The organism is Pantoea sp. JZ2 (assembly GCF_035191405.1).
GTDB lineage: Bacteria > Pseudomonadota > Gammaproteobacteria > Enterobacterales > Enterobacteriaceae > Pantoea > Pantoea stewartii.
The window spans coordinates 1,600,198-1,830,883 of sequence record NZ_CP045247.1 but is presented as its reverse complement, the minus strand read 5'-3'; the positions used below and the strand labels follow the sequence as shown (position 1 = coordinate 1,830,883).

Genomic DNA, 230,686 nt, shown 5'->3' with positions numbered 1-230,686 from the left:
TGTTATAGCCCGATGCCCTTTCACCCAGTGACCCCAAATGACCGGCAATCAGCGCGATAAAGCTGGAACCGCCGACAACGGAGAGCGGCAGACTGAAGAGAATGATAACCACCGGCCACCAGCGCCAGTCACGAATAAACAGGAACGGCACCAGCGTCACCACCATAACGGCGGTGTTGTGGCTCATAAAGGACAGAATAAAAAAGGTAAATGCCCACCAGTAACGCCTGAGGTAAATGGACCACAGCACACCCAGGAACAGCGCGGAGCTCAGGCCAAAGCGAATCTGGTTTATGTCTTTGTTAATAAAGATGTGCGCGGAATATAGCGCCAGCGCCAGCACCGGATAGGGTGACATCTTCTTAAAGAAGTAGGTATTTATGGAAACTGCAATGGCACAAAACACAAACAGAAAGACGCTGGCATTGTGCGAAAACAGGCTGGTCAGCCAGGCCATGGCGAAAATCAGCGGTTCGTAACGGAAAAAAGCCACGGTATTAAAAAAGCCGTTAATCTGGATGCGTCGTACGAAGTCCTCGAAGAAACTCCGGTACTGAAAGTCATCCATGCCGGTGCCCAGACCGCGAATACCGCCGAAAACAATCAAAATCATGGCAGCAATACAGAGCAGCCAGGTTAAAGCATAATTTGTGCGTTCGTCTTTTTTAACCAGGATTTCGAACAGCGAAAGCAGCAGCAAAAACCCTGATATTGACCAATATGGAGCCATGGTGTGATTCCTTAAATCCACAAGTTCACATGCCAACAGTGGCCAGCGCTGATGCCCTTCCAGGGGGCTGTCTCAGCGGGTCTGCGTGAAAGACCAGGGCATGTTGATGATGAATTCTGATGATTGACGTGAGATCGTCGCTTATTGTGCGTTCTATCCAGAATCATCTGTGCAAATCGTTGCGTGTCGTCATCGCAAGCCAGCGATCAAAAGGGGCGGTGAAACCCGCCCCTTCTCACTTAGCGCTTAGCTTTTCGTGGGTTTACCGTATTCGTAGTCGTAGTAGTCGTAGCCGTAACCATAAGAGTTAGCGGCTTTGCGTACCACGGCGTTCAGAATCACCCCTTTAATTTCGATACCGTTCTGGGCAAAGCGTTTGAAGCTGACATCCACTTCTTTCGTGGTGTTAGTTTCGAAACGCGCCACCATCAGCGACGTACCGGCCAGTTTTCCGATAATGGAGGCGTCGGTAACGGCCAGAATCGGCGGTGTATCAATCAGGACCAGATCGTAGTTTTTGCTTGCCCAGTCCAGCAGTTCACTCATACGGCGATGCATTAACAGCTCCGACGGGTTCGGCGGCACCTGACCACGTGGCAGGAAATCAAATCCGTACGCGCCCTGCTGAATCATGGCCGGGCTAAACTCCGTTTTGCCGGAGAGGACGTTTGACAGCCCGGATTTGTTATCGGCACCCAGCAGTTCGTGGGTATAACCCCGGCGCATATCACCGTCGATAAACAGCACTTTCTGACCGGCTTTAGCCACCAGCGTCGCCAGGTTGACACAGATAAAGGTTTTACCAATGCCCGGGCTGGCCCCGGTGATCATCAGGATGTTGTTTTTCGCCTCCATCATGGCGAAGTGCAGGCTGGTACGCAGGCTACGAATCGCTTCAATGGACAGATCGGTCGGGTTACCCAGCGCCAGCAGCGTGTCATGCGGATCGGTTTTCACCTTGTGGCCACGACGTGCCAGCGCTTCGGTGTCTTTCTTACGCTGCCAGTCGGAGAGCGGTACGCTGGCATAGACGTTCATGCCCAGCTCTTCCAGCTGTTCTGGATTTTCGATGCCGTGATGCAACAGGGCTTTAAGCAGAACCACGCCCACGGAAACCATCAGGCCCAGGATAAAGCTGGCGGCGATAATCAACAGCTTCTTCGGTGCTACCGGTGCGTTAGCGGTGGCCGCCTGGTCGATGATGCGAACATCACCCACGGTACTGGCCTTGCTGATGCTCAGCTCTTGCTGACGGTTAAGCAGCTGCATGTAGATTTCCTGGCCTGACTGCACATCGCGGGTCAGACGCAGAATCTCTTGCTGGGTTTTCGGCATCTGCGCAATTTTCTTGTTTAACTCAGCCTGCTCATCTTCCAGCGTTTTACGCTTCTCAAGCAGCGCACGATAGGTCGGGTGATCTTTGGTAAACAGCTGCGACACTTCGGCTTCACGGAAGGTCAGCTCGTTAAGCTGGCTCTGTACGCTGACGGAAGAATCCAGTGCCGATTTCGCTTCCAGTGAGAGGTCAACGGATTCATTCGCGCGGCGGAAGGCGTTCAGCTTATCTTCAGCCTGATCCAGTTTGGCACGGACTTCAGGCAGTTGCGTTTTCAGGAACTCCAGGCTTTTCTCCGCCTGCTCAGATTTACGCTGAACGTTCTGCAACAGGTAGTTGTTGACGATCTGGTTCAGCACCTTACTGATCTGATCCGGGTCTTCACCCACATACTGCAGGCCCAGCACGCCAGTATCTTTTCCTTTATCCGCGACGGTCAGGTTAGACAGGATGCTGTTAATCGCCTGCAACTCGTTCAGTTTGGTGACGGTAAATGTGGTGCCGGGTTCAGCATTGATATCGCTGACCAGCATGCTCACATCACCGTGTTTTTCAAACTGCCCGACTTTTCCTTTAAACAGCTCATCCCCGTCAGCCGAAACGGTGTAGCTGTCTTTTCCGGTCACTTCCAGCTTAACGCTGCGTTTGTCGATAGTGCGTGGGATCTCCAGACGGGAAACCGCGACCTCGCCCGGTTTATTGCCCATCAGGCGCGACAGACCTTTACCGATAACCGGGAAATAGTTCTGTGAGACCACAGCGTCCAGACCGAGGTCCTGAACGGTTTTGCCCAGCACCATGCGTGATTCCAGAATCTGAATCTCAGTGTCAGAAGCAGGCGTGGTCGGCATCAGCGTTTGCAGTTCATTCAGAACGGTGCTGGTGTTCTTTTGCTCGACCTGAACCATCGCATCGGCGCTGTAAATGGGTGTTGCAAACAAGGTGTAAAGGGTTGCCACCAGCATGAAAAAAGCGGTCACAGCGACGATCACCCACCGGTGATCAATCAGCTGTCCCACAAGGTGTGCCAGATCCCATCCATTCGATTCCTCGCGTGGCGCGGTCATGACTTTATTTTTACTATTCATGGATAATCCCAACTATCGGCTTAAAACGCTGACCCATTTCTGAGTGGCGTGTTCCAGTAACCCGTAAACCTCTTCAAAGGCCTCACGGCTTTTTCTGTACGGATCCGCAATTTCCTTCTGATCGAGCCAGTGCCCAAGCAGCATCGTTTTGCCACGCGCTGCCGGGTCAATGCGGTTAACCTGTTCAATGTGGCGCTTTTCCATCACCAGAATCAGGTCATATTCCCGACACAGGTTGGCCGTTAACTGTTGGGCCTCGTGCCCTTCCAGTGACAACCCGTTATCGGCCGCGACGTCAGAGGCGGTTTTATCCGCCGCGTGCCCGACGAGGGCACCCAGACCGGCTGAGGCGACAGAGAGTTGCGGCAGCGCACGTTTGAACAGGCGCTCTCCGGTAGGAGAGCGGCAGATGTTGCCTACGCAGACGACTAACACAGACTTAATCATGGCGAAACCTTAGTTCGACCAGTTGCGGATGCGTTGTGCGGCCTGCGTCGCATCGTTAACACCGGCTATGGTTGGTATCAACTGCGATATCACGCGGTTCCAACGCGTCAGCGGCGTCGAGGTCACGTAGACGATATCGTAAGGTTCGAGTTGGAATTCGGTACCCATCACCATTGATGCAGCATCTTTGGTGTTCAACTGGTAAATATTGGCGATCTTGTTGCGGTCTGTGCCGCGTGTCGGACGGATAACAAAGACACCGGTCGCATCCGACGTAGTCTGATCCATGCCCGCCGCATTGCCCAGCGCTTCCGCCAGCGTCATGCCACTGCGATCCATCTTCAGGGTGGCCTGCTGTTTCACTTCACCCATAACGAAGACTTTCAGATCGTCGTTGCGCGGCACATACAGAATGTCACCCGGATAAAGCAGATGGTTTTGGCTCAGATCGCCATTCTGCATCAACGCCTGCAATGACACGCGCTGTTCACGGCCATTATGCGTCAGAACCACGTTGCGCCAGTCGGCGTCCGCAGCAAGTCCGCCCGCGGCGTTAATTGCGTCCAGGATAGTAAGCGGAACGTTGGTAATAGGCTGTTGACCTGAGGTGGTCACCGCACCGGTTACGTAAGTTTTCTGTGACTTAAAGGAAGCAATGCTGACGTCAACCTGAGGACTTTCGATGTACTGTGCCAGGCGACGCGCGATCTCATTACGCACTTCCCCTACGGTCCGGCCTGCGACACGGACCCGACCAATATAAGGGTAGAAAATGGTGCCATCTGAATGGACCCAGTTACCGGTGTCGCTTGCACTGCGGTACTGACCAGCGGGCGTGGTGAGTTCAGGGTGATCCCATACGGTCACGGTGAGCACATCACCAATGCCGATACGGTATTCATAGTTCTGAATCTCATTTTGCAGTGACGGGTTGGCTTGTGCTACCAGTGGCTTAGGACGCATTCTTTCCACCAGGCTCGGCGTTAACGGATACACGTTAACGTACTTGTCGATGTCAAAGTTGTTGTCCTGCTGCTCAATGACATCTTTTCCCGAAGTGGATAAATTTTGCCCCGGCACGACGGTACAGCCGGCCATAAACGTGGCAGATACCAAAACAGGTATCATCTTCATTTTCATTGTAATCATTTAGATCTTCGCTATCAGTTAATGTTTGATAGAGGCAAGTACGCCGCTGTGTAAGCGCTCAAAAAAAGTAAACTATCCTGACTCAGGCACTGAACATGTCGTTCATTATTCTTAGCTCCTGTCTTTTACCGATCACGCGCTTTACCCAGAAAGAAATAAAGCAAAGCAGAACATGGCTGTTTATCAATGCCGTACCGCTTTTTTTTAGAAAAATGTACCAACCCGCTCCCCTGTCGTGTGCTGTCAGAGAGAGGCTGGCACCTTTTTCCTGCGGTTAATAAGCACCATCACGCTTAAGCACGACACCGACGGTTTTGAACAAAATGGCGATATCGTTCCACAACGACCAGTTTTTCACGTACCAGGAATCGAAATAGACGCGCGTTTCATAATCTACGTCGTTACGACCACTGACCTGCCACAGTCCGGTCATGCCGGGTTTGGCCATCAGGTAGTAATCCACGTCACCGGCGTAGCGTGCCAGCTCGTCTTCGATGACAGGACGCGGTCCTACCAGACTCATATCACCCCGAACGACGTTCCACAGTTGCGGCAGCTCATCCAGGCTGGTTTTACGAATGAAGTGGCCGACTTTGGTAATGCGTGGATCGTTTTTAAGTTTGAAATCTTTATCCCACTCAGCACGGGCGACCGGATCGGTACGCAGCACTTCCTCAAGCACTTCTTTGGAGTTGATCACCATCGAACGGAATTTCAGGCATTTGAATTTACGGCCATTCATGCCCACGCGCTCATGACCATAAATCGGTGGACCGCCATCCCGGCCGACCAGAAAACCCAGCACCAGCAGCGCGGGGAGCAGCATGACGATGATAGATAGTGCGCCAACAATATCGAATACGCGCTTCAGGAAGCGTGACGTACGCTTAGCCAGGTTATTCTGCACGCGCAGGATCATGACTTCATGGCTGAAGATGTAGGCCATATCGGTACCGTACAGCGGTACGCCGCGCAGCGTCGGAATGACAGAAACGGAGCGACAGTTGTGCATAGCCAGTGATTTCAGCCACATATCACGGTACTGGCTTTGCTCGAACTCCACCGCCACGATGAACTGGGTGTCCGCATTGGTCAGCTTCCATACGTCCTGTTCGTCGCGCAGAACAGGAACGCCCGACATGACGTCCTGAGGGCAGGTCCCGTCAACGTCGTAGAAGGCAATGACATCGAATCCCATGACTTCTTCACTTTGCAGCGCTTCCCACGCTTCCTGGGCATTTTTACTGCTGCCGATAATGATGGTCTGTTTTTTCCACAGGCCATAATTATTTAAGACGCGTTTAAAAACGGAGCGACAGACAGGAATAATCACCAGCGTGATAAGCCAGGTCAGCAGCCAGACAAAACGGGACATCTGCCACTGAGACAGTGCCGTGATTGACAGTTCAATAACGGAAAAAATAAGAATGGTACGAAAAATTTCTTTTAATTCGAACCAGAAAGGTTTGCGATAGGTGTAATGACGCAGCCTGACCCAGAACCAGCCCACGCAAATTACTGACAGGCAAATGTGGGTAGCAATTTTTAAATTTAATTCCCGGTCAGACATATCCGATAAAAGAGACGGAGATGTCAAATTAATTAGCATCATCGCGATAAATAATGCCGCGTTGAAACATATTAAATCAGAACAAGCCAATAATAATTTGGTGATAAGACTTTTAAACGTAAAATGGTTATCGCGCATATTTAACTCTTTATTTTATTTCCTTAACCCACCACGACCAGACCCTGAAGTGAACAGTACTGATGTTGAGCCTGAAGCGTTTCTGAGGGGAGCTCCTGCGGCATTTACGCCATTGTCATTGACTATGAAAACAATAATCCCGTACTCAATACCAACAGATTACTCTGACTTTACCCACACAGGACTGATTAAATATCAAACCACAGCGGCAAGTCAGGCACGCTACCGCCCTTGGCTGTCGGTGCCAATACCGCCTTGATAGCCTCGGGTTCTCCCTGCGCCACAAATGAAGGCGCACAACGCATCCCTTGCCGAATGCGTTTACATTCCGCTGCTTACCCTGACGGATGATTGCGCAAATTACAGGTTCAGACGCAGGCGTTAACTAACTCGTTGCTATACTAGTTATTACTGGCCTGTTTACAAGTGGACCCCGCCATCACCGGACTATTTTAGGAAAAAGACTACCAGTAATAAGTATTGAAGCCGCTCATTTTGGGTGCCAGGGAAGAAAAAAATCAGATTTATTCCATGTTGGCACCAGGATTAATCGCATAAGAAATTCCTCTGAATGGCGAGTGTAGTGACATTAATCTGCAACCTTTATCCCTTACAGTCCTTCCCGCATTAATCATTTCGTCCATTAATTCGCCTGTAATTAAAGTGGTCTGTGTCTAAATAAAGCGTAAAGCGCCTGTCATTCCGCTATTTGTCCCGACGCCGTCTGTCCACTATCATCAGACAAAGCTTATTTTTAGACATTCAGGTGAATAACGCATGCTGGAGGTAATGACCGATCCCTCATTATGGGCAGGTTTAGTAACGCTAATCGTTCTGGAGCTGGTGCTGGGTATTGATAACCTTGTGTTTATCGCTATCCTGGTGGAGAAACTGCCTGCGGCGTTGCGCGACCGCGCGCGCATTATTGGTCTGCTCATGGCACTGGTTTGTCGCCTGCTGCTGTTAGCCTCGCTTTCCTGGCTGGTAACGCTGACTCAACCTTTATTCACCTTCGCGCATCATGCCTTTAGTGCGCGTGATCTGTTGCTGTTGTGCGGGGGGCTGTTTTTGCTGTTCAAAGCGACCACCGAACTTAACACACGACTTGAAGGCAGCGATGCGGAGGACACTCAACAAAAGGGCGGCGCTAAATTCTGGCCCGTCGTGGCACAAATTGTCGTGCTGGATGCCATTTTTTCTCTGGATGCGGTGATTACCGCCGTCGGGATGGTCAACGATCTGCCGATCATGATGGCGGCGGTCACTATCGCCATTTTACTGATGTTGTTAGCCAGTAAACCGCTGACGCGCTTTGTTAACAACCATCCGACCATCGTAATTCTGTGTCTGAGCTTTTTGCTGATGATTGGTTTCAGTCTGGTGGCGGAAGGGTTTGGTTTTGCGATTCCCAAGGGCTATCTGTATGCCGCGATCGGTTTCTCCGTCGTCATTGAAGCCCTGAATCAGCTGGCACAGTTTAACCGCCGTAAAGTGTTGTCAGCCGGACGGCCCCTTCGCCAGCGCACAGCTGAAGCCGTGCTGCGGCTGCTACGTGGTGAAGCGGAACAGGCCGAGCTGGATACGCAAACCGCTTCTATGCTGGCTGACGGTGAGTCTGTTGCCCTGTTTAACCGGCAGGAACGTGTGATGATTGCCAGCGTGATGGGACTGGGGCAACGTCGTATCGACACAATTATGACCACGCGCCATGATGTTCAGCACATTGATTTAAGCGACGACCCCGACGTCATTATGGCCGATCTTGACCGCAATCAGCATACGCGCATCGTTATCACCGAAAACGGTAACGAACCGCTTGGTGTTGTCCATGTTAACGATCTGCTGCATCAGTCGCTACATCGGCATGCCCTGGATCTGCGTAGCCTGATCCGTCAGCCGCTGGTCTTCCATGAGCGCATAACGGTGTTACAGGCGCTGGAGCAGTTCCGCCAGGCACAGACGCATTTTGCGTTTGTGGTCGATGAGTTCGGGTCGGTAGAAGGCGTGGTGACGCTGAGCGATTTAATGGAGGCGATTGCGGGCAATCTGCCGAACGAAGCCGATTCAGAGGCGCGCCACGACATTCAGCCTGACGGCGCAGGCGGCTGGATTGCCAATGGCCATATGCCACTGGACGATTTGGCCCTTTACGTCACGCTGCCGCGAGAAAACACACAGCATTACCACACGATCGCAGGTTTGATGATGGATCGCCTGCAACATGTGCCGCAGGAAGGCGAAGAGATTCAGCTTGGCGAATACCGGCTACGGACTTTACAGGTCGACCAGCATCGGATTCAGAAGGTAGGGATTGTACCTCACGTCGACGGTGCGGCGCTGAAAGCGTAATTCAGCGCCGGCTGCCGACGGTGATTACGGGTGCGTACTGTTCTTGTCTTTTGCCTGTTGACGATCGAGCCACTGATTGAGGCGGGATTTTGCCTCATTCTGTAGCCTGTCACGCATGACATCATCTACCGGCAGCGTATATTGCGGATTAGCCCAACTGCCATAAATACGGAACGGAATCACCTGGTCGGACAGCGCGGCCACCAGGTTTTCGTCGCCGCGCCAGTCGCTCAGTGTCAGGCCCAGCGTCACATCCAGCTGTTGCTGCACCAGATTGATACGCCCCTCGCCGCGCAGCGTCAGCGCCTTCCCTCCACCGTCGAGATGACTTAACGTCAGCAGCCCATTTTTCATGGCCAGTTGTCCGCTCACCTGCTCAATGCCCTGTCCGGACGCCTGAGAATCACTGCTGACACGGTCGCTGACACGTGCCACGGCACTGCGCACCATTTGCTGTAAGTCGAGCTGGGCCAGTTTCAGATCATGCGCCTGGATATCGGCCTTGCCCTGCCAGCTGCGTTTTGCATCCGCAAGCGTCAGATTTTCACCCGACAATTCACCTTTAAGGCTCAGGGTTCCCTGCAGCGACGGCGGCAAGGCCAGCGCTTTTAATAAAGGCTGGATAGCTATCTGGTTCAGCACCGGCGTAAAAGCGACCTGCGTAACAGGCTGACGAATGTCGATACTGCCCGGTACAGAGAAGCTCCCCTGCCCCACATTGCCTGATAATGTACTGAAGGTTACCAGCCCCTGTTGATTAACCGCTTTGAGGGAGAGTTTGGTCAGGTTCAGGCCACGCCAGACCGCGCTATCGGCCTGCAGCGACAAATCAAGATCAATGTCGTTAAGCGGGGAGTCTGCATTGGTCGGTTCAGGCTGGTCCGCGATGACCGGTGCCGGGGCAATCTGACTGTTTTGTCCACTCATCTGCTGGGTCAGGGTCGAGATAAACAACAGATTGTCCATATTGAGTGCGCTGGCATGAAGATCCAGCGCCAGCTTTTGCGGCGGCGTAAGTTCGCCTTCAGCGCGCCCGCTGAGCACGCTGTCGTTAGCGGTCAGCTTAAGATTGCTCACGTCAAAACGATTTTTATCCAGGTCCCAGTTGCCCTGAAAGCTCAGCGTGCCTTTAATGCCCTCTGGCGGCAGGCTCGCTCCGGTCAGGTTATAGTCGACCTGCGCCACCTGGCCGCTCAACTGATGCGGATAGCGTGATTTGTCCAGTTGCCCTTTCAGCGTCAGGACAGCGGTGCGTTGGTTACGGGTCAGAATGGTCGTCAGGCCGATCGTGGCGATTCTGGACTGATCCTGCTCCATATCCAGATTAAGATTACGGAAGGTAAAGGCGTCCCCGCCCGGCTGCTGCCAGATAAGCAGGCTGTCGGACAGTTGCAGATTGTCGATGTCAAACGACCAGCCGGCAGACGAGGTGGGTTCGCTGTTGTGGGGCGCGCGCGGCGCGTTCTCAGGTGCCCGCGCGGCGCTGTCTGGCGTGACCCGCACGATGGCATTTTTTAACATCACCTGGCTTACGCTGAGCTGATGGGAAAGTAACGGCAGAAGATTAACATCCAGACGCATGTTATCGGCAGAAACAACCGGTTGCGCCGCTCCGGGTGCCGTCAGGCTCATCCGTCCGGCGAGAATGCTGAGTTTCGGCCACACATGCCAGCGCAGGTCGCCATCGATAGTGAGTTGATAACCGCTACGCTGTTCGACCTCTTGCACCATGTAACTACGGAAGTCGTTAGGGTTCACCAGCATGACCAACGCCGTTAATCCCGCTACGACCACCACCAGTAGAATGGCCAGCGTGGTTATCACTCTTCTCATCACATCCTCATGAATTAATCTTTGTCGATACGACTGGCATCAGCACCCTGCTGGCCACGATATTTTGCATTCTCCCGGCGATTATAGGGACGCGCTGCCGGACCGGAAAGCGGTTCAAAGCTTAGCGCACCAATCAACATGCCAGGGCGCAACGCCAGAGGCAGTTTGCCTGAATTATAAAACTCCAGCACGATACGGCCCTGCCAGCCCGGATCGATACGGTGCGCAGTGACGTGAACCATTAGCCCGAGGCGGGCAAGTGAAGAACGCCCGTCGAGCCAGCCCACCAGATCGTCGGGAATCGTGACAGATTCCAGCGTTACCGCCAGCGCCAGTTCGCCCGGATGCAGAAAGAACGCCTCACCTTCCGGCAACACGATCTCATCGCTCATGACGCGATCCAGCGCAGCACTGACCTCGTGCTTCGGGCCGCTTAAATCAATAAACGGCGCGGTATGTCCGCTGAACGTCCGGAACTGATTGCCCAAACGCACGTCCACTGTTGCACCATTGATATGTTCCACGGTTGGCCGTGGGGTAATCGCCAGTTTTCCAGTGTCGAGCCAGGCTTCAATATCGCGGTCGCATAATCTCATTACGGTAACTCCATGAAGTAAGTGTAGCGAACAGGGCGCATCTGTGCTTTTAACCTGTTCGCGTCACGCCTTTTGAGACGTAAACTACTCGAAAAACTGATTAATCTTGGCCTTCAGAATATCAATCGCGATGCGGTTTTTACCACCGCGCGGCACGATGATATCCGCGTACTGTTTTGACGGTTCAATGAACTGCAGAAACATCGGGCGTACCGTTTTCTGATACTGACTCATGACGGAATCCATTGAGCGACCGCGTTCATTGACGTCGCGCTTCATTCGGCGCATCAGACAAATATCCAGCGGCGTATCGACGAAAATTGAAAAATTCAGTTCCTGGCGTAACCGCGCATCCGTTAACAACAGAATGCCTTCAAGAATAATGACTTTTTTGGGCTTGAGATGCAGCGTCTCTTGCGTGCGGGTGTGCTCAACGTAGCTGTAAACCGGCAGTTCAATGTCCTGTCCTGCTTTGACAGCGCGCAGGTGCTGTAACAGCAAATCATGATCCATCGCGCTGGGATGGTCATAATTGGTCTTAACCCTCTCTTCCATGGTGAGGTGACTTTGATCTTTGTAATAGGCATCTTCGGGAATAACACCGATGTGTTCATCACCCACCTGATCGCGAATTTCACGATACAGGGTACTGGCGATTAAACTTTTACCGGATGCGGATGCACCTGCAATGCCAACGATCACGCACTGATGGGACTTGTCAGTCATACTTTTAAAAACCTGATACTGGAGCCAGAAACTGTACGCAAACTGCGCACCCAGTTAATGGGGCTGAACGGAGAGGGTGATTTGGCGCTAAGTATAGGGATTTCGGTCTTTTGATGCCAGAGAAATGGCATGGCCGGTTTTCAGACTTTCCCCTTTTAACTCGAATGATTTCATCGATAAACTAGCCCTCTCAGACAGCATGACGATGCACAGCACGTATCAGGTCTTACAAACCTGAACAAAAAGGGCCAGGGGCCCGAAAAAAATAAAGGAAAACTATGCTCTGGAAGACCCTCACCTATTTTGGTGACAGTATGTTGTTAATTCCCACGGCGGTGATTATTGCACTGATTTTGCCGTGGAAAAGTGATAACCGGCGCACCGTATGGTACTGGCTTTTTGCCTTTGGCCTGGCGGGGCTGGTCGTCAGCCTGTCAAAAATTCTCTTTCTGGGCTTTGGCATTGGCAGTGCCCGTTTTAACTTCACCGGATTTAGCGGCCACAGCGCCATGTCTGCCACCCTGTGGCCCGTGATGCTCTGGCTGATATCCGGACGCTGGCCGAGCCTGTGGCGCGGTTTCGCCATTGGCGTGGGCTATATGATCCCCTTAATGGTGGGGTTTTCCCGCCTCGTCATCCATGCCCATTCCCTCAGCGAAGTCCTGACCGGACTACTGTTAGGCTTTACACTGAGCACAGCTTTTTTGCTTTCACAACGCGAAACCGCATTAAAAGGGTTTAGCTGGCCGCAGATTGCCGCCGCGTTGCTGGTGCCGGTGCTGCTGCTGGGGCATGGACGCATCGCCACCACGCAGCAGTTTCTTGAGCACTTTTCAGCCCGCCTCGCGGGCCTGGAAAAACCCTATACCCGTGCCGACCTTTTTCGTTGAATAAGGCGAGACGGGCTCGCCTCACAGACGAGCCCGTCAATCGGTCAAATAACGCAATTTAATGATTTCCCCCCTTTTTTCTCCAACAAATGTGCTAGCATTCTTCAATCAGGATGGCTATCTCGTCACCTGCCATGTCAATACCTTGTACCCTGCTGGATCGATAAATGATCGTTGATGCGCTGGCTTCGTCAGATAAATCACCTAATTCGTGGCTTCATGCCTGCGGGCTTGGCCTGGTTTCGTTCGTCCTGACCTTGTTCTGCCTTGAACTGATCGTAGTGAGCGGCAAGATCTCGCCTTTATGGTTTTCCACCGCCTTAATGACCGTGGTGGTGTTTCGCTGCACATCACGTCAGTTGCCGTTGTTTCTTGCGGCCTGCCTGATTGGCACCGCCGCAGCCAATGCGTTTGTCATCGGTCCTGCGCTTTCAAATTTAAAATTTGCCCTGTTGAACCTTTTGCAGGCGGGCATCGGTGGCATGCTGCTGCGCGCGTTGCTTAACCGCGAGGCACCGCTGGTGTCGCTGCGCGACTGGCTGCGCTTTGTTTTTGCCACCGGCGTGATTTCGCCACTGATTGGTGGCGTACTGGCGCTGTGGGTTTTACAGGTTGGACAACAGGCCTCTTTCGCCTTCTTTTATACATGGGTGATTTCGGAAATTATCGGCATGCTCGCGCTTGGGCCGGTTCTGCTGCTGCTCTCCTGGCCCTTGCCTAAGGGTTACCTCAGGCGCGCCTCGCTGTTTGAAACACTTTTCAGCCTCGTTCTGACGCTGATTGCCAGCTATTTGTCGCTGCGTTTTTTGCCCTGGCCGTTTACCTTCATTTTGGTCGTGCTGTTCTGGTGCGCTGTTCGGCTGCCCAAGGTGGAGGCGTTTGTCCTGTTCTTTCTCAACGCCAGCTTTATGGCGCTGCTGCTTTCTTTAGACTGGATAATCGTCACGCCTACGACGACGAATTACGCCATGATTGTCAGTTGGCTGCCGTTTCTGATGGTCTTAATCCCCTGCCATATTATGTCGCTGGTCATGGATGCGTTCCGCCATGAAACGCGCCATATCAGTGAAAGCGAAACGCGTTTTCGTAACGCCATGGAGTATTCCGCTATTGGCATGGCGCTGGTTTCACCCGAAGGCCGCTGGCTTCAGGTGAATAAATCATTATGCGACACGCTGGGTTATCCCGAGTACGAATTAAAGAACCTGACTTTCCAGCAGATTACGCATCCTGACGACCTGGGTATTGACGATGGCAAAATGGATAAGCTGCTGGCTGGCGAGATTTTGTCGTTCACGCTGGAGAAGCGTTACTTCCGTAAGGACCATGAAATCGTCTGGGTGCGGCTGACGGTTTCGCTGGTACGGGACAGCGAACAACAACCGCTCTATTTCATTGCGCAGATTGTGAATATTTCTGAATTAAAACAGAGCGAGTTGGTCAACCAGCGGTTAATGGAACGTATCACGCTGGCCAACGAAGCGGGCGGCATTGGCGTGTGGGAATGGAACATGAACAGTGGCGAAATGCTGTGGGATAAACGCATGTACACATTATTCGGTTTGCAGTCGGATGAAGTGCCCAGCTTCGACTTGTGGATCAAACTGGTGCATCCCGACGATCGCGCATTTTGTGTGCAGACCATACAGCAGGCCATTGAAGAAAGCAGCGCGTTTCAAATGGAGTATCGCGTGATGCGCGAAGAAGGACATTACTGGATACGTTCTCAGGCGAATCGTTTACTCAGTCAGGAAGGCCGGATCGAGCGCATACTGGGCGTTGCACAGGACATTACGCCGCTGCGTAACCTGAACGAAGCCCTGTTTCAGGAAAAAGAGCGCATGATGATTACGCTCGATTCCATCGGCGAGGCCGTCATCAGTACGGATCAGGCCATGCGCGTCACTTTCATGAATCCGGTGGCTGAAAAAATGACTGGCTGGTCACAGGAAGCCGCGGTCGGCAGACCGGTAAGTGAACTGCTTCACATCACCCATGGCCGTCACGGCGCGCCCGTGGAAAATCTGATGATCAACCCCACGCATTCTGAAAAGACTGCGCCCTATCTGTCGGAAGAGTGGGTGCTTCACACCCTGAATGGTGAGCATATTGATATCCATTACACGATAACACCGCTAAAATCGGAATCGGGAACCGAACGCGGCGCGGTGATGGTCATTCAGGATGTGAGTGAATCACGTAAGGTCATGAAACGATTGAGCTACAGCGCGCTGCACGATACGTTAACCCGCCTGCCCAATCGCGCCAGTTTTGAGTTGCAACTGAAGCGACTGCTGTCCGATGCTGCTGAACATCAACATCAGCATGTACTGGTGTTTATTGACCTGGATAAATTCAAAGCGGTTAACGACAGCGCCGGGCACGCCGCCGGGGATGCACTGCTGAGCGAACTTTCCGATTTAATGCGTCACCACCTGCGCAGCACCGACTTTCTCGCCCGTCTTGGCGGGGATGAATTTGCCGTGCTCATGCCTGAATGTCTGGTGGACCAGGCCCGTGATGTGGTGCAGCGTATCGTGCGTGCAGTCAACGACTACTGTTTTGAATGGCTGGGCCGGGCCTATCAGGTTGGGGCCAGCGCAGGCATGACACAAATTTCACCAAATAATTGTCAAAGCAGTGATGTGTTGTCCCAGGCCGATATTGCCTGTTACAACGCTAAACGCAGCGGCCGCGGGCGCTACATGGTGTACGAACAGCATCCGCTGGCCCTGACCGGCAGCCACCATTCGCTGGATCAGGCAACCCTGGATGCGTTGCAGGTAGAACTCCAGGTCTGGGCTGTCGCACCGCCAGGTAAGCCGCACTCTGCCAGCGTCTGGTTGATTGAAGTGCAGTTGTTTACCCGGGAAGGACTGCTGGTGGATGAACATCTGCTGCGTAACAACCTGACTGACGCGGCGCTGAAACAGCGGCTGGAAGACAATATCGTTGAGGCTTTTTTCCGTCATCGCATTGCGGCTATGAGCCAAAAAGGCATTGCCTTAATTTTGCCCGTGGATGTTAACGCGCTTTATGATCCGGTTTTCGTTGAGAAACTTTGTGTCCGTTTTGCAGAATCCGGTCTGGCGAACAGTAACAGCGGTATCGCGCTGCATGCCGCCAGCGTGTTATCGGGCGGCGAGCAGCTTTTGGGCACACTGATGAAACTGCGCCAGGCAGGCTGTCGCATCGTGCTGCAACAGTTTGGACGTAACCTGGATGCGTTTAATCAGTTAACCGGTAAAGTGGTGGACTGTCTGATTCTGGCACCCGAGCTGGTGGCGAACCTGCATAACAATCTGATGGATGAAATGCTGATTTCCATTATTCAAAGCCAGACCAATGAACGTAATATTATATTGCTTGCGGGCCCAGTCTCCGTGCCGGCCGTTCTGACCACGCTTACCAGCCTGGATGTTGACGGAGTCTGGGGCAGTGCTGTTGCCGAGCGCCAGCCGCTCAGCAAACTGAGTGAAGATCACCTTTTTGCGATTCGCTAATTCTGCCGCTCGCCGCTTGCCTCACCTTTACAGCTGCGCTAAAGTCGCCCCCTTTTTCCTGCCTGGGGGCGAAAAATGTTCATTGGATTCGATTACGGTACGGCTAACTGCTCGATTGCGGTCAGCGAAAAAGGCACACCACGACTGTTAACGCTGGAGAACGGTCAACGCCTGCTGCCATCGATGATCTGCTCCCCGACACGTGAAGCCGTCACGGAATGGCTTCATCGCCATCATCAGGTTGCCACGCCGGACCAGGAAAGCACGGCGCTGTTGCAACGGGCGCTGCGCTATAACCGTGAAGAAGATATCGATGTTCTCTCCGATAGCGTGCAGTTCGGTCTGACCGCGCTTCAGCACTATATGGTCGATCCGGAAGATGTCTGGTTCGTGAAGTCGCCGAAGTCCTTCCTGGGCGCGAGTGGGTTAAAACCCCAGCAGATCGCCTTCTTTGAAGATTTAGTGTGCGCCATGATGCTGCATATTCGTCAGCAGGGCGAAGCACAGCTTGACCAGTCAATTGAACAGGCGGTAATTGGCCGCCCGGTGAACTTTCAGGGACTGGGCAGCGAAGAGGCCAACGCGCAGGCCCAGGGCATCTTATTGCGTGCCGCTAAACGCGCGGGCTTTCGGGAGGTGGAGTTTCAGTTTGAGCCGGTCGCGGCGGGGCTGGACTTTGAAGCCACACTCGAAAAAGAAACCCGCGTGCTGGTCGTGGACATCGGTGGGGGAACCACCGACTGTTCGATGCTGTTGATGGGGCCGCAGTGGCGTCATCTGTCAGACCGGCGGGAAAGCCTGCTGGGCCATAGTGGCTGCCGCGTGGGCGGTAATGACCTGGATATTATGCTGGCGTTTAAAGCGTTGATGCCGTTGCTGGGCGCGGGCGGGAAGACACAAAAAGGCACGGCCTTACCTGCCCTGCCCTGGTGGAATGCCGTCGCCATCAACGATGTGCCTGCACAAAGCGATTTTTACAGTACCGCCTGCGGCAAACTGTTGCGCGATCTGGTACGGGATGCCGAAAATCCTGCCGCCGTGGCACACCTGTTAAAAGTCTGGCAACAAAAGCTGAGCTATCGTCTGGTGCGTACTGCGGAAGAGAGCAAAATCGCCCTCTCCGACCGCCCTGACTTCGCTGCCGCACTGGATTTTATCAGCGCGGATTTACAGGCCGATATCAGCGTGGCAACCCTGCAGGACGCGATCAGCCAGCCGCTGGAGAAGATCCTGGAACAGGTACATCTGGCGCTGGCGACCAGCCACATTAAGCCCGAAGTGATCTATCTGACGGGCGGTAGTGCACGTTCGCCTCTGCTGCGCGCTGCGCTGCAGCAGGCCCTGCCGGGTACACCGATTGCTGGCGGAGATGACTTTGCCTCAGTGACCGCTGGTCTGGCGCGCTGGGCTGAGGTGATGTTTGCCTGACAGCGGGGGGAGTCGAATAAAGTGCAGCACTCTCGGCGGGTAAAATTGCCTGAAGGGGCATTTTGGCTTCGGCTCCCTTTCCTTCGTTTGCCTTTACCGCGAAGACGTCAGGCTGAGCTGCATTGGGATGCTAACCCATTGTTGTGATGTCGGCGGGTGAGATCGCCAGAAGGGGCACTTTGGCTTCGGCGGTCCTCGCGCCGCTCACGCGGTGCCTTCAGGTCGCTCAGCGCTGCGGAATACCTCGCAGAAAATGCCCCTTCTGGCTTTGTCAGTTTGTGCGCGGGTAAAGCGACACAGTATGTGAGCCCGTGCTTTCTTTTGCGGTGAAGGCAAAACGAATGCAGTGCCTGTCCTCAGAAAAAAGCCCTTCTGCCCTTTAATCTTGAGCGGGGTTAAAGCGGCACCATGCGTCAGCCGGTTCTGCCGCGTTAAGGATAGCGCCCGGTCCGGCAATGCACGTTACTGACGGACCCGGCGGTATCGAAGATGATGCTTATTCCTCTTCGCACCGCGTCCCCTTGCTCAGCGCTCAATGTCTCAGCAGGCATAACGTAAGGTTAAACGCTGACCTTCTTCATGCTGCGCACGGCTGCGTAAAGCGCTGGGTGATGAATGTGTCATCTTCCTGAAGGATAAGTTGTTTTTAATCCTGTATTTCCTGATCAGGCAGGATATGATCCGGCGCGCTGTGGTCAGCGTAGTCCGCCTTGTTTCACATCAAATCTGACTCTTTGCCAACGCCGTTTTTTCAAAAAACCGACATACTTACGGTGCGCTGACAGATATCCTTAATTCCTTCAAATTTTTACCCGCAGGGACGACTACAATTCGTGGTTTGCAGGCTAACGTTTACGCCCGCGTCCTGGAACGATATCGCTGGAGAGCAACAATAACAATGAACAACCGACATCCTGGAATGAAAAAAGGCCTGATTTTAGCGGTGGTTATTGCCGCTGCTGCAGGCGGTTACTACTGGTGGAAGCATCCAGCCCAACCCGCAGGCAACGAAACATCCAGCCAGTCAGAACACGGCAAAAGAGGCAACGGTGGACATAAACCGCTTGCGCCCGTGCAGGCTGCCAGCGCCGTGACAGAAAGTGTGCCGCAATACCTCAGCGGTTTGGGTACGGTGACCGCAGCCAATACCGTCACGGTACGCAGCCGGGTAGATGGTAACCTGGTGGCCATCCATTTCACGGAAGGCCAGCAGGTCAAAGCCGGCGATCTGCTGGCAGAGATCGATCCGCGTCCCTATCAGGTCGCCCTGATGCAGGCTCAAGGCCAGCTGGCGCGCGATCAGGCTACGCTTGCGAACGCCCGCCGTGATTTAGCCCGTTACCAGAAGCTGGCGAAAACCTCGCTGGTATCTCAGCAGGATCTGGATACGCAAAACGCGCTGGTCAGTGAAACCCTGGGCACGATTAAGGCCGACGAAGGCAGCGTTGCCAGCGCACAGCTGAACCTGACTTACAGCCGAATTACGTCCCCGATTGCGGGTCGCGTCGGCCTGAAGCAGGTTGATATTGGCAACTACATCACCAGCGGTGATACCAATGGTCTGGTGGTGATTACTCAGACGCATCCGGTGGATGTCGTCTTTAGCGTCGCCGAAAACAATATCAGCCAGATCATGCAGGCGCAGAAAAGTGGCGAACCGTTGCTGGTGGAAGCCTGGGACCGCAGCAATCAACATCTGATTGCGCGCGGAACACTGCTCAGCCTGGATAACCAGATCGACGTCACGACTGGCACTATTAAAATTAAAGCGCGTTTTGATAATCAGGATGACCTGCTTTTCCCTAATCAGTTCGTCAACGCCCGGCTGAAGGTGAATACGTTGCAGGATGCCGTCGTGATTCCGGTAGCCGCGTTACAGATGGGCAACGAAGGCCACTTTGTCTGGGTGATTAACAGCGAAGATAAGGTGAGTAAGAAAAGCGTGACCGCAGGTTTCCAGGACAGTCAGAAAGTGGTCATCAATGCCGGACTGAGCGCGGGCAACCGCGTGGTAACGGATGGCCTTGACCGCCTGACAGAGGGGGCAAAAGTGGAAGTGGTTGCAGCACAGAGCAGTGCAACTAAACAGAGCCGCGCCAGCTTGCCATCCAAGGGAGAGTCAGAGTAATGCAGGTTATGCCTCCTGACCACAGCGGAGGACCGTCACGCCAGTTTATTCTGCGCCCGGTCGCGACGACGTTACTGATGATTGCTATTCTGCTGGCGGGGATTCTGGGTTACCGCTTTTTGCCGGTGTCAGCGTTACCTGAAGTGGACTATCCGACCATTCAGGTTGTTACCCTGTATCCCGGTGCCAGTCCGGATGTGGTGACGTCGTCGATTACAGCGCCTCTTGAACGTCAGTTCGGTCAGATGTCCGGTCTTAAACAGATGGCCTCGCAAAGTTCTGGCGGCGCCTCGGTGGTGACGCTGCAGTTCCAGCTCTCGCTGCCGCTCGATGTCGCAGAACAGGAAGTGCAGGCGGCGATTAACTCTGCCTCTAACCTGCTGCCCAGCGATTTGCCGAATCCGCCGGTTTACAGCAAAGTTAACCCGGCGGATCCGCCCATCATGACGCTCGCCGTCACTACCACCAGCATGCCCTTAACCCAGGTACAGGACATGGTGGAAACACGCGTCGCGCAGAAAATTTCCCAGGTGACCGGCGTCGGCCTGGTCACGTTGACCGGCGGCCAGCGTCCCGCGGTGCGCGTTAAGATGAACACCCAGGCATTAGCCTCTATGGGCCTGACCAGCGAAATGGTGCGTACGGCGATCACCAACGCCAACGTAAATTCCGCGAAAGGCAGTCTTGATGGTCCGACCCGCTCGGTTACGCTGTCAGCCAACGATCAGATGAAATCGGTCGAGGATTACCGCCAGCTGATCGTCAGTTATAAAAATGGCGCGCCAGTGCGGCTGGCCGATGTGGCTACGATTGAACAGGGTGCCGAAAACAGCTGGCTGGGTGCCTGGTCTAACCGTGAACCCGCCATCGTACTGAATGTGCAGCGCCAGCCGGGTGCCAATATTATTGCAACCGCCGACAATATTCGCGCCATGCTGCCCGGGCTGATTGCCAGCCTGCCCAAATCCGTCGATGTCAAACTGGTCACCGATCGCACCACCATTATCCGCGCGTCCGTCACCGATACGCAGCATGAGCTGATGCTGGCAATGGCGCTCGTAGTGATGATCATCTACCTGTTCTTGCGTAATGTGCCCGCGACCATCATTCCGGCCGTGGCTGTTCCGCTGTCGCTTATTGGCACCTTTGCGGCAATGTATTTCCTGAGCTTTTCCATCAATAATCTGACGCTGATGGCGCTGACCATCGCCACAGGCTTTGTGGTGGACGATGCCATCGTGGTGATTGAGAATATCTCGCGCTATATCGAAAAAGGGGAAAAGCCGATGACAGCGGCCCTGAAAGGGGCAGGCGAAATTGGCTTTACCATTATTTCGTTAACGTTTTCACTGATTGCGGTATTGATTCCGCTGCTGTTCATGGGCGACGTGATTGGTCGCCTGTTTCGCGAATTTGCGGTGACGCTGGCGGTGGCAATTCTGATCTCAGCGGTGGTCTCGCTCACCCTGACGCCGATGATGTGTGCCCGCATGCTGAGCGCCGAGTCACTGCGTAAGCAGAACCGCTTTTCCCGTGCCAGCGAAGCGATGTTCGATCGCATCATTGCCGTTTATGGTCGTGGGCTGCGCCGGGTGCTGAATCACCCCTGGCTGACGCTGTCCGTGGCGCTCGGCACGTTGCTGCTGACGGTTTTGCTGTGGATGGCCATTCCTAAAGGTTTCTTTCCGCAGCAGGACAACGGCATTATCCAGGGAACGCTGGAGGCACCGCAGTCGGTATCCTATGCCAGTATGGCGGAGCGGACACGCGATGTTGCCTCTGTGATTATGAAAGATCCGGCTGTACAGAGTCTGACCTCGTTCGTGGGCGTGGATGGCACCAATCCGTCACTCAACAGCGCCCGGTTGCAGATTAACCTCAAACCGCTGGATATGCGCAGCGAGCGTATTCCGGAGATTCAGCAGCGGCTGCAAGCGCAGATCAGCAAAATTCCTGGCGTCACCTTGTGGTTGCAGGCGGTGCAGGACCTGACAATTGACACCCAGGCCAGCCGTACGCCGTATCAGTTTACCCTGCAGTCCGGTTCGCTGGATTCGCTCAGCACCTGGGTCCCTGCCCTGCTTAACGCCCTGCAGAAACACCCTGCGCTACGTGACGTCAGCAGTGACTGGCAGGACCAGGGGCTGGAAGCCTATATCAAAGTGGACCGTGACAGTGCCAGCCGGCTGGGCATCAGCATGGCGGACGTAGATAACGCGCTGTATGACGCCTTTGGTCAGCGGCTGATCTCCACGATTTATACCCAGGCGAATCAGTACCGCGTGGTGCTGGAACAGGACAACAGCACCATGCCGGGCCTGCAAAGCCTGGACGGTATTCGTCTGAACAGCACTGACGGTGGCAGCGTGCCGTTGAGCGCGATCGCCAGCATTGCCCAGCGCCATGCGCCTTTAACGATTAACCACCTGAGTCAGTTCCCCTCCGCCACCTTCTCTTTCAATGTGGCGAAGGGCTATTCGCTGGAAGATGCGACCAAAGCGATCAACCAGGCAGAGACGGAACTGGGGATGCCGTCAGAGGTAATGACGCAGTTCCAGGGCAGCACGCTGGCTTTCGAGGCTGCCCTGACCAGTACCGTCTGGCTGATTGTGGCGGCAGTCGTGGCGATGTATATCGTGCTCGGCGTGCTGTATGAGAGCTTTATCCATCCCATCACCATTCTCTCCACGTTGCCCACGGCGGGCGTCGGTGCGCTGCTGGCGCTGATGATAAGTGGGAATGAGCTGGATATTGTTGCCATCATCGGCATCATTCTGCTCATCGGTATTGTGAAAAAGAACGCCATTATGATGATCGACTTCGCGTTAGCGGCGGAACGTGAACAGGGCATGAAGCCCTATGATGCGATTTATCAGGCCTGCCTGCTGCGTTTCCGACCGATTCTGATGACGACGCTGGCCGCCCTGCTGGGTGCATTACCGCTGATGCTCAGCACTGGCGTGGGTGCAGAGCTGAGGCAGCCGCTGGGGATCGCCATGGTCGGCGGCCTGATTCTGAGCCAGATTCTGACGCTGTTTACCACGCCGGTAATCTACCTGCTGTTTGACCGCCTGGCGCATAACCTGCGTCGTCGCCTGGGTCAGACGGAGGCGCAGCCGTGAAGTTTTTTGCTTTGTTTATCCATCGTCCGGTCGCCACGACGCTACTGACGCTGGCCATTGCGCTGGCGGGCATTCTGGGCTTCCGCCTGCTGCCGGTGGCGCCGCTGCCGCAGGTGGATTTTCCGGTCATTATGGTGTCAGCGTCCCTGCCAGGAGCCTCGCCCGAAACGATGGCGTCTTCGGTCGCCACGCCGCTGGAGCGCTCGCTGGGCCGAATTGCAGGCGTCAGTGAAATGACCTCGACCAGTTCGCTGGGATCGACCCGCATTATTATGGTGTTCGATTTTAATCGTGATATTAACGGCGCGGCACGTGATGTACAGGCGGCCATTAACGCGGCGCAGAGCCTGCTCCCTACCGGCATGCCGTCGCGTCCGACCTACCGCAAAGCCAACCCGTCTGACGCGCCGATCATGATTATGACACTGACGTCAGATCTGTACACGCCAGCCCAGCTTTATGATTATGCGTCGACACAGCTGGCACAGAAGCTGTCGCAGATTAATGGCGTGGGCGATGTCACCGTGGGCGGCAGCTCGCTGCCCGCAGTGCGCGTGGCGCTCAATCCGCAGGCGTTATTTAATCAGGGCGTGTCGCTGGATGCGGTGCGTCAGACCATCGCTAACGCTAACCAGCGCCGTCCGCAGGGCGCGCTGGAAGACGGGCAACAGCGCTGGCAGTTACGGACCAACGATGCATTACAAACCGCCCGGGAATACCAGCCGCTGATCGTGCAATACAACAACGGCGCGGCAGTACGGTTGTCCGATGTCGCCACCGTTGAGGACTCCGTGCAGGATGTGCGCAACGCCGGTATGTCGCGGGGCAAACCGGCCGTTTTGCTGGTGATTCGCAAAACGGCGGATGCGAACGTGATTGAGACGGTTGATCGTATTCGCGCTGAACTGCCCGAACTGCACGAAATCATCCCGACGGCGATCGATCTGCAGATTGCCCAGGATCGCTCACCCACCATCCGCGCGTCGCTCGAAGAAGTGGAGCAGTCGCTAATTATCGCCGTTGGCCTGGTCATTCTGGTGGTGTTTGTTTTCCTGCGCTCAGGTCGCGCCACGCTGATTCCGGCGGCGGCCGTGCCGGTCTCGCTGATTGGCACCTTTGCCGCCATGTATTTGTGCGGCTTTAGCCTGAACAATCTGTCGTTGATGGCGCTGACCATCGCCACCGGCTTTGTCGTGGACGATGCCATTGTGGTGCTGGAAAACATTGCCCGTCATGTTGAATCGGGCATGAAACCGCTGGCCGCCGCGCTCAAAGGCGTGCGTGAAGTGGGCTTTACGGTGCTGTCGATGAGCCTGTCGCTGATCGCGGTCTTCCTGCCGCTGTTGATGACAGGCGGATTGATTGGCCGCTTCTTCGCGGAGTTTTCCATCACCCTGTCGGTTGCTATTCTGATCTCGCTGTTTGTGTCCATCACGCTGACGCCTATGATGTGTGCTTACCTGCTGAAACCCCATGCGCCGCGCAGTCAGCCGCGGCGACGGGGCATTGGCCGCCTGCTGCTGGCGGTACAACAGGGTTATGCGCGCTCTCTGAACGTCGTGCTGAACCATGCGCGCTGGGTCATCCTGTTGCTCGTGGGCACTGTCGCCCTGACGGTGTGGCTGTTCATCAGTATTCCTAAAACCTTTTTGCCCGAGCAGGATACCGGCCGCCTGTCCGGCTTTATCTCTGCCGACCAAAGCATTTCGTTTCAGGCGATGCGCGGTAAGTTGCAGGACTTCATGAAAATCGTGGGGGCCGATCCGGATGTCTCAAGCGTGGTGGGCTTTACCGGCGGCATGCGCACCAATATGGGCCTGATGTTTATCTCCCTGAAACCCTTGTCCGAACGCAAAGATAATGCACAGGCGGTGATTGCCCGCCTGCGTACCAAGCTGGCAAAGGAGCCCGGTGCCAACCTGTATCTTAATGCGGTGCAGGATATCCGGGTGGGCGGTCGCGAAGCCAACGCCAGCTATCAGTATTCTCTGTTAACAGACGATCTGGCTGCGCTGCGCACCTGGGAACCGAAAATTCGTCAGGCCTTTAGCGCCCTGCCGGAACTGGCCGACGTTAACTCCGATCAGCAGGATCAGGGCAGCGAAATGGCCCTGACGTATGACCGGGCCAGCATGGCGCGGCTGGGCATTAATGTTTCCGAAGCGAATGCGTTGCTCAACGATGCGTTTGGTCAGCGTCAGATTTCCACCATCTATCAGCCGCTGAACCAGTACAAGGTCGTCATGGAAGTGGATCCGCGCTATACCCAGGACATCAGTTCACTGGATCAGATGTTTGTGATTAACAGCGACGGCAAACCCATCCCGCTCTCCTGGTTCGCCAAATGGCAACCGGCCAACGCGCCGCTGTCGGTCAATCATCAGGGCTTGTCTGCCGCGTCAACCCTCTCCTTTAACCTGCCAGAAGGTGTGTCGCTTTCCCAGGCATCCGAGGCGATCGATCGCACTATGACGGCGCTTGGCGTACCGTCCAGCGTGCGCGGCAGCTTTGCCGGCACCGCACAGGCGTTCCAGCAATCGCAAAGCAGTCAACTCTGGTTGATGCTGGCTGCGGTTGCGGCAGTTTATATCGTGCTGGGGATTCTCTACGAAAGCTATGTGCACCCGTTGACCATTCTTTCGACGCTGCCGTCTGCGGGCGTCGGTGCCCTGCTGGCGCTGGAGCTGTTTGATACGCCGTTCAGCCTGATTGCCTTGATCGGGATTCTGTTGTTGATCGGGATAGTAAAAAAGAACGCCATCATGATGGTCGACTTTGCGCTTGACGCAGAACGCAACGGCAACCTGAGTGCCCGCGAGGCGATTTTCCAGGCCTGCCTGTTACGCTTCCGCCCTATCCTGATGACCACGCTGGCGGCCCTGTTTGGCGCGTTACCGCTGGTGCTGACCAGCGGAGACGGCGCCGAGCTGCGTCAGCCGTTGGGCATCACCATTGCCGGCGGCTTGATCATGAGCCAGCTCCTCACGCTGTATACCACGCCGGTGGTGTACTTAATGATGGACAAACTGCGACGTAAAACGCGCACCCAGAGGATGAATGCCACTCAGCATTAAGGGGTAAATATCATGCAGAGCGTCACGGTCCGCTGGCAGTTGTGGATTGTTGCCTTTGGTTTTTTTATGCAGACGCTGGACACCACAATCGTCAACACGGCGATCCCGTCCATGGCGCACGATCTGGGCGTGAGCCCACTGCATATGCATTCGGTGATTGTGGCCTATGTGCTCACGGTGGCGGTGACGCTGCCGCTGAGCGGCTGGCTGGCGGACCGGTTTGGCGTGAGAAATATCTTTTTTAGCGCGATTGTACTGTTCAGCGTGGGATCGCTGTTGTGCGGCCTGTCAGGCACGCTGAATCAGCTTATCATGGCGCGTGTGATTCAGGGGATTGGCGGGGCCATGATGGTGCCGGTAGGACGGCTGACGGTAATGCGCATTGTACCGCGTGACCAGTATATGTCTGCGATGACCTTTGTCACCCTGCCCGGCCAGATTGGGCCGCTGCTGGGGCCCGCACTGGGCGGTGTGCTGGTGGAATATGCCAGCTGGCACTGGATTTTCCTGATTAACATCCCGGTCGACATCATCGGTGCCGTCGCCACGTTGAAGTTACTGCCGAACTACGCGATGCCGCCGCGACGCTTTGATTTTGTCGGGTTTGTCCTGCTGGCCGCCGGAATGGCTACGTTAACGCTGGCGCTTGACGGTCAACGCAGTAGCGGCGGCTCTGCCTTGTTACTGGCCGCGATGATCCTCATCGGCACCGGCTCTCTTCTGTTTTATCTGCTGCATGCGCGCCAAAACGACAGTGCGCTTTTCAGCCTGAAGCTGTTCGACAACCGCATTTTCTCCATTGGCTTACTCGGTAGTCTGACTGGCCGCATCGGCAGCGGCATGTTGCCCTTTATGACGCCGCTGTTCTTGCAAATCGGCATGGGCTTCAGCCCGTTTCATGCAGGCTTGATGATGATTGCCATGGTGCTGGGCAATATGGGCATGAAGCGTGTGGTTGTCAGCATTGTTAACCTGTTTGGCTATCGCAACGTGCTGGTGGGTTCAACCATAGGCCTGGCGCTGGTGGTCTTGCTGTTTCCACTGGTGGCGATGCTCGGCTGGACAGTCATGCTGCCGCTGGTGCTGTTTCTGCAAGGCATGGTGAATGCGATTCGCTTCTCTTCGATGAATACGCTGACGCTCAAGGATCTACCCGATGACCTGGCCTCCAGCGGCAACAGCCTGTTATCGATGATCATGCAGCTCTCAATGAGTATTGGCGTAACCGTGGCGGGCCTGCTGCTGGGCGCGTTTGGTCATGCAACGTCCGGGGAACAGGGTTTAAGCCATCAGGCGTTTATCTGTGTTTATCTCTGTATGGCGCTGATCATTATTCTGCCTGCGCTGGTGTTCTGGCGGGTTCCGAAAGAGATGAGTAAAAGCGTCGATCTGCGACGTCGGAGAAGTGAATGAGATCGTTCCTGCATTTTGGCATCGGTGCCAAATTATTCATGGCCATATTCTCCACCTGCATGCTGGTCCTGATTACCATGCACTGGGGCGTCCGGCTCAGCTTTGAACATGGCTTTGTGGACTATATTAAACGCGGGAATGAACAGCGGCTGAATTTGCTGGGTGCGGCGCTGGCCGATCAGTATGAACAGCATGGCGACTGGGATTTTCTGCGTAATAACGACCGGCTGATCTTCTCGATGCTGCGCTCGCTGGAGCAAAACCCGGACAGCAGTAACCAGTTACCGCCTCACGGCTGGCGCACCCAGTTCTGGGTACTCGATCAGCACTACAAAGTGATGGTCGGCCCGCGCTCACAGGTTCCCCCGGAAGGGATACGTCACGATATTACGCTCAGTAACGGTAAAGTCGTGGGCTGGATCATCAGCTCGCCGCCAGAGCGCCTGACGCGCAGCACCGATATCAATTTTGATCAGCAGCAGCGACGAACCAGCTGGTATATCGTGGGCCTCTCTACTCTGCTTGCCGCCCTGGTCACCTGGCTGATGGCGCGGGGCTTGCTGGCACCGGTGAAAAGACTGGTAGACGGTACGCATCATCTGGCGGCGGGGAACTTAGCCACACGGGTTAAGGTTTACAGCCAGGACGAACTGGGCCAGCTGGCCCATGACTTTAACCTGCTGGCCAGTTCGCTGGAGAAAAATGAAAGTATGCGTCGGGCCTTTATGGCCGACATCTCGCATGAATTGCGCACGCCACTGGCGATTTTGCGCGGTGAGCTGGAAGCCATGCAGGATGGTGTACGTAAACTCACGCCAGACGCGATTACGTCTCTGCAAAGCGAAGTGGCGCTGCTGACCAAGCTGGTGGATGATCTGCACCAGCTTTCGCTCTCTGACGTCGGCGCACTGGCCTATCGCAAGCAGGCCACCGATTTGGTGCAGCTTATTGAGATCAGCGCAGGCAATTTTACCGAGCGCTACCGCAGCCATGATTTAACCCTGAAGCTCGACATGCCGGATGACGCGCCGTTTTTTGGCGATCCTGACCGGCTGATGCAGTTGTTTATTAACCTGCTGGAAAACAGCCTGCGTTACACCGATGCCGGCGGCGTAGTCCGGGTGCGGCTCTGGTATGACGTGCCCTACTGGCACGTCACCGTAGAGGACAGCGCGCCCGGCGTGGAAGGCGATCAACAGGCACAAATATTTGAGCGTTTTTTCCGCACAGAAGGTTCGCGCAATCGCGCCAGCGGCGGCTCTGGCCTGGGGCTGGCAATCTGTAAAAACATTGTTGATGCCCACGGTGGCAGCATCAGCGCCTCGCATGCGGATTTAGGTGGGCTGAAAATCGCGCTACAATTGCGTTATGTTCCTCCCGTTTAGAAGATTATGAACCAGGAAAACACTTACCCGCTAATCCTTGTGGTTGAAGATGAACCCAAGCTGGCACAACTGATGATTGATTACCTTGAGGCTTCTAACTATCGCACGCATCATCTGGCGCACGGCAACGCGGTACTGGACTACGTTAAACAGACGCCGCCCGATCTTATCCTGCTGGATTTGATGCTGCCGGGTAAAGATGGCCTGACGCTGTGCCGTGAGATTCGCCGTGATTCCGACTTGCCGATTATTATGGTGACCGCGCGCACGGAAGAAATCGATCGCCTGCTGGGCCTGGAGATTGGTGCGGATGACTATATCTGCAAGCCATTCAGCCCACGCGAAGTGGTAGCGCGGGTCAAAACCATTTTGCGCCGGGTGAAGCGATCTCCCGAAGAAGCGCCCGTCGCGTCTTTGCTGAAAGTTCATGAAAGCCGCTTTCAGGCCAGCTGGCGTGATGAGCCGCTGGATTTAACGCCCGCTGAATTTCGTCTGCTGAAAACGCTGTCCCTTGAACCGGGAAAAGTCTTCTCACGTGAACAGTTGTTAAACCATCTCTACGACGATTACCGGGTTGTCACCGACCGAACCATTGACAGCCATATCAAGAACCTGCGCAGGAAACTGGAAAGCCTGGACAGCGAACAACCCTTTATCCGCGCGGTATATGGCATGGGCTATCGCTGGGAAGCCGATGTCTGCCAGTTGATTTAGATTGACCCAGATCAATTTACTTCCGTTTTCACCCTGCCTACAATTCCGCACCTTTTGCAGGGTTTCCCCCTGCACATGTCGCCCAGGCGACATGCTGACCTGACATCAGTGAGCACATCATGAAACCCGAATTACTTTCCCCCGCCGGAACGCTGAAAAACATGCGTTACGCGTTTGCCTATGGGGCCGATGCCGTCTATGCAGGCCAGCCGCGCTACAGCCTGCGGGTACGCAATAACGAATTCAGCCATGAAAACCTGGCGAAAGGCATTAACGAAGCCCACGCGCTGGGTAAAAAGTTTTATGTGGTGGTGAACATCGCCCCGCATAACGCCAAGCTGAAAACCTTTATTCGCGATTTAACGCCGGTAATTGAGATGCAGCCCGACGCGTTAATCATGTCCGATCCTGGCCTGATCATGCTGGTGCGCGAGGCGTTTCCGGCCATGCCCATCCACTTATCTGTGCAGGCTAACGCCGTAAACTGGGCAACGGTGAAATTCTGGCAGCAAATGGGCTTAAGTCGGGTGATTTTATCCCGCGAGCTGTCGCTGGAGGAGATCGCCGATATTCGCGAGCAGGTGCCGGACATGGAGCTGGAAGTGTTTGTGCACGGCGCACTGTGTATGGCGTACTCCGGGCGCTGTCTGCTGTCGGGCTACATGAATAAACGCGATCCTAACCAGGGAACCTGCACCAACGCCTGCCGCTGGGAATATCAGTTGCAGGAAGCCAGACAAGATGACGTCGGCAACATTGTTGAAATTCATCAGCCGGTCAGCGTACAGGACGTGACGCCTACATTGGGCATTGGGCAACCCAGCGACAAGGTGTTTTTGCTGGAGGAGAAAATGAAACCCGGCGAAATGATGAGCGCCTTTGAAGATGAACACGGCACCTACATCATGAACTCGAAAGATCTGCGTGCCGTGGCGCACGTCGAGCGCCTGAGCCAGATGGGCGTTCACTCGCTGAAAATCGAAGGTCGCACCAAATCCTATTATTACTGCGCCCGCACCGCACAGGTTTATCGCAAAGCCATTGACGATGCGGCGGCAGGTAAACCGTTTGATTCTGCCCTGCTGGAAACCCTGGAAGGCCTGGCGCATCGCGGCTATACCGAAGGTTTTTTGCGTCGTCACACCCACGACAGCTACCAGAATTACCAGACCGGCTACTCTGTCTCAGAGCGCCAGCAGTTCGTCGGGGAGTTCAGCGGTGAACAGCGCGAGGGCTGGGCGGAAGTACGGGTAAAGAATAAATTTGTTCTGCATGACAGCCTGGAGATCATGACGCCGTCTGGTAACCTGATCTGCACCCTTGATGCCCTGCAAAACAGCCGTGGAGAACCGACAGAGGTGGCCCCGGGAGACGGGCATCGCGTCTGGATGAAAGTGCCGCCGGAGGTAGATTTGCGGTTTGCCTTGCTGCTGCGTAACTTTGCGCCAGACCAGAACACCCAGGATCCGCATGCCGCTCACGCCACGGCCTGACAAAATTTGACAAAAGCAAGAACAGGATCACAGACGGCTCGGTTTTACTGAACTATAGTGCTGCCTGCTACCAATGAGTAACAATTATCAGCAGCAGTAACTGGATCCACCTCATTCACCCGCCCGGCTCCCCCGTGCGGGTTTTCTTTTTTCTCCCTTTCGCCAATCATTTTTCTCTTCCGGCTATGCTATAACCACTAACTACGCTTTCGATCTCCAAGGAACAGATAATGGACAAACAATCGCTTACGCTGCTAATCCTGAATGGTAAAGGCGCAGGTAATGACGATCTCCGTGAAGCGATCACGAAGCTGCGCGCCGAGGGCTTTAACATAGCCGTGCGCGTGACGTATGAAAAAGGAGACGGTGAGCGTTACGTGGAAGAAGCCCTTGAACTGCAGGCGGAAACCGTAGTGGCGGGCGGCGGTGACGGCACCGTCAACGAAATCGCTACCGCACTGGCGTCGGTCAACGCGGATGAGCGCCCGGTTCTGGGGATTCTGCCGCTGGGCACAGCGAACGATTTTGCCACCAGCGTCGGCATTCCTGAAGAGATTGAGCACGCCTTGCGCCTGGCTATCCAGGGTAAAGCCTGTGATATCGACCTCGCCCGCGTTAACCAGCATCACTATTTTATTAATATGGCGACCGGAGGATTTGGCACGCGCATTACGACCGAGACGCCGGAAAAACTCAAATCCGCGCTGGGCGGCGTGTCCTATTTTATTCATGGGTTGATGCGCATGGACACGCTAAAACCGGACAGTTGTGAAATTACCGGGCCCGGTTTTAACTGGCAGGGCGATGCGCTGGTCATCGGCATCGGCAACGGTCGTCAGGCCGGAGGCGGTCAGCGTTTATGCCCGTCGGCGTTGATTAACGATGGCCTGCTGGACGTCAGCATTGTCACCGCGCAGGAGTTGCTGCCTACCCTGCTGCATTCCCTGACCGGCGATGAAGAGAATCCCGGCATTGTTTCTACGCGCTTATCGTCCCTGACGATTCGCTCACCGCATGAAATGACCTTTAACCTGGATGGCGAACCGCTGACAGGCCAGTCATTTACCATCGATATCATGCCGGGCGCGTTAAGCTGCCGCCTGCCGCCGCAGTGTGCCCTGCTGAGTTAATTCTCACGGGAGCCCTGGCTCCCGGCCTTAATGTAAACAGTTCGTGATTACATTCACAATTCCGCTACTTCAACTTGTATGGTAGTAGCGGGACGCGTAATTTTTCATCCTTAATGCCAGCATGGCCTGCCGTCCGTCTGCCACAAGGATGCTTTATGCTACACATCGATCACCTTCCTGCGGATGTTCATCTGCCCGCCTATGACCGTCGCCAGCTTAAAACCCGTATAGTGCATATCGGCTTTGGTGCCTTTCATCGCGCCCATCAGGCCTTGTGCACGGATAAACTGGCCGAACAGGGTAGCGACTGGGGAATCTGCGAGGTTAACCTTAACAGCGGCGAGCTGATTCAGGCACTCCGCCAGCAGGACTTTCTCTATACGTTGACCGAAAAAAGTGACGACGCCGTGAAAACCCGGGTCATTGGGGTGGTTACCGCGGCACTGCACGGCAAAACGGACGGCATTGATGCCGTGATTACGGCCCTGTGCCAGCCGGACGTGGCGATTGTGTCGATGACCGTGACGGAAAAAGGCTATTGTCACCTGCCCGCCAGCGGCAATCTCGATCTGCAACATGCGGATATCGTGCATGACCTGGCGCACCCCGCACAGCCCCGCTCGCTGCCCGGATTGATTGTCGCCGCCATCCGCCGTCGACGCGATCTGAGTTTAGCGCCTTTCAGCGTGATGTCCTGCGATAACATGCCTGAAAATGGCCACGTCACACGGAATGTGGTGACGCAGCTCGCCCGGCAGCATGATCCGTCGCTGGCGGACTATATTCAGCACAACATCACCTTTCCCTCCACCATGGTAGATCGCATTGTTCCGGCGATGAATGAGGCCGCCTTTGACGCGTTACGTGCCCGTATTGGTTCGTCCGATCCAGTGGCCGTTGAGGCTGAACCCTTCTTTCAGTGGGTGATTGAAGACCACTTTGTCAGCGGCCGACCTGACTGGGACAAGGCAGGTGCCGAACTGGTGGAGGATGTGCTGCCGTTTGAGCAAATGAAGTTGCGCATGCTCAATGGCAGCCACTCCTTTCTGGCGTACCTTGGTTACCTTGCGGGTTATGAACATATCAGCGATTGTATGGCTGACGACGCGTTCCGGGCGGCCGCACGTGCGCTGATGGTTAACGAACAGGCGCCGACGTTAACCACGCAGGGCGTGGATTTACCGGCTTACGCCGACGCCTTAATCGCTCGCTTTGCCAACCGCGCTATCAGACACCGCACCTACCAGATTGCGACCGATGGCACCCAGAAACTGCCACAACGCTTTCTCGACAGCGTGCGCTGGCATCTCGCTAACGGCACACCCTGCCCGCTGCTGTTGCTGGGCATTGCCGCCTGGATGCGCTATGTCGCTGCGGTCGATGAAAAAGGCGAACCTATAGCGATCCGCGACCCACTTAAAGCCCAGCTGGCCACCTGTGTGGCAGAAAGCGCGGAAGGTCAGGAGCGGGTGCGGGCCTTACTGGGCCTGAAAACCGTTTTCGGCGAGGATCTGGCGGATAATACAGCCTTTGTTGACGCGCTCTCCGCCTGCTATATACAGTTAACGAAAGTGGGGGCACGGGCGGCCGTGCAACAGGCCATCGCACAGGGCTAAGGCGTTTTAACGCGCTGGCGAAATCGGGTTAATGTTAACAGGGACAGAACATGACGCTTTCCTACACCATCACGACAAGTGAACCGGTCAATCAGCAGATTTACCGTTATCTACGCAAAGATATCGTCACCTGCGTCATTCAGCCGGGCGCTTTGCTGTCGGAAAAAGAGGTTTCCGCCCGTTTTCATCTCTCTCGCCAGCCGGTACGTGAGGCGTTCATTAAGCTGGCAGAAGCCGGTCTGGTACAAATCCTTCCACAGCGCGGCACCTTTGTGCGTAAGATTTCAGCGAAGCAGGTCGAAGATGGACGCTTTATCCGGGAAGCGGTAGAACTGGCCGTGATACGCCGCGCAGCGCGGGAAACAAGCCAGCGCGGACTGATGGCGCTGGAGCATAATCTGCAGCTCCAGCGCATCACTGCCGCCCGGGGCGACAGCCAGATGTTTCTCAGCCTGGACGATGAATTCCATCGTCTGATTGCGGAGAGTATCGACTGTATGCTGGCATGGGAAACCATTGAAAACATCAAGGCGACGATGGACCGGGTGCGCTATCTCACCCTGAATCAGGTCGCGCCCGCTGAAACGCTGATCGAACAACATGAAGCCGTTTTTGCCGCCCTGAAAGCGCGCGATGCGGACCAGGCAGAAACCGCCCTGCGTCACCATCTGCAGGCAATGATGTTTTCGCTCGCGCCCGTGATCAGGCAAAACCGTGACTGGTTCGAGGCTGAGTAGCGCGCCGTACAATCGCTGAGCGAAGCCGTTACCACCACTGATGAAAATGATGCACAGGTCCAGTCCCGTGGCCCACCTCCAGCGAATCGGCTGTCAGCAGGGCCTGTTGTAGCCAGGTTTTGGCTTCATTAACCGTCTCCGCCCAGTCACTGTGCCGTGGGCGCAGGGCCGCCAGCGCAGCAGACAGCGTACAACCGGTACCGTGCGTATGGCGCGTCTTCACCCGAGGCGTGCTGAACCGTTGCCGCCCCGCTGGCGTGATCAGCCAGTCAGGACTTTCGCCATGATCCAGATGTCCGCCCTTCATCAGCACGGCCTGACAACCCAGCGCCAGAAGGGCATCGCCCTGCGTCAGCATCTCGTTCTCATTGCTGGCCATACGGCATTCGAGCAGCGCGGCGGCTTCGGGCAGATTAGGTGTGATCAGTGACACCTGTGGCAACAGGCGCTCGCGGACACAGGCAATGGCATCAGGACTCAGTAAGGCATCGCCGCTCTTGGCCACCATCACCGTGTCCAGCACCACAAACGGGATTGCCCGGCGCTGCAAGCCAACCGCCACCCGCTCCACGATCGCCGCGTCGGACAGCATGCCAATTTTTGCACTGTCGATGCGCACGTCATCAAGAACGGAATCCAGCTGTGCGCTGACAAAATCAGGATCAATACGGTACACCGACTGTACGCCACAGGTATTTTGCGCCACCAGGGCCGTAATCACGCTGGTGCCGTAAGCGCCCAGTGCGGAGAAGGTTTTCAGGTCGGCCTGAATCCCGGCACCGCCGCTGGGATCGGTACCGGCAATCGTTAAAGCATTGATGCGTTTCACAGGGCGGCCTCCAGTGTCCAGAGCGCGTCCAGAAACGCCGGTGCAAAGCTGCCCGGCCCGGTTGATGCCTGTGCGGCTTTCTCTCCGGCCAGTGCCATCACCCGACAGGCGCTGGCGATATTGATCAGTCTGTCACCCGGCAGGGTGGCAAAGGCGGCGACGACCGCAGACAGCGCACAGCCGGTGCCGACCACCCGCGTCATTAAGGGCGATCCGCCGACGATCGACAGGGTACGCATCCCGTCGGTGGCATAATCCACCTCGCCAGTGACCACCACACAGGTCTGATACTCCCGCGCCAGTTGTTGGGCGGCCAGCAGGGCGCTTTCGGCGGCGTGCAGACTGTCCACGCCACGTCCGCCGTCAGCCTGCTGGGCCAGCGCCAGAATCTCGGAAGCATTGCCGCGAATCACGGCAGGCGACTGCATCAGCACCTGCTGGCAAAACCGGGTACGCAACGTCAGTGCGCCCACCGCTACCGGGTCCAGCGTCCAGGGCGTGCCTGCCAGATTAGCCGCCTCGATTGCCGCGGCCATGGCCTGCTGGCGTTCGTGCGTTAATGTGCCGACATTGATTAACAGTGCATCCGCGATACCGCTGAACTGCGGCGCTTCCTCGCGATCGATGACCATGGCAGGTGACGCGTTCAGAGCAAGCAGGACATTAGCCGTGAGCATTTGCACCACATCATTGGTCATGCAGTGCACGAGCGGTGACTGACGGCGAAACTGTTGCAGGATGGGCGCGCATTGCGCATCAGAAAGATGGTGCGGTTGATGTGTCATCAGAACTCCCAACCGGCGGACAAGAAGGCGAATGCGGTCAGGCATCAGACTTCCCTACGCTGGCATTATCCAGATCAGGTAATACGGGTTTTTCTCAGCCTTCACAAAGAAGGGCACCCCGAGTCGTGTTACGCAGAGAAGAATAAGTAAGCCCCTAAATTTAAGCAAGGTGCTTATTCTTTTTTCAACCTGGCGGGCGAGACTTTTACATGATCCGGATCAACTCCCCACCGCACGAAAAAAGGCTTAATGCTGCGGGCTTAAAATTTGCACGTCAGAGCAGTAAAGGTATTTACGCAAGTAAATTATATCCTTCACCATTATCAGAATGCCCAGCAATAACAAACACCTGCCTACAACATCGCAACAATAAATCTTCATATCACGTAGTTAAAAATTACCAGAACACTTCATACTTGACAGGAAGCATGATGCGATTTTTAGCGCTTATCCCTCATCGTCACCGATGGACTGACATCACCATTACCCGTCAGGGTGCCCTTTCTCCTTCTGGCCGACACTATTATTCCACTTATCTTTCTGCCCGTTGTCAGCGTTGCGATGCGGTTATCCATCGGGTGTATTATCGCGATATCAGTGATGACCAGGCGCGCCGCTGGCTGGGGTAAATTCGCGGGTCGGGTACACGTTTTGCCAGGTTACGCGGCCGACGCAATTTGGTAGTCTTGCCCTTACTGAGTCACTGGACTGCTTACGCTTATGCCCTTCCTGCTGGATACATTAGGACACCAGATTTACCTGTCAGCCCCGCTGTTTATTCTTATTTTCCTGGGTTATTGCCTGACGAAATGGGGCAAATGGCCGCTGAGCATCAGCGAAGGCATGAACCGGTTTGTCTTTAACGTTGCCCTGCCCTGCATGCTGTTTCGCATCATGAGTGACTTTTACAACAGTCCCGCGGTCGATGTGCGCCTGCTTCTGGCATTCTTTGGCAGTTGTCTGCTGGTGTTTATCGTGGGCCGAATCCTTGCCTCGCGTCTGTTTCATCTGGATGGCGTGGCCGGCTCGGTCTTTGCCCTGGGCGGGGTCTTTTCAAATAACGTTATGCTGGGCATTCCGGTCGCTACCGTCCTGCTGGGCCCCGGTGCCTTGCCATCGGTTGCGCTGGTGCTGGTGTTTAACAGTCTGATCCTCTGGACATTACTCACCGTCTCGGTGGAATGGTCGAAACAGGGCAGTTTTTCCCTTCAGGGCTTTAAGCGCACCTTGATTAGCGTGCTCAGGAATCCGTTAATTATTGGCATCTTATCAGGCACCGCCTGGAGCCTGTTGCAGCGGCCGCTTCCCGCCATCGCCGCTGAACCGCTGCGCATGCTGGCGTCCATCGCCGCACCCTTATCGTTGGTCACTCTCGGCATGAGCCTGGCGCACTACCGGGTGCGGGAAGGCTTGAAAGAGAGTTACACGATTTGTGCGTTGAAACTGATTCTGCAGCCGCTGTGTGTCTGGGCGATCGCCTGGCTGACGGGTCTGCCTGCGCTGGAAAGTAAAGTGGTAGTGCTGCTGGGGTCGATGGCGGTCGGTGTGAATGTTTACCTGATGTCGCAGAAATTTAACGTGATTACCGGCCCCACGGCCGCCAGTATGCTGCTTTCCACCCTTTTTGCCGCGATAACCACGCCGTTGTGGATGATGTTAATGACGCTGGCCGGATACTAAAAAGCCCTGTAACACAGGTTACAGGGCTGGCTTTTGCACCGAAAAACTTAGTGTGCAGGTTGGGTGCGAATCAGGTAATCAAAAGCGCTCAGCGAGGCTTTTGCCCCTTCACCGCTGGCAATGATGATTTGCTTGTAAGGCACCGTGGTGCAGTCGCCTGCTGCGAAAACGCCTTTCAGGCTGGTTTCGCATTTTGCATCGATGATGATTTCACCCATCTTGTTGCGCTCAACCGCCCCTTCCAGCCAGGTGGTGTTAGGGAGCAGGCCAATCTGAACAAAAATGCCTGACAGCGCCAGTTCATGGGTTGTCTGGTTGGTGCGATCCAGATATTGCAGGCCGGTAACTTTGCTGCCGTCGCCTTTCACTTCGGTGGTTTGTGCATTCAGGATCACATCCACGTTTTTCAGGCTGCGCAGTTTGTCCTGCAGCACTTTGTCTGCGCGCATTTCACTGGCAAATTCCAGCAATGTGACGTGTTCAACGATACCAGCCAGATCGATAGCCGCTTCCACGCCGGAGTTACCGCCACCGATGACGGCAGTGCGTTTACCTTTGAACAGCGGACCGTCACAGTGCGGGCAATAGGTCACACCTTTAGTACGGTACTGCTCTTCCCCCGGTACGCCCATGTTGCGCCAGCGCGCGCCGGTCGCCAGGATGATGCTACGGGATTTCAGTACGGCACCTGACGCCGTTTCAATGGCATGCAGGCCGCCTTTCGCCGCAGACGGAATCAGTTTAATCGCGCTCTGACTGTCAATCACATCAACACTGTAATCGTCAACGTGGGCACGCAGTGCGCCAGCCAGTTTGGCCCCTTCCGTTTTCTGCACGGAAATATAGTTTTCGATATCAACGGTATCCAGTACCTGTCCGCCGAAACGCTCACCCATCAGGGCGGTGCGGATGCCTTTACGGGCAGAATAGATGGCGGCCGCTGCGCCAGCGGGACCGCTGCCAATAATCAGCACATCATAGGCTTCGCGTTTATTCAGCGCTTCTGCTGCGCGCTTGTCAGCATTGGTGTCGACTTTACTGACGATCTCCGCCAGGCTCATGCGGCCCTGACCAAACTCTTTGCCGTTCAGGAAAACCGCCGGCACGCCCATGACATTCCGTTCCTGAATTTCGTTCTGGAACAAGCCACCGTCAATCGCGGTGTGGCTGATGCGCGGGTTCAGGACCGCCATCAGATTCAGAGCCTGTACCACATCCGGACAGTTGTGGCAGGACAGCGAATAATAGGTTTCGAAATGGAAATCTCCATCCAGCGCCGCAATCTGATCAAGCAGATTTTGTGCTTCTTTGGACGGGTGCCCACCGGTCTGTAACAGCGCCAGCACCAGTGAGGTAAATTCATGACCCAGCGGCGAACCCGCAAAACGTGGGCCGTGATCCGCACCAGGGTTAGTGATTAAAAATGAGGGTTTACGCACCTGACGATCGTTCTCTTCACGAAAGCTGACCTTGTCAGACAGGCTCGCGATATCGACCAACAGATTGCGAATCTCGGTTGATTTTGCGCCATCATCCAGCGTTGCAATCAACTCCACAGGCTTGGTGAGTTTCTCAAGATAAGCTTTGAGCTGCGTTTTTAAATTGGTATCAAGCATAGTGAGTTCCTGGTCAAAAAATCGGGTGCCGAAGCACCCGATGAGAAAATGATCGACGTTGCGATGCGGAAATTAGATTTTGCCAACCAGGTCCAGCGAAGGCGCCAGAGTCGCATCACCTTCTTTCCATTTGGCCGGGCACACTTCACCAGGGTGAGAAGCCACGTACTGCGCCGCTTTCACTTTGCGCAGCAGGTCAGACGCATCACGGCCAATACCTTCAGCGGTGATTTCTACAGCCTGGATAACACCCTGTGGGTCAACGATGAATGTACCACGGTCAGCCAGACCTTCGTCTTCGCGCATGATGTCGAAGTTGCGGGTCAGCGCGCCAGTTGGGTCACCGATCATCGCATATTTGATTTTTGCGATGGTGTCAGAAGAGCCGTGCCAGGCTTTGTGGGTAAAGTGGGTATCAGTAGACACTGAGTAGATGTCCACGCCCAGTTTCTGGAACTCTTCATAGTGATCCGCGACGTCGCCCAGTTCGGTTGGGCAAACAAAGGTGAAGTCAGCCGGATAAAAGAAGAAAACACTCCATTTACCTTCAACGTCTTTCTCGGTTACTTCGATAAACTGGCCGTCTTTAAATGCACTGTTTTTGAACGGCTTAATTTTGGTGTTGATAATGGACATGTGATGGCCTCCTTTAAAATATGTGATGCAGCTTACAAATTTTCCGGGCCAACATCTAATAAGCCCTCGTTATCAATAAAATAAACGAAAGCTATCAAACGCCGATCGCGTTGATCGTTAAGGGAAAAAACCGCTTTTCTTACCTTCATTTACCCGCAAAAAGATATATTGCGTGCTTCCAGGCAATAACCCCTGTGCGTTAACTGAAGGCCGTTTGCTGTTTTCCCATAAGGCACCGTCGGGCAGTGTACAAGGAAAGTGATGACATTTGTTCTGCTTTTACTTTTTTGAGAATCCCTGCCAGGGTTGTTAAAAGATGTTTAACGGAGCTTGATGTGCATATTCGATTATTTACAGAGGCTGACCGTCCTTTCCTGCGGACGTTGTTTCTGGCGGCCCGTCGGCATAACTGGGACTGGATCGCCAACGATGACTGGCAACTGGAAGACTTCGATCAGGTGATACTCGGCGAAACCGTTTTAGTGGCTGAGCTGGACGGGCATCGGGCAGGATTCGCGGGTCTGATGGAAAACGATAATTTCTTACACAGCCTGTATGTGGATCCTGATTATCAGGGGCGCGGTGTGGGCAGTGCACTGCTTGAGGCCGTCCAGTCACGCTTTACATCAACCGGCGCGCTGAAGTGTCTGCAAATGAACAAGGCCGCCCAGACGTTTTACCTGCAACATGGCTGGAAAGTGATTTCCCAGGGTGAAAGCGATCAAGGCGGCTATCTGTTAATGCATTATCCCCCGGCGTCGCACTATGAGAGCGACGCGCAGAAGGGTTAAAGCGCGCGGAAGGCGATATCGCCGGGAATCACCTCGCCCTGCCAGTAAAGCTGGGCGGCCACACGTCCGGCGAGCTGACGGTACAGCATCGTAAATTCACTGTCCGGCCGACGAATAACCGTTGGCTCGCCATCATCCAGATCTTCACGCAAATGAATATGCAGGGGAAGCTGTGCCAGCAGCCGCGTGCCATAGTCGTCCACCAGCCGTTGCGCTCCGCCGGTACCAAAAATCGGCTCATGGTGACCGCACTGGCTGCAGACGTGGATACTCATGTTCTCCACCACGCCCAGCACCGGGACGTTAACCTTTTCGAACATGACCATGCCTTTGCGTGCATCGATGAGCGCGATGTCCTGTGGCGTAGTGACCACCAGCGCACCGGTGACGGGCACACTCTGCGCGAGCGTTAACTGGATATCTCCGGTTCCTGGCGGCATATCCAGCACCAGATAATCCAGGTCGGGCCACTGGGTTTCGGTAAGTAACTGCATCAGCGCTTTGCTGGCCATAGGGCCGCGCCACACCATCGCGTTATCGTCGGTCACCAGATAGCCGATGGAATTGGTTGCCAGACCATGGGACATGATCGGCGCCATATGGGTGCCGTCAGGCGAGGTCGGGCGCTCTTTTTCACAGCCCAGCATGTTGGGCACGGACGGGCCATAAATATCGGCATCCAGAATGCCCACACGTGCGCCTTCAGCCAGTAACGCCAGCGCCATATTAACTGCGGTACTCGATTTGCCCACGCCGCCTTTACCGGAGCTGACCGCGATAATGTTCTTCACGCCGTTAACACCAGGGTGATTTTTCACGCGTTTCAACGTAGCAATCTCGTGACTTAACCGCCAGTCGATGGCCTGCGCGCCGCTCAGACGCAGTAGCTCAGCGCTGGTGTCTGCTTTTAAGGTCTCAAACGCGCTGTGCCAGGCAAAAGGCATCCGCAGTTCAATATGCAACGTCCCATCCAGCAGCGCCACATGATGCAGCGCCTTCAGGGTAATAAGGTTACGTTGCAGCGTCGGATGCTCAAAGCTGTTCAGAACGCCGGCCACAACGGCGCGTAAGGCTTCTGGTGTATGTGGTTCCCGGGATTGCGCTGTCATCCCCACTCCTTTTCTGCTGTGCTTATGCTGTTTTTCAACGATGTAGTAACAATACTATCAGATGCCGATCGTTTCACGGGCCGCGCGGCGGGAAATCCCTTATGTTTACGCGGCTGTGCCCATCGGTTACCATCTAAGCCCGTTTTTTTACTTAACTGAAAGCTACGCAAACTATGACTCAAGTCGCAAAAAAAATTCTGGTAACCTGCGCCCTGCCTTACGCTAACGGCTCAATTCATCTCGGCCACATGCTCGAGCATATCCAGGCGGACATTTGGGTGCGTTATCAGCGAATGCGTGGCAATCAGGTTTACTTCATCTGCGCCGATGACGCCCACGGCACGCCGATCATGCTGAAGGCTCAGCAGTTGGGCATTGCGCCGGAACAGATGATTGCTGAAATGAAACACGAGCACGAAACAGATTTTGCCGGTTTTAACATCAGCTATGATAACTATCACTCAACGCACGGCGACGAGAACCGTGAGCTGGCCGGGCTCATCTATGGTCGCCTGAAAGAGAACGGTTTCATTAAGAACCGCACGATTTCTCAGCTGTACGATCCGGAAAAAGGCATGTTCCTGCCTGACCGTTTCGTGAAAGGCACCTGCCCGAAATGTAAAGCGCCTGACCAGTACGGCGACAATTGCGAGGTGTGCAGCGCGACCTACAGCCCGACCGAACTGATCGATCCGAAATCTGTGGTGTCCGGTGCAACCCCTGTGCTGCGTGATTCCGAGCACTTCTTCTTTGACCTGCCGTCGTTCAGCGAAATGCTGCGCGCCTGGACGCGTTCTGGCGCACTGCAGGAGCAGGTCGCCAATAAAATGCAGGAGTGGTTCGAATCCGGTCTGCAACAGTGGGATATTTCCCGTGATGCGCCGTACTTTGGCTTCGAAATTCCTGGCGCGCCGGGCAAATACTTCTACGTCTGGCTGGATGCGCCGATCGGCTATATGGGCGCGTTTAAAAACCTGTGTGACAAACGCGGCGACATCAGTTTTGACGAATTCTGGCAGCAGGATTCCACCACAGAGCTGTACCACTTCATTGGTAAAGACATCGTCTACTTCCACAGCCTGTTCTGGCCTGCCATGCTGGAAGGCAGCGGCTTCCGCAAACCCAACAACCTGTTTGTGCATGGCTATGTGACCGTAAATGGCGCAAAAATGTCGAAATCGCGCGGAACCTTTATTAAAGCCAGTACCTGGTTACAGCATCTGGATGCCGACAGCCTGCGCTATTACTATGCGGCCAAGCTTTCTTCGCGTATTGATGACATCGACCTGAATCTGGAAGATTTTGTTCAGCGCGTCAACGCCGACATTGTGAACAAAGTGGTCAACCTGGCGTCACGTAATGCCGGTTTTATCACCAAACGCTTTGGCGGCAAGCTGTCCGCAGAACTGGCCGACCCGGCGCTTTATCAAACATTCCTGGACGCATCCGAAAAGATTGGCGAGGCCTGGGCAAGCCGTGAATTTGGCCGGGCGATTCGTGAAATTATGGCGCTGGCCGATCTGGCCAACCGTTATGTTGACGAGCAGGCACCGTGGGTGGTGGCGAAGCAGGAAGGCCGTGATGCCGATCTGCAGGCTATTTGCTCCATGGGCATTAACCTGTTCCGTGTGCTGATGACCTGGCTGAAGCCTGTGCTGCCGTCGCTGAGCGAGCGAGCCGAAGCTTTCCTGAACAGCGAACTCAGCTGGGACGCCATTCAGCAGCCGCTGCTCGACCATCAGGTTGCGCCGTTTAAAGCCCTGTATGGTCGCATTGAGATGGCGAAAGTCGAGGGCCTGATTGAAGCGTCGAAAGCCGACGCGGCTGAAGCCAGTAAACCGACGGTCAGCGGCCCACTGGCGGATGCGCCGATTGGCGATACCATCACGATTGATGACTTTGCCAAAGTTGATATGCGCGTGGCACTGATTGAGAAAGCGGAACTGGTGGACGGCTCAGACAAACTGCTGCGTCTGGAGTTGGATCTGGGCGGCGAGAAGCGCCAGATTTTCTCTGGTATCCGTGCAGCCTATCCTGACCCGGCCGTACTCGTTGGCAAAATGACCATTATCGTGGCGAACCTGGCACCACGTAAAATGCGCTTTGGCGTCTCGGAAGGCATGGTGCTGTCTGCGGGGCCGGGCGGCAAAGACCTGTTCGTGTTGTCTGTCGACAGTGGCGCAGTGCCGGGTATGCCCGTTAAATAAGGCGTTCGCCCTTCCTGCATCTGATGGCAGGAAGGGCCGTTCTGCCTTACGCTGACAGCTGGCACGCCAGATCGTCAGTGCGTAGGATTACGCTCGTTGGAAACAGGAGCCTGTCATGCACACCGTGCTAGCGATAAGTTGGCGTTATCTGCGCGCTTTTACCCTTCTCTATCTCTGTTTATATGCCGGAAACGGCGTAGCAAGGTTGCTGCCCATTACGCTGCCCGGCAGCATTATTGGCATGCTGATTTTGTTTACCCTGCTCGCGTCTCAAATCGTGCCGGTCCACTGGGTTAAGCCCGGTTGTCATCTTATCATTCGCTATATGGCGCTGCTGTTCGTTCCCATCAGTGTGGGCGTCATGAATTACACCGATCTGCTGACCGCGCAGTTTGGCCCTATCGTGGTCTCGTGTCTTGTCAGTACCTTCGCTGTCCTGAGCATCGTGGGGTTAAGCGCCCACAAGCTGCATTCGCGCGTGCCGACGAAAGAGGTGAAGGATGAGTGATATCTGGTGGTCATTGCCCCTGACGCTGGGCGCATTTTTCCTGGCGCGCAGACTGGCTGCCGCGCTGAAGATTGCCCTGCTGAACCCCTTGCTGGTTTCGATGGCGATCATCATTCCCATCCTGCTGTTACTGCAACTGCCCTATACACGTTACTTTGCCGGAAGCCAGGTGCTTAATGCCCTGCTACAGCCCGCCGTGGTCGCACTGGCGCTGCCGCTGTATGAGCAGATGCATCAGATTCGCGCCCGCTGGAAATCCATTATCGGCGTATGCCTGATCGGCAGCCTGACGGCAATGACCTCCGGCACAGCGATCGCCCTGTGGATGGGGGCAACGCCGGAAATCGCCGCCACGATTTTACCTAAATCCGTCACCACACCGATCGCGATGGCGGTATCCGGCTCTCTGCACGGCATTCCCGCTATCAGTGCGATTTGTGTGCTGATAGCCGGTGTGCTCGGTGCGGTATTTGGCCATATGGTGCTGAATCTGTTGGGCGTGAAAAGTAAAGCGGCACGCGGTCTGGCGATTGGTAATGCGTCCCATGCGCTGGGAACCGCCCGGGCGGCGGAACTGGACTTCCAGGAAGGGGCATTTAGTTCGCTGGCACTGGTGATCTGCGGCATCGTAACGTCGTTACTGGCACCCTTTGTTTTTCCGCTGCTACTGCACTGGTTTGGCTAAAACTTTGGGAGAGATCTCGCAAAGTTGAAAACTCTAAGACACGTTGCATTGTCAGAGCGACAGAGATCACATATAAACCGATGTCTGGCACATTGCCTGAAGATTGAATGAGGCTTCCATGCATCCACGTTTCCACTCTGCCTTTGAATTACTGCCGGCTCCCCTGCAAACCGCGCTTCGTCCGGTGCTGAGTGAGCCGGGATTTGACGCGATGCTGCGGGCCGATCAGGTCACCCTCCTGCAACAGCAAACCCAACTGGATGCGGACGCTCTCGCCCTGGCGCTGCTTCCGGTCGCGGCGGCCTGCGCGGTCGCCTCGCTGTCCCGTTTCAACGTCGGTGCCATTGCACGCGGGATAAGCGGTAACTGGTATTTCGGTGCCAATATGGAGTTTGCCGGTGCCACCATGCAGCAAACCGTGCATGCAGAACAAAGCGCTGTTACGCACGCCTGGCTGCGCGGCGAAGCGCGCCTGGAGACCATCACCGTCAACTACACGCCGTGCGGGCATTGCCGCCAGTTCATGAATGAACTTAACAGCGGCACGGCGATTCGTATCAGCCTGCCCCAGCGCCCGGTGCAGACGTTAGCGTACTATCTGCCTGACGCTTTCGGCCCTGGCGACCTGCACATCACCGAACGGCTGATGGATAAGGTGGATCATGGCTTTGTTGTCACGGGCGATGCGCTGTCGCAGGCGGCCATTGACGCGGCCAACCAGAGTCATGCCCCTTACAGCCGCGCGTTCAGTGGCGTTGCAGTGCAAACCGCCTCAGGCCGTATTTTTAGCGGTCGCTATGCGGAAAATGCGGCCTTTAATCCCAGCCTGCCTCCGCTTCAGGCCGCACTGATTTTGCTGAACATGGCCGGCGAATCCTGCGAGGCGATTCAGGCAGCAGCGCTGGCCCAGCCCCGACAGCCTGCGTTAGATCAGTATTCAGCGACGCAGGCAACACTGCGCGCGCTGGGCTGCGACAACCTTAACGTTATCGAGCTGGCGTAAAGCGTAATGCGGGGCACGGTTTTAAACAGTTTCTAAATCTTTTATTTACAAAAGCTGTACATCCGCGAGAAATTTCATAGGATCTGACGCCAGGCCTTCTTTATCAAAATAAACTGGCGTCCTCTACCCTCTTATTGCGCCAGGAACACTCGCAACCGGAGCATTACTGCATGGAACTCGAATACGAAAGTAAACGCCCGCTCTATATTCCCTACGCTGGCCCTATTCTGCTGGAATTTCCCCTGCTGAATAAGGGCAGCGCCTTCAGCATCGAAGAGCGTAACGAATTCAATCTCAACGGCTTACTGCCCGAAGCGGTCGAAACCATTGAAGAGCAGGCGAAACGCGCATGGCGTCAGTTTCAGGACTTCAAAAATAATAACGACAAGCACGTCTACCTGCGCAATATTCAGGACACCAACGAAACCCTGTTCTACCGTCTGCTGGACAATCATCTTGAAGAGATGATGCCAATTATTTATACGCCAACCGTCGGCGCAGCCTGCGAACACTTCTCTGAAATTTATCGCCGCGCCCGTGGTGTGTTCATCTCATATCCCAACCGTGAACACATCGAAGACATGCTGCAAAACGCCACCAAACAGAACGTTAAAGTCATCGTGGTGACCGACGGTGAGCGTATTCTGGGCCTGGGTGACCAGGGCATCGGCGGCATGGGTATTCCGATTGGTAAACTGTCGCTGTATACCGCGTGCGGCGGCATCAGTCCGGCTTACACCTTACCGGTGGTACTGGATGTCGGTACCAATAACCAGCAACTGCTGAACGATCCGCTTTATATGGGCTGGCGTCACCCACGTATTACCGGTGAAGAGTACGATGAATTCGTTAATGAATTTATCCAGGCCGTGAAACGCCGCTGGCCGAAAGTGCTGCTGCAGTTTGAAGACTTTGCGCAGAAAAACGCAATGCCGCTGCTGGAGCGCTATCGCGATGAAGTGTGCTGCTTCAACGATGATATTCAGGGCACCGCTGCTGTCACCGTGGGCACTCTGATTGCCGCCAGTCGTGCTGCCGGAAGCCGTTTGTGCGAACAAAAAGTGGTGTTCCTGGGGGCAGGTTCAGCCGGCTGCGGTATCGCAGAGCAAATCATTGCGCAGATGAAGTCGGAAGGTCTGAGCGATGAAGAGGCGCGTAGCCGCGTAATGATGGTCGACCGCTTTGGCCTGCTCACTGATAAGTTGCCTAACCTGCTCGATTTCCAGAGCAAGCTGGTGCAGAAAAGCGATAACCTCAAAGACTGGGATACGGCCAGTGATGCGATTTCGCTGCTGGACGTAGTGCGCAACGCCAAACCCGATATTCTGATTGGGGTTTCAGGCCAGCCCGGACTGTTCACCGAAGAGATCATCCGCGAGATGCACAAGCACTGCAAACGTCCTATTGTGATGCCGCTCTCTAACCCCACCTCGCGCGTTGAAGCCACGCCAGCGGATATTATCGCCTGGACCGATGGTGCTGCACTGGTCGCGACCGGGAGCCCGTTCTCACCGGTTTCATGGAACGGTAAAACCTATCCGATCGCGCAGTGTAACAACTCCTATATCTTCCCGGGCATCGGTTTAGGGGTGATTGCCTCGGGTGCATCACGCGTAACCGATACCATGCTGATGACCGCCAGCCGCGCACTGGCAGACTGCTCGCCGCTGGTCAACGATGGTGAAGGGCCGGTACTGCCTGAAATCAAAGATATTCAGGGCGTGTCGAAAGTGATCGCAATGGAAGTGGGCAAAGCCGCGCAACTGGCGGGCGTTGCCGTGGTGACCTCGGAAGACGTGCTGTCACAGTCTATTTCGAATAACTTCTGGCTGCCGCAATACCGTCATTACCGCCGTACCTCGATCTAAAAAGGTCTGCGCTGGATCATCCTCCGATCCAGCGCTGCTTAAAATAGCACCACCCAGACGGGGTAAACTTGCTTCGCGAGGGTTGCTCAAGTAGCCTTGTCCCACCAAAACCTCTCATCTCGAGTGCTCAGGCGCATGTTGAAACGCGTTTTCATTGCTCTGCTTTTCATCATCTTAACGATGGTGGCGACGGCGCTTGGCCTGGATCGCTGGATAAGCTGGAAAACCGCCCCCTATATTTACGACAATCTGGCCTCACTGCCCCATCGTCAGGTCGGTGTTGTGCTGGGCACGGCAAAATATTACCGCACCGGGGTGATTAATCAGTACTACCTGTACCGGATGCAGGGCGCGCTTAACGCCTATAACAGCGGCAAGATTAACTATTTACTGCTGAGCGGAGACAATGCGCAGCAGAGCTATAACGAACCCATGACCATGCGGCGCGATTTAATCAAAGGTGGCGTTGATCCGGCGGATATCGTACTGGATTACGCGGGCTTTCGGACGCTGGATTCCATTGTCCGCACGCGCAAGGTATTCGATACCAACGATTTTATTATCATCACCCAGCGCTTCCACTGTGAGCGGGCACTGTTTATCGCCCTGCACCTTGGCATTCAGGCTCAGTGCTACGCTGTGCCCTCGCCGAAAAATATGCTGACGGTGCGCATGCGTGAGGTCGGTGCACGTCTTGGCGCGCTGGTAGATTTGTACCTCCTCAAGCGTGAACCGCGCTTCCTCGGGCCTCTGGTGCCCATTCCCGCCGTACATGATGTGCCGGAGGATGCGCAAAGCTATCCTGCTGTCACCCCTGAGCAACTGCTGGAACTGGAACAAAAGCGCCATCAGTAAGCCGCCTTTGTCTGGCTGACAGCCCGCTGACCCTGGCGTGAAGATAGACTGTGAGAACGGATGATAACGCCGGCGCGGCAGGCTCCGCCTTTCTGACAGGAGTGCATCGCCGACGCGTAGCATCCTTGCTATGGCGAAACAAGGCTTAGCGCGGGACTTTGCGATGGCGACAGGGCTTATCACGCATCGTTACCAAGGATGACGGTCAGTCCAGCGCGGCGGATTTGCTGCTTCTTTACCTTACTGACCTGCTGACCTGCTGACCTGCTGACCTGCTGACCTGCTGACCTGCTGACCTGCTGACCTGCTGACTCAGGATTTTGCGTCCACAGGACAGCTTTCTGTTCCTGATTAAAGTCAATTCGAACGCGCACTCTCATAGCGGGCATCCTGCTGGCTCGCCGTGAATCCGCGTTCTTTCCTGCTTCCGGGCGCAGGCTGGCGGCTTCCGTGCCATAAAAAAAGCGGCCCGCAGGCCGCTTAGCTTACATGATGACTTCTGCCGTTATTTTTTACGTGCGTACTTCAGCGAGTCGAGCGCCACAGCAAAAATAATGATGCCGCCCTTGATTATGTACTGCCAGTAAGGGTTAATGCCGATATAGGTCAAGCCGTAGTTGATGACGGTGAAGATCAACACACCGGTCACGACACCGGCCACCGTCCCCACACCACCGGCAAAAGACACACCACCGACGACGCAGGCCGCGATAGCATCCAGCTCGTACATAAAGCCAAGGTTGTTCGTTGCCGAGCCGATACGGCCCGCTTCCAGCATACCGCCGAAAGCATAGAACACGCCTGAAAGGGCATAAATCAGAATCAGGTTCAGGTTGACGTTTACGCCGGAGACTTTTGCCGCTTCCGGGTTACCGCCGATGGCAAAAATGTTTTTACCGAAACGCGTTTTGTTCCACAGAATCCAGACGAACACGATCGCAATCACCGCATAGAAGGTGATGTAGGACAGCTTAAAATCCCCGAAACGCAGGAAGCCTTGCGTAAAGGTTGAGAAGCCGTCATAGAAGCCTGCAATCGGTGATGCGCCTACGAAGTCGTAATACAGCGAGTTGATACCGTAAACGATAATCATGGTACCCAACGTAGTGATAAACGGCGTCACTTTCAGGTAAGCAATAATCACGCCGTTCACCAGGCCAATAACGGCACCAATCGCACAAACAATCAGGATCACCACAGGAATCGGTACGGTTTCCAGATGTGGGAACACTTTGTTTGGGTTATCCATAGCCTGCAGCAGCGAAGCGGCCACGATAGCGGCGAGGCCAACCTGACGACCGGCTGACAGGTCTGTCCCCTGAGTCACAATCAGTCCCGCAACGCCCAGCGCAATGATAATACGCACCGAGGATTGGGTCAGAATGTTACTCAGATTCATTAAACTTAAGAACGTCGGATCCTGGAAAATAATAATCGCCAGCAGTACCAGTAGCACGACATAAATGCCACCCTCTTTCAGCCAGGTTAGCGCATTCTTTTTTGTAGTCGCTTTCATGTTAACAGCCCTTACTTCATTAAAGGTGTAATGACGCTAAACGCAATATTTCGTTCTGCGTAGTCGTTTTTGTATCAACAATGCCAGCGACCAGACCGTTACTCATGACCAGAATACGATCGGTGATGCCTAACAGCTCTGGCATTTCGGAAGAGATAATAATGATGCCCTTTTCTTTTTTTGCCAGCTCAGCCATCAGCTGGTAAATCTCGAATTTGGCCCCCACATCAATACCGCGAGTGGGTTCATCAAGCATCAATATTTCGGGCTGCGTCAGCAACCAGCGTCCAATAATCACCTTCTGTTGGTTACCACCTGAAAGCGAACCAATTTGGGTGTGGTGGCCTGGCGTTTTTACCCGCATGGAGTCGATAACCCATTGGGTATCACTCTTCATACGCTTATTATCCAGCAGACCAATGTTGTTCTTATATTTTTTGATATTGGAGATGAGAGAATTAAAACCAATATCCAGAAACGCATAAATACCGGTAGAGCGACGTTCTTCCGTCACAAGAGCAAAGCCATGATTGATGGCTTCGTTCGCCGTGTGATTATTAATCGTTTTACCGTGCAGTTTAATTGTGCCGCCCGATTTTTCGCGAATGCCAAACAGCGTTTCGACGATATCCGTACGTTTTGCACCGACCAACCCGGCAATACCGAGTATCTCCCCTTTACGCAAATCAAACGAAATATCACGAATAGAGGGCTGACGCAGAGAGGTTAAATTGCGCACCTCAAGAATGGTCTCGCCCGGCACATTTACGCGATCCGGGAAGCGCTGGCTTAATGAACGCCCCACCATCATGGCGATGATCTTATCCATGTCCAGCCCTTCGAGCGGCTGGGTTGCAATCCACTGACCGTCACGCAGAACCGTAATTTCATCACACAACTGGAAGATCTCTTCCATTTTGTGTGAAATATAAACAATGCCGCAGCCGCGATCTTTCAGCTTACGGATAATCGTGAACAGATGATTCACTTCTTTTTCCGTCAACGAGGATGTCGGTTCATCCATGATCACGATTTTGGCGTCATAAGAAAACGCTTTGGCAATCTCAATCATCTGCATTTGCGAGACGGAGAGATGCGCGACTTTGTCACGGGGATCGATGTTAATATCCAGCTCGTCAAAAATCGCTTTGGTATCACGGTACATTTTTTCCTGATCGACAAAGAAGCCTTTGCGTGGATAACGCCCAAGCCACATGTTGTCCATCACGGTACGCTGTAATACCAGGTTTAATTCCTGGTGAACCATTGACACGCCATTTTCCAGCGCCTCTTTGGAGCTTTTAAAATCTATTTCCTGCCCTTGAAAAAGAATACTTCCGGTATCTTTTTTGTAGATACCAAATAAACATTTTAACAACGTTGATTTACCAGCGCCGTTTTCACCCATCAGTGCATGAACGGAGTGAGGCCGCACTTTTAAATTTACGTTGTCGAGAGCTTTAACGCCGGGAAATGATTTACTGACGTTGGTCATTTCCAGCAGATATTCGCGCTGCGCGGTCGTATTATCACTGGCCATAATTTACCTGGCTAAAAAACGGTGATGACATAAAAAAGGCGCAGCAGCCGCCGCGCCCGTTTGCACATAATTATTTCTGGAACTGAGACAGGTTTTCCTGATCAACCGGTACATAGGGTACGCGTACGATCTTATCGACCATCTTGAAGTTGGTGCCTTCGGTGGCCGGTTTACCATCGGCAAGGTTCTTCGCCATATCGATGGTGGCTTTCGCCTGGTTTTCCGCATCGTTCAGCACCGTACCGGCCATCGCGCCAGATTTAACCAGCGCCAGCGCCTCAGGTAAGGCATCCACACCAAATACCGGTATAGAAGACATGTTGTGTGCCTTCAGCGCTTCAACAGCCCCCATCGCCATCGCATCGTTGTTCGCGATTACCACTTCGATTTTCTTGGCGTTAGGGCCTGACAGCCAGGCGTCCATTTTGTCTTTAGCCTGTGCGGTATCCCACATCGCCGTATCCATCGCTAACTGCTGGGTTTTCACACCATCTTTGTTCAGCGTATCGATAACATATTTGGTACGCGCTTCAGCATCAGGATGGCCTGGTTCGCCTTTCAGCAGCACATACTGGATCACACCGTCTTTGTTCAGATCCCAGGCCGGGGTCGCTTTCCAGTGTTTCTCAATCAGTTTGCCCTGAATCACGCCAGACTCTTTCGAATCGGTACCGACGTAGTAGGCTTTATCGTAGCTGGCCAGCACTTTGGCGTTAGGTTCTTTGTTGAAGAACACAACCGGGATATCGTTCGCACGGGCTTTCTGTACCACGACAGCCGCTGCAGCCGGGTCGACCAGGTTGATGGCTAACGCTTTCACGCCTTTTGCCATCAGCACGTCAATTTGATCGTTTTGTTTTGACTGATCGTTCTGTGAGTCATTCATCAGCAGTTGGATGCCGCCCAGCGTTTTGGCTTCTTTCTCGATGTCTTTACGTACCATCGACATAAAGTTGTCGTCGTACTTATAAATAGTCACGCCGATACGGGTATCAGCGGCGTGGGCTACTGCACCAAACATCATGCTGGCAACCAGTGCTGTGAGCGTGAAAACCTTCTTATTCATGGTATCTCCGGTTTTTCTGTAGGGTCTTTTTATGTTCTGCTGCGTCAAGCCGCGGAAGAACATCGGGTAAGAATTATCCGGCGAGGCAAGATGCGCTCTAAATCAGACTGAGCCACTGCTGTGCCGTGCCAAACTCGACTTCCATGTAGGTCAATGCGTCCGTAAAGCGTGTGTTATAAGCCTGAACCAACGATGCTGTCGGTGCCCTCAACGGGAGAGTGGCGTTACATAATGTTTCAGTACTGTAAGACGTTGCCATCATAGTGATAGCAATGTTAATTAACTGTGAATACAATCACAGATTGAAAACGGTTACATCGCGGAATCGCCTGAATTAGTGACGGACTCCACACTTTGCTTTTGCGCGACGGAATGGCGGCGAACGAGGGTGGGCATAAAGATATGTTTCGCCGTAGTGTCAAGACAGCCTGCCGCGCCCTGCAGGGCCAGTTCAGTGGCAAGTTTTGCCATAGAAACAATAGGATAACGGACTGTGGTAAGTTGAGGATCGGTGTACCGCGAAACCGGAATATCATCGAAGCCGACGACAGAAAAATGGTGCGGTACCTGAATGCCATTGTCTTTCAGAGCGGTAAGGGCACCGGCCGCCATCCCATCGTTATAGGCGAAAATGGCGCTGAGATTCAGATTGCGTCCCAGCAGTTCCACCATTGCGGCTTCGCCCCCTTGCATATCCGGCTCTGCGCTGGCTATCCAGCTTTCCTGTGGGCGAATTCCCTGCTCTGCCAGCGCCTGTAACCAGCCTTCACGCCGTTGATCCACATCTTCAATGGGATGACTGGAACAGAGATAGCCGATGCGGGAATGCCCCTGTTGCAGCAACATGCGTGAGGCCATTAAGGCCCCGGTCACATTATCCAGACTGACGCAACGGGCCTCATAACCCGGTATGCTGCGGTTGATAACCACCATACCTGGCACCTGACTCATAAAGCCCGCCAGCTCTGCGTCTGAAAGCGTTTTCGCATGGACCACCAGCGCATTGCACCGTTGCCGTATCAACACTTCGATAGCGTGACGCTCTTTTTCTTCCTGATGCCAGGAGTTGCTGATCAGTACATGTTTCTGGACGCGCTGTGCCACGGTATCCACCGCTTTAACCAGCGCGCCAAAAAAGGGATCGGAGACATCCATGACGACGACGCCGATTGTATCGCTCACCTGGGTTGCCAGCGCCTGAGCATTGGCATTTGGGCGATAGCCCAGAGCGTCAACCGCCTGTAACACGACGTCACGTGTCTCAGCGGTGACCGCGCTGCTGTTATTTAGTACGCGCGAGACAGTCGCTACGGACACGCCCGCCTGACGCGCAACATCTCGAATGGTTATCATGCAGCACTTCCAGAGAGAAAAGGCATTACGCCGGTTATGGCACCGGCGCTATTCTGTCAGGGAAGTGCACGGGACAGCGTGAATTGCGTCACACCAATGAAAACGGTTACATACAATTCTGCAACCTTTGTGATGACCGTCATTATCTTTCTGAGGATGACGTGGGGTGGGGCGTGGCAAGAAAGCGTGTCAGACGACGCCAGATCCATTCCACCGGCCCCTGCGGGAAATAGCGTAGCCACAGCACGGAAAACAGCAGGTTAATACACCATATGCCTGGCACCATCATGACCAGTTGCCCGCGCGTAAAGTGCATAAAAAGCCCGAAGCGGTAGAACAGCGTAGTGCCGATCAGGGACTGCAGCAGATAGTTACTGAGCGCCATACGGCCCACGCACTGGATAGCATAACTCATCCGCCAGCGCTGAATGGCTGGCCAAAATCCAAAGCAGAGTGCGGCATAGCCGATACTGATTAACGGGCTGGCAAGATCACGCGGCAGTTGTAAATAGAACGCACTCCAGCGTGCATCCCAGTCCACAAACCATTGCGCGGCCACACCTGCCGTCGCTATCCCCAGCCCAATCGGCAGTAACATCCGCGCAACGCGCCGGTAATGGGACACGGGAAACGTTCCTTTCAGCCAGCCGCTACGTAACAAGGCCGCGCCCAGCAGCATCAGTCCGGCCAGTTGCCAGCCATACTGCGCCACCAGTGCCATTAAACTGGAGGAGAGGTTATCCAGGCGGATGCGTACCGCCGCCAGCCCGCCGTTGACCTTCCAGAACTGTTCATACTGAATCTCTGCGGCGCCGGGCAACCACGAGCGTGAGGGCTCGGCGCTGCTAATCAGGGCAAAGATCAGCAACAGCGCACAGCCCACCAGATAAAGTAAAACCCCGGTATTGATTAGCCCACGCGTGGACGGTGCATCGCGCAGCATCCGCCAGACGATCAGGCCGATAATGCCGTAATCCAGCAGGATATCGCCTTCCCAGATAAAAATGCTGTGAAGAAACCCCAGCAGCACCAGTAATGACAGACGGGCGGAAAGCCAGCGACTTCCGCGCGGCAGCTGCAGTTGCAACCCCGCGCCAAACAGCAGCGCAAAGAGCGTCAGAAATTTAAGCTGCGCGAAGATATCGGACAGCGCCCATGTCCAGGCATCAGACAAGGTGACGCTGCCCTGCCACGCAGGATTGAGATAGGCCGCAGAAGGTAAGCCAAAACCAATAATATTCAGCAACAGGATGCCGAGAATGGCACAGCCGCGAATAAAATCCAGCGCAAGGTAGCGTTGCATAGCGGCTCCTGACGGACCCGGCAGGCGCATCTGCGCCCACCTGTCGATATTAACTGTGGCGCACCGCGCGCAGAAATTCCTGACGGGTATTCTGGCTGGATTTAAACAGACCGCCCAGGGAAGTGGTCGTGGTGGCACTGGTGGCATCCTTCACACCGCGTGCTTTTACACAGTAGTGGACGGCATCAATGGAAACAGCAACGTTATTGGTGCCTAACAATGTTTGCAGCGCCAGCAGCACCTGCTGAGTCAGACGCTCCTGCACCTGAGGTCGCTGGGCAAAAAACTGCACGATGCGGTTAATTTTGGACAAACCAATCACTTTGTCTTTGGGAATATAGGCGACGGTGGCTTTGCCATCGATAATCACAAAGTGATGTTCACAGGTGCTGGTCAGCGTAATGTCGCGTACCGTGACCATCTCGTCCACCTTCATCTTGTTTTCGATAAGGGTGATTTTGGGGAAATTGGCGTAATCGAGACCGGAAAAGACCTCATCGACATACATTTTGGCAATGCGGTGCGGGGTTTCCATCAGGCTGTCATCTTCAAGATCCAGATTCAGCAGCTGCATGATTTCCGTCATATGGCCTGCAATCAGGCTTTTGCGCGTTTCATCGTCCATTTCACGCGTGGGTGCACGCAGCGGCGTTTCCAGCCCACGCGCCAGCAGCGCTTCGTGAACCAGTGCAGCTTCCTGACTTAAGGTACTCATCTTACTCTTCTCCGGCAGGTGTTGCGCCCGCAGTCTGTTACCTGCGGGTCATATTACTGAGCGCGTATTGTGAGACTTTCTGTGCAGGGAATCCAGCAATCAATCTGATTGGAGATGAAAGCTTTTCACGCGACCCGCCGCCACACTAACAGGCCCGCCCAGACCAGACTGGCGCCTGCTACCCATAACGCAGGCTCAAGGTGGTGCAGAAACAGGGTTGAAAGCGAGGAAAGTAAGGGGCCAGCCAGTTGCCCAATCGCATAGCCGGTGGTCAGTAAGCCCGCCATATAGCGCGTATGCTGCGGAGCCAGTTCACGCGCGCAAAGCAGCGACAACTGCACGACACTCAAAAAGCCCCCGCCCACCAGCAGCGCACCGAGTAACAAACCACCGAACCCCGGCAACAAGGCGGCCGCCAGCACGCCCAGCGCCTGGGCCCAGAGCGTGATGGCCAGGCGGGCATGCGCCTGCCCCATTCGACGCGTCACAATACCGATGACGATGCCCAGCATCGCCGCCCCGCCAAATACCGGCCAGACCAGCTGCGCCAGCGCACTGCCCGGAAAACGGGCTGCCGCCATTTGCGACAAAAAGGTGGCAGGCAAAATATAGCCAAACCCCGCCAGGCTGTAGCTCAGGACCAGCCGCCGCAGGTTGGGCGTCAGCGTCAGCGGCGCTGGTACCTGCCCTGCCCGGTGCAGCGCCCCCGTACGCGGCAGGTTGCGGCAGATAGCCGCCACCAGCACGGCGGCCAGCACAGCGTAAATGCCCCACGCCAGCGTCACAGAGACCTGTAAACTGTGTAAGATGACCGCCAGCAGGCCGCTGATGAAAATGCCAGCGCCGGGACCGGCAAAGACCGCCGCCGACAGACCAGTACGACCGTGATGATGCAGTTGCTCATTGCTCCACGCGGCCACCAGCACCATGGCCCAGCCGCTGGCCCAGCCAATCACAAAGCGAATGATCCCGTGCAGCCAGGGGCCACCGGCATAGGCTGACAACGCGGTTAACACCACCGCGCCCCAAACCCCCAGATGCAGCCGCCACTCCACACGCTGCTGCGCGCGCATCGCGTCAAAGGAACCGCACAGGTAACCCAGATAGTTTAATGCTGCGACCACACTGGCACTGGTCAGGGTTAACTGATCAGCCTGAATCAGTAAAGGCACCTGGGGCGTAAACGCAAAACGGCCGATGCCCATGACGACAAACAAAGTCAAAAACGCACTTATCGCGACGCGAAATGCCATTGGGCACCTCAGTTTTTTTAAATTGAAACTTGCGTACAGCATGAACGATGCTTAGAATCACGAAAAGTGAATAATATTAACCAACTTGTTTACAGGAAGAGAACACATGGATTTAGTCCAGCTACGTATGTTCTGTTCCGTGGCAGAGAGCGGTTCTCTTGCCCGTGCTGCGGAACAACTGCATCGGGTGCCTTCTAACCTCACCACGCGCCTGCGCCAGTTGGAAGAGGAACTGGGTGCCGATCTGTTCATTCGGGAAAAACAGCGCATTCGCTTATCCCCGATGGGCCATAATTTTCTTAACTATGCGCAGCGCATTCTGGCCCTGAGCGATGAAGCCTTAAGTATGGCGCGCACCGGTAAGCCTGGCGGGAATTTTGCGCTGGGCTCGATGGAAAGTACGGCGGCAACGCGCCTGCCTGGCCTGCTGGCTGCCTATCATCAGCGTTTTCCGGCGGTCGCCTTATCGCTGATCACTGGCACCTCCGGTGAAATTATCGATCGGGTTCGCGAAGGAACACTGGCCGCGGCGTTGGTAGACGGGCCGGTTCAGCACGACGATCTGAATGGCTGTATTGCGTTCCGTGAAGAGATGGTGCTCATCACTGACCTTGACCACATCCCGGTGACGAGCGCACGCGATACTCAGGAAGATACGTTGTTTGCGTTCCGCAACAGCTGCTCTTACCGGGTGAAACTGGAAGCCTGGTATCGCGACAGCCAGGCCGCGCCAAACAGCGTCATGGAGATTCAGTCTTATCATGCCATGCTGGCCTGTGTCGCAGGCGGTGCAGGCGTGGCGATGATTCCGGCGTCGGTCCTGAAACAGATGCCAGAGCGCGCACGGGTTCAGGTACACAGCCTGCCGGCGAAGTATCGTGATACTGCGACCTGGCTGATGTGGCGACGGGACGCCTTTACGCCCAATGTTGAGGCACTCAAGTACCTCATTATCGAACAATTTCACGATCGTCCGCTCAACGATGAGCTGATGCATCCTTTACAGGCGGCGGAATAAGATTTCCGCGCTATTTTTAATGAATCACGACCATCCAGACGCCATAACGCGTCACAATCTGACTGGAAGAGGGATTGCATGAACATGATCAAAACCCGTGCCGCTGTCGCCTGGGCCGCTGGCGAACCACTGAAAATTGAAGAAGTGGATTTAATGCCGCCGCAAAAAGGGGAAGTGCTGGTCCGTATCGTTGCCACTGGCGTTTGTCATACGGATGCTTATACGCTGTCAGGTAGCGATCCGGAAGGCGTGTTCCCGGCGATTCTGGGTCACGAAGGCGGCGGTATCGTTGAAGCGGTCGGCGAAGGCGTCACCAGCGTGGAAGTGGGCGATCATGTTATCCCGCTTTACACGCCGGAATGTGGTAAATGTAAGTTCTGTCTGTCAGGCAAAACCAATCTGTGCCAGGCCATCCGCACTACGCAAGGTAAAGGCCTGATGCCTGACGGCACGACGCGTTTCTTTAAAGACGGTAAACCCATTTTTCACTATATGGGCACGTCAACCTTCTCCGAATATACCGTCGTCCCGGAAATCTCTCTGGCTAAAATCAGTAAAGAAGCGCCACTGGAAGAAGTGTGCCTGCTGGGCTGCGGCGTAACCACCGGTATGGGCGCAGTGATGAACACCGCTAAAGTTAAAGAAGGCGATACCGTTGCCATCTTTGGTCTGGGCGGCATTGGTTTGTCAGCGATTATCGGCGCGAAAATGGCGAAGGCCGGCCGCATCATTGGTATTGATATCAATACCAGCAAATTCGACCTGGCCCGTAAACTTGGTGCGACCAATCTGATCAACCCTAAGGATTACGATAAACCTATCCAGGACGTGATTGTTGAACTCACCGACGGCGGCGTGGATTTCTCCTTTGAATGTATCGGTAACGTCAACGTGATGCGTTCTGCCCTGGAGTGCTGCCATAAAGGCTGGGGCGAGTCGGTGATCATCGGCGTCGCCGGTGCAGGCCAGGAAATCTCTACGCGTCCGTTCCAGTTAGTCACAGGGCGCGTCTGGCGTGGCTCTGCGTTTGGTGGCGTAAAAGGTCGCTCGCAGCTGCCTGGGATTGTGCAGGATTACCTCGATGGTAAATTTGCGTTGAACGACTTCATCACGCATACCATGCCGCTGGAAGAGATAAATGACGCCTTTGATTTGATGCACGAAGGGAAGTCGATCCGCTCCGTCGTTCACTTCAATAAGTAATCGGGGGCGCTATGACATCTTCTCTTGAGTTACTGGAAGAACACCGTATTTTTGGCGGCTGGCAGCAGCGCTGGCGTCATCCCTCTCAGGTGCTGAACTGCCCGATGACGTTCAGCATCTATTTGCCCCGTCCGCGCGGGGATTCGCCCCCGCCGGTGGTGTGGTTTCTGGCAGGCCTGACCTGCAATGACGAAAACTTTACCACCAAAGCGGGTGCGCAGCGCGTCGCCGCTGAACTGGGGCTGGTGCTGATCATGCCCGATACCAGCCCGCGCGGTGAGGCAGTGGCCAATGACGAGGGCTATGATCTGGGCCAGGGCGCGGGCTTTTATCTCAATGCGACGCAGCAGCCCTGGGCGAGCCACTATCGGATGTTCGACTACCTTAGTGAGGAGCTGCCTGCGCTGATTGCCGATAACTTTAAGGTCAGTGAACGTCAGTCGATCATGGGGCACTCTATGGGCGGACACGGCGCGCTGATGCTGGCGTTACGCCTGGCAAACCGCTTTGCCTCCGCCTCCGCCTTTGCGCCGATTGTGAATCCCGCCGATGTGCCCTGGGGACAAAAGGCGTTCACCGCTTATCTGGGAGAGGATCGCCAGGCCTGGCGGGCATACGACAGCTGTCAGCTGATGCGCGAGGTTCAGCATCGCCTGCCGTTATTGATCGATCAGGGCGACAGCGATCAGTTTTTGGCGGATCAGCTTCAGCCGGAGCGATTAGAGACAGTGGCGCAGGAGATGGATTTCCCGTTAACTCTGCGTATTCAGCCAGGCTACGATCACAGTTACTTCTTTATCGCCAGCTTCGTGGAAGATCATCTGCGCTTTCATGCGCAGCACTTGTTGGTGGGATAACACAACCGGGGATGGCGTGCGCCATCCCCGTTTTTTTACATCAGCCCTTCCCGGACTAATCCGTCAATCATGACCTGCGGCATTCCGCGGGAACAGTGCTCAATGCGGCCCTGCACGCCATAAACCTGCGCCAGCGTATTGGGTGTGATCACGCTATCCGGTGCGCCTTCTGCGATTAACCGTCCCGCTTTGAGCATCAGCGCATGCTGCGCGTGACGTAAAGCGATATTGATATCGTGGACCACGACCACCGTCACCATATTGCGCAGCGCCGTCTCACGCCGCACTAAATCCATAACGTGGAACTGGTAGTTTAAATCCAGCGCACTCAGCGGTTCATCCAGCAGTAACAGCGCAGGCCGACGAATCAACGACTGGGCCAGACCAACAAGCTGCTTTTGTCCACCCGAGAGCTGATCCAGATACCGCATTGCCAGATGGGCAATGCCCAGTTGATCCAGCAGTCTCATGACATCGGCTTCACTGGCGGGACTGTGCATGCCCGATGACGCACGCTGCGCGACGATAATGGACTCCAGCACATGCAGATGCACCCCCGCAGGCAACGATTGCGGCAGGTACACAACCTGTCTGGCCCGGCGGGCAAAGGGCTGAGTCATCAGATCTTCGCCGTTTAACCACAGTTCGCCCTGCCCTTTATTCAGCCCGGCCAGCGCACGCAGTAAGGTGGATTTACCGCAGCCGTTCGGTCCCAGCAGGACCGTGATTTCGCCACGCGGTAACGGCTCGACGTGAAGGTTATCAATGACCTGACGTTTAGGATAACCGGTGGTGAAGCCGCGCAGGCGTAATCCCTGTTCCATTACACATGCCCTCGGTGACGCAAAATGATACTCAGGAAAAACGGCACCCCAATGAGCGAGGTCACAATCCCCACCGGGATGATGGCTCCGGGAATCAGGTTTTTGGAAGCCACTGAGGCCAGCGACAGTACAAGGGCACCGGTCAGCGCACTGGCCGGTAGATAGAAGCGATGATCTTCGCCGAACATCATGCGGGCGATATGCGGTGCGACCAGGCCAATAAAACCAATCGGGCCGACAAAGGCGACCGCTAAGGCGGATAGCACACTAATACGCAGCAAAGTCGCCAGGCGCAGACGGCGCACGTCGATACCAAAACTCACGGCCCGGTCTTCCCCCAGGCGCAGTGCGGTCAGTTTCCAGCTACTGAGCAGGGAAAACGGCACCAACAGCACAAAAGCCGCGCTCAGTACGCCCAGTTTTTCCCAGGACGCACGCGCCAGGCTGCCCATGGTCCAGAACACCAGCCCCTGTAACGTATCTTCACTGGCGATAAACTGCATCATCGACACCAGCGCATTAAAGGTAAACACCAGGGCAATACCAAATAATACCACGCCAGATGACGAGACCTGCGTCCAGCGCGTAATGCCGTCCAGCATTAAGGCGGCCAGCAGAGCAAAGATAAACGCATTGGCTGAGATAAACCACTGACCGGAGATCCCCGGAATCCCCACGCCTAAAATAATGGCCAGTGCGGCACCGAACGCCGCCGCCGAGGAAACGCCCAGCGTAAACGGACTGGCAAGCGGGTTATTAAGGATGGTTTGCATTTCTGCGCCGGCAAGGCCCAGTGCAAGGCCGACCACGATGGCCATGAGCGCATAAGGCAGGCGGATATCCCAGACAATGACGCGCGTGCCTGCATCAACGCTCTCGGGTGAGAGCAGCGTGTGCCACAACGTCGATAGCGAAAGTCCGGCCGGGCCGAGCGTAAAGTCCAGAACCAGTGACGCAAGGATCGCCACCAGCAACGCCCCTATCCAGAACAGGCGGCGGCGCAAAACCTGATGATAATTTTTCAGTATGGGCTGATGGCCTGCTTCAGCACCAATCAACGATGATTCCGTTGTCATGGTTCAATCCAGTAATGGCTCCAAAATTAAAAACGCAGCCACAATAGTGCAGGTGATAATAATTATCAATTCATGGAATGTTAATAGTGATGACGTAACGTAAAAGCGCACGGCGTTTACCGTGCGCTTTTAACCCGTTATGAGCGGGGAAATTCCATCTCACTGTATTTCACAATGCGTCCGCCCCGCACCAGCCTGTAACCCAGCCAGATCAGCAGGAACAAGGGCAGGCCAATATAGGTCGCTGCAACGCTGTACCAGTCAATGGTGTCCTGCAGGAAGGCCTGGTAATTCTGACCGAGCGTAATAATCAGACAGAGTACAAAGGCAAAAATGGGCCCCAGTGGGAAGAAGCCTGAGCGGTACGGCAAGTCGCTCAGATCGCGCCCCTGAGCCACATAACCGCGACGGAAACGATAGTAACTGATGGCAATCCCTAACCAGGCGATAAAGCCTGTCATCCCGGAGGTATTCAGCAGCCAGAGATAGACTTCCTGATTACCAAATTTTGAGGTTAAAAAGCACAAACCCGCGACGACGGTGGTGGCCCATAACGCATTACGCGGTACGCCGCCTTTTGACAGCCGGGCAAAAATGCGCGGCGCTTTACCTTCACACGCCAGGTTATACAACATGCGCGTTGAGGCATACATCCCGGAGTTACCCGCCGACAGTACCGCCGTTAAAATCACCGCGTTCATGACCGCCGCCGCAGACAGCAGGCCGGCATTCTGGAACACCAGGGTAAACGGACTCACGCTGATATCTTTAATATCATTGTGCAGCAGTTGCGGATCGGTATAGGGCAGAATCAGACTGATAATCAGAATGGCCAGCACATAAAACAGCAGGATGCGCCAGAACACCTGACGCACGGCGCGCGGAATGTTTTTCGCCGGATCTTCAGATTCACCCGCCGCTATGCCGATGAGTTCAGTCCCCTGGAAAGAAAAGCCGACAATCATTGCAACACCGATCATCGCCGCGAAGCCTCCGGCAAACGGCGCATCGCCTACCTGCCAGTTATGCCAGCCTGCATTTTCCGCGCCACGCATAATGCCCACAATCATCAACACGCCCACCACGATAAAGATCACGACGGTGGCGACTTTGATCAAGGAGAACCAGTATTCGGTCTCGCCAAAGCCTTTGACTGAAATGTAATTGATCAGGAACATCAGGCTCAGGAACAGTGCGCTCCAGATCCAGCCCGGCGTGTCGGGAAACCAGTAATTCATAACCAGTTGCGATGCCACCAGGTCGACAGCAATGGTGACCGCCCAGTTGTACCAGTAATTCCAGCCCAGGGCGAAACCAAAGCCCTCTTCCACGTATTTGGCACCGTAGGTGGCGAAGGAGCCGGAAACCGGCATAAACGCGGCCAGTTCGCCGAGGCTGGTCATCAGGAAATAGACCATTAAGCCAATTAAGGCATATGAGAGTAATGCCCCGCCGGGGCCAGCTTGAGAGATGGTGGCACCGGATGCCACAAACAGACCTGTACCGATTGATCCGCCAATGGCGATCATGGTGAGATGGCGTGCTTTTAGATCGCGTCGTAACGCAGGTTGTTGTGTTGTATTTGTGTCATTATGCATGTGTAAACATTACGCTGGGTAAAAATAAGGCGCGATTGTAGCAGCAAAGGCCACGCTGTATAGCGAATGCTACGCTGTTATTAGTTACCTTCATGATTGGCGCGAAATTATTAGCGGCGCCGCCTGTTTCCCTGAAATTCAAGGGGTTGAACCGCTGATTAAACCACCATTCATCGGGCGTTTACGTTTCCCGGCAGTACGATAAAAACCGCGACAGGGCCTTTGAGATGTGTTTTCGTCGATGGTGGATGCGATAAAGCGTGCGCGTCAGATTCGGCAAAGGCGTTTTCAGCTCAATCAGCGTCCCGGCGCTCAACTGCTCGGCAATCACACGACGTGATAAGCAACTGATGCCCATACCGTGCCGCACGGCATGCTTTATCGCTTCGGAGTTACCCAGCTCCATGCCCAACTGAAATGTCGGCAAATGGGACAACAGCAGATAATCGACAATCTCGCGCGTACCTGAGCCGCGCTCGCGGAGAATCCAGGTGGCCTCAGCCAGCGAGGTCAGCGTGACGGGCTGCTGCAAAATGGCGGCGTCCGGTGCGGCAAAGACCACCAGTTCATCTTCCAGCCAGGGCTCGCTGACCAGTTCTGTCATATGGCACGGCCCCTCAATTAATCCCACATCGACGCGAAAATCGGAAACGGCTGTGATCACGTCCTGACTGTTTCCCACGCTCAGCTCTAAAGGCAACGTGGGGAAATCACGGCGGTAACCGGCAATCATCCCCGGCAGCAGATAATTCCCGATGGTGCTGCTGGCATAAATACGAATAGCCCCGTTATCTTCTTTGAATAACTGTTCGATTTCTGTGGCCTGTTCGAGCAGGCCAACGGCACGGGGATAAAGTAACCGGCCATGTTCGTTGAGCACTAGCCGCTTTCCTACCCGATCGAAAAGCTGCACACCTAACTGGTTTTCCAGATCAGCCAGGGCGGCACTGACAGCAGACTGGGAGAGCGCCAGCACCTGAGAAGCCTGGGTGGTAGAGCCACTTTTAAGCACCTCGGTAAACACTTCAATTTGTCGCAGGGTAATATGCATGAAAACTCCGGAATCACTTAGCGCGCGACAAGGTAAACGATCAGGGCGATCCACAGCAGAAAAATCACACCCAGTACACCCAATACTTTTTTACCGCGTGCACGCTGTTGCTGCGCACGCGCGACGCTGCGGGCCCGAACCTCGCGCGGCAGCATTTTCAGCAGTAACATGACACCGGCAGGGATAATGACGGCATCGTCTACTAGTCCCACAACCGGGATAACATCCGGAATCAAATCGATCGGACTTATGCCGTACGCCAGCAACCCGGCGGCCAGGCCTTTACACCACAGCGGTGTTTGAGGATCGCGACAGGCAAAGGCGAGCGTCAGCACATCGCGTTTGATGAGCGTGATTAAGCGTTTCAGTCGTGCAAACAGCATAGTTCCTGCCTTATCACTTATATCGGTAGATTATAAATATATAATCAATTTCACTTTTAACAAGCCCCGCATGATGATGAGCGCTCAACCAGGAGCGTAATCATGGCAGACATCACCCTCTCAAAAAATCCTTTCGTTCAGCAGTGGCTACCCGGCCTGTTGTTATGCGGCCTGATCGCCAGCGTGACTGCCGCTGTGGCCCAGGTGCCAGGCATCGCTCGTCTGGGTCTGGGATCATTAACTCTGGCGATTATGCTGGGCATCATCGTCGGTAACAGCGTTTATTCTCCTCTTGCCGGCCAGTGTGACGCGGGCGTACAGCTGGCAAAACAAAAACTGCTCAGGCTCGGTGTGATTCTGTTTGGCTTTCGCATCACCTTGCAGCAAATCACCGACGTGGGATTAAGCGGCCTGCTGATTGATGTGCTGACCCTGAGCAGTACGTTCTTTGTGACCTGCCTGCTGGGCCGACGTCTGCTGAAGCTTGACCGCGAAACTGTATGGTTAATTGGTGCAGGCAGCAGCATCTGTGGCGCCGCGGCGGTGCTGGCCACGGAACCGGTGGTCAAAGCGGCGCCGTCAAAAGTGGCCGTTGCCGTCGCTACGGTGGTGCTGTTTGGTACCCTGGCGATTTTTATTTATCCCGTTTTGTGGCCCCTGGTGCATGACTTTTTTCCCCGTGTCACGCTGACGCAGTTTGGCATTTTTACCGGTTCAACCATTCATGAGGTGGCGCAGGTCGTTGCTGCCGGCCACAGCATTGCGCCCGAAACCGAAAACAGCGCCGTTATCGCGAAAATGCTGCGCGTCATGCTGCTGGCACCGTTTTTACTGTTGCTGAGCGGCGTCCTGCGACGTGAGCAGGCAGAACAGCAGAGCGCAAAGCCGGTGACGTTTCCATGGTTTGCCCTGATGTTTGTCGTTGTCGCCTTGTTCAACTCGCTGCACTGGCTGCCGGCCGGATGGGTGAATATGTTCAACACGCTGGGAGGAATATTGCTGACCATGGCAATGGCGGCACTGGGTCTGACTACCCGTTTCACTGCCCTGCGTGCAGCGGGCTATAAACCTGTCCTGTTGGGGGCACTGGTCTTTGGCTGGCTGGTGCTGGGCGGCGGCACGATTAACCTGCTGGTTCAGCGTTTTATCGCGTAAGGCACGTTCATGTCTTTATTAAACCGGCCGCATGCAGGCCGGTTAGCCCGTTTGCTCGCGTGCTGAAGGTGTTCATCTCATCCAGCGTTGCGAGAAGCGTCGTAAATTAAGTCATTGTTATTAGGTAAGATCCCCCCGTAGCTCTATTGTAGACCGGTGATTTTTACGAGCCGGAACTGATGAAGAGAACGTCCCCAACACCGACACCTTACGACGCGCTGTTCCGACAGTTTCTGACCGAGCCGGACGTGGCGCGGGATTTTATGGCGATCCACCTGCCACAAGCGTTGCGCGCCCTGTGCGATCTGACCACGCTTAAGCTGGAATCGGGTTCTTTTATCGAGGACGACCTGCGGCAGTACTATAGCGATGTGCTGTACAGCGTGAAAACCGCGTCCGGCGAAGGCTATATCCACGTCCTTATTGAACACCAGTCTGGTCCGGATAAACACATGGCCTTCAGGTTAATGCGCTATGCGGTGGCCGCCATGCATCGCCATCTGCAAGCCGGACATCAAACGCTGCCGTTAGTCATTCCCGTCTTGTTCTATACCGGTAAACGTAGCCCCTATCCCTATTCTCTCTGCTGGCTGGATGGCTTTGCGTTACCGGATCAGGCGGGCAAACTTTACACGGCGGCTTTCCCTTTGGTTGACGTAACGCGTATCCCTGACGACGAGATCCTGCACCACCGCCGTATGGCCGCCTTAACGTTACTTCAGAAGCACATCCATCAGCGTAATCTGACCGTGATGCTTGACAGGCTGGTGGCTATTCTCACAAATGAATATCTCTCTTCATCACAGGTTATCTCGCTGGTAAACTACATGGTGCAGGCGGGCGAGGTGTCGGATGCGCACGCCTTAATCCATAAGCTGGCACAGCGGGTGCCGCAACACGGAGACGCACTGATGACCATTGCAGAACAGCTGGAACAAAAAGGGATTGAGAAAGGCAGAAAGGAAGAAGCGCTGAAGATTGCCCGGGTCATGTTAACTAACGGCTTTGACCGCCCTACCGTCATCAAAATGACCGGCCTGAGCGAAAAAGATATCGCGCAACTCCGCCACTGACAGGTTTGCCCAACCTTTTTAGTCCCCGCATCATTCTGTTGCAGACGCTCGCCAGCTCGCCATGCTGGCAGCCTGTCCTTTCTGACGCCGCTCTGTTCTGCGGGGCAGCAGATATTATCCTGTCGCGCTGCTGTTTGCCTGCCTAATCCGGGTGTAAAAATTTCCGCCGCGCTGCGTTTTGCCCCAGTGTCATCGTGTATCATGCCGTTCAGACTGAGTTGAACCCTTCAGGAGAACGGCATGAAGTATATTGGCGCGCACGTCAGCGCATCGGGTGGTGTGGATCAGGCAGTGATCCGCGCGCATGAACTGGAAGCCACGGCGTTTGCGCTGTTCACCAAAAATCAGCGCCAGTGGAAAGCCGCCCCGCTCTCGGATGAGACTATTGCTGCCTTTCGCGCTGCCTGCGAGAAATACCACTTTTCATCAGATCAGATTCTGCCTCATGACAGCTATCTGATTAATCTGGGGCATCCGGTTATGGAAGCCCTGCAGAAATCCCGCGATGCCTTCGTGGATGAAATGCAGCGTGCAGAGCAACTGGGCCTGACACTGTTAAATTTTCATCCGGGTAGCCATTTACAGCAGATTGACGAGCTGACCTGTTTAAAACGTATCGCTGAGTCCATCAATATCGCACTGGATCAGACCCGCAACGTCACCGCCGTGATTGAAAACACCGCCGGACAGGGCAGTAATCTGGGCTTTCGCTTTGAGCATCTCGCGACCATTATCGAACACGTTGAAGATAAATCTCGCGTAGGTGTTTGTATTGATACCTGCCATGCTTTCGCCGGCGGATATGACCTGTGCAGCGAAGCAGCCTGTACTGAAACCTTTGCCGAGTTTGATCGCATAGTCGGATTTAATTATCTGCGTGGCATGCACCTGAATGATGCCAAAAGTACGCTGGGCAGCCGGGTTGACCGTCACCACAGCCTGGGAGAAGGCAATATCGGTAAAACCGTATTTAGCTGGATAATGAAGGATTCGCGCTTCGATGGTATTCCGCTGATTCTGGAGACCATCAATCCGGATATCTGGAAAGATGAAATAGCCTGGCTCAAATCAGAGCAACGTTAAAAAAAGGAGCCTGGCGGCTCCTTTTTCCTTTTAAGATCAGGCTTTCGCCAGTTCTTCTTCCGGGCGTTTCAGCACCGCATACCCTAATCCGGCAATGGCTGTGCCGATAACAATCGACAGCAGGTAACCCAGTACCGGGGTAATTGCACCTGGAATCAACAGCACGAACAGGCCGCCGTGCGGTGCCATCAGTTTGGCACCAATCGCCATAGAAGTGGCACCGGTCACCGCACCGCCGACGATACAGCATGGCAGGACGCGCATGGGGTCACGAGCGGCAAACGGAATCGCACCTTCTGAGATAAAGCACAGGCCCAGAACCAGCGCGGCTTTACCTCCTTCCTGCTGACCTTTATTGAATTTACGACGGGCAACCAGCGTCGCCAGCCCCATTGCCAGCGGTGGCACCATACCCGCAGCCATAATGGCGGCCATCGGTGCATAGGTTTGTGAACTCAGCAGACCGACACCGAAAGCGTAGGCAACTTTGTTAACAGGACCACCCATGTCGGTACACATCATACCGCCGAGAATAGCACCCAGCAGGATAGCGTTAGCCGTTCCCATGTGAGCCAGCCAGCTGGTCAAACCGCTCATGATGCCCGCGACGGGTTTACCGACCACATAGATCATCAGCAAGCCGGTGATCAGGCTGGCAAACAGCGGAATAATCAGGATAGGTTTTAACGCTTCCATACTTTGTGGCAGCTTCACTTTGCCGCTAATGAGTTTGGCTGCATACCCCGCAATAAAGCCCGCGATGATGCCGCCAAGGAAGCCCGCGTTGATGCTGGTGGCGATCATCCCGCCAATCAGGCCCGGCGTCAGGCCCGGACGGTCCGCGATAGAGAACGCGATAAAACCCGCCAGTACCGGCACCATCAGGGCAAACGCGCTACCGCCACCGATTTGCATCAGCGCAGCCGCCAGCGTACCCGGCTCTTTAAACGCCGTAATACCAAACGCAAACGACAGCGCGATACTCAGACCACCAGCCACCACCATCGGCAGCATGTAAGACACGCCTGTTAACAGATGACGGTAAGCGCCTGCACCGCCCTCTTTTTTCTCTTCCTGATTGCTGTTTTGCGCGCCGGACGGTTTAAACGGCTTCGCTTCAGCAACGGCTTTATCCAGTTCCTGAGCGGTCTTCTTCAGCGCCAGGCCGGTTGAGGTACGGTACATCGGCTTACCCGCAAACTTCGCCAGGTCCACTTCGATATCCGCCGCCACGATCACCAGATCGGCCGCCGCCACTTCTTCTGGCGTAATCGCGTTACCTGCACCAACAGAGCCACGGGTTTCTACTTTTACCCACCAGCCGCGTTTGGTCGCTTCAGCCTGAATAGCTTCAGCCGCCATAAACGTATGTGCTACGCCCGTTGGACAGGCCGTTACGGCAACCACGCGTTTTGGTCCGTTAGCTGACGCTGTTGCAGGGGTTGCAGCCGGAGCGGCTGCGCGGGCCTGCCAGGGTTTCGCTTCGGCTTTCGCACGGTTCAGGAACTGTTCTGGCTCACTGACCGCCTGTTGAACATCGCCCAGCCAGACGGATTTTCCGTTCAGCGCAGCATCGTCAGGCACATGTTGACCGGTGACAATCACCAGTTCGGCTTCCGCCGGGTTTTCTGTTAGCGTCAAACCCGCCTGCGCAGCCGCAGCAGCCAGACGTTGTTTTGCCATGTAGGCAGAGGCCAGTCCTGTTGAAGGATCTTTTATCAGCAGCGTTTTCACTATCGCTCTCCTGCTGTTAGTTAACGGGTTGTAAGTCGACGCGCGCCATCATTGCGGCCAACTGGGTACGATCGGTAACGCCAACGTTGCTCTGGCTCACGGCCATCGCGGCTACCGCAGTAGCCAGACGTAACGTATGTTCACTGGATTCACGCATTAACAGGCCATAAATCAGGCCACCTACCATGGAGTCACCTGCCCCAACGGTGCTGACAACCTCGCACACCGGCGGTTTAGCAATCCATTCACCTGAGGCATTGACCCAAAGTGCGCCTTCTGCACCCAGAGAAATCACCACATGTGCAATGCCCTGCTCACGCAACTCGTGCGCTGCGTTAATCACATCCTGCAACGTAGGGAGTTTACGTCCCGCCCAGATTTCCAGCTCGCGACGGTTGGGTTTGACCAGCCATGGTGCGGCCTTCAGGCCTGCGACCAGCGCTTCACGGCTGCTGTCGAAGATAATGCAAGGGCAATGGGTGCGCAGTTCAGTCATCCAGCGGGTAAAGGCGTCAGGATCGACACCTTCCGGCAGGCTGCCGCTAACGCAAACCATGTCGAACTGACCCAGCCAGGTTAATGAATCGCTGGTAAAACGATCCCAGTCCTGCGCGGTCACCCTGAAGCCGGAAAAGTTGAGATCGGTGACGTCCCCGTTTTGCTCGGTGAGCTTGACGTTGATGCGGGTACGGCCATTGACCACCTGAAAGCGGTTAGCAATCCCCAATTCACTGAACAGCTGTTGGAAACCATCCTGGTTATCTTTCCCCAGAAAGCCCCCTACGGTGACATCAATCCCCAGATCTTTCAGCACCTTGGCAACATTGATGCCTTTACCGGCAGCATGCAATCCGGTGGTCTTCACCAGGTTCACTTCACCGCGCTCAATTTCAGGCGTATAGCCGACCAGGTCGTACGCAGGATTCAACGTGATAGTTGCCACACGTCTGGTCATGCTGCCCCCTCACCTAATCCGCTGTTGATCGCTTCTTCGATGGCATCTAATGCCTGCTGTGCATCATCACCACTGGCAGTGAAACGCAGGCGATGGCCTTTTTTCACGCCCAGCGCGACCACTTTCATCAGGCTGCGTCCGTTCGCCGGTTTGCCGCTGCCGTCGAGGTTCGTAATCGTGATCTCACTGTTAAACTGCTTGATAACGCTCACCAGTGCCGTACCCGGACGCGCATGTAAGCCATGCTCGTTGCGGATCGTGAATTCTGCAGTCAGTTGGTCCGCCTGCTCGTCGACTTCGCTGGTTAGCAGGGCATAAACACCTGCCGCATCCGCTTTTAATAAACGATCGGCCTTATTACTCTGCAGCAGAGCGCTGAGGTAGCCCAGCACGTCCAGAGGACGCTCATCAACGGCTGCCACGCTTATCAGCATGTTGACCGGTTCGCCCTTGTGCTCAAACGCGCTCGCTGCGCGGCTGACGGCTACGCCGCTTTGCAGATTGCCTTTACCGCTGTCACTGAGCCAGATGCCCTGTCCCAGACTCAGAGGATGGCGGGACACCACATCCGCGACATAGCTGGCATCAACCACGCCCGCCGCCTGTAAACGCCCGGCATTTAAGGCCTGCAACGTCATCAAATCACGTGCATTGACGTCGAGGGTAATCAGGGAGGTGTCAAAGCTGAACGCCGCGGGCTGCTTCTCACCCATCAGCAGCGCACGCAGATCTTCCGCTGAGGCCGTTTTAAGCTGTTCGGCAACAGAGTCATCACTCAGCACATGCGTAAGCTGACGTAACAAGGCCAGGTGTTCATCGGATTTGGCCGCAATACCAATCGCGACATAGGCGGTCTGATCGTCGCCCCAGGCAATGCCCTGCGGAAACTGAAAGACCTGCACGCCGGTTTTCAGCACCAGATCGCGCGTGTCGGTGGTGCCGTGAGGAATGGCAATACCATTACCCAAAAAGGTAGAGGTCTGCTGCTCACGTGCCAGTATACCGTTGACATAACCTTCCGCCACGTTACCTGCAGCAGTAAGTGCCGCCGCAACCTGACGAATCGCATCTTCTTTATTTTGGGCGCTGGCTCCGGTATGGATGGCCTGCAATTCGAGCTGGAACATAATTCTCCTCGCTTGCTGATTGAATCGTTTCAGCTTACTGGTGTCGAATCTTGCTGTTCGTGCCACTAAAGGCCGCTACAGCAACGCTGAAACGTTTCAAGAATTGTGCTGAACATGCGTGTCACTGGCAAGAAAATGCGTCAACGACGTAGCAGATCTTTGACGTTACGCACAATTCAGTGAGATCAGAGGATAATCTTAAAAAGCGTGCTGAAGTCTGGGTGACATGAGGTCGATTAACAGGAGGGGAATTTCAGCAACGTCAGCTCCTTGCCATTAATCGCATGCCTCGGCTCTGCTTCAGCGTCAGCAAACACTTTCACAAAGATACGAACAAATTCAGGACGCCATGCAGGCAGGGAGCGATTAACATGCACCAGAGGATAAATTATGCCGTCGACAATACAGCCAGAAATGCGGCGTTTTTAAACAGTGATGATGTCTCAAAAGACAACAAACGCAGCGAAGACGGGAACCTGCACCGGGGAAATCAGGGGGCGGTACTTTGCTCAAGGTGAATCAGATAATCCATCGCATAATGACGGTTACTACCGCACATCTCAACCGATGGCTGTAGTCCGGCGCACACTTTCGGACGCAGAGGCGATCCAAAAATTTTACAGAGGTTATTATCCGCAAGCTGAACGCACCGGGTATTAGCGGGTTTGCCCTGTGGCATTCCCGGAATGGGCGAGGAAATGCTCGGGGCAATACAACATGCGCCACAGTCTGTACGACATTCCATCTTTTACCTCCCCGAACCGCTAAAGCGCGCACGATAACAGAACGTGCCTTACCCTGACATCACCTTTACAGAGAAACAGGCCAGGCGCCGATCGCCGGTCATGCTGTGATGTCGCCTTTGCAACGCCAATGACGTCATGATCCATGATGTATACTGAGGTGGCTTTATCCTGTTAGTCGCCATCAGGCACAAAATTTTTCGCGCTGTCTTGCCTGTTCACGTCCGCGCGAGTAACGTTGCGCGCACAATCACTTTGACAGCGAGAACCGCAATGCCAAAAGCGAACGAAATCAAAAAAGGAATGGCCGTCACCCATAACGGCAAACTGCTGCTGGTGAAAGACATTGATGTCCAGAGCCCAAGCGCCCGGGGCGCGGCAACGCTTTATAAAATGCGCTTTACCGATGTGCGCACCGGCATGAAAGTAGAAGAACGCTTCAAAGGCGATGAAATTATTGATGCCATTTCGCTGAGCCGCCGCAGCGTCACCTTCTCTTATATTGATGGTGATGAATACGTCTTCATGGACGATGAAGATTACACGCCTTACGCCTTCAAAAAAGAGCAAATAGAAGAAGAACTGCTGTTTATCCCTGAAGGGGGCATTCCCGGTATCCAGGTGCTCACCATGGACGGACAGGTGCTGGCGCTTGAACTGCCTCAGACGGTTGACATGGAAATTGTGGACACCTCGCCCGGAATTAAAGGCGCGTCGGCCAGCGCACGCACTAAGCCTGCCGGGATGAGTACAGGCCTGGTCGTGCAGGTGCCCGAATATCTCAGTAACGGTGAGCGCATTCGCATCCATGTGGCAGAGCGCCGCTATATGGGACGCGCCGACTGATCAAGACTGGCGCGTGCGGCAGGCTAATATTGTTATACTATAACAATATTCGCATAATGCTTTGCAGGAGCCTCAGGCATGACACGTGTTAACCTCCTTACCGGATTTTTAGGCAGCGGAAAGACCACTACGTTGCTTCACCTGTTAGCGCATAAGCCCGCCGGGGAAAACTGGGCTGTACTGGTCAATGAATTCGGTGAGATAGGTATTGATGGCGCATTACTTGCCAACCGCGGCGCCACGCTAAAAGAGATTCCCGGCGGCTGTATGTGTTGCGTTAACGGACTGCCCATGCAGATTGGGTTGAACAGGCTGTTAAAGCAGACTAAACCCGACCGTTTATTAATCGAACCCACTGGACTCGGCCATCCCCGCCAGCTCCTGACCATGCTGACCTCGCCTGCCTATGAGCCCTGGCTCACGCTTCAGGCGACGCTGACGCTGCTGGATGCGCGCCAGCTTGCCGACCCACGTATCCTCAATAATGAAAACTTTCGCGATCAACTCCTCGCCGCCGACATCATCATTGGCAATAAACGCGATCGCTGGAGTGACCATGATAAGCAGCGCCTGGCACAATGGCGGACAGCGCATCAGGCCGATCGCCCGTTTGTGGCCACGGAATTTGGCCGTATCCCTCCGGCCTTACTGGACAAACCGCGAGGTGCGCCGCGTGACATTCCGCATCCTGCACATCACTCTCATTCAACGCCCCCGGGCAGTGGTATTGCGGCAATGCGTCTTGACGGGCAGAGCGCGTGGCGTCGGGCGCTCAATCAGGGCCAGGGTTATGTCGCCTGCGGCTGGCTTTTTGACAATGAAACGGTGTTTGACGCTCAGCCTCTGCTTGAATGGGCGAGGCTTGCCCCTGTAGATCGGGTCAAAGGCTTCCTGCGAATAAAGGAAGGCGCAGTCAGTATCAATCGTCAGGGGGAGGATTTTCATTATGCATTGCTGGACACAACGTCGCCAGACAGCCGTGTTGAGATGATTCATTCCGCACCTGCCGACTGGAATAGTTTACAATCCGCCTTGTTGAAGATTCGTTTAAGCTGACATGGTTATGGTCGGCGGTTATTTTTTTACTGGGGCAGATTTATGCACGCAACACGTCTTGTCACCATCCTCCTGCTTAATGCACTGGGGATGATGCTGTTTTTTTCTTGGTACTTACCGCCTCATCACGGGTTTTGGTTTGAAATTGATAAAGGGATTTTTTTCGCCTTCAATAATGAGATGGTTGCTCACCCGGCGTTTGCCCTGCTGGTTGCCATCACTAATTTTCGCGGCTTTGATGCCGTGTCCTTGCTGGCAATGGGCTTGCTCTATCTGTGGCTGTGGTACCGCGAAACGCCCACCGGTCGACGTCGTATGCTGGCCATTGGCATTACCATGCTTGTGACTGCGGTCGTTCTGAATCAGGCCGGCCATCTGTTGCCGGTCAAACACGCCAGCCCGACGCTGTTTTTTGACGGCGTGCATCGTGTCAGTGAGCTGACCGGCATTCCCGCTAAAGATGCGTCAAAGGACAGTTTTCCCGGCGATCATGGCATGATGCTGATGATCTTTGCGGCATTTATGTGGCGTTATTTTGGCTTTCGCCCGTTTTTAGTCGGCGTGGTTATTGTCGTTTTATTCGCTTTGCCGCGCGTGATGGCTGGCGCACACTGGTTTACGGATATTACGGTAGGTTCGCTTTCTGTGGTTCTGGTGGGATTGAGCTGGTGGTTATTAACACCGGCAAGTGATTATCTGGTTAATTGGTTTTATCACAAATTACCGGGCAAAAATAAACCCCAAGGGTAATTAATTAGCGAGGGCGGGTTAATGATTAAATTTTAAACCGCCCTTACTTATAAAAAACTTAAAGTAACAATTAGCACGCTAACAAAAAATCACGCTGAAGCCGATGATATTACTGGATTTATCCTGTCTGATGAAAGCCAGCCGCGCCGCCGCCCTCCCCGTAACCCGCACTATGCCTGGAATTAGCGTCTGTTTTCCCCTTTCATCCTGTTATTACACTTGCATTCCTGTTGATAAAGTGAACAAGTCATTTAAGTTTGATAAGTATCAAAAAAACCTATCAGAATTTGATTAAAAGCACTCGCCACGGCCTCGGGAATCGGTTAATCTCGGTCGCAGTGAGAAAGAAGTCGCGGTATTAAGCATTCTTTAACAGATAAATTGTGGTGATTTACACATTTTTATAATTAAAGCGTTGTCTTGTTCTGGCTGGCTTATTAATCTCATTCCGTTTTGTCATCTGGCTGGCGACAATCTTGTCGTAAGGACTTCGAAGGAAAACCCGAATAATGGTCAAGTCTCAACCAATACTGAGATATATCTGGCGGATAGCGCCCGCTCTGGCGCTGGCAACACTCCTCTCAGCTTGTAGCAGTACCCATAACGCAAAAATCGAGAATCATGAAGTTAACAACCAGAATGGTTTTTTACTTCAAGCGTCTCAGGATGAGTTCGAAGAGATGGTGCGTAATGTCGATGTTAAGACACGCATCATGGATCAATACGCGAGCTGGAAAGGTGTACGTTACCGTCTTGGCGGTGATACTAAACGCGGCATTGATTGTTCCGCTTTCGTACAGCGTACTTTTCGTGAACAATTTGGATTAGATCTTCCTCGTTCGACCTCCGAACAGCAGGGAACAGGGAAAGAAATCGCACGCAGCAGACTGCGCCCGGGTGACTTAGTCCTCTTCCGTGCAGGTTCCACCGGCCGTCATGTTGGTATCTATCTTGGCAACGACAACTTTGTTCATGCCTCGACCAGCAACGGCGTGATGATCTCCAGCCTTAATGAAGATTACTGGAAAAAACGTTATCGCGAAGCACGTCGGGTATTAAGTCGAAATCCGAGCTAGTGTAGAACGAACGTCCTCTCAGCCAGAGAAAAAAGAACGCTGCCTATGCAGCGTTTTTTTTTCTGAATCCAGCGAATCAACGTAAAAAAATACTTGTTTATCAAAATAATAACGAGACATTACTAACTGACTCGTTATATTCTCAAACGCGAAAATGTGTGCGATTGTGCATCATTTAGTTTTGTATTTTGATCAGGGGAAGCACTTCATGCCATTGTCGCGGGCGCTGATACGCCAGGCAACTTATCCTCGTCGCATCGCGTGGAAGAGCGCGATTGTTGGTAGTTTGTTTTTCTTGTTGTTAACGTCTGTTTTGCTTATTCAGACCCAGCACCATCGCAAGCAACAACACAAGCAGTTGCTCATCGACAGCAGCACCGATTTTCAGCACAGCGTGAACGCCCTTATTTCAGATACCCTCATTCCGCTGCTTCCCTTAGTTAAGTCTGAATGCTACATCGTTAATCACGAATTAACCGCGCGTGCAGCCTTTGCGGGTGACATACGCGCCATTATCCTGGTTAAAGACGGTAATGCCTTTTGCTCCTCGGCGACGGGCAGTTTCTTTCAGCCGCTCAGCGCGCTCTCACCGCGCACCGATCCTACACGTGAACGGGATATTCGTTTACTGCCCGGAACGCCAATGCAGCCAACAAAACCGGCGCTGGCGATCTGGATCAAACAACCTGGCACCCAGCAGTCAGGCCTGTTTGTCACGCTGAATGTCAGCCTGTCACCTTATCAACTCAAAGCGTCATCTCACCCCGAAATTACCGGTATCGCGTTACTTGCGCATAATACTGCCCTGACAAGCTGGCAGCCCACGCTGGTGCGAAATCACCTAATCCCCTCACCCCTTATGCAGACGCCAATGGACGGATTGCCGTTTCAGTTTGCACTTTATGGTTCAACCTTATCGGCGAGCGACTACCAAACGATCATGCTGATTAGCCTGTTGTTTGCGTTAATTGTCAGCGGGATGAGCTGGGTGTTACTGTCCCGGGTGCGCCGTCCCGGTAAAGAAATCACGATGGGCATTCGACGTGGCGAGTTTCATGTTGAATATCAGCCCATCATCACAGCAGCAGACAGGCAATCGTACGGCATTGAGGCGCTGCTTCGCTGGACGCACCCTTCAGGCGAAGCAATCTCACCCGACATTTTTATCAGTTATGCCGAAGCGCAAAACCAAATCATTCCCCTGACCCGGCACCTTTTTGAGCTGGTTGCACGTGATGCACATCTACTGCGCCACACGCTGCCGAAAGGAACCTGCATCAGTCTGAATATTTCGCCGCTGCATCTGGGTGCCTGTAGCTTTCGCGATGATGTGCTGTACTGGCAAGACAGCATGCCGCACGATCACTTTCAATACGTTTTTGAGATTACTGAACGTGCTGTGGTGGAAAACAGTAACGCGGCCGCACTGTTTAACTGGCTTCATCAGCGCGGAATTAAAATTGCGGTAGATGATTTCGGTACCGGGCACAGTGCATTAATCTATCTTGAAAAGTATGCGTTTGATTATCTGAAGATTGACCGTGGGTTTGTTCAAAGTATTGGCACCGAAACGATTACCTCGCCCGTACTGGATACAGTCTTACAGCTGTCAAAGAAACTGAATCTGATGAGCGTGGCGGAAGGCGTTGAGACGGATGAGCAGGCAAGCTGGCTGATCAACCGTGGCGTGACACATTTGCAGGGCTATCTGTTTAGCCGCCCGCTACCGCCCGAACAGGTCAAGGCGTTCTTTCTGCGCCAGACCAGCCAGTCCATCAGCCTGTAACACCGCTGCGGTGTCAAAACGTTCAGGAGACCGCCCTCTTTATGCCGTTCAGCTATGTTGTTTTGCTGCTGTGCTGCTGGTTGACCAGCCCGCTGCACGCCAGCCCGGTGCAGGTCAGTTACACGTTTGCTCAGTTGGGCACGCCGAAGTATGCCGTGGACTTTCATCATTACGACTATGTGAACCCTGACGCGCCGAAGGGCGGCAAAATTGTTCAGGCTGTGCCCGGCACCTACGACAATTTCAACCGCTACGCATCGCGCGGCAATCCGGCGGCGGGCACCGGCACACTGTATGACAGCTTATTTACCACGTCGGATGATGAACCCGGCAGTTACTATCCGCTGATTGCCGAATCCGCCCGTCATCCCGCTGATTTTCGCTGGATGGAGATCACCCTTAACCCGCGTGCGCGATTTCACGATGGCTCTGCCATTACCGCTGAGGATGTCGCGTTTACGTTTCACACATTCATGACCGAAGGCGTGCCCCAGTTTCGTCTCTATTATCGCGGCGTGACGATGGAGGCGGTTAATCGTCTGACGGTGCGTATTACGTTACCGGCACCCGACAAAGATTTGATGCTGAGCTTACTATCGCTGCCGGTGATATCGCATACCTTCTGGCAGAATAAAAAGTTTAACGAACCGCTCAGTCAGCCTCCTCTGTCGAGCGGACCTTACCGCATCAGCCGCTGGAAGCTGGGCCAGTTTATTGAGTACAGTCGCGTGAAGGACTACTGGGCAGCTGATTTGCCGGTCAACCGCGGTCGCTTTAATTTTGACGTCATGCGTTACGACTATTACCTGGATGACAACGTGGCGTTTGAGGCGTTTAAGGCCGGCGCTTTCGACCTGCGAGAAGAGACGTCCGCGAAAAAATGGGCAACGCAGTACCGTGGCCGTCACTTTGACGATCAGCAGATTGTGAAAGAATCTATGCCCAATACCGCGTCAATTGATACGCGCTGGCTGGCGCTCAATAATCAAAAACCCCTGTTTCAGGATCGACGGGTACGCCAGGCGATGGCGCTGGCCTTTGATTTTGAATGGATGAATAAAACGCTGTTCTATCATGCCTTTAAACGTACCAGCAGCTATTTCCAGAATACAAAATATGCTGCACAGGGCCAACCTGATGCCGCACAGCAACGGCTACTCACCCCTTTCCGTGCGCAGTTACCGCCGGACATCTTTACCGACGCCTGGGCACCCCCGACAACCCATGGCAGCGGTTACGATCGCACGAACCTGCTTAAAGCCATGTCCCTGCTGAACCAGGCTGGCTGGCATGTTAAAAACCAACGCCTGGTGAACGATAAGAACGGAAAACCCTTTACGGCAGAGCTGCTGTTGCCCGGTGGCACCAACAGCGAATGGGCCCTTCCCTACCAGCATAACCTTTCCCGCCTGGGGATCACCTTAACGCTGCGTCAGATTGACAGCTCTCAGTATCTGCGTCGCCTGCGCAGCGGCGACTATGATATGGTCAGCACGGTGTATCTCGCGATGCCAACGCCCTCACGTAACCTGCAGGCTAGCTGGCAGTCGGACTATATTCAGTCCTCGTGGAACCACGCCAGGGTTCAGGATCCCGTCGTTGATCACTTCGTTAAAGCGATTGTCGACCATCAGGGTGACGCCGACGCCTTGCTGCCACTGGGGCAGGCGCTGGACCGCATTTTGCTGTGGAATGCGTACATGATCCCGATGTGGTACAGCGCCGACCAGCGCCTTGCCTTTTGGAATAAATTTTCCCATCCTGCGAGGAAACCTGATTACAGTACGGGACTGGATAACTGGTGGTATGACGTCAGTAAAGCCGGCCGCCTGCCCGCTAACCGACGCTAAGGACATCCTGTGGCAATGTACTTTTTTCGCAGACTGTTACTGATCATTCCGACCTTGTGGGCCATTATCACACTCAACTTTTTCATTGTGCAGATCGCGCCCGGCGGCCCGGTTGATCAGGCGCTGGCGAACATTCAGTTTGGCCAGACCAGCGGCATGCCCGGCGCAGGCGGCGCTGACAGCAGCGGAACGCGGTCCAGCCTGAATCGCTCAACGCCTGGCGATAATCAGTATCGCGGCGCACGTGGTCTGGACCCGGAAGTGATCGCCGAAATTGAAAAGCGTTATGGTTTCGACAAACCCATCGGGCAGCGCTATCTTTCGATGCTGTGGAACTACCTGCGCTTTGACTTTGGTGACAGCCTGTTTCGCAGTGCGTCTGTGTTGCAACTGATTAAAGAGAGTTTACCGGTATCCATCAGCCTCGGCCTGTGGAGCACACTGATTATCTATCTGGTGTCGATTCCGTTAGGGATAAAAAAGGCCGTGCGGAATGGTAGCCCGTTTGATATCTGGAGCAGCACGTTCATCATCATTGGCTACTCGGTGCCTGCTTTTCTGTTCGGTATTATGCTGATAGTCCTGTTTGCCGGCGGCAGCTATTTCGACTGGTTTCCCCTGCGCGGGCTGACCTCGCCGCAGTTTGCCACCCTGCCCTGGTACGGCAAGGTGGAGGATTATCTCTGGCATATTGCGCTTCCGGTGCTGGCTACGGTCATTGGCGGTTTTGCTACTTTAACCATGCTGACCAAAAATGCGTTTCTTGATGAGATTCGCAAACATTACGTCGTCACCGCCCGGGCTAAGGGGGTTTCCGAGCGCCGTATCCTGTACCACCACGTGTTCCGCAATGCGATGCTGCTGGTGATAGCCAGCTTCCCCGCCACCTTTATCAGTATGTTTTTTACCAGCTCGGTCCTGATTGAGGTGATGTTCTCGCTGAATGGTTTAGGTCTGCTGGGATTTGATGCCACCGTCCAGCGGGATTATCCGGTGATGTTTGGTACCCTGTATATTTTCACCCTGATTGGGTTGCTGATGAATATCCTGAGTGATTTGACCTACACGCTGGTTGATCCTCGTATCGATTTTGAGAGGCGATAATGCAGATTTCGCGTTTAAACCAGCAACGCTGGCAGCGCTTCCGGCATCATCGACGCGGCTACTGGTCGCTGTGGATTTTTCTGTTTATCTTCGTTCTTTCCCTGTGTGCCGAGCTGGTTGCCAACGACAAGCCGCTGCTGGTGCACTATCAGCACCGCTGGTACGCGCCTCTGTTTTTTAACTACAGCGAAACTGACTTCGGCGGCGACTTTGCGACGGCAGCCGATTATCAGGATCCCTGGCTGCAACAGCGGCTGGAAAAAGCGGGTTGGGCGCTCTGGGCACCCATTCGCTTTGGAGCAAATACCCTCAATTTTGCGTCACAGGTGCCTTTCCCTTCACCTCCCTCGCGACAAAACTGGCTGGGTACTGACGCCAACGGTGGCGACGTGCTGGCGCGGTTGCTGTACGGTCTGCGTATTTCGCTTCTGTTCGGTCTGCTGCTTACGCTGTTTTCCAGCGTCATCGGTATCGTCATTGGCGCAATACAGGGCTACTTTGGCGGCAAAACAGATCTGATAGGACAACGACTTACAGAAGTCTGGTCCGGTATGCCTTCGCTGTTTTTACTGATTCTGCTGTCCAGCGTGGTTCAGCCCAGCTTCTGGTGGCTGCTACTGGTGACCGTGCTGTTTGGCTGGATGAGCCTGGTCAGCGTGGTCCGTGCCGAATTTTTGCGTACCCGCAACTTTGACTATATTCGCGCGGCGCAGGCGCTGGGCGTCAACGACGCACGCATCATGCTGCGGCATATGCTGCCGAATGCGATGGTCGCTACGCTGACCTTTCTGCCTTTTATTCTGTGCGGTTCGATTACCACGCTGACGTCCCTCGATTTTCTAGGTTTTGGCTTGCCCATCGGTTCGCCTTCGCTGGGTGAACTGCTGCTGCAGGGAAAAAATAATTTGCAGGCACCGTGGCTGGGTTTATCTGGCTTTTTTACGCTGGCGATACTGCTGTCGCTGCTGATTTTCATTGGTGAAGCCGTACGCGACGCCTTCGATCCCAGTAAAGGAGTCTGAATGGACGCGCCACTGCTTGCCGTTAATCACCTTTCCATCGCCTTTCGTCAGGGCAAACAGCTGCATCAGGTCGTGAAGGATGTTTCACTGTGCGTTGAGGCGGGAGAAACGCTGGCGCTGGTAGGCGAATCCGGCTCAGGGAAAAGCGTCACGGCCCTGTCAGTCATGCGGCTCCTGCATGAGGCCGCCGTCGTCTATCCGCAGGGAGAGATTCTGTTCGCCGGTGAGAACCTGTTAACGGCATCAGAGCAGCGCCTTCGCGGACTGCGTGGCAATCAAATGGCGATGATTTTTCAGGAACCCATGGTTTCTCTCAATCCGCTGCACAGCATCGAAAAACAGCTGTACGAAGTTCTGTCTTTGCATCGCGGGCTGCGGCGGGAAGCGGCACGGGCAGAGATTATTCGCTGTCTGGATCGCGTCGGTATTCGCCAGCCCGCCTCGCGACTCAATGATTTTCCGCACCAGCTCTCCGGCGGTGAACGCCAGCGCGTCATGATCGCCATGGCGCTGCTCACCCAACCGAAGCTGTTGATTGCCGATGAACCGACGACCGCACTGGATGTCACGGTACAGGCGCAAATCCTTACCCTGCTGCGTGAACTGCAACAGGAACTGAATATGGGGATGCTGTTTATTACGCATAACCTGAACATCGTTCGTCAGCTGGCGGATAACGTGAGCGTCATGCGCGCCGGTCAGGTGGTGGAGCACAACCGCAGCGCGGTTCTGCTTCGTCAGCCGGAGCACGCTTACACTCAGCAACTCCTTGCGGCCAACCCGGAAGGCCGCGCCGTGCCGCTCGCGGCCGAATCTCCTGTGATGCTGAACGTGGCGCATTTGCGCGTCACTTTCCCCCTGCATCAGGGGCTGTTTAAGCGTAAAACGGGCGAAAAGATTGCCGTCAACTCGATCAGTTTTCGCCTTAAACGCGGGGAAAGCCTGGGGCTGGTGGGCGAATCCGGTTCGGGGAAAAGCACCACCGGGCTGGCCCTGCTGCGACTGATAGCCGCTCAGGGCGAAGTCTGGTTTGATCATCAACCGCTGCATCAACTGTCACGTAAACAGCTGTTGCCGCTTCGCCGCCGTATTCAGGTAGTGTTTCAGGATCCTGACTCTGCGCTTAATCCGCGCATGACCGTCCTGCAAATTATCGCCGAAGGGCTGGCGGTGCATTTTCCGCAGTTGAGTGCGGCACAGCAGGAAGAGCGGGTTATCGCGGTGATGGCAGAAGTCGGGCTGGACACGGAGAGCCGCCATCGTTATCCGGCAGAGTTTTCGGGCGGACAGCGGCAGCGAATCGCTATTGCACGCGCACTGATTCTGGAGCCTGAACTGCTGTTGCTGGATGAACCCACATCATCGCTGGATCGCTCGGTCCAAAAACAGATTCTGGATCTGCTGCGTGGGCTGCAACAGCAACGTCAGCTCAGCTATGTGTTTATCAGCCACGATCTGGAAGTGGTTCGCTCGCTCTGCCATCAGCTGATCGTCCTGCGACAGGGAGAGGTGGTGGAACAAGGTGACTGTGAAACGTTATTCGCCGCCCCACAGCAAGCCTATACTCGCGAGCTGCTCAGGTCAGTGGCGCTCAGCGACCAATAAAGGTCTCCGCAATCGCAACGCCCTGGTTTTTCAGACAGCAGTTAGTGGCGCTTTCATCACAACGGCGGATAAAAAGACAGGGTTGCCCTTCGCACTCGGCAATTTTGCCATCGACCTGAATGGCGGTCAGCATGTCTTTCAGTTCATGCAAAATCTCCCAGGCAGGCACGCCATCGTGGCTTATCAGACGAAGCGCGATAACATCGTGCTCTTCTGAATCCGTATCGTCAGTCTCAATCACGCTATGACGATCGCTCAACCAGCGAAACCGCTGGGGTAAACGATGCACCACCGAAAGTTGCAACATAGTGATCAGTATCTCCAGAGAATGCAGCCAATTCACCACCAACGGTATCAGCATCGCGCGCCGAACCTGTCATGCGCGTTATCAGCCAAATTGCGAGTTGAATCTCATTTTGGGCTATATGTACCGCGTTTAATGATAACTAACAATCATTTTAGACCCAATGTGATTACTTTATTTGCTATTTTTTTTCACAAATAAGAAACATTATTGTCTTTGCAGGTCAGGACAGGCGAAAGCGAAGGCTGCCGCCTGCTTAGCGGGCGGCAGAATGCGGACGTGACGCGTAGAGAAAGAGCGCAACGGAGAGCGTTGCACAGAGCGCAATGGTGCCCACCATAGGCCAGGCACTGTTAAAGCTGAACAGGGAGAGCAGCGCACCGGCCAGTGCGCCTACGCCGAAACGTAGCGTGCCCGCCAGTGAAGACGCCGTACCGGCCATGTGCGGAAATTCATCCAGAATTACCGCCATGGCATTTGATGACACCATGGACACACAGCCGATAAACATGGCGATACCGAAGACCAGCGGCAAGAACCCCAGATCAAACGCGCTGACCACCAGCAACCAGATGCCCATCGCAAACTGCACCAGTAACCCAAAACGGAACAGGGTGACAGGGCCAAAACGGCGCACCGCGCGGCTGTTAATCAGGGTCATGATGAACAAAAACACGATATTCAGGCCAAAATAATAGCCAAAGCTTTGCGGCGAAATATGATTGAGCTCGATGTAAACAAACGGGCCCGCATTGAGAAAGGTAAACAGTCCCGCAAAGGAGAACCCGCTCGACAGCATATAGCTGAACGCCCGTTTATGGCGAAATAAAGCCACAAAATTCCCTAGCGTCGTGCGCAGATGAAAACGCTGGCGCTGCGCAGGCTTCAGCGTCTCCCGAATCTGGGTCGCGACCAGAACGGTGGTAATCAGCGCGGCTATCGAGAGTGTCCAGAAAATGGCGTGCCAGCTCCAGAGCAACAGCAGCCAGCCACCGATAATGGGGGCCAGCAGCGGCGCAATGGTGGTGATTAACATCACGAAGGACATCATGCGCGAAAACTCCTCTTTCGAGTAGCTGTCGCGCATCAGGGCATTTATCACGACACTGGCAGCCGCAGCGGACAAGCCGTGCAAAAAACGCATCGCGATAAGCTGTTCTATTGACTGAGAAAGCGCGCAGGCTGCCGCCGCACAGGCAAATATCAGGGTGCCCAGCGTTATCACCGGTTTGCGACCATAGCTGTCGGCCAGCGGACCGTAGATCAACTGCCCAATGGCGAACCCCAGAATATAAAGATTGAGCGTCATCTGTACGCTACCTGCGGATACCGCAAACTGACGCGCAATTTGTGGCATGGCAGGCAGATACATATCTATCGACAATGGCATCAACATCGCTAACAGGCCGAGAATGATCACCAACCCCATTGGCGAATTTTTTTCCTTGCGCACCGGCTTTCTCGCTATTTCTGTTTCAGTTCGTCAGGCAAGCCAATGCTGGCTATCTCTTCTTCTGTTAACGGGCGGTATTCTCCCGGTTCCAGGTCCTCGTCCAGGACGATGGCGCCAATGCGCTCACGGTGTAACTCCACCACCCGATTCCCCACGGCGGCGAACATGCGTTTGACCTGATGATAGCGCCCTTCGCTGATCGTCAGCAGGACTTCCGTCGGTGTGATGATCTCAAGCTGTGCGGGTTTGGTCAGGCTCTTTTCGTTATGCAGTTGTACGCCTGCACTGAACTGCGCAGCGGTATCGTCGCTTACCGGCGCTTCAAGCGTCACACGGTAGGTTTTCTCACAATGGTGACGCGGTGAAGTGATACGGTGCGACCACTGTCCGTCGTCCGTCAGCAGCACTAATCCGGTCGTATCAATATCCAACCGGCCTGCGGCGTGCAGTTTGAATGCCATCGGTTCTTCGATGAAATAGACGATGGTAGGATGATCGGGATCGTCCGTGGAGCAGACATAGCCCTGCGGTTTATTCAGCATGAAATAGCGCGGCCCGGTCTGCATCTGAAGCACGTTGCCGTCATACTCGACCTCGTGATCGGGCTGGAGTTTGAACGCGGTATCGCGTACCACCTCACCATTAACGGTGACACGTTGACCACGGATTTCGCGTCCGGCGATAGCACGGCTGATTTCCAGTTGCTGAGAAATGAATTTGTCGAGTCGCATGAATGTGTTTTGCCTGTTACTGCGGAGGGAAACTAAAACGGCGTTATTAACCGTTGAAAAAGTCTGGGAAGTATAGCCTGAACGGCGTCTCTCTGACAGCGCGTTTATAGACGATTCGTGGCATAATTGCAGCAGGTTTTCCAAAAGTGAGCAGCATGTCTTTTACTTTACGTCCCTATCAACAGGAAGCGGTAGATGCCACCGTCGCCCACTTCCGGCGTCATCATGAACCTGCCGTGATAGTGCTGCCCACCGGGGCCGGAAAAAGCCTGGTGATCGCGGAACTGGCACGCCTGGCCCGCGGCCGGGTGCTGGTGCTGGCGCATGTCAAAGAGCTGGTGGCGCAAAATCACAGCAAATATCAGGCTTACGGCCTGGAGGCTGATATCTTTGCGGCAGGCTTACAGCGTAAAGAGAGTCAGCGAAAAGTCGTGTTTGGCAGCGTGCAGTCCGTTGCGCGAAACCTCAGCCTGTTTGACAGCGCCTTTTCGCTGGTGATCGTGGATGAGTGTCACCGCATTGGTGACGACAAAGAGAGCCAGTATCAACAGATTTTTACGCATCTGCGTCAGCACAATCCCAACCTGCGTTTACTGGGCTTAACGGCCACACCATTCCGTCTGGGCAAGGGCTGGATCTACCGTTTTCATTATCACGGAATGGTGCGTGGCGACGAAAAAGCCCTGTTCCGCGACTGCATCTATGAACTGCCCCTGCGCTATATGATTAAGCACCAGTTTCTGGTGCCCCCTGAACGGCTGGATATGCCGGTCGTGCAGTATGATTTCAGCCGCCTGACCGCGCAGGCGAATGGCCTGTTTAGCGAAGCCGATCTGAACCGGGAACTCAAACAGCAGCAGCGTATTACCCCACAGATCATTCGTCAGGTTGTGGAATTTGCCGACGATCGCCAGGGCGTGATGATTTTTGCTTCCACGGTCGAACACGCACGGGAAATTCTGAGCCTGCTGCCGGAAAACAGCGCGCTGGTCTCGGCGGAAACCCATGCCAAAGACCGCGATGCCCTGATCGCCGCCTTTAAAGCCCAGCAGCTTAAATTTCTGGTGAACGTCGCCGTGTTAACGACCGGCTTCGATGCGCCGCATGTGGACCTGATTGCCATCCTGCGTCCCACGGAATCGGTCAGCCTGTATCAACAGATTGTCGGGCGTGGTCTGCGCTTGTCTCCCGGCAAGAAGGACTGCCTGATTCTGGACTATGCCGGTAATCCCCACGATTTGTTTACGCCCGAAGTGGGGACGCCAAAAGGGAAAAGCGACAATCAGCCCGTGCAGGTGTTTTGCCCTGCCTGCGGTTTCGCCAACACCTTCTGGGGCAAAGCCACAAGCGATGGCATGGTGATTGAGCACTTCGGCCGGCGATGCCAGGGCGTTTTAGAGGACGACGAGGGCGAGCGTGAACAGTGCGACTACCGTTTCCGCTTTAAAAACTGCCCGGAGTGCAACGCAGAGAACGACATTGCTGCGCGTCGCTGCCGCGAATGCGACAAGATTCTGGTCGATCCTGACGATATGCTCAAAGCTGCCCTGAAACTGAAAGATGCCCGGGTTCTGCGCTGCGGTGGCATGACCCTGGAACAGGGCCGCGATGAAAAAGGCGAATGGCTCAACGCCACCTACTTTGATGAAGACGGCACCAGCGTCAGCGAGCGCTTTCGCCTGCAAACCCCTGCACAGCGCAAGGCCTTCGAACAGCTCTTTATGCGCCCGCACCAGCGCGCACCCGGCGTGCCGCTGGGCTGGCAAACCGCCGCCGATGTGCTGGCCTTACAGCCGCTGCTGCGTCATCCCGATTTTGTTGTGGCGCGCGCCAAAGGCCGCTTCTGGCAGATTCGCGAGAAGCTGTTTGACTATCAGGGCCGTTTCCGCCGGGCCAATGAACTCCGCTAGGTCGTATTAGCGTTTGCCCCGGTGGGGGATTACGGCTATAATGCCGCCCGCTTTTGCATGTGCATCAGCGGTGTTGAATAACCCTTCTGTTACTGGGTCGCCTGTAGCAGAAATTATAAAGAGACGTATTAATGTTCACTATCAATGCAGTAGAACGTAAAGAGCAGGGTAAGGGTGCGAGCCGCCGCCTGCGCGCAGCAAACCGTTTCCCGGCCATCATCTATGGTGGTTCAGAAGCGGCTGTTTCTATCGACCTTGACCACGACCAGGTAATGAACCTGCAAGCGAAGCCAGGCTTCTACGAAGAAGTTCTGACGCTGGTTGTTGATGGTAAAGAAACCAAAGTTAAAGTGCAGGCTGTTCAGCGTCACCCGTTCAAGCCAAAACTGCACCACATCGACTTCGTTCGCGCTTAATCGCCGGGTGAGTTGAAAGTAGAAGGGCCGGTTGCGAAACCGGCCCTTTTATTTTGTCTGCGGTCAGCCGGAACGTCATGTCCGGCTCGCCATTACTTACTGCTGGTACGGCGCTGTAGCTGTTCGCGCAGGTTGGGCGGCGTGCCCTTGATGGTCAGGGTATCCGTCACCGGGTCCCAGAAAATGCGCTCGCCAAGCAGCATGGCATCAAAATTTAGCGTCAGCCCCCCGCCGCTCCCGGCAAATTTGGTTAACTGACGTAAGGTGCTGCGGTCGGCCGGGAAATGTTCTTCCAGTTCATAGCCCTGCTCCTGGGTAAAGGCTTCAAACGTTTTATCCCCCAGCGGTGGCAGTTCGCCAGACAGCGCCTTCAGCGCAATCTCTTCGCCTGCCTGAAGTTGCTCATTACAGTAGCTGTAAACCTGCTGGCGATAATTTTGCCGCTCATTTTTATCCAGATTCGACTCGTCACAGTAATCATCTACCGCCTGTAACAGGCCACGGTTTTGTGCTTTGGTATCCAGGCCGACTTCCGCGCCCAGGAAATCCATAAAGAAATCGGCCACTTTGCGCCCGACCCGGCCGCGCAAAAAAGTCAGGTAACGGGTGGATTCCGGATTGGTTTCCCATTCGGTGAGATCGATACGTGCCACGATATCCGCATGATTGATATCCAGATAGTGTGTGCTACTGATATCCATTTGTTCGTTGACGCGCATACTGGACTGGCTGTTCAATACCGCCACCAGTAAATACTCTACCGCCAGGTAACGATACTGAATAAACAGCACCACGCCGCCTTCTGCAAAGGGATACTTTGCCAGTTCATCACGCAGGCGTCCGGTCGCCGCCCGGCTAAAGGCGAGGAAATCATCATGTCCTTTGCGGCAGTTACGCAGCGCCTCGGCCAGTTCGCTTTCCGCATTAAACAGCCCGTAAGCTTTACTCTTCGCACTGTAAACACGGTGCAACTCTTCCGCCATTGCTTCGACCGTGCTGGTGGCCGGCAGTAACGAATCACGCAACACCAGCTCTAGCTGATTTTCATCACGTTTAATTAACTGATGCAAGGCAATCTGGTCGATATCCAGACTCATGGTAAACTCCTCCTGGTAGCACAGGCGCGTATTCAAACACCGCCAGCAGCAGCTTTCAACTCTCTGCATAACGCAGACCGGATGCTTTCGATAAATTTGCGGAAAAAAGTGCGTTGTTCCGGTACTATATCGCCTTTTGAGACGAGATAAGTTTTCGCTATGCCACAATCATCCCGTTACAGCGACCAACGCGTTGAACAACTCCTCGCGGAAATGGCGCAGGTTTTGCAAAAAGACCAGGCTCCCACCGATCTCTCCCTGATGGTTCTGGGGAACATGGTAACCAACCTGATTAACAGCGATGTTGCGCCTGCGCAACGTCGCGCTCTGGCTCGTTCTTTTGCTGATGCGCTACAGGCGTCGGTAGACGACAGTACTCATTAATTTGCCGGTCTGACGTAAAACTATGGTAACCAACCGACAGCGCTACCGCGAAAAAGTCTCCCAGATGATTAGCTGGGGACACTGGTTTGCTCTGTTTAATATCTTTTTCGCGCTCATTTTGGGTAGCCGCTATTTGTTGGTTGCCGACTGGCCTGCCTCCCTGGCGGGACGTATCTATGCGTACAGCAGTTGGATTGGCCACTTCAGCTTTATTGTCTTTGCCGCCTATTTACTGATTATTTTTCCGCTAACGTTCGTCGTTATGTCGCAACGTCTGATGCGGGTCCTGTCGTCGGTGGTGGCCACGGCAGGACTGACACTGCTGATGGTCGACAGCGCGGTATTTAACCGTTTCCATCTTCACCTTAATCCGGTGGTATGGGAACTGGTGATCAATCCTGATCAAAGTGAGATGGCGCGCGACTGGCAGTTGATGTTTATCGGCGTGCCGCTGATTTTTCTGGTGGAGATTTTGTTTGCCACCTGGAGCTGGCAGAAGCTACGTAGCCTGAACCGCCGCTCTTTTGGCAAACCGCTGGCGGCCCTGTTTATCTGCGCCTTCTTTGCCAGCCACCTGATGTATATCTGGGCGGACGCCAACTTCTACCGCCCTATTACTATGCAACGCGCCAATCTGCCGCTCTCCTACCCGATGACCGCGCGACGTTTCCTGGAGCGCCACGGCTTACTGGATGCGCAGGAATATCAACGCCGCCTGGTACAGCAAGGCGATCCCGAAGCGGCGGCCGTGCAGTATCCGCTGAGCGATATCACCTTTGCGGATAAAGGTACGCGCGATAACCTGTTAGTGATCACGGTGGATGGCCTGAACAGCGCCAACACCGACACGGCGCTGCCCGCGCTAGGCGCGTTTGCCCGTCAGAACGTGCGTTTCACGCAGCACTTCAGCGCAGGCGATAACGCTGAAAGAGGGCTGTTTGGCCTGTTCTACGGTATTTCACCCAGCTATATGAACGGCGTGCTGGCGCAACGTACGCCTTCTGCCCTGCTGACGGCGCTGAGTACGCAGGGCTATCAGTTTGGTTTGTTCTCTTCTGACGGCTTCAACCAGCCGTTGTACCGTCAGGCGCTGTTGTCAGATTACTCGCTGCCTGCCAGCGGCGATCAGCCCAATGCCAGCACCGTATCGCAATGGCAAAACTGGCTGAGCACGCAAAAAGTTGACGGCACGCCATGGTTCTCCTGGCTGGCCCTGAACGGACCGGATATCAGCGGCAACAATGACAAAACCCGCCAGCGCAGCTATCTGCGCCAGGCACCGGCACTAAATGAACAGATTCAGGCGATCCTCACCACGCTACAGCAGCGTGATTTGCTGAAAAACACTGTGGTCGTGATTACTGCACAGCACGGTATTGCGCTGGAGGGCGATCCGGATAACGAGGGAAATCGCCAAAACCTGCAGGTGCCGCTGGTGATTCACTGGCCGGACACGCCCGCACAGACGGTGACGCGCCTTTCCGATCATCAGGACGTGATGGTGACGCTGATGCAGCGCTTGCTGCATGTGCGAACGAATCCGGTGAATTATGCGCAGGGTGAAGATCTGTTTGCGGCACAGCGCCGTCATGACTGGGTGACCAGTAGCGAAGACAATAAGCTGGTCATCACCACGCCGAAAGTCACGCTGGTGCTCAACAATAACGGTAGCTATCGCGCCTACGACGCAGACGGCAATACGTTGAAGGATCATAAACCCGAGCTGGCGCTGTTGTTGCAGGTGCTTACAGAAGAGAAGCGTTTTATCGCTAACTGATTAATAATAAGGCAGTTAGGCGTTGGAACGCTTGCATTCGTGCTGATAATCAGTAGACTAGCTCTCCAAAGTTCGGCACGTAGCGCAGCCTGGTAGCGCACTGTCATGGGGTGTCAGGGGTCGGAGGTTCAAATCCTCTCGTGCCGACCAAATTATCCCGAAAAAACCAACCTTTACGGTTGGTTTTTTTATGTCTGTCTCTGGGCCCGCCAACCTGGCCGGCCCGACCTGTATTCAACCCCGCAGATCAATCAGCACCCGGTTCCAGCTCAGCGGCGGCAACGTCACCTGCATCTGACGACGTTCAGCCTCAGTGAGCGTGCGTGACGTTGGCACCACGTTGTCGGGCTGAGCAAAAGTGTTTTTTGCGTCCAGCGCATAACCTGCCAGTATGCTGTGTTCGGCTATCGTCCCTTCACCAAAGCCATCGAGCATAAAGGCCACATCCGCTGCATCATGCTCGTGCATAATGAGCGCGAAGAAGGCAATTTGCTGTTTCTCTTCGTTGTACACCGCCGCGCTCTGTATCTGCCGGGTTTCGCCGTGCACCGTATTCAGGGTGGGAACATTGGCAAAATAGCGTAAGGCATGCCCTCGCCCGCAATGGCTCACCATCTGGAAAGGCCAGTAGATCGTCTGGCGAATGGCCTCGCCTCCCGGACGGGTAAAGATGGGGGCAATCACATTAACTAACTGGGCCAGAGAAGCCATTTTTACGCGGTCACAGTGATTGAGTAACGAGCACATCAGCCCGCCAAACGTCAGCGCGTCAAGGAAGGTGTAAGACTGTTCAAGTAACGGCGGTGCTTCCTGATAGCGATTATCGGGATCGGTAAAGTAATCCTGCCAGGGCTCGCCTTCAATGGACCAGATATTCCATTCATCAAATGACAGCATCATTTTTTTATCGCTACGCAGTTTGGCTTTCACATAGTCGGCTGTGGCCGTGATGGTATGAATAAAATCATCCATTCGCTGGAAAGACGCCAGGAAGTCCTGCGGATTGCCGGTGCTGTTTTCAAAATAGTGGTGGCAGGAAAGGTAATCGATCTGATGATAAAGCCCTTCCAGAACGATGCGATCCCATTCCGGATAACTGGCCTGTAACGAGTTTGAACTGCCACAGGCGACCAGCCTGATATCCTGATCGACCCAGCGCATGATTTTTGCCGTTTCACGGGCTTTTTTCACGTAATCTTCTGCACTCAGTTGCCCGGTTTGCCAGTCACCGTCCATCTCGTTACCCAGGCACCAGAGTTTGAAATTGTACGGCGCTGCCCGACCATGCTGGATACGCAAGTCGCTCAGCGCGGTACCCGATGCCACATTACAGTACTCAATAAAGTAACCGGCCTCCTGCGGCGTGCCGGTGCCAAGATTTACGGCAATCATGGGCGTCAGCCCATAGCTTTCACACCAGGTCGCGAACTCATCAATGCCAAACTGATTGCTCTCTTTGGTAAGCCATGCGTAATCCAGCCGCACCGGACGCTCAGCTTGCGGCCCAATACCGTCTCGCCAGTTGTAACCAGAGACAAAGTTGCCGCCAGGATAGCGTACGGTGTTAATCCCCAGATCCTGCACCAGGGCCCCCACATCCTGACGAAAACCGTGCCGATCCGCCGTGACATGACCGGGTTCATAAATACCGCTGTAGACCGCACGTCCAAGATGTTCCACAAAAGAACCGTACAGCGCGTCATTGACCTGGCCGATGTAGTTTTGTTTTTGAAAAAAGTACTTAATCATTTTCTCCCCTTCTGTCTTCTCTGTGGCCAACGCGCAGAGGCTCACTCAGGATGCGTCGATAACAGGTCGTCTTCGATGGTTTTCATTTTGGCCGTGGTCAGTATGTAGCGCGTGCGGACCAGCCACACAGAAAGCAGATAACCCACGACCGGAATCCAGACCATCAGCGTATAAATGCCCGCAATCGCGCTAGCTTTTTGAATGGCGACATTGGCCTGATAACCGGTAACCGACAGCACGGCCCCCACCATCGCGCCACTGACGGCCAGCGCAATTTTGAGTGAAAACAGGTTACCGGAGGCACAGATGCCGGACAGACGTTTACCCGTTTTCCAGTCGCCATAGTCATCCACATCGCCAATAAACGACCACAGAATGGGCGCGCCAATCTGATGAATCACTGACAGAACAAAGAACCAGACAAAGACCACCAGCACATTCTGCGCGGGCAGAAAAAAGAACCCGACAGACATCATCAGCGCGATAGCTTTGCATGCCTGGTAAACGGTGACTTTGCACCAGCGGTTGGTGAAATACGGTGTGATATAGGAACCCAGAATCCCGGCGACAATCCCGGTGCTCAGAAATAGCGTGGCATAATAATCGTTTAGCCCCATCACGTATTTGGCAAAATAAATACACGCGGCCCCGCGCACAAACGACGGAATACAATCCAGGAACATGGCAAAGACACAGACGACCCACTGATCGTTTTTCATGATTTGCCGGATAATGTTAAAGATGGAATCCCCGGCGTTGCTTTTGGGGATCACGCGCTCCCGTGTCGTAGCCACGCAAAAGACAAACAGGAACAGGGAAATCACGGCAAAAATCGTAATGACCCAAAAGAAGCCCATTTGCCGGTTGCCATTACCGAAGAAAGCCACCATCGGCAACAATGTCAGAGTACAGAATAAGCTGGCAAAGCCAGCGCCCATAAAACGAAACTGCTGACAGGACACCCGCTCCTGCGCATTGGTGGTGATAACACCGCCTAGCGAGCAGTACGGAATATTCACACCGGAATACAGCAGTGACAAAATCAGATAGGTAATAAACGCATACAGGATCTTTGCATTGCCCTGCAAATCGGGCGTGTAAAACATCACCATACAACTCATCGCAAACGGTACGGCGAAGCCAATGATCCACGGACGAAAGCGTCCCCAGCGTGTGGTGGTTTTATCAATCCAGGCGCCATAAAAAGGATCAAAAATCGCATCTGCAAAACGGACAACAAGAAAGATGGTCGCCACCACGCCCGGTGCCAGACCAAATATATCCGTATAAAAAAATGACAGGAACAGGGTTATCGGGTTGAACAGCATATTACAGGCTGCATCACCGGCCCCAAATCCGGCCTTCTCAATAAAGCCTACACGACCCGAGCGGTCTGACTGAACAGTGTAATCGGCATGAATGGTTGACGTTATGTGCGTTTTCATTTTCCACCTTCCTGAAAAGAGGTGGCGATAAGCATATGTTTTAGAGGTGTTTTTAACCTACGATAACGCTCTCATAAGCAAAATAATAACCATATATTCCATGTATTCAGCGTATATGGGCATATATTCAGCCATCATCTCGCCTGGGATAAAACCGACAGCAGCCTGGTTAATACGCGTCAGTCACCATCAAAAATTTAATTTTCTGCAAGTATAAAACCCGACGCTAATCACCTTTCCTGTGCAAAGGAGAAAAACGCCGACGATATTATTCCTTCTCTGATTCGCCTCTCCCCTGCCTTAATCTGCAATGCGGTTTGTTGCGATGGAGACCTCCGCGCGTTACCCGCACTCACCTTTATGAGACAATGCGATGCATCGACAAAACATCGCGGTTAACGACCCACGCTGAAACAGATAGCCGCGCACGTCAACAACAGCAGGGTCATCACCTCCTGGCTGTCGCCGCGCGGCTTAGGTTCAGGCACAAACAACAATTTATTTAACCGCGGTCGCGCGAAGAGCAGGCGCACGCTACGCTTATCGCCATCAACAGGTTTGTGGTTGAATACCAGCAACATTTCCAGGCTTACGATTAACATGAATTATTTTAACGACATACAACACTTTATCGAGAATAAACCCGCCCTTTCTATTGCTGTTAACCTCCTGGTGTTGATTGTCGCGGGCCTGGTAGCCCATCTGATATGCAAATTTTTTGTGGTCAGAGTGGTGCGTAAAGTGTTCTTCAGCAGTCACAAGAATCAGGTGCCGCTGGATAAAGATGTCAGATTGTCTGAAAAACTATCCAATTTTATTCCGGTCATCACGGTCTACTTCCTGTTACAGTTTATGCCGGACCTGCCCAAGCACCTGTTAATCGCCATAAAAACCATTTGCGGCATTTTATTTATGGTTTATCTGTCGCTGTTTTTTAATGAAGTACTGGAGATTGTGAACATCTCCTATGTCAAAAAATCAAAACGTAAAAATCATTCAATCAAGGGCTATATTCAGGTCGGTAAGATTCTGGTCCACATTATCTCTGCGATAATGATCCTGGCCATTATGTCGAATAAGTCTCCAGCCATTATCATCTCCAGTCTGGGTGCCGTGGCAGCGGTTCTGATGCTGGTCTTTCAGCACACCTTGTTATCACTGGTGGCGAATATTCAGCTCTCATCGAATGACGTGCTACAGCTTGGCGACTGGATTGAGCTGCCCGCGAATAATATCAGTGGCGAGGTCATTGATATCGCGCTGCACACCATCACCATTCGTAACTGGGACAATACACTTTCGCGTGTGCCCACAAAAACCTTTCTGACCGAAACGTACACCAACTGGCAGGCAATGTTTTCCTCCGGGGCACGACGCATTATGCGGAGTTTCTACCTTGATCAAACGTCAATACGCTTTTTAGATCATGCCATGCTGGAGCCGATGGTTCAGGTCCGCGGCATCAGCGAACAACTGTCAAAGCTGATGGATGGTCGGGAACTGAGCGCGGTCGGTGACCGTTGGTTTGTTGAAAACGGCATGACTAACCTGATGGTCTTTCGTCACTATCTTACTGCCTGGCTGACACAGCGGGAGGATATCCACAAAGACATGTATATCGTGGTGAGATCGCTGAAACCGTCAGCCGAAGGGTTACCGATTGAGATCTACTGCTTTACCTCCTCCGTACTCTGGGTGGACTATGAAAATACGCAGTCGGCAATCTTTGAATATATCTATGCCATCGCTAACGTTTTTTCATTACGTATTTATCAGCGCCCGTCCGGCAGCGATCTCAGTTTTCTGTCGCAGGGGCCTGTCCGGCAAGCAGCAGAAAGTGAACCCCAACCGTGAAAGCGGAAAACGCAGAACAGATAGCATGGCAGTGAGCGGATAGTGAGTCGGGCAATGCTGAGGCGGTTTCCCTCTGGCTTGCCAGAAAAAGGCCTGAAAGGGAGATTCAGGAAAAAAGTCATTGGGTTAACGTGACATGCAAAGTGTTTGTGGCTTCACAAAACGGGCAAATATGACAGCCATTCATGAAATTGAAACAATTTTGTAATAAAAATAACTTATTCTGTTTCCTCCTGAAATCGAGGATACAGATATGGTCATCAAAGCTAAGAACCTGAAGGATGCAGAAGACTTACTGCATTCAGGCATCAGTAAGGTGGAGCTGGCATACGACATCGGTTGTGACGATTTCTTCCGTCTGGCAAGTCAGTGGTGCGATCGCGGTGCGCGCATCAGTAAAGGCCAACACCACTTTGTCGTGTCCCTGAAAAACTTTGCCATCCCACCCAATGATTGATTATCTCAAGCGACCAACCCACCGTTGTTGGCTCTGGCACTGTCAGGCCTGAGTGGAAGCTGAAAACGCCAACCCAACATTGAAAAGCCGCTGATTTGAGCGGCTTTATCTTTTGTCTTATTTCCGTTAATCGTCGATGCGCCGGCAACGGCTGCCACGCGTCTACAAGCCGGTATCGGTAAGCTTTATCGCATCCTGCGTGGCCCGCTCGCGCTCACTGTCGGTTAACTCATACAGCCTGCCATCGCGCATCTCCAGCAGACGATCGGCATGAATGAAGTAGTGATCATCATGGCTGATTGCAAAGACGGTTTTGCCCGCCGCCTGCAACGCAGGCAGCAGTTCGCGGTAAAACACCCGGCGGAAATGCGGGTCCTGATCGGCGGCCCACTCATCCAGCAGCAAGACGTCGCGTTGTTCCGCCACCGCCAACAGTAACGCCAGTCTTTTGCTCTGCCCCTTCGACAGTTGCAGATTAAGTATCTTATTCCCCTCAATCTTCAGCTTGTCCTGCATTTTTAGCTTTTCAAGCCATAGCTGGACACGGGCAGGCGAAGCCGGTTCGCCCTGACTGTCAATCAGGCGATCAAACAGGTGCACATCGGTAAAGACGGCTGAAAAATGCTGCCGCCAGGCATCCCGGTCGCCAGCATCGACCGGCTGACCGTCGATCACCAGACAACCGGACTGGGGCTGATACAGACCTGTCAGCAGCATCGCCAGCGTCGACTTACCGCTGCCGTTACCGCCAATCAAAAACACCAGTTCGCCACGACGAAGCGTCAGGTTGACCGGACCCACCCGAAACCCGTTTTCACCGTAATGAAAGGTGACGTCGCGCAACTCAAGCGTTTGCCACGGAGTTGTTGCTGCGGGGACAGGAAAATCAGGTTGATAAGGTGCAAGTTCAAACAGCGCGAGTTTGCGAAAGGCCACCTGCGCGCTGAGCAATGTCGGCAAGGCCCCTACCGCCGACAGCAGCGGCGTGCGCAGAAACAGCAGCGTCAGGGAAAACGTTGCTGCGACAGCCGTATTCGCCCAGCCCAGACTGTTTGCCATGAAAAAGACCATGCCGATAGCACCCAGCGTCATGATATTGGACCAGTTGACGGCACTGAGGTGGAAAGTATCGGCGCGCACAATGTGGTGCCGGTAAGCGCGGGCATCCTGCTGATAAACCGTGTCATAAATCAGTCGGGCACGCGCGCGGTTAAGCTGCAGCTCTTTACGTCCTTCAATCACCGTCTGGTAGTCACGGTAAAGGTTGTCTTCAACTTCACGCAGTTTCGCCATGTGCTGATAAACCCGGGAAACCAGCATCCAGCCGCCCACCAACGTCACAGCCAGCCAGCCGCTGGTTACCAGCAACATTTTCGGCGACAGCCAGGCAAGATAGAGCGCTGAACCCAGCGTGATAATGATGCCCTGAATCAGCTCCGGCAGACGCACAAACGCAAGGGTAATGGCCCGGATATCGCTGGTTAATCCTGCCAGCAGTTGCGCACTGCCTGTTTGCTCGATGCGCTCCACGCGCGTATCCAGAATACGTTTGATAAATTCGCCGCGCAGCCGCCAGACAAACTGATGCCCCAGCCAGGTCAGCGACAGCTGTGAGGCCAGGGTCACCGCCATCAGCAGCGCGACCTGAGCCAGAAAAGCCGGCAACACGCTTAGCGAGGTATTCACCGCAACAATCATCTGGCCGTTAATAAACGCAATCATGCCTAATCCCAATGCCGCACTCAGCAGGGTGAGCAAAATCACACCAATAAACGGCCAGCGATACTGATTAAAAACAACCTGTAACAACGCCATAAAACCTTACCCGGCAATCCAGTGAGCCTGCAGTGTAAAGTGATGGCAAATGATAGCAATAGTTATTCGCACTAACTTGCGCACGTTAAAACGCCCGGCGAAATGTCAGGTTATAGCGGAACGCGCCAGTCAGCGGATGAATACCGGCTTTCAGCGGCAATATTCCATGGTAACGCAGGCGAGACGGGCCGCCCCAGACCACCACATCGCCGTGTTCAAGTAGCACCCGCTGCGCCTGATCGCTGCGTTCAAAACCACCAAACTGAAATACAGCAGGCAACCCCAGCGACACAGAAACGATCGGCTGACGCAGATCTTTCTCGTCTTTATCCTGATGCAAAGTCAGTTTTGCCCCAGGTTCATAGCGGTTGATGAGGCAGGCATCCGGGTTAAACGCCGGAAAGCCCGCCTCTTCTGCCGCCTGACGGGCCAGTAGCCGGAACGTCTCCGGCATCGCAGGCCACTGGCGTTGATGTGTGCTGTCCTGCTCACTGTAACGGTAGCCGCGCGCATCCGTGGACCAGCCAAAATCACCACAGTTGGTCATGGCGACGGACATGCGGTGTCCTCCCGGCGTAATACGGTGTTCAAACGGATTGCTCGCCGCAATCGTCATGATCGCCTCATACAGTGCGTCGGCCTGATCGCGGGCACGTCGCCGCAATATCACGGCGCCGTCCGCCAACGGTTCCTGCCAGGGTGAAGCGTCACTAAACAGATCCAGCATGCGTTTCTCTCTGTCAGTCAGATGGAATAATGAAAGCGGTAAATTGTGGCGACATCCAGCTCACAAATTTGTCCCCTTCCTTCGTAATCAGGTACACCGCCAGCTTCTCTTTCAGAGCCAGCGCTTTGGCTTTTTCTGTGCCTAGCACCATAAGCCCGGTATCCCAGCCGTCGGCTTCCATCGCGGTCGTGGCAATCACGGTTGCCGAAACCAGCTTGTGATCGACAGGCCGGCCTGTGGCCGGATCAATAATGTGGGAGAGGCGTTTACCGTCCAGTTCATAATAGTTGCGATAGCTCCCCGACGTACTGATCCCATGGCCCTGCAGATCGACTCTGGCCTGAACCGCATTTTCTCTGTCAGTCGGTTTTTGAATCGCAACCCGCCACGGCTGGTTCTGTGCATTCATTCCACGGGATAAGACGGCTCCCCCGACCGACACCAGATAGTTATTGATGCCTTCCTGCTCCATCAGGCGAGCCAGATGATCGGTGGCAAATCCTTCGCCCATAGTGGAGAGGTCGACATACAAGCCTGGCAGATCTTTCTGCAGCCATTGTCCGTTGCTGCCCTGTATGACGCGCAAATGCTGTAAGCCGGTCAACGCTCTGGCCGCAGCAATCTGTTGATCATCGGGAATATGCACGGGCTGTTTATCCGGCCCAAACCCCCATAAATTCACCAGCGGTCCCACCGTAATATCCATGGCACCTGCTGTTTTTTTACCGATACGTAAAGCCATCGTCACAATATCAGCCATGTTTTCACTCACCGGCTGCGGCGTGGTGGCGCGGCTCTGATTAAAGCGAGAGAGCACGGAGGTAGCCTTCCAGGTTGAAAGTTCGGCATCGTCGGCATCCAGTTGTTGCTGAATGCGCTGCTGCAGATCGGCTTTACGCGTTTCATCCACGCCCGCCAGGCTCACCCGCCACACCGTTCCCATCGTTTTCCCTTCCAGCACCATTCCGTCTTTGGTTTTTGATGCGGGATGATCACATCCTGCTACCAGCAGGACCGCCGCCACTAACAGCAGATTAATCTTACTTCTCATCATTATTCATCCATAACGGGCGTTTTATGCCTTTTTCAAAGCATAAACATTAAGTAAATTAAATTAAAACTGGTTGATAAAGCTGAGTGAGTCGCACAGACTGGATCGTTCTCCTCAATACTGAGGGCGTAAGCATAAGGAGCAACAGATGATTTATATAATCCTTGCCGTTGCGCTGGGCCTGTTCGTTATTGGCAGTTATAAAACCTGGCAACAACGCCGTCACCGCCACATGGTTACGACTTATCTGCGCCGTCGTTGATCACGTCTGCACCATCAAAGGTCATTCTCTTCCCCTGAATCGCCGGCCATTGTAGCAAAACGGGCGAGATGTCCGTGGCTATGAGAGCGGTCGGACTGGCATGAATCCTGCACGTGTAATGCTATCTGCGTTGCCGGGAGAGAGAGGATGGAAAAGCCAGAAATCGGAATGACGGCGTTACAACGCTGGTTGAGTTACGCCGCGTTTACCTTGTCAGGTGTGGCGTTTGAAGGGGCGAGATACGGCAACGTTCTTGTGCCGTCAGACGAAAACCATCCGCCAGCCTCGGTGGGTGAGGAATAACGCAGGGAGCGCATAGCGCTCCCTGCTCCTATCAGAACTGGTAAACCAGTCCTACGCCCACCACATCGTCGGTATTGATACCGGCCGCTTTGGTAAAGTCATTATCGTCCAGCAGGTTGATTTTATAATCAACATAGGTCGACATGTTTTTGTTGAAGTAGTAAGTCGCCCCTACGTCGACGTATTTCTTCAGATTTTGTTTGCCCCAGTTCTGGACATCAGTACCACGTGAGTTGATGTACGCCAGAGACGGACGCAGACCGAAATCAAACTGGTACTGCGCCACCAGTTCCCAGTTGTCGGCTTTATCGGCGTATCCGTAAGCGGTGTTCGCCTGGTTGCCGCTGGTGCTGTCGCCAAAGCTGATGGCGTTATAGGCGCGCGTGTACATCGCGGCCAGGTAAATATTGTTGGCGTCGTATTTCAGGCCACCGGTATAGGCTGCAGCTTTATCACCGCGTCCCAGAATGCCTGGCGCATTACCATTTTGGTTATTAGTACGATCGGACTGGAAGGTCGCGGCACCGATGCCGAAGCCCGATCCCAGATCGTACGTGGTGCTCAGGCCCCAGCCGTCGCCGTTCTCACCCAACACATCACGACCGCCTGACGTTTCAGTGGGGTTATCGTTCTTGCCTTGATACTGAACCGCAAAGTTCCAGCCATCGACCAGTCCGAAGAAGCCGTTGTTACGGTAGGTTGCCATGCCGTTACCGCGTTGGAACATAAAGTTATCCGCGCCATAGGTATCGCCACCGAATTCAGGCAGCACGTCTGTCCACGCGCCAATGTCGTAAGCGACACCGTAGTTACGGCCATAGTCGAATGAGCCCGCATCGCCGAATTTTAACCCGGCAAAGCCAACACGGGTATAGCTGTCAGCTGTTCCCTGGGCTTCTGAATTGTTGAGCGCGGCCTGGTATTCCCACTGGCCGTAGCCGCTCAGTTGATCGGTAACCTGGGTTTCACCCTTGAAGCCAAAACGCACATACGACTGATCGCCATTGCTACTGTCGTTGTCCGAGAAATAGTGCAGGCCGTCTACCTTGCCAAATAAATCTAATTTATTGCCGTCTTTATTATAGATTTCAGCCGCATTTGCCGATCCTGCCGCTGCGAGTAAAGCAGGGATCGCCAGGGAGAGAATGTGACGCTTCATTTTATTACCCTCTGTTATGTGCCTTTTATATTTGCCACTGCTGACCGATGATAAATCGGTTGAAGGCCCATTGTTATTTCAACAAGCGTAATAATCCATCGCTAAAATGATACGAAATTTCAGAAAGTGTTTCTTTAACTGTAAAATTTATTTCAGGATATGAATATTACGGAACTAATTAGCCGCACAGAGTGATAAAAAATAAAGCACAAATTGATAATCCCTTACTTAATAATAGTTATTCCTATGATTTTAGTGGGAATATTCCTAAGCACTCAATGATAAAACATCTTTCCCATAATCCCTATAATTACACCCGCTATCATCATTTATTTCTTATCTTCATTCACCCCCGAATGATTTCTTAAATGCTAATTAAGCGCCGGGCATATTGCCCGGCTTTTTTTTGCCTGCTGTTCAGTGTCTGGTCAGCTGTGCGGAAAATAGCACCGCTAAGTGCTGAATTATTCGTCACTTATGCCGCTTCGCCCTCGCCAAATTAACCCTCACCTCTTACGAAGTTTCCCCTGTATTTTATCACGGACCGAAACCAGCTAGGTTACCGGTCCGGTTCCACGCCTTATTAACGTTCACGCATCGATTCTTTGACCTTATTCAACGGCTTAAGCAAATAATCCATGACAGATTTCTGCCCTGTCTTGATCTCTACATTCGCCACCATGCCCGGCACAATGGGAAAGCGTCGTCCGGCCCGGTTTGTCAGCTCCGCTTTTTGTGTGCGGACATAAACACGGTAATAAAACTGATCGCGCTTAACCTCATCCTGCAAGGTATCTGGCGAGACCGTTTCCACCACGCCCGGCAGGTCACCGTAGATGGAAGAGTCATAGGCGGTCACTTTCACCACGGCTGGCAGGCCGGGCCGAATATAGGCGATATCACGAGGATTGATACGGGTTTCGATTAGCAGTTGATCTTCCAGCGGCACGATTTCCATCATCTTACCGCCCGGTTCGAGCACACCACCGACCGTGGTGACCTGGATATCCTTCACGATACCCCGAACGGGTGAAGTGAGCGTGGCACGCGTCAGCAGGTCTTCTTTGCCTGCGGCAACCTGCAGTTGGGCATCCAGTTCCGCATTGTTTTTTACCTGCTCTTCATGGGCACGGACCAGATAATCGTTACGTGCCTCATCAATTTTACCGCGCAGATCGCTGACCTGACGGCGCAGGCGAATGACTTCCACCTGCCCTGCGGCGCCCTTCGCCACCAGCGGTTCCGTTAAACGCAGCTCATCCTGAACCAGCCGTAAAGACTGTTGCAGGTTGCTGATCGTCTCTGTCAGGTTACGGCGACGTGATTCGTACAACTGCTTCTCTCGCGCCACCAGTTGCGGCTCTTTTAGCGTCTCTGCGCTGAAGGTGAGTGGTGTACCAGACAGCTCTGCGCTCAGTCGCTCAGACGAAGCGCGCAGCGTCCTCACCCGTGCCTGCACTTCACCAAAGTTAGACTGAAAACGGGTGGGATCCAGAGTGGCCAGAATCTGGCCTTTTTCGACGATATCGCCCTCATGCACGTTAAGCTGCTTCACGATGCCGCCGTCCAGACTGTCAATTACCTGCGCACGGGTTGACGGCGTCACTTTTCCGGTGCCGACCGTGACTTCATCAAGAATGGCGAAATGCGCCCAGATCAGAAAAAGCACCAGCGCGGCGGTGCACAACCAGATGATGGTGGATGTGCGTCGCTCATGTTTGGCCAAATCTTTGTCTAACATGACGATGCTCATGCTGCACCTCCCTGACCGGCATCCACGGTCGCGCGCCGCAGGATCTGCTCTTTTGTCCCATCCGCAATGATGCGGCCGTTTTCCATCACCACGATACGATCAACCATCTTCAACAGTGCGGGACGGTGCGTGACCAGGATTAACGTTCGTCCACTGATCCAGCTCTGCATCTGGCGGATCACATGATCTTCAAGTTGCTCATCCATCGAGGCGGTGGGTTCATCCAGCAGCACAACCTGTGGCTGGCGCAGAATCATCCGACTGAGCATAATCATCTGGCGCTGTCCGCCCGACAGCCCACGGCCACCTTCATTAATAATGCGATCCAGACTGGCCGCATCCTGCTGAACCAGCGACAACGCACCGCTGATACGCAGCGCCTGCAGCATCTCCTGTTCACTGGCGTGTGGATTCCCCAGCAGCAGATTCTGACGTAACGTGCCGAAGAACAGTCGCGAATCATGAGAAAGCCAGCCGAGCTGACGGCGGAGATCCCTGGGGTCGATTTGCGCCATATCCACGCCATCGACCAGCACTTTCCCCTGCGTGGCCTGTGCCTGACCGGCCAGAATTTTCAGCAGGGTGGATTTACCTGCACCGACCTTGCCCAGAATGGCGATTTTTTCACCGGGCCTGATGGTTAACTGCTGCACATTGAGTACGTTCTTTTCGTTCTCTTCATCATAGGTGTAATGCACGTTGCGCAATTCATAGTGCCCGGTCAGCGTCGGACAGTGGGCCAATGTCGCGGTCTCAGGTTTATCGAGTGGTTTTTTCAGTAGCTCATCCAGCCCTTTCATTGCGGTTTTCGCATGCTGCCAGCGGGAAAAGACCATGGTGAGTTGCATCAGTGGCGCGATGGTGCGCGAGGAAAGCAGGCTACAGGCGACCAGCGTCCCGGTCGTGATTTGTGCGTCCAGCACCAGATAGACCCCAAAGACCAGCATGCCCGCATAGGTCAGCTGCTGTACGGTCGATGCCCAGCCCGTGAGTCTGGCCCCCCACAGGCGTTGCTGATTACCGATTGACGCACTGACCTCATGCGTTTGCTCCCACTGGCGTTGAAAATACGGCTCTGCCTGTAATGCCTTGATGTCTTCAATGCCTTCGATGGTCTCGACCAGCACCGCATTACGCAGTGCCCCTTCACGTAAGCCGGCTTTCGCCAGCCGGGCCATAGGAAACTGTACCAGCAGGCCTGGGATAATAATGAGGGGAATGGCGGCCAGCGGAATCAGGACCAGCCAGCCGCCAATAAACGACATAATAAACAGGAAGAGAATGACAAAAGGTAAATCTGCCGCCGCGCCGACGGTCGTGGAGGTCAGTAACTCGCGCACCTGATCGATCTCGCGCAGTTGCGAGATAAAAGAGCCGGTTGATTTAGGTCGGGATTCGTTACGAATATTCATCGCCCGGGCAAACAGCATGGCAGAGACTTTCAGGTCAATGCGTTTCCCCATCAGATCGGATACCTGCGTGCGCATCAGACGAATCAAATATTCAATGGCGGCGGCAATCAGCACGCCCACAAACAGCACCCACAACGTAGCTTCGGACTGCGCAGGAATGACCCTGTCGTAGACCTGCATGGAAAACAGAATCCCGGCCAGCGCCAGAACATTACTGATGATCGATGCCAGGGAAATCTCAGCAATACGGCGGCCCATGCCCCGAAAGTTTTTCCAGAACCAGTGCGGCTCATAGGGCTGAACAAACTCATCAATGCGGGCATCCCGCCCACGAGCGGCAACGCCAATAACGCCCACATCCCCTTGTGTACGCGAAAGCAGGCCCGCCAGCTCACCTTCGCGAATCACGTCACCGCCTTCGCTGAGCCAGTAACGTGCGCTTCCCTCCCCATCAATGCCTTCCAGCACCGCCACGCTATGGTTTTCCATAACCAGCACGACAGGCGTGATGTCCTGGCGCCAGCGCAGTATGTTGGGGGACACCATGGTCAGGTGCAGGCCGAGCAAACCGCAAAGCCGTTCAAGTTGCTGTTCAGCAGGGAGATGTTCGAACCAGCGCATCTGCTGACGCAGCGTTTTTCCATCGGCAGGCTTGCCGAAACGCGCCGCCACACGCAACATCGCGGCAATCCAGTTTTCCGTCTTCAGGTTTTGTACACTCATTATTCACGCCTTTTAGTGCAGACTGGCTATTGCAGCGAAGGAAGAAGATCGCCACTGTTTTTCTGGCGGTCGATGCCCATGATATCGAGCAGGTTGTCAACGGCGGCCGCATAGCGGACGGTGGCATCCCAGCCGTCGTAGAGGGCGATGATGCGGGAACTGTCGGCCTGAAAGACATCCTGCTCAACGCTGAGCAGATCGTTCAGGCTACGTTTGCTGAGCCGGTATTCGTCGGCGTAAACATTGCGCGTGTGCTCCGCGCTGGCCAGTTGCACTTCCCCCGCCTGCTGGCGTTGCTGGGCGCCAATCATATCGGCGTAAGCCGTGGAGGCGCTTTGATTAATGGCCAGCTTGGCTTGCTGCACCGCCGCCTGTGCGGCCAGACGCTCACCCTCGGCGGCCTGCGTTTTGGCATTGACCAGCCCGCCCTGATAGAGCGGCGCCTCAACCTGGAGCTGCACTTCGTCGTCCCAGTATGAGCGTTGATCGTTTTCATAACGCGTCCGGCCCGCCTGCACTTTGATACTGGGCCAGTGGCCAGACTGGGCCTGCCTTACCCGCTCACGCGCGGCTTCCTGCTTAGACTGCGCGCTGCGCACCGAGGCGCTGTTTTCATAGGCAATACGATCAAGAGTGACCTGCTGCCTGAGCAGCGCCTGAGGAAGTTCAGGCAACGTCGCCGGTACCACGCCGGTCAAGACCGTAAGCTGGGCTTTGGCCGAGCGAAGCTGTGCCAGATACTGTTCACGAGTCGCCTGCATCGCAGCAATGCGGGTTTCCGCCTGCAATACATCGGACTGAGAATTGAGACCGGCATCCGCCCGCATTTTGGCAATTTCGCGAACGTGCTCAAGCGACGCGATGTTTGTCTGGGCCGTTATGGCAAGTGACTGATAGCGTTTGACCTCAAGATAGGCCTGTAACGTATCTTTCGCGGCCTGCGTCATGGCATCGAACAGGCCAAAGCGATATGCCTCTGAAAGGGCATGCTGTTCATCGATGGCACCGTTCGTGCGGCCAAAATCGTACAGGAGCTGACTGAGCATAATGCCGCCAGAGCCGTTGTTGTTCAGACTGCCGGAGGAATCCGTTTGATGTGAGCGCCCCGCTGCGCCCTGAAGCGATATCTGGGGATACCAGGCGCTCTGGGCCGCACTGAGATCCCCTTCCCCTACGTAAATCTGAGCGGCCGCTTCCGAAATCTTCGGATTGCGGGCAAACGCGCGCAGAATCGCCTCACGCAGGGTTAAGGTTGCCACCTGTTCTTCACTGGGCGCGGCACGCCAGTTAAATTCGGCTTCGGGTAAAGGCGCAGCAAGGGCTGCAGGGAGTACCATGCCATTTAAGGCACAACAGATCAGGACCAGACGCGCGTTCTTCATTCTTCATACCAACAGGGCTGTTTATCATCGTTAGAGGATTACCTGGTGATTTGGGGCGTAAAAAACAGCAATGCGACAGCAGAACACGCACTTTATTGTTAATTTAATTTATTTTTTTGAAAGCCTACCGCTAAGCGCGCGTTAATATTAATAGTATAAATTGGCGAGAGGTTCATGATAAAAATCGCCATTTATCAAACATCTCGTCTGAAAGCTGTTTTTTTAGCCAAATTCAATCCCAAAAAGTCATTAGCATAAGTAAACAACCTGCCAGTTAATAAAGTTAAGGAATTACTCTATCCTTTGATGGACGAGGCGTCAGGACAGGGCGTGACGTTATATACCGCTTTATCCCGTGCCAGTCCTCCGCCTGGGGGATGGATGACCGACACGCACTATCGAATGCGGCGCATTAACTGCGGTACGGTCAGTTAAAACGGATTAAAAAAGCGGGTGCTTGCGCACCCGCTGTGTTCTGCGTGTAACCATCAAACTGCACCGTTTAGACGATGGCGACCTGCAGGTTATGCTGGACCAGCACATCACCCAGCGTGTTGTCATTGGCAAGCGCCGAATTATGGTAGACCTCATAGGCCTGGCCATTCAGCATACGCTCACCACTGATTTCCCAAACGCCACCATCGCTATTGACCAGCGTGACCTGACTGCCGTCTGCGCCTTTAATCATCAAATCATCGCTCTGGTTGTCTGTAAGCGTAAGCGCCTCATTCAGATCAAGTTTGACCGAATTGGTGCCACTTTTACCCAGATCGAGAATTTCAATGTTTTCGACTTTCAGGCCAAGCGCAGTCAGATCCAGCGTGATGTGATCACCGCCCAGCACCAGGGTATCGGTACCGGCACCGCCATCAATATGGCTGAAATTCAGATCGTTGACGGTCACGGTATCGGCACCACTGCTGCCGCTTACCGTCGCCCCTTCAATCTGTCTGCCATCTTCCAGCGTAATCACCACCCCACCAATACTGTAAGCCTCCTCCGTTATGGGGGTTTCAGGCACGACAACGGCTTGCTCCGCGACATTCACCGACTCGGTACTGCTGGTCGGCACCACCGTATCGGCTTCCGTGGTCAGTGTAGAGAAGGCATGAAGCGCCGGTGCTGTTTCCTCGCCAGACTGACTGTGATGCTGCGTTTCCAGACTGGCCACCGTAACACTTTCGTCCGACACCGCGAAGGTGGCAAACGACTCCGCCGACAGCGTGGTCGTGGCAGGCAACAATGACCCCAGCAACAGCGTGTTTGTGGTGGTAAAGCTGTTACCGGCTACATCCGTAATGGTCACTTTCGCCAGCGTATTCACTGACAGCAAGAGTCCCCCTACAGAAAGCAGTGACGAGGCAAAATTAGCCGAGTAACGTCCCAGAGCATCGGTAGTCGTATTGATGGTTGGCCCGTTACTGCCGTTCGCCAGCAGCAGCGTCACGCTGACTCTGGAACCCTGGGCTGCGTTCAGCGATCCGCCCTGCACCGTCAAACCCGTCAACAGTGCGGTCACGACGCTGAGCACCGGATCCACCCCGACGACAGGCTGGTTGTGCGACAACGCGGTAAAGGCACTGGTCGTCGTGGTGCTGTTACCGCCGATATCCGTGACGGTGACCGCGACCGAATGGCTGCCGTCCGATATGCCTTTCAGTGTGGCTGACGGTACGCTAACGCTCCAGGTGCCATTTGCGCCTACAGTAGTGGTCAGAATATTACCTGCCACGTTAACGGTCACGCGCCCGCCGACAGCATTACTGCTGGTGCCGCTGATGGTTTCAGCAATATTGGATTCAGAGATGTTCAGATAACCATCACCGCCAAAGTAGCTGTTCACCCCAACGGTCGGCGTACTGCGGCTGGCGACGCCCAGCGAAGCAGACGCGCTGCCGCTGTTGCCGATACCATTGGTGACGCTGGCGGTAACGGTATAGAGTCCGTCCGCAATCGCCGCCAGGTTTGTTGCGGAGATCGGCAGGCTCCAGGTCCCGTTACTGTTTACCGACGTAGTAAAGGTCTGGGTACCGATGGTGATCTGCACCAGCGATCCTTCCGCGTTAGTGGCCGTCCCGCTAATCGTCTGCGTGGTTTTCACATCTGCGACGCTCAGCGCGTTGTCACCAAACAGGGAGGTAATGGTTAACGCCGGCGCACTGTTACTGATGACGCTCAGGTTGCCCGAACCGGACACGGTATTACCGTTAAGGTCGGTCCCTGTCACGGCAACAGTTTTCGCACCATCGCTGATGCTCAGCAGATCGGCCTTCGGTACACTGATCGTCCACCCACCGCCGCTCACCACTTTGGTGGAGTAGGTCACGCCGTTTAACGTGGCGCTGACGGTTGCGCCCGCTGACAGTGACGACGACCCACTGATGGTCTGATTAGTTGAAAGGTCTGCGGCGCTCAGGACACCGTCGCCAAACACCGTATTGACCGTCAGAGTTGGCTGCGTCACGGCCAGCTGCACGCCTGCGCTGGTGGAGGTGGTGTTACCGACCGCATCCGTTACCGATGCACTGACCGTAAAGTTGCCGCCAAGCAATGTCGAAAGAACCGCCGGGCTTAACGAAGCAGAGAACGTGCCATCCGCATTCACCACCGCCGTCGCCGTGGTGTTGCCAATCGCCAGGCGCACGGTGCTGCCCGCCGCCACGCCGGTTGCGGTCCCCGTAATGGTCTGCGTCACGAGCGACTCGGCAATATTAAGCACACCGTCGCCAAACAGCGGGTTCAGCGTCACTTTCGGCAGATTGTTAATGCCTACGGTCGCCGTGGCCGAGCTGCTGCTGGTATTGCCTGCGGCATCGGTGACGCTGACGCCTACAGTGAGCGTGCCGTCGGACAAGCCTTTCAGCAAAGTCGGCGTTAAGCCGAGGCTGAAGTTGCCGCTGGCATCGGTGACGGTCACGAGTTGCTGCCCCGCAATCGTCACAACCACGCGAGATCCGGCTTCCGCCCCGGTTACCGCGCCGCTAATCGTCTGCCCCGCCAGGGCATCAGCTACGTTCAGCAACGTATCCCCAAACAGCGGATTGAGGGTGATGGTTGGTACCACGGTATCGACGCGAATGCCCGCGCTGGTCGAGGCCGTATTCCCGGCAGCATCGGTAACCGTTGCCCCGATGGTGAGGTTGCCCTGCGCCAGCGTGCCGAGGATATCTGGCGTCACCGTTGCGGAGAAGGTGCCGTTCGCTCCCACCACTGCGTTAATCTGCGAGGCGCCTACCGTAAGCGTGACTGTCGAACCTGCTGCGACGTTGTTGACCACGCCGCTGAGCGTCTGACTGGTCGCAATGTCGGCCAGGTTAAGCACACCATCACCGAACAGTGAGGTCAGACTGATAGTCGGCGTCTGGGTGAAAATGCCAATGGTGGTACTGTTGCTGGCCACGTTGCCGACAGCATCAATCACGCTGACGCCCAGTGTCTGGTTACCCGCCGTCAGCGCCGTCAGGTCGGCAGCAGGCAGCGTCAGACTCCAGCTTCCATTGGTGTCCACTGCGGTGGTGTAGGTGCGGGTGCCTAACGTCACCGTCACCTGCGATCCCGCCGCCGCATTTTCGATCGTACCGCCAATCTGTTGGTTGACGGCCGCTTCGGCAATATTCAGCAAGTTGTCGCCACCAAACAGGCCGGTCAGGGTTCCCACAACGGGTACGGCATCGACAATGGCCGTCACGGTTTCCCCCACGGTACGGACGTTGCCCGCAGCATCTGTCAGGGTGACGTCCAGCGCCAGCTGACCATCACTGATCAAACCCAGTACATTCGGTGGAACCACAATGGCCCATTTGCCATCCTGTCCGACCGCGCTGGTCAGCGTTGTGCCACCAATCGTGACCGCGACGGTCGCGCCCACGCCGGCCGATGTGGCCGTGCCGGTAATGGTCTGTGCAATCGTGGTATCGATCGCACTGAGTGTGCCGTCACCAAACACAGAGTCGACCACCAGATTTAACGCCGCGTTCACCACCTTGTTGACGGTGATCGTCGCATCGGTTTGGTTGCCTGCAACATCGCTGACACGAAGACCAAAGACCAGCGGACCATCGTTAAGGCTGGCCAGCACGTCAGGCGTTAAGTCAATGCTCCAGGCGCCGTCAGCACCGATAACCGCCGTAGCGATCGGCGCACCATCACCCACGAACAGGGAAATGGTTTGGCCCTCTTCTGCGCCCGTTGTGCGACCGGTCAGGACCTGACTGGTTGTGATATCGGCTGCATTAATCAGGTTGTCGCCCAGGAAGGCGTCAGTCTGAATCAATGGTGCGGTCGTATCTACAGTCACGGTGCGGTCGACGGAAGTCACGTTGCCCGCAGCATCGCTGAGCTGGGCATTGATGACCGTTTGACCCTCGGCGAGCGCCTGCATATCACTGGCCGGTACGCTGGTTGACCAGGTGCCGTCAGTCTGCACGACGGCGGTGTAGGTTTTGCCGTTGAGCGTCACCGTTACTGCGCGGCCCGCCTCACTGGTGTCCGAGGTACCGCTAATGGTCTGGCGTACCTGAGTTTCGCCGTCGTTAATGACATTGTCACCCGCAAAGTCATTGATAGTGAGTGACGGCGGTGTCAGATCCAACTGCACGGTGCCAGTGGCCGTGACGGTTTCCGAACCATTGGTCGCGTTGACCGTAATGGTGACCGGCCCGTCGGTGGTGCCGAAATCGGCGACGGACAGCGCTCCCGTCGTCCAGTTGCCGTTCGCATCCAGCGTGGTGGCGTAAGGGGTCCCGTTGATGACAATGCTGACCTCGCCGGTAGCACCCAGGTTTTGCGATGTTCCGCTCAGCACGACACCATTTGCCTGATCGACCGTACTGATGATGTTGTCACCCGATACGGTGCCCAGCGTGACCAGCGGTCCCGGCGGTGGCGTCAGATCAACCGGAACTGACAGTTCCTGCGTCACCGGGTTACCGGCCTGATCGCTGACGGTCAGCGTCAGTGTGGTAGTCGGCTGCGTAAAGTCACGCATTTGTTCAGGCGTCAGTGTGAGGCTCCAGCTTCCGTCTGCCCCAACGATGCCCGTGCCCAGCACCGTACCCGCAAGGGAAACGGTCAACGAAGTCCCGATTTCAGCCCCTGTTACTACGCCACTCAGCACCTGCGGCTGAACACTTTCGGCGTAATCCAGTCCGTCATCCCCTGCAAAGGCCACCGTGGTGATCACAGGTGCGGTAGTATCAATGGTCAGCGTCTCTGTAAGGGTGGCACTGTTGCCAGCCGCATCCGTCGCGACCACAGAAAGACTGTAATTTCCGTCGGTATAAGCTTGCAGATCGGCTGTGCTCAGGGCTAATGTCCAGCTGCCATCTGCCTGTACCACCGCATCGAAGCTTGTCCCTCCTAAGGTGACCACAACCGTCTGCCCTTCACCGGGTTCCCCTGTGCTACCGGTCAGGGTGACGCCATTCGCGACATCCGCTGAATTAATAAAACCGTCACTTGCGAGCGGGGCCACGGTTGGCACCGGTGTCGTCAGATCGGCCGTGAAGTTAAACTGGGCAGTACCCGGGTTGCCGGTAGCATCAACGACGTTAACGGTGACGGTATACGGACCGCTCCCTAACGAATTTAACGCATTCGGCGGAATCGTCACGCTCCAGTTGCCATCGTTATCGACCGTACCGGGATAGCTGATGCCGTCCAGATTCACGATAATGCTGACGGCCTGATTTGCGCCGCTGCTGCCCGTCGTTCCCGTCAGCGTGACGCCAGCGGCGGCCTCACTGATGCTCAGCACATTGTCGCCACCAAACTGCGTGGCCGCAAAAGTCGGCACGGGCGCCGTCACCGCGGTCACCACGTTTAATGTGGTGTTGTCAGTGTTCCCCGCACTATCGGCTGCACTCACCGTAATGACATGGCTGCCGTTAGGAATTTGCGCCATCTGATCCGGGGTCAGCGTGAGCGACCAGCTTCCGTCATTCTGCACGACCGCATTCAGCGGTTCGTCATTGTTGAAGCCGCTGATCACCACCGTGACGGTTTGCCCCGCGCCACTGATGCCGGTGGTACCGGTCAGGGTCTGGTCCTGTGTCGCCTCAGTGGCATTCAGCGCACCATCGCCAAACGGCAGATTGAGACTCACATTCGGCAGCGTTTGCACAGCGACAATGATGTTGTCAACGGTGCTGGCCGTATTGCCATTCACGTCGGTGACGGTGATCGTCACCGGCCAGGTCCCATCCGGCAGCGTTTGCAGGACGCTCGCGGGCAGATCCAGTGACCAGGTGCCGTCGCCGTTAATGGCAGCCGCATAGAGCGTCCCGTTGACCGTAACGGTCACGGCGGCGGCGTTATCATTATTCAGATCGCCACTCAGGCTACCGCCAGCCTGCGCCTCGGCCGCGTTAATGCGTCCATCGCCAAACGGCGTATCAAGCGTAGGCGCGACAATCGGTGCGGTTGCCGTCGTGAAATCCTGTGTGGTCGTCACCGAGGTATTGCCTGCCCGATCGGTCGTCACGATACTCAGGGTATGGCTGCCATCGGCCAGCCCCGCCATGACTTCCGGCGTCAGGCTGGCTGTCCAGTTACCCTGGGCGTCAACGGATACCGTCAGCGGTGTGCCGTCCACAGTCACGTTCACGGTTTGCCCGTCGCTCAGTGGTGTGGTGCCGTTAATCAGCTGTACTGACGCAGCTTCACTGGCATTGATGACGTTGTCGCCAAACAGCGTTTCCGCAACCGTTGGCGTCGCTGGTGGCGTCAGTAAGATCTCAACGCCGACGGATGCTTCTGCCGGATTGCCCGCCACATCACTGGCCGTCACCTGCACCTGCGTCACGCCATCGGGTAAACCGCTGAGCGCGTCCGGTGCCAGATTGAGCGTCCAGATACCGTTGGCAGCGACCGTCGTGGTAAAGGCTTGATCCCCAATTGTGACGGTGATTTCGCTGCCTTCGGCCAGATTGGTGGCTGTGCCCGTCAGCGTCAACGCACCCGCAGCCTCTGCCTGACTCAGCAGGCCATCGCCAAACGGGACGTCCAGCGTCAGGACAGGTACGTTTCTGATCGCCACATCCAGCGTCGTGCTGCTGTCGGTCGCGACGTTACCGCTGGGGTCCGTTGCCGTCACAGTGACAGTCTGAACACCATCAGTCAGCGCTTGCAGATCCGCTGCCGGGATGGCCAGCGTCCAGGCACCGTTTCCGTCGGCCAGGGCGGTGTAACTGATTTGATTTAGCGTCACGCTAATCTGTGCGCCAGGCGCACTGTTACCGGTGACCGTCAGATCCTGGAGCGATTCGGCCTGATTCAGCGACGTGCCTGCGCTCAGGGTAATATCGACCAGCGATGGCAGGGTCGTTTCGATGGCGACATTATGGCTGGCCTCCGCAGGATTGCCCGCAGCATCATTCGCCGTCACCACAAAGGCCTGTTCTGTCCCGGACGGCAGATCAGCAAGGGCATCGGCGGGCAAGGTTACGCGCCAGTTGCCGTTGGCATCAATGGTGGTCGGGTACGCAATACCATTAACGGTCAGCGTAACAGGCGTCCCTTCTGCCAGTAGCCTGCTGCTGCCCGTCACCTCCAGCGCCGTTCCGGCTTCGGTTGCGTTGATGATGTCGTCCGCTGCCACTACATCTACGCTAAGCGTTGGCTGCGCCGCCTCGCTGGCGATGACAGTGAGGCTGGCAGTGCTGCTGGCAGGATTGCCCGCCGTATCGCTCGCCACCACCACCACAGACAACGCACCATCTGGCAGCGCGCCAGCATCACCCGCAGGAACGGTCACGTTCCAACTGCCGTCTGCCTGAACGGCACCGGTGTAGCTCTGACCGTTCAGGGTGACAGTCACAACCTGCCCCGCCGTCAGGTTCGTGCTGCCACCGCTGATGGTGAAATCCGCAGCGGCTTCTGCCCGGTTCAGTAAGTTATCGCCGCTGACGGTATCGACTGTCAGCACGGGCAATGACGCGCTGTCGGCGACGCGGGTCAGATTTTGCGTCAGCGTGGTCTGGTTACCCGCCGCATCTGTCAGGGTAATATCCAACGCATACGTGCCATCCGGTAAGCCCTGCATGACGCTGGCAGGAATATTGACCTGCCAGCTTCCATCCTGAAGCACCAGCGTCTGATAAGTCTGGCCTTGTAAGGTCACGGTAACCGTTTGCCCTTCATCAGCCAGCGATGCCGTGCCGGAAACCGGAATGGTCTGCAGCACCTCCACTGCATTGATTTGATTATCTCCGGTAACCGGCGTCAGAGTCAGTTCAGGCGGTGTGAAATCCACGGTGATGTTACTGTCCAGGCTGCCCGTGTTACCCGCCGCGTCAGTCACATTGACGACAATGGGATTGACGCCTTCTGTCAGTGCCTGAAGGACATCACTACCCAGAGTCAGAGACCAGTTACCCTGTGCATCCACTGTCGCGCTGTAATCATTTCCCCCCACGGTCACCGTGACGGTCTGACCTGCGCCAGAAGCGCCGGTGGTGCCGCTGAGTGTCTGGTCAGTCGTGGACTCGATCTGGTTCAGATAGCCGTCTGTGAAAGGTGTAACGATACTGATCGGCAGACTGTTCGTTGATACGGTAATCTCGCGGGTTTCTGTCACGCTGTTTCCGGCCAGATCGCTGACGGTCACGGCCAGTGCATAGCTGCCTGCGGGAATACCTTCCAGTGCGCCAGCGGGCAATGTAAAGCTCCAGTTGCCTTCGGCGTCAACTGCCGTGGTCCATACCTGATTGTTTAAGGCGATCGTTACCACCTGACCTTCCCCGGCATCACTGCTGCCGCTGAGCACAATCGGTCCGGTGCTCTCGGTCGGGTCGACAACATCATCACCTGTCACCGGATCCAGCGTCAGGCCTGGCGGGGTGAGATCCACCTCGACAGTGCCCGCAACGGAACGGCTGTTACCGGCCGCATCCGTGACCGTCACCGTATAGCCGGTGCTGCCCTCAGTCAGAGCGGTAAGCGCATCAGCAGGCAGCGTAACGCGCCAGTTGCCGTTTGCGTCCACGGTTCCGCTGTAGATATTACCGTTAAAGGTGACGTTAACGGTTTGCCCAACGCCACTCACGCCAGTTGTGCCGTTCAGCGCCTGCGCACTGGTGACATCGTCTGCATTAATCACGCCGCCATCAAAAGCATTAATAACGACAGGGTTGGGTACATTGTTAATGGCCACGTTCAGCGTGCCTGAGCTGCTGAGTACGGCCCCCGTGGTATCCGTAGCCGATACGGTCAACGTGGTCGGCCCATCCGTCAGGCTTGCCAGATCGGCAGGTGGGATCACAATGTTCCAGGTTCCGGTGGCTGAAACCGTGCCGGTATACGTGACACCATTGAACACCAGCGTAACCGTGCTGTCGGGCGCGACATTGACCGTGGTTCCGCTAACAATCAGCGGGTCGGTTGCCTCACCGGCATTCAGATAGTTATCGTCGCTCAGGGGAGCCAGCGCGATGCCCGAAGCATTGCTGTTGAGCGTCAGATCCAGACTGCCAGTGGCGGTATTGCCTGCGGCATCACTGACGGCCACGGTGTAACTGGCGCTGCCGTCAGCCAGCGAAGCGAGGACCTCTGCCGGAACAGTCAGTTGCCAGGTGCCATCCCCCAATACTGTGCCGCTGAAAACATCGCTGCCTACAGTGAGGGTGACGGTCTGACCCTGCTCGACATTCGTGGTGGTGCCGGACAGCACCTGACTGACCTGACGCTCTGCGCCATCGACGACATTATCGCCTGCGAAGGGATTCAGGGTTAACGTTGGCAGCGAAGCCGCATCCGCTTTTACCGTCAGGTTACTGGTATTGGTAGAGACGTTACCGGCACTGTCTGTCGCCGTCACCGTTAAGGTATAGCTACCGTCAGACAATCCACTCAACGCAGCATCCGGTACATTCAGCGTCCAGGTGCCATCTGTATTAGCCGTTGTTGTGACGGTTGTACCATTAAACGAGGCGACGATGGTCGCACCGTTTTCACTGGTGCCGGTCAGCACAAGAGGCTGCTGAATTTCCGTGGCGTTGAGTACGCCATCGCCAGAAGGCGTGGCAACCTGCAGCACCGGCGGCACGGTATCCACCTTGACGGAGCCAGAGGCCGTACTGGTGTTGCCGGCAATATCGGTGAGCGTGACGGTATAAGGTACCGTTCCCTGATCCAGCGCAGCGAGGATGCCTGACGGAATGCTCACCTGCCAGTTACCTGCACCATCTACCGTGCCGTTATAGTCAACCCCATTGAAGTTGACGACGACGCCTTGCCCGGCTCCGGTCACACCGCTGTTGCCCGTAATCGTGCCGTTGGCCGTGGCTTCAGCGCCATTCAGCACGCCATCACCAAAGGCGACGCCAGCCGTTGCGATCGGCAGATCGGTAGCAAAGACGTTAATATTCGTTGTATTGGTGGCAAGCGTGTTACCACCGGCATCGGTGATAGTGGTAATGACCGGCAGAGCACCGTTTGGCAGTTCAGCCAGTGAACCGGCAGGCAGCGTCACCGTCCAGTTGCCCTGCGCATCGACCGTGCCGGTATAGCTGGTGCCATTAACACTAACGGTCACCTGACTGCCCGCAGGAATGTTGATTGTGGTGCCACTCAACACGACATCGCTGGCCACATCCTCAACATTGAGGTAGTTATTTGTCCCTACAGGCGACAGCGCAACGCTGCTGCCCGTATTGTCGACCGTAAAGGTCAGCTCCGCACTGCTGGTGTTCCCGACGGCGTTTACGACCTCAACGGTCAGCGACTGCGCACCATTCGGCAAGCCGGACAATGCGGTGGACGGCAGCGTGATTTGCCAGTTACCGTTGGGCTCTACTGTCCCCGTGTAGGTCACGCCATTCAGGGTAACGCTAACCTGTTGTCCCGCCTCAACATTGGTTGTGGTGCCGGTAAGGGTTTGTGGCTGCTGCTGTTCGGCACCATCCAGAATGCCATCGCCAGCAAAACTACCCGAATTAACCGTAATGGTAGGCTGGACTTCTGGTGCCGTCGCGACATTCAGATCGCTGGTGAACGTCGTCTGGCTGCCATTGGCATTCGTCACCGTGACCGTAAACGGATTGCTGCCTGACGGTAATGCAGCGAGATCAGACTGGTCAACTCTCAAAGACCAGCGGCCATTGGAGGCCACCAGCGTCCGGTAAAATCTGCCGTTGAGCGAGAGTGTGACCTGATCGCCATTCTGGCCGGTACCATTCAGGATCAGTGGCTGTGTCAGATCGCTGACGCTTAGCGTGTTATCGCCGCCCACGGGATCAACGCCCAGCACAGGTGACTGAGTATCCACCGTGAGGTTATTTGTCTGGGTAACCACGTTGCCAGCCTGATCAACCACACTGACAACCAGTGGGTTATTCCCCTGCGGTAAGGCAGACAGATCGGTGGCAGGAATCGTCGTACTCCAGCTGCCGTCCGTATTAACCGGAACGTTGTAGGTGTTGCCGCCGAGTTGAATCTGTACCTGTTGTCCGTCACCGGTAATGCCGGTATTCCCGCTCAGTACCTGATCGCTGGCGGCGTCCAGATTATTAAGGACACCATCGCTGATCGCGCCGCTGTCGAGGTTAACAGCAGGCAATGTTGTGGCCTGCAGGATCACGTCAGCTGTGCCGGTCACGAGGTTACCGTTAGCATCCACGGTGCTGACGGTAATCGATTTCAGCCCGTCTGCCACGCCGTCAAAAGCGGCTGCAGGCATCGTGACCGACCATAATCCGTCACCATCTACGGTACCGTTGTAATTGACACCGTTAAAGTTAACCGCAATCTGCTGACCCGGTGTCCCACCAAGGAACGCACCCTTAACGATAACGCCCTGGCTGGCCTCCAGCGCATTAATAAAACCATCTCCGCCCAGCGGTTGGGTAATCGTCAGCGATCCCGGTGTCCCCGCTGCGGGTTCAACGATAATGTCCTGGTTGCCCGTCGCGATGTCTCCGGCATTGTTAGCCACGCTGACGGCAATTGTCGTCGTGCCCGCCGCTAATGCGCCCAGCGCTGCCGACGGCACCGTCACGCTCCAGCTGCCGTCCTGGCCCACCGTGGTGGTATAGGTCTGCCCGCCCAGGGTCACGGTCACGGTCTGGCCCGGCTCCACGTTGACGGTGGTGCCGGACAGAATCTGATCCGTTGCTTTTTCTGCATTATCCAGCACGTTGTCCCCGGCAAAAGGATCGACGGTCACCGTCGGATCGCCGGGCTGTGTTGCCGGTGCCTCCACGGTGATGGTTTCGGCAGTCGTGGCCGCGGTGCCCGCCGCGTTGCTCACCGTCGCCTCAATGGTCGTTGTGCCCGCCGCCAGCGCCTGCAGCGCCGCCGCCGGCACCGTCACGCTCCAGCTGCCGTCCTGACCCACCGTGGCGGTGTAGGTCTGCCCGCCCAGCGTCACGGCCACGGTCTGGCCCGGCTCCACGTTGCTGGTAACGCCTGAAATGAGCTGATCCGACGTTTTTTCGTCGTTATCCAGTACGTTGTCCCCGGCAAAGGGCGCAAGAGCCACCGTCGGATCGCCGGGCTGTGTTGCCGGTGCCTCCACAGTGATGGTTTCGGCAGTCGTGGCCGCGGTGCCCGCCGCGTTGCTCACCGTCGCCTCAATGGTCGTTGTGCCTGCCGCCAGCGCCTGCAGCGCCGCCGCCGGCACCGTCACGCTCCAGCTGCCGTCCTGGCCCACCGTGGCGGTGTAGGTCTGCCCGCCCAGCGTCACGGTCACGGTCTGGCCCGGCTCCACGTTGCTGGTAACGCCTGAAATGAGCTGATCCGACGTTTTTTCGTCGTTATCCAGTACGTTGTCCCCGGCAAAGGGCGCAAGAGCCACCGTCGGATCGCCGGGCTGTGTTGCCGGTGCCTCCACGGTGATGGCCTGGGTCTGGGTGACTGCGGTGCCCGCCGCGTTGCTCACCGTCGCCTCAATGGTCGTTGTGCCCGCCGCCAGCGCCTGCAGCGCCGCCGCCGGCACCGTCACGCTCCAGCTGCCGTCTGTTCCTACCGTGGCGGTGTAGGTCTGTCCGCCCAGGGTCACGGTCACGGTCTGGCCCGGCTCCACGTTGGCGGTGATGCCCGAAACGGTCTGATCCGTGGCCTTCTCCGCGTTGTCCAGAATGTTGTCCCCGGCAAAGGGCGCGAGGGTCACCGTCGGATCGCCCGGCGAGGTCACCGGCGCTTCCACGGTGATGGCCTGGGTCTGGGTGGTCGCGGTGCCCGCCGCGTTGCTCACCGTCGCCTCGATGGTCGCCGTGCCCGCCGCCAGCGCCTGCAGCGCCGCCGCCGGCACCGTCACGCTCCAGCTGCCGTCCTGGCCCACCGTGGCGGTGTAGGTCTGTCCGCCCAGGGTCACGGTCACGGTCTGGCCCGGCTCCACGTTGGCGGTGATGCCCGAAACGGTCTGATCCGTGGCCTTCTCCGCGTTGTCCAGAATGTTGTCCCCGGCAAAGGGCGCGAGGGTCACCGTCGGATCGCCCGGCGAGGTCACCGGCGCCTCCACGGTGATGGTTTCGGTAGTCGTGGCTGCGGTGCCCGCCGCGTTGCTCACCGTCGCCTCGATGGTCGCCGTGCCCGCCGCCAGCGCCTGCAGCGCCGCCGCCGGCACCGTCACGCTCCAGCTGCCGTCCTGGCCCACCGTGGCGGTGTAGGTCTGTCCGCCCAGGGTCACGGTCACGGTCTGGCCCGGCTCCACGTTGGCGGTGATGCCCGAGACGGTCTGATCCGTGGCCTTCTCCGCGTTGTCCAGAATGTTGTCCCCGGCAAAGGGCGCAAGGGTCACCGTCGGATCGCCCGGCGAGGTCACCGGCGCTTCCACGGTGATGGCCTGGGTCTGGGTGGTCGCGGTGCCCGCCGCGTTGCTCACCGTCGCCTCAATGGTCGCCGTGCCCGCCGCCAGCGCCTGCAGCGCCGCCGCCGGCACCGTCACGCTCCAGCTGCCGTCCTGGCCCACCGTGGCGGTGTAGGTCTGTCCGCCCAGGGTCACGGTCACGGTCTGGCCCGGCTCCACGTTGGCGGTGATGCCCGAGACGGTCTGATCCGTGGCCTTCTCCGCGTTGTCCAGAATGTTGTCCCCGGCAAAGGGCGCGAGGGTCACCGTCGGATCGCCCGGCGAGGTCACCGGCGCCTCCACGGTGATGGTTTCGGTAGTCGTGGCTGCGGTGCCCGCCGCGTTGCTCACCGTGACCGCGATGGTCGCCGTGCCCGCCGCCAGCGCCTGCAGCGCCGCCGCCGGCACCGTCACGCTCCAGCTGCCGTCTGTTCCTACCGTGGCGGTGTAGGTCTGTCCGCCTAGGGTCACGGTCACGGTCTGGCCCGGCTCGACGTTGGCGGTGATGCCCGAGACGGTCTGATCCGTGGCCTTCTCCGCGTTGTCCAGAATGTTGTCCCCGGCAAAGGGCGCGAGGGTCACCGTCGGATCGCCCGGCGAGGTCACCGGCGCTTCCACGGTGATGGCCTGGGTCTGGGTGGCTGCGGTGCCCGCCGCGTTGCTCACCGTCGCCTCAATGGTCGTTGTGCCTGCCGCCAGCGCCTGCAGCGCCGCCGCCGGCACCGTCACGCTCCAGCTGCCGTCCTGGCCCACCGTGGCGGTGTAGGTCTGCCCGCCCAGCGTCACGGTCACGGTCTGGCCCGGCTCCACGTTGGCGGTGATGCCCGAGACGGTCTGATCCGTGGCCTTCTCCGCGTTGTCCAGAATGTTGTCCCCGGCAAAGGGCGCAAGGGTCACCGTCGGATCGCCCGGCGAGGTCACCGGCGCCTCCACGGTGATGGTTTCGGTAGTCGTGGCTGCGGTGCCCGCCGCGTTGCTCACCGTGACCGCGATGGTCGCCGTGCCCGCCGCCAGCGCCTGCAGCGCCGCGGACGGCACCGTCACGCTCCAGCTACCGTCTGTTCCTACCGTGGTGGTGTAGGTCTGTCCGCCCAGCGTCACGGTGACGGTCTGGCCTGCCTCCACATTGGTTGTGGTGCCCGAAAGCGTTTGATCTGACGCCTTCTCAGTGTTGTCCAGCACGTTATCCCCGGCGAAAGGGTTGACGGTGAGCGTTGGCGCACCGGGCGTTCCCGGTGCGGCCGGGTTGTCACCACCACCACCTCCTCCGCCCCGACTGGTACCCAGTGCAACGCCCGCCAGACCAAGCAGGCCCACACCGCTGGCGGTCATTAGTCCGGTAGAAATATTGCTGTTATCAGCCAGGAGAAGGGGATCGACACTGTCGAGAGATTCATAGGTGGGCGTCATGGTTGTGGCGGCGTAATCTGTTGCGTCAACCGCCGTGGGGAAAAGCGCATGCTCTGGGGGATTCACACCATCGTCAAACACCAGTTCACTGTGATCGCCGGCAGCATCATCCAGAAAGAAGTTTTTATAGCGAACCGTGCTGCCGTCACGCATCTGAACGATAAGGTCATCACCCTGCCGTTGAAATTGCGTCACCACTTCACGTGTGCCGTTAATACGGACAACGCTGGGTTCACTGAGGGTAATCGTTTGTGCTGAGACGCCATCGACCTGTGAAATGAGCGTACCATTTGCACGGGAAATGATATCCACCCGAGTTTGAGTGATTTCTGCCATCTTGACCTTACTCCACCAGAGAAGCTAATTAACTGAAATGAAACCCATAAAAATAATTTATGGGTAACTTTTCCACGTTTTACTTGCTGCGAATCTGAAAACGTTTCAACCCGGTGCGACAATAGGTAAAAAAATCAAGAACGATGACAAAAAATCTAAGCGAAGCGTAATAATTGTTTAAATTTTAATTAACCCGAACTTACTTTTGGCAACATCATGAAAATAATATTCATCACAGTCAGGGTAAAAATCAATCGTAATATGCAGTTTTATTTATGATTTAACCAAGATAACATTAGCCAAATTTTGGTTTTGTCAGTAAAAAAGTGGCAAAAATGTGCCGCGCATCGCTTTCAGATGTTGCTAAATATTTCTAAAAATGCGCAAAGTTACGGATTAACCTGTTTTTTTTAGGCCTTGACAGGCTGAAGGCATACTCAAATTTAACTAAGCAATACACATAGCGAAAATGTGACCACGGTCATACAACGTCGCGGCAGGAGGGAAAGTAAGCCAGGAAAGTTCTGGAAAAATCATTGGCACCGCTAAAAGTCGGTACACTGGCGCTGCGCGAAAATCATCTACGTAAAATGATGAACTGTTAAGCCTGTGTTCTCACAGCGTTTTGCAGCAATTTGATGCTACACTTTTTTGCTTCGATACAGATGAAATAAGAGCCATGACAGCACTGGATGCCGCAAAATCAACCTGTTCTGAACGCCGCCTTAGCGCCGGTACGCGTACCATTTTTTTAATTAATGGACTGGGCATGTCAGCCTGGGCACCACTGGTACCTTATGCGCGCGATCGCTTGCAGTTAGAAGGGGCATCCCTCGGTGCCCTGCTGCTCTGCCTGGGGATTGGTTCACTGCTTGCGATGCCCGTCACAGGCACGCTGGTCGCCCGCTTTGGCTGCCGGCGGGTGATGATGAGTTCGACGCTGCTGGTCCTGTTGATGCTACCCGTGCTGGCAACCGCGCCTTCCCATCTGGTGATGGCCGCAGCACTCATGCTGTTTGGTGCCGGGTTGGGGATGCTGGACGTTGCAATGAATTATCAGGCGGTGGAAGTAGAAAAAGCCGCAGGACGCCCCATGATGTCAGGCTTTCACGCGTTTTTCAGCCTGGGAGGCATTTTAGGTGCCGGTGCGGTAAGTCTGCTGTTAGGTCTGACATTGACCCCTCTCTTATCGGTTCTGATCGTTATGGCGGTGATGGTCGCATTGCTGCTGTGGCGGCTGTCCGGCTATATGAACCAGCGCTTACATCAGCCTGATCAGCCCTGGCTGGTGATTCCGCGCGGGCGTGTCGCCTTTCTGGGCGTACTGTGCTTTATCCTGTTTCTGGCAGAAGGCGCAGTACTGGACTGGGGTGCCCTGTTGCTGCTGCAAAATCCGTCAATGTCGACGGCACATGCGGGCCTGGGCTATGCCGTATTCTCTGTAGCGATGACGGCAGGACGCTTTACTGGCGATAAGATTATTCAACGTTTTGGCCGCTATCCAGTGATGGTCATGGGCGCGCTGGCCGCGGCGTCGGGCCTGGCGCTCGCCGTCCTGCTGCCCTGGCCGGAAGCGTCATTACTGGCTTTCTTACTGGTGGGATTTGGTTTATCCAATACCGTGCCTATGTTATTTAACGCGGCGGGTAATCAGCATGCAATGCCCGCTAACCTGGCGATTTCAGCCATGACAACGTTGGGATATGCAGGTATTCTTTCTGGTCCGGCGTTGATCGGGTTCATCTCTCAATGGATTAGCCTTAGCGGTGCATTTTTACTGATTGCACTGCTCTTGTTGGCTGTGGCTGTCAGTGCGCGCAACGTTGCGCGATAAATCAGGTATCTGAGACGCTATGTTGTATAAGTTTCCTCTGACATCCAGCAATGTCACCCGCTTTTTTATCGTATTTAACCTGGTACTGTTACTGGCGCTGGGTTGTATGGTGCAAAATTCAATTAATGCCTGGCTAACCGATAAACGCTATGCCATGGCCGATATGGCGCACGACGTACAAAAACGTATTGATACCTATCGTTTCGTGACCTGGCAAATTTATGAAAACCTCTCGGCCAGTGCGGCAGGTTCCGTCCCTGCCAGCAATTTACAAGAGACGCGTCTGCGTCCTGATGTCTATTACCTCGAAAAAACCCGACGTAAAACCGAAGCGCTGATCTTTGGTTCGCATGACAGCAGCACGCTGGATATGACGATGCGGATGTCCAGTTATCTTGATACGCTGTGGGGTGCCGAATCGCCGACCTGGTCGATGTATTTCTTAAATGGTCAGGACAACAGCCTGATTATGATATCGACCCTGCCGCTGAAAGATTTGGCCACTCGCTATAAAGAGAATGCGTTAAGTTCATTAGTGGATGCGCGCCGTGCTGAAATGCTGCAGCAGGCGAATGCGCTGGATGAACGCGAAAGCTTTTCGCCTCTGCGTCACCTTGCTTTCCAGAACGATCACTACTTTACCCTGCGTACGACGTTTAATCAGCCCGGCCATCTGGCTACTGTCGTCGCGTTTGATTTGCCTGTGAATGACTTAATCCCGCTTAATATGCCGGTAGAGAACTTCCAGTTGCGTCAGGATGCCAGCTTTACCAATAACACCAGTACAAACCAGGAAGGCCTTGAGACAACCCAGGTTTCGCTGGTCAGCCACGACATTGAGATAGCCGCAGCCCTGCCCAGCACCTCGCTGCAGCTGGTTTACCGGGTCCCCCTTGTTCGCCTGCTGCTCGACAGTGCGCATAACCTGATGTGGCCACTACTGATTAACCTGGTGCTGTTTTTACTTTCACTGAGTGGCGTATTGTTGCTCCGCAAACAATCGCTTCGTCCCAGTGAAAACCAGAGTGCTGAACTGGACTCCCTTCGCGTACTTAATCAGGAGATTGTGGCCAGCTTACCTGTGGGCCTGTTGGTGTACGACTTTGCGAGTAACCGTACCTTGTTAAGTAATAAGATCGCCGAGCATCTTTTGCCTCACCTGAACCTGCAAAAGATCATCAATATGTCCGATCAGCATCAGGGTGTATTACAGGCTACGATCAACAACGAAGTGTATGAAATACGCCATGCGCGTAGCGTTTTATCGCCGCATACACAGCTGTTTATGATGCGCGATCAGGATCGGGAATTACTGGTCAACAAGAAACTGCAAAAAGCACAGCAGGTGCTGGATCGCAACCACCAGATGCGTCAGCAGTTGCTGCATCACCTTGGCCATGCGTTAAACCAGCCGCTGGAAAAAATCGTCTCGCAGTTGGTGCAGTTGAGTCAGCGTGATAATGACGAAAGCGTGCTGGATATTCTGGATGAGAGCCAGTCACTGGCTCGTCTGGTGGACGATATCGTGCTGCTGAATCGTCTTGAAGCGCATGACTGGTCACCTGATGCGTCGGTATTTAACCTGCAAGAGTTACTGGACGAAATTACGCTGGAGAGCCTGCCGCTGCTGCGCCGCAAAGGCCTGTCCCTGGTGGTGAATAATCATCTGGCAAATGACGAGATGCGCTTTGGCGATCGACGTGCATTGCGCAAAATCCTCACCACGCTGATGCATTATGCGCTGATTACCACCCGCTGGGGCAAGATTACCCTGGCGGTGAAGACGGCAGAGAACCAGCCTGACCGGGTCTATATTGAACTGGTGGATACCGGTGCCGGACTGACCGTGGATGAACTGGCCAACGTGGACTTCCCGTTCCTGGGCGATACCAGTCAGGATCGTTATGGTCAGGCGTCCGGCATGGCGTTTTTCCTGTGCAAGCAGTTGTGTAAACAAATGGGCGGTAGCCTGGAGATTGTGGCGAAAGCCGATATCGGCACACGCTATAACATTCAACTGCCCCTCACGCTTGAGGAACAGCGTGATGAGGAGGAAGAGAAAATCCTGGAAGGCGTAACCGCGCTGGTGGAGATCGCCGTTGAAGATGTCCACAAAATTGTTTGTCGCCATCTGGAAAACTGGGGCGCGCGCTGCCTGACGCCTGATGAACGTATTTCGGGTCAGGATCACGACGTACAGATCACCGACGATCCGGGCAAACTGAGTGGCTGGGCATTGTTACTGGCAGAAGACGAACCGGGCCATCATGCGCTGAACGATCAACAGTATCGCGTCAATTTCAATCTCAGTAATGCACTACTGGATGCATTACTGGCACTGATTGAGAAGCAATTGTCCCACGATGTAATGGAGGATAACACTGAAGAAGATGACGCCAGCACGCCACTGCTAAGTGGAGGCTATTTCCAGCTGTTTACTGAGACAGTACCGGATGATGTAAAGAGATTGTATACTGAGTCAGCGATAAACGATTATGCCTCGCTTGCTCAGACTGCCCATCGCCTTAAAGGCGTGTTTGCTATGCTTAATTTGACACCGGGCAAACAGCTTTGTGAAGAATTAGAACACCACATCAAAGTGTGTGACGATTCAAACATTAAAAATACCACCAGTAATATTGACGCTTATGTCAATCAACTGCTGCAGCAAGGTAACCAATAAGATGAATAACCTGAATGTAATTATTGCCGATGATCACCCAATTGTTCTTTTCGGTATCCGAAAATCTCTGGAACAAATTGAGTGGGTTAACGTTGTGGGTGAGTTTGAAGACTCAACAGCACTGATTAACAACCTGTCTAAGCTTGATGCCAATGTGCTGATCACCGACCTCTCTATGCCGGGTGAAAAGTATGGTGACGGTATTACGCTGATCAAATATATCAAACGCCATTATCCTGATCTGTCGATCATTGTTCTGACCATGAACAACAACCCGGCCATCCTCAGCTCCGTGCTGGATCTGGATATCGAAGGTATCGTTCTGAAGCAAGGTGCGCCAACCGATCTGCCTAAAGCGCTGGCTGCGCTGCAGAAAGGCAAGAAATATACGCCGGAAAGCGTGGCGAAACTGCTGGAGAAAATCAGTGCCGGCGGTTATGGCGATAAGCGTCTGTCGCCTAAAGAGAGCGAAGTATTACGTCTCTTCGCTGAAGGCTTCCTGGTAACGGAAATTGCGAAGAAGCTGAACCGCAGTATTAAGACCATCAGTAGCCAGAAAAAATCGGCCATGATGAAGTTGGGTGTGGATAACGATATTGCCCTGCTCAACTATCTGTCATCGGTCAGCGCGACCCAGATCGACAAAGAGTAAGTTTTCAGGCGGTGCACTCGCACCGCCTCCTTCCGCTTCTCTTTTACCCCTGCCGGGCTTTACGTACCCGCTCCGCATAGAGACCCAGCGTTGATTTCAGCACATCCAGCGTCACGGGCTTCGACAAGCAGTTGTCCATCCCTGCGTCCATACAACGCTGCTTTTCTTCGGCCAGCGCGTTCGCCGTGACGCCTATCACCGGGAACACATGCCCTAACTGACGCAGGCGCTGAGTCAGACGATAACCGTCCATATTGGGCATGTTCACGTCGGTCAGCACAATATCAATTGTATTACGGCTTAAGACATTTAAGGCGTCAACACCATCCTGGGCGGTTTTCACCTGATAACCCAGCGTGCCAAGCTGCTCTGACAGCAGCATGCGATTGATAGGATGATCGTCAACGATCAGCACCATAATGTCGTCATTATGGATTTTCTCTTCGACCGGCCCGCTCAGAGAAAGCGCGTCCGTGCTCTCGGTTTCCACGGCAATGCGGTAAATACGCGCCAGTAAAGTCGGCAGTTCATGCAGGGTTGCCGTGCTGTGGATCCAGCGCCCTGCCTGCGGCTCACGCGGCATATCCACATGCGCGCCGTCAAACGTGATAACCGCACGCACCTGGGGGAATGTCTCCATTGCATAGTCGGTTAACACCACATCATCACTGCCAGGGTTTGCCAGCATATCGGCGACCTGGAAGCCATGTTGCTTCAACAGCCTGTCCAGATACTGGGCCAGGTACTCATTGCGCATTGCCAGCCAGATTTTCTTATCCTGAAGCCCGTCAAGCAGTGGAATGGACGGCTGCTTACCATTGTAGATGGGAATACGCACGATAAACTGGCTTCCCATTCCCGGCTCTGACTCCACCTCAATATCACCGTCCATCATGTTGATCAGCTTTTCACAAATCGCCAGGCCCAGCCCGGTGCCCTGGAAATTGCGCTGGACGCCATTTCCGACCTGGAAGAACGGATCGAATAACCGGGTGAGCTCTTTTGCCGGAATCCCGACGCCGGTATCACGCATACGAAAGGCCAGATAGCCCTGGGTGACGTATGCATGCAGGATAATGCAGCCGGTATGCGTAAATTTGATCGCATTATTGAGCAGGTTAGAAATCACCTGTTGCAGACGCAGGGGATCGCCATCGAGGAACTGCGGAACATCGTGTTCAATATAGCAGTACAGTGTCAGGCGTTTTTTCACCACCAGCGACAGATAGTTACCGACAATATGGGTAATCACTTCACGCGGGGAGAAAGGACGCGGTTCAATCTTCAACTGTTCCGACTCGATTTTCGAGAAATCGAGAATATCGCTGATGATTTTTAACAGCAGACTGGAGGAGTTGTTCATGGCGGTGACCAGCGAGTCGATACCGCTGGGCAACTGTCGTGTCTGTAATAAATCCAGATTACCAATAATGCCGTATAACGGCGTGCGCAGTTCATGGCTGACCGTGGCCAGAAACATCGATTTCGACTGGCTGGCCTGTTCAGCGGCATGCGCCATCTCCTGCAATGACTGCTCCATACGAACGCGCGCGGACACATCAACCAGCACGCAGATGGCGACGTTTTCATTGCGATATCGGGAATGCACAAAGCTGATTTGCAGATTGGTGTTGCTGCCCGTCAGGACATCCACAAAGTTGACCTGTTGGCCGCCGATAATTTCATTTAACCGCTTGCGGTCTTCCTGCGTCAGCAACGTAAGATAGTTATGCGCCAGCTCATTACTCAGAATGTTGGTGCCATCGCTGGTGCGCAGAATACAGATCCCGACCGGTGCTGACGCCACGATCTTACGGTTAAACTGCTCATGCTCTTCCAGCCTGTGTGCATTCTCTTCCGCAGGCAAAAACATGCGCCGCTCAAATAACCAGGCCAGCGTAAACAGCAGTACCGCACTCATGATATTGAGCAGCACCGCGTTAATCATCATGAGCCTGAGCTGATCGACCAGGACATCCGTTGACACCGACCAGATCACATTGAGTTCTGATGGCGGTAAGGGTTTCTTGAGCACCAGCTGGCGATAACCGTCCAGATAACCAAACCAGGTTTTATCGTCGGGTAATTCGTTTAGCGAGAAACCTACGCCTCCCCGGCGTGACGTCAGCAACGGCGTATAATTTTCGTCGGTTATGGTCGCGGTCACCGGCAGGCTGCCGGGCTGGATAAATTCATCAAGGCGGATATTTTGCTCTACGCCCAGCAAAGCCTGCAGTTTATCGGCCACATAGACCGGCATCACCACAGAGAAGCTGCCTACACCAGGCTGAGCGGAGCTGCTCACCCAGTAGGCCGGATTACGCTGGTCCTCTTCCGGGCTGTTACGGTAACGCTGCAGGTTTTCCCGCAGAAGCTTCAGACTGCGATCGCGACTGACATTATTATTGTTATTGCTGACGGTAAAATCAGCCAGGCACCTGTTATCGCCGCCAATCAGGAAGACCCGGTTCAGCTCGTAGGAGGAGGCGAAATTGCTTTTCCAGTAGTTAATGTAGTTGCCTAAGGAATCAAGCGAGTTGCGCCAGGTGGTGCTCATGGAGGCACAGTCGTCACCGGAATATAACGGCATAAACTGCGGCTGAATCAGATTGTCCGCCTGGGACTGACCGATGGGTGCAGGTCTGGCGAGCCGGTTTTCAGCAATATATTTGAGTTCACGCATCATGCCCGCAGAATGACGGACGTACCAGTCAATGGTGCCGTAGTTACTGGCAAACTCCTGACGTACCTTATTCTCTTTGTCATGCAGGACGCTGATAATATAGAACGTCGTCAAAACAGCGCCCAGCAACCAGATGAGCAGTGCCAGCGCGCGAAACAGATAGCGCGAAATGCGCAGCGTCGTGCGGAAAGAAACTAGATATTTCAAAGGTGACTCGCAGGTGGCAAGGTTAGTCGCATTGTTGGATTTTTGATGTTCATACACTAGCTTTATCGCAGCGAAAAAGCCAGTCGACTCCGGGCTCAGGGCGCAGTTTGAGAATGTTTGACCTGCCGCCCACCTCTCCTCTCGCTGTCTTCACAGCCAAAAAAAACGGCAGGCCGGGTTACCCCTGACCTGCCGTTGCGGTTTAACGTACGACGGGTAACTTACTCGTCGTCGTCCACTGCCGGTTCATCATCGTCGTCATTGTCGACTTCAGGTACGATATCATCGTCCCCTTCCGCCACGCTGCCATCGATAGCATCCAGCTCTTCTTCTTCCACCGGTTCCGCTACGCGCTGCAGACCGACAACATTCTCGTCTTCGGCTGTACGAATCAGGATCACACCCTGGGTATTACGGCCCACGATGCTGACTTCGGAGACACGGGTTCTTACCAGTGTGCCGGCATCGGTGATCATCATGATCTGATCGCTGTCGACAACCTGTACCGCACCAATAACCGGGCCATTACGCTCAGTTACTTTGATGGAAATCACGCCCTGCGTTGCACGGGATTTGGTCGGGTACTCACTGTTCGCGGTACGCTTACCGTAGCCGTTCTGCGTAACCGTAAGAATAGCGCCCTCTTCACGCGGCACGATCAGCGAAACTACGCGATCGTTTTGCGCCAGCTTAATGCCCCGTACGCCCGAAGCCGTTCGGCCCATGGCACGTACCGCGGATTCTGCAAAGCGCACCACCTTACCGGCCGCAGAGAACAACATCGCCTCATCGTTGCCGTTCGTCAGCGCCACACCGATCAGCTCATCGTCATCACGCAGGTTAATCGCGATAATGCCTGCGCTACGTGGGCGGCTAAACTCCTGCAGACCCGTTTTCTTCACGGTCCCGCTGGCGGTAGCCATGAAGATATTAAAGCCTTCGGTGTATTCACGTACCGGCAGAATCGCCGTAATACGTTCGTTGGCTTCCAGCGGCAACAGGTTAACGATAGGACGCCCACGTGCACCACGGCTGGCTTCAGGCAACTGGTAGACTTTCATCCAGTAGAGCCGGCCACGGCTGGAGAAGCACAGGATCGTGTCGTGGGTATTCGCCACCAGCAGACGATCGATAAAGTCTTCTTCTTTGATTCGGGCGGCAGACTTGCCTTTACCGCCACGGCGCTGGGCTTCATAGTCGCTCAGCGGCTGATATTTCACATAGCCCTGATGCGACAATGTCACCACAACATCTTCCTGATTGATCAGGTCTTCGATGTTGATGTCGGCGCTGTTAGCCGTAATTTCAGTGCGGCGGTCGTCGCCGAACTGATCGCGCATCAGCTCAAGCTCTTCGCGAATGACTTCCATCAGACGTTCTGAGCTGGACAGGATGTGCAGTAATTCTGCAATCTGATCCAGCAGCTGTTTGTACTCGTCCAGCAGCTTCTCATGCTCAAGGCCGGTCAGCTTCTGCAGACGTAAGTCCAGAATGGCCTGCGCCTGTTGTTCTGTCAGGTAATACTGGCCATCACGGATACCGAACTGCGCTTCCAGCCACTCTGGACGGGCCGCATCGTCGCCTGCACGTTCCAGCATCGCGGCCACATTGCCCAGCGCCCACGATTGCGAGATCAGACCCGCTTTTGCTTCCGCTGGCGTTGGTGCGCGGCGAATCAGTTCGATAATCGGATCGATGTTAGCCAGCGCAATCGCCAGACCTTCAAGGATATGTGCCCGATCGCGCGCCTTGCGCAGTTCGAAAATAGTACGGCGTGTCACCACTTCACGGCGATGGCGAACGAAGGCTTCGAGAATCTCCTTCAGCGCCATAATCTTCGGCTGGCCCTGATGGAGAGCGACCATGTTGATACCGAAAGAGGTCTGCAACTGAGTCAGGGAATAGAGGTTATTGAGAACCACTTCACCAACGGCGTCACGCTTGATTTCAATGACGATACGCATGCCGTCTTTATCAGACTCATCGCGCAGCGCACTGATTCCTTCGACGCGCTTTTCTTTCACCAGCTCGGCAATCTTTTCTATCAGGCGCGCTTTGTTCACCTGATAGGGCAGTTCGTGAATGACGATGGTTTCACGTCCGGTTTTGGCATCCACTTCCACTTCACCACGGGCACGGATGTAAACTTTACCGCGACCGGTGCGATAGGCTTCTTCAATGCCGCGACGCCCGTTGATAATGGCCGCCGTCGGGAAATCAGGCCCCGGAATGTGTTCCATCAGCCCTTCAACGCTGATGTTTTCATCTTCAATATAAGCCAGGCAGCCGTTAATCACTTCGCGCAGGTTATGCGGCGGAATGTTGGTGGCCATACCGACGGCAATACCGGACGATCCGTTGACCAGCAGGTTAGGGATTTTGGTGGGCAGAACTTCAGGGATCTGCTCGGTACCGTCGTAGTTCGGTACGAAGTCAACGGTCTCTTTTTCCAGATCAGCTAACAGGTCGTGGGCGATTTTAGACATGCGCACTTCGGTATAACGCATCGCCGCAGCGGAGTCGCCGTCGATGGATCCGAAGTTGCCTTGACCGTCCACCAGCATGTAACGCAGGGAGAAAGGCTGGGCCATACGTACGATGGTGTCGTAAACGGCAGAATCACCATGCGGGTGATATTTACCGATAACGTCACCGACGACGCGGGCAGATTTTTTATAGGGTTTGTTCCAGTCATTACCCAGTTCGCTCATCGCGTAGAGTACGCGGCGATGTACTGGCTTCAGGCCATCACGCACATCGGGTAAAGCTCGGCCAACAATGACCGACATGGCGTAATCGAGGTAAGAATTTTTTAACTCTTCTTCGATATTAACCGGTGTAATTTCTCTCGCAAGGTCGCTCATGGAGCCGCTATCCCTCTACTAATCCCGGATTTTAAAGGTGCGAAAGTATATCACACCGCAATTCACTGGTGAACGTTAACCACCTTATTAAGGTGCTTTTACTCATGTTGATAAGATGCGCCATGATAAGTTAAGCGTTTATACTGATGTCACATTTTGTCAGGAGTCACGATTCAATGAATGCACAACCACAGAACCCTCAGCACAATGTCGATGCACAGGAAATTGCCAAGTTCGAGGCCGTTGCCTCGCGCTGGTGGGATCTGGAGGGCGAATTTAAACCGCTGCACCGTATTAATCCCCTGCGGCTGGGCTACATTGCGCAACACAGTCACGGGCTGTTCGGTAAAAAAGTGCTCGATGTCGGCTGTGGTGGCGGTATCCTGGCGGAAAGCATGGCCCGGGAAGGTGCAATCGTCACCGGGCTGGATATGGGCGCGGAGCCACTTGAGGTGGCACGACTGCATGCGCTGGAGAGCGGCGTGACGCTCGACTATGTGCAACAAACGGTCGAGGAGCATGCCAGCCAGCATGCAGGCCAGTACGATGTGGTGACCTGCATGGAGATGCTTGAGCACGTGCCGGATCCACGTTCGGTGGTGCACGCTTGCGCGCAGCTGGTTAAACCCGGTGGCGAGGTGTTCTTCTCGACCATTAACCGTAATCCCAAAGCCTGGCTGATGGCGATTTTCGGTGCGGAATATGTCCTGCGCATGGTGCCGCGTGGGACGCATGATGTGAAGAAATTTATCCGTCCCTCTGAGCTGCTGGGTTGGATGGATGAAACCCCACTGCGTGAACGCAACATGACAGGCCTGCACTACAACCCGCTTACCGATCGGTTCCGTCTGGGCAAAGGTGTGGACGTGAACTACATGATTCACACGCATCACGGCGAGGCGTAATTCCTGTGCAGCGTACGGCTTTGCCCACGCTGCTGTCATCCCACTGTCATCACAAAACGCTATCCTTCCTAGCGCTACGCGTTAAGCGCTCTGGCACGACGGCTATGACTCAAAACAGGCTTTCGTATAGTCCAATGCTGGAAAAAGTCGCGCAATGTTTGAAAAATCAGCGGTCGATCATAAATCGCAATATTTTCTCAGACTGGTTGACAAGACCTGCGGCCTTACGAGACGCGGCCTAAGAAAACCCGCAGAAAATACAACCCCCGCAGACATCATTTTTTCCTCTTGTTAAGCGCCAGCAAAATACTAGAATAAGCCTCCATATTGTTATACTTATCTTCGATAACCCCAAGATGTAGTGTTTATCCACAACATTATTCACAATGAATATGCTGTGTATAAATCGGGATTTCTTTTAATTATTGGATACTCACGCAAAGGTAAAAACGCGACATGAACCAAAGTCTGCTCGTTACTAAACGCGATGGCCGCCAGGAGCGCATTGATCTCGACAAAATTCACCGTGTCCTCGACTGGGCAGCTGAAGGGCTGAACAATGTGTCGGTTTCACAGGTAGAGCTGCGTTCCCACATTCAGTTTTATGATGGCATCAAAACCTCTGACATCCATGAAACGATCATCAAGGCCGCTGCAGACCTTATTTCTCGCGATGCCCCTGACTATCAGTACCTTGCCGCCCGTCTGGCGATCTTCCACCTGCGTAAAAAAGCGTACGGCCAGTTTGAGCCGCCCGCGCTGTACGATCAGGTCATTAAGATGGTTGACCTGGGTAAATACGATCGCCATCTGCTGGAAGACTACAGCCGTGAAGAGTTCGAGCAGATGGACGGCTTCATCGACCACTGGCGCGACATGAATTTCTCCTACGCGGCCGTGAAACAGCTGGAAGGCAAATATCTGGTTCAGAACCGCGTCTCCGGTGAGATCTACGAAAGCGCCCAGTTCCTGTACATTCTGGTGGCGGCCTGCCTGTTCTCAGGCTATCCGCGTGCGACCCGGATGGATTACATCAAGCGTTTCTACGATGCGATTTCCACGTTTAAGATCTCCCTGCCGACGCCAATCATGTCGGGAGTGCGTACGCCAACCCGTCAGTTCAGCTCCTGTGTACTGATTGAATGTGGCGACAGCCTGGATTCCATCAACGCGACCTCCAGCGCTATTGTGAAATACGTTTCACAACGCGCAGGTATTGGTATTAACGCGGGTCGTATCCGCGCGCTGGGCAGCCCGATTCGCGGCGGTGAAGCTTTCCATACCGGTTGTATCCCGTTCTACAAGCACTTCCAGACAGCGGTGAAATCCTGTTCGCAGGGCGGCGTCCGTGGCGGCGCAGCGACGCTGTTCTATCCGATGTGGCATCTGGAAGTAGAAAGCCTGTTAGTCCTGAAAAACAACCGTGGTGTGGAAGGTAACCGCGTACGTCACATGGACTACGGTGTGCAGCTCAACAAAATGATGTACCAGCGCCTGCTGAAGGGCGAGGACATCACGCTGTTTAGCCCGTCAGACGTACCTGGCCTGTACGATGCGTTCTTTGCCGATCAGGACGAATTTGAACGTCTTTACACCAAATACGAACAAGACAGCAGCATTCGTAAGCAGCGTGTGAAAGCGGTGGATCTGTTCTCGCTGATGATGCAGGAACGCGCCTCTACCGGCCGTATCTACATCCAGAACGTTGACCACTGCAACACACACAGCCCGTTTGACGCCAGTATTGCGCCAGTGCGCCAGTCGAACCTGTGTCTGGAAATTGCGCTGCCAACTAAACCGCTCAATGACGTCAACGACGAAAACGGTGAGATTGCGCTCTGTACGCTGTCAGCATTTAACCTTGGTGCGATTGACAGCCTGGACGATCTGGAAGAGCTGGCCACGCTGGCTGTACGCGCGCTGGATGCACTGCTGGATTATCAGGATTACCCGATTCCGGCCGCGCAGCGGGGTGCGATGGGTCGTCGTACGCTGGGCATTGGCGTCATTAACTTTGCTTACTACCTGGCGAAGCACGGCGTGCGCTACTCCGACGGCAGCGCGAATGGCCTGACGCACAAAACCTTTGAAGCCATTCAGTACTACCTGCTGAAAGCCTCAAATGAGCTGGCTAAAGAGCAAGGCGCCTGCCCGTGGTTCAATGAAACCACCTATGCACAGGGCGTGCTGCCAATTGATACCTACAAGAAAGATCTGGATGCGATTTGCAACGAGCCGCTGCACCTGGACTGGGAAACCCTGCGCGAGCAGATTAAAACCCACGGCCTGCGCAACTCGACGCTTTCTGCCCTGATGCCGTCTGAAACCTCGTCGCAGATTTCAAACGCCACCAACGGTATCGAACCGCCGCGCGGCCATATCAGTATTAAAGCGTCTAAAGACGGTATTCTGCGTCAGGTGGTGCCGGAGTATGAGCGTCTTAAAGATCAGTACGAACTGCTGTGGGATATGCCGTCCAACGATGGCTACCTGCAACTGGTTGGCGTAATGCAGAAATTCATCGATCAGGCGATTTCGTCAAATACCAACTACGATCCGTCGCGCTTCCCGAATGGCAAAGTGCCGATGAAGCAACTGCTGAAAGATCTGCTGACCGCCTACAAGTTTGGCGTGAAAACGCTCTACTACCAAAACACCCGTGATGGTGCGGAAGATGCGCAGGACGATCTGGCACCTTCTATTCAGGATGATGGCTGCGAAAGCGGCGCCTGTAAGATCTGACGGTCGGGCGGGAGCCTTTCCCGCCCACATTTTTCCGCGAGGCCGGTGCTGAGCCTCGTCTACCATGGACAGTTTTTTATGGCTTACTCCACTTTTTCACAAAACAAAAATGACCAGCTGAAAGAGCCTATGTTTTTCGGTCAGTCCGTTAACGTGGCGCGCTTTGACCAGCAGAAATACGATATCTTTGAAAAACTGATCGAAAAGCAGCTTTCGTTCTTCTGGCGTCCTGAAGAAGTCGATGTCTCGCGCGATCGCATCGACTACCAGGCCCTGCCCGATCATGAAAAGCATATCTTCATCAGCAACCTGAAATACCAGACGTTACTGGACTCGATTCAGGGACGCAGCCCGAACGTGGCACTGCTGCCGCTGATCTCGATTCCGGAACTGGAAACCTGGATCGAAACCTGGGCGTTCTCCGAAACGATCCACTCTCGCTCGTACACCCACATCATTCGCAACATCGTGAACGATCCGTCTGTAGTGTTTGACGATATCGTCACCAACCAGCAGATTCTGGCGCGTGCGCAGGACATCTCTAAATACTACGATGACCTGATTGAGATGACTAACTACTGGCATTTGCTGGGTGAAGGTACGCATCAGGTCAATGGTAAGTCCATTACGGTTAACGTGCGCGCGCTGAAAAAGCAGCTGTATATTTGCCTGATGAGCGTCAATGCGCTGGAAGCGATCCGCTTCTACGTCAGCTTTGCCTGCTCTTTTGCGTTTGCTGAGCGAGAACTGATGGAAGGCAACGCCAAAATCATCAAGCTGATTGCACGCGACGAAGCTCTGCACCTGACCGGCACCCAGCACATGCTGAATCTGCTGCGCACCGGTGAAGACGATCCTGAAATGAAAGAAATTGCCGCCGAATGCCGTGAAGAGTGCTTCGAGCTGTTTAAGAAAGCGGCCTTACAGGAGAAAGAGTGGGCAGATTACCTGTTCAGCGGCGGCTCCATGATCGGTCTGAACAAAGATATCCTGTGCCAGTATATCGAATACATCACCAACATTCGTATGCAGGCGGTTGGCCTCGATCTGCCGTTTGAAACGCGCTCGAACCCGATTCCCTGGATCAACGCCTGGCTGGTGTCCGATAACGTTCAGGTTGCCCCGCAGGAAGTGGAAGTCAGTTCTTACCTGGTGGGTCAGATTGATTCAGAAGTGGGCGAAAACGACTTCGACGACTTCCAGTTATAACGATGAGCCGTTCTGTTGTTATTCTGCGCAGTTCCGGCACCCGACTGGAGTGCGCAGACGATCATCCTAATCTGTTGACCATGCTGGAAGCCAACAACCTGTGCGTGGAGTTTCAGTGCCGGGAAGGTTACTGCGGCTCCTGCCGTATGCGGTTACTGCGCGGCGAGGTCGACTACGCGGAAACCCCGCTGGCCTTTATTGAACAGGGGGAGATCCTGCCCTGCTGCTGTAAGGCGAAAGGTGAAATCGAGCTTGAACTCTAGTGGTTGAGCCAAAGCGTTTAAAAAACCGTCATCCCAACCGAATGACGGTTTTTTTTCGCCGGGTGCTGACTCAGGGGATACGGGCAATGACTTTGATTTCAAAATCGAATCCTGCCAGCCAGTTAACGCCGACCGCCGTCCAGTTAGGATAAGGTGGCTGCGGAAATATCGCTTTTTTCACTTCCATAATGGTAGCGAACTGCGTTTCAGGGTCGGTATGAAACGTGGTGACATCAATAAGATCATCGAACGAACAGCCTGCCGCCGCCAGTGTCTGGCGCAGATTCTCAAAGGCCAGTTGCACCTGAGCAGCAAAATCCGGTTCAGGCGATCCGTCCGTGCGACTGCCAACCTGACCCGAGACGAACAGCAGGTCGCCCGAGCGGATCGCAGCGGAATAGCCATGCCTTTCATACAGCGCATGACGACCCGCCGGGAAAACTGCTTCACGATTGCTCATTGTTTTACCCTCTGGTGAGTTGTTATCAGGAAATCATGCGCCTCATGACGACATGATTTAATCTACTTCCCGTATGTGAAATAAAACACACATACGCCCCGTATGTCAATTTCAGATACGCGACGTATACGAAAAGGAGAGAACCATGGCAGGACGACCTCGTGCGGTCACAATGGAAGAAAATCGCCTTAAACTGATTGCCGCCGCACGTAAAGCCTTTGCCGAAAAGGGGTTTGCTGCCGCGTCCATGGATGAGCTGACGGCGAGCGTTGGTTTAACGCGCGGTGCGCTTTATCACAATTTTGGCGATAAACGTGGCCTTCTCGCCGCTGTGGTCGCGGAAGTCGACAGTGAAATCGCCCAGCGTGCAAAAGCGCGCGCGGCCAGAGCGGGCGACAGCTGGAACCAGTTGCTGGCGGGAGGTATCGCCTATATCGAGATGGCGCTGGACCCCGAAGTGCAGCGTATTGTATTACTGGATGGCCCGGCCTTTCTTGGCGATCCCTCGCTGTGGCCCAGCCAGAACGCCTGCCTGACCGCAACCCAGCATGCACTGGAGGAGATGGTCACGAGCGGCGTGCTGAAGCCCGTGGATGTTGAAGCCGCTGCCCGCTTGCTGAATGGTGCGGCGTTTACTGCCGCCTTGTGGGTGGCCGCCAGCGCCGAGCCCCAGGCCACGCTGGCTAAAGTCACGGCGACCTTTACCGTGCTGGCGACGGGGCTACGGCGTTAAACAGCGTGTTAGTTGAGGAAAAGCGGGGAGCAGAAAAAGAAGGCGGTCGGTGCCGTTTGGCACCGGTCCGTATTTTTAATGCTTGATAGTTTCAAGCACATCAATCCAGCCGTGCCCTGTGCTGACCTCGCTGCCGTGTAACCAGCGCCGCAGCATGTTCATTGCCATCATCGCCACCACTTTCTGACGGGTTTCCAGGTTGTGACGACCACTATTGAATTTAACACGTTGTCCCCAGGTCGCTTCCGGTGTATGGAGCGCCACAGAGATCGCGTCTTCGCTCAGGCTGCCGACGGACAGGGCAAGCTGAGTCTGCAAGCGCGTCGCCAGCGCCTGGGTACGCATGACCTGAACATCCAGACTCTCGTCCTGCTGCGGCAGAATTTCGCTGGCGCTAAGGGGCACGTCAGCCGAAGCCAGTTGCCAGTGAAGTAACCCTGCGGTGTACTGTTCGCTGATCGCCAGCCGCCAGTGACGTTGATGCAGTTCCCGCGCCAGCAGTGCAGGCAGCCCCTCAGTGCCTTCAAATATCGTACACTCGGCCAGCAACAAACGTACCTGCTGCCAGACCTGCTCCATCGCGACGCGCTGTTCGGCTGGCCCCGTAAGTTTGATTTCGATAATCGGCATGGAAGAACGGTAGCCCATCAGCACGTTCTCCGGCAGCGGCAAGGGTTCCAGTTCATTCGCAATGTCGCTTTCTCCCCGGCCAAAGGTGGTCAGCCGCAGGCAAACGGGCGGTTCAGGCAGGTCGAACTTCGCTTTCAGACGGGGAATGATTTGTTGTTCGACCATTACCTTGAATTCAGAGGGAACGCCTGGCGTAAAGAACATCCAGCAGCGATTGAGTTGCAGTGCAAAGCCACAGGCGGTACCGACCGGGTTATCCAGCATTTCGGCGTTAGCGGGAATTTCTGCCTGTTTACGGTTGCTCTCAGCCATAACCCGTCCGCGGCTGGCGAACCAGGCTTCCATCGTTTCCAGCCAGGCTTCCTGCATCACCAGCCCTACCCCGCTCGCTTTGGCCGCGGCCTGGGCGCTAAGGTCGTCAGTGGTTGGCCCCAGTCCACCATTCACGATGAGCACGTCCGCCTCAAGACTGCGGGCCTTTAGCGTTTCCACCAGCGACGACATTGCGTCACCCACCGTAGTCCGGCTGGTCATCGGCAGCCCGTGTTGAAATAACACATCAGCCAGCCAGGCGGCGTTGGTATCGACGATTTGTCCATGTAACACTTCATCGCCCGTGGACAGCATTTCAACTCTTATCACATTCATTCTCCTTGTGCCTGTCGCTTTACTTTAGAAAGCCCCTGAACAAAACACAATCTGCGGGCAGGAATTAACCGGGTAACGGCATTTTCAGGCAGGTGACAGAAGTGCGGAAGAACCAGAAAGGGAGAACGGACAGGACAGCGCCTGCCCGTTTTAGGCGATTGAGATTAGCGACGCGCCAGCAGCAGGCCTAATACCAGCCCTGCAGTAGCACCGATGCCAATGCCCTGCCACGGTTTTTCATGGACGTAATCATCAGCACGGTACGCGGCCTGTTTGGCACGGTAGTAATAGCTATCTGAGGCCTGGCTGACACGTGATTTAACATCTTCCAGCGCGCGTTCAGCTTTGGTTTTCAGTTCGATATATTTCTGATCGGCCGGATCACCTGATGACTTCAGCACTTCTTCCAGCGTTTCAGTCAGCAGTGCGATATCGTCGTCATAGCCCGTGTCGAAAGATTCAGTCTGTTTTACCATCATTTCCTCCATGTGAATTGCAATGCACCTGGTTAACTATAGCCATAAATGAGGGCTTTGCGCGGCCCCTTACCAGGAATCACCTGAAAATCGGCGCAAGGAAAGCGCACGCGCGTCAACTTATGGCAGGCTGTGATTACGCAAAGAAGTGTAAGAGATGACTTGCTTAAAGCAATTTCGCTTCGTTTATTTGATTTATCTGATAAATTTTCAGCGAACTGAATTTTTCTCTAAGCCGACTGTCGTACCCTGCTGTTGCCTGTAATAATCAGGCTCTGTGCTTCGACACGACAGTCACAACAAACTCGAAAAGCTAAGGAATGATCTCCGGCATGAATCGAAGAATGTTTATGAAAGCGTCAATGGCCTTCTCCGCGGTGAGCGGTATGACAGGCTTATCAACGCTATTCGCGCAATCCGCCTGGGCAGATGATGGCATTGCTGACGGAATCGCAGTGCGCTTCGATTTCGACGAGTTAAAAAAGAACGCGGCCGCACTGGCCAAGAAGCCGTGGGGTGGTCCACCGGGCCCGCTGCCGCAAACGCTGGCTAACCTGACGCCGCAGGCTTACAACGATATTCAGTACGATGCTAATCACTCGCTGTGGAACAACATTCCGAATCGCGAGCTTGATGTGCAGTTTTTCCACGTCGGCATGGGCTTTAAACGCCGCATCCGCATGTTTTCCGTCGACAGTGCCAGCCGTGAGGCACGCGAAATCCACTTCCGCACCGAGCTGTTTAACTACAACGATGCGAAAGTCGACACTAAACAGCTGGAAGGCAAAACCGATCTGGGGTTTGCGGGCTTCCGTGCCTTTAAAAAACCCGAACTGGCCCGCCGCGATATCGTCTCCTTTCTCGGTGCCAGCTACTTCCGTGCTGTCGATGATACTTACCAGTACGGGCTGTCCGCGCGTGGCGTCGCCATTAACACCTTCAGTAATGGCCAGGAAGAGTTTCCGGACTTTACGGCGTTCTGGTTTGAAACGCCGAAAGCCGAAGACACGACCTTCACCTGCTATGCCTTACTGGATGGGGCCAGCATCACCGGCGCATACAAGTTTGTGATTCACTGCGAAGCCGAACGCGTGGTGATGGACATTGAGAATCATCTCTTTGCCCGCAAGGATATTCGTCAGTTAGGCATTTCGCCGATGACCAGTATGTTCAGCTGCGGCACCAACGAGCGTCGGATGTGTAACACCTACCATCCCCAGATTCACGACTCCGATCGTCTGGCAATGTGGAGCGGGAAAGGGGAATGGATTGCCCGTCCGCTGAATAACCCTCAGCGCCTGCAGTTCAACGCCTACGAAGATGAAAACCCGCGTGGTTTTGGTCTGCTTCAGCTTGATCATGACTTTGAGAATTATCAGGACGTGATTGGCTGGTATAACAAACGGCCAAGCCTGTGGGTGGAACCAGTTGGTAAGTGGGGTAAAGGCGCCATCAACCTGATGGAAATCCCCACGACCGGTGAAACGCTCGATAACATCGTCTGCTTCTGGCAGCCCGCCGAACCGATCAAAGCGGGCAACGCGTTCAGTTTTTCGTACAAACTCTACTGGAGCGCACTGCCGCCCGTACAGAGCCAACTGGCGCGCGTGGATGCAACCCGCACCGGCATCGGCGGCTTCCCCGAAGGCTGGGCGCCAGGCGAGCACTTCCCGGATGTGTGGTGCCGTCGTTTTGCTGTCGACTTTATCGGCGGCGATTTGCAGGCCGCCGCACCAAAGGGCATTGAACCGGTGATTACCGTGTCCTCCGGCACCTTTAAGCAGGTTGAGATTCTGTATGTTGAGCCGATCAAAGGGTACCGTATCCTCTTTGACTGGTATCCTGACAGCGACAGCGTACAACCCGTTGAGATGCGTCTGTTCCTGCGAACCAAAGACGAAACGCTGAGCGAAACGTGGCTCTATCAGTATGTGCCGCCCCCGCCAGACCAGCGTAAATACGTTGACGATCGCCAGATGACCGTCAGCTAACACGGTCATCTCACGGCATAATGCATCTCAGGCCTGGCGCCGGGATGCATTTTTTTTGCGTACGTGAAAAGAACACGCGACAGGCTGAGGGAGGAATAAAACCGTCAGGCCGTTAGCGCGGTTTATTTCCCCCCTGCTCTGCGCATATCAATATGGGGAATACCGTCCTCAAGGTAGCTTTCGCTGACCGCGACAAAACCGTGACGCTGATAAAACCCCGCAAGATGCGCCTGGGCAGAAAGAAACTGTGCATGCCCTGGCCAGTGCTGTTCACAGCTGGCTATCGCCTGCACCATCAACTGGTTACCTAAATTCAGGCCACGGGCTTTGCTGGAGATGATGACGCGCCCAATTTTTACCTCTGTCTCGGCGCGCCGGGGCGACAGGATGCGCGCATAGGCCAGCAGGTCATCCTGCGCCATGCCGAGGAGGTGACGATTCTCGCCCTGCAAATCCTGACCATCCACATCCAGATAGGCGCACAGCTGCTCCACGACGAAGACTTCACAGCGCAACGCCAGTACTGCATAAAGCTGCGGGACGCTTAATGCCTGCTGGTGCAGATCCAGCCAACTGATATGCATGTCTCATCCTCATTCAATAACCGACCCCTCACTGTAGCCTGCTAGCGGCTTTGCAGCCAGTGTTGATAACGCGCAGGCCAGGCCATGGTGGGTGTGCCGGGTTTCCCCATACCAAAACCGTGCCCGCCGGTTGGGTAGCGGATCATCTCCACATTTACGTGATGTTGCTGACAGGCTCGCGCCATGATCAGCGTGTTGTGGGGATCGGATATCGGGTCATCTTCGGCCTGCACCAGAAAAAAAGGCGGTGATGCTGCTGTCACCGTATTCTGCACCGACCAGGCGGCTTCTTCTGCCGCCGTAGGATGCGCCCCCAGCAAAACGCGGTGAGTGGATGTGTGCGTATAAGGCCCTTCCAGCGTAATGACGGGATAAATCAGCGCGGCACCGTCAACCTGAACAGGTGCGCTGTCCTGTGCCTCTGTCACCGCCCCCATGCGCGCGCCCATCGGGCTGATGGCCATCCCGAGCAAATGCGCACCGGCCGAAAACCCCAGCACCGTTAACCCTGTTGCCTGCGCTTTGACCAGTTGCAGGGCACGCAGCGCATCCTGCAGGGCAACCCGGTTACCATCGCCCCAGTGTTCGGACGGCAGACGATAACGCAATATCGCCGCAGTGTAGCCGCGCGCCGTTAACCAGCGAGCCGCGGGCCAGGCTTCTTTTGCTATTTCTATCCGTTTATAGCCGCCACCGCCGGCGATCAGGACAACATGACCGTTCCCCATGCCCGGCCGTAAGACGGTTAAGGTGGGTACGGCGATATGACGCTCTGCGCCTGAAGGCGATGTCTCAACCGGCCCCTCTGGCCCGCCACCGCCGGGTGGCGTGCCGGGCCAAAGGGGAATAACGGTTTGGGCGACAGCGGCCCGCGCGGCGAATGACAGTGTGCTTTTTGCCGTCAGCAGCGTTGCGGTACACCCCAGCAGAAAATGTCGGCGATCCATAAGCAATGCTCCCCCTTATCTGTTCGCCCCATTTCAGCACGAAACTGTGGAAACAGAATGAAGATGCAGAATGAAAACGAAGAGAAAAGCGGACGCGACGTGATATTGCGAAGGCTATGCAAAAATCACCTGTGTCGATTTTCAGACAAAAAAAATCAGGCCCGAAGGCCTGATTGATCGCAACAGCGTGACATTACATCAGCGGCTGGGCCATCTGCACCAGTCTGATTAATGGCTGCGGATAAACGCCCAGCACCAACACCAGAATCGCGGAGATCAAGACAACCACGCCACCGGCGGTGAAGGCCCAGTTGGCTGGCGTATCGCGGCTCAGCAATTCAGGCGGGCTGAGATAAAGACTGACGGTAACGCGCAGATAGTAGTAAAGACCAATCGCACTGCCGACCACCACCGCACCGGTCAACCACCACAGGTTGGCGCTCACGCCAGAGGCAATCACGTAGAATTTACCGATAAAGCCCAGCGTCATGGGGATACCCGCCAGCGACAGCATCATCACGGTCATCACGGCCGACAGAATCGGACGGTGCCAGAACAGCCCGCGATAGGAGTAAAGTGAATCGGCATCCGGGCCACGATAAGGACTGGACATCAGGCTTACCACACCAAACGCGCCGAGGCTGCTGAACAGGTAACCGGCCAGGTAAACCCCTGCGGTTTCCAGCGACAGCTGATGATCTTTCACCGCAATCAGCGCGACCAGCAGATATCCCAGATGCGCAATAGAAGAGTAACCCAGCAGGCGCTTGATATTGCTTTGCGAAATCGCCATCAGGTTACCGAACAGGATGGAGACAAAGGCAATCACGGCCAGTACTGTCCGTACGGCTTCGCTGTCGGTCACCGGCGCGTACATAAACAGGCGCATGATAACACCGAAGATCGCAATTTTGCTGGCGGTAGCAAGGAAAGTAGAAACCGGTGCGGGTGCGCCCTGATAAACGTCCGGCGTCCACAGATGGAATGGCACCAGTGACAGTTTAAAGCCCAGACCGATAATCAACATGCCCAGACCGACCAGCAGCAGCGGCTCCTGAATCATGCTGTCCGTCAGACTTTTACCCAGGCTGACGAAGCCCAGGTTGCCCGAGTCAGCGTAAATCAGCGCGATACCAAACAGCAGGAAAGACGATGCCGCCGCCGACAGGATGGTGTATTTCAGGGCCGCTTCCAGCGAACGTTTCTGACGGAAGGCGTAACCAATCAAACCAAACAACGGCAGTGACAGCAGTTCAATCCCGATAAACAGTGATGCAAGGTGGTTAGACGCTGACAACACGATACCGCCCAGTGCAGCAATCAGAACCAGCAGATAAAACTCGTCCTTGTTGTCCGGGAACGTGGCCAGCCACGGATAGGCAAAAGTACAGGTTGCCAGGCTGGCGAGCATCACCAGGGCGGTATAGAACATCGAATACGCGTCTACACGCAGCAGCGGCGTGACATCCATCGCGCCAACCTGACCGACAAAATACAGTGACAGCAGCGCCAGGTTCAGGCCAACCACTGTTAGCGTGGCGTTAACAAAGTGGTTGCGTCGCCAGGCAATGGACAGCATCACAACCACCACCGTCAATCCGACGATTAACAGCGGCAGCAACGCGATCAATTGTTGAGGAGTTATTGTCATGGCGAATTACGGCCTTGTAGTTGAAATTGAAGCGGTAAACCACTGCTGAATATTGCTCATTGCAGCATGTGAGGTATCCAGAATCGGCTGAGGATAAACACCCAGCAGCACCAGCAGGACCACGAGCACCCCAATGGTCAGGAATTCACGCGCCGACATGCCCGGCAGCGGATCTTTCGATTTCGCTTCACCGTAGTAGGCACGTTGCATCATCACCAGCGAATAGACCGAGGCGAAAACCAGGCCAAAGGTCGCAATCACGATAATGACCGGAACGATCTGGAAACTGCCGGTCAGGATCATGAATTCCCCGACGAAGTTACCCGTACCTGGCATACCCAGATTGGCGACAGCAAAGAACAGGGATAACCCTGGAATCCATTTAATGCGCGACCACAAACCGCCCATCTGACGCATATCACGGGTATGCAGACGTTCGTAAAGCTGTCCGCACAGGATAAACAGCGCCGCTGCTGACAGGCCGTGCGCGATCATCTGTACAACCGCGCCTTGGAAGGCCAACTGGCTACCGGTGTAAATCGCAATCAGGACAAAGCCCATGTGCGAAATCGAGGTGTAAGCGATCAGGCGTTTGATATCCGTCTGCGAGAACGCCATCCAGGCACCGTAGAAAATCCCGATGATCCCTAACCACATCGCGATCGGTGCAAACTCTGCCGAGGCGTTTGGAAACAGCGGCAGGCTGAAGCGCAGTAAGCCGTAGGCGGCGGTTTTCAGCAGGATACCCGCCAGGTCAACTGAACCTGCGGTCGGAGCCTGACTGTGCGCATCAGGCAGCCAGCCATGAAGCGGGACAACCGGCATTTTCACCGCAAACGCGATGAAGAAGCCCAGCATCAGCAGGTACTCCACGGTGTGCGACATTGGCGTCTTCAGCAACTGCTCGTAGTTGAACGTCCAGACGCCCGTGGCGTTGTAGTGAACAAACACCAGCGCCAGAATCGCAATCAACATCACCAGACCGGATGCCTGAGTATAAATAAAGAATTTGGTCGCGGCGGTAATACGGGTTTTACCGTCCGATGCTTTATGTCCCCACAGCGCGATGAGGAAGTACATCGGCACCAGCATCATTTCCCAGAAGAAGAAGAACAGGAACATGTCAATGGCGAGGAACACGCCGATAACGCCGCCCAGGATCCACATCAGGTTCAGATGAAAGAAGCCCTGATACTTTTCAATTTCGTTCCAGGAACACAGCACTGCCATCAGGCCGAGCAGTCCGGTCAGCACCACCATTAACAGCGAAAGGCCATCAAGCGCTAAATGGAAATTAATGCCGAAACGGGGAATCCAGGGTACTGAGAAGCTCGATTGCCACTGCGGAATACCCGCTGCCTGCGTCAGTGAATAGCCCCCCTGCAACCAGAGTTGCAGCGAGAGCGCCAACGTCAGCCCCATGGTGATCAGTGCGATCCAGCGAGGCACCTTCGCGCCGAAGCGCTCGGTGAGCCAGCAGACGAAACCACCGAAGAAGGGTATGAAAATTAGCCAAGGTAATAACACGGCATACTTCCCTTTTTTTTGTCCTGGCTCGGGCTATCTCACTTGCCCGTTTCGCCCCCGGCAGTGCTCGCAATCCTCACGTACTTCAGTACGCTCCGGTTGCTGTGCGCTGGCGGTGGCAAAACGGACTGCGCCGATTACGCCCTTACATCAGACAATCTTTGACATTCTTAATGGGTAAGTTTTCACACCTACCCGCTCATCAATCTTTAAATTACCAGCAGCAGCGCCAGCACAACGACGGCACCAACGCTCATCGACGCGACATACCAGCGCAAATACCCGTTTTCACTGACCACCAGACCTTTATTGGCGATACGTGAAAGCAACGCAGGCAGGTTCATCAGGCCGTTAAGAGGATCGCGTTTTAACAACCACGCAATGCCCAGATACGGTTTGACGAAGACTTTGTCGTAGAGCCAGTCAAAGCCCCAGGCGGCGAACCACCAGGTGCCGAAGAAACGGCCCGGCGCACTGTTGGCCACGCTGCTGACCAGCTGACGCTTGCCCAGCCAGAGGGCAGCGGCGATAACGATGCCCGCAACCGCGACCAGGCCGGACGCGATCTCCAGCGTGACTTTACCGTTCTCACCAAACTCATTGGCCGGTAAAACGCCCGCCAGCGGTGGGGTAATTAATGCACCCACAAACGTTGAGAGCACCAGCAACACAATCAGTGGCAGATGATGGGTAATGCCTTTGCCCGCGTGTGCATGGATTTTCTCTTCGCCGTGGAAGACGATAAAGATCATGCGGAAGGTGTAGATTGAGGTCAGGAACGCCCCTACCAGACCCGCGACCATCAGGTTCAAATGGCCGTTCGCCAGTGCACCAAACAGGATTTCATCTTTACTGTAGAAACCGGCGGTAATCAGCGGCAATGCGGCCAGGGCAGCACCGCCGACCAGGAAGCAGGTGTACACCAGTGGGATGCTTTTACGCAGTCCGCCCATCTTAAAGATGTTCTGCTCGTGGTGGCAGGCCAGGATAACCGAACCTGAGGACAGGAACAGCAAGGCTTTAAAGAAGGCATGGGTCATCAGGTGGAAAATGGCGGCATCCCACGCCTGCACACCCAGCGCCAGGAACATGTAGCCGATCTGACTCATGGTGGAGTAAGCCAGTACACGTTTGATATCCGTCTGGACCAGAGCAGCAAAACCCGCCAGTACCAGCGTAATCGCACCGATAATGCCGACCAGATGCAGCACTTCAGGCGTCAACAGGAACAGGCCGTGGGTGCGGGCAATCAGGTAAACCCCTGCCGTCACCATGGTGGCGGCGTGAATCAGCGCGGAAACCGGCGTTGGACCTGCCATCGCATCGGCCAGCCAGGTCTGAAGCGGCAGCTGCGCAGACTTACCTACTGCGCCACCCAACAGCATCAGCGTGGCCCATTGCAGCATATGGTTGTCCGCCGCAAAGTGTGCCGGAGCCAGTTCCGCCATTTCGCGGAAGTTGAGCGTACCCAGTTCGTTGTAAAGGATGAACAACGCAAATGCCAGGAAGACATCACCGACGCGCGTGATGATGAATGCCTTCATCGCCGCCTTGCCGTTTTCCGGATTGCTGTAATAGAAGCCGATCAGAAGATAGGAGCACAGCCCTACCCCTTCCCAACCCAGATACATCAGCATCAGGTTATCCGCCAGAACCAGAACAACCATGCTGGCGATAAACAGGTTGGTATAAGCGAAGAAGCGTGAATATCCCTCTTCTCCACGCATATACCACGAGGCGAACATATGGATCAGGAAGCCGACACCGGTCACCACCGACAGCATGGTGAGCGACAGGCCATCCAGCGTCAGATTGACCTGAATATTAAAATTGCCGACATGAATCCAGGTCCACAGCGCCTGAGTGAAGACCTGCTGCCCGTGGGCAAAGAAGTCGAAACCCACAAACACCGTGGTGAGCGCAGCCAGCCCGACCGATCCCATGCCCACGGTCGCGGACAGGTTTTCTGACCAGCGGCCACGGGAGAACGCTAACAGCAGAAAGCCGATTAGCGGAAATAAGACAGTTAAATAGAGAAGGTTCATCCGCGCATCTCGCTCACAGTATCAATGTTCAGCGTCTGACGACGACGATAGAGCTGAAGCAGCAGGGCCAGCCCAATACTGGCTTCCGCTGCGGCGAGACTGATAGCCAGAATATACATCACCTGACCGTCAGCCTGTCCCCAGTAGCTGCCTGCAACAACCAGCGCCAGCGCCGCGGCATTAATCATGATTTCCAGGCTTATCAGCATAAACAGCAGATTACGGCGCAACACCAGCGAGGTCAGTCCCAGCACAAACAGCACCGCCGCCAGAATCAATCCATGTTGTAAGGGAATCATGCTTGCTCCTTATTCGCCTGCGCGGCATCGTTTGAACGGTTGCTCAGGACTTCGCCCTGACGCTCTTCGCGGCCCAGGTGGAAAGCCACAACCAGGCCGGCCAGCAGCAGCATTGATGCCAGTTCAACCGCCAGCACATACGGGCCAAACAGACTAATGCCCACCGCTTTCGCATCGATAATTTTGCCGTCAATACCCTGGTCATGTGCCGTCATGATGGCGTAGATCATCACTGCCAGCAGCAGCAACGAAACCAGGCCCGGACCAATCCATAACGACGGACTTAACCATTCACGCTCCTGTTTCTGCGTGGCTTTGCCCAGGTTAAGCATCATCACAACGAACACGAACAGCACCATGATGGCACCGGCATACACAATAATTTCCAGCGCACCTGCAAAGTAGGCACCCAGAGAGAAGAAGACGCCAGCCACCGATAACAGCGAAACGATCAGGTACAGCAACGCATGTACCGGATTAGTGTGGGTGATCACGCGCAACGTCGTCACCACCGCCACCAGTCCGCAAAGATAAAACGCAAATTCCATGCCCTGCTCCTTAAGGTAGTAAGCCTTTGACGTCGATAGGTTTCGCTTCGTTCTCTGCGTCACCCTTATCTTTACCGTCAATTGCCATACCTGCCATACGGTAGAAGTTGTACTCCGGATATTTACCCGGCCCCGAGATCAACAGGTCTTCTTTTTCGTATACCAGATCCTGACGCTTGAACTCGCCCAGTTCGAAATCCGGCGTCAGCTGGATAGCGGTGGTTGGGCAGGCCTCTTCGCACAGGCCGCAGAAAATGCAGCGTGAGAAGTTGATACGGAAGAACTCTGGATACCAGCGGCCGTCTTTGGTTTCCGCTTTTTGCAGCGAAATACAGCCTACCGGACAGGCTACCGCACACAGGTTACAGGCAACACAACGCTCTGCACCATCAGGATCGCGGGTCAACACAATACGGCCACGGTAACGCGGTGGCAGGTAGACCGGCTCTTCTGGATACATCTGGGTTTCGCGTTTCGCGAAGGCGTGCATGCCAATCATCCAGATACTGCGCACTGTCGTGCCGAAGCCTACGACAATATCTTTTAACGTCATTTGTTACCCCTTACTGCGCTGTATAAAGAATCACTGCGGCGGTCGCCAGCAGGTTCAACAGCGTCAACGGCAGACACACTTTCCAGCCGAACGACAGCACCTGGTCATAGCGTGGACGCGGAAGCGCAGCACGAATCAGGATGAACATCATCATAAAGAACGCCGTTTTCAGGGCGAACCAGATGAACGGCGGCAGGAAAGGCCCGTGCCAGCCACCAAAGAACAGCGTCACAATCAGCGCTGAAACGGTGGTAATCGCGACATATTCGCCGACAAAGAACAGACCAAATTTCATACCGGCATATTCAATGTGGTAACCGTCAGCCAGTTCCTGCTCGGCTTCGGGCTGGTCAAACGGATGGCGGTGACAAACGGCCACGCCCGCGATACAGAAGGTCACAAACCCAAAGAATTGTGGGATGATGTTCCACAGATGCGTCTGACTGTTGACGATATCGGTCATGTTGAACGATCCCGCCTGCGCTACCACGCCCATCAGTGACAGACCCAGGAACACTTCGTAACTCAAGGTCTGCGCAGAGGCACGCATCGCACCTAACAGCGAGTATTTGTTATTACTCGACCAGCCCGCAAACAGCACGGCATATACAGCCAGGCCCGCCATCATCAGGAAGAACAGCAACCCGATATTGAGATCGGTCACCACCCAGGTCGGTGAAACCGGGACGATAGCAAAGGCCAGCAGCAGGGAAACAAACGCGATGACCGGCGCCAGCGTAAAGATAAAGCGATCGGTGAACGGGGGAACCCAGTCTTCTTTAAAGAACATCTTGATCATGTCAGCAACCAGCTGCAACGATCCGCCCCAGCCCACACGGTTTGGCCCATAGCGGTTCTGAAACAGGCCGAGCAAACGACGCTCGGCGAAGCTCATAAACGCACCGCAGGCCACCACGACCAGCAAAATCACCAGCGCTTTACCAATGGCGATCAGAATGTCGATAACATCCGGTGTTAACCAGCTCATTGCGCCGCCTCCTGCAGAGAATCAATTTTTGCATTCGCCAGGAAGGGCGGGACACCCGGCATACCGAGTGGAAGCCCAACCTGCCCTGCCTGCAAAGAAGCCGAGAAACGCACTGGCAAACGTACGGTTTCACCTGCACAGGTTAATTCCACTGCTGCACCGTTATTCACGCCCAGCTTCGCGGCATCTTCCGGGTTCAGAACCAGGGTTGGTGCCGACATGCGCTGCTGGATAACCGGCGCACGCTGCGTCATTTCTTCACTTCCGAATAACTGGTAGTAAGGCGCGACGCGGAACTGACCTTGCGTGGCATAGGCTTCTGGCACGCTGCTGAACCAGGCAAGCTGCGCATCGCTGGCTTCGAACAAACGCACACCGGGATCGCCATGACGCAGTTTCCCGCCCACTTCATCCTGGAATTTGTTCCAAGCCTGCGGTGAGTTCCAGCCTGGTGCCCACGCAAACGGAATTTGCGAACGCGGTGCGCTCGGCTGGTTGTTCCCTTCCATCGAGAAGGCAAACATGGTGTCCTGATCCTGCGGCTGACGCGGCTCATGCACGCTGATATTCGCGCGCGCAGCAGTACGCCCACTGGCACGATGCGGAGAACGCGCCAGCTTCTGACCACGAATACGGAAGCTGGCATCCGGCGCCGCATCCTTGATCCCTTTCAGCTGTGGCAGACTTGCCACAACGGCATCAATGACATGGTCCAGTTGCGTCCAGTCAACGTGACGGCTTTCCAGCGCGCTGTGCAGCGAGTGCAACCAGCGCCAGCTTTCCAGCATCACAATGCTGTTATCGTAGTAGGCAGGATCGTACACCTGGAAGAAGCGCTGTGCGCGGCCCTCATGGTTAATTGACGTACCGTCGCTTTCGGCAAAACTGGCAGCGGAAAGCACCAGTCCGGCTTTTTCCACCGTGGCGGTGCGCTGATGATCGACCACAATCACGTTAGCCGCATGGTTCAGCGCCGCATCGACCTGCGCTTTTGGCGCATGGCGATACAAATCGTTTTCCAGCACCACGACCGCATCGGCTTCGCCGTTCTGCAGTTGTTCCAGTGCCTGATCCAGCGTATTGCCACCCATCAGGCCCAGGCCCATGCTGTTAGCATGACCAGCCAGCAGGGTGATACCGACGTCTGCACCGCGCGCTTTCAGGGCTTTGGCCACGTTCGCGGCCGCTTCGATCATGGCACTGCTGCCTGAATGCACACCGGAAATGATTAGCGGTTTTTTGGCACCGGCCAGCGCCTGTACCACCACATCCAGCTTACCGTTCAGCGCACTGTCGAAGTCGCTGACGGCTGGCGCACTGTCGTCCAGCGCGTGGGCAATCGCAAAGCCAAGACGCGCCTGTTCTTCAACCGGGGCACGGTAGCTCCATGCCGCGATGTCGTCCAGACGGGTTTCATCGACGTTGGTGACAAATAACGGATGCTTAGCGTGCTGACCGATATTGAGGATCGCGGCGATCTGCCAGTCTGCGACTTTCTGCGCAGCGGCCATTTCGCGGGCTTTGCCTTTTACTGCCTGACGCACTGACAGGGCCACGCGTGCGCCAACCTGTGTCAGGTCTTCGCCTAACACCAGCACCGCGTCGTAGCTCTCGATCTCGCGCAGTGAAGGCGTATAAATGCCGCCTTCACGCAGCACTTTCAGCAGCAGTTCAAGACGCGCCTGTTCGCCCGCGGGCATACCGGTAGAGAAGTTTTCCGCACCGACCAGTCCGCGCAGAGCAAAGTTACTTTCGATGCTGGCACGCGGCGAACCAATACCAATGACGCGCTTCGCCTGACGCAGGACATCGGCTCCGGCGTTAACGGCCTGCTCGGCATTCAGCTTCACGCTGTCGTTGCCACGCAACTGGACCGGATGGCGAGGACGATCTTTCAGATTGACATAACCGTAGCCAAAGCGACCACGATCGCACAGGAAGTAGTGGTTAACGCTGCCGTTATAGCGGTTTTCGATACGACGCAGTTCGCCGTAGCGCTCACCGGGGCTGGTGTTACAGCCTACGCTGCACTGCTGACAGATGCTTGGCGCGAACTGCATATCCCATTTACGGTTATAGCGTTCGGAGTGGGTTTTATCGGTGAACACGCCGGTCGGGCAGATTTCGACCAGGTTACCGGAAAACTCGCTTTCCAGCGTGCCGTCTTCCGGACGACCAAAATACACGTTGTCGTGCGCACCATACACGCCCAGATCTTTACCGTCGGCATAATCTTTGTAGTAACGCACGCAGCGGTAGCAGGCGATACAGCGGTTCATTTCGTGCGAGATGAACGGACCGAGATCCTGATTGCGGTGAGTACGTTTGGTGAAGCGATAGCGGCGGAAGCTGTGGCCTGTCATGACCGTCATATCCTGAAGATGACAGTTACCGCCCTCTTCACATACCGGACAGTCATGCGGGTGGTTAGTCATTAACCACTCCACCACGCTTTCACGGAACTCTTTCGCTTCGCCATCATCAATTGAGATGAAGGTGCCATCGGACGCCGGTGTCATACAGGACATGACAAGGCGGCCACGGGTGTCTTCAGCGTTCTGGAATTGCTTCACCGCACACTGGCGGCAGGCACCCACGCTTCCCAGCGCCGGATGCCAGCAAAAATAAGGAATATCAAGGCCCAGAGACAGACATGCCTGTAGCAGGTTGTCCGCTCCGTTCACATCATATTCTTTACCGTCTACATGGATTGTAGCCATAGTGACATGCTTCCGTCAGGCTCGTCAGAAACGAGCGTTAATCAAATTCTTGCCCCTGCACACTGCAACAGGGACGGCGGCACAGGGCCAGCTCCCGTGGATAACGGCGAATTACCAGCGCGCTTTCAGCAGGTTTGGCTGAATACCGCCGATAGATCGGGTATTGCCAAACACCTGCGGCGCAATGCCGGCTTCAAACTCTTCACGGAAATATTTAATGGCGCTCTGCAGCGGCTCGACCGCACCCGGCGCGTGGGCACAGAAGGTTTTGCCCGGGCCAAGCTGGCGGCAAAGCTGCTCCAGGGTCTCAATGTCCCCCGGCTGGCCTTTTTTCTGCTCCAGCGCGCGCAGAATCTTCACGCTCCACGGCAGGCCATCACGGCATGGCGTACACCAACCGCAGGATTCGCGGGCAAAGAACTCTTCCAGGTTACGCACCAGTGAAACCATGTTGATTTCATGGTCCACGGCCATTGCCAGAGCGGTACCCAGACGGCTGCCGGCTTTACCAATGCTGGCAAATTCCATGGGCAGATCGAGGTGCTGCTCCGTTAAAAAGTCGGTCCCCGCGCCACCCGGCTGCCAGGCTTTAAAACGCAGGCCGTCGCGCATACCGCCGGCATAATCCTCAAGGATTTCGCGTGCGGTGATGCCAAATGGCAGTTCCCACACCCCAGGGTTTTTCACCCGGCCGGAGAAGCCCATCAGTTTCGTACCGGCGTCGTCGCTTTTTGACAGACCTTTGTACCACTCGACGCCGTTGGCCAGAATAGCCGGCACGTTCGACAGCGTTTCAACGTTGTTCACGCAGGTCGGCTTGCCCCACACGCCCGCGCTTGCCGGGAAAGGCGGCTTGGAACGTGGGTTGGCACGGCGACCTTCCAGGGAGTTAATCAGTGCCGTTTCTTCACCGCAGATATAACGTCCCGCACCGGTGTGGACGAACAGTTCAAAATCAAAACCGGTACCCAGAATGTTTTTGCCCAACAGGCCTGCTTCAGTGGCTTCCGCAATCGCACGACGCAGATGCACTGCGGCTTCAATGTATTCGCCGCGCAGAAAGATGTAGCCCCGGTAAGCTTTCAGGGCAAACGCACTGATTAGCATGCCTTCCACCAGCTGATGCGGCATCTGTTCCATCAACAGGCGGTCTTTATACGTGCCAGGCTCCATTTCATCGGCGTTACACAGCAGGTAACGGATGTTCATGGATTCATCTTTCGGCATCAGGCTCCACTTCAGGCCCGTCGAGAATCCGGCACCGCCGCGCCCTTTCAGACCGGAATCTTTTACCAGTGAGACGATTTCGTCAGGTGCCATCCCTTTCAGGGCTTTTTCCGCACCGGCATAGCCGTTTTTGCTGCGATACTCATCAAGCCATACCGGCTGCTGATCCTCGCGCATGCGCCAGGTCAGGGGATGGGTTTCAGCAGTACGAATGATCTGTTTGATTGTCATTGATACTGCTCCAGCAAAGAGGCGATGCCTTCCGGCGTCAGATGAACGTGGGTATCTTCATCCACCATCATGGTTGGACCTTTATCACAGTTACCCAGGCAACAGGTCGGCAGTAAGGTAAAGCGACCGTCGGTTGTCGTCTGGCCAGGCTTAATATTCAGGTTTTCTTCCAGTGCCGCCTGAATCCCCTGAAAACCGGTGATGTGACATACCACGCTGTCGCAGTAGCGAATCACGTGGCGGCCAACAGGCTGACGGAAAATCTGACTATAGAACGTTGCCACGCCTTCTACGTCGCTGGCAGGAATCCCTAACACTTCTGCAATCGCATGGATCGCACCGTCAGGCACCCAGCCGCGCTGCTTCTGCACAATTTTCAGTGCTTCAATGGAGGCAGCGCGCGCATCTTCGTAATGGTGTTTTTCGTGCTCAATCGCATGGTGCTCTTCCGCACTCAGCACGAAGACCTCGTTAGGGTCGATCGTTTTAATAGCAATGTGTTGATCGTGCATAATTAGCGGTCCACGTCTGACATAACAAAGTCGATACTACCGAGGTATACGATCAGGTCGGATACCAGGCTGCCACGGATTACCGATGGAATCTGCTGCAGGTGCGGGAAGCTCGGTGTACGCACACGCGTGCGGTAACTCATCGTGCTGCCGTCGCTGGTCAGGTAGTAACTGTTGATCCCTTTGGTCGCCTCAATCATCTGGAAAGATTCGTTGGCCGGCATGACCGGGCCCCAGGAAACCTGCAGGAAGTGGGTGATCAGGGTTTCAATGTGCTGCAGCGTACGCTCTTTCGGTGGCGGCGTGGTTAACGGATGATCCGCCTTAAACGGCCCTTCCGGCATGTTGTTCAGGCACTGCTCCAGGATACGCAGCGACTGCCACATCTCTTCCATTTTCAGTTGTACGCGCGTATAGGCATCACTGATGCCCGCGCCCACAGGAACCTCAAAATCGAAGTTTTCATAGCCTGAGTAGGGGCGCCATTTACGCACGTCAAAATCGAGACCCGTTGCACGTAGTGCGGCACCGGTTGTGCCCCAGGCCAGCGCTTCTTCCATGTTATAGGCGGCTACGCCCTGCGAACGGCCCATCAGTACGGTGTTGCGCAGCGCCGCTTTGTCATACTCTTTCAGACGTTTTGGCATCCAGTCCAGGAAGTCACGCAGCAGGCGTTCCCAGCCTTTCGGCAGGTCATGTGCGACGCCGCCAATACGGAACCAGGCCGGATGCATACGGAAACCAGTAATCGCCTCCACCACGTCATAAATTTTCTGACGGTCGGTAAAGGCAAAGAACACCGGCGTCATGGCCCCGACGTCCTGAATAAAGGTGGAGATGTACAGCAGGTGACTGTTGATGCGGAACAGCTCTGAAAGCATCACGCGGATTACGTTAACGCGATCGGGCACCACGATGCCGGCCAGTTTCTCTACCGCCAGCACATAAGGCATTTCGTTGACGCAGCCACCGAGGTATTCGATGCGGTCAGTGTAGGGAATATAGCTGTGCCAGGACTGACGCTCGCCCATCTTCTCGGCACCACGGTGGTGATAACCAATATCCGGAACGCAGTCGACAATCTCTTCACCATCCAGCTGCAAAATGATGCGGAACGCACCGTGCGCGGAGGGGTGGTTAGGACCCAGGTTAAGGAACATGAAGTCTTCACTGGCAGTACTGCGTTTCATGCCCCAGTCTTCTGGCTTGAACGTCAGCGCTTCCATTTCCAGATCTTCTTTCTGTTTGGTCAGCGTGAAAGGATCGAATTCGGTGGCGCGCGCAGGGTAATCCTTACGCAGCGGGTGCCCTTCCCACGTCTGCGGCATCATGATGCGGGTCAGGTGCGGGTGACCGTCAAAAGTGATGCCGAACATCTCCCAGGTTTCGCGCTCATACCAGTTCGCATTGGCGAAAATTTTCGTGATGGTCGGCACGTGCATATCGTTTTCAGACAATGCCACCTTGAGCATGATGTCGCGATTGCGTTCAATCGAAAGCAGGTGGTAGAAAACGGAAAAATCCGCGGCAGGTAACCCGGCGCGGTGGGTGCGTAAACGTTCGTCCATACCATGCAGGTCATAGAGCATGACGTAAGGCTTGGGTAATTTACGCAGGAAAGTGATGATTTCCAGTAGCTGTTCACGCTTAACCCATACCACCGGAATCCCGGTACGTGTTGCCTGAACAGTAAAGGCATCCGGCCCAAAACGATTACGCAATTCGCCAATTACCGGGTCATCCAGATGATCCCGGGTTTGCCATAGCGGCTGAGCGAGATCTTGCGTGGTCAAATCTGTCATACGTTACTCACCATTCCGGCCTGCTAACAGGCGCTCAAATGAAGGCGTCAGGATGGTGCCATGCATTAATTTGTGTATTGTCGCTGCAGGCACTGATTCCATCCATACGGTTAACTTAAACTTCGTCTGGTGTACGCAGGTTGGTTACTGCAATACGCTCGCCACGCTTACGTTCACGCTCAGACTGCATATTGGCACGGTAAACGCCCTGATCGCCGACTACCCAGGACAGAGGACGACGCTCTTTACCAATCGACTCCTGCAGTAACAGCAGAGCCTGCATGTAGGCTTCAGGACGCGGTGGGCAACCTGGAATGTAAACGTCAACCGGCAGGAATTTATCCACGCCCTGCACGACAGAATAGATATCGTACATGCCGCCTGAGTTAGCACAGGCCCCCATGGAAATGACCCATTTCGGCTCCAGCATCTGATCGTACAAACGCTGAATCACCGGGGCCATTTTAGTGAACGGCGTACCGGCAATAACCATGAAGTCGGCCTGACGCGGTGAGGCACGCATAACCTCAGCACCAAAACGCGCCACATCGTGCACGGCGGTGAAGGAGGTGGTCATCTCAACGTAGCAGCAGGAAAGACCAAAGTTGTAGGGCCACAGGGAATTCTTACGTCCCCAGTTCACCATGTCGTGCAGGGCATGTTCGAGCTTGCCCATGTAAACGCTGCGATGAACGTGCTGCTCCAGCGGATCGCTGACGATTTCCTGCTTTTGCAGAGGGTAACGGTCGTTCTCACCACCGTTCGGGTCTATGCGGGTGAGCGTATAGTCCATCTTATTGCCTCTCTTTTACTGCTTGTGAGGATTGGTGTGACTTACCGTGGGAGTTTTAACCACGATTCGGCGGCGTGCAGGAGTCCAGTCCAACGCGCCAATGCGCACCAGATAAACCAGGCCCGCCAGGAGCACCAAAATGAAAATTGCGGCTTCCACAAAGCCGACCCATCCACTTTCACGGATTGAGGTCGCCCATGCGTATAAAAAGAGAGCTTCGACGTCGAAAATAACGAAGAACATCGCCACCAGATAGAATTTGGCGGATAAGCGGATGTGAGTATCACCCACGGATTCAATACCGGATTCGAAAGGCGTGTCTTTATGACGGGCACGAGCTCTGCCGCCTAACAGCCATCCTCCGGTCAACATAAACGCACAGAGGCCAAATGCGATGACGATAAAAACGATGAATGCCCAATGCTGAGCGATGATTTCGGTGGTAGTTGACATACTCATTGCTTACTCATCAAAAGTGGCGCTGGCATCCTGCTCTGGTTCTGGCAGCAAACTCACCACATCGATTCAAAGGGAAGGATAAAAACCTTACAAATTTTGCTGTTACTGTGCAATAAGCAGCAATTTTATGTGGTTTTTTACTCCTTTCTATAACCTTTTGTCAACTTTGACAAAAGTATCCAAACATTATTTTACACCTGCATCATATTATTAACATATGACGCGCGTGTTTCCAGCTAAATCGCTTCAGTCTGTAGGGGTAATTTCAGTGTAGCGGGTATTTCAACGTGTGGATCGCGTTATCAACGCGCATAGTTTGACAGGATTCGGCGAGATTGCCTTGCTTTTAGAAGGGCTATTTTGTTGATCCAGAACACAGAATTATCATTTTTGTGTTAAATTTAATCAGTTATCAGCCTGATTCGCATCAACAAATCTCCACTTCGTGCTTTCCCTTCCCCACTCGCCCTGTTGACCAGAGTATGAACAGGTAATTGACAGAACAGGACTGAAAAAGAAAACCATGGGTCAGAAAAGCAGCAAAAAAAAGCCTCTTGTTCCGGTTACAGAACAAAAGGCGCATTTACTCAGATTAACGTGCCGGCAGATTTCGCATTTTTTGCGAAAGAAGACGGGATTTACTCTTCGTCGTCCAGCAGTAAGGCACCATCGGCATTGCCGATCATGTTGTAGGGATCGTGGGTAGACTGCATGGCGTTGAAAATGGCCAGCGCCAGTTCGTTGTCGTTGTCCGCGTTGCGGCACAGCAGATACTGAGTATCTGGCAGCACCGGTAATCCTTCTGCTGCACCCATTACGCGCAGTTCCGGGCTCATCATCTCCACCGGACGCGCGGTCACGCCTAAACCAGCTTTAACGGCAGCACGCACCGCTGCCAGCGTTGAAGCGACGTAAGAGATGCGCCAGGGAATGCCTGCTTCGTTCAGATGGTCAATCGCCATATCACGGTAAGGGCTGGGTTCATCCAGCAATACCAGAGGGATCGCTTCCCCACGCTGGAACACATAATCCGCTGCGCAATACCACAGGGTTGGCGATGTCCGCAGTACCTGATGTGTAAAGTTACCCGGACTGGAGGTGGTAACAACCAGATCGACTTCGCCCTGATTCAGCATTTCCATCATAAATGGATTGCGTTTCACACGAACGTCAATGGCCAGTTTGGGATAAACAGAGGTAACGCGGTTTAACAGGAACGGCAGAATGGTATCGGACGTATCGTCTGACGCACCGATTGTCAGAACGCCCTGAATATTGCTGTACATCAGCGATGTGCAGGCTTCATCGTTAAAACGCAGAATTTTTCTGGCATAACCCAGAAGCTGAATGCCATGTTCTGTTAATAATTTGTTGCGGCCATGCCTGGCAAACAACTCTTTACCGACCAGTTGTTCCAGACGCTGCATCTGCTGACTTACTGCCGATTGCGTTCTGCATACCGCAGCAGCCGCGGCTGCAAAGGTGTTTAAATCCGCAACAGCAACAAAAGTTCGAAGCAGATCGAGATCGAGATTAAGTATCGGACGATTTGCATTAGTCATGTTTTTCTTCACTTATTAGAGTTTTAAGAACTACTATCCTGGTGTTATTACAAGCTTATCAAAGCGATAAGCGGTAATGATGCTTCATGCCGTCCCAACACAGGGCCGACATAAAATTTACTTACGAAGGCGCACGGCACGTTCCTGTAAAACACGGAAGCCGTGACCTGAAGACAGAGACAACTTCTGTACCGAAGGCACTGGATGCAAAATTGCGGGAAGCTGTGTAGTTGTCTTTTTCAACCCCAAAAAAGTCATTACGCCGAGGTAAATGGGTCTGTCATACACACACGCTGTATCGCGTTTAATCACATCAAATAGTAAATTATACTTAATCATTTTTGACCGCAAAATGGAAATGTTTTTATGAAAAGCATTGCAAATTTTGATCGGATCGCATTTTCCAACACATCCCGCACGTCCTGTGCGCATTCAACCCGCCCAAAAACAGTGAATAAGACTTTTAGACAGGTAAACCTGTACTAAAGATGCTCTCTGTTTTTTAGCCTGGCTTCAAAAAACGGGAAAAAGTCCTTAGAGATAAAATAGTTAACCGTATTAACGATTAATGCACGGCTGTCACACCATACTTACGCTATGCACTATCGTGCAAAATTTATGCATCAATAAAGCATAATTAAACTATTTCATTTATGACGCATTAGGCCTGTTCTGATTTCACTATGTCGATTACGTTCCCTGTCGGCATAAAAAAAACAGCAACGCGCCAAACAAAGCCTTTTTATCAGGCAGCATAAAAAACCATTAATGATGACTCAAGCAGGCTTTTAAACCATACAGGGTCATAAGCAATATGCATTACGTCGTCTGGACGGAGACAAAGATGCTGAAGACGCCAAAACCACCTCGCGCCCTTCTTTTGTGTTCGTGAGGAGAGTACATTGTGCAGGTTTGTTTTCAGCGGCAGGCAAAAGGATTCTGCATATTAAGGCGGCCAAAAATGACTTTTCAAATTGATAAATCCGGCAAACTGGACAATGTGTGTTATGACATTCGTGGGCCGGTTTTAAAAGAGGCCAAGCGCCTGGAAGAAGAAGGTAATAAAGTTCTCAAGTTGAACATCGGTAACCCCGCGCCGTTTGGCTTTGAAGCGCCCGATGAAATTCTGGTGGATGTGATCCGTAACCTGCCCAGTGCACAAGGTTATTGCGATTCCAAAGGGCTCTATTCCGCCCGAAAGGCCATCATGCAGCATTATCAGGCGCGGGATATGCGCGATGTCACAGTAGAAGATATCTACATTGGAAACGGTGTCTCAGAACTGATCGTTCAGGCGATGCAGGCGCTGCTGAACAGCGGGGATGAAATGCTGGTTCCGGCACCGGACTATCCGCTCTGGACGGCTGCCGTGTCGCTGTCGAGCGGAAAAGCCGTGCACTATTTGTGTGATGAGTCAGCCGGCTGGTTCCCGGACCTGGATGATATTCGTAGCAAAATTACGCCACGCACTCGCGGCATTGTTATCATCAACCCCAACAACCCTACCGGCGCGGTATACAGCAAAGAGCTGCTGATGGACGTGGTTGAGATAGCCCGTCAGCATAACCTGATTATATTTGCTGACGAGATCTACGATAAGATCCTCTACGATGCCGCACAGCACCACTCTATTGCCGCACTGGCACCGGACTTGTTAACGGTCACGTTTAACGGCCTGTCAAAAACCTACCGCGTGGCGGGCTTCCGTCAGGGCTGGATGGTGCTGAATGGCCCGAAAAAGCACGCAAAAGGCTATATAGAAGGGCTGGAAATGCTGGCTTCCATGCGCCTGTGCGCCAACGTTCCGGCGCAGCACGCAATTCAGACCGCCCTGGGGGGATATCAGAGCATCAGTGAGTTCATCGCACCGGGTGGTCGTCTCTACGAACAGCGTCAGCGAGCCTGGGAACTGATCAACGATATTCCCGGCGTCAGCTGTGTGAAGCCGGAGGGAGCGCTGTACATGTTCCCGAAAATTGATGCCAAAAAATTCAATATTCAGGACGACCAGAAGATGGTGCTGGACTTCCTGTTACAGGAAAAAGTGCTGCTGGTGCAGGGCACCGCGTTTAACTGGCCGTGGCCCGATCATCTGCGTATCGTAACCCTGCCGCGCGTCGATGACCTGGAAATGGCCATCAATAAGTTTGGCCGTTTCCTGCAAGGCTACCGCCAGTAGTCCTGTTGCATCTATACTGATGTCATTTTGGGGAGAGTTAACCTCTCCCCTGTCGTAAACAGGAATGACCATGACTCAAAGCCATTTCTTCGCCCACCTCTCACGCCTCAAACTGATTAACCGCTGGCCACTGATGCGTAACGTGCGGACCGAAAACGTCTCTGAACACAGTTTACAGGTGGCGATGGTCGCCCATGCGCTGGCCATCATCAAGAACAAAAAGTTTAACGGTAACCTGAATGCCGAGCGCATCGCGATGATGGCGCTGTACCATGATGCCAGTGAAGTGCTCACGGGCGATTTGCCTACCCCGGTGAAGTATTACAACGCGCAAATTGCCCATGAATACAAAAAGATTGAGAAAATCGCGCAGCAGAAGTTGATTGAGATGCTGCCCGACGAGTTGCAGGACGTTTATCGCCCGCTGATTGATGAACATCTGCACAGTGAAGATGAGAAAGCGGTAGTGAAGCAGGCCGACGCACTCTGCGCCTACGTTAAATGCCTGGAAGAATTGTCGGCAGGCAACAACGAATTCTTACTCGCCAAGGCGCGGCTGGAAAAAACCCTGACTCAGCGTCGCTCGCCTGAAATGAGCTATTTTGTTGAGGTGTTTATCCCAAGCTTTAGCCTGTCTCTGGACGAAATCTCGCAAGATACACCGCTCTGATTCGGGCGGCCCGATGCCGCCACTCTGCACCTAAGGCTGGCTGTGAAAGGCAAACTTACCCGCTGGCTGTCTGGTAATGATTAGTGACGTCAGTGAAGTCAGGCGCAGCGCCACGTCATCCAGTCGCGGTGTCTCGTCTGGCGCATTGACAGCAATGACGGCACAGCCCGCCGACAGCCCGGCGATCACGCCAGCAGGCGCATCTTCAACCACAACACAGTCGGCTGGAGACAGTTTCAGCCTTTCGGCACCCAGCAGGTAGGGATCGGGTTCAGGCTTACCCTTTGCTACCTGCTCAGCCGTAATGAAGACCGCAGGCAGAGGCAGGCCCGCCGCTTTGTGGCGGGCATGAGCCACTGGCACAGAACCTGAAGTAACAATCGCCCAGGGGATCTGCAGTTCATTAAGCTGAGTGAGCAGCGCCAGGGCACCTGGTAACGCCTTCACACCGTCCGTATCTTCCGCTTCCGTTTTTTCCAGTGCCAGGAACTCGGCCTGAATCGCGGCCTCTGACTGACCGGCCATAAAATGACGCAGTGAGGTGATTGCCTGTTTACCGTGAATGAAGTCCAGAATCTCATCAGCCGCAATGCCATGACGTGCGCCCCAGTTAGACCAGGCACGTTCAACCGCCGGTAATGAATCCACTAAGGTGCCGTCTAAATCAAACAAAAAACCACTGTACTCCACACGTCACTCCTCATCAGGCGTTAATGATTTGCGCAATCTCGTTTACGCTTAAATGGTACTGGCGGGGACAAGTCTGCCATAAAGCCAGCATGCGTTGATACTTTTCCCACATCGGTGTTTGTGCATTGAAGGCGTGCGTGCCGGAATCAAAATGCGTGTAGCGCCCTTCCGTATTCACCATAAAGCGTACATAGCCAAGGTAGCGGGATTCCGTAGCCGCATCAAATCCCAGAAACGCCAGGCGCCGGGTATCGATCTCTCCTTCGGTTTTCAGATTAGACCAGGAAATCTGTAGCGCATGGTGCATTTCCATGATGTCGATGAGCGTACGGCAGGTGGCTTCAGAGAGTTCGCCGAACTCTTTATCCAGTTCACGCATCTGCAGGCTGTAGCCGCGCTCAATAATGGTCTGATAACGCCGAAAGCGCTCCGCATTCTCAGGCTCCAGCATCGCCATCATTTTGTACTGGTTCGCCAGAATTAAGCGTTGTGCGTGGGTCATTTCCATCTTTCTCTCCCTCAGCCCAGAGGCTGTTCAGGTTTTATACGATGGAAGGATGATGACACAGGGGGAGCGATGCGGAGGTTGCCACATCGCTTTTCATTGATTTAACCACAGATTCACATGCAATATTTCGGCACGCTGCAGGTTAGAGATCGTCCAGAAAAGTCCGGTCCAGTTGCTTAAAGGCGCGCTTCAGCAGATCGGCAAGCGCCTGATAGGTTGGCGTGCCTTCAACCGGCGCAATCGCCTGCCCTGCGGCTTCCAGTTTGGTGCGCACGTCATGAAACCAGCGCAGAAGCGTCGGCGGCAGCGGCGTGACTGAACGTTTGCCCAGCCACCACAATCCCTGCATCGGTAAACTGCAGGCGAAAAGCGCTGTCGCGACGGCAGGGCCCAGTTGCCCACCCATCGCGATCTGCCAGGTCAGTGTAAACACCGCCAGCGGGGGCATAAAGCGAATGGCAAAACGTGTGGCCGATGATACCCGGTTTTCGGGAAAGACCGGTGCCAGACGTTTATCATTGGGCCACGTCTTCATATAATGCTGTCCGCGCTGAAACATCCGGAACCAGCCCGTGTTAGATTGATTCGCCATGGCTCGCCTCAACTAATGCTGTATTTTTTGAAAAATAACTATAACGACACAACTTTACGTAACATCCTTCAAATCTTTTTGTCTTTAAAGGTGACTCCGGCTATTCTGACGCCGTTTTAGTCGCGTCAGTGTTGCAACCTTCTTTGTCACAGAGGCGATAAGACCCGTTTTAAGCGTGATTTAAAATTTATGCGTAAAAACTCAACTTTTTTTGCGTATAACGCATTATTTTGACCCGGGTATGACTTTTGTCATTAATCTGGCAGCTTCAATAGGCTACGCTGTATGTCTGATTGCGTTTTTTTTAGCCACTTTTAACAAATAGGTACTTCCATGTCGAGTAAGTTAGTACTGGTCCTGAACTGCGGCAGCTCATCCCTTAAGTTTGCCATTCTGAATCCCACCACCGGAGACGAATTTCTGTCAGGTCTGGCTGAATGTTTTCACCTGCCCGAAGCGCGGATCAAGTGGAAGCTTGACGGCCAAAAACAGGAAGCACCTTTAGGTGCTGGCGCTGCCCACAGCGAAGCACTGAATTTCATTGTTAAAACAATTCTGGCACAAAAACCAGAGCTTTCGGCACAAATCGCTGCAATAGGTCATCGCATCGTCCACGGCGGTGAAAAATTGACGCAATCGGTCGTGATCTCTGACGCTGTCGTTCAGGGTATCAAAGATGCCGCTTCTTTTGCACCGCTGCATAATCCTGCTGGCCTGATCGGCATTGATGAAGCGATGAAAAACTTCCCCCATTTGTCTGACAAGAATGTGGCGGTTTTTGACACCGCTTTCCATCAGACAATGCCGGAAGAATCCTATCTCTATGCGCTGCCCTATGCGCTCTACAAAGATCACGGCGTGCGTCGCTACGGTGCGCACGGTACCAGCCACTACTATGTGACCCACGAAGCGGCAAAAATGCTGAATAAGCCGCTGGAAACCCTGAATATCATCACCTGTCACCTCGGTAACGGTGGATCGGTTTCTGCCATCCGTAACGGCGAATGTGTGGATACCTCCATGGGGCTGACGCCGCTGGAAGGCCTGGTGATGGGCACCCGCAGCGGTGATATTGATCCGGCCATCATCTTCTTCCTGCACGATACATTGGGCATGAACGTGGATGCTATCAACAAGATGCTGACCAAAGAGTCCGGTCTGTTAGGGCTGACCGAAGTCACCAGCGACTGCCGCTACGTTGAAGATAATTACGCCACGAAAGACGATGCCAAACGCGCAATGGACGTATTCTGCCATCGCCTCGCCAAATACATCGGCAGCTATACTGCGCTGATGGACGGCCGTCTTGATGGCGTGATCTTCACCGGTGGTATCGGTGAAAATGCGGCGATGGTCCGCGAGTTAACGCTGAAGAAACTGGCTCTGCTGGGCTTTGAACTCGATCATGACCGCAACCTGGCCGCGCGTTTTGGTAAAGCGGGCTTCATCAACAAAGAGGGCACGCGTCCGGCACTGGTTATCCCAACGAATGAAGAGTTAGTCATCGCCAGGGACGCCGCGCGTCTTACCGCCTGATATCCTTTCTCCGTCAGCTCAGGCTGACGGTGTTATTTTGACACCCAGTGAACTCTGAGAGGTGCAATCGTGTCACGTACAATTATGCTCATTCCGACCGGCACCAGCGTCGGCTTGACCAGCGTTAGCCTTGGCGTTATTCGCGCCATGGAACGTAAAGGCGTTCGACTGAGCGTTTTCAAACCCATTGCTCAACCACGCGCCGGTGGCAATGCGCCCGACCAAACCACCAGCATCGTACGCAAAAATTCCGGTATTCCTGCGGCAGAACCGCTGCCCATGTCACGCGTTGAATCCTTGCTGGGATCCAATCAGCAGGACGTGCTGATGGAAGAAATCATTGCCCGCTATCATGCAAATACGCAGGATGCAGAAGTGGTGCTGGTGGAGGGCCTGGTGCCCACGCGCAAACATCAGTTTGCCAGCGCCCTTAACTACGAAATTGCTAAAACGCTGAACGCTGAAATTGTGTTTGTGACCGCGCTGGGTAATGACTCGCCGGCCCAGCTTAAAGAACGTATCGAACTGACGCAAAGCAGCTTTGGCGGTGCGAAGAATAAAAACATCACCGGCGTCATTATTAACAAGCTGAACGCGCCGGTCGACGAACAGGGCCGGACGCGTCCCGACCTGTCTGAAATCTTCGATGATTCCACGAAGGCCAGCATTGCCAATATCAATCCCGACCAATTGTTTGCCAACAGCCCGTTGCCCATCCTGGGTTGCGTGCCGTGGAGCTTTGATCTGATCGCGACCCGCGCGATTGATATGTGCCGCCACCTGAACGCGCGCATCATTAATGAAGGTGAAATTCAGACGCGCCGCGTGAAGTCGGTAACCTTCTGTGCCCGCAGCATTCCTCATATGCTTGAGCACTTCCGTCCAGGCTCGCTGCTGGTCACCTCCGCAGACCGTCCGGATGTACTGGTTGCCGCCTGTCTGGCCGCCATGAACGGCGTAGAGATTGGGGCTATTCTGTTAACCGGTAACTACGAGATCGACGAGCGGATCGCCAAACTGTGCGAACGCGCGTTCCAGACCGGTCTGCCGGTCTTTATGGTCAAAACCAATACCTGGCAGACATCACTGAGTCTGCAAAGCTTCAATCTGGAAGTGCCGGTAGACGACACACAGCGCATTGAGAAAGTGCAGGAATATGTCGCAGGCTACATCAATGCAGACTGGATTGAGTCGCTGACCGCCACCTCTGAACGCAGCCGTCGTCTGTCCCCGCCGGCATTCCGTTATCAGTTGACCGAGCTGGCACGTAAAGCCGGTAAACGCATCGTCCTGCCAGAAGGCGATGAGCCTCGCACCGTGAAAGCGGCCGCGATCTGTGCCGATCGCGGCATTGCGACCTGTGTGCTGTTAGGTAACCCGGATGAAATTCAGCGCGTGGCCGCAGTACAGGGCGTTGAGCTGGGTAAAGGCATTGAGATTGTTGACCCTGAAGTGGTTCGCCAGAACTACGTTCCGCGTCTGGTTGAACTGCGTAAAAACAAAGGCATGACCGAAGTGGTGGCGCAGGAACAGCTGGAAGACAACGTGGTGCTCGGTACCATGATGCTGGAGCGTGGCGAGGTAGACGGCCTGGTTTCAGGTGCGGTGCATACCACGGCTAATACCATTCGTCCGCCGTTACAGCTGATTAAAACCGCCCCGAACAGCTCTCTGGTCTCGTCGGTATTCTTTATGCTGCTGCCGGAGCAGGTGCTGGTCTATGGCGACTGCGCGATTAACCCGGATCCTACCGCTGAACAGCTGGCTGAAATTGCTATCCAGTCTGCCGATTCCGCCAAAGCCTTCGGTATTGATCCGCGCGTGGCGATGATCTCCTACTCGACCGGTAACTCCGGGGCAGGAAGCGACGTCGAAAAAGTGCGCGAAGCTACCCGTCTGGCACAGGAAAAACGCCCGGATCTGGTCATTGACGGTCCGCTGCAGTATGACGCGGCGATTATGGAAGACGTCGCGAAATCGAAAGCGCCAAACTCGCAGGTCGCGGGTCGCGCAACGGTATTTATCTTCCCGGATCTGAATACCGGTAACACCACCTATAAAGCGGTGCAGCGCTCAGCCGATCTGATTTCTATCGGACCGATGCTGCAAGGGATGCGTAAACCCGTTAACGACCTGTCGCGCGGTGCGCTGGTGGACGACATCGTCTATACCATTGCCCTGACAGCAATTCAGTCACTCCAGGCGGAAGGCCAGTAACAAACCGCCTGACCGGTAGTGAGAACAAAGAGCATGCAGCCCGCATGCTCTTTTTTTATTGCAATGTCACATCCAGCGCACGTAAATGCTGTGGCTGCCAGGAAAGCATAACCTCGCTCCCCGGTTTCCACTCAGGCGCGACATCGGATGAGGCCAGTTTCACCATAAAATTCCCCTGCCCGGCCACGTCGGTCAGCATGCGGACATGATCACCCAGATAGATAAACTGTTGAATGGTAGCCTGCACAGACTGGTCGCCCGGTTTTGGTGCGTTCACGTTGATGCGTTCGGGCCGGATGCTGAGCTGGATACGTTTGCCACGCGAACTGGGTCGGACTTTCAGCGCGTCCAGATGAACGCCATTATCCAGTGCCACCTGATAATACTCGCCCTTTTGACCCGATTGTGTGGCTAACAGGCAGTTATTTTCGCCGATAAACTGTGCAACAAAGGCATTATCTGGCTGCTCATAAAGCTTACTCGGGCTGTCCATCTGCTGAATCATGCCATCATTAAACACCGCGACCCGGTCTGACATGGTCATTGCTTCGCTCTGGTCATGCGTGACGTAAACGATGGTCAGCCCAAGCAGGTTGTGCAGTTGCTTGATTTCCATCTGCATATGCTCACGCAGCTGTTTATCCAGTGCCCCTAACGGTTCATCCATCAGGATCAGCCTGGGTTCAAAAACCAGTGCCCGCGCCAGCGCTACACGTTGCTGCTGGCCACCCGACATCTGGGCAGGATAGCGATCGGCCAGCGAGGTCAGTTTAATCATATCCAGCACGCGCTTAACCCGCACTTTGATATCCGCTTTGCTCAGGCGACGTATGGATAGGGGAAATGCCAGATTCTCCGCCACGGTCATATGGGGAAACAGCGCATAATTCTGAAACACCATGCCGATATCACGCTGATGGGGCGGCAGCGTGTGCAGGGGTTTATCACGCAGCAGAATCTCGCCAGCGGTGGGCGTTTCAAAGCCCGCCAGCATCATCAGGCTGGTGGTTTTCCCCGATCCTGAGGGCCCTAACAGCGTCAAAAACTCTCCTTCTGCCACGTCCAGATTAAGGTTGCGCACCACCAGCTTGTCGCCGTCGTAGCTCTTTTTGATATTCCTGAAACTGACAAAATTTCTCATGGCGTACTCTCGAAAACAGGATGGAAAGGGTTTCGGCACGATTCATGCATCATCCGTTTGACATGCGAATCCTGGCGGGCCTTTTTTTAGCACTACCATAACGCCGCTGATTCGCACAAGCAGAATTTGACAAAATAAAACGAACAGGCTTGCAAAACCTTCTTGCAGGCCATTGTATTTTATTGCCTTTTTAAATTTAACATTACATTAACGTGAATGAGATCACAGAATCAGGCAAGGTAAGAGGGTGCACACTTGTGGTGCCTCAGGGGGAAACTGAGGCGATTTGCAGGTGGTGTTCCAGACGGGCTAGGACAGGCGCGAACGCACTGGGGATATCCGCTTCGTCAACGCAGGCATAGCCCAAAAGTAACCCACGCTGCGGCGTGCCTTGCAGGTAGTAGGAAGACAGCGGGCGCGTCAGCACACCGCACTGTTCAAGCTCAGCGCTGAACGCCACATCGTCGATGCTGTCGGGCAGTCTGAGCACCAGATGCAGCCCCGCATTGCTGTGATGCACAATCCAGTCGGCCCCCAGCGACTGGCTGATCACGGCGACCAGCGCCGCGCGGCGACGACTGTAGATCTGCCGCATCCGCCGTACATGAGCCGCATAGTGCCCTTCGCGGATAAACGCGGCCAGCGTGAGCTGCACCAGCCCATAACCGCCGCGATAGAGCTCGGAGTGCGCCATTTTCATACGCGTAGCCATGGATTTAGGCACCACCATGTAACTGAGTCGAATGCCAGGATACAACGTTTTGCTGAACGTCCCCAGGTATATGACAGGCGCATCCGCCGCCAGCCCTTGCAGCGCGGGTATCGGGCTGCCGGAAAAACGGAACTCGCCATCGTAGTCATCTTCCACCACCCAACTGCCGCTGCGCTTCGCACGCTCCAGTAACTCATGCCGCCGTTGCAGGCTCATCACCGCACCCAGTGGATACTGATGGGAAGGCGTCACGCAGATTAAACGCGGCGCAGGGCTGTCAGGCTGCTCCGGGGGCAGCACCAGCCCCTGCTCGTCAACCGGCGTAGGGATCAGCGTAACGCCGTTCACCGCCAGCACGTTACGAATGCCCCAGTAGCCAGGTTCCTCTACCTGCGCCCGGTCACCCGGATCGCACAGCATCTTTGCCAGCAGATCCAGCGACTGATGCGTGCCTGCGGTCACCAGTACCTGCTCGGGGCTGCAGTTGACGGAACGAATCACCCGCAGGTAATCGGCCAGCGCCTGTTGCAGCTCGGTGCAGCCGCCGTGGCTGGCATAGCTCAGGTTCTCAACGGGCAGGCGTCGGCTCAGACGAAGCTGGATTTTGCGCCAGATGTCGTGCGGCATGTGACTGACATCCGGTACGCCGGGCATAAACGCCCCCCACTGATGGCTTCCGGCACCGCTGTTTGCCAGTAATCGCGATCCCCGACGGGACAGCCTGACGGGCTTCATTGGCGGCGAAACCGGCCTGACCAGCGGCCCGCCTGGCACCTCTTCAGGCAGCACCGCACTGACAAACGTGCCGCTACCTGTGCGGGTTTGTAAGTACCCCTCTGACTGCAACTGTTCATACACGGCCAGTACGGTATTGCGTGAGACCGCGAGTTCGCGAGCAAGGTCGCGGCTGGCGGGCAGCCGTGTTGCGGTGGCAATGGATCCATCCTGAATCGCCGCCTGCAGCGCGTCATACAGTCGCTTATTCAGCGTACCGCCGGACAGCGCGGCCAGCCGTTGTGCAAGCAGGTCACCGAGTAAGCTTCGCAAAATTGGTACCTCAAAATAAAAAAAACTGGCTCTGGATTATAAAACCCTGAAAACGCTAAAACCAAGAAGTCAAATTCCACTGTAACAATATGGAAACAAACACCACGAGGTCGCGTTATGAGTAACAGTGAAGTGCAGGTCCGTCGTCTCAATGCCACGCCACGCGGCGTGGGCGTCATGTGCGATTTCTATGCGGTGAAAGCTGAAAACGCCACGCTGTGGGATCACCAGGGCCGCGAAATCATCGATTTCAGTGCCGGCATTGCCGTACTGAACACCGGACACCGTCACCCTAAGGTCATCGCCGCCATCAAGGAACAGCTCGACTGTTTTACCCATACTGCATTTCAGATCGTGCCCTATGAAAATTACATCGCCCTTGCGGAAAAACTGAATGCGCGGGTGCCCGTCAACGGCCCTGCTAAAACCACCTTTTTCTCCACCGGCGCGGAAGCGGTTGAGAACGCGGTAAAAATTGCCCGCGCGGCGACCGGCCGTCCCGGCATCATCGCGTTTAGCGGCGCGTTTCACGGGCGCACCAACATGACGATGTCGCTGACCGGCAAAGTGACCCCGTACAAAACCGGTTTCGGCCCTTTTGCTGGCTCAGTATTTCATGCCCGCTACCCGAATGCACTGCATGGCTGTAGCGTCGAGGACGCGCTGGAGAGTGTACAAACGATTTTTCGCTGCGATATCAGCCCGCAGCAGGTCGCAGCGATCATTTATGAGCCGATCCAGGGTGAAGGCGGTTTCAATGTCGCACCGGCGGCCTTCGTCACCGCGCTGCGTAAGCTGTGCGATGAACACGGCATCCTGCTGATTGCCGATGAGATTCAAAGTGGTTTTGCCCGCACCGGGAAACTGTTTGCCAGTGAGTACTATTCCGATGTGCAGCCTGACCTGATCACCATGGCGAAAAGCCTGGCCGGCGGGATGCCGTTGTCGGCCGTGTCCGGACGGGCTGAGATTATGGATGCCCCGTTACCCGGCGGGCTGGGTGGCACCTATGCGGGAAGTCCTCCTGCCATTGCAGCCGCACTGGCCGTAGTGGAGGTGATTCGTGAGGAGAACCTGTGCGAGCGCGCCCTGCAACTGGGCGGGCAGCTGGCCGAAACGCTGAAAGGCGCGGGTTGTAACGCGCTGGCGGACGTGCGTGGGCGGGGTTCGATGATAGCGGCTGAGTTCTGCGACAGCACAGGAAAACCGCGCGCGGACATCGCCAAAGCCATCCAGCAGGCGGCACTGGACGAAGGCTTACTTCTGCTCACCTGCGGTGTCCACGGTAACGTGATTCGCTTCCTTTATCCGCTGACCATCCCGGATGCGCAGTTCCGCACGGCATTAAATCTGCTGAATCGCATTCTCGGTCAACACTAAATTGAGCTGGCTGGCTGCCCGTTCCGCAGTCAGCTGAACTGATGGCATCAGGATTGCAACGCAAACACCAGGCAGTGAGTTCTGCCTGACAAGAATAATTCAGGAGTTCGGGGATGATGAAAAAAATAGCGGCAATGGTGCTGGCAGCCGTGGCGCTGCAGGCACAGGCGGAAACCCTCACGGTAGTGTCCTTCGGCGGGACGAATAAAGACGCACAGGATAAAGCGTTCTATAAACCGTTCATGGCCGCGGGAAAAGACAGCATCGAAGCAGGCGAATACAACGGTGAGATGGCCCGCATCCGCGCCATGGTCGAAACCAAACAGATCGGCTGGGACGTCGTCGAACTGGAAACTCCGGAACTGGAGCGCGGTTGTGAAGAAGGTTTGTTTGAAACCCTGGACTGGAGCAAAATTGGCAATAAAGCGGACTTTGCCAAAGGCAGCGTCAGCGAATGTGGCGCCGGTTTCTTCGTCTGGTCAACGGTACTGACCTACGATGGCAACAAACTGAAAACCGCCCCTACGAGTTGGGCCGATTTTTGGGATGTAGAAAAATTCCCGGGCAAACGTGCGCTGCGTAAGAGCGCAAAATATACCCTGGAAATCGCGCTGATGGCGGATGGCGTGAAGCGTGAAGATGTTTATAAGGTGCTGGCCACACCTGCGGGCGTGGATCGCGCCTTTAAGAAGCTTGATGTACTCAAGCCCCATATTCAGTGGTGGGAATCCGGGGCACAGCCGCTGCAGTGGCTGGTATCAGGCGACGTGACGCTGGCCTCGGCCTATAACGGCCGTATCGGCACCGCCCAGGCAGAAGGCCATAACTTTAAAATCGTCTGGGATGGCAACCTGTATGACTTCGATAACTGGGCGATTGTGAAAGGCTCAAAACATAAAGCGCTGGCAGAGAAATTCATCGCCTTCTCGTTGCAGCCTGAGAACCAAAAGGTCTATGCCGAAAATATTCCTTATGGCCCCGCCAATATCAAAGCAGGCAAACTGCTGGCGGCGGATCGTCTGGCTCAACTGCCAACAGCGCCCGAAAACATGGCCAAAGCCGTACAGGTTAACGCCACGTTCTGGCTGGAGCATGGTGAAGAACTGGAACAGCGTTTTAACGCCTGGGCCGCGAAATAACCTGCTGCCGGACGCGATCCGGTAGCCCCTTTTCAGGAGGTCGGCATGAGTCAAAACCCCGTGATGGATTCAGCGCCCGTCAGACGTACAGAACGCGCGTTCAGCCTGCGCCACTCGTTCAACCGGGCAGGTTGGTTAAAAACACAACGCTCTCTGTTTTTAGTGGCCCCGTTACTGATTTTCGTCGTGGTGTGCTTTTTATTCCCTATCGGCTCTATCCTCAGCATGAGCGTGAGCAATCCTGAGCTTAATGACGCCTTACCCCAAACCAGCCAGGCCCTGGCGAAATGGGACGGTAAAGCGCTACCGGATGAGAGCCTGTATGCACTGCTTGCAAAAGAAGTCAGCGCGGCACGCGAACAGGGCCAGATTTCGGGGATTGCGAAGCGGTTAAGTTATGAAGATAACGCGTTTCGCCGCCTGATCCTGGCCGTACCGCGCCAGGCGCCCGAGGATGGCCTTAACGTCAAAGCCACCCTTATCGACAAACAGCCCCTGTGGGGCGAGTTATCCACTTGGAAAACCCTGAAGCGCGTAGCAAAGCCTTATACCAGCTATTACCTGCTGTCGGTGTTTGACCATAAAGTCGATGCCAGAACGGGTGAAATCACCGCGCAGTCGCCGGATCAGGCGCTGTATGTCAACGTCCTGCTGCGCACCTTATGGATGGCCACCGTCGTGACGTTATTGTGCGTGGGGCTGGGTTATCCGCTGGCCTACTGGCTGGCGAAACAGCCTTCTAACCGGGCCAATCTGTTGATGATTATGGTGCTGCTGCCCTTCTGGACCTCACTGATTGTGCGGACGGCCAGCTGGATTGTGCTGTTACAGTCCGGCGGATTAATCAACCGCACGCTGATGGGCACCGGGCTTATCGACAGCCCGCTCACCCTGGTGTTTAACCGGGTGGGGGTTTACATCTCCATGACACATATATTGCTGCCTTTTATCGTGCTGCCGCTGTATGCCGTAATGAAAGGCATATCCCCCAGCTACGTCCGCGCGGCGGTGTCGCTGGGCGCGCATCCGTTTGTCGCCTTCTGGCGCGTCTATGTGCCGCAGACCTTTGCCGGGATCACCGCAGGTGCGTTGCTGGTGTTTATGATGGCGATTGGCTACTACGTGACGCCAGCCCTGCTGGGCGGCCCGGACGACCAGATGGTCAGCTACTTTGTCGCCTTCTTTACTAACAGCACGATGAACTGGGGCATGGCCGCCGCCCTGGGCAGCCAGTTACTGATCATTGTCACGTTACTGTATGTGGTCTATTCGCGCGTTACCCGCACTTCTTCTGAAGCCGCGGTGCGTTAAGGAGCAAATGATGAGACAACAAGGTTCCACGCTGCTGCGGGTCTGGCGTTACCTGTTTAATTTTTACGGTGCCGCCGCCCTGCTGTTTTTAATAGTGCCGGTGCTGGTGATCGTGCCGTTGTCGTTTAACGCCAGTTCGTTTTTAAGCTATCCCCTCAGTGGCTTTTCATTGCGCTGGTACGACGCGTTTTTCCATTCTAACGAATGGCTGGGCGGCTGATGAACAGCCTGCTGGTGGCTCCGCTGGCCACCCTGCTGGCCACCGTGCTGGGCGTACTGGCCGCGATGGGCCTGGTACGGGGCGACTTTCGCGGTAAAGCGCTGGTGATGGCAGTCATCATTTCACCGATGGTGGCACCGGTGGTGATCATCGCGGTGGGCATGTTTTTCTTCTTTGCCAAACTGTCCCTGCTAAACAGCTATCTCGGGCTGGTTCTGGCTCATGCGCTGCTGGGCGTCCCGTTTGTGGTGATCACGGTCGTGGCCGTCCTGAAAAGTTATGACACCAACCTGACGCGCGCCGCCGTCAGTCTCGGCGCCTCACCACTGCTGGCGTTTTGTAAAGTCACCCTGCCGCTGATTGCACCGGGCGTGTTTTCCGGGGCGTTATTTGCCTTCGCGACCTCCTTTGATGAAGTGGTCGTCACGCTGTTTCTTGCCAGCCCTACGCAGCGGACGCTACCGATTCAGATGTTTGCCGGTATCCGCGAGAACCTCGATCCCACCATTGCAGCGGCGGCCACCATTATGATTGCGGCCTCTCTGTTGCTCCTGATCGTGATGGAAGTGCTGCGCCGCCGTGGCGAAAAAATGCGTCAGCCGCAGCCGGTCTGATCCTCTTTATTTGCTTTGCGCACGCACCACACCGCCCTTTCTACTGAGAGGGCGATTTTTTATTGATCCCGGGCACAGGCGCGTGATGTCAGCCACGATCCCCACAATGGGTTAACGATCAAACGTCTTAATGCAATACCCGACTGAGACATCGTCAAGACAGACTGGCGCGGTGGCGGAAAAGCGAAAGCCGACGCCCGAGGAAGAATGACGCTGCCCGCCAGGAAAAGACTGCCGTCAATCATCTTGTGGAACGCGTTGCCGCAAAAGAAGGAAGGATGCTTTGCGAACGGCTAGGCGTTCGCAAAGCAGAAAACTCAGTTGCTGTTTTCGTTATTGCGGCTCAGCCACAACGACAGCGCTTTGAGTGAATCATCGGTAAACTCGTCGCAACGGGCGGTGATTTCATCCGGCGTCATCCAGAAGATTTCATCGACCTCTTCTTCCTGCATCGCAAACGGGCCGTGAGAGACGCAACTGAACAATCCGCCCCAGACGCGGCAGTGCTCATCTTCGAAATAGAACTTGCCATGCTCCGCAAAGGGCACGTCGGCAATACCCAGCTCTTCTTCCGCTTCACGTCGGGCAGATTCCAGCATATCCTCACCGCTCTGCACCACGCCGCCTGCCGTCGCATCCAGTTTACCCGGCATAAAATCTTTGATTTCAGTACGGCGCTGAACCAGTATTTTCCCCATACCATCGTGAACCACGATATAGGTCGCGCGGTGACGTAAGCATTGTGCACGCATCTGCGCGCGCGTAGCCTGCGCAACGACTTCATTCTCTTCGCTTACGATATCGACCCACTCGATCTCGCCACCAGCAGTTTGATCCACCATCCGTAACCCTTTCCTGTTTAGCGTGTCTTCATGCACGCGCTGTTTGCCACATCTATATCATAGTGTGTCGTAAGGTAATCACTTATGACAACTTGAGCAAGCGCCGATCGCTAGCGATGTTTACCGCTCTCCGTCAACCACAACTGCACCGATGCACGCTGCCACTGAAACTCAGCATAATGCTGTAAACGGGTTGGCAGGGGATCACCGTGAAGCGCCAGTCGATTAAGCATGACAGCCAAATCGGTATCTGCAATCGACCACTCACCAAAAAGGTTTTGCTGTCCTTCCGGTAACAGCCGCTGTACGGCACTTATCAGCTTATCGGCCGCCTGAAGCGCAGCGGGCGTAAGCGGCGCAAAGCGCTCTGCGGCGAACAGCACTTCTGTGGGACGCTCCTGTCTGATCGGCAGCAAATCACTGCGTAGCCAGGCCTGAATCTCCCGCGCGCGCGCGCGTTTCTCGCGATCTTTAGGATAGAGCCGTTCAAATTCTGGCGCGGCAAAGCGCTCTTCAAGGTATTCACAAATGGCTGAGGACTCACTCAGCATAAACTCATCAACCTGTAACGTTGGCACACGGCAGGTCAGTGACAGGCTACGGTAGGTGTCGTCAAGCTGCTGGTTTTGGGATAAATCAATGCGCCTGACGCTAAAAGGGATCCCCTTTTCCGTCAGCGCAACGTAAACCGACATCACATAAGGACTGAAAAACGATGAATCTGACCACAGGGTAATGAAGGGGTAATTCATCTGCTACCTCGATATCGCTGACAGGGGTGCATCATGTTTACCGATTTTTATTTCTGAAAACAACCCGGTGCTGGTCCGATGTTTGCCTCCCACCGCACGAAATTACGAAGCGGCTCACGCCAGCCGGGAACGACTCTTCTATGATGAAGTAAGCAAAAAAGAAAAAATCAGACGGAGCCGCACTATGCATATCTTAATGACCGGTGGAACCGGGCTTATTGGCCGCCATCTTATTCCGCAGTTACAGGCGCGTGGTCACACGATCAGCGTGGTGACCCGCGATGTCGTAGCCGCACGGGAAACGCTGGGCGAAAATATCGCCTTCTGGTCTGGCCTCGCACAGCAGCATTCGCTGGATGGGGTGGATGCCGTGATCAACCTGGCCGGTGAACCGATTGCCGATAAACGCTGGACCGAGCCGCATAAGCAGCAACTGTGCGAGAGCCGCTGGCAAATCACAGAACGTATTGCCTCACTCATCAATGCCAGCACCACGCCGCCGCGCGTGTTGATTTCGGGGTCGGCGACCGGCTTTTACGGCAACAGTGGTGAAGTGGTCCTGACCGAAGAGGATCCCGGCCAGAATGAATTTACGCATACGCTCTGTGCCCGTTGGGAACAGCTGGCACTGACGGCACAAAGTGACCGGACGCGCGTCTGCCTGCTGCGCACCGGCGTGGTGCTGGCGCGTGAGGGCGGCGCCCTGAGCAAAATGAAACTGCCGTTCAGGCTCGGCGTCGGTGGCCCGCTCGGCAGCGGTAAACAGTATATGCCGTGGATCCACATCGATGACATGGTCAACGGCATCCTGTGGCTTCTGGATCATGACGACTGCCAGGGCCCGTATAACATGGTCGCGCCCTATGCGGTGCGCAACGAGCAGTTTGCCGCCACGCTGGGCGAGGTCATGCACCGCCCGGCTTTCATGCGCACGCCCGCCAGCGCCATTAAGCTGATGATGGGTGAATCCTCGGTGCTGGTGCTCGGTGGACAACATGTGCTGCCTAAACGGCTGGAGGCCGCAGGGTTTCGCTTCCGCTGGTATGACCTGCATGATGCCTTAAAGGACGTGGTTAAGGGGTAATGCCGGGGGAGCCTGTGGCTCCCCTTCTTCTATTGCGATGTTACTGCGGACCCTGACTTGCGCGCTGTACGTTGCGCGCCATGATGAGGCTGCGGCACACGGATAATAAACGTCAGCACCCCGGCAAAGAGATACAAGCCGGTATAAGCCCACACCACCCCGACGATATCAAAAAACGGCAACAGCATAGAGGCAATGGCCGGCGCGACAAAATTGCTCATCCCCGCTGACAGGTTATAAACCGAGACCGCCGCGCCCTGATGATGCGGCTCCAGCGTGGGAAAGACGGCCGTCATCGGCACAAACGCCGCGACGAAAATCCCCAACATGACGGCCGGAATAAGGGCGACCATGAAGTTATGACCGGCATAAACGGGCAGATAGTAGAATGCCAGACTGGAGAGCGCCATGCCCAGACAGCCAAACCAGCGCACCTGACGGATCCAGCCAATCCGCTCGCCCATGATGCCCCAGAAGATATTGGTAAAGATGGTGACAAAGAAAAACACCGCCCAGATTTGTAACCATTCCGACAAGGTGAAACCCAGCCGATCCACAAACAGCAGCGGCATGATGATGGCAAAACCAAACAGCGACAGCGTATTAATAATGCGGATCAGGCAGGCGTAAAACACATGCTGATTAGTAAACAGGATGGTCACCGCCCGGGACATTTCCGTCATTTTCTCGCGCATCGGTAAGTTCACGCGTGAGCGGTCGACCGGCACATGGCGCAGGCTAAAAAACGCCAGTACGCCACCGCAGGCCACCCAGGCAATCGCCAGCCATAATGTCCCGGTTTCACCAAGAGAGGGAATAATCAGGCTGGGCAGATAGCTTCCTACCACACCAATCCCTACCGAATACATTGCCCAGAACCAGCCCGTCGCCGCCGCGAGGCGTTCACGCGGTAACACCTGGACCAGCAGCATCATAAAAGAATAGATAAACAGCGGATAAGCCAGGCCGCGAATGCCGTAGAACAGCAGCATAAGGGGATAATTACGCAGTCCCAGCCCCAGGCTCATGAACAGGGCATGCATGACAATCCACAAGACAAAACCGATTAACATGGCGCGCTGAGGCGTAATCAGTTCCGCCACCACGCCGGAGGCCCAGGCGGCCAGCGCGACCGCTAAACCGTAACAGGTAAACACCAGCGCCGACTGGCCCGGCGTGAAGCCCATATCGGTGATATGGCGTGACAGAAATGCCATTTCGAAACCGTCTCCTGCCATAAAAATCGCAATGGCGACGAATCCCCAGATCAGCTGTTTGGGCAAGCCAAACCAGTACGCAGTTGCATGCATAACGATGGTCCTTCTCTGTTCGGTTACAGGTTAATCAGGCCAGTGAACGGGTCTGAACTTGTTGGTGATATAGCGCGCGGAATCGTGCCAGACGTTGTTGCAGCACCGCGCGAACTTCGGGATCCGGCAGATAGCGCGCCTGCACGGACGGTTTGCGGCATACGGTCGCTTCATTCCCGCCCGTCGCCAGCCAGGCCAGTCGCGCCGCCCCCAGCGCGCCGGACGCGCTGGCCGGATGCGTCACCACCGGAGAGTCCAGCACATCGGCAATCAGCTGCGCCCACAGGCCGCTGCGCGCGCCGCCACCGGTCAGGCTGAACTGCGTGATGCCCTGCCGTCCGTCGCCCAGAACGGCCAGACCGTCGGCCAAACCAAACGCGACACCTTCCAGCACCGCGTATCCCAGGAGAGCGCGCTGAGTTTCGTGGCGCAGGTCATAAAACGCGCCCGTGGCATCAGGGTCGTTATGCGGCGTGCGCTCGCCAGAGAGATAGGGCAGGAAAAGTGGGGCCCGCTGTTTCTGTGTTGGGCTCAGCTCAGCCACGTCCTCAAGCAGTTGATTTTCACTGACCGACAGCAGCTGACATACCCAGCGCAGGCAGCTTGCAGCACTGAGCATGACGCTCATCTGGTGCCAGCGACCAGGCAGCGCATGGCAGAACGCATGCACACCGGACTGCGGATCGGCCCGTAGCCGATCGTTGACCACAAAAATCACGCCGGAGGTTCCAAGGGAAATAAACGCATCGCCCGGGTGAATGGCACCGACGCCGACCGCTGACGTAGCGTTATCGCCACCGCCGCCGGCAACGATCACCGCTGTCGACAGGCCCCATTCGCGGGCAAGGTCAGGTCGCAACGTGCCGCTGACCGCATTGCCCTCCACGATTTCAGGCAGCTGCTCGCGACGCAGCCCTGTCGCGGCCAGTAGCGCGTCTGACCAGTCGCGCGTCGCCACGTCCAGCCATAATGTCCCGGCGGCATCGGAGGGATCCGTCACCCATCGTCCGGTTAACCGCCAGCGCAGGTAATCTTTCGGCAACAACACTTTGCTGATGCGGCTAAAGCAGGCGGGCTCGTGCTGCGCAACCCAGCGCAGTTTGGGTGCCGTAAAGCCCGGCATGATCATGTTGCCGCTGATTTGCATCATCTCGGGATGGTGCTGATGTAGCCAGTTACATTCCGCCGCGCTGCGCGTGTCGTTCCACAAAATACAGGGCCGCAAAATGTCGCCCTGTTCATCCAGCAGCACCGCACCGTGCATCTGGCCGGACAGGCCTATCGCCGTGACAGCCGACCAAGCCTGAGGCGCCTGCTGACGCAGACGCGCCATCACCTGTTGGCAGGCGTGCCACCAGTCATGCGGATGCTGTTCTGCCCAGTGCGGATGCGGCCGCTGCACCTGCAAGGTGGCATGTTCAGATGCCACAATGTCGCCCTGCGCATTCAGGATCAGCGCTTTCAGCTCGGATGTGCCAATATCGATACCCAGGTACATGTCTTTCCCCTATGCCACAGCCAGTTTCTGTTCCGGCTGGGCCAGCCATGTGGTGAGCCCGGCTACGGTAGCGGTGAGGCGTGCATGAAAATCGTCGGAAGTCGCCAGCGCCCCAAACAGGGAAGGCTGCGTCATATAGGTCCGCAACGGATCGGGCTGGGTGAACCACTGCTGAATCACGTCGGGTTGCAGAACACCATCCTGATAGTCGTAAGGCAGTTCGCCCTGCGCCCAGCGCTGCAAAAACAGATAAAACAGGGCCGGTAACACCACGCTGGCCGCGGGTGGCGTTCCGCGCTGATAGCACGCCTGCAAAGTGGGCGTGACCATCGCCGGGATTTTCGACAGGCCATCCGCCGCCACACGCTGGTTGGTGTCTTTGATCCAGGGGTTACTGAAGCGCGACAGTACGACATCGCGGTATTCAGCCAGATTTAAGGGACTGGGGGACAACGACGGGATGACATCCTGCGTAACATACTCCCGGGCCATCTGATGAATCGCTTTCTGCCGGGTACTTTCGTCGATGTAGCGCAAGCCGATCAGCGTGCCCGCCCAGGCAATCGCGCTATGGGTGGCGTTGAGGATGCGGATCTTGGCTTCTTCCCAGGGCAACACCGACTCCACCAGCTCAACGCCGACCTGCTCCAGCGCCGGACGCCCGGCAATAAAGTCATCCTCAATCACCCACTGGATAAAGGATTCCGCCATCACCGGCACCGCGTCATCTTTACCCGTGGCCGCCAGCACACGTCCGGCAATATCCGCCGTAGGACGCGGTGTGATCCTGTCCACCATGGTATTCGGCGAGGTGGTGTGAGTCCGCACCCAGTCAGCCAGCGCCTCGTTCCCTTGTGCGTTAAGAAACGCCAAAAAGCCCTGGCGGAAACGCTCACCGTTATGGCGCAGATTATCGCAGTTCAGCAAGGTAACGGGGCCGCCGCCGTTCGCGACGCGCGCCGCCAGAATCCGCGCCAGCGCACCGTAAAGGGTGCGCGCCTCGCCCTGCAGATCCGCGCGAATATCGGGCTGCTGTAGATCCAGCGCATGTTCTGTCGTCAGGTAGTAACCGGCTTCCGTCACGGTAAAAGAAAGGATCCGGGTGGCAGGATCGGCGCCCTGATACACCAGGGCGCGAAGCGCCTTATCCCAGGGCAGAATCTTGCGAATCGAGGTAATCGTTTCATAGTCGCGTTCGCCCTGCGGCGTGACCGTTTCCAGCACATACTCGCCGTGCTGCGCAGCCAACTGGGTCAACAGCGGTGACGCATCCTCACGGATGTTCCCCAGCGCAATGTGCCACCGACTGTCCCCTTGCTGCATCAGCCGGTGCAGATACCATGCCTGATGAGCGCGATGAAAAGAGCCTGCCCCAATATGCATCCACACGGATGTTGTCATAGTCACCTCAATAAGCATTTGTCATAACAGAGGGCAATTGCCCGAACGCTGTATGTTAATCAGAGGTTACGAGTATTATCTGTGACAGATCTCACGATAAAAGCAATTGCCCAATATCTGAGCTTTTGCCCTAATAGGTTTTTGCCGGCTATACGCGATAAACTAGCGATTCGCTCAGAAGGGAATGCCGTGATGAACAAAGAAGAGAAAAAGCAGGAACTGGCTGCACGCGCCGCCTGGATGTATTACGTGGCCGGGTTAACACAGCAAGAGATTGCCCGGGCGCTGGGACTCTCCAGGCAGGTTGCCCAGCGCCTGATTTCAGGCGCACGCGAAATGGGTATGGTCAGCGTCAAGATTGACCATCCTGTCACGCACTGCCTGCGCCTGGCACACGCGGTGCAGGAAGCCTTTGGCCTGCAGCACTGTCGTGTAGTCCCTTCTGCCGGGCTGGATGACCACGCTATTCAGCAGATGCTGGCGGTCGAAGGCGCAGAGGTTATGTCGCAGTTTATCAACGATGACCAGCCGCAGGTGTTTGGTATCGGTTCGGGTAAAACTCTGCGGGCGATTATTGATGCCCTGCCTTGGGTGGAGCGGCCCCAGCACCAGTGCGTTTCCATGATTGGTGCTATTGCGCGAGACGACTCCGGCACCCGCTATGACGTGCCGCTCAAGCTGTCTGAAAAAATGCAGGGCAAGTATTTCTTTATTCCTGCGCCGCTGTATGCCGACAGTCCGGAAGATAAACAGATGTGGTGCCAGCATCAGGTCTATCAACGCGTGGTCAGTCGGGCCTTACAGGCCAGTATGACCTTTCTCGGCATCGGCGAAGTCACACCCGGCTGTCCGCTCCATGCTGAAGGGTTTATCACCGACAGCCAGGTTCAGGCACTCAACGCGCGCGGCGTCGTTGGCGAAATGCTTGGCCACTTTTTCAATCAACAGGGTGAACGTGTGATGGGCGAGACCGATGCGCTGCTCACCAGCGTCACGCTGGAAAGCCGGACAACGCGTCCGATCATCGGTTTTGCAGGCGGCGAGCGCAAATTTGCCGCCATTCGGGCGGCATTAACAGGCGGCTGGATCTCGGGTCTGGTCACGGACGAATCTACCGCCACGCGCCTGTTAAGCGATGGCTCAACAAGCGCGGATCGGCTTACTTAAGAGAACCTTTCAGGAACTGCTGAAGGCGCGGGCTTTTGGGATTGCCGAACAACTCTGCCGGCGGCCCCTGCTCTTCAATCTTACCCTGATGCAGGAAAATCACATGGCTGGAAACGTGACGGGCAAACTCCATTTCATGCGTCACCACCACCATGGTTTTGCCCTCTTCGGCCAGCTTCTGCATGATGCGCAGCACTTCCCCGACCAGTTCCGGGTCAAGGGCAGAAGTTGGCTCATCAAACAACAGCACCTCGGGCTCCATCGCCAGCGCGCGGGCAATTGACACACGTTGCTGCTGGCCGCCTGACAGGTGCACCGGATACTTTGACTGCGCCCGCTCATCAATGCCGACTTTATTCAAATAGGTGACAGCGCGTTCGCGCGCCTGGGCTTTGCTCAGGCCCAGCACCTGAATCGGTGCTTCCATGACATTTTCCAGCACCGTCATGTGGCTCCATAAATTAAAGTGCTGAAACACCATCGTCAGGCGGGTGCGCAGCAGGCGCAACTGCTCTTTGTCGGCCACCTTTAGCTGACCGTCGGTATCACGGACCAGCGAAATGGCGGTGTTATTGACCGTAATGGTGCCTTCGCTCGGTTTTTCGAGGAAGTTAATACAGCGCAAAAAGGTACTTTTCCCTGAGCCGGACGATCCAATAATACTGATGACATCGCCCGCATTAGCATGTAAAGACACGCCTTTTAATACTTCATGTTCACCGTAACGTTTATGCAGTTCGGTGACGCTTAATTTGTTATCAGCCATAGTCTTACTCAATGCGATGAAGAAGGTTTCACATGGGCCAGCCAGCGACGCTCCGCCAGGCGGAACAGGCTAATCAGTGTGTAGGAAATAATCAGGTACAGGACGGCCGCAATGCCAAACGCGGTAAAGGGCTGATACGTTGCCGCGTTGATGTCCCGGGCGATTTTGAGCAAATCAGGCACGGTTGCCGTAAAGGCCAGCGCGGTCGAGTGCAGCATCAATATCACCTCATTGCTGTAAACCGGCAAGGCGGTGCGCAGCGCAGAAGGCAAAATAATGCAGCGATACAGTTTAAACGTTGAGAAACCATACGCGCGAGCGGCTTCAATTTCCCCGTGAGGCACAGCACGAATCGCACCGGCGAAAATCTCCGTCGTATAGGCGCAGGTATTCAGGGTAAACGCCAGTAAGGTACAGTTCAGTCCGCTGCGGAAAAACGCATTCAGCAACTCGGTGCCTTTCACGATCTCCAGCGTATACATGCCGGAATAGAATACCAGCAGTTGAACATACAGCGGCGTACCGCGAAAAACATAGGTAAAGAGCCAGACCGGCAGGCTGATAAAGCGATTCGGCGACACGCGTGCAATCGCCAGCAGTACCGCCATACAGCCGCCCAGCACCACCGAAACAATCAGCAGCCATAGCGTAATCGCCACGCCGGTGAAGCGGTAACCGTCAGTCCAGAGCAGTGATTTCCAGTACTCGTGGATAATCTCAATCATAGCTCTGCCCTCTTCACGCCAACCGTGTAGCGGCGATTGAGCCACCACAGCACGCCGTTAGACAGCGTGGTAAACACAAGATAGATCACACCCGCGACGATGGCGAAATAAAACGGCTGCCAAGTGCTCTTGCCCGCCAGCTGCGTGGCTTTAACCACATCTTCCAGCCCCAGCAGCGAGACCAGCGCGGTCGCTTTCAGGATCACCTGCCAGTTATTACCAATCCCGGGCAGCGCATAACGCATCATCGCCGGAAAGAGGATGCGACGGAAAACCTGGGAACCGGTAAAACCAAACGCGGTCGCGGCTTCGATTTGCCCTTTGGGCACGGCCATGAAGGCCCCGCGAAACGTCTCGGTAAAATAGGCCCCGTAGATGAAGCCCAGGGTGATAATGCCCGCGACCATAGGATCGATATCGAACTGCGCCAGACCCAGCGCATCGGTGATGTGGTTCAGCACTATCTGCAGACCGTAGAAGATCAGGAGCATCAGGACGAGATCGGGCACGCCACGAATCAGCGTCGTGTAGCCCTCAAAAATAAGCGACAGCAGGCGATGACGTGACAGCTTCGCGCCTGCGCCAATCAGCCCGAGAATCACCGCCAGCAGCACGGAACTCAGTGCCAGCTCCAGCGTGACCAACGTGCCTTTTAAAATGACATCAGAATAGCCATACAACATGGAAAAGATCCTGTCGTGGGGTGGAAACGGCGCTGAACCCGCCACGTGGGCGGGCAGCGTTGCTTCTGGTAAGGCATCAACCACAACGCAGAGGTTGCCGGGGCCAGTGCGGCCAGGGCAACCAGGCGTTATCCGGTCAGGCGATTACCAGAGGCAAAGTCGACAGGTTAGTCACCGTACACGTTGAAATTAAAGTATTTCTTCGCAATTTTGTCGTACGTACCGTCTTTGCGCATGGATTCAAACGCTTTATCAATGGCCGCTTTCAGCTCGGTGTCATCTTTACGTAATCCTATACCGGTACCGACGCCAAAAATCTTGTCATCTTTCACGGCCGGACCGGCAAAAGCGTAGTCTTTACCGACAGGCTGCTTCAGGAAGCCTTCAGCCGCCTGCACTTCATCCTGGAATGCGGCATCAATACGGCCCGCAGTCAGATCCTGGTACACCAGATCCTGGTTCGCATAAGGCGTGACGGTCACACCTTTTGGACGCCAGTACTGGTTAGCATAGGTTTCCTGCGTGGTGCCTTGCAGCACACCGACGTTTTTGCCTTTCAGCGATTCAACCGTCGGCAGAATTTTCGAACCTTTAGGCGCGACTAAACGGGCATTGGCCGCATAGAGTTTGTCAGAGAAAGCAATCTCTTCCTGACGTTTCGCGGTGATAGAGAGCGAGGAGATAATAGCGTCAATTTTTTTAGCTTTCAGCGACGGAATCAGCGCATCAAAGTCGCTTTCCACATAGGTACATTTGGTCTGAATACGTTTACAGATTTCGTTAGCCAGATCGATATCAAAACCGACTAACTGTCCTTGCGCGTTTTTTGACTCAAACGGCGGGTATGTTGGGTCAGTGCCGACACGAATCGAGGCCGGTACGGCTGCAAATACGCTGGCCACACTGGACAGGCCCAACATTAAAGAAAGAGCCAGAACACGCTTCTTCATAGATTACCCTCAGCAAATTATTGTTATGTGATGCATGATGTGTGTTTGCAACGAACACTGCCAGTAACCTGTGCACGTTTCGTGCCAGTTATGCAGGTCTGCCGCGCGCCCAGCCCGCCGTTTTTGCCACATAAAGGCTGGGTTTGTGAAAGGAATATATCAGTGAAGTCACAGAGAAAAAGCGATGTTGTGAACTTTTAGTTCATCAAATGCAGGAACAGTGATCGCTCCCGCGCTTTTGCACTAAATAAGTGCACAAGCTGAACCTTATGCACCTTGCCAGCGCACAAACAAATCCTGAGGCAGTTCAATGTCGAACTGATCAATAACCCGGTTAATTGTTTGATCGACCAGTTCGTCAATGGTTGTCGGACGATGATAAAACGCCGGTACCGGCGGCATGATAATCGCCCCTAATTCAGCGGCGGTCGTCATCATCCGCAAGTGGCCAATATGCAGCGGCGTTTCACGCACGCAGAGTACCAGCTTGCGCTGCTCTTTAAGCACCACGTCCGCCGCGCGCGTCAGCAGGGAATCGCTGTAGCTGTGCACAATGCCCGACAGGGTTTTCATTGAACACGGTAAAATCACCATGCCCAGGGTTTTAAACGACCCGGAGGAAATGCTGGCGGCAATGTCGCGCACATCATGAACCACATCGGCCAGCGCCTGAACATCGCGCAGACTGTAGTCACTTTCCAGGCTCAGCGTCTGACGCGCCGCGTGACTGATGACCAGATGGGTTTCCACGTCGCTGACCTGCTGCAAGACCTGCAGTAACCGCACGCCATAAATCACACCGCTTGCGCCGGAAATACCAATAATGAGTCGTTTCATCGTTCAACCTTGCAGTGGCAAAGTGCACCATAATAGCGCAGCGCGACAAAAAACACAGAGGGCGGGATAAGTCCCGCCCTCTTTTTTTGCATTAGGCCTGATCAGCCTTCGTTATGCAGTTCAAGATTTTCGACTTCGTTCTGCCGCGCAATGGCTTTCGCGTCGTCGTTACGCAGGGATTCCAGATATTCAAGGTAGCCCTGATCCACATCTTTAGTAACGTAAACCCCGTTAAAAACGGAGCACTCGAACTGAACGATATCGGGATTCTCTTCGCGTACGGCTTCGATGAGGTCATTGAGATCCTGGAAAATCAGAGCATCTGCTTTGATAATCTGACGAATCTCTTCGACTTCGCGGCCATGGGCAATCAGCTCAGTGGCGCTCGGCATATCAATGCCGTAGACGTTAGGGAAGCGCACTTCCGGAGCCGCAGAGGCGAGATAAACCTTTTTTGCCCCTGCTTCGCGTGCCATTTCAATAATCTGCTCAGACGTGGTGCCACGCACGATAGAGTCATCGATCAGCAAGACGTTTTTATCGCGGAATTCGGCGCGGTTAGCATTGAGTTTGCGGCGCACGGCGCTGCGGCGCAGCTGCTGACCCGGCATGATAAAGGTACGACCGACATAGCGGTTTTTCACAAATCCCTGGCGGTAAGGCTTATCAAGGATGCGGGCGATTTCCAGTGCCGTATCCATGGAAGTTTCCGGAATCGGGATCACCACATCGATATCCAGATCTTCCCATTCACGGGCAATTTTCTGGCCCAGCTTAGTGCCCATGCGGACGCGCGCGCTGTAGACCGAAATTTTGTCCAGGAAGGAGTCCGGTCGGGCAAAATAGACGTATTCGAACAGGCACGGATTGTTTTTGGGGTTCTCGGCACACTGGCGGGTCGAAAGCTGGCCCTGCTCCGTGATGTACACCGCTTCACCCGGCGCGACGTCACGGATGAATTCAAAACCCAGTGTATCCAGCGCGACGCTCTCTGAGGCCACCATATACTCGGTACGGCCATCCGCAATGACGCGTTTGCCCAGCACCAGCGGACGAATCCCGTTAGGATCGCGGAAGGCGACCATGCCGTGACCGATAATCATCGAGACCACCGCATACGCGCCGCGAACCTGCTGATGCACGGCGGCGATAGCGGCAAAAATGTTGTCGGCTTCCAGCGGATAGTGCTGAAAACGATCCAGTTCCTGCGCGAAGATATTCAGCAGGATCTCTGAGTCTGACGTGGTGTTCACATGACGGCGGCCTTTTTCGAACAGCTGCTTACGCAGTTCATGTGCGTTGGTCAGGTTACCGTTGTGTGCAAGAGAAATCCCGTACGGCGAGTTGACGTAGAACGGTTGCGCTTCAGAAGCGCTGGAGCTGCCCGCTGTAGGATAGCGTGCATGACCAATCCCCATGTTGCCTTGTAAACGCTGCATATGACGGGCTTCGAAAACATCGCTGACCAGGCCGTTGGCCTTACGCAGGCGAAAGCAGTTGAGCGCATCAATCGTACAAATGCCTGCGGCATCCTGCCCACGATGCTGGAGCACCGTTAACGCGTCATAGATCGACTGGTTTACCGGCATGAAACCGGTGATACCGACAATACCGCACATGTTGTCATTTCCTCATTAAGCCGTACGCCCGATGGTCTCACCGGGGCAAAAAACTCGACGTGCTTTTCAGGTAGTCAAAAAACCACCTGATTATAGAACTGAACTCGGGGATAAGTTGAGACTGCTGCCAGTCCGGGCTTTTTGAAAAACCCGTGAATGTATCCAGGAAGAACAGCAAAGCGGCTACAATAAGCACACCACGCAAGGCCCCGAAACAAACGCCTAATACCCGATCGGTTCCCGACAGGCCGGTTTTTTCTACCAGCGAGCCGATAACGTAGTTCACTATCGCCCCCACAATCAGGGTCGCAATGAACAGCACCGCAATGGCGATTCCGTTCCGAACCAGTTCGTCGTCAAAACCTGTAAACCAGACAGCAAGGTAGGCATAGTAATGACTGGCGACAAAAAACGCGCATCCCCAGGTAACAAGAGATAAGGCTTCGCGGACAAACCCTCGAACCAGGCTGACCAAAGCCGAAAAACCAACTACCGCAATAATGACGTAATCAATCCAGATCATGAACTCTTCCAGCGCCAGTGCCATTGCACCCCTGCATCCAGTTCGGGGCGCATTCTAACAGAAAAAGAAAACGTTTGCGTAGGGGTTTTCAGGTTCTGCATCCATAAAAAAGGCGAAGAAAAAAACGAACTTCGCCTGTGAGATTGTTATCCGGTTAACCCGTTGAAAAGCCAGGCTAAACGTTGCCCGCCCCGCTTAACCAAGGCTGATTGTCGCTGCCTGTTATTCTTATCGGCAGCGCCAATCGCGGGTTTAACGCGCGCTGTAGGGTTTAACCACGCCGCTTAGACCCGAGACGTTTTTCAGCTCGCCCACTGCCGCCTGCATTTTCGCTTTAGACGCATCCGGTCCCACATAAATGCGGGTGATTTGTCCCTGCACCGGCGTTGACGGCACCGTATAGGCCCGGTAACCCGACAGGCGCAGCTTCGCGACAATCTCGTTGACCTTGCTGGCGTTCTTCAATGCGCCCAACTGGACAACATACGCCTGTCCCGAGGGTTGCGTCTCTTTCGGTTGCTCTGCCGGGGCCGCTTCCTCGGTGCGCGCTGCCTGCTCGGCCGGCCTGGTTTTTTCAACGGGCTTCGCTTGCTCAACCGGTTTGGTTTTCTCGACCGGTTTGCTCTGCGTCTGTTCTACCGGCTTCGGTTTAGCCTGCTCGGTATGTTTCGGTTTTGTCGTCTCAGCTGGTTTTTCTTTCGCTGTCGTCGAATGTACAGGCGGCGGTGATACGACACTCGGCGCACTGTTTTGCTCGGGCTGCGTGCTGCCCTCTTGCGCCTGTGAGTTGCCCCCGTCAGGATGACTTACCGCACTGCCCGCGCCGGCAGGCGGATGGGCTGGCAGCGACTGGGTGACCGGCGGCACCATTTCGCTGTCCTGCTGGTCGTCCGGTTTCGGGACCAGTGGAATCGCCGCAAACTCTTCTTTATAGTGTTTTTTCTTACCATCCAGCAGCCCCGGCAACACAATCACGCCGATGGCCACCAGAATAACGGTACCGACTAAACGGTTTTGAAACTTACTCGCCACGTCCTCTCTCCGTTTCAATCGATTCCATCACCTGCGCGACGGTCAGGAAAGAGCCGCATACCAGGATGATGTCCTGCGGTTCAGCCTGCTGCCGCGCCTGTTGCCAGGCCTGTTCGACATCTGCGAATGCCCGGGCAGACGTTACGTGTGCCATGAGTTGTTCTGCACTGGCACCGCGCGGGCCGGACAGCGGCGCGCAGTACCAGAAGTCGACCTGCGGGGCCAGCGCGGACAACGTCCCGGCGATATCTTTATCATGCAGCATCCCGACCACGGCGTGAACGTGCCCCCGCGTCGGCAAGGCAGCCAGGCGCGATGCCAGGTAGCCTGCTGCATGCGGGTTATGCGCCACATCCAGAATCACGCGAGGCGACTCACTGACGGTCTGAAAGCGCCCGGGTAGCACCGCCAGCGGCAGGCTGGCGCGGATATGTGCGTCGCTGACGTTGAGCCCCGAGGCACGCAGCGCCACCAGCGCCGTTGCCGCATTCGGCAGGGGCACCTGCGGCAGCGGTAGATCGCTCAGTTCACCGTGCGCATCGCGCAGAGACCAGCTTTCTGCCTGCGCATGATAGTGCCAGTCACGGCCAAGCTGAATGAGCTGAGCGCCCTTTTCCCTGGCGACATCGGCAATCGTCACCGGCATAGCAGGCTCACCCACCACCGCAGGTTTACCCTGACGGAATACGCCCGCTTTTTCCCGACCAATGCTGTCGCGATCCGGGCCAAGCCAGTCGGTATGGTCCAGCGCAATACTGGTCACCACCGCGACATCGGCATCCACAATATTCGTTGCGTCCAGCCGCCCACCCAGCCCGACTTCCAGAATGACCACGTCAAGCTTCGCCTGCTGAAACAGGTTAAGCGCCGACAGCGTGCCGAATTCAAAATAGGTCAGGGAGATAGTACCGCGTCCCGCTTCAATATCAGCGAAACTGGCGCTGTGTTGCGCTTCACTCAGCTCCTGTCCCTGCACCCGGACACGCTCCGTATAACGCACCAGATGCGGCGAGCTGTAAACGCCCACGCGATAGCCCGCGGCCATCAACAGGGTTTCAAGCGTCCGACAGGTAGTGCCTTTACCATTGGTACCGGCAACGGTGAAAACAAAAGGGGCAGGCTTCAGCAGGTCCAGACGTTGCGCCACCTGGCGAATACGGTCCAGGCCCAGTTCAATTGCCTGAGTGTGGAGGTGCTCAAGATAATAAAGCCACGTGGCCAAAGGCGACGTGGCTTGAGGGAGGTGAAGATTGTCCATATGTCCCGTTTTGCAAATTTATACCTGGTGAAAGCAACAAGGTATAGGGTGCATGGGTGGAAGGCGCGACCGGCGCGCCTTCTGTCTCCTGTCAGGCCTCGTTACTCTCCGGGTGGGACGTCGCAGGTGCGAACTCTTCACCATCGTGCAACGGTGCCGGCAGGTTCATCATTTTTGCCAGCAGACTTGCCAGTTTAAAGCGCATTTCCGGACGACGAATGATCATGTCAATCGCGCCTTTTTCAATCAGAAATTCACTTCGCTGGAAGCCCGGCGGCAGTTTTTCACGCACGGTCTGCTCAATAACGCGTGGACCCGCAAAGCCAATCAGCGCTTTCGGTTCGGCCACGTTCAGATCGCCCAGCATCGCGAAGCTGGCGGAAACACCGCCCATGGTTGGGTCAGTCAGCACCGAAATATAGGGCAGACCGCGTTCCTGCATTTTCGCCAGCGCCGCAGAAGTTTTCGCCATCTGCATCAGTGACATTAACGCTTCCTGCATACGGGCACCGCCGCTGGCGGAGAAGCAGATAAGCGGACAGTTGTCTTCCAGCGCCTGCTCGACCGCGCGAACAAAACGCGCCCCGACAACAGAGCCCATTGAACCGCCCATAAACGCGAACTCAAAGGCTGCCGCGACAACCGGCATACCGTGCAGTTGGCCTTTCATGACGATCAGCGCATCTTTTTCATCTGTCGCTTTTTGTGCCGCAACCAGACGATCTTTGTACTTTTTGGAATCCCTGAACTTCAGCAGATCTTTGGGTTCCAGCTCACTGCCCAGTTCAACCAGCGTGCCCTGATCGAGCAGGCTCGCCAGACGCTCACGGGCGTGCATGCGCATGTGGTGGTCGCACTTCGGGCAGACCTCAAGATTACGCTCCAGCTCGGCACGGTAAAGTACCTGGCCACAGCTGTCGCATTTCGTCCACACTCCTTCCGGAATGTTGGCACGACGTGCAGGCGTAATATTGCTTTTATTAAGAATGCGTTCAATCCAGCTCATTGATGACCTTTCTGTTAAAAACTGACCTGGTCCAGTCGTCTTGATGCTGCTGAAAACCGCTTCAGCAGACGGTAAATGTCGCTCATTAAACCACAACCAGTTAAGACTGTGGATAAAAATCTGGTCTTACCCCTGAGCGGTAAGCCTGCTCAGGGTTAATTTTGCTGCTTAGCCTGGCGGCGATGACGCCAGATTTCGATAATGCCCGGCAGAACCGATACCACGATAATGCCCAGGATGAGCAGCTTAAGATTTTCCTGCACCACTGGCAAATCGCCAAACAGATAGCCTGCATAGGAAAACAGCAGCACCCATGCCAGCGCACCGGTAACGTTAAACAGGGCAAAATGCCGATAGGACATGTGGCCCATGCCGGCGACAAAAGGGGCAAAGGTACGCACAATCGGCACGAAACGGGCAAGAATAATGGTTTTTCCACCATGACGAACATAAAACGCATGGGTTTTATCCAGATAGCTGCGGCGGAAAATTTTCGAATTCGGGTTGCTGAACAGGCGTTCACCGAACAGTTTACCGATGGTGTAGTTCACCGCATCACCCAGGATCGCCGCGATAACCAGCAGCGCGACCATCAGGTGGACGTTCAGATCGTTACCGGGCAATGCCGCCAGTGCCCCCGCGACAAACAGCAGCGAGTCGCCTGGCAAAAACGGCGTGACCACTAAGCCGGTTTCGCAGAATAAAATCAGGAACAAAATGGCGTAAATCCAGATGCCATACTGCGCGACTAATTCGGCCAGATGCACATCAATGTGCAAAATAAAATCGACCACAAAATGGATGAACTCCATAACGATCCCTTTAGCTAAGGTTGATTAATCCGCGAGGAACAACGGCCCCATCGGCGGCTGAGGTAAAGCAAAGTGCGCGGGATAATCCACCGCCACCAGGTAAAGCCCTTCGGCTTTTGCCGTGGCCGCCGCCAGCGTGCGATCTTTGGCGGCCAGCAGTTCTGCCATCCAGGATTCTGGCTGATTACCACAGCCAATTTCCATCAGACTACCGACAATGTTGCGCACCATATGGTGCACAAAAGCGTTGGCTTTAATGTCCACAATGACATAGGGCCCGTGACGACTGACGTTCAGGTGCATCACGTTGCGCCATGGCGTACGCGACTGGCACTGTACGGCGCGAAACGAGGTGAAATCGTTCTCGCCCAGCAGGCTCTGCCCGGCGCGCTGCATCTTTTCCACATCCAGCGGATAGTAAAAGTGCGTCACGCCCTTGCCCAGGATAGCCGGACGTAAGCGCTGGTTGTAAATCAGGTAACGGTAACGCCGGGCTGTGGCGCTGAAACGTGCATGAAACTCGTCCGGCACGGCTTTCACCCAACGTACAGCAATATCGTCCGGCAGATTGGCATTGACACCCAATGTCCAGGCGGCATCCGCTCGCTGCGCCACGGTCTCAAAATGCACCACCTGTCCGGTGCCGTGCACGCCAGCATCGGTACGCCCGGCGCAAAATACGCTCACCGGATGGTCTGCGACCTTCGACAGCGCCCGCTCCAGCTTTTCCTGCACGCTGCGCACTTCCTGCTGCCGTTGCCAGCCGTAGTATCGGCTGCCGTCGTACTCAATGCCCAGTGCCAGCTTTCTTGTCTGACCTTCCGACATCAGTACATATACTCCTGCACCAGCTTCTCTGCGGTTTTCACCGCCATCAGCGCGCCACCGAAACGAACGTTGTCCGCCACGGACCAGAACTGCAACAGCTCCGGAATACCGTAGTCATTACGTACACTGCCGATACTCAGCGCATCGCTACCTGAGGCATCCGTTACCGGCGTGGGAACGTCCTCTTCGTCGCTCAGGCGAATATCGGCGGCCAGGGCCAGCTCTGCTCTGGCTTCGTCTGCCGACAGCGGGCGCAGATTTTCAATGTGGACGATCTGGGCATTGCCATAAAACACCGGTGCCTGAACGCTGCTGACCGCCACGGGCAAACCGTCGTCCTGCAACACTTTGCGCACCTGATCAACCAGGCGACGCTCGCTCTCCACGCTGCCCTCTGCATCGGCCTGTTGTGGCAGCAGGTTAAAAGCCAGCTGACGACCAAAATGGTGGTCATCCGCCGGTACGCCGTTCAGCAGGCGGGCGCTCTCCCCGGCCAGCGCATCCACAGCCACTTTGCCGTGCGTGGAGACGGAGATCAGATTGGTGACCTGCAAACGGCCTAAACCGGCGGCATCGACCAGCGGTTTGATAGCCGTCAGCAGCTGGCTCACCAGATTATCGGCCACGCTGATGATATTGCGATTACGGTAATCGGCCAGCACCTGCGGATTCACATCCGGCACCACCAGTGGCACATCCGGCGACAGGGCAAACAGCTCACTGCTGTCGATAACCAGGCAACCCGCACTCGCCGCCTCTTCCGCATAACGCGCCGAGGCGTCACGACCGGCAACAAAGAAGGCCAGCTGCGCCTGTGACCAGTCAAACTCCGCGGCGTTTTCAACCCGCAAAGAGCGCCCTTCAAAACGTTTACTTTCACCGGCGCTGTTATCGCTTGCCAGCAAATACAATTCACCAACCGGGAACTGGCGTTGAGCCAGCAGTTCCAGTACAGCGTTCCCTACTGCGCCTGTTGCGCCAAGAAGCGCAATATTCCAGCCGTCAGACATGTTGGTTTACCTCAGACAATGACATAAAAACAGAAGGCGGTGATGTCACCGCCCAGGGATTCAGATTTATCCCTGCACCTGTACCCACGTTTTACGCAGGCTGACAATCAGGTGGAGGATAATACGGCGTTAAAGCCCAACTGAGTGAGCATTTCTGCGGTCGCGGCCTCATCGCAGTTCACCTGCAATGATGACCACTCGCGACGCTCTTCATACTGCTTGCGCAGGCGGTCAAATTCACCCGGTTTTGCCGCCACTTTTCGCAGGGGCGCATCATCGCGGCGCACATCATACACCAGATGCACAAGACGTTTCAGCGTTGGCTGATCGAGCGGCCCATTCAGGCTGATCTGGCTGAACTCTGGCGTAGGCAACAGGCTGCTCAGGGGCACCTGCTGCGGCTGACCAATAAAGTCGCACCAGGCTTCGAACACCTGGGTGGTGCCGCGCGCCTTGCCCTCAAGGGTGTAACCGGCAATGTGCGCCGTGGCGATATCAACCCGATCCAGCAACGCGAGGGAGAGATCCGGCTCCGGTTCCCAGACGTCCAGCACCACGCTCAGATCGTGACGCAGGTTCAGCACCTCAAGCAGTGCGGCATTGTCGACCACCGGGCCACGGCAGGCGTTAATCAAAATCGTTTTCGGTTTCAGGGCCATCAGCAGCGCGGCATCGGCCAGATGCCAGCTTTTATAGGGGCCGGATTTAAACAGCGGCGTGTGAAAGGTCAGAATATCGGCCTGTTGCACCAGCGCATCAAGCGAGAGAAACTCGCCGTCGTCACCCCGATCCGCGCGCGGGGGATCGCATAACAGGGTTTTTACGCCCCAGGCTTCCAGCCGCTTCTGCAGGCGTCCGCCCACATTTCCCACCCCCACGATGCCAACAGTACGATCGCGCAACTGGAAACCGTCCCGCTCTGCCAGCAGCAGCAAGGCAGAAAACACGTATTCAACCACCGCAATCGCGTTACAGCCGGGGGCCGCAGAGAAGGCGATGCCCGCCTGCTGCAGCCACGCTTCGTCAATATGATCCGTGCCCGCCGTGGCAGTGCCGACAAACTTAACGGGTTTGTCCTGCAACAACGCGGCGTTGACCTGGGTGACGGAACGCACCATCAGACCATCGGCATCCGCCAGCTCGGCTTCAGGAAGCGGTCGGCCAGGTACGGCGACCACATCGCCCGTACGACTAAAGAGTTCACGGGCATACGGCATATTTTCATCGACGAGAATTTTCACCACGGCTTTCCTGTCTGTGTATTGAAGGCCGCTATTCTGGCACAAAAGCCTGACATTCGCCTAACCACGCAGTGCAGGGGCGGGTAAGGCTGGCAGAAAGGGGCATCACAGGCGTACACTGCCGCGGGTCTGAGACGGGAGCCTTGTTATGGTCTTTTTATTTCCGCTGTTTGCGGTGTTGATTTGGTCGGTTAACGCTATCGTGAATAAATTATCGGCAGGTGCCATTGAGCCTGCCGCAATTTCGTTCTATCGCTGGCTGCTGGCGTTGCTGGTGCTGACGCCTTTTGTCCTGCCGGGCGTGCTGCGGCAATGGCAGACGATCCGGCCGCATCTGGGACGACTGATGATTCTGGGCCTGCTGGGCATGGCGCTGTATCAGAGTCTGGCCTATTACGCCGCCCATAGCGTGAGCGCCCTGTTTATGGGCATTATCGCTGCGCTCATCCCGCTACTCACCGTGCTGCTCAGTGTCCTTATTCTGCGGATTGCCCCGACCGTGGGGATTCTGGCCGGCAGTCTGATCTCCTTCTGTGGCTTAATCTGGCTGGTCAGTGAAGGCAATCCTGACCAGCTGCTGCATCACGGCATCGGTACGGGCGAAGCCCTGATGCTGGCGGCCTCAGCCTGCTATGCGCTTTACGGCGTGATGACAAAACGCTGGTCGATTCCCCTGCCCGTCTGGCAGAGTCTGTATGTGCAAATTGCCGCTGGCGTGATGCTGTTGCTGCCCGGTTTTCTGATGACACCGGATGTCTCGCTCACGCCACGGAATCTTCCCCTGGTGGCCTTTGCCGGCCTGTTCGCCTCCATTCTGGCCCCGTGGCTGTGGATTCATGGCGTACAAAAGTTGGGGGCCAGCATCACCAGTATTTTTATGAATCTGACACCGCTCTTTACCGCCCTGATTGCGGTGCTGTTTTTGCATGAACATCTGCACAGCTATCACTGGATTGGCGGCGGTCTGACGCTGGCAGGCGTTCTGCTGGCACAGCGTCTGCGCAGGCCGTTAACGCGACGGGAATCGCTTAAGGCCGATCCGCATTAAACCGGATAGTGACACGCAGCCCACCGAGTGACGGGCTGCTATCCAGCGTGACGGTTGCGCCATGCCAGGCGCAAATATCGTGCACCAGCGCCAGCCCGATACCTGCTCCCGTCTGCATCGCGGCGTTATCCAGCCGGATAAATGGCCGTAAAGCGCTTTGCTGCTCTTCCGGGCGAATGCCCGGCCCTGAATCCTCAATGTATAATCTGCCGCTCTCCAGGCGCGCCGTCACCGTACCCTGCACCGGCGTATAGGTAATAGCGTTATCCAGCAGGTTGGCGCACAGCTCGCCCAGCAGCAGCGCATCGCCTTTGACGTCGCCGTGCGCATCACCTTCGTAACCCAGGTCAATCTGTTTCGCACGCGCAGCCGCATAGCGGCTCAGGCACGCCTCGCGCACCACCGTCGCCAGATCCACTTTCACCATGGGTTTATCTTCGCCGTGTCGGGCTTTGATACGCGCCAGTTGCAGCAGCCGGTCGGTAAGCAGGATGGTGTCATCCAGCGTGTAGCGCATGCTCTGCAGGCTTTTCCGCCACTGTTCGGGCTGATGGCTGTCCAGCGCTGTGCCGATCTGGGTTTTCAGAATGGTGAGCGGCGTGCGAAGCTGATGAGCGGCGTCGGCGCTGAACCGATCCTGACGCGCCAGCAATCCCCGCAGCCGTTCCAGATAGCGGTTAAATGCCACGATAAGCGGCTGTAGCTCCGACCACGGCAGGGACGGCAGCGGCGTCAGTTCAGCACCATCGCGACGCAGCACAATGCGGGACAGACGGCGTAAAGGCCGCAACACCCGGCGTAGCATCAGGCTTGCCAGCAACACGGCAATTAACACCAGCGCGCTCTGGCTGAGCAAAGCCGTCCGCATCAGCCCTTTCGCGAAAGCCTCACGGGAATGGATGGTTTCCGCGACCAGCACCAGCGCCATACCTTCCGCGCCCGTCTCGCTGACGGGCTGCCACAAGGCCGCCACCCGGATGCGCTGCTTTTGATAATAGCCGTCATAGAAATGGACCAGCGCGGGATAGGTCTCTGACATCGCGCTGGTGACGGGGATCGGGGGAAGCCCGTCATAGCCGGACAGCGTTTTCCCCTGCGGCGAAATCACCTGATAAAACAGGCGATCATTCATGTTGCGCTCAAAGCTGTCGAGCACCACCCAGGGCACGTCGACCTCCAGGTGTTGGTTACGCACCACCAGCCGTTCAGCGACTGTGCGCGCAGAGGCCAGCAGAGAGCGATCATAGGCCTGATTCGCCGCCGCCAGTCCGCTCTGATAGTGCGTGTAAACAGAAAGCACCCACAGCAGGGAAAGCGGCAGCCCCAGCCAGGCCAGTAACTCGCCCCGTAGCGAGGTGATCAGTCGCATGCCAGGGTTTCCAGGCTGTAGCCCAGTCCGCGCAGCGTCACAATGCCCACGTTACTGCCCGCCAGCTTTTTGCGTACCCGGTGTACATACAGCTCGATGCTTTCCGGGCTGGCGTCATCCGCCAGGGTGAAGGTTTGTTCATACAAATGCTGCCGCGAGACCGGGCGGCCCCGACGCTGCATCAGCGTGGTCAGTACGCTGGATTCACGCGGTGTCAGCGCCAGCGGTTTCTCTGCCAGCAAAAAGTAGCCTTCACCGTTCAGCACCAACTGGCCCAGGGTCTGGTGCCGGGCCGAGTGTCCCTGCGCACGACGCAGCAACGCACGCAGGCGCGCATCCAGCTCATCCAGTTCGAAGGGTTTGGTCAGATAGTCATCCGCGCCGGTATTCAGGCCGCGCACGCGGTCGTCCAGCGTTGTGCGTGCGGTCAGCAGCAACACCGGGACATTTTGTCCACGCCGACGTAACCGGGTTAACACCTCAATGCCGTTCAGACGCGGCAGGGAAACATCCAGTACGACCAGCGCATAATCTTCACTTTGCAGGCTGTGATCCGCCGAAACGCCGTCCGCGACCCAGTCCACAGCAAACCCTTTTTGCGTTAACGCCTTCTGTAACCATCGCGCCAGCTCGGCCGTGTCTTCCACCAGTAAGAGACGCATATCACATCCTTTCACTAAACCTGATGGCTGAAAGGTAAATGAAAGGTTACCGATTTAACAATTCAATAACGCCGAATTGTCGGTAGTAATCACACTCTGAAAGAAAGATGGAGCGCACGATGAAAAAAATAATCCACACCGCCCTCGCCTCTGCCCTGTTGGCTCTCATGTTGCCGTCGCCAGGTAATGCCGCTGCCCCCGACAGGACCGAATGCATTGCCCCCGCCAAACCGGGTGGCGGTTTCGATCTGACCTGTAAGCTGATTCAGGTTTCACTCATGGAAACCAAACAGATCGAAAAACCGATGCGCATTACCTACATGCCTGGCGGCGTGGGTGCTGTGGCCTATAACGCTATTGTGGCTCAGCGCCCGGCTGAAGCAGGCACTGTGGTCGCCTTTTCGGGCGGCTCACTGCTGAATCTGTCGCAGGGAAAATTTGGTCGTTACTCGGTCGATGATGTGAAGTGGTTAGCGGCCATCGGCACAGATTACGGCATGATCGCCGTGCGGGAAGACGCGCCGTGGAAAAATCTGGGCGAATTAATGGCGGCCATGAAGGCAGATCCGACCAACGTGGTGGTCGGTGCGGGTGCCTCCATCGGCAGTCAGGACTGGATGAAAACCGCGCTGGTGGCGAAAGAAGCCGGTATCGATCCGCGTAAGATGCGCTATGTCGCCTTTGAAGGCGGGGGCGAAGTCGTCACCGCGTTGTTGGGCAATCATATTCAGGTGATGTCGGGCGATCTCAGCGAAATGGTGCCGCACCTGCAAGGCGGTAAACTGCGCGTCCTGGCGGTGATGGCCGACAAGCGTCTGCCCGATCAGCTGGCCACGATTCCGACGGCGAAAGAGCAAGGGTTTAACGTGGAATGGCCCATTATTCGTGGCTTCTATCTGGGGCCGAAGGTCAGCGACGCGGATTACCAGTGGTGGCAGAACGCGTTCGAAAAAATGGTGCAAACGCCCGAATTCAGGCAACAGCGCGAACTGCGTGGCCTGTTTGAGTTCAATCTCTTTGGCGCAGAACTGGATAAATACGTGAAGAATCAGGTGGCCGCTTACCGTGAGCAGGCGAAATCCTTTGGTCTGGCTAAGTAACCGGAGCGCATCATGAGCGATCGTATTTTTGCCACGCTGTGGCTGGTGTTATGTCTGGCAGGGTTAGTTGTCGCCTGGCAAATCCAGAGTGAATACAGTTATGAACCCGTCGGCCCGCGGCCTTTTCCGTTGGCGCTGCTCACCCTGATGGCGCTGTGTGCCGTCATGCTGCTGCTGAGAAAGCCCGATGCTATCCAGTGGCCCGCACCGCAGACGATGAAACGTCTGGTGGCGCTGGCCGTCATGCTGTTCGTGTATGGCTGGCTGTTTGAACGTCTGGGGTTCCCGCTATCCACCGCGCTCCTGACCTTCGGCATCGGCATGCTGTTTGGCGCGCGCTGGTGGGCCGCCGTCCTGTCCGGCGCGGTTATGGGGTGGGCGCTGTTTTACGCCTTTGACCATCTGCTGGATGTCACCCTGCCGGCTGGCAGCCTGATGAGCTAAGGAGAAAAAAATGGATATCTGGTCTTTTCTCATGCAGGGTTTTGCCGTTGCCATGACACCGCAAAACCTGCTGATTGCCTTAACTGGCTGCTTTATCGGAACGATTGTTGGCCTGCTGCCCGGTCTGGGTCCGATCAACGGCTGGCCATTCTGATGCCGCTGGCCTTTGCGCTGCACCTGCCTGCGGAGTCTGCCCTGATTTTACTGGCAACGGTGTATCTGGGCTGCGAATACGGCGGACGCATCTCGTCGATACTGCTCAATGTGCCCGGCGACGCTGGCGCGATTATGACCGCGCTGGATGGCTACCCCATGGCACAGCAGGGAAAAGCGGGCGTAGCGCTGTCTGTCTCTGCCGTGAGTTCGTTTGTCGGCTCCACCATTGCGATTATCGGCATCATCCTGTTCGCCCCGCTGCTGGCGCGCTGGTCGCTGGCGTTTGGCCCGGCGGAGTATTTTGCGCTGATGGTGTTTGCCATTGCCTGCCTGGGCAGCATGATGAGCCAGAATCCGCTCAAGTCATTTCTGTCCGCCCTGATTGGCTTAAGCATGGCGACCGTCGGCGTGGATGCCAACACCGGCGTTTATCGCTTTACCTTTGACAGCGTTCACCTCTCCGACGGCATTCAGTTTGTCGTGGTGGTCATTGGCCTGTTCTCGGTGAGCGAAATTTTGCTGATGCTGGAATCCACCCATACGGGACAAAAGGTGGTGCGCGCCAGTGGCCGCATGATGTTCAACATGAAAGAAGCCGCCCAGTCGACCGGGGCGACGCTGCGATCATCGTTTATTGGTTTCTTTGTCGGTGTCTTGCCCGGTGCCGGTGCCACCATCGCCAGCGCAATCGCCTACATGACAGAGAAAAAAATCAGCGGCAGCGACCAGTTTGGTAAGGGCGATATTCGTGGTGTCGCTGCGCCGGAAGCCGCCAACAACGCTTCGGCGTGCGGATCGTTTATTCCGATGCTGACGCTGGGCATTCCGGGCTCTGGCACCACCGCGGTGATGGTCGGCGCGTTGACGTTATATAACATCACGCCCGGTCCGGCGATGTTTACCGAACAGCCGGATATCGTCTGGGGGCTCATTGCGGCGCTGTTAATTGGCAACGTGATGCTGCTGATTATGAACATCCCGATGATCAACGTGTTCGCGCGTATGCTGACCATTCCGCTGTGGTTTCTGGTACCGGCCATTGCCGCCATTTCTGCGGTTGGCGTTTACGCCGTACACAGCACCACCTTTGACCTGCTGTTGATGGTCGGGCTTGGTGTTTTTGGCTATATCCTGCGAAAAATGGACTTCCCGATGTCACCGCTGATCTTAGGTTTCGTGTTGGGCGAAATGCTGGAGCAGAACCTGCGCCGTGCGCTGTCTATCAGCAATGGTGAAATGGCGATTTTGTGGGAGAGCCCGATTGCCAAAGTGCTGCTGATCCTGGCCGTGGCGGTATTGATTGTTCCGTTTGTATGGAAACGTCTGCGCCGTAAAGCCACGCCTGCGCATCAGTAAGTAAATCTTTGGTTGAAACACATCAGCCCCGTGGATTTCCAGGGGGCTTTTGTTATCATAGCGTATTCTGTTTCCGGCGCACCCCACGCTAGTCTGTTTTCCAAGGAATCCGCCATGCAACCTGTCAGCGGCCCCGGTGTGCCGGTCGGCGATCGTTCATCTGTTAATCCCCAAACTGACACTTCACGTCCGGGCAGCGTTGCCGGTGAACAACCGCTATCGCCTGCCCAGCGTACGACGCTTGAGCGTTTGATTGTGCGCATCATGTCCCTCAGCACGTTAAAAGCGCCGGAGCTCTGGGCTGGGCTGCGCCATGAAGTGGGTGTGAAGAGTGAAGCGGAACTGCAGTCGCGCCACTTCCCGGCTGCCGAGCAGTTTCTCAACGCCCGCCTGGCGCAGGTGCAAAATGGCCATGCCACACGTCAGCTGATGACGCAACTGACCGAATTGCTGCCGAAAGGAAACAATCGTCAGGCTGTCAGTGATTTTATCCGTCAGCAGTTTGGTCAGACGGTGCTGAGTGCCCTGACGCAGGACCAGCTGCGTCAGGTGTTAACCATGCTGCAAAATGGTCAGATGGCAATCCCCCAGCCGCAACAGAGTCGCACCAGCGATCGCTCTCTGCTGCCCGCCGAACACCAGGCGCTGAATCAGCAGATCGTCCGCCTGGCGGCCGCCACCGGCGAATCCAGCGGCAAAATCTGGACGGCGGCGCTGAAGCTGGTGAACCTGACCAGTGGCGATCCGATTCCTTCACGCCATTACCCGTTACTGACTCAGTATCTCCAGGTGCGTCAGACGCTGAGCCAGCACAGCGCGCCAACGCTGCAGCTGATTGAAAGCTCACTGAAACATCCTCTGGACAAGCGTGAGCAGCAGATGCTGGAGGATTACAGCCAGCAACGGTTCCAGGCTACCCCGCAAACGGTGTTGACGCCGACCCAGACGCAGGACCTGCTTAACTTCCTGTTTTCACGGCGCGCAGAGCGAGCCCATGAGCAGGCGCTGGCCGACAGTGAGTTGAATCCGCACCCCATCTGGGCACCGATTTCCGCCTCGCTGCCGCCCGCGCTGAAACCGCTGGCTGAGCGCCCCTTACTGGCCGCGGTCGTCGGGCTGATCGTACTGGCCTTTCTGCTCTGGCTGGTGCTGTAAGTCAGCAACCACAGGATGCCGCAGCCGTTGTCTGCGGCCATTCGCCCGCCTCATCGCCCCATGCCATGGGGTGACCATCCCGCTTCCAGAAATCCAGCCCCCCAGTCAGCTCTTTCACCTGAAAGCCCAACAAGGCTAACTGATGCGCCGCTTTGGTTGAGCCATTGCAGCCAATCCCATCGCAGTAGGTGACGTACACTTTATTGCGATCCAGGCGGGCCGTGCTGGCTTCGTTCATTTCCCGGTGTGGGAAAGAGATCGCGCCACAGATATGACCGCCGCGATATGCCTCTGCCTGGCGCGCATCCACGACCACAATCCCCTGAACCTGACGGGAAAGATCCTCAGCCAGATCCCAGGCATCGGTGTAATACGCCAGTTTAGCCTGCAGATACGCCACGCTTTGCGACGGTGAGGCGGGAGGGAAACGTAAAACGGATGACATCGGCATTTCTCCTGTTGTGTGATGACGGCAGTGTACGGCAAAGTGGATGCCTGACTAAGACCCATCTGAACCTGTTGATAAGACCATTATGTCGTCACCGCTTCTGCAACTGTTTCATCATCAGACCACGGGCGGTCTGCGTGACCGCCTGTGCGCCACGCTGCGTCAGTGGATAGAAACCGCGCACCTTCAGGCCGGACAGAAACTGCCCTCTACACGTCAGCTGGCCACGGATTTAACGCTGTCACGCGTGACGGTGGAAGCGGCTTACGCCCAGCTCGAAAGCGAGGGTTATCTGCGGCGGGAAACAGGCCGGGGCAGTTTTGTTGCCATCACTCTCCCTGACAAAGCTCCCCGCATTCGCGCCAGCCGCATGGCCCGGTTGTCACGACGCGGCCAGCAGGTCCTGGCGACAGGCGGCTGCCAGGACGCGCCGTTTCCCTGTGCGTTTGCAGCGGGTTCTCCGGAGTTGCGGGCGTTTCCTCATGCGGTCTGGCGGCGGTTAACCGCACGTATCCAGCACAGCGAAGGCCAGAGCGTGATGGGCTATGGCGATCCGTCAGGCTATATGCCACTGCGCCACGCGCTGGCTGATTACCTTGCGTTGTCGCGCGGCATTCACTGCCAGCCTGAGCAGGTCGTGATTCTGACCAGCTCGCAGCAGGCCCTTCAGCTACTGGCGCTGATGCTGGTCGACCCTGGCGATAACGTGTGGATGGAGGAGCCGGGTTATGCGGGCGCACGCAACGCCTTTCTGGCTGCGGGTGCCCGCGTGAGCGGAATAAGTGTGGATGGCCAGGGCGCCGTCCCTCAGCCTGGCGCGGCAAAGCTGATGTACCTGACGCCCTCCCATCAGTATCCGACAGGTGTTGCCTTGAGTCTGCCACGTCGTCTCGCCTGGCTCGACTGGGCTCGCCGCAACGGTAGCTGGCTCATCGAAGACGATTATGACAGTGAGTTTCACTATGATGAGCGCCCCGCTCCCGCGCTGCACGCACTCGACAGGGATCAGCGGGTGATAACCTTAGGCACGTTTTCAAAATCCCTGTTCCCGTCCCTGCGCCTGGCATGGATGGTCGTGCCCGAGGCGCTGGTGGAACCCTCGGGTCGCGTACGCAGCATTCTGGATGGTCACAGCGCCCTGCTTCCCCAGGCGGTGACCGCCGCGTTTATGCAGCAGGGGCACTTCGCCAGTCATCTGCGCCTGATGCGTCAGCTTTACCAGAGCCGTCGCGATCGCTTACTGGAACAGATTGAACAGCGTCTGACGCCGTGGCTCACCCCCTTTCCCTGTCCGGGCGGACTGCAACTGGCTGTTAACCTGTTACAGGGGGATGAAGGCGCTTTGACCGTACAGGCGGCAAACGCGGGCTTACTGTTACCCCGGCTCAGCCCGCTGTATAGCGAAAAAACAAACCGGCAAGGCTGGCTATTAGGTTTTGCGGCGCTCACGCCGGATGAAATTGTGGCGGGATGTGACAGTCTGGTCAGGCTGCTGTCACGCAGCGCATCCCGTCAACGTGACTAATGGACCGAAACAAAAAAGGCCGGCAATCGCCGACCTTTTGGATGTGTGTGCGTCATGCTGCGCGCAACATGACGCTTCGCCACACTTATGCCTGGTATTTACGCATGGTCAGGGTGGCGTTGGTGCCGCCGAAACCAAAGCTGTTAGACATCACGGTGGTAAGGGCTTTTTCCGTCGGCTCTGTCACGATGTTCATGCCTTCTGCCGCGGCGTCCAGCGAGCTGATGTTAATGCTTGGGGCGATAAAGCCGTGCTCCAGCATCAGCAGTGAGTAAATCGCTTCCTGCACACCCGCCGCTCCTAAGGAGTGGCCGGTCATGGCTTTGGTCGCAGAGATGTACGGTGTGTTTTCGCCAAACACTTCACGAATAGCACCCAGCTCTTTGACATCGCCCACTGGCGTAGAGGTACCATGGCTGTTCAGATAGTCGATTGGCGTGTCCACGCCCTGCATCGCCATCTTCATGCAGCGTACAGCGCCTTCACCTGACGGTGCGACCATATCAGCACCATCAGAGGTGGCACCGTAGCCCACGATTTCAGCATAGATGTGCGCGCCACGAGCCAGCGCATGTTCCAGCTCTTCCACCACGACCATACCGCCGCCGCCTGCGATAACGAAGCCGTCGCGCTCGTTGTCATAGGTACGTGACGCTTTTTCTGGCGTGTCGTTGTAACGGGTCGACAGGGCGCCCATCGCATCGAACTCACAGGCCATTTCCCAGCACAGCTCTTCGCCGCCGCCGGCAAAAACGATATCCTGCTTGCCCAGTTGAATCTGCTCAACCGCGTTACCAATACAGTGTGCAGAGGTCGCACAGGCTGAACTGATAGAGTAGTTTACGCCGTGGATTTTAAACGGTGTGGCCAGGCAGGCAGAAACACCGGATGCCATCGCCTTGGTCACCACATAAGGGCCAACGGCTTTCAGGCCGCGTGGGCTGCGCATCGCATCCGCGCCAAAAACCTGAAAACGTGGAGAACCGCCGCCGGAACCTGCAATCAAACCTACGCGAGGGTTGTTCTGGTAGGCTTCGTTGCTCAGGCCAGAATCTTTGATAGCTTCTTCCATTGACAGGTAAGCATAGATGGACGCATCACTCATGAACCGCACAATTTTGCGATCAATGAGGCCGGTGGTATCGAGTTTAACGTTACCCCAGACGTGACTACGCATGCCGGAATCTTTCATCTCCTGGGAAAAAGTGATGCCTGAGCGGCCTTCACGCAGAGATGCCAGCACCTCTTGCTGGTTATTACCAATACTGGAAACGATCCCTAAGCCAGTAATCACAGCACGTTTCATTCAATCTTCCTCAACACTTCTGTTATTTGACGAGCACTCTAGCTTACACTTGTACGCCGAACAAGTCCGATCAGCCAATTCCTTTGTAAATTTGCGTCATCTTCCCCCGGCCGATAAACTCCTGCCATTCCCTGAAAAATGAGCCTTTACTGTGAAACTGTCTCCGGTTGAACATGCCCAACTGAGCTGGAATGAACAGGGTACACCTGTTTCCCGAGCCTTCGGCGACGTCTACTTTTCCAACGACAATGGTCTGGAAGAGACGCGCTACGTGTTTCTGGGTGGCAATGATTTCCCCCAACGATTTCACCACCATCCACGCGACCTGCTGATTGTGGCCGAGAGCGGCTTCGGCACTGGCCTTAACTTTCTTACGCTCTGGCAGGCGTTTGACCAGTTCCAGCGTCATCATCCCGATGCGGCGCTGAAGCGACTGCATTTCATCAGCTTTGAAAAATTTCCGTTGACCCAGGCCGATCTGATGGCGGCCCATCAGCACTGGCCTGAACTTGCGCCCTGGGCCGACCAACTCCAGCGTCAGTGGCCATTGGCCCTGCCCGGCTGCCAGCGGCTGTTATTCGATGCCGGCCGCATCACGCTGGATCTGTGGTTAGGCGATATTAATGCGCTAATTAATAATTTTGATGACAGTCTGCATCGTCAGGTCGACGCGTGGTTTTTAGATGGCTTTGCGCCGTCGAAAAATCCCGATATGTGGACGCCGGAACTGTTTCAGTCGATGGCGGCGCTGGCCCGGCCAGGGGGCACATTTGCCACCTTTACGGCCGCCGGTTTCGTACGTCGTGGCTTGCAGGAAGCGGGCTTTGCGGTCACGCGCCGTAAAGGATTTGGTCCAAAACGGGAAATGCTGTGCGGCTCGCTTGAACAGGCACCAGCACAGTACCCGCGCCAACCCTGGTATGCCCGGCCTGCGCCGTCTGAAAAAGAGGTCGCTCTGGTGGGCGGCGGTATCGCCAGTGCGACGCTGGCCCTGGCTTTACTGCGCCGCGGCTGGCGCGTTACGCTGTATTGCGCCGACGAAGCCCCCGCGCTGGGCGCATCCAGCAATCGTCAGGGCGCACTATACCCTTTGCTTAATCAGCACGATCCGGCGCTTGCCACCTTTTTCCCCGCCGCCTTCACGTTTGCCCGTCGCCTGTATGACGCGCTGGATCTGCCGTTCGAACACGACTGGAGCGGCGTCCTGCAGCTCGGCTGGGACGATAAAAGTGCCAGCAAGATTGAACAGATGCTGGCGATGGGATTACCTGAAGAAATTGCCCATGGCGTGACGCAACAGGAAGCCGAGGCGCTGGCGAAGGTTGCGCTGCACTGCGGCGGCATCTATTACCCGATGGGCGGCTGGTTAGCCCCGGCCGAACTGACCTCTTCCCTGCTGTCCAGGGGCGAGCAACTGGGATTGCGTGTACACTGGCTGCATCGCGTCACCGCGCTCAGTCAGAATGCGCAGGGCTGGACGTTAACCTTTAGCGAGCAGCCCGATGTGCATCACGCTGCCGTGGTGTTGGCGAACGGCCATCACCTCACCGACCTGCCCCAGACCGACGCGCTGCCCGTGTATCCGGTGGCCGGTCAGGTCAGCCATGTTCCCGTATCGCCTGCGCTGTCGGCGCTCAGGACGGTGCTCTGCTACGATGGCTATCTCACGCCCGCCAGTCCCCAGTTTGCGACGCACTGTATCGGGGCCAGCTATCACCGGGGCGAGACCTCCACCGCCTTTCGTGAAGCGGATCAGCAGGATAATCACCGCCGCCTGCAGCATTGCCTGCCGCACAGCGACTGGGTTAATGCGGTGGATGTCAGTCAGAACGCAGCGCGCAGCGGCGTACGTTGTGCCACGCGGGATCACTTACCGATGGTTGGCTGTGTGCCGGATTACGCAGCGACGCTTGCGCTTTATGCCGATCTGGCGCAGCAGAATGCCCGCGGAGCGGCGATCCCAGCGGCGCCGTACTTTCCCGGCCTTTATCTGTTCGGCGCACTTGGCTCGCGCGGGCTGTGCAGCGCACCGCTGGCGGCAGAAGTCCTGGCGGCACAGCTGAGCGGCGAACCTCAGCCGCTGGATGCCAGCACGCTGGCGGCGCTGAATCCTAATCGTTACTGGGTCAGAAAGCTGCTGAAGGGCAAAAAAGCGGGGAAATAGCACCAGGGCGGCATGCCGCCCTGCTCACTCAGGCAGTCTGCTGACGCGCCTGTAAAAACAGATTATCCCACATGCCAATGACCAGCGCCTGATCCCGTGGCGATAACTCTCCGGCGGCAATGGCATTTTGCAGGCTGCGGGTGACCTGAATCTGCAGCGCCTGCGGCGTGTGGTCATCCAGTTGCTCCACTTCCGCGACTGCCAGGGTTAAATGGCCACGCAGATAACCGCTGGCAAACAGCTCATCGTCACTGGCGTGCTCAACCATATCGTCAATCAGGGCCAGAATACGCGCTTCAAATTCTGCGATCATCTCAATTCCTCTGTTAAATAATCCCTTCTGCATTACACATCTTCCGGCCATGGAAACTGTGATGCGGTCAGAGAAGGCCTGCCATAAAATTCAGCCAGGGCTGAAATAAAGCGTGCGGGACGGGCAGGAATGCCCGACGCCAGGTAGCTCATGACCTGGGCATGAACTTTACGCTGAAAAGCAATGCGATCGGGCTCACAATCGCCATCGAGATTGTCACAACTGACATTGAAGGGAAAGCCTGCGGCAACGCAAAACATCCACTCCAGGGCCTGCGGCTTCACCTCAACCGATTCAAACTGGCTTTGCGTTTGCGCATCCCGCCCGTCCGGGCAATACCAGTAGCCAAAATCGACTAACTTGCGCCGGGCTTCACCGGCAATGCACCAGTGCGAAATTTCATGCAGCGCACTCGCGTAAAAACCATGGGCGAACACCACCCGGTTCCATGGTGATTCGCTGTCTGCAGGAAGATAAATCGGTTCATCATCGCCTTTAATTAGACGGGTCTGAAAGTCTTCGCTAAAGCAGCGGTCAAACAGCGTAATGAGCTGCGGGTAGTCATGTGTTGTCATTCAATATTCACGTAAAGTATTACAGATTCAGCGCCGCCAGCCAGGCCAGAACCTCACTGCCGTGGCTGTCCCAGAGCAATTTCATGCTCATGACCGCCGAAACGATCACCACCATCGGACGAATCAGCTTTTGCCCACGCGCCAGAACCAGCCTTGCGCCCAGTCGTGCGCCACAGACCGCGCCCAGCATCATGATCAGGCCGGTGCCCCACACCACTTTCCCGCCAAAGATAAAGAACAGCAGGCTGCCAAAATTTGAGGTGAAGTTAAGCAGTTTGGCATGCGCAGTCGCTTTCGCCAGGTTAAAGCCACACAGCGTCACAAAGCCCAGCGCATAAAACGAGCCAGCTCCCGGGCCAAAAAAACCATCATAAAAACCGATACAGCCACCGCCGATAAGGGCAAAAGGCAGCCCCCTGAGACGATGCACCCGGTCTTCCTCGCCAATGCGCGGCATTAACAAAAACCACATACCGATAGCGATCAGCAGCAGCGGCAGGATTTGCCGCAGGAAATCGGCCTGAAGATGCTGAATCAGCACCGCGCCGCCCACCGCGCCCAGAAAGGTCATGGCGATATTCAGCCGTTGCTCACGCAACGTAATGGCTCCCCGCCGTACAAAATACAGGCTGGCAGAGAAAGAGCCGCCGACCGACTGGAGTTTGTTGGTCGCCAGCGCCTGCGCCGGCGACAGCCCGGCCGCCAGAAGAGAAGGAAGCGTGAGCAGGCCACCGCCGCCCGCAATCGAATCAATAAATCCAGCCAGTAGCGCAATAAAAAATAGCAGGACAACCGCCAGCGGGCTGGCAATGAACCACTCCATGGGAACCCTTACAGTAAATGTTTATCCAGCAGCGCCTGACAGGCAGGCGGCAGCGGCGGGGGTTCACGCTTCACAGGCGCAGAACCCGGCTGCTTTGGCAGGAACCAGCTCTGCAACTCTGCCCCGCAGCCATCCCCGGGAGGCGGGGGAGCCTGCTCCTCACAATCCGGGCTGCCCTGTGGACAGCGCAAACGGACGTGCATATGGGCGCGGTGCGCGAACCAGGGCCGTACTTTATGTAACCAGCTTCGATCTGTACCCGCATCCGCGCAAAGCTGCTTTTTAATCGCCGGATTGACGAAGATGCGCGTGACATCTTCATCTTTCGCCGCCAGTTTAATCAGACTGGCGATTTCAGGCTGCCAGTGACGCGCAACGACGTTCCTGCCATCGGCGGCCACCAGATCCAGCGGCTGAGGTTTCAGTAACTGCTGTGCGCTCCAGCGGGTTTTCGGCAGTTGTAGCCAGATATCCACGTCGAGTCCGGTCTGGTGGCTGGCATGGCCGCTGCTGAAGCGTCCGCCGGCAGCCATGCCCATATCGCCAATCAGCACGTTGCCCAGTTGCAGATTGTGCGCCTGCATGGCCAGGCGCTGGATAAACAGAATCAGGTCGGGATGACCGAAATAGCGGCGCTGATCCTGACGCATGACCTGATAATCCGGTGAGTTAAGCGGCAGAGTCTGCGCGCCGACAATACAGCCGTTGGCAAAGCCGCCAATCGCATTCGGTGCACCCGCGACAGGGCGCTGAATACGCTGCCATGGCGTCGCCGCCAGGCTTGCCGCGCTGAGTAACAGCGCGCTGAGCATCAGCATCACTTTCATCAGGTTACCAACGTGGCACGGTGGAGTTGACATCGCCACACTGCGCACGCTGGCGCAGCAGATGGTCCATCAGCACAATTGCCATCATGGCTTCGGCAATCGGCACCGCACGAATGCCCACGCAGGGATCGTGACGGCCTTTCGTGATCATCTCCACTTCTTCCCCGTCACGGGTGATGGTTTTGCCTGGCACGGTAATGCTGGAGGTCGGCTTCATCGCCAGATTGGCGCTGATGGTCTGACCGCTGCTGATACCGCCGAGAATGCCGCCTGCGTGGTTACTCTGAAAACCGTTAGCCCGAATTTCATCGCGATGCTGACTGCCGCGCTGATTCACCACGGCAAAGCCGTCGCCAATTTCAACGCCCTTCACGGCGTTAATGCTCATCAGCGCATGCGCGAGATCCGCATCCAGGCGATCAAAGACCGGTTCGCCCAGGCCCGGCGGAACATTTTCCGCCATGACCGTGACTTTGGCACCGACAGAATCGCCCTCTTTTTTCAGCGCGCGCATCAGTTCATCCAGCGCCTCAAGCTTATCGGCGTCCGGGCAGAAGAACGGATTCTCTTCAACGATGGTCCAGTCTTTAAGTTCACAGGCCACGTCGCCGATCTGCGCCAGATAGCCCCGCACCACGATCCCGTGCTGCATGTGCAGGTATTTTTTGGCGATGGCGCCCGCCGCCACGCGCATCGCCGTCTCACGTGCCGATGAACGGCCACCGCCGCGATAGTCGCGCGTACCGTATTTTTGTTCGTAGGTGTAATCCGCATGGCCGGGTCGGAACAGATCTTTAATGGCGCCGTAATCCTGCGAACGTTGATCGGTGTTCTCAATCAGCAAGCCAATCGAGGTCCCTGTGGTGACACCTTCAAACACACCTGACAGAATTTTGACCTGATCCGGTTCACGGCGCTGCGTCGTATAACGCGAAGTGCCCGGACGGCGGCGGTCCAGATCGTGCTGGATATCGGCTTCGGTCAACGGAATGCCGGGCGGCACGCCATCAACAATACATCCCAGAGCAATGCCGTGAGATTCGCCAAAGGTGGTGACGCGAAAGAACTGTCCGATGCTGTTTCCGGCCATTGAGATTCCTTGTTACGGTTTGGCGGGCGAACGCTCGCCCCTCTTTTTAGTCTTTATAGAATGAGAAATGGTGCTGTGCATCAACGATTTGCTGACGGGTGAGCATAAAGACACCGTCACCACCGTTGTTAAACTCCAGCCAGGTGAAAGGCACATCGGGATACTGCTCCATCATGTGCACCATACTGTTGCCGACTTCGCAAATCAGCACGCCGTTTTCGCTCAGGTAACCCGGCGCACAGGCCAGAATACGGCGGACCAGCTTCAGGCCATCGCTTCCGGCCGCCAGACCCAGCTCAGGCTCATGGTGATATTCGCCCGGCAGATCGTCCATATCTTCGGCATCCACATAGGGCGGATTGGTCACGATCAGATCGTATTGCACAGGCGGCAATTCGCGGAACAGATCGGCGCGAATCGGCGTGACATGGTGGATCAAACCATGCTCTTCGATATTTTGTTCCGCCACTGCCAGCGCATCGTGGGAGATATCCACCGCGTCAACTTCGGCGTCCGGGAAGGCGTAAGCACAGGCGATGGCAATACAGCCGCTTCCGGTGCACATGTCCAGAATATGACGCGGCTTTTCAGGAATTAAGCCGGCAAAACGGTTTTCAATCAGCTCCCCAATCGGCGAACGGGGAACCAGAACGCGTTCATCGACATAGAATTCATGGCCGCAGAACCAGGCTTTATTAGTCAGATAGGCAACCGGGATGCGTTCGTTAACGCGACGAATGACGCGTTCGACAATGCGATGACGTTCACTGGCGGTCAGGCGGGCATTGCGCATGTCTTCCGGAATATCAAGCGGTAACCAAAGCGTGGGCAGAACCAGCTGGACGGCTTCGTCCCAGGGATTATCTGTGCCGTGTCCGTACCAGATGCCAGCCGCGGTAAAGCGGCTGACCGACCAGCGCAGCATATCCTGAATGGTGTGCAGTTCGTTCACTGCCTCATCGACGAAAATTTTGTCCACATAGCCCTCCGCAGGCCTTTAACTAAATCGGCCGATAGTTTGCCACGAAGCCGAGCAGAATTCAGCGCAGCAAGGTGAAAAAGCTGACAATTAATGACAGTAAACGGTAAGGTAATGGCTTCTGCTGTTAATCAGCCACCTCATACATGATTCACGACCCATGCGTAAAAAACCGACCCTGAGCCAGGATGATCAAGCGCTGTTCCGTCAGTTAATGACCGGCACGCGAGAACTGAAACAAGATACTATCGTGCATAAGCCGGTGGTCAAAACCCGCGACGTGCCGGTTAAACGCCTGCTGTCTGAGCAAGCGGACAACAGCCATTATTTTTCCGATGAGTTCCAGCCGCTGCTGTCCACAGAAGGGGCGACGCGCTATGTCCGTGCGGACGTAAGCCATTTCGAGCTGAAAAAGCTGCGTCGGGGCGATTACACGCCAGAAATTTTTCTCGATCTGCATGGACTCACACAAATGCAGGCTAAACAGGAACTGGGCGCGTTGATTGCCGCCTGCCGTCGCGAACACCTTTTTTGTGCCAGCGTGATGACCGGACATGGTAAACATATTTTAAAGCAACAAACGCCGCTGTGGCTGGCCCAGCATCCCTGGGTAATGGCGTTTCATCAGGCACCCAAAATGTTTGGTGGCGACGCCGCGCTGCTGGTCCTGATTGAAGTCGAAGAGTGGCAACCGCCAGAGCTGCCTTGATATTCCTGCCCTGAGACGTCTTTTCCACCCCGCCGTTTCGCCCCGTTTCTTCCCCCCCTTTGCCGGGGGAAACCGGTTTAACCGACGCCCGCTTTCTTTCACTTTTGCGCCTGTTTTTGGTCCTCTGTTCTGCCCGTTTTTGTTCAGACTGACGCAGACTATTTGCTTATGTAATTATTTATACTGAATACAATTTACTCGCTGCCGATAACGTCTAAGCATTTAGGCACATTACGTTTGATTATTTCGGCACATTGACCAAGGGAACTTTTTGAATGAGCGGGTTAAGTCATTTTTTTGAGAATTTGAAAGTGGGCAAAAAGCTGATGCTCGGTTTTGGACTGATTTTACTTTTGAGTCTGGCCGTAGCGATATGCGGGATTAAAAATCTGAACGACATCAGCGTCCGGGCCGAAAAGCTCAGGGAGCTGAAAAGCGTTAATGACCGGTTTTCACAGGCCAAAGATGCCCGACTGCAGTTCGTGAAAACGCATGATGAAAAATTCATCGACGTTAACGAAAATCTGCTGAAAGAGGTGGATCAGAATCTGAAAAACCTGGGCGTTTTTCACTGGGATGACAGTCAGCAGGCGATGATTACGGCGATGCCGTCCGCTATTGCCACTTACCGGCAGAAACGCGCCGATACGGTACAGGCTGTCCGTAACGGGGCACAGGCGCTTCAGAACCTGTCCGTGGCGGATGAGATGCGGGATATCAGCCAACTGGCCGCAAGCAACAGCAGTGACCCGCAGACGAGCGCGGCGTTACAGGAAATCAATAAACACCTGGGCGGCGTGGCGGTACGTGTCAAACTCTTTGGCCTTGAGCACAAAGAAGAAGATCGCAACGCCCTGAGCAACTTCCTGTCGGAAACCGTGCAGCTGATGGCTCAGGTCAAACCGCGCCTTAACGCCGCAGACAGTGCTGCGCTTGAAAAAGTCAGCGCACAGCTTGAGACCAAACAGGGCGATATCAATGCGCTGATGGCGTCGGTGGCGGCAGGTGACGCAGCCACTGTGCAACTGGCGGCTGCGGGCAAAATCCTGACCGACATGAGCAACGCCTTGTTTACCCAACAGTTAGATGCGACCAATCACGACGCGAATCAGGCCGTCTGGCTGATGACGGTGATTATCATCGCCGCTATCGTAGCAGGCATTCTTATCGCCCTGTTTATTACCCGCCAGTTGACGCGTCCTCTCGCTGAACTGCTGCACGTCGCTAATCAGATGGCGCGTGGCAACCTCAGCACCGTGCTGAAATCGTCCCGTCGGGATGAGCTGGGCGAACTGATGCATGCAGTCGGTGAAATGAGCGATGAGCTGCGTCGCATTATCAGCGGTATCCGCAGTGGCGTGACCAGCGTCAGTCAGGCTTCAGCGGAGATTGCCTCCGGCAATAATGATCTGTCAGCCCGCACAGAAAGCCAGGCCGCCGCCCTTGCGCAGACCGCAGCCAGCATGGAGCAACTGACCGCAACGGTTAAGGAGAACGCAGACAACATTCATCATTCCAGTCGACTGGCGCAGCAAACCTTCGACACCGCCAGCCGCGGTGGGCAGCTGGTTACGGATGTGGTCAGCACCATGAATGAGATCACCACCAGCTCTGGCAAAATCTCAGAAATCACCTCCGTGATAAACAGTATCGCGTTTCAGACTAATATCCTGGCACTCAATGCCGCCGTAGAAGCGGCACGGGCCGGAGAACAAGGTCGGGGCTTTGCCGTGGTAGCCAGCGAAGTGCGTAATCTGGCACAACGCAGTGCGCAGGCGGCGAAGGAGATTGAAGCGCTGATTCATGATTCTGTGGCGCGTATTAATGCCGGTTCGCAACTGGTGAGTCAGACGGGGAACACCATGGGGGAGATCGTCAACTCGGTCAGTAACGTGACGGATCTGTTGAACGAAATTTCTCATGCGTCGGAAGAGCAGAATCGCGGCATTGCGCAGGTAGGCGTCGCGATTGTTGAGATGGATAACGTGACGCAGCAGAACGCCGCGCTGGTGGAGCAGTCGTCCGCTGCCGCCAGTGCGCTGCACGATCAGGCGCAAACGCTGGCAGGATCGGTGTCGCGTTTTGTGATTGCGTAACGTGTGGAAAGAAAACGGGTGAAGTGAGTCAAACGTTTTCAGTGTCGGGCCAGAGGATGGCCCGACAGCGTTTACATCGCTTTTGCCAGTTTTTTAGGACTGACCTGCCAGAGCAGCTTGCCCTGGCTTTCCGCCGGGTCAAAATCCACGCAGGCAATGGCCGAAGTAGCGAACATCGGTGGCGTTTCCTGAGGGCACAGCTCCGACACCAGATAACCGACCAGCGGCAGGTGAGAGATCACCAGCACCGATTTTACCCCTTCGTTTGCCAGCGTCTGCAAATAGCAGCCCACCAGCCCCGGATCGCCGCCAGGCGTTAACTCCGGCAGGATATCCGCCCCGTCTGGTAAGGGCAGCGCCTCACGAACTGTCGCGAGCGTTTGTTGCGCACGCAGATAAGGGCTGACCAGGACACGTTCAATGTCAACAGCCTGATCTTTTAACCAGTTCGCCATCTGGCGTGATTCATCACATCCACAAAGCGTTAAGGGCCGGACTGAATCACTGGCAGCGTCGAGCGCCGCATCGCCGTGACGCATGATAAAAACTTGCATAAAGCACCGCTGTTGTTTGTCGACATCGCCTGACACCTTCGCGTCAGGCGCTTCATTCTGCGAATGAACGTCGTGTTTTACCCTAATGGCTTCAGTATAGTCAACCGGTTGTTTATTAAATAAGCACCTGCCCGATTACGGCGTCGCATCATGATGGTGCGACACACGACTAACCCCCTGAATCAGGATGGATATTCATATTTATGAAGAAGTGTAAAACTTTGTCTGCTGTTGCGCTGCCCGCTGCAATCTTTCACAGGGTGCAAAGCGGTCACCATATTGCTGCTCAAGCCGCGTTAATCTGTTGACGATTTCCCCAGCACCAAGGCGATCAATATAGTGAAATGGCCCACCCAGAAACGGGGGAAAACCAATACCAAACACCGCACCAATATCACCGTCACGGGGCGAGCGGATAACCTGCTCATCCAGACAGCGCACCGCCTCATTTAACATCATCATCACGCAGCGCTCTGCGATGTGTGCCCCACTCTGCACGCTTGCGGGTTTAATCTGCAATACGTCGTACACGGTGGGATCCGGCTTTTTACGTTGCAAACGTGACGATCCATACAGATAGAACCCTTTATGATTTTTTCGCCCTTTGCGTCCGTCGTTGATCACAGCCGCCAGAGCAGGCGGTGCCGCAAACCGTTCACCGTAAGCCTGCTGCAACCCGGGCGAGATTTTACTGCCGACATCAATGCCCACCTCATCCAGCAGTTGAACCGGCCCAACCGGAAAGCCAAACGTCACCAGTGCGCGGTCAATATGTTCAACAGGTTCGCCCTCCAGCAGACAGCGCATCGCTTCGTTGATGTAGGGCGTCAGAATACGGTTGACGTAAAAGCCCGGTCTGTCAGCGACCACAATCGGCGTTTTGCCCTGTTTACGTGCCAGCGTGACGGTGCTGGCGAGCGTTTCAGGCGAGGTCGCCGCATGCGGGATAACTTCAACCAGCGGCATTTTCTCCACCGGACTGAAGTAGTGCAGGCCAATAATATTCTCAGGACGCGCGGCCTTCGCCGCAATGTCGGCAATCGGGAGGGAAGAGGTATTGGACGCAAAAATCGTCTGGGGCTGACAGTGCGTTTCCACCTCTGCCACCATTTGCTGTTTCAGCGCCAGATCTTCAAACACCGCCTCGATGACGATGTCACGTTGGGTAAACCCCTGATAGCCGGTACCGCCGCTGATGCGCGCCATCTGCTGCTGGCGCTGCGCCGGGGTGAGCTGACGACGCTGCACTTTTTTACTCAGCAGCGCCCAACTGGTCTGAAGCGCATGATTAATGCCGTTCAGGCTGATGTCTTTGATGCGCACGGGCAGACCGGCATGAATTGCGCTGACGCAGGCAATGCCGCCGCCCATCAACCCGCCGCCCAGCACACCGACACGTTCGACTGGCCGGGGCTGCGCCTCAGTTCCGTTCTCTTTTTTCAGCGCGGTGGAGGCAAAAAACAGGCTGCGTAGCGCCGCCGATTCCGGCGTCATGGCCAGCTCGCCAAAGGCGCGCGCCTCGGCGGCATAACCTGCCTGACTGCTTTGCTCAAGCCCAATGCGTACCACATCGATGATACGTTGCGCGGCCGGATAGTTCCCCTGGGTTTTGCGTTCCGTTTCCCGCCTGACCAGCGCAAACAAGGCCTGGCGGGCGATCGGCCCCTGCAGCAGACGGTCGCGCAGCGGAAGCGGTGCGCGGCGGCGTTTGCCTTTTTTAACGCTTTCGATAGCGGTATCCAGCAGGATCGCCTGCGGCACCGCGTCATCGACAATCCCCAGCTTCTTCGCCTGTTTCGCGCGCAGGCTTTTCCCCGCCAGGATGAGAGGTAAAGCCTTTTGCACGCCAATCAGATGCGGCAGACGCTGCGTGCCACCCGAACCGGGCAGTAATCCCAGTTGCACTTCCGGCAGTCCCAAACGGGTTTTATCATCCAGCGTACAGATGCGTGAATGACAGGCCAGCGCCAGCTCAAGACCGCCGCCTAAGCAGGCCCCGTGAATGGCGGCCACCACGGGAAACGGTAAGGCGGCAATCGCGGCCATTACCTCCTGCCCTTGCCTTGCCAGAGCTTCGGCTTCATCCGCACGCTGACAGCGATCAATCATGCTGATATCGGCACCTGCTACAAAGTTGTCAGGCTTGCCGGAAATCAGTACCAGCCCGAGCAGCTGCGGATGCTGGCGTGCCTCGCTAATCAGGCTGGCAATCTGGACCGCAAATTCCGCCTTCAGCGTATTCATTTTTTCATTGGGCACATCAATGGTGATCACGCCAACATGATCGTCCCGCATCTGCAAAGTAAACGCGCGCTGTTCCATTATTCGGCCTCCAGAACCATGGCTGCACCTAATCCTCCGGCGGCACAGGCCGTGACCAGTCCCAGCCCGCCTCCGCGCCGACGCAATTCATTTAAGGTCTGCGTGATCATGCGCGCGCCGGTCGCCGCAAAAGGATGACCATAGGCGATGGAGCCGCCCAGGACGTTAAAACGTGCATCGTCGATTTCACCCAGCGCGTGCGAGCGGTTTAATACCTCGCGGGCAAAACGTTCGTCACGAAACAGCTTGATATTACTCAAGGTCTGCGCCGCGAACGCTTCATGCATATCAATAAGCGTCAGATCAGCCAGCGTGATGCCAGCACGATCAAGCGCCAGCGGCGAGGCGTAAGCGGGCCCAAGCAGCATGTCCTGCCAGACATCAATGGCGGTAAAGGCGTAGCTGCGCAGATAGCCCAGCGGCTGTAATCCCAGCGCTTTGGCCTGGCCTTCACGCATCAATATCACCGCCGCCGCCCCGTCCGTTAACGGCGTGCTGTTGGCTGCCGTTACCGTGCCGTGCTGGCGATCAAACGCCGGACGTAAACGGGCATAGTCAGCCGCTTTCGCATCCATTCGCACGTTATTATCCTGGTCTATGGGGGCCTTGAAGGGCGGGACGAAGGCGGCCATGACTTCCTGATTCAGCACGCCCGACTGCCAGGCCTGCGCTGCGCGCAGATGCGAACGCAGAGCCAGCGCATCCTGTTCTTCCCGGCTGATGCCGTGCGTTTTCGCCATCTGTTCTGCGGTATCGCCCATGCGTAATCCTGTGGAGTATTCGGCCACGGCAGGCGGCACCGGTAACAGATCGCCGGGACGCAGGCGGCGCAGAATCTGAAACTTTTGGGAAAGGCTTTTTGCTTTGTTCATATCCACCAGCGCACGAGCCAGCGTTTTACTGACGCCAATCGGCAGGACGGAAGAGGAATCCGCGCCGCCCGCAATACCGACCGAAATCGTGCCTGCCAGCAGGCTTTCCGTGACGTTAGCCACCGCCTGGAAGCTGGTCGCACAGGCTCGGCTGACGCTGTACGCATCGGTACTGACGCTGAGGCCACTGCTCAGCACAATTTCCCGCGCGATGTTGGGAGCCTCTGGCATCTGCACCACCTGACCAAACACCAGTTGCTCAATCATCCCGACCGGTAACTCACTCCGGGCCACCATTTCACTGACCACCATCCGGCCCAACTCTACGGCGGGAATGCCATGAAATCCTGCCGCCTGACGGAGAAAAGGCGTACGTAATCCATGAGTGATAGCGATGCGCTCGCCCGTACGCGTCAACAGTGACTGCGCTTTGCTCATTGTATCCACCTGTGCATCGTGACCGGGGCATCATTGCCAAAAGAGGTCTGACCTGATCCACAGTGTTAACCACAAGCGGCTACGCCGCCAACATCAGGAAGAGAAAAGTGAGATGAGAAACACGAAAATGACAAACGCCGCCGGGCAGCGGCGTTAAGCGGTTCAGCGTAAACCTAACTGAAAAATCAGGGTTTCTGCCTGACAGCTAAAAGTAAAAGCAACATCAAGCCGCACGCCGCCCGTCTCTTCTGTGAATCGCGCATCTATGACACAGGGATCGGACTCGACCTGACGCGCCCTTTCGCTCAGTTCAGCCAGTTTGCTGTCGGCTTCCGCACGCTGGCCAAACCACGCTGACCAACTGGCGGTACAATCGGTGTTGTCCATTACGGTACCGACATCCACACAACAGCATGCCGCCGTTTCGGTCGCGCGACATTTTTTCAGAGCATCCGTCATGGTAATCTCCTGGTTTCACAACTAAAGGGAAAAGCCTTCGCTGCGAAAAATTCTACGCTTTGGATTTCTCCCCCGCTATGCACGCGACGCTAAGTGACGAATATCACAATATAATTTGATCTGAATCAGTTTTGCGCCTGCTGCCTGCCTCGTTTCCCGCAGAGAAGTGTTAAGCAGATCGAATTTTCATCTATCAAATTGGAAATAATTTAAAAACAATATTGCAACATGTGTACAGGTCGGACCTATACTCTCCGCACTGGTCTGATATGTCCGACCGTCATCAGTCCATACAATCCGCCGTTCCTTGTTACACGACGTCACAACGTTAAATAATAATTCACATGAGGTTGTGGTCATGAACCATAAAAACCTGTTCGCAAAGTCAGCCGTGGCAGCTGCGGTAGCGCTTATTTCCTCTAACGTTTACGCAGCCGGATTTCAGTTAAATGAATTTTCTTCCATTGGTTTAGGTCGTGCTTATTCAGGCGAAGGCGCAATGGGTGATACGGCGGCCTCAGCCAGCCGTAACCCGGCGACCATGGCGCTGATGGATCGCCCTGAATTTTCACTCGGTGCGGTTTATATCGATCCTCAAGTGGATATCAGCGGCCAGAGTCCAACAGGACGTAGCCTGGATGCGAAAAACATCGCGCCTAATCAGTGGGTCCCTGATCTGCACTATGTCCAGCCGATTAATGACCAATGGTGGGTAGGGGCCTCTGCCACCTCAAACTACGGTCTGGCGACAGAATTTAATAACGGTTATACCGCAGGCGGATTCGGCGGTAAAACAGACCTGACGACCGTGAATCTTAACCTCAGCACCGCCTACCGCCTGAATGAACACTTCAGCTTTGGTGTGGGTTTTGATGCCGTTTATGCTAAAGCGAAAATTGAGCGTTATGCCGGAGAGTCGTTCTCCGCGCTGGGCATTCCTGCGGATACCCAAATTACCCGACTAAAGGGGAACGAATGGGGTTATGGCTGGAACGCCGGTGTACTTTATGAGGTTGATGATAATAACCGTTTTGGTTTCACCTACCGCTCTGAGGTGAAAGTTGACTTTGATGGGGATTACAAAAGTAATCTTCCTGCGGCCATCAACGCATTTAACATTCCCGGCGCACCTTTTGGCACAAGCGGAAACACGATTCCGGGTTCATTAACCCTGAATCTGCCAGAAATGTGGGAAGTTTCAGGCTGGCATAAAGTCGCGCCACAATGGGCCGTTCACTATAGCCTGGCCTATACCAGCTGGAGCCAGTTCCAGGAGCTGAAAGCGACCGGTTCGAATGGTCAGACGCTGTTCTATAAAGATGAAGGCTTCCATGATGCCTACCGTATCGCCCTGGGTACCACTTACCAGTACGATAAAAACTGGACCTTCCGCAGCGGTATCGCCTTTGATGACAGCCCGGTTCCGGCTGACAAGCGTTCCATCTCCATCCCGGATCAGGATCGCTTGTGGCTGAGTGCGGGTGCCTCCTATGCATTTAATGACGATGCCTCCGTCGATGTCGGCGTCTCTTATATGCATGGTCAGAAAGTTACCATTCAGGAAGGCAATTACACCTTTAATTCCAGTGGTAAAGCCTGGCTGTACGGCGCGAGCTTCAACTACAAATTCTGATATGTTGACCGCATAAAAAAGCGACACACTGTGTCGCTTTTTTTTTGCTCCGCCTGGCGAGCCCTGACAGAACATTCGTATAAATCACTTCAGCCTGAAGCCGCCCTTTTCCGGGCGGCCTCACATTACTGAGAATCGATATCTTTGAGATCGTCCTGAATTGCCGCTGCGTTCGGATTATCTTCGGGCTTCAGCTTGCCACCACGCGCCAGGAAGTCATAGCGCTCAAAATAGGCGTTACGCATAAAGGCGTAAGGATCGCGCTGCTGTTTCAGGATGGCATCGGAGTCCAGCAGTTGCGCACGGGTTTCCACCCCTTCAAGTGCCCATTTACCCACGGACATCGGCCAGGTCAACCAGCCCAGCACCGGATAAAGCGTATCCACATAATCGCCGCCGTCCTGACGCACCGTAAAGCTGCCATAGCCAGGCAACTGCACATAAGGACCGTAGCCCACGCCATAGTGCCCCAGCGTGGTACCGAAGCGTTGCGGCCCCTGGCGCGCCAGCTCAGGGTTCGCTTTGCCTGCAACGTCGATAAAGCCGCCCAGGCCCAGCACGGTATTCAGGAAGAAACGCGTGAAGTGAATACCGGCATTGCGCGGCTCACCGACCAGAATAGCGTTCACCATACTGGCGGGTTCGCTCAGGTTGCCCAGGAAGTTGCTCAGGCCAGCACGTGCCGGGACGGGCACATAGTCGCGCCAGGCCACAGCCACCGGACGCACCACGTACGGGTCCAGCACATTGTAGTTAAAGTTAAACATTGTGCGGTTAAAGCCTTCAAACGGATCGCTACGCCCGGCTGGCGCATCGGTCTCCGGCTTTGAACTGGCACAACCCACCAGAAGCACACTGGCCAAGGCCAGGCTGGTCAGGCGGTGATCCATTTTTTTCTCCCTGTGCATATAAGTGATGTATACCCTGCCGCCTTTCTCGGGTAGATCAGCGCGTTAAGCAAGCATAGCTGATATCCACGGTGCGGTTTACAGATTCAGACAGAGCCAGAGAATATCGGTCTAAGGCTGCTGCGCATTAATCTCAACGGTCACATGCTGATGACCGTCCCAGGGCACGACGGCGCTGACACCGAACCAGTCACCCGGCTCAGGGTTCGCGCGGCCACTACGTGAAATCCTGACGCGAACCTGGATCTGTTTCTGCGCCGAAAGACGGCGCCCCTGCATCATGGCATTACTGTCATCCAGCGTCAGCGACAGGGGAAAATGCCCGGCAGCAAGACGCTTCACGGCCACCGGCACGGGCGACATACCGTCAGTAACCGAAATATACATGACTCCGCCCGGCGGTAACATGTTTTCTGCCTGGGGAGAAAGCGTCACATCTACCGTCAACTGGCTCGCTTGTTGTCCGGCGTCCGTTCTGGCTTGCTCAATACTGCGCGCAATGTTGTCGCGCCGGGGATCGTCCGCCGGCAGCGCGTTCAGTAAGGTTTGCCAGGCCGCAATCGCCTGAGCATAGTGTTGCTGTTCAAAGGCAGCGTAAGCCAGCAGGCTCAGCGTCCGGGCATTGTGCGGATCCTGTTTACGCAGATCCTGCAACACAAGTTCTGCCTGACGGTTTTCCTGTGGATCGCCCGACCGGGCCAGAACCTCGGCGTAATCCTGTTTTAATACCTGATTATTCGGTGCCAACTGCAGCGCGTGCTCGAACGCCTGACGGGCGGTCGTCGCGTTATTCAGCACCATACCAAGACGGCCAAGCATTGCCCAGTCGCTAAGGTTATCAGGCTCGGTTTGCAGATGGCTGCGCAAACCGAGCTGTAAGCGTGAAAGCTGTTCCGGCGTCAGCGGCTTCGCGTGAGGATCCAGCACCTGCGCACGCAGCGCAGGGTACGCTTTCTGCACCTGCAGCCAGCCGCTGAACGGCACAAAACCGCCGGTGTTGAGATAGCACACCAGCGGCACGACCAGTAAGACAATAATGCCCGGTAACAATACCCAACGGCGACTGCTGCGCGACTGTGCATCCGGTGCGGGCGGAATATCACTCAACAGTGACTGCTGTAGCTCGCGCGCCATCACGTCCCGCTCGGCGATCACGCCCTGATCCTCATCCTGCGTCAGTTCGGCCAGCCGTTGGTGATAAAAATCTTTATTAAGGCTGTCACGCGTGACTATGTGGGACGCGCGCGGACGCCAGCCTGCGGCCAGGAACAGCACACAGGCCGCGAACAGCAGTACCAATATCGCGATTAAAAAGGCTGCCATTATGCTTCCCTGTCCGATTTCAAAATGGCTTCAAGCCGCTGTTGCTCTTCATCACTCAGTTCGCTACAGGTCTTACGCTGGCGACTGCGCCAGACGATTACGCCCGCGCCGCCTGCGACAAACAGCGCAGGTCCCAGCCACAGAATCACGGTGGATGGCGTTACGGGCGGTTGGTAGCTGACGAAATTGCCGTAGCGCGCCACCATATAGTCGAGGATCTGCTGACGCGTTTGTCCCTGTTTCATCAGCTGATAAACTTTCAACCGCATATCCGCCGCAATCATGGCTTTGGAATCCGCAATGCTGTTGTTCTGACATTTGGGGCAGCGCAGGGAGGCGGTGATATCACGGTACTGTTCTTCCTGCGCGACGGAGTCAAATGCATAGGTATCGATGGCCGCCCACAGGCTGGCGCTAAACAGCAAGCCGCAAAGCATCATCACCATCGCTTTCATGAGCCGCTCTCCGTGTTGTATTTATCCCATAAAGGCTTTACTTCCTGCTGCCAGACACGTGGATTCAGATCTCCGGCATGGCGATAGCGAATAATGCCGTTGCCATCGATCAGAAAGGTTTCCGGTGCGCCATATACGCCAAGATCCAGGCCCAGCATACCGTCGCCATCATACAGGCTGAGCGCATAAGGATTACCCAGCGTGTTTAACCAGGTCACCGCCTTTTGCCGATCGTCTTTATAATTGAGCCCGACTACCCGCACGCCCT

General features: G+C 55.2%; 181 protein-coding genes, 1 tRNA gene, 2 pseudogenes and 1 riboswitch (2 of these 185 running past the window's edge). Of the genes and pseudogenes, 76 read left to right on the top strand and 108 right to left on the bottom strand.

The window, feature by feature from the left end; all coding sequences use genetic code 11:
• From GC087_RS08925 to wbaP, 5 genes are all read right to left on the bottom strand, one after another.
• Positions 1–730, bottom strand: partial view of an EpsG family protein gene (locus GC087_RS08925; protein ID WP_324030328.1) — the 5' portion only. 407 nt of this gene lie to the left of the window's left edge; 730 of the gene's 1,137 nt are visible here — the first part of the coding sequence; it begins with the start codon at positions 728–730; its stop codon lies off the left edge, out of view.
• A gap of 246 nt (positions 731–976) precedes the next feature.
• Positions 977–3,154, bottom strand: coding sequence for a tyrosine-protein kinase Wzc (wzc, locus tag GC087_RS08920; protein ID WP_033740496.1), 2,178 nt, complete (start codon positions 3,152–3,154; stop codon positions 977–979).
• 12 nt (positions 3,155–3,166) lie between these two features.
• Positions 3,167–3,601, bottom strand: a complete 435-nt coding sequence (locus GC087_RS08915) for an arsenate reductase/protein-tyrosine-phosphatase family protein (RefSeq protein WP_006119871.1) — start codon at positions 3,599–3,601, stop codon at positions 3,167–3,169.
• 9 nt (positions 3,602–3,610) lie between these two features.
• Positions 3,611–4,750 carry a polysaccharide export protein gene (locus tag GC087_RS08910; RefSeq protein ID WP_033740498.1) on the bottom strand — a complete coding sequence of 380 codons (1,140 nt, stop codon included), beginning with the start codon at positions 4,748–4,750 and terminating at the stop codon, positions 3,611–3,613.
• Between the two features lie 274 nt (positions 4,751–5,024).
• Entirely contained in the window at positions 5,025–6,458 is a 1,434-nt protein-coding gene (wbaP, locus tag GC087_RS08905) for an undecaprenyl-phosphate galactose phosphotransferase WbaP (RefSeq protein ID WP_039338133.1), read from the bottom strand.
• Between the two features lie 777 nt (positions 6,459–7,235).
• On the opposite strand from wbaP, the gene GC087_RS08895 reads away from it, so the two are divergent.
• The gene (locus GC087_RS08895) at positions 7,236–8,807 is read left to right on the top strand and encodes a TerC family protein (RefSeq protein WP_054633470.1); all 1,572 of its coding nucleotides are present in this window, start codon (positions 7,236–7,238) and stop codon (positions 8,805–8,807) included.
• Positions 8,808–8,831: 24 nt separating this feature from the next.
• On the opposite strand, the gene asmA is transcribed toward GC087_RS08895, so the two are convergent.
• The 3 genes from asmA to udk form a co-directional block, all read right to left on the bottom strand.
• Positions 8,832–10,640, bottom strand: coding sequence for an outer membrane assembly protein AsmA (gene asmA / locus GC087_RS08890; RefSeq protein WP_324030326.1), 1,809 nt, complete (start codon positions 10,638–10,640; stop codon positions 8,832–8,834).
• Positions 10,641–10,654: 14 nt separating this feature from the next.
• The gene (gene dcd, locus GC087_RS08885; protein ID WP_006119878.1) at positions 10,655–11,236 is read right to left on the bottom strand and encodes a dCTP deaminase; all 582 of its coding nucleotides are present in this window, start codon (positions 11,234–11,236) and stop codon (positions 10,655–10,657) included.
• Between the two features lie 84 nt (positions 11,237–11,320).
• Positions 11,321–11,962, bottom strand: a complete 642-nt coding sequence (udk, locus tag GC087_RS08880; protein WP_006119880.1) for a uridine kinase — start codon at positions 11,960–11,962, stop codon at positions 11,321–11,323.
• 278 nt (positions 11,963–12,240) lie between these two features.
• On the opposite strand from udk, the gene GC087_RS08875 reads away from it, so the two are divergent.
• From GC087_RS08875 to GC087_RS08815, 13 genes are all read left to right on the top strand, one after another.
• Positions 12,241–12,852, top strand: a complete 612-nt coding sequence (locus tag GC087_RS08875; protein ID WP_006119881.1) for a phosphatase PAP2 family protein — start codon at positions 12,241–12,243, stop codon at positions 12,850–12,852.
• A gap of 167 nt (positions 12,853–13,019) precedes the next feature.
• The gene (locus GC087_RS08870) at positions 13,020–16,355 is read left to right on the top strand and encodes a diguanylate cyclase (RefSeq protein WP_324030324.1); all 3,336 of its coding nucleotides are present in this window, start codon (positions 13,020–13,022) and stop codon (positions 16,353–16,355) included.
• A gap of 75 nt (positions 16,356–16,430) precedes the next feature.
• Positions 16,431–17,783 (top strand): molecular chaperone, encoded by a 1,353-nt coding sequence (gene yegD / locus GC087_RS08865; RefSeq protein ID WP_054687528.1) that lies wholly within the window; start codon positions 16,431–16,433, stop codon positions 17,781–17,783.
• An 898-nt stretch (positions 17,784–18,681) separates the two neighbouring features.
• Positions 18,682–19,911, top strand: a complete 1,230-nt coding sequence (locus GC087_RS08860; protein ID WP_324030321.1) for an MdtA/MuxA family multidrug efflux RND transporter periplasmic adaptor subunit — start codon at positions 18,682–18,684, stop codon at positions 19,909–19,911.
• The gene (locus GC087_RS08855) at positions 19,911–23,033 is read left to right on the top strand and encodes an MdtB/MuxB family multidrug efflux RND transporter permease subunit (protein WP_324030320.1); all 3,123 of its coding nucleotides are present in this window, start codon (positions 19,911–19,913) and stop codon (positions 23,031–23,033) included. Before GC087_RS08860 ends, GC087_RS08855 begins: the two co-directional genes overlap by 1 nt.
• Entirely contained in the window at positions 23,030–26,107 is a 3,078-nt protein-coding gene (gene mdtC / locus GC087_RS08850) for a multidrug efflux RND transporter permease subunit MdtC (RefSeq protein ID WP_033740513.1), read from the top strand. The genes GC087_RS08855 and mdtC overlap by 4 nt, the downstream gene beginning before the upstream one ends.
• A gap of 12 nt (positions 26,108–26,119) precedes the next feature.
• A complete protein-coding gene (gene mdtD, locus GC087_RS08845) occupies positions 26,120–27,520 on the top strand; it encodes a multidrug transporter subunit MdtD (RefSeq protein ID WP_324030318.1) in 1,401 nt (466 codons plus the stop codon).
• A complete protein-coding gene (baeS, locus tag GC087_RS08840; RefSeq protein WP_324030316.1) occupies positions 27,517–28,905 on the top strand; it encodes an envelope stress sensor histidine kinase BaeS in 1,389 nt (462 codons plus the stop codon). Before mdtD ends, baeS begins: the two co-directional genes overlap by 4 nt.
• 6 nt (positions 28,906–28,911) lie before the next feature.
• A complete protein-coding gene (gene baeR / locus GC087_RS08835) occupies positions 28,912–29,619 on the top strand; it encodes an envelope stress response regulator BaeR (RefSeq protein WP_033740518.1) in 708 nt (235 codons plus the stop codon).
• Positions 29,620–29,735: 116 nt separating this feature from the next.
• Positions 29,736–31,112, top strand: coding sequence for a prephenate-dependent tRNA uridine(34) hydroxylase TrhP (gene yegQ / locus GC087_RS08830; RefSeq protein ID WP_324030606.1), 1,377 nt, complete (start codon positions 29,736–29,738; stop codon positions 31,110–31,112).
• Between the two features lie 230 nt (positions 31,113–31,342).
• Positions 31,343–32,242, top strand: a complete 900-nt coding sequence (gene yegS / locus GC087_RS08825) for a lipid kinase YegS (RefSeq protein ID WP_039338141.1) — start codon at positions 31,343–31,345, stop codon at positions 32,240–32,242.
• 155 nt (positions 32,243–32,397) lie between these two features.
• Positions 32,398–33,858: a mannitol dehydrogenase family protein gene (locus tag GC087_RS08820; RefSeq protein ID WP_324021210.1), complete on the top strand. Its 1,461-nt coding sequence runs from the start codon at positions 32,398–32,400 to the stop codon at positions 33,856–33,858.
• A 50-nt stretch (positions 33,859–33,908) separates the two neighbouring features.
• Entirely contained in the window at positions 33,909–34,595 is a 687-nt protein-coding gene (locus tag GC087_RS08815) for a GntR family transcriptional regulator (RefSeq protein ID WP_039338144.1), read from the top strand.
• 28 nt (positions 34,596–34,623) lie between these two features.
• On the opposite strand, the gene thiD is transcribed toward GC087_RS08815, so the two are convergent.
• Together thiD and thiM are read right to left on the bottom strand one after the other, a co-directional pair.
• The gene (gene thiD / locus GC087_RS08810; RefSeq protein ID WP_054633460.1) at positions 34,624–35,424 is read right to left on the bottom strand and encodes a bifunctional hydroxymethylpyrimidine kinase/phosphomethylpyrimidine kinase; all 801 of its coding nucleotides are present in this window, start codon (positions 35,422–35,424) and stop codon (positions 34,624–34,626) included.
• Positions 35,421–36,209: a hydroxyethylthiazole kinase gene (thiM, locus tag GC087_RS08805; RefSeq protein WP_205955494.1), complete on the bottom strand. Its 789-nt coding sequence runs from the start codon at positions 36,207–36,209 to the stop codon at positions 35,421–35,423. The genes thiD and thiM overlap by 4 nt, the downstream gene beginning before the upstream one ends.
• A gap of 34 nt (positions 36,210–36,243) precedes the next feature.
• Positions 36,244–36,340, bottom strand: a riboswitch (TPP riboswitch).
• A gap of 300 nt (positions 36,341–36,640) precedes the next feature.
• Here thiM and GC087_RS08800 point away from each other — a divergent pair.
• Both GC087_RS08800 and GC087_RS08795 read left to right on the top strand, forming a co-directional pair.
• Positions 36,641–36,838 carry a hypothetical protein gene (locus GC087_RS08800; RefSeq protein WP_006119907.1) on the top strand — a complete coding sequence of 66 codons (198 nt, stop codon included), beginning with the start codon at positions 36,641–36,643 and terminating at the stop codon, positions 36,836–36,838.
• A 91-nt stretch (positions 36,839–36,929) separates the two neighbouring features.
• Positions 36,930–37,889, top strand: a complete 960-nt coding sequence (locus tag GC087_RS08795; protein ID WP_033740536.1) for an AEC family transporter — start codon at positions 36,930–36,932, stop codon at positions 37,887–37,889.
• A 47-nt stretch (positions 37,890–37,936) separates the two neighbouring features.
• Here the strand turns inward: GC087_RS08795 and ahpF are convergent, their stop codons facing one another.
• Both ahpF and ahpC read right to left on the bottom strand, forming a co-directional pair.
• Positions 37,937–39,505, bottom strand: coding sequence for an alkyl hydroperoxide reductase subunit F (gene ahpF, locus GC087_RS08790; RefSeq protein WP_039338149.1), 1,569 nt, complete (start codon positions 39,503–39,505; stop codon positions 37,937–37,939).
• A 72-nt stretch (positions 39,506–39,577) separates the two neighbouring features.
• Positions 39,578–40,141: an alkyl hydroperoxide reductase subunit C gene (gene ahpC, locus GC087_RS08785; RefSeq protein ID WP_033740540.1), complete on the bottom strand. Its 564-nt coding sequence runs from the start codon at positions 40,139–40,141 to the stop codon at positions 39,578–39,580.
• A 335-nt stretch (positions 40,142–40,476) separates the two neighbouring features.
• On the opposite strand from ahpC, the gene GC087_RS08780 reads away from it, so the two are divergent.
• Positions 40,477–40,932 (top strand): GNAT family N-acetyltransferase, encoded by a 456-nt coding sequence (locus GC087_RS08780; protein ID WP_058702640.1) that lies wholly within the window; start codon positions 40,477–40,479, stop codon positions 40,930–40,932.
• Here GC087_RS08780 and apbC read toward each other — a convergent pair.
• Positions 40,929–42,041: an iron-sulfur cluster carrier protein ApbC gene (apbC, locus tag GC087_RS08775; protein ID WP_058702639.1), complete on the bottom strand. Its 1,113-nt coding sequence runs from the start codon at positions 42,039–42,041 to the stop codon at positions 40,929–40,931. The genes GC087_RS08780 and apbC overlap by 4 nt on opposite strands.
• A 173-nt stretch (positions 42,042–42,214) precedes the next feature.
• On the opposite strand from apbC, the gene metG reads away from it, so the two are divergent.
• From metG to sanA, 6 genes are all read left to right on the top strand, one after another.
• Positions 42,215–44,248: a methionine--tRNA ligase gene (metG, locus tag GC087_RS08770; protein WP_058702638.1), complete on the top strand. Its 2,034-nt coding sequence runs from the start codon at positions 42,215–42,217 to the stop codon at positions 44,246–44,248.
• 115 nt (positions 44,249–44,363) lie between these two features.
• Positions 44,364–44,756: a CidA/LrgA family protein gene (locus tag GC087_RS08765; protein WP_172912927.1), complete on the top strand. Its 393-nt coding sequence runs from the start codon at positions 44,364–44,366 to the stop codon at positions 44,754–44,756.
• Positions 44,749–45,441 carry a CidB/LrgB family autolysis modulator gene (locus GC087_RS08760; protein WP_006119921.1) on the top strand — a complete coding sequence of 231 codons (693 nt, stop codon included), beginning with the start codon at positions 44,749–44,751 and terminating at the stop codon, positions 45,439–45,441. The genes GC087_RS08765 and GC087_RS08760 overlap by 8 nt, the downstream gene beginning before the upstream one ends.
• Before the next feature lie 118 nt (positions 45,442–45,559).
• Entirely contained in the window at positions 45,560–46,444 is an 885-nt protein-coding gene (gene cdd / locus GC087_RS08755; protein ID WP_324030312.1) for a cytidine deaminase, read from the top strand.
• 170 nt (positions 46,445–46,614) lie between these two features.
• Positions 46,615–48,312 (top strand): NAD-dependent malic enzyme, encoded by a 1,698-nt coding sequence (locus GC087_RS08750; RefSeq protein WP_006119924.1) that lies wholly within the window; start codon positions 46,615–46,617, stop codon positions 48,310–48,312.
• A gap of 135 nt (positions 48,313–48,447) precedes the next feature.
• Positions 48,448–49,167 (top strand): outer membrane permeability protein SanA, encoded by a 720-nt coding sequence (gene sanA, locus GC087_RS08745; RefSeq protein ID WP_006119925.1) that lies wholly within the window; start codon positions 48,448–48,450, stop codon positions 49,165–49,167.
• Positions 49,168–49,346: 179 nt separating this feature from the next.
• Here sanA and GC087_RS08740 read toward each other — a convergent pair whose 3' ends face one another.
• The 8 genes from GC087_RS08740 to GC087_RS08705 form a co-directional block, all read right to left on the bottom strand.
• A complete protein-coding gene (locus GC087_RS08740) occupies positions 49,347–49,547 on the bottom strand; it encodes a hypothetical protein (RefSeq protein ID WP_324030311.1) in 201 nt (66 codons plus the stop codon).
• A gap of 125 nt (positions 49,548–49,672) precedes the next feature.
• Complete coding sequence (gene mglC / locus GC087_RS08735) at positions 49,673–50,683, bottom strand: galactose/methyl galactoside ABC transporter permease MglC (RefSeq protein WP_006119926.1); 1,011 nt, start codon at positions 50,681–50,683, stop codon at positions 49,673–49,675.
• 19 nt (positions 50,684–50,702) lie between these two features.
• On the bottom strand, positions 50,703–52,223 hold the full coding sequence (gene mglA / locus GC087_RS08730; RefSeq protein ID WP_006119927.1) for a galactose/methyl galactoside ABC transporter ATP-binding protein MglA: 1,521 nt from the start codon (positions 52,221–52,223) through the stop codon (positions 50,703–50,705).
• A 70-nt stretch (positions 52,224–52,293) separates the two neighbouring features.
• Positions 52,294–53,289, bottom strand: coding sequence for a galactose/glucose ABC transporter substrate-binding protein MglB (mglB, locus tag GC087_RS08725; protein WP_033740552.1), 996 nt, complete (start codon positions 53,287–53,289; stop codon positions 52,294–52,296).
• 312 nt (positions 53,290–53,601) lie between these two features.
• A complete protein-coding gene (gene galS, locus GC087_RS08720; protein ID WP_058708421.1) occupies positions 53,602–54,642 on the bottom strand; it encodes an HTH-type transcriptional regulator GalS in 1,041 nt (346 codons plus the stop codon).
• A gap of 142 nt (positions 54,643–54,784) precedes the next feature.
• Complete coding sequence (yeiB, locus tag GC087_RS08715) at positions 54,785–55,945, bottom strand: DUF418 domain-containing protein YeiB (RefSeq protein ID WP_324030308.1); 1,161 nt, start codon at positions 55,943–55,945, stop codon at positions 54,785–54,787.
• Positions 55,946–55,994: 49 nt separating this feature from the next.
• Complete coding sequence (gene folE, locus GC087_RS08710) at positions 55,995–56,660, bottom strand: GTP cyclohydrolase I FolE (RefSeq protein WP_006119934.1); 666 nt, start codon at positions 56,658–56,660, stop codon at positions 55,995–55,997.
• 125 nt (positions 56,661–56,785) lie between these two features.
• Entirely contained in the window at positions 56,786–57,913 is a 1,128-nt protein-coding gene (locus GC087_RS08705; protein ID WP_324030307.1) for a YbfB/YjiJ family MFS transporter, read from the bottom strand.
• Positions 57,914–58,019: 106 nt separating this feature from the next.
• On the opposite strand from GC087_RS08705, the gene ptrR reads away from it, so the two are divergent.
• The 3 genes from ptrR to fghA all read left to right on the top strand — a co-directional run bounded on the left by ptrR (position 58,020) and on the right by fghA (position 60,991).
• The gene (gene ptrR, locus GC087_RS08700) at positions 58,020–58,931 is read left to right on the top strand and encodes a putrescine utilization regulator PtrR (RefSeq protein ID WP_033740559.1); all 912 of its coding nucleotides are present in this window, start codon (positions 58,020–58,022) and stop codon (positions 58,929–58,931) included.
• A gap of 78 nt (positions 58,932–59,009) precedes the next feature.
• A complete protein-coding gene (locus tag GC087_RS08695) occupies positions 59,010–60,134 on the top strand; it encodes an S-(hydroxymethyl)glutathione dehydrogenase/class III alcohol dehydrogenase (RefSeq protein ID WP_324030306.1) in 1,125 nt (374 codons plus the stop codon).
• Positions 60,135–60,145: 11 nt separating this feature from the next.
• Positions 60,146–60,991: an S-formylglutathione hydrolase gene (gene fghA / locus GC087_RS08690; RefSeq protein ID WP_324030304.1), complete on the top strand. Its 846-nt coding sequence runs from the start codon at positions 60,146–60,148 to the stop codon at positions 60,989–60,991.
• A gap of 35 nt (positions 60,992–61,026) precedes the next feature.
• Here fghA and GC087_RS08685 read toward each other — a convergent pair whose 3' ends face one another.
• The 5 genes from GC087_RS08685 to GC087_RS08665 all read right to left on the bottom strand — a co-directional run bounded on the left by GC087_RS08685 (position 61,027) and on the right by GC087_RS08665 (position 65,923).
• Positions 61,027–61,815, bottom strand: coding sequence for an ABC transporter ATP-binding protein (locus GC087_RS08685; RefSeq protein WP_324030302.1), 789 nt, complete (start codon positions 61,813–61,815; stop codon positions 61,027–61,029).
• Positions 61,815–62,891, bottom strand: coding sequence for a FecCD family ABC transporter permease (locus GC087_RS08680; protein WP_054633448.1), 1,077 nt, complete (start codon positions 62,889–62,891; stop codon positions 61,815–61,817). Before GC087_RS08680 ends, GC087_RS08685 begins: the two co-directional genes overlap by 1 nt.
• A gap of 137 nt (positions 62,892–63,028) precedes the next feature.
• Positions 63,029–64,489 (bottom strand): amino acid permease, encoded by a 1,461-nt coding sequence (locus tag GC087_RS08675; protein ID WP_324030300.1) that lies wholly within the window; start codon positions 64,487–64,489, stop codon positions 63,029–63,031.
• A 181-nt stretch (positions 64,490–64,670) separates the two neighbouring features.
• The gene (gene yieE / locus GC087_RS08670; protein ID WP_324030298.1) at positions 64,671–65,540 is read right to left on the bottom strand and encodes a DNA-binding transcriptional regulator YeiE; all 870 of its coding nucleotides are present in this window, start codon (positions 65,538–65,540) and stop codon (positions 64,671–64,673) included.
• A 17-nt stretch (positions 65,541–65,557) separates the two neighbouring features.
• Positions 65,558–65,923: a YkvA family protein gene (locus GC087_RS08665; protein WP_006119946.1), complete on the bottom strand. Its 366-nt coding sequence runs from the start codon at positions 65,921–65,923 to the stop codon at positions 65,558–65,560.
• Positions 65,924–66,025: 102 nt separating this feature from the next.
• Between GC087_RS08665 and GC087_RS08660 the strand changes: the two genes are divergently transcribed.
• The 3 genes from GC087_RS08660 (at position 66,026) to nfo (ending at position 69,234) form a co-directional block, all read left to right on the top strand.
• A complete protein-coding gene (locus GC087_RS08660) occupies positions 66,026–67,078 on the top strand; it encodes a YeiH family protein (protein WP_324021195.1) in 1,053 nt (350 codons plus the stop codon).
• Between the two features lie 179 nt (positions 67,079–67,257).
• Positions 67,258–68,151 carry an Rpn family recombination-promoting nuclease/putative transposase gene (locus tag GC087_RS08655; RefSeq protein WP_324030296.1) on the top strand — a complete coding sequence of 298 codons (894 nt, stop codon included), beginning with the start codon at positions 67,258–67,260 and terminating at the stop codon, positions 68,149–68,151.
• Between the two features lie 240 nt (positions 68,152–68,391).
• On the top strand, positions 68,392–69,234 hold the full coding sequence (gene nfo, locus GC087_RS08650; protein WP_033740573.1) for a deoxyribonuclease IV: 843 nt from the start codon (positions 68,392–68,394) through the stop codon (positions 69,232–69,234).
• A 36-nt stretch (positions 69,235–69,270) separates the two neighbouring features.
• Here the strand turns inward: nfo and fruA are convergent, their stop codons facing one another.
• From fruA to GC087_RS08630, 4 genes are all read right to left on the bottom strand, one after another.
• Positions 69,271–70,968, bottom strand: a complete 1,698-nt coding sequence (gene fruA / locus GC087_RS08645) for a PTS fructose transporter subunit IIBC (RefSeq protein ID WP_006119954.1) — start codon at positions 70,966–70,968, stop codon at positions 69,271–69,273.
• 16 nt (positions 70,969–70,984) lie between these two features.
• The gene (fruK, locus tag GC087_RS08640; RefSeq protein WP_006119955.1) at positions 70,985–71,923 is read right to left on the bottom strand and encodes a 1-phosphofructokinase; all 939 of its coding nucleotides are present in this window, start codon (positions 71,921–71,923) and stop codon (positions 70,985–70,987) included.
• Positions 71,920–73,050, bottom strand: coding sequence for a fused PTS fructose transporter subunit IIA/HPr protein (gene fruB / locus GC087_RS08635; protein ID WP_324030294.1), 1,131 nt, complete (start codon positions 73,048–73,050; stop codon positions 71,920–71,922). The genes fruK and fruB overlap by 4 nt, the downstream gene beginning before the upstream one ends.
• A gap of 490 nt (positions 73,051–73,540) precedes the next feature.
• Complete coding sequence (locus GC087_RS08630) at positions 73,541–73,795, bottom strand: YkgJ family cysteine cluster protein (protein ID WP_006119957.1); 255 nt, start codon at positions 73,793–73,795, stop codon at positions 73,541–73,543.
• Between the two features lie 271 nt (positions 73,796–74,066).
• On the opposite strand from GC087_RS08630, the gene yeiP reads away from it, so the two are divergent.
• The 9 genes from yeiP (at position 74,067) to yejF (ending at position 84,888) form a co-directional block, all read left to right on the top strand.
• Entirely contained in the window at positions 74,067–74,639 is a 573-nt protein-coding gene (gene yeiP / locus GC087_RS08625) for an elongation factor P-like protein YeiP (protein ID WP_006119958.1), read from the top strand.
• Positions 74,640–74,717: 78 nt separating this feature from the next.
• Positions 74,718–75,695: a CobW family GTP-binding protein gene (locus GC087_RS08620; RefSeq protein ID WP_324030292.1), complete on the top strand. Its 978-nt coding sequence runs from the start codon at positions 74,718–74,720 to the stop codon at positions 75,693–75,695.
• Positions 75,696–75,737: 42 nt separating this feature from the next.
• Positions 75,738–76,445 carry a phosphatase PAP2 family protein gene (locus tag GC087_RS08615; RefSeq protein ID WP_006119960.1) on the top strand — a complete coding sequence of 236 codons (708 nt, stop codon included), beginning with the start codon at positions 75,738–75,740 and terminating at the stop codon, positions 76,443–76,445.
• Between the two features lie 509 nt (positions 76,446–76,954).
• Positions 76,955–77,521, top strand: coding sequence for a bifunctional murein DD-endopeptidase/murein LD-carboxypeptidase (gene mepS / locus GC087_RS08610; protein ID WP_006119961.1), 567 nt, complete (start codon positions 76,955–76,957; stop codon positions 77,519–77,521).
• A gap of 208 nt (positions 77,522–77,729) precedes the next feature.
• A complete protein-coding gene (locus tag GC087_RS08605; protein WP_033740578.1) occupies positions 77,730–79,307 on the top strand; it encodes a cyclic di-3',5'-guanosine monophosphate phosphodiesterase PdeN in 1,578 nt (525 codons plus the stop codon).
• A gap of 41 nt (positions 79,308–79,348) precedes the next feature.
• Positions 79,349–81,157 (top strand): extracellular solute-binding protein, encoded by a 1,809-nt coding sequence (locus GC087_RS08600; RefSeq protein ID WP_324030290.1) that lies wholly within the window; start codon positions 79,349–79,351, stop codon positions 81,155–81,157.
• A 9-nt stretch (positions 81,158–81,166) separates the two neighbouring features.
• Positions 81,167–82,261, top strand: coding sequence for a microcin C ABC transporter permease YejB (locus tag GC087_RS08595; protein WP_262959296.1), 1,095 nt, complete (start codon positions 81,167–81,169; stop codon positions 82,259–82,261).
• Complete coding sequence (locus GC087_RS08590; RefSeq protein ID WP_058708433.1) at positions 82,261–83,283, top strand: ABC transporter permease; 1,023 nt, start codon at positions 82,261–82,263, stop codon at positions 83,281–83,283. Before GC087_RS08595 ends, GC087_RS08590 begins: the two co-directional genes overlap by 1 nt.
• The gene (gene yejF, locus GC087_RS08585) at positions 83,284–84,888 is read left to right on the top strand and encodes a microcin C ABC transporter ATP-binding protein YejF (protein WP_205956646.1); all 1,605 of its coding nucleotides are present in this window, start codon (positions 83,284–83,286) and stop codon (positions 84,886–84,888) included. It begins immediately after the preceding gene.
• Here the strand turns inward: yejF and GC087_RS08580 are convergent.
• The 3 genes from GC087_RS08580 to rsuA all read right to left on the bottom strand — a co-directional run bounded on the left by GC087_RS08580 (position 84,875) and on the right by rsuA (position 87,376).
• A complete protein-coding gene (locus GC087_RS08580; RefSeq protein ID WP_033740957.1) occupies positions 84,875–85,195 on the bottom strand; it encodes a YejG family protein in 321 nt (106 codons plus the stop codon). The genes yejF and GC087_RS08580 overlap by 14 nt on opposite strands.
• A 253-nt stretch (positions 85,196–85,448) precedes the next feature.
• Complete coding sequence (locus GC087_RS08575) at positions 85,449–86,645, bottom strand: Bcr/CflA family multidrug efflux MFS transporter (protein WP_006119971.1); 1,197 nt, start codon at positions 86,643–86,645, stop codon at positions 85,449–85,451.
• Positions 86,646–86,656: 11 nt separating this feature from the next.
• Positions 86,657–87,376: a 16S rRNA pseudouridine(516) synthase RsuA gene (gene rsuA / locus GC087_RS08570; RefSeq protein WP_033740587.1), complete on the bottom strand. Its 720-nt coding sequence runs from the start codon at positions 87,374–87,376 to the stop codon at positions 86,657–86,659.
• A gap of 155 nt (positions 87,377–87,531) precedes the next feature.
• Here rsuA and GC087_RS08565 point away from each other — a divergent pair, with 155 nt between their 5' ends.
• Both GC087_RS08565 and rplY read left to right on the top strand, forming a co-directional pair.
• Complete coding sequence (locus GC087_RS08565) at positions 87,532–89,286, top strand: DNA repair helicase RadD (protein WP_205950537.1); 1,755 nt, start codon at positions 87,532–87,534, stop codon at positions 89,284–89,286.
• Between the two features lie 131 nt (positions 89,287–89,417).
• Entirely contained in the window at positions 89,418–89,702 is a 285-nt protein-coding gene (gene rplY, locus GC087_RS08560; protein WP_006119974.1) for a 50S ribosomal protein L25, read from the top strand.
• Positions 89,703–89,794: 92 nt separating this feature from the next.
• Here rplY and yejK read toward each other — a convergent pair whose 3' ends face one another.
• Positions 89,795–90,799, bottom strand: a complete 1,005-nt coding sequence (gene yejK, locus GC087_RS08555; protein WP_033740589.1) for a nucleoid-associated protein YejK — start codon at positions 90,797–90,799, stop codon at positions 89,795–89,797.
• A gap of 159 nt (positions 90,800–90,958) precedes the next feature.
• On the opposite strand from yejK, the gene GC087_RS08550 reads away from it, so the two are divergent.
• The 3 genes from GC087_RS08550 to GC087_RS08540 all read left to right on the top strand — a co-directional run bounded on the left by GC087_RS08550 (position 90,959) and on the right by GC087_RS08540 (position 93,110).
• The gene (locus GC087_RS08550) at positions 90,959–91,183 is read left to right on the top strand and encodes a YejL family protein (RefSeq protein ID WP_006119976.1); all 225 of its coding nucleotides are present in this window, start codon (positions 90,959–90,961) and stop codon (positions 91,181–91,183) included.
• A 22-nt stretch (positions 91,184–91,205) separates the two neighbouring features.
• Positions 91,206–92,960, top strand: a complete 1,755-nt coding sequence (gene yejM / locus GC087_RS08545; protein ID WP_058708435.1) for an LPS biosynthesis-modulating metalloenzyme YejM — start codon at positions 91,206–91,208, stop codon at positions 92,958–92,960.
• Positions 92,961–93,033: 73 nt separating this feature from the next.
• A tRNA-Pro gene (locus GC087_RS08540) sits at positions 93,034–93,110 on the top strand.
• 84 nt (positions 93,111–93,194) lie between these two features.
• On the opposite strand, the gene GC087_RS08535 is transcribed toward GC087_RS08540, so the two are convergent.
• From GC087_RS08535 to GC087_RS08525, 3 genes are all read right to left on the bottom strand, one after another.
• Entirely contained in the window at positions 93,195–94,709 is a 1,515-nt protein-coding gene (locus tag GC087_RS08535; RefSeq protein ID WP_324030289.1) for an arabinosylfuranosidase ArfA, read from the bottom strand.
• 41 nt (positions 94,710–94,750) lie between these two features.
• Positions 94,751–96,154, bottom strand: coding sequence for a glycoside-pentoside-hexuronide (GPH):cation symporter (locus GC087_RS08530; protein WP_324030287.1), 1,404 nt, complete (start codon positions 96,152–96,154; stop codon positions 94,751–94,753).
• A gap of 395 nt (positions 96,155–96,549) precedes the next feature.
• Positions 96,550–96,756: a hypothetical protein gene (locus GC087_RS08525; protein ID WP_044242209.1), complete on the bottom strand. Its 207-nt coding sequence runs from the start codon at positions 96,754–96,756 to the stop codon at positions 96,550–96,552.
• Between GC087_RS08525 and GC087_RS08520 the strand changes: the two genes are divergently transcribed.
• Positions 96,755–98,008 carry a mechanosensitive ion channel family protein gene (locus tag GC087_RS08520; protein ID WP_324030285.1) on the top strand — a complete coding sequence of 418 codons (1,254 nt, stop codon included), beginning with the start codon at positions 96,755–96,757 and terminating at the stop codon, positions 98,006–98,008. The genes GC087_RS08525 and GC087_RS08520 overlap by 2 nt on opposite strands.
• A 253-nt stretch (positions 98,009–98,261) precedes the next feature.
• Positions 98,262–98,465, top strand: coding sequence for a hypothetical protein (locus tag GC087_RS08515; RefSeq protein WP_006119987.1), 204 nt, complete (start codon positions 98,262–98,264; stop codon positions 98,463–98,465).
• A gap of 162 nt (positions 98,466–98,627) precedes the next feature.
• Here the strand turns inward: GC087_RS08515 and GC087_RS08510 are convergent, their stop codons facing one another.
• The 3 genes from GC087_RS08510 to apbE all read right to left on the bottom strand — a co-directional run bounded on the left by GC087_RS08510 (position 98,628) and on the right by apbE (position 102,061).
• Entirely contained in the window at positions 98,628–100,280 is a 1,653-nt protein-coding gene (locus GC087_RS08510) for a multidrug ABC transporter permease/ATP-binding protein (protein ID WP_205956758.1), read from the bottom strand.
• A gap of 85 nt (positions 100,281–100,365) precedes the next feature.
• Positions 100,366–101,007, bottom strand: a complete 642-nt coding sequence (gene alkB / locus GC087_RS08505; RefSeq protein ID WP_110268202.1) for a DNA oxidative demethylase AlkB — start codon at positions 101,005–101,007, stop codon at positions 100,366–100,368.
• A gap of 13 nt (positions 101,008–101,020) precedes the next feature.
• Positions 101,021–102,061 carry an FAD:protein FMN transferase ApbE gene (gene apbE / locus GC087_RS08500; protein ID WP_033740598.1) on the bottom strand — a complete coding sequence of 347 codons (1,041 nt, stop codon included), beginning with the start codon at positions 102,059–102,061 and terminating at the stop codon, positions 101,021–101,023.
• A gap of 145 nt (positions 102,062–102,206) precedes the next feature.
• On the opposite strand from apbE, the gene GC087_RS08495 reads away from it, so the two are divergent.
• Together GC087_RS08495 and GC087_RS08490 are read left to right on the top strand one after the other, a co-directional pair.
• On the top strand, positions 102,207–102,320 hold the full coding sequence (locus tag GC087_RS08495) for a hypothetical protein (RefSeq protein WP_006119983.1): 114 nt from the start codon (positions 102,207–102,209) through the stop codon (positions 102,318–102,320).
• A 147-nt stretch (positions 102,321–102,467) separates the two neighbouring features.
• On the top strand, positions 102,468–102,623 hold the full coding sequence (locus GC087_RS08490; RefSeq protein WP_006119982.1) for a hypothetical protein: 156 nt from the start codon (positions 102,468–102,470) through the stop codon (positions 102,621–102,623).
• A 31-nt stretch (positions 102,624–102,654) separates the two neighbouring features.
• On the opposite strand, the gene ompC is transcribed toward GC087_RS08490, so the two are convergent.
• From ompC to GC087_RS08465, 5 genes are all read right to left on the bottom strand, one after another.
• On the bottom strand, positions 102,655–103,782 hold the full coding sequence (gene ompC / locus GC087_RS08485) for a porin OmpC (RefSeq protein ID WP_006119981.1): 1,128 nt from the start codon (positions 103,780–103,782) through the stop codon (positions 102,655–102,657).
• A 583-nt stretch (positions 103,783–104,365) separates the two neighbouring features.
• Positions 104,366–105,535 (bottom strand): beta-barrel domain-containing protein, encoded by a 1,170-nt coding sequence (locus tag GC087_RS08480; RefSeq protein WP_033740600.1) that lies wholly within the window; start codon positions 105,533–105,535, stop codon positions 104,366–104,368.
• On the bottom strand, positions 105,532–107,670 hold the full coding sequence (locus GC087_RS08475) for a type I secretion system permease/ATPase (RefSeq protein ID WP_324030283.1): 2,139 nt from the start codon (positions 107,668–107,670) through the stop codon (positions 105,532–105,534). The genes GC087_RS08480 and GC087_RS08475 overlap by 4 nt, the downstream gene beginning before the upstream one ends.
• A gap of 26 nt (positions 107,671–107,696) precedes the next feature.
• Positions 107,697–109,052, bottom strand: a complete 1,356-nt coding sequence (locus GC087_RS08470) for a TolC family outer membrane protein (RefSeq protein WP_039338185.1) — start codon at positions 109,050–109,052, stop codon at positions 107,697–107,699.
• A 502-nt stretch (positions 109,053–109,554) separates the two neighbouring features.
• Positions 109,555–124,581, bottom strand: a complete 15,027-nt coding sequence (locus GC087_RS08465; RefSeq protein ID WP_324030281.1) for an Ig-like domain-containing protein — start codon at positions 124,579–124,581, stop codon at positions 109,555–109,557.
• A 679-nt stretch (positions 124,582–125,260) separates the two neighbouring features.
• Here GC087_RS08465 and GC087_RS08460 point away from each other — a divergent pair.
• The 3 genes from GC087_RS08460 to rcsB are packed head-to-tail and all read left to right on the top strand — an operon-like array spanning position 125,261 to position 129,750.
• A complete protein-coding gene (locus GC087_RS08460) occupies positions 125,261–126,415 on the top strand; it encodes an MFS transporter (protein WP_033740605.1) in 1,155 nt (384 codons plus the stop codon).
• A gap of 19 nt (positions 126,416–126,434) precedes the next feature.
• On the top strand, positions 126,435–129,098 hold the full coding sequence (gene rcsD, locus GC087_RS08455; protein WP_033740607.1) for a phosphotransferase RcsD: 2,664 nt from the start codon (positions 126,435–126,437) through the stop codon (positions 129,096–129,098).
• Position 129,099: 1 nt separating this feature from the next.
• Positions 129,100–129,750 (top strand): response regulator transcription factor RcsB, encoded by a 651-nt coding sequence (gene rcsB, locus GC087_RS08450; RefSeq protein ID WP_006120001.1) that lies wholly within the window; start codon positions 129,100–129,102, stop codon positions 129,748–129,750.
• A gap of 43 nt (positions 129,751–129,793) precedes the next feature.
• Here rcsB and rcsC read toward each other — a convergent pair whose 3' ends face one another.
• Together rcsC and gyrA are read right to left on the bottom strand one after the other, a co-directional pair.
• A complete protein-coding gene (gene rcsC / locus GC087_RS08445; RefSeq protein ID WP_033740958.1) occupies positions 129,794–132,640 on the bottom strand; it encodes a two-component system sensor histidine kinase RcsC in 2,847 nt (948 codons plus the stop codon).
• Between the two features lie 221 nt (positions 132,641–132,861).
• A complete protein-coding gene (gene gyrA, locus GC087_RS08440) occupies positions 132,862–135,504 on the bottom strand; it encodes a DNA topoisomerase (ATP-hydrolyzing) subunit A (protein WP_033740609.1) in 2,643 nt (880 codons plus the stop codon).
• 176 nt (positions 135,505–135,680) lie between these two features.
• Between gyrA and ubiG the strand changes: the two genes are divergently transcribed.
• From ubiG to yfaE, 4 genes are all read left to right on the top strand, one after another.
• Positions 135,681–136,409 (top strand): bifunctional 2-polyprenyl-6-hydroxyphenol methylase/3-demethylubiquinol 3-O-methyltransferase UbiG, encoded by a 729-nt coding sequence (gene ubiG, locus GC087_RS08435; RefSeq protein WP_324030278.1) that lies wholly within the window; start codon positions 135,681–135,683, stop codon positions 136,407–136,409.
• Between the two features lie 456 nt (positions 136,410–136,865).
• Positions 136,866–139,151 (top strand): class 1a ribonucleoside-diphosphate reductase subunit alpha, encoded by a 2,286-nt coding sequence (gene nrdA / locus GC087_RS08430; protein WP_324030276.1) that lies wholly within the window; start codon positions 136,866–136,868, stop codon positions 139,149–139,151.
• Positions 139,152–139,229: 78 nt separating this feature from the next.
• The gene (gene nrdB, locus GC087_RS08425) at positions 139,230–140,360 is read left to right on the top strand and encodes a class Ia ribonucleoside-diphosphate reductase subunit beta (protein WP_006120006.1); all 1,131 of its coding nucleotides are present in this window, start codon (positions 139,230–139,232) and stop codon (positions 140,358–140,360) included.
• Between the two features lie 2 nt (positions 140,361–140,362).
• Complete coding sequence (gene yfaE / locus GC087_RS08420) at positions 140,363–140,623, top strand: class I ribonucleotide reductase maintenance protein YfaE (protein ID WP_006120007.1); 261 nt, start codon at positions 140,363–140,365, stop codon at positions 140,621–140,623.
• A gap of 70 nt (positions 140,624–140,693) precedes the next feature.
• On the opposite strand, the gene GC087_RS08415 is transcribed toward yfaE, so the two are convergent.
• Positions 140,694–141,083, bottom strand: a complete 390-nt coding sequence (locus GC087_RS08415; RefSeq protein ID WP_006120008.1) for a RidA family protein — start codon at positions 141,081–141,083, stop codon at positions 140,694–140,696.
• Between the two features lie 145 nt (positions 141,084–141,228).
• On the opposite strand from GC087_RS08415, the gene GC087_RS08410 reads away from it, so the two are divergent.
• A complete protein-coding gene (locus GC087_RS08410) occupies positions 141,229–141,816 on the top strand; it encodes a TetR/AcrR family transcriptional regulator (RefSeq protein WP_324030274.1) in 588 nt (195 codons plus the stop codon).
• Between the two features lie 75 nt (positions 141,817–141,891).
• Here the strand turns inward: GC087_RS08410 and GC087_RS08405 are convergent, their stop codons facing one another.
• The gene (locus GC087_RS08405) at positions 141,892–143,088 is read right to left on the bottom strand and encodes a nicotinamide mononucleotide deamidase-related protein YfaY (protein WP_006120010.1); all 1,197 of its coding nucleotides are present in this window, start codon (positions 143,086–143,088) and stop codon (positions 141,892–141,894) included.
• Between the two features lie 170 nt (positions 143,089–143,258).
• On the bottom strand, positions 143,259–143,570 hold the full coding sequence (elaB, locus tag GC087_RS08400) for a stress response protein ElaB (RefSeq protein ID WP_033740963.1): 312 nt from the start codon (positions 143,568–143,570) through the stop codon (positions 143,259–143,261).
• A gap of 332 nt (positions 143,571–143,902) precedes the next feature.
• Here elaB and GC087_RS08395 point away from each other — a divergent pair, with 332 nt between their 5' ends.
• Positions 143,903–145,561, top strand: a complete 1,659-nt coding sequence (locus tag GC087_RS08395; RefSeq protein ID WP_006120012.1) for a glucan biosynthesis protein D — start codon at positions 143,903–143,905, stop codon at positions 145,559–145,561.
• Positions 145,562–145,683: 122 nt separating this feature from the next.
• Here GC087_RS08395 and GC087_RS08390 read toward each other — a convergent pair whose 3' ends face one another.
• The 16 genes from GC087_RS08390 to lrhA form a co-directional block, all read right to left on the bottom strand.
• The gene (locus tag GC087_RS08390) at positions 145,684–146,145 is read right to left on the bottom strand and encodes a GNAT family N-acetyltransferase (protein WP_324030272.1); all 462 of its coding nucleotides are present in this window, start codon (positions 146,143–146,145) and stop codon (positions 145,684–145,686) included.
• Positions 146,146–146,186: 41 nt separating this feature from the next.
• Complete coding sequence (locus tag GC087_RS08385) at positions 146,187–147,092, bottom strand: alpha/beta hydrolase (RefSeq protein ID WP_324030271.1); 906 nt, start codon at positions 147,090–147,092, stop codon at positions 146,187–146,189.
• A 193-nt stretch (positions 147,093–147,285) separates the two neighbouring features.
• Entirely contained in the window at positions 147,286–148,743 is a 1,458-nt protein-coding gene (gene nuoN, locus GC087_RS08380; protein ID WP_006120015.1) for an NADH-quinone oxidoreductase subunit NuoN, read from the bottom strand.
• 6 nt (positions 148,744–148,749) lie between these two features.
• Positions 148,750–150,270, bottom strand: coding sequence for an NADH-quinone oxidoreductase subunit M (nuoM, locus tag GC087_RS08375; protein WP_033740623.1), 1,521 nt, complete (start codon positions 150,268–150,270; stop codon positions 148,750–148,752).
• 209 nt (positions 150,271–150,479) lie between these two features.
• Positions 150,480–152,315: an NADH-quinone oxidoreductase subunit L gene (gene nuoL, locus GC087_RS08370; RefSeq protein ID WP_033740625.1), complete on the bottom strand. Its 1,836-nt coding sequence runs from the start codon at positions 152,313–152,315 to the stop codon at positions 150,480–150,482.
• Positions 152,312–152,614 (bottom strand): NADH-quinone oxidoreductase subunit NuoK, encoded by a 303-nt coding sequence (nuoK, locus tag GC087_RS08365; protein ID WP_028724970.1) that lies wholly within the window; start codon positions 152,612–152,614, stop codon positions 152,312–152,314. The genes nuoL and nuoK overlap by 4 nt, the downstream gene beginning before the upstream one ends.
• A complete protein-coding gene (nuoJ, locus tag GC087_RS08360; protein ID WP_006120019.1) occupies positions 152,611–153,162 on the bottom strand; it encodes an NADH-quinone oxidoreductase subunit J in 552 nt (183 codons plus the stop codon). The genes nuoK and nuoJ overlap by 4 nt, the downstream gene beginning before the upstream one ends.
• Positions 153,163–153,172: 10 nt before the next feature.
• Entirely contained in the window at positions 153,173–153,715 is a 543-nt protein-coding gene (gene nuoI, locus GC087_RS08355; protein WP_006120020.1) for an NADH-quinone oxidoreductase subunit NuoI, read from the bottom strand.
• Between the two features lie 10 nt (positions 153,716–153,725).
• Positions 153,726–154,703 carry an NADH-quinone oxidoreductase subunit NuoH gene (nuoH, locus tag GC087_RS08350; protein ID WP_033740629.1) on the bottom strand — a complete coding sequence of 326 codons (978 nt, stop codon included), beginning with the start codon at positions 154,701–154,703 and terminating at the stop codon, positions 153,726–153,728.
• Positions 154,700–157,423, bottom strand: a complete 2,724-nt coding sequence (gene nuoG / locus GC087_RS08345; RefSeq protein WP_324030269.1) for an NADH-quinone oxidoreductase subunit NuoG — start codon at positions 157,421–157,423, stop codon at positions 154,700–154,702. The genes nuoH and nuoG overlap by 4 nt, the downstream gene beginning before the upstream one ends.
• Before the next feature lie 111 nt (positions 157,424–157,534).
• Positions 157,535–158,875 (bottom strand): NADH-quinone oxidoreductase subunit NuoF, encoded by a 1,341-nt coding sequence (gene nuoF, locus GC087_RS08340; RefSeq protein WP_170317973.1) that lies wholly within the window; start codon positions 158,873–158,875, stop codon positions 157,535–157,537.
• A 2-nt stretch (positions 158,876–158,877) separates the two neighbouring features.
• Complete coding sequence (nuoE, locus tag GC087_RS08335; protein WP_006120024.1) at positions 158,878–159,393, bottom strand: NADH-quinone oxidoreductase subunit NuoE; 516 nt, start codon at positions 159,391–159,393, stop codon at positions 158,878–158,880.
• A 2-nt stretch (positions 159,394–159,395) separates the two neighbouring features.
• Positions 159,396–161,195 (bottom strand): NADH-quinone oxidoreductase subunit C/D, encoded by a 1,800-nt coding sequence (gene nuoC, locus GC087_RS08330; protein WP_006120025.1) that lies wholly within the window; start codon positions 161,193–161,195, stop codon positions 159,396–159,398.
• Between the two features lie 115 nt (positions 161,196–161,310).
• On the bottom strand, positions 161,311–161,988 hold the full coding sequence (locus GC087_RS08325; protein ID WP_006120026.1) for a NuoB/complex I 20 kDa subunit family protein: 678 nt from the start codon (positions 161,986–161,988) through the stop codon (positions 161,311–161,313).
• A 15-nt stretch (positions 161,989–162,003) separates the two neighbouring features.
• Positions 162,004–162,447 carry an NADH-quinone oxidoreductase subunit A gene (locus tag GC087_RS08320; RefSeq protein ID WP_006120027.1) on the bottom strand — a complete coding sequence of 148 codons (444 nt, stop codon included), beginning with the start codon at positions 162,445–162,447 and terminating at the stop codon, positions 162,004–162,006.
• A gap of 638 nt (positions 162,448–163,085) precedes the next feature.
• Complete coding sequence (gene lrhA / locus GC087_RS08315) at positions 163,086–164,009, bottom strand: transcriptional regulator LrhA (protein WP_033740635.1); 924 nt, start codon at positions 164,007–164,009, stop codon at positions 163,086–163,088.
• 961 nt (positions 164,010–164,970) lie between these two features.
• On the opposite strand from lrhA, the gene GC087_RS08310 reads away from it, so the two are divergent.
• Together GC087_RS08310 and yfbR are read left to right on the top strand one after the other, a co-directional pair.
• On the top strand, positions 164,971–166,188 hold the full coding sequence (locus GC087_RS08310) for a pyridoxal phosphate-dependent aminotransferase (RefSeq protein WP_033740636.1): 1,218 nt from the start codon (positions 164,971–164,973) through the stop codon (positions 166,186–166,188).
• A gap of 70 nt (positions 166,189–166,258) precedes the next feature.
• Positions 166,259–166,858, top strand: a complete 600-nt coding sequence (yfbR, locus tag GC087_RS08305; protein WP_006120030.1) for a 5'-deoxynucleotidase — start codon at positions 166,259–166,261, stop codon at positions 166,856–166,858.
• Between the two features lie 30 nt (positions 166,859–166,888).
• Here yfbR and GC087_RS08300 read toward each other — a convergent pair whose 3' ends face one another.
• The 3 genes from GC087_RS08300 to yfbV form a co-directional block, all read right to left on the bottom strand.
• Positions 166,889–167,548: a sugar phosphatase gene (locus GC087_RS08300; RefSeq protein WP_058701322.1), complete on the bottom strand. Its 660-nt coding sequence runs from the start codon at positions 167,546–167,548 to the stop codon at positions 166,889–166,891.
• A gap of 13 nt (positions 167,549–167,561) precedes the next feature.
• Positions 167,562–168,056 (bottom strand): YfbU family protein, encoded by a 495-nt coding sequence (locus GC087_RS08295; protein WP_324030265.1) that lies wholly within the window; start codon positions 168,054–168,056, stop codon positions 167,562–167,564.
• Positions 168,057–168,198: 142 nt separating this feature from the next.
• Entirely contained in the window at positions 168,199–168,648 is a 450-nt protein-coding gene (yfbV, locus tag GC087_RS08290; RefSeq protein WP_054633417.1) for a terminus macrodomain insulation protein YfbV, read from the bottom strand.
• 333 nt (positions 168,649–168,981) lie between these two features.
• Between yfbV and ackA the strand changes: the two genes are divergently transcribed.
• Both ackA and pta read left to right on the top strand, forming a co-directional pair.
• On the top strand, positions 168,982–170,184 hold the full coding sequence (gene ackA, locus GC087_RS08285; protein ID WP_033740641.1) for an acetate kinase: 1,203 nt from the start codon (positions 168,982–168,984) through the stop codon (positions 170,182–170,184).
• A 69-nt stretch (positions 170,185–170,253) separates the two neighbouring features.
• Positions 170,254–172,401 (top strand): phosphate acetyltransferase, encoded by a 2,148-nt coding sequence (gene pta, locus GC087_RS08280; RefSeq protein ID WP_006120035.1) that lies wholly within the window; start codon positions 170,254–170,256, stop codon positions 172,399–172,401.
• 55 nt (positions 172,402–172,456) lie between these two features.
• On the opposite strand, the gene GC087_RS08275 is transcribed toward pta, so the two are convergent.
• Both GC087_RS08275 and GC087_RS08270 read right to left on the bottom strand, forming a co-directional pair.
• A complete protein-coding gene (locus tag GC087_RS08275; protein ID WP_058701321.1) occupies positions 172,457–173,542 on the bottom strand; it encodes an ABC transporter ATP-binding protein in 1,086 nt (361 codons plus the stop codon).
• A 265-nt stretch (positions 173,543–173,807) separates the two neighbouring features.
• Positions 173,808–175,301 carry a MocR-like pyridoxine biosynthesis transcription factor PdxR gene (locus GC087_RS08270; RefSeq protein ID WP_324030263.1) on the bottom strand — a complete coding sequence of 498 codons (1,494 nt, stop codon included), beginning with the start codon at positions 175,299–175,301 and terminating at the stop codon, positions 173,808–173,810.
• A 117-nt stretch (positions 175,302–175,418) separates the two neighbouring features.
• Between GC087_RS08270 and GC087_RS08265 the strand changes: the two genes are divergently transcribed.
• The 4 genes and pseudogenes from GC087_RS08265 to GC087_RS08250 all read left to right on the top strand — a co-directional run bounded on the left by GC087_RS08265 (position 175,419) and on the right by GC087_RS08250 (position 179,965).
• On the top strand, positions 175,419–176,681 hold the full coding sequence (locus GC087_RS08265; RefSeq protein ID WP_324030262.1) for a 4-aminobutyrate--2-oxoglutarate transaminase: 1,263 nt from the start codon (positions 175,419–175,421) through the stop codon (positions 176,679–176,681).
• 113 nt (positions 176,682–176,794) lie between these two features.
• Positions 176,795–177,820 carry an ABC transporter substrate-binding protein gene (locus GC087_RS08260; protein ID WP_033740647.1) on the top strand — a complete coding sequence of 342 codons (1,026 nt, stop codon included), beginning with the start codon at positions 176,795–176,797 and terminating at the stop codon, positions 177,818–177,820.
• Positions 177,821–177,865: 45 nt separating this feature from the next.
• The gene (locus GC087_RS08255; RefSeq protein ID WP_324030260.1) at positions 177,866–179,131 is read left to right on the top strand and encodes an ABC transporter permease; all 1,266 of its coding nucleotides are present in this window, start codon (positions 177,866–177,868) and stop codon (positions 179,129–179,131) included.
• A 10-nt stretch (positions 179,132–179,141) separates the two neighbouring features.
• Positions 179,142–179,965: pseudogene (locus GC087_RS08250) on the top strand (ABC transporter permease).
• Positions 179,966–180,282: 317 nt separating this feature from the next.
• Here the strand turns inward: GC087_RS08250 and yfcD are convergent.
• Both yfcD and yfcF read right to left on the bottom strand, forming a co-directional pair.
• Complete coding sequence (gene yfcD, locus GC087_RS08245) at positions 180,283–180,807, bottom strand: NUDIX hydrolase YfcD (RefSeq protein WP_033740653.1); 525 nt, start codon at positions 180,805–180,807, stop codon at positions 180,283–180,285.
• Positions 180,808–180,917: 110 nt separating this feature from the next.
• Positions 180,918–181,559, bottom strand: a complete 642-nt coding sequence (gene yfcF / locus GC087_RS08240) for a glutathione transferase (RefSeq protein ID WP_058701318.1) — start codon at positions 181,557–181,559, stop codon at positions 180,918–180,920.
• A 184-nt stretch (positions 181,560–181,743) separates the two neighbouring features.
• On the opposite strand from yfcF, the gene GC087_RS08235 reads away from it, so the two are divergent.
• On the top strand, positions 181,744–182,643 hold the full coding sequence (locus GC087_RS08235) for a TIGR01777 family oxidoreductase (RefSeq protein ID WP_033740657.1): 900 nt from the start codon (positions 181,744–181,746) through the stop codon (positions 182,641–182,643).
• Between the two features lie 29 nt (positions 182,644–182,672).
• Here the strand turns inward: GC087_RS08235 and GC087_RS08230 are convergent, their stop codons facing one another.
• The 3 genes from GC087_RS08230 to dalD are packed head-to-tail and all read right to left on the bottom strand — an operon-like array spanning position 182,673 to position 186,852.
• The gene (locus GC087_RS08230) at positions 182,673–183,953 is read right to left on the bottom strand and encodes an MFS transporter (RefSeq protein ID WP_033740658.1); all 1,281 of its coding nucleotides are present in this window, start codon (positions 183,951–183,953) and stop codon (positions 182,673–182,675) included.
• 34 nt (positions 183,954–183,987) lie between these two features.
• Positions 183,988–185,451: a xylulokinase gene (gene xylB / locus GC087_RS08225; protein WP_058701316.1), complete on the bottom strand. Its 1,464-nt coding sequence runs from the start codon at positions 185,449–185,451 to the stop codon at positions 183,988–183,990.
• A gap of 9 nt (positions 185,452–185,460) precedes the next feature.
• Positions 185,461–186,852, bottom strand: coding sequence for a D-arabinitol 4-dehydrogenase (gene dalD / locus GC087_RS08220; protein WP_324030258.1), 1,392 nt, complete (start codon positions 186,850–186,852; stop codon positions 185,461–185,463).
• A 192-nt stretch (positions 186,853–187,044) separates the two neighbouring features.
• Between dalD and GC087_RS08215 the strand changes: the two genes are divergently transcribed.
• Positions 187,045–188,019 carry a sugar-binding transcriptional regulator gene (locus GC087_RS08215; protein ID WP_058701315.1) on the top strand — a complete coding sequence of 325 codons (975 nt, stop codon included), beginning with the start codon at positions 187,045–187,047 and terminating at the stop codon, positions 188,017–188,019.
• Here GC087_RS08215 and hisP read toward each other — a convergent pair.
• From hisP to pdxB, 14 genes are all read right to left on the bottom strand, one after another.
• Complete coding sequence (hisP, locus tag GC087_RS08210) at positions 188,012–188,785, bottom strand: histidine ABC transporter ATP-binding protein HisP (RefSeq protein ID WP_058701314.1); 774 nt, start codon at positions 188,783–188,785, stop codon at positions 188,012–188,014. The genes GC087_RS08215 and hisP overlap by 8 nt on opposite strands.
• Before the next feature lie 8 nt (positions 188,786–188,793).
• Complete coding sequence (locus tag GC087_RS08205) at positions 188,794–189,510, bottom strand: ABC transporter permease (RefSeq protein ID WP_033740667.1); 717 nt, start codon at positions 189,508–189,510, stop codon at positions 188,794–188,796.
• Positions 189,507–190,193, bottom strand: coding sequence for a histidine ABC transporter permease HisQ (locus GC087_RS08200; protein ID WP_033740669.1), 687 nt, complete (start codon positions 190,191–190,193; stop codon positions 189,507–189,509). The genes GC087_RS08205 and GC087_RS08200 overlap by 4 nt, the downstream gene beginning before the upstream one ends.
• Before the next feature lie 167 nt (positions 190,194–190,360).
• Positions 190,361–191,143, bottom strand: coding sequence for a lysine/arginine/ornithine ABC transporter substrate-binding protein ArgT (gene argT, locus GC087_RS08195; RefSeq protein ID WP_006120054.1), 783 nt, complete (start codon positions 191,141–191,143; stop codon positions 190,361–190,363).
• Positions 191,144–191,410: 267 nt separating this feature from the next.
• Positions 191,411–191,980, bottom strand: coding sequence for a UbiX family flavin prenyltransferase (locus GC087_RS08190; RefSeq protein WP_006120055.1), 570 nt, complete (start codon positions 191,978–191,980; stop codon positions 191,411–191,413).
• A gap of 101 nt (positions 191,981–192,081) precedes the next feature.
• Positions 192,082–193,599, bottom strand: a complete 1,518-nt coding sequence (gene purF, locus GC087_RS08185) for an amidophosphoribosyltransferase (protein ID WP_033740671.1) — start codon at positions 193,597–193,599, stop codon at positions 192,082–192,084.
• 37 nt (positions 193,600–193,636) lie between these two features.
• Positions 193,637–194,122 (bottom strand): colicin V production protein, encoded by a 486-nt coding sequence (gene cvpA, locus GC087_RS08180; RefSeq protein WP_026021019.1) that lies wholly within the window; start codon positions 194,120–194,122, stop codon positions 193,637–193,639.
• A 252-nt stretch (positions 194,123–194,374) separates the two neighbouring features.
• Positions 194,375–195,154: a cell division protein DedD gene (gene dedD / locus GC087_RS08175; protein WP_033740672.1), complete on the bottom strand. Its 780-nt coding sequence runs from the start codon at positions 195,152–195,154 to the stop codon at positions 194,375–194,377.
• Positions 195,144–196,412 carry a bifunctional tetrahydrofolate synthase/dihydrofolate synthase gene (gene folC, locus GC087_RS08170; protein WP_039339708.1) on the bottom strand — a complete coding sequence of 423 codons (1,269 nt, stop codon included), beginning with the start codon at positions 196,410–196,412 and terminating at the stop codon, positions 195,144–195,146. Before folC ends, dedD begins: the two co-directional genes overlap by 11 nt.
• 91 nt (positions 196,413–196,503) lie before the next feature.
• Entirely contained in the window at positions 196,504–197,418 is a 915-nt protein-coding gene (accD, locus tag GC087_RS08165; protein ID WP_033740674.1) for an acetyl-CoA carboxylase, carboxyltransferase subunit beta, read from the bottom strand.
• A gap of 155 nt (positions 197,419–197,573) precedes the next feature.
• Complete coding sequence (locus tag GC087_RS08160) at positions 197,574–198,230, bottom strand: DedA family protein (protein WP_058701313.1); 657 nt, start codon at positions 198,228–198,230, stop codon at positions 197,574–197,576.
• 24 nt (positions 198,231–198,254) lie between these two features.
• A complete protein-coding gene (gene truA / locus GC087_RS08155; RefSeq protein ID WP_006120062.1) occupies positions 198,255–199,058 on the bottom strand; it encodes a tRNA pseudouridine(38-40) synthase TruA in 804 nt (267 codons plus the stop codon).
• The gene (locus GC087_RS08150; RefSeq protein WP_039339710.1) at positions 199,058–200,068 is read right to left on the bottom strand and encodes an aspartate-semialdehyde dehydrogenase; all 1,011 of its coding nucleotides are present in this window, start codon (positions 200,066–200,068) and stop codon (positions 199,058–199,060) included. The genes truA and GC087_RS08150 overlap by 1 nt, the downstream gene beginning before the upstream one ends.
• Positions 200,069–200,175: 107 nt before the next feature.
• Entirely contained in the window at positions 200,176–201,309 is a 1,134-nt protein-coding gene (gene pdxB / locus GC087_RS08145) for a 4-phosphoerythronate dehydrogenase PdxB (RefSeq protein WP_039339712.1), read from the bottom strand.
• 148 nt (positions 201,310–201,457) lie between these two features.
• Between pdxB and GC087_RS08140 the strand changes: the two genes are divergently transcribed.
• Positions 201,458–202,357 carry a DMT family transporter gene (locus GC087_RS08140; RefSeq protein WP_033740681.1) on the top strand — a complete coding sequence of 300 codons (900 nt, stop codon included), beginning with the start codon at positions 201,458–201,460 and terminating at the stop codon, positions 202,355–202,357.
• On the opposite strand, the gene GC087_RS08135 is transcribed toward GC087_RS08140, so the two are convergent.
• Entirely contained in the window at positions 202,338–203,726 is a 1,389-nt protein-coding gene (locus GC087_RS08135) for a sensor histidine kinase (RefSeq protein WP_324030256.1), read from the bottom strand. The two genes, GC087_RS08140 and GC087_RS08135, sit on opposite strands and share 20 nt — an antisense overlap.
• The gene (gene tctD / locus GC087_RS08130; protein ID WP_058701312.1) at positions 203,717–204,388 is read right to left on the bottom strand and encodes a transcriptional regulator TctD; all 672 of its coding nucleotides are present in this window, start codon (positions 204,386–204,388) and stop codon (positions 203,717–203,719) included. Before tctD ends, GC087_RS08135 begins: the two co-directional genes overlap by 10 nt.
• A gap of 119 nt (positions 204,389–204,507) precedes the next feature.
• Here tctD and GC087_RS08125 point away from each other — a divergent pair, with 119 nt between their 5' ends.
• The 4 genes and pseudogenes from GC087_RS08125 to flk all read left to right on the top strand — a co-directional run bounded on the left by GC087_RS08125 (position 204,508) and on the right by flk (position 208,599).
• A complete protein-coding gene (locus tag GC087_RS08125) occupies positions 204,508–205,488 on the top strand; it encodes a Bug family tripartite tricarboxylate transporter substrate binding protein (RefSeq protein WP_415911237.1) in 981 nt (326 codons plus the stop codon).
• Positions 205,489–205,500: 12 nt separating this feature from the next.
• Positions 205,501–205,932, top strand: coding sequence for a tripartite tricarboxylate transporter TctB family protein (locus GC087_RS08120; RefSeq protein ID WP_033740687.1), 432 nt, complete (start codon positions 205,501–205,503; stop codon positions 205,930–205,932).
• Positions 205,933–205,942: 10 nt separating this feature from the next.
• Positions 205,943–207,444 (top strand): annotated as a pseudogene (locus GC087_RS08115) (tripartite tricarboxylate transporter permease).
• Between the two features lie 114 nt (positions 207,445–207,558).
• On the top strand, positions 207,559–208,599 hold the full coding sequence (flk, locus tag GC087_RS08110; protein ID WP_033740689.1) for a flagella biosynthesis regulator Flk: 1,041 nt from the start codon (positions 207,559–207,561) through the stop codon (positions 208,597–208,599).
• A 1-nt stretch (position 208,600) separates the two neighbouring features.
• On the opposite strand, the gene GC087_RS08105 is transcribed toward flk, so the two are convergent.
• Positions 208,601–209,044: a rhodanese-like domain-containing protein gene (locus GC087_RS08105; RefSeq protein ID WP_006120072.1), complete on the bottom strand. Its 444-nt coding sequence runs from the start codon at positions 209,042–209,044 to the stop codon at positions 208,601–208,603.
• Between the two features lie 88 nt (positions 209,045–209,132).
• On the opposite strand from GC087_RS08105, the gene GC087_RS08100 reads away from it, so the two are divergent.
• On the top strand, positions 209,133–210,572 hold the full coding sequence (locus GC087_RS08100; RefSeq protein ID WP_054687422.1) for a MocR-like pyridoxine biosynthesis transcription factor PdxR: 1,440 nt from the start codon (positions 209,133–209,135) through the stop codon (positions 210,570–210,572).
• Between the two features lie 85 nt (positions 210,573–210,657).
• On the opposite strand, the gene fabB is transcribed toward GC087_RS08100, so the two are convergent.
• Positions 210,658–211,878 (bottom strand): beta-ketoacyl-ACP synthase I, encoded by a 1,221-nt coding sequence (fabB, locus tag GC087_RS08095; protein ID WP_324030254.1) that lies wholly within the window; start codon positions 211,876–211,878, stop codon positions 210,658–210,660.
• Positions 211,879–212,029: 151 nt separating this feature from the next.
• Between fabB and mnmC the strand changes: the two genes are divergently transcribed.
• Entirely contained in the window at positions 212,030–214,042 is a 2,013-nt protein-coding gene (gene mnmC, locus GC087_RS08090) for a bifunctional tRNA (5-methylaminomethyl-2-thiouridine)(34)-methyltransferase MnmC2/FAD-dependent 5-carboxymethylaminomethyl-2-thiouridine(34) oxidoreductase MnmC1 (protein WP_324030253.1), read from the top strand.
• A gap of 28 nt (positions 214,043–214,070) precedes the next feature.
• Here mnmC and GC087_RS08085 read toward each other — a convergent pair whose 3' ends face one another.
• The 6 genes from GC087_RS08085 to prmB are packed head-to-tail and all read right to left on the bottom strand — an operon-like array spanning position 214,071 to position 218,649.
• Positions 214,071–214,355, bottom strand: coding sequence for a YfcL family protein (locus GC087_RS08085; protein ID WP_006120077.1), 285 nt, complete (start codon positions 214,353–214,355; stop codon positions 214,071–214,073).
• A gap of 32 nt (positions 214,356–214,387) precedes the next feature.
• Entirely contained in the window at positions 214,388–214,930 is a 543-nt protein-coding gene (locus tag GC087_RS08080; protein WP_039339723.1) for an elongation factor P hydroxylase, read from the bottom strand.
• Between the two features lie 19 nt (positions 214,931–214,949).
• Positions 214,950–215,753 carry a sulfite exporter TauE/SafE family protein gene (locus GC087_RS08075; protein ID WP_006120080.1) on the bottom strand — a complete coding sequence of 268 codons (804 nt, stop codon included), beginning with the start codon at positions 215,751–215,753 and terminating at the stop codon, positions 214,950–214,952.
• Positions 215,754–215,761: 8 nt separating this feature from the next.
• Positions 215,762–216,580: a penicillin-insensitive murein endopeptidase gene (mepA, locus tag GC087_RS08070; protein WP_324030604.1), complete on the bottom strand. Its 819-nt coding sequence runs from the start codon at positions 216,578–216,580 to the stop codon at positions 215,762–215,764.
• 4 nt (positions 216,581–216,584) lie between these two features.
• Positions 216,585–217,670 carry a chorismate synthase gene (gene aroC / locus GC087_RS08065; protein ID WP_033740703.1) on the bottom strand — a complete coding sequence of 362 codons (1,086 nt, stop codon included), beginning with the start codon at positions 217,668–217,670 and terminating at the stop codon, positions 216,585–216,587.
• 46 nt (positions 217,671–217,716) lie between these two features.
• Complete coding sequence (gene prmB, locus GC087_RS08060) at positions 217,717–218,649, bottom strand: 50S ribosomal protein L3 N(5)-glutamine methyltransferase (protein ID WP_006120083.1); 933 nt, start codon at positions 218,647–218,649, stop codon at positions 217,717–217,719.
• 160 nt (positions 218,650–218,809) lie between these two features.
• Between prmB and smrB the strand changes: the two genes are divergently transcribed.
• Together smrB and GC087_RS08050 are read left to right on the top strand one after the other, a co-directional pair.
• Complete coding sequence (gene smrB, locus GC087_RS08055) at positions 218,810–219,358, top strand: endonuclease SmrB (RefSeq protein ID WP_039339724.1); 549 nt, start codon at positions 218,810–218,812, stop codon at positions 219,356–219,358.
• 275 nt (positions 219,359–219,633) lie between these two features.
• Positions 219,634–221,454: a methyl-accepting chemotaxis protein gene (locus GC087_RS08050; protein WP_324030252.1), complete on the top strand. Its 1,821-nt coding sequence runs from the start codon at positions 219,634–219,636 to the stop codon at positions 221,452–221,454.
• Between the two features lie 71 nt (positions 221,455–221,525).
• Here GC087_RS08050 and sixA read toward each other — a convergent pair whose 3' ends face one another.
• From sixA to GC087_RS08030, 4 genes are all read right to left on the bottom strand, one after another.
• Positions 221,526–222,008: a phosphohistidine phosphatase SixA gene (gene sixA, locus GC087_RS08045; RefSeq protein WP_006120087.1), complete on the bottom strand. Its 483-nt coding sequence runs from the start codon at positions 222,006–222,008 to the stop codon at positions 221,526–221,528.
• A 201-nt stretch (positions 222,009–222,209) separates the two neighbouring features.
• On the bottom strand, positions 222,210–224,330 hold the full coding sequence (fadJ, locus tag GC087_RS08040) for a fatty acid oxidation complex subunit alpha FadJ (RefSeq protein WP_324030250.1): 2,121 nt from the start codon (positions 224,328–224,330) through the stop codon (positions 222,210–222,212).
• Complete coding sequence (fadI, locus tag GC087_RS08035) at positions 224,330–225,640, bottom strand: acetyl-CoA C-acyltransferase FadI (RefSeq protein ID WP_283786078.1); 1,311 nt, start codon at positions 225,638–225,640, stop codon at positions 224,330–224,332. The genes fadJ and fadI overlap by 1 nt, the downstream gene beginning before the upstream one ends.
• A 162-nt stretch (positions 225,641–225,802) precedes the next feature.
• Complete coding sequence (locus tag GC087_RS08030) at positions 225,803–226,099, bottom strand: YfcZ/YiiS family protein (protein ID WP_006120091.1); 297 nt, start codon at positions 226,097–226,099, stop codon at positions 225,803–225,805.
• Positions 226,100–226,457: 358 nt separating this feature from the next.
• On the opposite strand from GC087_RS08030, the gene fadL reads away from it, so the two are divergent.
• Positions 226,458–227,732: a long-chain fatty acid transporter FadL gene (gene fadL, locus GC087_RS08025; protein ID WP_033740714.1), complete on the top strand. Its 1,275-nt coding sequence runs from the start codon at positions 226,458–226,460 to the stop codon at positions 227,730–227,732.
• 125 nt (positions 227,733–227,857) lie between these two features.
• Here fadL and mlaA read toward each other — a convergent pair whose 3' ends face one another.
• The 4 genes from mlaA to GC087_RS08005 all read right to left on the bottom strand — a co-directional run.
• Positions 227,858–228,622: a phospholipid-binding lipoprotein MlaA gene (gene mlaA, locus GC087_RS08020; protein ID WP_033740717.1), complete on the bottom strand. Its 765-nt coding sequence runs from the start codon at positions 228,620–228,622 to the stop codon at positions 227,858–227,860.
• A gap of 129 nt (positions 228,623–228,751) precedes the next feature.
• Positions 228,752–229,963 (bottom strand): c-type cytochrome biogenesis protein CcmI, encoded by a 1,212-nt coding sequence (gene ccmI, locus GC087_RS08015; RefSeq protein ID WP_324030249.1) that lies wholly within the window; start codon positions 229,961–229,963, stop codon positions 228,752–228,754.
• Complete coding sequence (locus GC087_RS08010) at positions 229,963–230,418, bottom strand: cytochrome c-type biogenesis protein (RefSeq protein WP_324030247.1); 456 nt, start codon at positions 230,416–230,418, stop codon at positions 229,963–229,965. The genes ccmI and GC087_RS08010 overlap by 1 nt, the downstream gene beginning before the upstream one ends.
• Positions 230,415–230,686, bottom strand: partial view of a DsbE family thiol:disulfide interchange protein gene (locus GC087_RS08005; protein WP_006120096.1) — the 3' end only. It continues 283 nt past the right edge of the window; only the last 272 of its 555 coding nucleotides appear in the window; its start codon lies beyond the right edge, outside the window — the gene reads right to left on this strand; its stop codon occupies positions 230,415–230,417. The genes GC087_RS08010 and GC087_RS08005 overlap by 4 nt, the downstream gene beginning before the upstream one ends.

Coding starts and splice junctions, on each gene's coding strand:
- GC087_RS08395 (WP_006120012.1), top strand. CDS start 143,903: ATGAATCGAAGAATGTTTATGAAAGCGTCAATGGCCTTCTCCGCGGTG.
- purF (WP_033740671.1), bottom strand. CDS start 193,599: ATGTGCGGTATTGTCGGTATCACCGGTTTCATGCCGGTAAACCAGTCG.
- yejM (WP_058708435.1), top strand. CDS start 91,206: ATGGTAACCAACCGACAGCGCTACCGCGAAAAAGTCTCCCAGATGATT.
- apbE (WP_033740598.1), bottom strand. CDS start 102,061: ATGATGAGAAGTAAGATTAATCTGCTGTTAGTGGCGGCGGTCCTGCTG.
- rsuA (WP_033740587.1), bottom strand. CDS start 87,376: ATGCGACTCGACAAATTCATTTCTCAGCAACTGGAAATCAGCCGTGCT.
- ccmI (WP_324030249.1), bottom strand. CDS start 229,963: ATGGCAGCCTTTTTAATCGCGATATTGGTACTGCTGTTCGCGGCCTGT.
- GC087_RS08525 (WP_044242209.1), bottom strand. CDS start 96,756: ATGTTAATCGTAAGCCTGGAAATGTTGCTGGTATTCAACCACAAACCT.
- cvpA (WP_026021019.1), bottom strand. CDS start 194,122: ATGATCTGGATTGATTACGTCATTATTGCGGTAGTTGGTTTTTCGGCT.
- apbC (WP_058702639.1), bottom strand. CDS start 42,041: ATGACAGCGCAATCCCGGGAACCACATACACCAGAAGCCTTACGCGCC.
- ubiG (WP_324030278.1), top strand. CDS start 135,681: ATGAATGCACAACCACAGAACCCTCAGCACAATGTCGATGCACAGGAA.
- yegD (WP_054687528.1), top strand. CDS start 16,431: ATGTTCATTGGATTCGATTACGGTACGGCTAACTGCTCGATTGCGGTC.
- GC087_RS08460 (WP_033740605.1), top strand. CDS start 125,261: ATGACAGCACTGGATGCCGCAAAATCAACCTGTTCTGAACGCCGCCTT.
- hisP (WP_058701314.1), bottom strand. CDS start 188,785: ATGGCTGATAACAAATTAAGCGTCACCGAACTGCATAAACGTTACGGT.
- GC087_RS08205 (WP_033740667.1), bottom strand. CDS start 189,510: ATGATTGAGATTATCCACGAGTACTGGAAATCACTGCTCTGGACTGAC.
- GC087_RS08495 (WP_006119983.1), top strand. CDS start 102,207: ATGATTTATATAATCCTTGCCGTTGCGCTGGGCCTGTTCGTTATTGGC.
- alkB (WP_110268202.1), bottom strand. CDS start 101,007: ATGCTGGATCTGTTTAGTGACGCTTCACCCTGGCAGGAACCGTTGGCG.
- GC087_RS08215 (WP_058701315.1), top strand. CDS start 187,045: ATGAACAAAGAAGAGAAAAAGCAGGAACTGGCTGCACGCGCCGCCTGG.
- fadL (WP_033740714.1), top strand. CDS start 226,458: ATGAACCATAAAAACCTGTTCGCAAAGTCAGCCGTGGCAGCTGCGGTA.
- nrdB (WP_006120006.1), top strand. CDS start 139,230: ATGGCTTACTCCACTTTTTCACAAAACAAAAATGACCAGCTGAAAGAG.
- GC087_RS08915 (WP_006119871.1), bottom strand. CDS start 3,601: ATGATTAAGTCTGTGTTAGTCGTCTGCGTAGGCAACATCTGCCGCTCT.
- GC087_RS08875 (WP_006119881.1), top strand. CDS start 12,241: ATGCTCTGGAAGACCCTCACCTATTTTGGTGACAGTATGTTGTTAATT.
- GC087_RS08030 (WP_006120091.1), bottom strand. CDS start 226,099: ATGACGGATGCTCTGAAAAAATGTCGCGCGACCGAAACGGCGGCATGC.
- GC087_RS08510 (WP_205956758.1), bottom strand. CDS start 100,280: ATGGCGTTGTTACAGGTTGTTTTTAATCAGTATCGCTGGCCGTTTATT.
- GC087_RS08410 (WP_324030274.1), top strand. CDS start 141,229: ATGGCAGGACGACCTCGTGCGGTCACAATGGAAGAAAATCGCCTTAAA.
- GC087_RS08675 (WP_324030300.1), bottom strand. CDS start 64,489: ATGCATAATGACACAAATACAACACAACAACCTGCGTTACGACGCGAT.
- yfaE (WP_006120007.1), top strand. CDS start 140,363: ATGAGCCGTTCTGTTGTTATTCTGCGCAGTTCCGGCACCCGACTGGAG.
- GC087_RS08390 (WP_324030272.1), bottom strand. CDS start 146,145: ATGCATATCAGTTGGCTGGATCTGCACCAGCAGGCATTAAGCGTCCCG.
- GC087_RS08535 (WP_324030289.1), bottom strand. CDS start 94,709: ATGATTAAGTACTTTTTTCAAAAACAAAACTACATCGGCCAGGTCAAT.
- nuoK (WP_028724970.1), bottom strand. CDS start 152,614: ATGATTCCCTTACAACATGGATTGATTCTGGCGGCGGTGCTGTTTGTG.
- mepA (WP_324030604.1), bottom strand. CDS start 216,580: ATGAAAGTGATGCTGATGCTCAGCGCGCTGTTACTCAGCGCGGCAAGC.
- GC087_RS08750 (WP_006119924.1), top strand. CDS start 46,615: ATGGAACTCGAATACGAAAGTAAACGCCCGCTCTATATTCCCTACGCT.
- rplY (WP_006119974.1), top strand. CDS start 89,418: ATGTTCACTATCAATGCAGTAGAACGTAAAGAGCAGGGTAAGGGTGCG.
- ptrR (WP_033740559.1), top strand. CDS start 58,020: ATGGATTTAGTCCAGCTACGTATGTTCTGTTCCGTGGCAGAGAGCGGT.
- yfbR (WP_006120030.1), top strand. CDS start 166,259: ATGACTCAAAGCCATTTCTTCGCCCACCTCTCACGCCTCAAACTGATT.
- GC087_RS08135 (WP_324030256.1), bottom strand. CDS start 203,726: ATGCGACTGATCACCTCGCTACGGGGCGAGTTACTGGCCTGGCTGGGG.
- GC087_RS08760 (WP_006119921.1), top strand. CDS start 44,749: ATGAGTGATATCTGGTGGTCATTGCCCCTGACGCTGGGCGCATTTTTC.
- yfcF (WP_058701318.1), bottom strand. CDS start 181,559: ATGAATTACCCCTTCATTACCCTGTGGTCAGATTCATCGTTTTTCAGT.
- lrhA (WP_033740635.1), bottom strand. CDS start 164,009: ATGACTAATGCAAATCGTCCGATACTTAATCTCGATCTCGATCTGCTT.
- GC087_RS08120 (WP_033740687.1), top strand. CDS start 205,501: ATGAGCGATCGTATTTTTGCCACGCTGTGGCTGGTGTTATGTCTGGCA.
- tctD (WP_058701312.1), bottom strand. CDS start 204,388: ATGCGTCTCTTACTGGTGGAAGACACGGCCGAGCTGGCGCGATGGTTA.
- GC087_RS08565 (WP_205950537.1), top strand. CDS start 87,532: ATGTCTTTTACTTTACGTCCCTATCAACAGGAAGCGGTAGATGCCACC.
- GC087_RS08255 (WP_324030260.1), top strand. CDS start 177,866: ATGAGTCAAAACCCCGTGATGGATTCAGCGCCCGTCAGACGTACAGAA.
- GC087_RS08310 (WP_033740636.1), top strand. CDS start 164,971: ATGACTTTTCAAATTGATAAATCCGGCAAACTGGACAATGTGTGTTAT.
- GC087_RS08530 (WP_324030287.1), bottom strand. CDS start 96,154: ATGAAAACGCACATAACGTCAACCATTCATGCCGATTACACTGTTCAG.
- yeiB (WP_324030308.1), bottom strand. CDS start 55,945: ATGCAACGCTACCTTGCGCTGGATTTTATTCGCGGCTGTGCCATTCTC.
- GC087_RS08125 (WP_415911237.1), top strand. CDS start 204,508: ATGAAAAAAATAATCCACACCGCCCTCGCCTCTGCCCTGTTGGCTCTC.
- fadI (WP_283786078.1), bottom strand. CDS start 225,640: ATGAGCAAAGCGCAGTCACTGTTGACGCGTACGGGCGAGCGCATCGCT.
- GC087_RS08815 (WP_039338144.1), top strand. CDS start 33,909: ATGACGCTTTCCTACACCATCACGACAAGTGAACCGGTCAATCAGCAG.
- GC087_RS08765 (WP_172912927.1), top strand. CDS start 44,364: ATGCACACCGTGCTAGCGATAAGTTGGCGTTATCTGCGCGCTTTTACC.
- gyrA (WP_033740609.1), bottom strand. CDS start 135,504: ATGAGCGACCTTGCGAGAGAAATTACACCGGTTAATATCGAAGAAGAG.
- GC087_RS08620 (WP_324030292.1), top strand. CDS start 74,718: ATGACACGTGTTAACCTCCTTACCGGATTTTTAGGCAGCGGAAAGACC.
- sixA (WP_006120087.1), bottom strand. CDS start 222,008: ATGCAAGTTTTTATCATGCGTCACGGCGATGCGGCGCTCGACGCTGCC.
- baeS (WP_324030316.1), top strand. CDS start 27,517: ATGAGATCGTTCCTGCATTTTGGCATCGGTGCCAAATTATTCATGGCC.
- GC087_RS08475 (WP_324030283.1), bottom strand. CDS start 107,670: ATGAGTGTACAAAACCTGAAGACGGAAAACTGGATTGCCGCGATGTTG.
- mdtD (WP_324030318.1), top strand. CDS start 26,120: ATGCAGAGCGTCACGGTCCGCTGGCAGTTGTGGATTGTTGCCTTTGGT.
- nrdA (WP_324030276.1), top strand. CDS start 136,866: ATGAACCAAAGTCTGCTCGTTACTAAACGCGATGGCCGCCAGGAGCGC.
- argT (WP_006120054.1), bottom strand. CDS start 191,143: ATGAAGAAGCGTGTTCTGGCTCTTTCTTTAATGTTGGGCCTGTCCAGT.
- GC087_RS08705 (WP_324030307.1), bottom strand. CDS start 57,913: ATGGCATTTCGCGTCGCGATAAGTGCGTTTTTGACTTTGTTTGTCGTC.
- GC087_RS08870 (WP_324030324.1), top strand. CDS start 13,020: ATGATCGTTGATGCGCTGGCTTCGTCAGATAAATCACCTAATTCGTGG.
- GC087_RS08800 (WP_006119907.1), top strand. CDS start 36,641: ATGCGATTTTTAGCGCTTATCCCTCATCGTCACCGATGGACTGACATC.
- nuoE (WP_006120024.1), bottom strand. CDS start 159,393: ATGCACGATCAACACATTGCTATTAAAACGATCGACCCTAACGAGGTC.
- GC087_RS08200 (WP_033740669.1), bottom strand. CDS start 190,193: ATGTTGTATGGCTATTCTGATGTCATTTTAAAAGGCACGTTGGTCACG.
- metG (WP_058702638.1), top strand. CDS start 42,215: ATGACTCAAGTCGCAAAAAAAATTCTGGTAACCTGCGCCCTGCCTTAC.
- nuoH (WP_033740629.1), bottom strand. CDS start 154,703: ATGAGCTGGTTAACACCGGATGTTATCGACATTCTGATCGCCATTGGT.
- GC087_RS08630 (WP_006119957.1), bottom strand. CDS start 73,795: ATGGAATGTCGTACAGACTGTGGCGCATGTTGTATTGCCCCGAGCATT.
- GC087_RS08895 (WP_054633470.1), top strand. CDS start 7,236: ATGCTGGAGGTAATGACCGATCCCTCATTATGGGCAGGTTTAGTAACG.
- GC087_RS08385 (WP_324030271.1), bottom strand. CDS start 147,092: ATGGATCGCCGACATTTTCTGCTGGGGTGTACCGCAACGCTGCTGACG.
- yegS (WP_039338141.1), top strand. CDS start 31,343: ATGGACAAACAATCGCTTACGCTGCTAATCCTGAATGGTAAAGGCGCA.
- fruB (WP_324030294.1), bottom strand. CDS start 73,050: ATGTTCCAGCTCGAATTGCAGGCCATCCATACCGGAGCCAGCGCCCAA.
- truA (WP_006120062.1), bottom strand. CDS start 199,058: ATGTCGGAAGGTCAGACAAGAAAGCTGGCACTGGGCATTGAGTACGAC.
- GC087_RS08910 (WP_033740498.1), bottom strand. CDS start 4,750: ATGATTACAATGAAAATGAAGATGATACCTGTTTTGGTATCTGCCACG.
- baeR (WP_033740518.1), top strand. CDS start 28,912: ATGAACCAGGAAAACACTTACCCGCTAATCCTTGTGGTTGAAGATGAA.
- GC087_RS08080 (WP_039339723.1), bottom strand. CDS start 214,930: ATGACAACACATGACTACCCGCAGCTCATTACGCTGTTTGACCGCTGC.
- yfbV (WP_054633417.1), bottom strand. CDS start 168,648: ATGGCGAATCAATCTAACACGGGCTGGTTCCGGATGTTTCAGCGCGGA.
- smrB (WP_039339724.1), top strand. CDS start 218,810: ATGCGTAAAAAACCGACCCTGAGCCAGGATGATCAAGCGCTGTTCCGT.
- GC087_RS08325 (WP_006120026.1), bottom strand. CDS start 161,988: ATGGACTATACGCTCACCCGCATAGACCCGAACGGTGGTGAGAACGAC.
- asmA (WP_324030326.1), bottom strand. CDS start 10,640: ATGAGAAGAGTGATAACCACGCTGGCCATTCTACTGGTGGTGGTCGTA.
- GC087_RS08605 (WP_033740578.1), top strand. CDS start 77,730: ATGCCATTGTCGCGGGCGCTGATACGCCAGGCAACTTATCCTCGTCGC.
- GC087_RS08490 (WP_006119982.1), top strand. CDS start 102,468: ATGGAAAAGCCAGAAATCGGAATGACGGCGTTACAACGCTGGTTGAGT.
- nuoJ (WP_006120019.1), bottom strand. CDS start 153,162: ATGGAATTTGCGTTTTATCTTTGCGGACTGGTGGCGGTGGTGACGACG.
- mglC (WP_006119926.1), bottom strand. CDS start 50,683: ATGAAAGCGACTACAAAAAAGAATGCGCTAACCTGGCTGAAAGAGGGT.
- mglB (WP_033740552.1), bottom strand. CDS start 53,289: ATGAATAAGAAGGTTTTCACGCTCACAGCACTGGTTGCCAGCATGATG.
- GC087_RS08320 (WP_006120027.1), bottom strand. CDS start 162,447: ATGAGTATGTCAACTACCACCGAAATCATCGCTCAGCATTGGGCATTC.
- GC087_RS08685 (WP_324030302.1), bottom strand. CDS start 61,815: ATGGAACAGGGATTACGCCTGCGCGGCTTCACCACCGGTTATCCTAAA.
- folC (WP_039339708.1), bottom strand. CDS start 196,412: ATGGACAATCTTCACCTCCCTCAAGCCACGTCGCCTTTGGCCACGTGG.
- GC087_RS08100 (WP_054687422.1), top strand. CDS start 209,133: ATGTCGTCACCGCTTCTGCAACTGTTTCATCATCAGACCACGGGCGGT.
- yejF (WP_205956646.1), top strand. CDS start 83,284: ATGGACGCGCCACTGCTTGCCGTTAATCACCTTTCCATCGCCTTTCGT.
- GC087_RS08075 (WP_006120080.1), bottom strand. CDS start 215,753: ATGGAGTGGTTCATTGCCAGCCCGCTGGCGGTTGTCCTGCTATTTTTT.
- ompC (WP_006119981.1), bottom strand. CDS start 103,782: ATGAAGCGTCACATTCTCTCCCTGGCGATCCCTGCTTTACTCGCAGCG.
- GC087_RS08265 (WP_324030262.1), top strand. CDS start 175,419: ATGAGTAACAGTGAAGTGCAGGTCCGTCGTCTCAATGCCACGCCACGC.
- udk (WP_006119880.1), bottom strand. CDS start 11,962: ATGACTGACAAGTCCCATCAGTGCGTGATCGTTGGCATTGCAGGTGCA.
- dcd (WP_006119878.1), bottom strand. CDS start 11,236: ATGAGATTATGCGACCGCGATATTGAAGCCTGGCTCGACACTGGAAAA.
- flk (WP_033740689.1), top strand. CDS start 207,559: ATGCAACCTGTCAGCGGCCCCGGTGTGCCGGTCGGCGATCGTTCATCT.
- GC087_RS08480 (WP_033740600.1), bottom strand. CDS start 105,535: ATGAGCATCGTCATGTTAGACAAAGATTTGGCCAAACATGAGCGACGC.
- nuoL (WP_033740625.1), bottom strand. CDS start 152,315: ATGAACCTTCTCTATTTAACTGTCTTATTTCCGCTAATCGGCTTTCTG.
- fadJ (WP_324030250.1), bottom strand. CDS start 224,330: ATGGAACAGCGCGCGTTTACTTTGCAGATGCGGGACGATCATGTTGGC.
- GC087_RS08150 (WP_039339710.1), bottom strand. CDS start 200,068: ATGTCTGACGGCTGGAATATTGCGCTTCTTGGCGCAACAGGCGCAGTA.
- GC087_RS08470 (WP_039338185.1), bottom strand. CDS start 109,052: ATGAAGAACGCGCGTCTGGTCCTGATCTGTTGTGCCTTAAATGGCATG.
- fabB (WP_324030254.1), bottom strand. CDS start 211,878: ATGAAACGTGCTGTGATTACTGGCTTAGGGATCGTTTCCAGTATTGGT.
- accD (WP_033740674.1), bottom strand. CDS start 197,418: ATGAGCTGGATTGAACGCATTCTTAATAAAAGCAATATTACGCCTGCA.
- GC087_RS08230 (WP_033740658.1), bottom strand. CDS start 183,953: ATGCATGCAACTGCGTACTGGTTTGGCTTGCCCAAACAGCTGATCTGG.
- nuoI (WP_006120020.1), bottom strand. CDS start 153,715: ATGACGTTAAAAGATATTGTCGTAGGCTTCGGCACGACAGTGCGCAGT.
- GC087_RS08275 (WP_058701321.1), bottom strand. CDS start 173,542: ATGAGAAATTTTGTCAGTTTCAGGAATATCAAAAAGAGCTACGACGGC.
- GC087_RS08580 (WP_033740957.1), bottom strand. CDS start 85,195: ATGTTGCAACTTTCGGTGGTGCATCGTTTACCCCAGCGGTTTCGCTGG.
- yieE (WP_324030298.1), bottom strand. CDS start 65,540: ATGCATATTACCCTGCGACAAATTGAAGTGTTTACCGAGGTGCTTAAA.
- ackA (WP_033740641.1), top strand. CDS start 168,982: ATGTCGAGTAAGTTAGTACTGGTCCTGAACTGCGGCAGCTCATCCCTT.
- ahpC (WP_033740540.1), bottom strand. CDS start 40,141: ATGTCCATTATCAACACCAAAATTAAGCCGTTCAAAAACAGTGCATTT.
- GC087_RS08235 (WP_033740657.1), top strand. CDS start 181,744: ATGCATATCTTAATGACCGGTGGAACCGGGCTTATTGGCCGCCATCTT.
- GC087_RS08465 (WP_324030281.1), bottom strand. CDS start 124,581: ATGGCAGAAATCACTCAAACTCGGGTGGATATCATTTCCCGTGCAAAT.
- fruK (WP_006119955.1), bottom strand. CDS start 71,923: ATGACCAGACGTGTGGCAACTATCACGTTGAATCCTGCGTACGACCTG.
- GC087_RS08660 (WP_324021195.1), top strand. CDS start 66,026: ATGGCAGACATCACCCTCTCAAAAAATCCTTTCGTTCAGCAGTGGCTA.
- mglA (WP_006119927.1), bottom strand. CDS start 52,223: ATGGCCAGTGATAATACGACCGCGCAGCGCGAATATCTGCTGGAAATG.
- GC087_RS08085 (WP_006120077.1), bottom strand. CDS start 214,355: ATGATCGCAGAATTTGAAGCGCGTATTCTGGCCCTGATTGACGATATG.
- mlaA (WP_033740717.1), bottom strand. CDS start 228,622: ATGGATCACCGCCTGACCAGCCTGGCCTTGGCCAGTGTGCTTCTGGTG.
- GC087_RS08260 (WP_033740647.1), top strand. CDS start 176,795: ATGATGAAAAAAATAGCGGCAATGGTGCTGGCAGCCGTGGCGCTGCAG.
- GC087_RS08695 (WP_324030306.1), top strand. CDS start 59,010: ATGAACATGATCAAAACCCGTGCCGCTGTCGCCTGGGCCGCTGGCGAA.
- GC087_RS08550 (WP_006119976.1), top strand. CDS start 90,959: ATGCCACAATCATCCCGTTACAGCGACCAACGCGTTGAACAACTCCTC.
- GC087_RS08105 (WP_006120072.1), bottom strand. CDS start 209,044: ATGTCATCCGTTTTACGTTTCCCTCCCGCCTCACCGTCGCAAAGCGTG.
- GC087_RS08050 (WP_324030252.1), top strand. CDS start 219,634: ATGAGCGGGTTAAGTCATTTTTTTGAGAATTTGAAAGTGGGCAAAAAG.
- GC087_RS08160 (WP_058701313.1), bottom strand. CDS start 198,230: ATGGAGTTCATCCATTTTGTGGTCGATTTTATTTTGCACATTGATGTG.
- GC087_RS08820 (WP_324021210.1), top strand. CDS start 32,398: ATGCTACACATCGATCACCTTCCTGCGGATGTTCATCTGCCCGCCTAT.
- elaB (WP_033740963.1), bottom strand. CDS start 143,570: ATGGTAAAACAGACTGAATCTTTCGACACGGGCTATGACGACGATATC.
- ahpF (WP_039338149.1), bottom strand. CDS start 39,505: ATGCTTGATACCAATTTAAAAACGCAGCTCAAAGCTTATCTTGAGAAA.
- GC087_RS08680 (WP_054633448.1), bottom strand. CDS start 62,891: ATGACAACGGAATCATCGTTGATTGGTGCTGAAGCAGGCCATCAGCCC.
- dalD (WP_324030258.1), bottom strand. CDS start 186,852: ATGACAACATCCGTGTGGATGCATATTGGGGCAGGCTCTTTTCATCGC.
- rcsD (WP_033740607.1), top strand. CDS start 126,435: ATGTTGTATAAGTTTCCTCTGACATCCAGCAATGTCACCCGCTTTTTT.
- GC087_RS08590 (WP_058708433.1), top strand. CDS start 82,261: ATGCAGATTTCGCGTTTAAACCAGCAACGCTGGCAGCGCTTCCGGCAT.
- xylB (WP_058701316.1), bottom strand. CDS start 185,451: ATGTACCTGGGTATCGATATTGGCACATCCGAGCTGAAAGCGCTGATC.
- GC087_RS08515 (WP_006119987.1), top strand. CDS start 98,262: ATGGTCATCAAAGCTAAGAACCTGAAGGATGCAGAAGACTTACTGCAT.
- GC087_RS08665 (WP_006119946.1), bottom strand. CDS start 65,923: ATGCTGTTTGCACGACTGAAACGCTTAATCACGCTCATCAAACGCGAT.
- wbaP (WP_039338133.1), bottom strand. CDS start 6,458: ATGCGCGATAACCATTTTACGTTTAAAAGTCTTATCACCAAATTATTA.
- GC087_RS08655 (WP_324030296.1), top strand. CDS start 67,258: ATGAAGAGAACGTCCCCAACACCGACACCTTACGACGCGCTGTTCCGA.
- cdd (WP_324030312.1), top strand. CDS start 45,560: ATGCATCCACGTTTCCACTCTGCCTTTGAATTACTGCCGGCTCCCCTG.
- GC087_RS08860 (WP_324030321.1), top strand. CDS start 18,682: ATGAACAACCGACATCCTGGAATGAAAAAAGGCCTGATTTTAGCGGTG.
- yeiP (WP_006119958.1), top strand. CDS start 74,067: ATGCCAAAAGCGAACGAAATCAAAAAAGGAATGGCCGTCACCCATAAC.
- GC087_RS08140 (WP_033740681.1), top strand. CDS start 201,458: ATGGTCTTTTTATTTCCGCTGTTTGCGGTGTTGATTTGGTCGGTTAAC.
- GC087_RS08855 (WP_324030320.1), top strand. CDS start 19,911: ATGCAGGTTATGCCTCCTGACCACAGCGGAGGACCGTCACGCCAGTTT.
- wzc (WP_033740496.1), bottom strand. CDS start 3,154: ATGAATAGTAAAAATAAAGTCATGACCGCGCCACGCGAGGAATCGAAT.
- nuoN (WP_006120015.1), bottom strand. CDS start 148,743: ATGACAATAACTCCTCAACAATTGATCGCGTTGCTGCCGCTGTTAATC.
- galS (WP_058708421.1), bottom strand. CDS start 54,642: ATGATAACCATTCGAGATGTTGCGCGTCAGGCGGGCGTGTCCGTAGCG.
- yejK (WP_033740589.1), bottom strand. CDS start 90,799: ATGAGTCTGGATATCGACCAGATTGCCTTGCATCAGTTAATTAAACGT.
- rcsB (WP_006120001.1), top strand. CDS start 129,100: ATGAATAACCTGAATGTAATTATTGCCGATGATCACCCAATTGTTCTT.
- GC087_RS08615 (WP_006119960.1), top strand. CDS start 75,738: ATGCACGCAACACGTCTTGTCACCATCCTCCTGCTTAATGCACTGGGG.
- folE (WP_006119934.1), bottom strand. CDS start 56,660: ATGAGTACCTTAAGTCAGGAAGCTGCACTGGTTCACGAAGCGCTGCTG.
- thiM (WP_205955494.1), bottom strand. CDS start 36,209: ATGACACATCAACCGCACCATCTTTCTGATGCGCAATGCGCGCCCATC.
- yfcD (WP_033740653.1), bottom strand. CDS start 180,807: ATGGTGGATCAAACTGCTGGTGGCGAGATCGAGTGGGTCGATATCGTA.
- GC087_RS08740 (WP_324030311.1), bottom strand. CDS start 49,547: ATGAGAGTGCGCGTTCGAATTGACTTTAATCAGGAACAGAAAGCTGTC.
- nuoG (WP_324030269.1), bottom strand. CDS start 157,423: ATGGCTACAATCCATGTAGACGGTAAAGAATATGATGTGAACGGAGCG.
- GC087_RS08600 (WP_324030290.1), top strand. CDS start 79,349: ATGCCGTTCAGCTATGTTGTTTTGCTGCTGTGCTGCTGGTTGACCAGC.
- GC087_RS08190 (WP_006120055.1), bottom strand. CDS start 191,980: ATGAAACGACTCATTATTGGTATTTCCGGCGCAAGCGGTGTGATTTAT.
- aroC (WP_033740703.1), bottom strand. CDS start 217,670: ATGGCCGGAAACAGCATCGGACAGTTCTTTCGCGTCACCACCTTTGGC.
- nuoC (WP_006120025.1), bottom strand. CDS start 161,195: ATGACAGATTTGACCACGCAAGATCTCGCTCAGCCGCTATGGCAAACC.
- sanA (WP_006119925.1), top strand. CDS start 48,448: ATGTTGAAACGCGTTTTCATTGCTCTGCTTTTCATCATCTTAACGATG.
- GC087_RS08295 (WP_324030265.1), bottom strand. CDS start 168,056: ATGGAAATGACCCACGCACAACGCTTAATTCTGGCGAACCAGTACAAA.
- GC087_RS08520 (WP_324030285.1), top strand. CDS start 96,755: ATGAATTATTTTAACGACATACAACACTTTATCGAGAATAAACCCGCC.
- GC087_RS08010 (WP_324030247.1), bottom strand. CDS start 230,418: ATGAAAGCGATGGTGATGATGCTTTGCGGCTTGCTGTTTAGCGCCAGC.
- GC087_RS08795 (WP_033740536.1), top strand. CDS start 36,930: ATGCCCTTCCTGCTGGATACATTAGGACACCAGATTTACCTGTCAGCC.
- fghA (WP_324030304.1), top strand. CDS start 60,146: ATGACATCTTCTCTTGAGTTACTGGAAGAACACCGTATTTTTGGCGGC.
- mepS (WP_006119961.1), top strand. CDS start 76,955: ATGGTCAAGTCTCAACCAATACTGAGATATATCTGGCGGATAGCGCCC.
- nfo (WP_033740573.1), top strand. CDS start 68,392: ATGAAGTATATTGGCGCGCACGTCAGCGCATCGGGTGGTGTGGATCAG.
- GC087_RS08415 (WP_006120008.1), bottom strand. CDS start 141,083: ATGAGCAATCGTGAAGCAGTTTTCCCGGCGGGTCGTCATGCGCTGTAT.